At 70.6% G+C, this 230686-nt stretch carries 196 protein-coding genes and 3 rRNA genes (2 of these 199 running past the window's edge); 138 read left to right on the forward strand and 61 right to left on the reverse strand.

Annotation, left to right across the window (positions count from 1 at the left end; translation table 11 throughout):
• Positions 1–900, forward strand: the 3' portion of a protein-coding gene (gene dapA, locus ACQEVI_RS21050; protein ID WP_432902370.1) for a 4-hydroxy-tetrahydrodipicolinate synthase. The gene continues 72 nt to the left of window position 1, outside the view; 900 of the gene's 972 nt are visible here — the last part of the coding sequence; its start codon lies beyond the left edge, outside the window; it ends in the stop codon at positions 898–900.
• 34 nt (positions 901–934) lie between these two features.
• The gene (locus ACQEVI_RS21055) at positions 935–2620 is read left to right on the forward strand and encodes a ribonuclease J (protein ID WP_432902372.1); all 1686 of its coding nucleotides are present in this window, start codon (positions 935–937) and stop codon (positions 2618–2620) included.
• A 165-nt stretch (positions 2621–2785) separates the two neighbouring features.
• Here ACQEVI_RS21055 and ACQEVI_RS21060 read toward each other — a convergent pair whose 3' ends face one another.
• On the reverse strand, positions 2786–3601 hold the full coding sequence (locus ACQEVI_RS21060; protein WP_432902374.1) for an SDR family NAD(P)-dependent oxidoreductase: 816 nt from the start codon (positions 3599–3601) through the stop codon (positions 2786–2788).
• A gap of 90 nt (positions 3602–3691) precedes the next feature.
• Between ACQEVI_RS21060 and ACQEVI_RS21065 the strand changes: the two genes are divergently transcribed.
• The 3 genes from ACQEVI_RS21065 to ACQEVI_RS21075 all read left to right on the forward strand — a co-directional run bounded on the left by ACQEVI_RS21065 (position 3692) and on the right by ACQEVI_RS21075 (position 5868).
• Positions 3692–4111 (forward strand): MarR family winged helix-turn-helix transcriptional regulator, encoded by a 420-nt coding sequence (locus ACQEVI_RS21065; RefSeq protein WP_432902376.1) that lies wholly within the window; start codon positions 3692–3694, stop codon positions 4109–4111.
• A gap of 121 nt (positions 4112–4232) precedes the next feature.
• The gene (locus ACQEVI_RS21070; RefSeq protein WP_432902378.1) at positions 4233–4889 is read left to right on the forward strand and encodes a DUF998 domain-containing protein; all 657 of its coding nucleotides are present in this window, start codon (positions 4233–4235) and stop codon (positions 4887–4889) included.
• Between the two features lie 142 nt (positions 4890–5031).
• A complete protein-coding gene (locus tag ACQEVI_RS21075; protein WP_432902380.1) occupies positions 5032–5868 on the forward strand; it encodes a DUF4328 domain-containing protein in 837 nt (278 codons plus the stop codon).
• A 90-nt stretch (positions 5869–5958) separates the two neighbouring features.
• Here the strand turns inward: ACQEVI_RS21075 and ACQEVI_RS21080 are convergent, their stop codons facing one another.
• Entirely contained in the window at positions 5959–6546 is a 588-nt protein-coding gene (locus tag ACQEVI_RS21080; RefSeq protein WP_432902382.1) for a TetR/AcrR family transcriptional regulator, read from the reverse strand.
• A 92-nt stretch (positions 6547–6638) separates the two neighbouring features.
• Here ACQEVI_RS21080 and ACQEVI_RS21085 point away from each other — a divergent pair, with 92 nt between their 5' ends.
• Both ACQEVI_RS21085 and ACQEVI_RS21090 read left to right on the forward strand, forming a co-directional pair.
• A complete protein-coding gene (locus ACQEVI_RS21085; RefSeq protein ID WP_432902383.1) occupies positions 6639–7049 on the forward strand; it encodes a hypothetical protein in 411 nt (136 codons plus the stop codon).
• 166 nt (positions 7050–7215) lie between these two features.
• The gene (locus tag ACQEVI_RS21090; RefSeq protein WP_432902385.1) at positions 7216–10047 is read left to right on the forward strand and encodes a DNA translocase FtsK 4TM domain-containing protein; all 2832 of its coding nucleotides are present in this window, start codon (positions 7216–7218) and stop codon (positions 10045–10047) included.
• A gap of 18 nt (positions 10048–10065) precedes the next feature.
• On the opposite strand, the gene ACQEVI_RS21095 is transcribed toward ACQEVI_RS21090, so the two are convergent.
• Entirely contained in the window at positions 10066–11322 is a 1257-nt protein-coding gene (locus ACQEVI_RS21095) for a CapA family protein (RefSeq protein WP_432902387.1), read from the reverse strand.
• A 91-nt stretch (positions 11323–11413) separates the two neighbouring features.
• Here ACQEVI_RS21095 and pgsA point away from each other — a divergent pair, with 91 nt between their 5' ends.
• From pgsA to ACQEVI_RS21110, 3 genes are all read left to right on the forward strand, one after another.
• Entirely contained in the window at positions 11414–12004 is a 591-nt protein-coding gene (pgsA, locus tag ACQEVI_RS21100) for a CDP-diacylglycerol--glycerol-3-phosphate 3-phosphatidyltransferase (protein ID WP_432902389.1), read from the forward strand.
• Complete coding sequence (locus tag ACQEVI_RS21105) at positions 12001–12504, forward strand: CinA family protein (RefSeq protein WP_432902390.1); 504 nt, start codon at positions 12001–12003, stop codon at positions 12502–12504. The genes pgsA and ACQEVI_RS21105 overlap by 4 nt, the downstream gene beginning before the upstream one ends.
• Before the next feature lie 263 nt (positions 12505–12767).
• Positions 12768–13121, forward strand: a complete 354-nt coding sequence (locus ACQEVI_RS21110; protein ID WP_116674556.1) for a helix-turn-helix domain-containing protein — start codon at positions 12768–12770, stop codon at positions 13119–13121.
• Positions 13122–13215: 94 nt separating this feature from the next.
• On the opposite strand, the gene ACQEVI_RS21115 is transcribed toward ACQEVI_RS21110, so the two are convergent.
• Entirely contained in the window at positions 13216–14028 is an 813-nt protein-coding gene (locus tag ACQEVI_RS21115; RefSeq protein ID WP_432902393.1) for a DNA-formamidopyrimidine glycosylase family protein, read from the reverse strand.
• Positions 14029–14311: 283 nt separating this feature from the next.
• Between ACQEVI_RS21115 and ACQEVI_RS21120 the strand changes: the two genes are divergently transcribed.
• Positions 14312–15022: a DUF998 domain-containing protein gene (locus ACQEVI_RS21120; RefSeq protein ID WP_432902395.1), complete on the forward strand. Its 711-nt coding sequence runs from the start codon at positions 14312–14314 to the stop codon at positions 15020–15022.
• On the opposite strand, the gene ACQEVI_RS21125 is transcribed toward ACQEVI_RS21120, so the two are convergent.
• A complete protein-coding gene (locus ACQEVI_RS21125; RefSeq protein WP_432902396.1) occupies positions 14988–20066 on the reverse strand; it encodes an Lhr family ATP-dependent helicase in 5079 nt (1692 codons plus the stop codon). The two genes, ACQEVI_RS21120 and ACQEVI_RS21125, sit on opposite strands and share 35 nt — an antisense overlap.
• A 68-nt stretch (positions 20067–20134) precedes the next feature.
• Here ACQEVI_RS21125 and ACQEVI_RS21130 point away from each other — a divergent pair, with 68 nt between their 5' ends.
• The 3 genes from ACQEVI_RS21130 to ACQEVI_RS21140 all read left to right on the forward strand — a co-directional run bounded on the left by ACQEVI_RS21130 (position 20135) and on the right by ACQEVI_RS21140 (position 22516).
• Complete coding sequence (locus ACQEVI_RS21130) at positions 20135–20371, forward strand: DUF3046 domain-containing protein (RefSeq protein WP_419703138.1); 237 nt, start codon at positions 20135–20137, stop codon at positions 20369–20371.
• Between the two features lie 260 nt (positions 20372–20631).
• Complete coding sequence (gene recA, locus ACQEVI_RS21135; RefSeq protein WP_432902398.1) at positions 20632–21849, forward strand: recombinase RecA; 1218 nt, start codon at positions 20632–20634, stop codon at positions 21847–21849.
• A 34-nt stretch (positions 21850–21883) separates the two neighbouring features.
• Positions 21884–22516 carry a regulatory protein RecX gene (locus tag ACQEVI_RS21140; RefSeq protein ID WP_432902400.1) on the forward strand — a complete coding sequence of 211 codons (633 nt, stop codon included), beginning with the start codon at positions 21884–21886 and terminating at the stop codon, positions 22514–22516.
• A gap of 165 nt (positions 22517–22681) precedes the next feature.
• Here ACQEVI_RS21140 and ACQEVI_RS21145 read toward each other — a convergent pair whose 3' ends face one another.
• From ACQEVI_RS21145 to ACQEVI_RS21160, 4 genes are all read right to left on the reverse strand, one after another.
• Positions 22682–23590, reverse strand: coding sequence for an amino acid ABC transporter permease (locus ACQEVI_RS21145; protein WP_432902402.1), 909 nt, complete (start codon positions 23588–23590; stop codon positions 22682–22684).
• Positions 23587–24276, reverse strand: a complete 690-nt coding sequence (locus tag ACQEVI_RS21150) for an amino acid ABC transporter permease (RefSeq protein WP_432902404.1) — start codon at positions 24274–24276, stop codon at positions 23587–23589. The genes ACQEVI_RS21145 and ACQEVI_RS21150 overlap by 4 nt, the downstream gene beginning before the upstream one ends.
• 138 nt (positions 24277–24414) lie before the next feature.
• On the reverse strand, positions 24415–25269 hold the full coding sequence (locus ACQEVI_RS21155) for a transporter substrate-binding domain-containing protein (RefSeq protein ID WP_432902406.1): 855 nt from the start codon (positions 25267–25269) through the stop codon (positions 24415–24417).
• 75 nt (positions 25270–25344) lie between these two features.
• Complete coding sequence (locus ACQEVI_RS21160; protein WP_432902407.1) at positions 25345–26160, reverse strand: amino acid ABC transporter ATP-binding protein; 816 nt, start codon at positions 26158–26160, stop codon at positions 25345–25347.
• Between the two features lie 138 nt (positions 26161–26298).
• Here ACQEVI_RS21160 and miaB point away from each other — a divergent pair, with 138 nt between their 5' ends.
• A complete protein-coding gene (gene miaB, locus ACQEVI_RS21165) occupies positions 26299–27987 on the forward strand; it encodes a tRNA (N6-isopentenyl adenosine(37)-C2)-methylthiotransferase MiaB (RefSeq protein WP_432902409.1) in 1689 nt (562 codons plus the stop codon).
• A 26-nt stretch (positions 27988–28013) separates the two neighbouring features.
• Here the strand turns inward: miaB and ACQEVI_RS21170 are convergent, their stop codons facing one another.
• From ACQEVI_RS21170 to ACQEVI_RS21190, 5 genes are all read right to left on the reverse strand, one after another.
• On the reverse strand, positions 28014–28310 hold the full coding sequence (locus ACQEVI_RS21170) for a hypothetical protein (RefSeq protein ID WP_432902411.1): 297 nt from the start codon (positions 28308–28310) through the stop codon (positions 28014–28016).
• Positions 28307–28957: a hypothetical protein gene (locus ACQEVI_RS21175; protein WP_432902413.1), complete on the reverse strand. Its 651-nt coding sequence runs from the start codon at positions 28955–28957 to the stop codon at positions 28307–28309. The genes ACQEVI_RS21170 and ACQEVI_RS21175 overlap by 4 nt, the downstream gene beginning before the upstream one ends.
• A gap of 73 nt (positions 28958–29030) precedes the next feature.
• The gene (locus ACQEVI_RS21180; protein ID WP_432902415.1) at positions 29031–29939 is read right to left on the reverse strand and encodes a WXG100 family type VII secretion target; all 909 of its coding nucleotides are present in this window, start codon (positions 29937–29939) and stop codon (positions 29031–29033) included.
• Between the two features lie 111 nt (positions 29940–30050).
• Positions 30051–30638, reverse strand: a complete 588-nt coding sequence (locus tag ACQEVI_RS21185; protein WP_432902416.1) for a YbjN domain-containing protein — start codon at positions 30636–30638, stop codon at positions 30051–30053.
• On the reverse strand, positions 30635–31234 hold the full coding sequence (locus ACQEVI_RS21190; RefSeq protein ID WP_432902418.1) for a YbjN domain-containing protein: 600 nt from the start codon (positions 31232–31234) through the stop codon (positions 30635–30637). Before ACQEVI_RS21190 ends, ACQEVI_RS21185 begins: the two co-directional genes overlap by 4 nt.
• Positions 31235–31378: 144 nt before the next feature.
• Here ACQEVI_RS21190 and ACQEVI_RS21195 point away from each other — a divergent pair, with 144 nt between their 5' ends.
• From ACQEVI_RS21195 to dapF, 3 genes are read left to right on the forward strand one after another with little or no spacing between them, the layout of a single operon-like run.
• Entirely contained in the window at positions 31379–31957 is a 579-nt protein-coding gene (locus ACQEVI_RS21195) for a hypothetical protein (protein ID WP_432902420.1), read from the forward strand.
• Positions 31958–32016: 59 nt separating this feature from the next.
• The gene (gene miaA, locus ACQEVI_RS21200; RefSeq protein WP_432902422.1) at positions 32017–32991 is read left to right on the forward strand and encodes a tRNA (adenosine(37)-N6)-dimethylallyltransferase MiaA; all 975 of its coding nucleotides are present in this window, start codon (positions 32017–32019) and stop codon (positions 32989–32991) included.
• Positions 32988–33953, forward strand: coding sequence for a diaminopimelate epimerase (gene dapF / locus ACQEVI_RS21205; protein ID WP_432902424.1), 966 nt, complete (start codon positions 32988–32990; stop codon positions 33951–33953). The genes miaA and dapF overlap by 4 nt, the downstream gene beginning before the upstream one ends.
• Positions 33954–34046: 93 nt before the next feature.
• On the opposite strand, the gene ACQEVI_RS21210 is transcribed toward dapF, so the two are convergent.
• Positions 34047–34646 carry a class I SAM-dependent methyltransferase gene (locus ACQEVI_RS21210; protein ID WP_432902426.1) on the reverse strand — a complete coding sequence of 200 codons (600 nt, stop codon included), beginning with the start codon at positions 34644–34646 and terminating at the stop codon, positions 34047–34049.
• A 52-nt stretch (positions 34647–34698) separates the two neighbouring features.
• On the opposite strand from ACQEVI_RS21210, the gene ACQEVI_RS21215 reads away from it, so the two are divergent.
• The 9 genes from ACQEVI_RS21215 to ACQEVI_RS21255 all read left to right on the forward strand — a co-directional run bounded on the left by ACQEVI_RS21215 (position 34699) and on the right by ACQEVI_RS21255 (position 46370).
• Positions 34699–35283, forward strand: coding sequence for a GNAT family N-acetyltransferase (locus tag ACQEVI_RS21215; RefSeq protein WP_432902428.1), 585 nt, complete (start codon positions 34699–34701; stop codon positions 35281–35283).
• 104 nt (positions 35284–35387) lie between these two features.
• Positions 35388–36929, forward strand: coding sequence for a GTPase HflX (hflX, locus tag ACQEVI_RS21220; RefSeq protein WP_432902430.1), 1542 nt, complete (start codon positions 35388–35390; stop codon positions 36927–36929).
• A gap of 97 nt (positions 36930–37026) precedes the next feature.
• Positions 37027–38046 carry a LacI family DNA-binding transcriptional regulator gene (locus ACQEVI_RS21225; RefSeq protein WP_432902432.1) on the forward strand — a complete coding sequence of 340 codons (1020 nt, stop codon included), beginning with the start codon at positions 37027–37029 and terminating at the stop codon, positions 38044–38046.
• Positions 38047–38099: 53 nt separating this feature from the next.
• Positions 38100–39782 (forward strand): glycoside hydrolase family 13 protein, encoded by a 1683-nt coding sequence (locus ACQEVI_RS21230; protein ID WP_432902433.1) that lies wholly within the window; start codon positions 38100–38102, stop codon positions 39780–39782.
• An 82-nt stretch (positions 39783–39864) separates the two neighbouring features.
• Positions 39865–41238, forward strand: a complete 1374-nt coding sequence (locus ACQEVI_RS21235; protein ID WP_432902434.1) for an ABC transporter substrate-binding protein — start codon at positions 39865–39867, stop codon at positions 41236–41238.
• A 115-nt stretch (positions 41239–41353) separates the two neighbouring features.
• Complete coding sequence (locus ACQEVI_RS21240; RefSeq protein WP_432902436.1) at positions 41354–42325, forward strand: carbohydrate ABC transporter permease; 972 nt, start codon at positions 41354–41356, stop codon at positions 42323–42325.
• A gap of 1 nt (position 42326) precedes the next feature.
• Positions 42327–43214 (forward strand): carbohydrate ABC transporter permease, encoded by an 888-nt coding sequence (locus ACQEVI_RS21245; protein ID WP_432902437.1) that lies wholly within the window; start codon positions 42327–42329, stop codon positions 43212–43214.
• A 72-nt stretch (positions 43215–43286) separates the two neighbouring features.
• Entirely contained in the window at positions 43287–45353 is a 2067-nt protein-coding gene (locus ACQEVI_RS21250; RefSeq protein WP_432902438.1) for an ATP-dependent DNA helicase, read from the forward strand.
• Between the two features lie 27 nt (positions 45354–45380).
• Positions 45381–46370, forward strand: a complete 990-nt coding sequence (locus tag ACQEVI_RS21255; protein ID WP_432902440.1) for an L-lactate dehydrogenase — start codon at positions 45381–45383, stop codon at positions 46368–46370.
• A gap of 105 nt (positions 46371–46475) precedes the next feature.
• On the opposite strand, the gene lexA is transcribed toward ACQEVI_RS21255, so the two are convergent.
• Positions 46476–47291, reverse strand: a complete 816-nt coding sequence (lexA, locus tag ACQEVI_RS21260) for a transcriptional repressor LexA (RefSeq protein WP_377136844.1) — start codon at positions 47289–47291, stop codon at positions 46476–46478.
• A 189-nt stretch (positions 47292–47480) separates the two neighbouring features.
• On the opposite strand from lexA, the gene ACQEVI_RS21265 reads away from it, so the two are divergent.
• The 3 genes from ACQEVI_RS21265 to ACQEVI_RS21275 all read left to right on the forward strand — a co-directional run bounded on the left by ACQEVI_RS21265 (position 47481) and on the right by ACQEVI_RS21275 (position 48894).
• On the forward strand, positions 47481–47927 hold the full coding sequence (locus tag ACQEVI_RS21265; protein ID WP_432902442.1) for a LysM peptidoglycan-binding domain-containing protein: 447 nt from the start codon (positions 47481–47483) through the stop codon (positions 47925–47927).
• Between the two features lie 119 nt (positions 47928–48046).
• Entirely contained in the window at positions 48047–48520 is a 474-nt protein-coding gene (gene nrdR, locus ACQEVI_RS21270) for a transcriptional regulator NrdR (protein WP_432902444.1), read from the forward strand.
• Between the two features lie 146 nt (positions 48521–48666).
• A complete protein-coding gene (locus ACQEVI_RS21275; RefSeq protein WP_432902446.1) occupies positions 48667–48894 on the forward strand; it encodes a DUF5302 domain-containing protein in 228 nt (75 codons plus the stop codon).
• A 68-nt stretch (positions 48895–48962) separates the two neighbouring features.
• Here the strand turns inward: ACQEVI_RS21275 and thpD are convergent, their stop codons facing one another.
• The 5 genes from thpD to ACQEVI_RS21300 all read right to left on the reverse strand — a co-directional run bounded on the left by thpD (position 48963) and on the right by ACQEVI_RS21300 (position 53286).
• A complete protein-coding gene (gene thpD / locus ACQEVI_RS21280) occupies positions 48963–49859 on the reverse strand; it encodes an ectoine hydroxylase (RefSeq protein ID WP_432902448.1) in 897 nt (298 codons plus the stop codon).
• Positions 49856–50269, reverse strand: coding sequence for an ectoine synthase (locus tag ACQEVI_RS21285; protein WP_432902450.1), 414 nt, complete (start codon positions 50267–50269; stop codon positions 49856–49858). The genes thpD and ACQEVI_RS21285 overlap by 4 nt, the downstream gene beginning before the upstream one ends.
• Complete coding sequence (gene ectB, locus ACQEVI_RS21290; protein ID WP_432902451.1) at positions 50266–51651, reverse strand: diaminobutyrate--2-oxoglutarate transaminase; 1386 nt, start codon at positions 51649–51651, stop codon at positions 50266–50268. Before ectB ends, ACQEVI_RS21285 begins: the two co-directional genes overlap by 4 nt.
• Positions 51652–51740: 89 nt before the next feature.
• Positions 51741–52169: a diaminobutyrate acetyltransferase gene (gene ectA / locus ACQEVI_RS21295; protein WP_432902453.1), complete on the reverse strand. Its 429-nt coding sequence runs from the start codon at positions 52167–52169 to the stop codon at positions 51741–51743.
• Positions 52170–52518: 349 nt separating this feature from the next.
• Positions 52519–53286, reverse strand: coding sequence for a GntR family transcriptional regulator (locus ACQEVI_RS21300; RefSeq protein ID WP_432902454.1), 768 nt, complete (start codon positions 53284–53286; stop codon positions 52519–52521).
• 235 nt (positions 53287–53521) lie between these two features.
• Here ACQEVI_RS21300 and ehuB point away from each other — a divergent pair, with 235 nt between their 5' ends.
• The 4 genes from ehuB to ehuA are packed head-to-tail and all read left to right on the forward strand — an operon-like array spanning position 53522 to position 56684.
• Positions 53522–54463 (forward strand): ectoine/hydroxyectoine ABC transporter substrate-binding protein EhuB, encoded by a 942-nt coding sequence (gene ehuB, locus ACQEVI_RS21305; protein WP_432902456.1) that lies wholly within the window; start codon positions 53522–53524, stop codon positions 54461–54463.
• Between the two features lie 8 nt (positions 54464–54471).
• Positions 54472–55269 (forward strand): ectoine/hydroxyectoine ABC transporter permease subunit EhuC, encoded by a 798-nt coding sequence (gene ehuC, locus ACQEVI_RS21310; RefSeq protein WP_432902458.1) that lies wholly within the window; start codon positions 54472–54474, stop codon positions 55267–55269.
• On the forward strand, positions 55262–55909 hold the full coding sequence (gene ehuD, locus ACQEVI_RS21315; RefSeq protein ID WP_432902460.1) for an ectoine/hydroxyectoine ABC transporter permease subunit EhuD: 648 nt from the start codon (positions 55262–55264) through the stop codon (positions 55907–55909). Before ehuC ends, ehuD begins: the two co-directional genes overlap by 8 nt.
• Positions 55902–56684 carry an ectoine/hydroxyectoine ABC transporter ATP-binding protein EhuA gene (gene ehuA, locus ACQEVI_RS21320; protein ID WP_432902462.1) on the forward strand — a complete coding sequence of 261 codons (783 nt, stop codon included), beginning with the start codon at positions 55902–55904 and terminating at the stop codon, positions 56682–56684. Before ehuD ends, ehuA begins: the two co-directional genes overlap by 8 nt.
• 45 nt (positions 56685–56729) lie before the next feature.
• On the opposite strand, the gene ACQEVI_RS21325 is transcribed toward ehuA, so the two are convergent.
• Positions 56730–57485, reverse strand: coding sequence for an SDR family oxidoreductase (locus ACQEVI_RS21325; RefSeq protein ID WP_432902464.1), 756 nt, complete (start codon positions 57483–57485; stop codon positions 56730–56732).
• A 92-nt stretch (positions 57486–57577) separates the two neighbouring features.
• On the opposite strand from ACQEVI_RS21325, the gene ACQEVI_RS21330 reads away from it, so the two are divergent.
• Positions 57578–58129, forward strand: a complete 552-nt coding sequence (locus tag ACQEVI_RS21330) for a TetR/AcrR family transcriptional regulator (RefSeq protein WP_432902466.1) — start codon at positions 57578–57580, stop codon at positions 58127–58129.
• 117 nt (positions 58130–58246) lie between these two features.
• Here the strand turns inward: ACQEVI_RS21330 and ACQEVI_RS21335 are convergent, their stop codons facing one another.
• On the reverse strand, positions 58247–58717 hold the full coding sequence (locus ACQEVI_RS21335) for an ester cyclase (RefSeq protein ID WP_432902468.1): 471 nt from the start codon (positions 58715–58717) through the stop codon (positions 58247–58249).
• A gap of 83 nt (positions 58718–58800) precedes the next feature.
• Here ACQEVI_RS21335 and ACQEVI_RS21340 point away from each other — a divergent pair, with 83 nt between their 5' ends.
• Positions 58801–59451, forward strand: coding sequence for a TetR/AcrR family transcriptional regulator (locus tag ACQEVI_RS21340; RefSeq protein WP_432902470.1), 651 nt, complete (start codon positions 58801–58803; stop codon positions 59449–59451).
• A 35-nt stretch (positions 59452–59486) separates the two neighbouring features.
• Here ACQEVI_RS21340 and ACQEVI_RS21345 read toward each other — a convergent pair whose 3' ends face one another.
• On the reverse strand, positions 59487–60410 hold the full coding sequence (locus ACQEVI_RS21345) for an SDR family NAD(P)-dependent oxidoreductase (RefSeq protein ID WP_432902472.1): 924 nt from the start codon (positions 60408–60410) through the stop codon (positions 59487–59489).
• Positions 60407–61048, reverse strand: a complete 642-nt coding sequence (locus ACQEVI_RS21350; RefSeq protein WP_432902474.1) for an NAD(P)-dependent oxidoreductase — start codon at positions 61046–61048, stop codon at positions 60407–60409. The genes ACQEVI_RS21345 and ACQEVI_RS21350 overlap by 4 nt, the downstream gene beginning before the upstream one ends.
• Before the next feature lie 57 nt (positions 61049–61105).
• On the opposite strand from ACQEVI_RS21350, the gene ACQEVI_RS21355 reads away from it, so the two are divergent.
• Positions 61106–61669 (forward strand): TetR/AcrR family transcriptional regulator, encoded by a 564-nt coding sequence (locus ACQEVI_RS21355; protein ID WP_432902476.1) that lies wholly within the window; start codon positions 61106–61108, stop codon positions 61667–61669.
• A gap of 212 nt (positions 61670–61881) precedes the next feature.
• On the forward strand, positions 61882–62355 hold the full coding sequence (locus ACQEVI_RS21360) for a DUF1801 domain-containing protein (RefSeq protein WP_432902478.1): 474 nt from the start codon (positions 61882–61884) through the stop codon (positions 62353–62355).
• A gap of 30 nt (positions 62356–62385) precedes the next feature.
• On the opposite strand, the gene ACQEVI_RS21365 is transcribed toward ACQEVI_RS21360, so the two are convergent.
• On the reverse strand, positions 62386–62793 hold the full coding sequence (locus tag ACQEVI_RS21365) for a VOC family protein (RefSeq protein WP_432902480.1): 408 nt from the start codon (positions 62791–62793) through the stop codon (positions 62386–62388).
• Between the two features lie 72 nt (positions 62794–62865).
• On the opposite strand from ACQEVI_RS21365, the gene ACQEVI_RS21370 reads away from it, so the two are divergent.
• From ACQEVI_RS21370 to ACQEVI_RS21380, 3 genes are all read left to right on the forward strand, one after another.
• The gene (locus ACQEVI_RS21370; RefSeq protein ID WP_432902482.1) at positions 62866–63444 is read left to right on the forward strand and encodes a TetR/AcrR family transcriptional regulator; all 579 of its coding nucleotides are present in this window, start codon (positions 62866–62868) and stop codon (positions 63442–63444) included.
• A 147-nt stretch (positions 63445–63591) separates the two neighbouring features.
• On the forward strand, positions 63592–65070 hold the full coding sequence (locus tag ACQEVI_RS21375; protein WP_432902484.1) for a GntP family permease: 1479 nt from the start codon (positions 63592–63594) through the stop codon (positions 65068–65070).
• The gene (locus ACQEVI_RS21380; protein WP_432902486.1) at positions 65067–65573 is read left to right on the forward strand and encodes a gluconokinase; all 507 of its coding nucleotides are present in this window, start codon (positions 65067–65069) and stop codon (positions 65571–65573) included. Before ACQEVI_RS21375 ends, ACQEVI_RS21380 begins: the two co-directional genes overlap by 4 nt.
• Positions 65574–65594: 21 nt before the next feature.
• Here ACQEVI_RS21380 and ACQEVI_RS21385 read toward each other — a convergent pair whose 3' ends face one another.
• Positions 65595–66884 carry a cytochrome P450 gene (locus ACQEVI_RS21385; RefSeq protein ID WP_432902488.1) on the reverse strand — a complete coding sequence of 430 codons (1290 nt, stop codon included), beginning with the start codon at positions 66882–66884 and terminating at the stop codon, positions 65595–65597.
• A 171-nt stretch (positions 66885–67055) separates the two neighbouring features.
• Between ACQEVI_RS21385 and ACQEVI_RS21390 the strand changes: the two genes are divergently transcribed.
• Positions 67056–68252, forward strand: coding sequence for a sulfotransferase family protein (locus ACQEVI_RS21390; RefSeq protein ID WP_432902490.1), 1197 nt, complete (start codon positions 67056–67058; stop codon positions 68250–68252).
• Positions 68253–68326: 74 nt separating this feature from the next.
• Here the strand turns inward: ACQEVI_RS21390 and serA are convergent, their stop codons facing one another.
• Together serA and ACQEVI_RS21400 are read right to left on the reverse strand one after the other, a co-directional pair.
• Entirely contained in the window at positions 68327–69565 is a 1239-nt protein-coding gene (gene serA, locus ACQEVI_RS21395; RefSeq protein ID WP_432902492.1) for a phosphoglycerate dehydrogenase, read from the reverse strand.
• A gap of 86 nt (positions 69566–69651) precedes the next feature.
• On the reverse strand, positions 69652–71907 hold the full coding sequence (locus tag ACQEVI_RS21400; protein WP_432902494.1) for a HelD family protein: 2256 nt from the start codon (positions 71905–71907) through the stop codon (positions 69652–69654).
• Positions 71908–72028: 121 nt separating this feature from the next.
• Here ACQEVI_RS21400 and ACQEVI_RS21405 point away from each other — a divergent pair, with 121 nt between their 5' ends.
• The 5 genes from ACQEVI_RS21405 (at position 72029) to ACQEVI_RS21425 (ending at position 77202) form a co-directional block, all read left to right on the forward strand.
• Positions 72029–73423: a PP2C family protein-serine/threonine phosphatase gene (locus ACQEVI_RS21405; protein WP_432902495.1), complete on the forward strand. Its 1395-nt coding sequence runs from the start codon at positions 72029–72031 to the stop codon at positions 73421–73423.
• Positions 73420–75069, forward strand: coding sequence for a sensor histidine kinase (locus ACQEVI_RS21410; RefSeq protein WP_432902497.1), 1650 nt, complete (start codon positions 73420–73422; stop codon positions 75067–75069). Before ACQEVI_RS21405 ends, ACQEVI_RS21410 begins: the two co-directional genes overlap by 4 nt.
• Before the next feature lie 94 nt (positions 75070–75163).
• The gene (locus ACQEVI_RS21415) at positions 75164–75583 is read left to right on the forward strand and encodes a response regulator (protein WP_116677634.1); all 420 of its coding nucleotides are present in this window, start codon (positions 75164–75166) and stop codon (positions 75581–75583) included.
• Between the two features lie 151 nt (positions 75584–75734).
• Entirely contained in the window at positions 75735–76664 is a 930-nt protein-coding gene (locus ACQEVI_RS21420) for a proteasome assembly chaperone family protein (protein ID WP_432902499.1), read from the forward strand.
• 334 nt (positions 76665–76998) lie between these two features.
• Positions 76999–77202 carry a cold-shock protein gene (locus ACQEVI_RS21425; protein ID WP_116674592.1) on the forward strand — a complete coding sequence of 68 codons (204 nt, stop codon included), beginning with the start codon at positions 76999–77001 and terminating at the stop codon, positions 77200–77202.
• Between the two features lie 71 nt (positions 77203–77273).
• Here ACQEVI_RS21425 and ACQEVI_RS21430 read toward each other — a convergent pair whose 3' ends face one another.
• Positions 77274–78251 carry a spermidine synthase gene (locus tag ACQEVI_RS21430; RefSeq protein ID WP_432902501.1) on the reverse strand — a complete coding sequence of 326 codons (978 nt, stop codon included), beginning with the start codon at positions 78249–78251 and terminating at the stop codon, positions 77274–77276.
• Between the two features lie 100 nt (positions 78252–78351).
• On the opposite strand from ACQEVI_RS21430, the gene ACQEVI_RS21435 reads away from it, so the two are divergent.
• The 3 genes from ACQEVI_RS21435 to ACQEVI_RS21445 all read left to right on the forward strand — a co-directional run bounded on the left by ACQEVI_RS21435 (position 78352) and on the right by ACQEVI_RS21445 (position 80692).
• Positions 78352–78813 (forward strand): SAV_6107 family HEPN domain-containing protein, encoded by a 462-nt coding sequence (locus tag ACQEVI_RS21435; RefSeq protein WP_432902503.1) that lies wholly within the window; start codon positions 78352–78354, stop codon positions 78811–78813.
• Positions 78814–78918: 105 nt separating this feature from the next.
• Positions 78919–80160, forward strand: coding sequence for a DNA polymerase IV (locus ACQEVI_RS21440; protein ID WP_432902505.1), 1242 nt, complete (start codon positions 78919–78921; stop codon positions 80158–80160).
• Positions 80161–80266: 106 nt separating this feature from the next.
• Positions 80267–80692: a DUF3040 domain-containing protein gene (locus ACQEVI_RS21445; RefSeq protein WP_432902507.1), complete on the forward strand. Its 426-nt coding sequence runs from the start codon at positions 80267–80269 to the stop codon at positions 80690–80692.
• Between the two features lie 204 nt (positions 80693–80896).
• Here the strand turns inward: ACQEVI_RS21445 and ACQEVI_RS21450 are convergent, their stop codons facing one another.
• From ACQEVI_RS21450 to ACQEVI_RS21460, 3 genes are read right to left on the reverse strand one after another with little or no spacing between them, the layout of a single operon-like run.
• On the reverse strand, positions 80897–83188 hold the full coding sequence (locus tag ACQEVI_RS21450) for a transglutaminase domain-containing protein (protein ID WP_432902509.1): 2292 nt from the start codon (positions 83186–83188) through the stop codon (positions 80897–80899).
• On the reverse strand, positions 83185–84498 hold the full coding sequence (locus ACQEVI_RS21455) for a DUF58 domain-containing protein (protein ID WP_432902510.1): 1314 nt from the start codon (positions 84496–84498) through the stop codon (positions 83185–83187). Before ACQEVI_RS21455 ends, ACQEVI_RS21450 begins: the two co-directional genes overlap by 4 nt.
• A 20-nt stretch (positions 84499–84518) precedes the next feature.
• The gene (locus tag ACQEVI_RS21460) at positions 84519–85568 is read right to left on the reverse strand and encodes an AAA family ATPase (RefSeq protein WP_432902512.1); all 1050 of its coding nucleotides are present in this window, start codon (positions 85566–85568) and stop codon (positions 84519–84521) included.
• Between the two features lie 402 nt (positions 85569–85970).
• Between ACQEVI_RS21460 and mraZ the strand changes: the two genes are divergently transcribed.
• The 4 genes from mraZ (at position 85971) to ACQEVI_RS21480 (ending at position 90236) form a co-directional block, all read left to right on the forward strand.
• Positions 85971–86441, forward strand: coding sequence for a division/cell wall cluster transcriptional repressor MraZ (mraZ, locus tag ACQEVI_RS21465; RefSeq protein ID WP_116674600.1), 471 nt, complete (start codon positions 85971–85973; stop codon positions 86439–86441).
• Positions 86442–86620: 179 nt separating this feature from the next.
• Complete coding sequence (rsmH, locus tag ACQEVI_RS21470) at positions 86621–87664, forward strand: 16S rRNA (cytosine(1402)-N(4))-methyltransferase RsmH (RefSeq protein WP_432902515.1); 1044 nt, start codon at positions 86621–86623, stop codon at positions 87662–87664.
• The gene (locus tag ACQEVI_RS21475; protein WP_432902518.1) at positions 87661–88089 is read left to right on the forward strand and encodes a hypothetical protein; all 429 of its coding nucleotides are present in this window, start codon (positions 87661–87663) and stop codon (positions 88087–88089) included. The genes rsmH and ACQEVI_RS21475 overlap by 4 nt, the downstream gene beginning before the upstream one ends.
• Positions 88086–90236 carry a penicillin-binding transpeptidase domain-containing protein gene (locus tag ACQEVI_RS21480; protein ID WP_432902521.1) on the forward strand — a complete coding sequence of 717 codons (2151 nt, stop codon included), beginning with the start codon at positions 88086–88088 and terminating at the stop codon, positions 90234–90236. The genes ACQEVI_RS21475 and ACQEVI_RS21480 overlap by 4 nt, the downstream gene beginning before the upstream one ends.
• Here ACQEVI_RS21480 and ACQEVI_RS21485 read toward each other — a convergent pair.
• A complete protein-coding gene (locus tag ACQEVI_RS21485; protein ID WP_432902552.1) occupies positions 90220–90885 on the reverse strand; it encodes a TetR/AcrR family transcriptional regulator in 666 nt (221 codons plus the stop codon). The genes ACQEVI_RS21480 and ACQEVI_RS21485 overlap by 17 nt on opposite strands.
• Before the next feature lie 91 nt (positions 90886–90976).
• On the opposite strand from ACQEVI_RS21485, the gene ACQEVI_RS21490 reads away from it, so the two are divergent.
• The 9 genes from ACQEVI_RS21490 to ACQEVI_RS21530 all read left to right on the forward strand — a co-directional run bounded on the left by ACQEVI_RS21490 (position 90977) and on the right by ACQEVI_RS21530 (position 112099).
• Positions 90977–93562: a beta-glucosidase family protein gene (locus ACQEVI_RS21490; protein ID WP_432902555.1), complete on the forward strand. Its 2586-nt coding sequence runs from the start codon at positions 90977–90979 to the stop codon at positions 93560–93562.
• 43 nt (positions 93563–93605) lie between these two features.
• Positions 93606–95279: an ABC transporter substrate-binding protein gene (locus tag ACQEVI_RS21495; protein ID WP_432902558.1), complete on the forward strand. Its 1674-nt coding sequence runs from the start codon at positions 93606–93608 to the stop codon at positions 95277–95279.
• Positions 95279–96370: an ABC transporter ATP-binding protein gene (locus ACQEVI_RS21500; protein WP_432902561.1), complete on the forward strand. Its 1092-nt coding sequence runs from the start codon at positions 95279–95281 to the stop codon at positions 96368–96370. Before ACQEVI_RS21495 ends, ACQEVI_RS21500 begins: the two co-directional genes overlap by 1 nt.
• Positions 96367–97350 carry an ABC transporter permease gene (locus tag ACQEVI_RS21505; RefSeq protein WP_432902564.1) on the forward strand — a complete coding sequence of 328 codons (984 nt, stop codon included), beginning with the start codon at positions 96367–96369 and terminating at the stop codon, positions 97348–97350. The genes ACQEVI_RS21500 and ACQEVI_RS21505 overlap by 4 nt, the downstream gene beginning before the upstream one ends.
• Positions 97347–98264: an ABC transporter permease gene (locus ACQEVI_RS21510; RefSeq protein ID WP_432902566.1), complete on the forward strand. Its 918-nt coding sequence runs from the start codon at positions 97347–97349 to the stop codon at positions 98262–98264. The genes ACQEVI_RS21505 and ACQEVI_RS21510 overlap by 4 nt, the downstream gene beginning before the upstream one ends.
• Entirely contained in the window at positions 98261–99343 is a 1083-nt protein-coding gene (locus ACQEVI_RS21515) for an ABC transporter ATP-binding protein (RefSeq protein WP_432902569.1), read from the forward strand. Before ACQEVI_RS21510 ends, ACQEVI_RS21515 begins: the two co-directional genes overlap by 4 nt.
• A gap of 116 nt (positions 99344–99459) precedes the next feature.
• A complete protein-coding gene (locus ACQEVI_RS21520; RefSeq protein WP_432902572.1) occupies positions 99460–102702 on the forward strand; it encodes a hypothetical protein in 3243 nt (1080 codons plus the stop codon).
• Positions 102703–102725: 23 nt separating this feature from the next.
• A complete protein-coding gene (locus ACQEVI_RS21525) occupies positions 102726–111722 on the forward strand; it encodes a polymorphic toxin-type HINT domain-containing protein (RefSeq protein ID WP_432902575.1) in 8997 nt (2998 codons plus the stop codon).
• Positions 111719–112099 (forward strand): hypothetical protein, encoded by a 381-nt coding sequence (locus ACQEVI_RS21530; RefSeq protein ID WP_432902578.1) that lies wholly within the window; start codon positions 111719–111721, stop codon positions 112097–112099. The genes ACQEVI_RS21525 and ACQEVI_RS21530 overlap by 4 nt, the downstream gene beginning before the upstream one ends.
• A gap of 272 nt (positions 112100–112371) precedes the next feature.
• Here the strand turns inward: ACQEVI_RS21530 and ACQEVI_RS21535 are convergent, their stop codons facing one another.
• Positions 112372–112515, reverse strand: a complete 144-nt coding sequence (locus ACQEVI_RS21535) for a hypothetical protein (protein WP_432902581.1) — start codon at positions 112513–112515, stop codon at positions 112372–112374.
• 553 nt (positions 112516–113068) lie between these two features.
• Between ACQEVI_RS21535 and ACQEVI_RS21540 the strand changes: the two genes are divergently transcribed.
• The 22 genes from ACQEVI_RS21540 to ACQEVI_RS21645 all read left to right on the forward strand — a co-directional run bounded on the left by ACQEVI_RS21540 (position 113069) and on the right by ACQEVI_RS21645 (position 138714).
• The gene (locus ACQEVI_RS21540; RefSeq protein ID WP_432902584.1) at positions 113069–114667 is read left to right on the forward strand and encodes a UDP-N-acetylmuramoyl-L-alanyl-D-glutamate--2,6-diaminopimelate ligase; all 1599 of its coding nucleotides are present in this window, start codon (positions 113069–113071) and stop codon (positions 114665–114667) included.
• 92 nt (positions 114668–114759) lie between these two features.
• Positions 114760–116229, forward strand: coding sequence for a UDP-N-acetylmuramoyl-tripeptide--D-alanyl-D-alanine ligase (locus ACQEVI_RS21545; protein WP_432902587.1), 1470 nt, complete (start codon positions 114760–114762; stop codon positions 116227–116229).
• Positions 116226–117308, forward strand: coding sequence for a phospho-N-acetylmuramoyl-pentapeptide-transferase (gene mraY, locus ACQEVI_RS21550; protein ID WP_432902589.1), 1083 nt, complete (start codon positions 116226–116228; stop codon positions 117306–117308). Before ACQEVI_RS21545 ends, mraY begins: the two co-directional genes overlap by 4 nt.
• Positions 117305–118780 (forward strand): UDP-N-acetylmuramoyl-L-alanine--D-glutamate ligase, encoded by a 1476-nt coding sequence (gene murD, locus ACQEVI_RS21555; RefSeq protein WP_432902592.1) that lies wholly within the window; start codon positions 117305–117307, stop codon positions 118778–118780. The genes mraY and murD overlap by 4 nt, the downstream gene beginning before the upstream one ends.
• A 15-nt stretch (positions 118781–118795) precedes the next feature.
• Entirely contained in the window at positions 118796–120028 is a 1233-nt protein-coding gene (ftsW, locus tag ACQEVI_RS21560) for a putative lipid II flippase FtsW (RefSeq protein WP_432902595.1), read from the forward strand.
• Between the two features lie 116 nt (positions 120029–120144).
• Complete coding sequence (murG, locus tag ACQEVI_RS21565) at positions 120145–121308, forward strand: undecaprenyldiphospho-muramoylpentapeptide beta-N-acetylglucosaminyltransferase (RefSeq protein ID WP_432902598.1); 1164 nt, start codon at positions 120145–120147, stop codon at positions 121306–121308.
• Positions 121305–122816, forward strand: a complete 1512-nt coding sequence (murC, locus tag ACQEVI_RS21570) for a UDP-N-acetylmuramate--L-alanine ligase (protein WP_432902601.1) — start codon at positions 121305–121307, stop codon at positions 122814–122816. Before murG ends, murC begins: the two co-directional genes overlap by 4 nt.
• Positions 122816–123889: a cell division protein FtsQ/DivIB gene (locus ACQEVI_RS21575; RefSeq protein ID WP_432902604.1), complete on the forward strand. Its 1074-nt coding sequence runs from the start codon at positions 122816–122818 to the stop codon at positions 123887–123889. The genes murC and ACQEVI_RS21575 overlap by 1 nt, the downstream gene beginning before the upstream one ends.
• 315 nt (positions 123890–124204) lie before the next feature.
• Positions 124205–125551, forward strand: a complete 1347-nt coding sequence (gene ftsZ / locus ACQEVI_RS21580) for a cell division protein FtsZ (protein ID WP_432902607.1) — start codon at positions 124205–124207, stop codon at positions 125549–125551.
• Between the two features lie 37 nt (positions 125552–125588).
• On the forward strand, positions 125589–126380 hold the full coding sequence (gene pgeF, locus ACQEVI_RS21585) for a peptidoglycan editing factor PgeF (protein WP_432902609.1): 792 nt from the start codon (positions 125589–125591) through the stop codon (positions 126378–126380).
• Between the two features lie 267 nt (positions 126381–126647).
• A complete protein-coding gene (locus ACQEVI_RS21590) occupies positions 126648–127118 on the forward strand; it encodes a cell division protein SepF (protein ID WP_116674622.1) in 471 nt (156 codons plus the stop codon).
• 157 nt (positions 127119–127275) lie between these two features.
• A complete protein-coding gene (locus tag ACQEVI_RS21595; RefSeq protein WP_357501586.1) occupies positions 127276–127569 on the forward strand; it encodes a YggT family protein in 294 nt (97 codons plus the stop codon).
• Positions 127570–127822: 253 nt separating this feature from the next.
• Complete coding sequence (locus tag ACQEVI_RS21600) at positions 127823–128467, forward strand: DivIVA domain-containing protein (protein ID WP_432902614.1); 645 nt, start codon at positions 127823–127825, stop codon at positions 128465–128467.
• A gap of 195 nt (positions 128468–128662) precedes the next feature.
• On the forward strand, positions 128663–129130 hold the full coding sequence (locus ACQEVI_RS21605; protein WP_432902617.1) for a TraR/DksA family transcriptional regulator: 468 nt from the start codon (positions 128663–128665) through the stop codon (positions 129128–129130).
• A gap of 297 nt (positions 129131–129427) precedes the next feature.
• On the forward strand, positions 129428–129946 hold the full coding sequence (locus ACQEVI_RS21610; RefSeq protein ID WP_432902620.1) for a hypothetical protein: 519 nt from the start codon (positions 129428–129430) through the stop codon (positions 129944–129946).
• A 261-nt stretch (positions 129947–130207) separates the two neighbouring features.
• Entirely contained in the window at positions 130208–130831 is a 624-nt protein-coding gene (locus tag ACQEVI_RS21615; RefSeq protein WP_432902623.1) for a signal peptidase II, read from the forward strand.
• Positions 130831–131760: an RluA family pseudouridine synthase gene (locus ACQEVI_RS21620; protein WP_432902626.1), complete on the forward strand. Its 930-nt coding sequence runs from the start codon at positions 130831–130833 to the stop codon at positions 131758–131760. The genes ACQEVI_RS21615 and ACQEVI_RS21620 overlap by 1 nt, the downstream gene beginning before the upstream one ends.
• 61 nt (positions 131761–131821) lie before the next feature.
• On the forward strand, positions 131822–135373 hold the full coding sequence (gene dnaE, locus ACQEVI_RS21625) for a DNA polymerase III subunit alpha (RefSeq protein WP_432902629.1): 3552 nt from the start codon (positions 131822–131824) through the stop codon (positions 135371–135373).
• Positions 135370–135894, forward strand: coding sequence for an NUDIX hydrolase (locus ACQEVI_RS21630; RefSeq protein ID WP_432902631.1), 525 nt, complete (start codon positions 135370–135372; stop codon positions 135892–135894). The genes dnaE and ACQEVI_RS21630 overlap by 4 nt, the downstream gene beginning before the upstream one ends.
• 89 nt (positions 135895–135983) lie before the next feature.
• Positions 135984–136892, forward strand: a complete 909-nt coding sequence (locus ACQEVI_RS21635; RefSeq protein WP_432902634.1) for a hypothetical protein — start codon at positions 135984–135986, stop codon at positions 136890–136892.
• A complete protein-coding gene (locus ACQEVI_RS21640; protein WP_432902637.1) occupies positions 136889–138061 on the forward strand; it encodes a sensor histidine kinase in 1173 nt (390 codons plus the stop codon). Before ACQEVI_RS21635 ends, ACQEVI_RS21640 begins: the two co-directional genes overlap by 4 nt.
• Positions 138058–138714 (forward strand): response regulator, encoded by a 657-nt coding sequence (locus ACQEVI_RS21645; RefSeq protein ID WP_432902640.1) that lies wholly within the window; start codon positions 138058–138060, stop codon positions 138712–138714. The genes ACQEVI_RS21640 and ACQEVI_RS21645 overlap by 4 nt, the downstream gene beginning before the upstream one ends.
• Before the next feature lie 19 nt (positions 138715–138733).
• On the opposite strand, the gene ACQEVI_RS21650 is transcribed toward ACQEVI_RS21645, so the two are convergent.
• Complete coding sequence (locus ACQEVI_RS21650) at positions 138734–139387, reverse strand: hypothetical protein (protein ID WP_432902642.1); 654 nt, start codon at positions 139385–139387, stop codon at positions 138734–138736.
• 101 nt (positions 139388–139488) lie between these two features.
• The gene (locus ACQEVI_RS21655; RefSeq protein ID WP_432902645.1) at positions 139489–143892 is read right to left on the reverse strand and encodes a S8 family serine peptidase; all 4404 of its coding nucleotides are present in this window, start codon (positions 143890–143892) and stop codon (positions 139489–139491) included.
• A 198-nt stretch (positions 143893–144090) separates the two neighbouring features.
• Between ACQEVI_RS21655 and ACQEVI_RS21660 the strand changes: the two genes are divergently transcribed.
• On the forward strand, positions 144091–144546 hold the full coding sequence (locus tag ACQEVI_RS21660; RefSeq protein ID WP_432902648.1) for a cupin domain-containing protein: 456 nt from the start codon (positions 144091–144093) through the stop codon (positions 144544–144546).
• An 8-nt stretch (positions 144547–144554) separates the two neighbouring features.
• Here ACQEVI_RS21660 and hisD read toward each other — a convergent pair whose 3' ends face one another.
• Complete coding sequence (hisD, locus tag ACQEVI_RS21665; protein WP_432902651.1) at positions 144555–145880, reverse strand: histidinol dehydrogenase; 1326 nt, start codon at positions 145878–145880, stop codon at positions 144555–144557.
• 96 nt (positions 145881–145976) lie between these two features.
• On the opposite strand from hisD, the gene ACQEVI_RS21670 reads away from it, so the two are divergent.
• Complete coding sequence (locus ACQEVI_RS21670; RefSeq protein ID WP_432902654.1) at positions 145977–146186, forward strand: RNA-binding S4 domain-containing protein; 210 nt, start codon at positions 145977–145979, stop codon at positions 146184–146186.
• A 38-nt stretch (positions 146187–146224) separates the two neighbouring features.
• Here the strand turns inward: ACQEVI_RS21670 and ACQEVI_RS21675 are convergent, their stop codons facing one another.
• Entirely contained in the window at positions 146225–146629 is a 405-nt protein-coding gene (locus tag ACQEVI_RS21675; protein ID WP_432902657.1) for a pyridoxamine 5'-phosphate oxidase family protein, read from the reverse strand.
• Between the two features lie 185 nt (positions 146630–146814).
• Between ACQEVI_RS21675 and ACQEVI_RS21680 the strand changes: the two genes are divergently transcribed.
• Positions 146815–148134, forward strand: coding sequence for a carbohydrate-binding protein (locus tag ACQEVI_RS21680; protein WP_432902660.1), 1320 nt, complete (start codon positions 146815–146817; stop codon positions 148132–148134).
• A 31-nt stretch (positions 148135–148165) separates the two neighbouring features.
• Here ACQEVI_RS21680 and ACQEVI_RS21685 read toward each other — a convergent pair whose 3' ends face one another.
• Positions 148166–148852, reverse strand: a complete 687-nt coding sequence (locus tag ACQEVI_RS21685) for a class I SAM-dependent methyltransferase (RefSeq protein ID WP_432902663.1) — start codon at positions 148850–148852, stop codon at positions 148166–148168.
• An 82-nt stretch (positions 148853–148934) separates the two neighbouring features.
• Between ACQEVI_RS21685 and ACQEVI_RS21690 the strand changes: the two genes are divergently transcribed.
• The 7 genes from ACQEVI_RS21690 (at position 148935) to ACQEVI_RS21720 (ending at position 156192) form a co-directional block, all read left to right on the forward strand.
• Positions 148935–151448 carry a RecQ family ATP-dependent DNA helicase gene (locus ACQEVI_RS21690; protein ID WP_432902666.1) on the forward strand — a complete coding sequence of 838 codons (2514 nt, stop codon included), beginning with the start codon at positions 148935–148937 and terminating at the stop codon, positions 151446–151448.
• A gap of 94 nt (positions 151449–151542) precedes the next feature.
• Entirely contained in the window at positions 151543–152775 is a 1233-nt protein-coding gene (locus ACQEVI_RS21695) for a histidinol-phosphate transaminase (protein WP_432906043.1), read from the forward strand.
• Positions 152772–153371 (forward strand): imidazoleglycerol-phosphate dehydratase HisB, encoded by a 600-nt coding sequence (gene hisB / locus ACQEVI_RS21700; RefSeq protein WP_432902668.1) that lies wholly within the window; start codon positions 152772–152774, stop codon positions 153369–153371. The genes ACQEVI_RS21695 and hisB overlap by 4 nt, the downstream gene beginning before the upstream one ends.
• A gap of 5 nt (positions 153372–153376) precedes the next feature.
• Positions 153377–153973, forward strand: a complete 597-nt coding sequence (locus ACQEVI_RS21705) for a hypothetical protein (RefSeq protein WP_432902671.1) — start codon at positions 153377–153379, stop codon at positions 153971–153973.
• Positions 153974–153975: 2 nt separating this feature from the next.
• Positions 153976–154620 carry an imidazole glycerol phosphate synthase subunit HisH gene (hisH, locus tag ACQEVI_RS21710; RefSeq protein WP_432902673.1) on the forward strand — a complete coding sequence of 215 codons (645 nt, stop codon included), beginning with the start codon at positions 153976–153978 and terminating at the stop codon, positions 154618–154620.
• 103 nt (positions 154621–154723) lie between these two features.
• Entirely contained in the window at positions 154724–155467 is a 744-nt protein-coding gene (gene priA, locus ACQEVI_RS21715; protein WP_432902676.1) for a bifunctional 1-(5-phosphoribosyl)-5-((5-phosphoribosylamino)methylideneamino)imidazole-4-carboxamide isomerase/phosphoribosylanthranilate isomerase PriA, read from the forward strand.
• Positions 155464–156192 (forward strand): SseB family protein, encoded by a 729-nt coding sequence (locus ACQEVI_RS21720; RefSeq protein WP_432902679.1) that lies wholly within the window; start codon positions 155464–155466, stop codon positions 156190–156192. Before priA ends, ACQEVI_RS21720 begins: the two co-directional genes overlap by 4 nt.
• A 6-nt stretch (positions 156193–156198) precedes the next feature.
• Here the strand turns inward: ACQEVI_RS21720 and ACQEVI_RS21725 are convergent, their stop codons facing one another.
• From ACQEVI_RS21725 to ACQEVI_RS21735, 3 genes are read right to left on the reverse strand one after another with little or no spacing between them, the layout of a single operon-like run.
• The gene (locus ACQEVI_RS21725) at positions 156199–156960 is read right to left on the reverse strand and encodes a S1 family peptidase (protein ID WP_432902682.1); all 762 of its coding nucleotides are present in this window, start codon (positions 156958–156960) and stop codon (positions 156199–156201) included.
• On the reverse strand, positions 156957–157511 hold the full coding sequence (locus ACQEVI_RS21730; RefSeq protein WP_432902685.1) for a hypothetical protein: 555 nt from the start codon (positions 157509–157511) through the stop codon (positions 156957–156959). The genes ACQEVI_RS21725 and ACQEVI_RS21730 overlap by 4 nt, the downstream gene beginning before the upstream one ends.
• On the reverse strand, positions 157511–157888 hold the full coding sequence (locus ACQEVI_RS21735) for a DUF1844 domain-containing protein (protein WP_116677642.1): 378 nt from the start codon (positions 157886–157888) through the stop codon (positions 157511–157513). The genes ACQEVI_RS21730 and ACQEVI_RS21735 overlap by 1 nt, the downstream gene beginning before the upstream one ends.
• A gap of 94 nt (positions 157889–157982) precedes the next feature.
• On the opposite strand from ACQEVI_RS21735, the gene ACQEVI_RS21740 reads away from it, so the two are divergent.
• Positions 157983–161054: an alpha-mannosidase gene (locus ACQEVI_RS21740; protein WP_432902688.1), complete on the forward strand. Its 3072-nt coding sequence runs from the start codon at positions 157983–157985 to the stop codon at positions 161052–161054.
• A 65-nt stretch (positions 161055–161119) separates the two neighbouring features.
• Here the strand turns inward: ACQEVI_RS21740 and ACQEVI_RS21745 are convergent, their stop codons facing one another.
• A complete protein-coding gene (locus tag ACQEVI_RS21745; RefSeq protein WP_432902691.1) occupies positions 161120–161674 on the reverse strand; it encodes a hypothetical protein in 555 nt (184 codons plus the stop codon).
• Complete coding sequence (locus tag ACQEVI_RS21750; protein WP_432902694.1) at positions 161671–162753, reverse strand: helix-turn-helix domain-containing protein; 1083 nt, start codon at positions 162751–162753, stop codon at positions 161671–161673. Before ACQEVI_RS21750 ends, ACQEVI_RS21745 begins: the two co-directional genes overlap by 4 nt.
• 209 nt (positions 162754–162962) lie before the next feature.
• On the opposite strand from ACQEVI_RS21750, the gene ACQEVI_RS21755 reads away from it, so the two are divergent.
• From ACQEVI_RS21755 to ACQEVI_RS21770, 4 genes are all read left to right on the forward strand, one after another.
• A complete protein-coding gene (locus ACQEVI_RS21755) occupies positions 162963–164258 on the forward strand; it encodes an ABC transporter substrate-binding protein (RefSeq protein ID WP_432902697.1) in 1296 nt (431 codons plus the stop codon).
• Positions 164258–165304, forward strand: coding sequence for a LacI family DNA-binding transcriptional regulator (locus tag ACQEVI_RS21760; RefSeq protein ID WP_432906046.1), 1047 nt, complete (start codon positions 164258–164260; stop codon positions 165302–165304). Before ACQEVI_RS21755 ends, ACQEVI_RS21760 begins: the two co-directional genes overlap by 1 nt.
• Positions 165301–168519 (forward strand): GH92 family glycosyl hydrolase, encoded by a 3219-nt coding sequence (locus ACQEVI_RS21765; RefSeq protein ID WP_432902700.1) that lies wholly within the window; start codon positions 165301–165303, stop codon positions 168517–168519. Before ACQEVI_RS21760 ends, ACQEVI_RS21765 begins: the two co-directional genes overlap by 4 nt.
• 233 nt (positions 168520–168752) lie before the next feature.
• On the forward strand, positions 168753–169259 hold the full coding sequence (locus ACQEVI_RS21770; protein WP_432902703.1) for an RDD family protein: 507 nt from the start codon (positions 168753–168755) through the stop codon (positions 169257–169259).
• A gap of 30 nt (positions 169260–169289) precedes the next feature.
• On the opposite strand, the gene ACQEVI_RS21775 is transcribed toward ACQEVI_RS21770, so the two are convergent.
• The 3 genes from ACQEVI_RS21775 to ACQEVI_RS21785 all read right to left on the reverse strand — a co-directional run bounded on the left by ACQEVI_RS21775 (position 169290) and on the right by ACQEVI_RS21785 (position 172439).
• The gene (locus ACQEVI_RS21775) at positions 169290–170243 is read right to left on the reverse strand and encodes a glycosyl hydrolase family 18 protein (protein WP_432902705.1); all 954 of its coding nucleotides are present in this window, start codon (positions 170241–170243) and stop codon (positions 169290–169292) included.
• Between the two features lie 209 nt (positions 170244–170452).
• Entirely contained in the window at positions 170453–171901 is a 1449-nt protein-coding gene (locus ACQEVI_RS21780) for a catalase (protein WP_432902708.1), read from the reverse strand.
• A gap of 106 nt (positions 171902–172007) precedes the next feature.
• On the reverse strand, positions 172008–172439 hold the full coding sequence (locus ACQEVI_RS21785; protein ID WP_432902711.1) for a Fur family transcriptional regulator: 432 nt from the start codon (positions 172437–172439) through the stop codon (positions 172008–172010).
• Between the two features lie 333 nt (positions 172440–172772).
• Here ACQEVI_RS21785 and infC point away from each other — a divergent pair, with 333 nt between their 5' ends.
• From infC to ACQEVI_RS21805, 4 genes are all read left to right on the forward strand, one after another.
• Positions 172773–173795, forward strand: coding sequence for a translation initiation factor IF-3 (infC, locus tag ACQEVI_RS21790; protein WP_432906049.1), 1023 nt, complete (start codon positions 172773–172775; stop codon positions 173793–173795).
• 103 nt (positions 173796–173898) lie between these two features.
• Positions 173899–174093 (forward strand): 50S ribosomal protein L35, encoded by a 195-nt coding sequence (rpmI, locus tag ACQEVI_RS21795; protein WP_116674656.1) that lies wholly within the window; start codon positions 173899–173901, stop codon positions 174091–174093.
• Positions 174094–174161: 68 nt separating this feature from the next.
• Positions 174162–174545 carry a 50S ribosomal protein L20 gene (gene rplT, locus ACQEVI_RS21800; RefSeq protein WP_432902714.1) on the forward strand — a complete coding sequence of 128 codons (384 nt, stop codon included), beginning with the start codon at positions 174162–174164 and terminating at the stop codon, positions 174543–174545.
• Between the two features lie 62 nt (positions 174546–174607).
• Positions 174608–175444 (forward strand): TrmH family RNA methyltransferase, encoded by an 837-nt coding sequence (locus ACQEVI_RS21805; protein WP_432902717.1) that lies wholly within the window; start codon positions 174608–174610, stop codon positions 175442–175444.
• Positions 175445–175481: 37 nt separating this feature from the next.
• On the opposite strand, the gene ACQEVI_RS21810 is transcribed toward ACQEVI_RS21805, so the two are convergent.
• Positions 175482–176276, reverse strand: coding sequence for a MarR family winged helix-turn-helix transcriptional regulator (locus tag ACQEVI_RS21810; protein WP_432902720.1), 795 nt, complete (start codon positions 176274–176276; stop codon positions 175482–175484).
• A gap of 182 nt (positions 176277–176458) precedes the next feature.
• Here ACQEVI_RS21810 and thpR point away from each other — a divergent pair, with 182 nt between their 5' ends.
• From thpR to ACQEVI_RS21845, 7 genes are all read left to right on the forward strand, one after another.
• Positions 176459–177055, forward strand: coding sequence for an RNA 2',3'-cyclic phosphodiesterase (gene thpR, locus ACQEVI_RS21815; protein ID WP_432902722.1), 597 nt, complete (start codon positions 176459–176461; stop codon positions 177053–177055).
• Between the two features lie 277 nt (positions 177056–177332).
• Positions 177333–178403 carry a phenylalanine--tRNA ligase subunit alpha gene (pheS, locus tag ACQEVI_RS21820; protein WP_432902725.1) on the forward strand — a complete coding sequence of 357 codons (1071 nt, stop codon included), beginning with the start codon at positions 177333–177335 and terminating at the stop codon, positions 178401–178403.
• Position 178404: 1 nt separating this feature from the next.
• A complete protein-coding gene (gene pheT, locus ACQEVI_RS21825) occupies positions 178405–180975 on the forward strand; it encodes a phenylalanine--tRNA ligase subunit beta (protein ID WP_432902728.1) in 2571 nt (856 codons plus the stop codon).
• Complete coding sequence (locus tag ACQEVI_RS21830; protein WP_432902731.1) at positions 180968–181840, forward strand: SDR family NAD(P)-dependent oxidoreductase; 873 nt, start codon at positions 180968–180970, stop codon at positions 181838–181840. Before pheT ends, ACQEVI_RS21830 begins: the two co-directional genes overlap by 8 nt.
• A 125-nt stretch (positions 181841–181965) precedes the next feature.
• The gene (locus ACQEVI_RS21835; protein WP_432902733.1) at positions 181966–183213 is read left to right on the forward strand and encodes a hypothetical protein; all 1248 of its coding nucleotides are present in this window, start codon (positions 181966–181968) and stop codon (positions 183211–183213) included.
• 127 nt (positions 183214–183340) lie between these two features.
• Positions 183341–185191 carry a glycoside hydrolase family 15 protein gene (locus ACQEVI_RS21840; protein WP_432902735.1) on the forward strand — a complete coding sequence of 617 codons (1851 nt, stop codon included), beginning with the start codon at positions 183341–183343 and terminating at the stop codon, positions 185189–185191.
• The gene (locus tag ACQEVI_RS21845; protein ID WP_432902738.1) at positions 185191–186237 is read left to right on the forward strand and encodes a glucose 1-dehydrogenase; all 1047 of its coding nucleotides are present in this window, start codon (positions 185191–185193) and stop codon (positions 186235–186237) included. The genes ACQEVI_RS21840 and ACQEVI_RS21845 overlap by 1 nt, the downstream gene beginning before the upstream one ends.
• Before the next feature lie 33 nt (positions 186238–186270).
• Here the strand turns inward: ACQEVI_RS21845 and ACQEVI_RS21850 are convergent, their stop codons facing one another.
• Positions 186271–187050, reverse strand: a complete 780-nt coding sequence (locus ACQEVI_RS21850; protein WP_432902741.1) for an LLM class F420-dependent oxidoreductase — start codon at positions 187048–187050, stop codon at positions 186271–186273.
• Positions 187051–187140: 90 nt separating this feature from the next.
• Here ACQEVI_RS21850 and ACQEVI_RS21855 point away from each other — a divergent pair, with 90 nt between their 5' ends.
• Positions 187141–187566, forward strand: coding sequence for an SRPBCC family protein (locus tag ACQEVI_RS21855; protein WP_432902744.1), 426 nt, complete (start codon positions 187141–187143; stop codon positions 187564–187566).
• Positions 187567–187609: 43 nt separating this feature from the next.
• On the opposite strand, the gene ACQEVI_RS21860 is transcribed toward ACQEVI_RS21855, so the two are convergent.
• The 9 genes from ACQEVI_RS21860 to ACQEVI_RS21900 form a co-directional block, all read right to left on the reverse strand.
• The gene (locus tag ACQEVI_RS21860) at positions 187610–188368 is read right to left on the reverse strand and encodes a methyltransferase domain-containing protein (protein WP_432902746.1); all 759 of its coding nucleotides are present in this window, start codon (positions 188366–188368) and stop codon (positions 187610–187612) included.
• Between the two features lie 63 nt (positions 188369–188431).
• The gene (locus ACQEVI_RS21865; protein WP_432902749.1) at positions 188432–189796 is read right to left on the reverse strand and encodes a family 43 glycosylhydrolase; all 1365 of its coding nucleotides are present in this window, start codon (positions 189794–189796) and stop codon (positions 188432–188434) included.
• Positions 189797–189997: 201 nt separating this feature from the next.
• A complete protein-coding gene (locus ACQEVI_RS21870) occupies positions 189998–190981 on the reverse strand; it encodes a quinone oxidoreductase family protein (protein WP_432902752.1) in 984 nt (327 codons plus the stop codon).
• Between the two features lie 219 nt (positions 190982–191200).
• Positions 191201–192064 (reverse strand): hypothetical protein, encoded by an 864-nt coding sequence (locus tag ACQEVI_RS21875; RefSeq protein ID WP_432902754.1) that lies wholly within the window; start codon positions 192062–192064, stop codon positions 191201–191203.
• Between the two features lie 53 nt (positions 192065–192117).
• Complete coding sequence (locus ACQEVI_RS21880) at positions 192118–192426, reverse strand: DUF6507 family protein (RefSeq protein ID WP_432902756.1); 309 nt, start codon at positions 192424–192426, stop codon at positions 192118–192120.
• Positions 192423–192863 carry a hypothetical protein gene (locus tag ACQEVI_RS21885; protein ID WP_432902759.1) on the reverse strand — a complete coding sequence of 147 codons (441 nt, stop codon included), beginning with the start codon at positions 192861–192863 and terminating at the stop codon, positions 192423–192425. Before ACQEVI_RS21885 ends, ACQEVI_RS21880 begins: the two co-directional genes overlap by 4 nt.
• 124 nt (positions 192864–192987) lie before the next feature.
• The gene (locus tag ACQEVI_RS21890) at positions 192988–195021 is read right to left on the reverse strand and encodes an alpha/beta hydrolase (RefSeq protein ID WP_432902761.1); all 2034 of its coding nucleotides are present in this window, start codon (positions 195019–195021) and stop codon (positions 192988–192990) included.
• A gap of 50 nt (positions 195022–195071) precedes the next feature.
• Positions 195072–195650, reverse strand: coding sequence for a hypothetical protein (locus ACQEVI_RS21895; RefSeq protein WP_432902764.1), 579 nt, complete (start codon positions 195648–195650; stop codon positions 195072–195074).
• Positions 195651–196032: 382 nt separating this feature from the next.
• Positions 196033–196638, reverse strand: a complete 606-nt coding sequence (locus ACQEVI_RS21900; RefSeq protein WP_432902767.1) for a hypothetical protein — start codon at positions 196636–196638, stop codon at positions 196033–196035.
• Positions 196639–196806: 168 nt separating this feature from the next.
• Between ACQEVI_RS21900 and argC the strand changes: the two genes are divergently transcribed.
• From argC to ACQEVI_RS21965, 13 genes are all read left to right on the forward strand, one after another.
• The gene (argC, locus tag ACQEVI_RS21905; protein WP_432902769.1) at positions 196807–197889 is read left to right on the forward strand and encodes an N-acetyl-gamma-glutamyl-phosphate reductase; all 1083 of its coding nucleotides are present in this window, start codon (positions 196807–196809) and stop codon (positions 197887–197889) included.
• Positions 197886–199082, forward strand: coding sequence for a bifunctional glutamate N-acetyltransferase/amino-acid acetyltransferase ArgJ (argJ, locus tag ACQEVI_RS21910; protein ID WP_432902772.1), 1197 nt, complete (start codon positions 197886–197888; stop codon positions 199080–199082). The genes argC and argJ overlap by 4 nt, the downstream gene beginning before the upstream one ends.
• The gene (argB, locus tag ACQEVI_RS21915) at positions 199079–200005 is read left to right on the forward strand and encodes an acetylglutamate kinase (protein ID WP_432902774.1); all 927 of its coding nucleotides are present in this window, start codon (positions 199079–199081) and stop codon (positions 200003–200005) included. Before argJ ends, argB begins: the two co-directional genes overlap by 4 nt.
• The gene (locus ACQEVI_RS21920) at positions 200002–201282 is read left to right on the forward strand and encodes an acetylornithine transaminase (RefSeq protein ID WP_432902777.1); all 1281 of its coding nucleotides are present in this window, start codon (positions 200002–200004) and stop codon (positions 201280–201282) included. Before argB ends, ACQEVI_RS21920 begins: the two co-directional genes overlap by 4 nt.
• Positions 201279–202208, forward strand: coding sequence for an ornithine carbamoyltransferase (argF, locus tag ACQEVI_RS21925; protein WP_432902780.1), 930 nt, complete (start codon positions 201279–201281; stop codon positions 202206–202208). The genes ACQEVI_RS21920 and argF overlap by 4 nt, the downstream gene beginning before the upstream one ends.
• The gene (locus ACQEVI_RS21930; RefSeq protein ID WP_432902782.1) at positions 202208–202717 is read left to right on the forward strand and encodes an arginine repressor; all 510 of its coding nucleotides are present in this window, start codon (positions 202208–202210) and stop codon (positions 202715–202717) included. Before argF ends, ACQEVI_RS21930 begins: the two co-directional genes overlap by 1 nt.
• 77 nt (positions 202718–202794) lie before the next feature.
• The gene (locus ACQEVI_RS21935) at positions 202795–204024 is read left to right on the forward strand and encodes an argininosuccinate synthase (protein WP_432902785.1); all 1230 of its coding nucleotides are present in this window, start codon (positions 202795–202797) and stop codon (positions 204022–204024) included.
• A complete protein-coding gene (gene argH / locus ACQEVI_RS21940) occupies positions 204021–205547 on the forward strand; it encodes an argininosuccinate lyase (RefSeq protein ID WP_432902788.1) in 1527 nt (508 codons plus the stop codon). Before ACQEVI_RS21935 ends, argH begins: the two co-directional genes overlap by 4 nt.
• A complete protein-coding gene (locus tag ACQEVI_RS21945) occupies positions 205544–206095 on the forward strand; it encodes a uridine kinase family protein (RefSeq protein WP_432902791.1) in 552 nt (183 codons plus the stop codon). The genes argH and ACQEVI_RS21945 overlap by 4 nt, the downstream gene beginning before the upstream one ends.
• A 118-nt stretch (positions 206096–206213) precedes the next feature.
• Positions 206214–208019 carry a protein kinase domain-containing protein gene (locus tag ACQEVI_RS21950; protein ID WP_432902794.1) on the forward strand — a complete coding sequence of 602 codons (1806 nt, stop codon included), beginning with the start codon at positions 206214–206216 and terminating at the stop codon, positions 208017–208019.
• A gap of 76 nt (positions 208020–208095) precedes the next feature.
• Positions 208096–208458 (forward strand): PadR family transcriptional regulator, encoded by a 363-nt coding sequence (locus ACQEVI_RS21955; protein WP_432902796.1) that lies wholly within the window; start codon positions 208096–208098, stop codon positions 208456–208458.
• Positions 208458–209804, forward strand: a complete 1347-nt coding sequence (locus ACQEVI_RS21960) for a permease prefix domain 1-containing protein (protein ID WP_432902799.1) — start codon at positions 208458–208460, stop codon at positions 209802–209804. The genes ACQEVI_RS21955 and ACQEVI_RS21960 overlap by 1 nt, the downstream gene beginning before the upstream one ends.
• 22 nt (positions 209805–209826) lie before the next feature.
• Positions 209827–210501, forward strand: coding sequence for a DNA-3-methyladenine glycosylase (locus ACQEVI_RS21965; RefSeq protein ID WP_432902802.1), 675 nt, complete (start codon positions 209827–209829; stop codon positions 210499–210501).
• Between the two features lie 63 nt (positions 210502–210564).
• Here the strand turns inward: ACQEVI_RS21965 and ACQEVI_RS21970 are convergent, their stop codons facing one another.
• Together ACQEVI_RS21970 and ACQEVI_RS21975 are read right to left on the reverse strand one after the other, a co-directional pair.
• On the reverse strand, positions 210565–211557 hold the full coding sequence (locus ACQEVI_RS21970; protein WP_432902805.1) for an ATP-grasp domain-containing protein: 993 nt from the start codon (positions 211555–211557) through the stop codon (positions 210565–210567).
• A 44-nt stretch (positions 211558–211601) separates the two neighbouring features.
• Positions 211602–212891, reverse strand: a complete 1290-nt coding sequence (locus ACQEVI_RS21975) for an MFS transporter (protein WP_432902808.1) — start codon at positions 212889–212891, stop codon at positions 211602–211604.
• A 112-nt stretch (positions 212892–213003) separates the two neighbouring features.
• Between ACQEVI_RS21975 and ACQEVI_RS21980 the strand changes: the two genes are divergently transcribed.
• The 13 genes from ACQEVI_RS21980 to glcF form a co-directional block, all read left to right on the forward strand.
• Complete coding sequence (locus tag ACQEVI_RS21980) at positions 213004–213705, forward strand: helix-turn-helix transcriptional regulator (protein WP_432902811.1); 702 nt, start codon at positions 213004–213006, stop codon at positions 213703–213705.
• Between the two features lie 122 nt (positions 213706–213827).
• On the forward strand, positions 213828–214229 hold the full coding sequence (locus ACQEVI_RS21985; protein WP_432902814.1) for a VOC family protein: 402 nt from the start codon (positions 213828–213830) through the stop codon (positions 214227–214229).
• A gap of 123 nt (positions 214230–214352) precedes the next feature.
• Positions 214353–215612, forward strand: a complete 1260-nt coding sequence (gene tyrS / locus ACQEVI_RS21990; RefSeq protein WP_432902817.1) for a tyrosine--tRNA ligase — start codon at positions 214353–214355, stop codon at positions 215610–215612.
• A gap of 165 nt (positions 215613–215777) precedes the next feature.
• Positions 215778–216041 carry a hypothetical protein gene (locus ACQEVI_RS21995; RefSeq protein ID WP_116674681.1) on the forward strand — a complete coding sequence of 88 codons (264 nt, stop codon included), beginning with the start codon at positions 215778–215780 and terminating at the stop codon, positions 216039–216041.
• A gap of 26 nt (positions 216042–216067) precedes the next feature.
• Positions 216068–217891 carry a glutamine--fructose-6-phosphate transaminase (isomerizing) gene (glmS, locus tag ACQEVI_RS22000; RefSeq protein WP_432902820.1) on the forward strand — a complete coding sequence of 608 codons (1824 nt, stop codon included), beginning with the start codon at positions 216068–216070 and terminating at the stop codon, positions 217889–217891.
• Between the two features lie 763 nt (positions 217892–218654).
• A 16S ribosomal RNA gene (locus ACQEVI_RS22005) occupies positions 218655–220176 on the forward strand.
• Between the two features lie 560 nt (positions 220177–220736).
• Positions 220737–223864 (forward strand): 23S ribosomal RNA (locus ACQEVI_RS22010).
• 152 nt (positions 223865–224016) lie between these two features.
• Positions 224017–224133 (forward strand): 5S ribosomal RNA (rrf, locus tag ACQEVI_RS22015).
• Together the 16S, 23S and 5S rRNA genes form the textbook arrangement of a ribosomal RNA operon.
• Positions 224134–224334: 201 nt before the next feature.
• Positions 224335–225081: an IclR family transcriptional regulator gene (locus tag ACQEVI_RS22020; protein ID WP_432902823.1), complete on the forward strand. Its 747-nt coding sequence runs from the start codon at positions 224335–224337 to the stop codon at positions 225079–225081.
• Between the two features lie 133 nt (positions 225082–225214).
• A complete protein-coding gene (gene aceB / locus ACQEVI_RS22025; protein ID WP_432906052.1) occupies positions 225215–226780 on the forward strand; it encodes a malate synthase A in 1566 nt (521 codons plus the stop codon).
• A 102-nt stretch (positions 226781–226882) separates the two neighbouring features.
• Positions 226883–228358, forward strand: coding sequence for an FAD-linked oxidase C-terminal domain-containing protein (locus ACQEVI_RS22030; RefSeq protein ID WP_432902826.1), 1476 nt, complete (start codon positions 226883–226885; stop codon positions 228356–228358).
• On the forward strand, positions 228358–229644 hold the full coding sequence (locus ACQEVI_RS22035) for an FAD-binding oxidoreductase (protein WP_432902829.1): 1287 nt from the start codon (positions 228358–228360) through the stop codon (positions 229642–229644). Before ACQEVI_RS22030 ends, ACQEVI_RS22035 begins: the two co-directional genes overlap by 1 nt.
• On the forward strand, positions 229644–230686 hold the 5' portion of the coding sequence (glcF, locus tag ACQEVI_RS22040; protein WP_432902832.1) for a glycolate oxidase subunit GlcF. The gene runs 295 nt beyond the window's last position; 1043 of the gene's 1338 nt are visible here — the first part of the coding sequence; its start codon is at positions 229644–229646; the stop codon falls past the right edge of the window. The genes ACQEVI_RS22035 and glcF overlap by 1 nt, the downstream gene beginning before the upstream one ends.

Raw genomic sequence — 230686 nt, forward strand, 5'->3', positions numbered from 1 at the left:
GAGGGCGCCGTGGACCTGAAGGCAGCGGTCAAGCTGGCGAAGAAGCTGGTGGACGACGGCAACGACGGCCTCGTCCTCTCCGGCACCACCGGCGAGTCCCCGGTGACGCACACGCCCGAGAAGGAAGAGCTCGTCGCCGCGGTCGTCGAGGCCGTGGGCGACCGGGCGGCCGTCGTCGCCGGCGCGGGCTCGAACGACACGGTGCACGCGATCCGCATGGCCGAGCAGGCCGCCGAGGCCGGCGCGGACGGTCTGCTCGTCGTCTCGCCGTACTACTCGCGGCCCAGCCAGGAGGGCCTGTACCAGCACTTCGTGGCCGTCGCGGACGCGACGGACCTGCCCGTCATGCTGTACGACGTGCCCGGCCGCACCGTGGTGCGCATCGCGCCCGAGACCTACCGGCGCCTGGCGCAGCACCCGCGGATCATCGCCAACAAGGACGCCACCGGCGACGTCTACGCCGCCACCAAGCTCATCGCGGAGACCGGGCTGGCGTGGTACTCGGGCGACGACGGCCTGCTGCTGCCGTTCCTGAGCGTCGGCGGCGCGGGCATCGTCTCCGTGTCGGCGCACGTCGTCGGCGCGCACTTCGCGGAGACCGTCCGCCGGTTCGACGCCGGCGACATCGCAGGGGCCGTCGAGGTCTTCCGCACGGCGACCGGCGTCATCGACGCCCTGAACGGCGCCGGCGCCCAGGCCGTCATGGCCAAGGCCGCGGTCGAGGCGCTCGGCATCACGGACAACCGGTTCCTGCGCCTGCCCAACGTCGCCGCGACGGACGCCGAGGTGGCCGCCCTGCGCGTGGTCCTGGCCGAGGCCGGTCTGCTGCGTGACGACGCCCCCGTACGTCAGCCCGAGGTGAGCGAGCTCGCGGAGGCGAGCTCCGCCGTCGGGCACTAGATCTTCTCTGTTGGAACGAGGCCTTGGAGGCCACGTGAGTCATCCTCACCCCGAACTGTCCCTGCCCCCCGCGCTGCCTGAAGGCGGACTGCGGATCGTCGCCCTCGGCGGCCTGGGCGAGGTGGGACGCAACATGGCGGTCCTGGAGCATGCCGGAAAGCTGCTCGTCATCGACTGCGGCGTGCTGTTCCCCGAGGACAACCAGCCCGGCGTGGACCTGATCCTGCCGGACTTCGACTACATCAAGGACCGCCTCGACGACATCGAGGCGATAGTGCTGACGCACGGTCACGAGGACCACATCGGCGCCGTGCCGTACCTGCTCCGGCTGCGCGGGGACATCCCGCTGGTCGGTTCGCGCCTGACGCTCGCCTTCATCGAGGCGAAGCTCAAGGAGCACCGCATCAAGCCCTACACGCTCGAGGTGAAGGAAGGGCAGCGCGAGCAGCTCGGCATCTTCGACTGCGAGTTCGTCGCCGTCAACCACTCCATCCCGGACGCGCTCGCCGTGGCGGTCACCACCGCCGCGGGCACCGTGCTGCACACCGGTGACTTCAAGATGGACCAGCTGCCGCTCGACGGCCGCATCACCGACCTGCGCGCCTTCGCCCGCCTCGGCGAGAAGGGTGTCGACCTCTTCATGGTGGACTCCACCAACGCGGAGGTGCCGGGCTTCGTGACGCCGGAGGCCGAGATCGGCCCGGTGCTCGACGACGTCTTCGCGCACGCCGACAAGCGGATCATCGTCGCGTCGTTCTCGTCGCACGTGCACCGCGTGCAGCAGGTGCTCAACGCGGCGCACGCGCACGGCCGGCGCGTGGCCCTCGTCGGCCGCTCCATGGTGCGCAACATGGGCATCGCCGCCGACCTCGGCTACCTCGACGTCCCGCCGGGCGTGCTCATCGACATCAAGAAGGCCGACTCGGTGCCCGACGACCGGATCGTCTACATGTCGACCGGCTCCCAGGGCGAGCCGATGGCGGCGCTGTCCCGCATGGCCAACGGCGACCACAAGGTGCAGGTCGAGTTCGGCGACACCGTGATCCTCGCTTCCTCGCTCATCCCGGGCAACGAGAACGCCGTCTTCCGCATCATCAACGGCCTGACCCGCCTCGGCGCACGCGTGGTGCACGGCGGCAACGCCAAGGTGCACGTCTCCGGGCACGCCTCGGCCGGCGAGCTCATGTACTGCTACAACATCCTCAAGCCGAAGAACGTCATGCCCGTGCACGGCGAGGTGCGCCACCTGGTGGCGAACGGGGCGCTCGCGGTCAAGACCGGCGTGCCGGCCGACCGCGTGGTGCTCGCCGAGGACGGCGTCGTCGTCGACCTCGTGGACGGCAAGGCGTCCGTCGTGGGCGCCGTGCCGTGTGGTTATGTATACGTCGACGGCTCGTCGGTCGGCGAGATCACGGAGGCCGAGCTCAAGGACCGCGTGGTCCTGGGGCAGGAGGGCTTCGTGTCCGTCTTCGCTGTCATCGACACCGCGACAGGTAAGGTGCTGGCACCCCCGCAGGTTCTCGCGCGGGGTATGGCCGAGGATGCCTCGGTGTTCGACAAGGTGATGCCGGAGGTCACCGCGGCGCTGGAAAATGCGATCGCGGGCGGGGCCACGGACACGCACCAGCTGCAGCAGATCATGCGCCGCACCATCGGGCGCTACGTGGCGACGCGGCTGCGCCGCAAGCCGATGATCGTCCCGGTGGTCCTCGAGGCCTGATCGGGGCTGCGGCACGGCTCGGCCCTGTCGGCCGGGCCTGGCCGGCTTGGCCGGCTGCCGGTGAGAACGGGGTTATGTACGTGACCAGCCCGGTCACGTACATAACCCCGTTCTCGTCGAGCTGGACGGCGTGACTCTGAGGCATGCGGCGCACGTGGCCAGCGGCTAGACGGCGTCGACCACCTCGTGCAGGCGCAGCCGGCGGTTGAGCCCGCCGGTCAGCCGCGGGACGAGCGTGCGCGGCAGCAGGCGTGCCGGCCAGGTCATCACCCGGGTCACGGCCCGGCCGGGATAGGAGACGGCGCGCCGTCGCGCGTAGTCGTCCAGGGTGCGAGCGGCGACGGCTGCCGCTGTGTCGGCCAGCCGTTCGTCGATGCGGGCCGTGGTGCCGTCGAAGAAACCGGTGGCGACGGCGCCGGGGTGCGCCGCCATGACGTGCACCCCGGTGCCGCGCAGCTCCTCGGCCAGCGCCTCGCTGAAGGAGAGCACGAAGGCCTTCGTCGCCGCGTAGCTGGCCTGGTAGGGCATGGGCTGGAAGGCCGCGGTCGACGAGACGTTGATGATGCCGCCCGACCCGCGCGCGACCATCTCGGCCCCGATCGCGTGGGTCAGCGCGAGCAGGCCGCTGATGTTCAGCCCGACGGTGCTCAGCTGCGGCCCGAGCGGGCGGCTGAGGAACGGGCCCACGCTGCCCGCCCCGGCGTTGTTGAGCAGCAGGTCGACGGTCAGGCCGCGGTCGCGCAGCTCTCGCAGGATCCGTTCGGGGCCGTCGGGTGCGGCGAGGTCACCGGTGATCACCTCGGTATCGGTGCCCGCGTGCTGTTCGCGGATCTCTGCGGCGACCGTCCGGAGGCCTGGCTCCGACCGGGCCAGCAGGATCACGCGGGCTCCCCGGTGTGCCAGCTCGAGCGCGTAGGCCCGCCCGAGCCCTTTCGACGCGCCGGTGACGAGGGCGGTGACGCCGCGGTGGTCGTCGCTCACAAGATCCTCCATTGTTTCGAGTCTCGAAGTATCGGAGGGTTGAACGTAGCACCTTTCCTTCGAGTCTCGAAGTATCGATAGGATGTGGGCATGACCACGCCCGATCTCACCGCGGTGGTCGCCGCGACGCACGACCTCTGGATGCGGACGAACGACCTGCTGGGGGAGTCGTTGGCCGAGCACCAGATGACGCCGGCGACGTTCCAGGCGCTGTGGCTCATCGACCCGGACGAGCCGCCGCCCTCGATGAAGGTGATGGCCGAGCGCCTGTACTGCAACGCGCCGAACCTCACCTTCATCAGCAACCAGCTCATCGACCGAGGGCTGGTGGAGCGCGCGGTGGACCCGGACGACCGGCGCTCCCGGGTGCTGGTGCTGACCGTCAAGGGCCGTCAGGTCCGCGACGAGCTCGTCTCGACGGTGTTGGCGAGGACCCCGCTGGCCGCGCTGTCGGCCGGTGAGCTGACGCAGCTCGCCGCCCTGCTGGGCCGCGTCGCCCGGCCCACCTGATCGGGCCCACGTCTGACGCGTCCGGCCCGGATCCGGTGCACAGCGCTCAGTTCCCGCTGCCGCCGTCGTCTATCGGGAAGGACGTCGGCACCTCGCCGGCGCGATGCGTCCGGAGGACGAGATGGCACAGGCGAGCGAGTTCGACATGGCTGCCGCGGTGACGCGGTCGATGCTCGGCTGGGGTGTGGTCGCGGGGCCGTTCTACGTGCTCGTCGGGCTCGTCCTGGCGTTCACCCGGGAAGGGTTCGACTTCGCGCGGCACCCGCTGAGCGTGCTCATGCTGGGTGACGGCGGCTGGATGCAGATCACAAACCTGGCGCTGAGCGGTGTGATGGTGCTGGTCGCCGGGGTCGGGCTGGTCCGGGCGGGCGCCCGCGGCACCGGGATCGCGGTGGGCATCTACGGCGCCACGATGGTGGCGAGCGCGATCTTCCCGCCCGACCCGATGCCTGGGTTCCCGCCCGGGCAGGAAGGCGCCACGACGATGAGCCTCTCCGGCGTGCTGCACTTCGCGTTCGGTGGCATCGGGTTCGTCGCGTTCGGGATCGCCGCCCTGCTGCTCGGCGGGTGGCTCGCCCGGCACGGTGAGCGTGGCCACGCGGCCTGGTCGAGGGCTGCCGGGATCGTGGTCCTCGTGGGTTTCGTCGGCGGGGCCGCGCTCGGTCCTGCCGGGATGGGCGGGCTGTGGCTCGCCGTCGTGGTCGGGTTCGCCTGGCTGCTGCTCGCGTCGCTCCGCCTGTACCGGGAGGTGCCGCACCCGGACCTGGCGCGCCGCTGACCGGCCGTGGCGCCCGGGGGCCCTCCGGAAAGCGCAGCCGGCGCCCACGAATTGGCCAGTTGGACGCGGGTTCACCCGCAACTGGTTGCTATCGGACATTGCGGTGTGAGTACGGTGGCGGGAACACATTCGGAGGCCATTGATGTCCGACCCGCGCACCCCCCACCCGAACGGCGCCGCTCCCTGGGGCGAGCCCGTCCCGCAACGAGGCAGGCAGCCCCACCCGGAGCAGCTGGGCAGCCCAGCACACCCGCAGTCCCCCTATGCCGAGCTCCAGTACCCCGAGCACTACGCCGGTGCGAGCACCGGACAGCACGCCGGACCGCTCACACCGGTCAGCGGGCAGCAGCGAGTGCCCGTCGACCAGGCCTACCCGCCCGTACGTCGTCGCGCGTCCGGCAAGCCGCTGCCCGAGCCGCCCGCGGGGCTGGCGGTCGGGACGACCGTGGCCGCGTGCTGCCTGCTCTTCGTCGAGCTGGCCAGCCTGGCGATCCTGATCTTCACCGGCGGCCGGGGCGAGGCGTCCGGCATCAGCATCGGCCTGGGTGTCCGGATCGACCCCAACGGAGCCACCGTGGCGCTCCTGTTCGGCCTGGCCGCCTACGTCGCCGCCTGCGTCTGGCTCCAGGCCTGCCGCACGTTCGCCGAGGCCTGGAACCCCGCAGCCCGGTTCGCACAGGGCCGGGCCTGGACCTGGCTCGGTTGGCTGGTCCCCGTCGCCTTCCTCTGGGTCCCCCTCCAGGTGGTCCGGGACATCCGCGGCGCGGTCCTGCCCGACGGGCAACGCCGGGTCGCCCTGGGCGTGTGGTGGCTCTTCTGGCTGCTGTCCGGCCTGCGCGTCTTCACCTCGTCCGACCAGGACGTGGAGATCATCGTCCGGTCCGTCGCCGCCGTCGCGCTCACCGTCGCGTTCGTCCAGTGGGTCAGGATCGTCCGGGAGGCCACGGCAGCACAGGAGAAGGCCGCAGGATTCGCCTGATCAGGGCGCTCGCTTCAGGGCGCTGACGGGCTGCCGGTCTGACACGTCCGACCGGTATGACGCGCCAGGCCGCGGGTCCGGTGCCCGGTGTCAGCCCGCGAGCAGCGCCGGCCCGACCGTTCCGGCGGCCCGGTCGAACGCCGCCTCGCGCGCGCGCGCGTCCCCGGGCAGCAGACCGGCCAGCTCGAGCGACACCAACCCGTGCACCAGCCCCCACAGCCCGACGGCGGCGCTCAGCACGCGTTCGGGCGGCGCGCCGTCGAGCGCCCTGGCGACGGCGTCGTGCAGCACCTGGAAGGTGGGCCGGTCGACGGCGTCCGCCGGACCGCCGTCGGCCGGTGCCACCGCGCGGTAGAACATGACGCGGTAGAAGTGCGGGTCCGCTAGGGCGAACTTCCGGTACGCGCCCCCGAGGGCGCGCAGGTCCGCCGCGGGGTCTTGCCCGTGGCCGACGGCGGCGAGGTGCTCGGCGAAGCGCCGGAAACCCTCGTCGCCGACCGCCTCGACCAGCGCCTCGCGCGAGCCGAAGAGCGCGTAGACGGCCGAGGCGCTGGTGCCCGCCTCCGCGGCGACCTTGCGCACGGTCACGGCGCCCTCGCCGTCGGACGAGATCATTCGCGACGTGACCTCGAGGAGCCGGGTGCGCAGCGCGTCGTCGTGCAGTCGTGGTCGAGCCATGGCGTGAGTCTAGAAGCCTTGACGTTCGTTTGCGAACGCTGTTTGATAACACCGTTATGAAACACCGGAGCGTCTAGTCCCTGGAGGAAGCCGTGCTCGAGCTCTCTGATCCCGCCCGCATCACAGCGGGCATCGTGCTGCTGACCGTCATCGGGATCGAGTCGGGCGGGTTCTTCCTGCTCAAGGTCTTCGGCGGGCGGTTGGTCACCACCGACCTGCAGAAGAGCTTCTACCGGGCAGGCCACGCACACGCGGGCGTGCTCGTGATCCTCGGCCTGATCTGCCTGCTCCTGTCCGAGGCGACGAGCCTGACGGGATTCGCACACTGGCTGGCGGCCACCGGCGTGCTGTACGCGGCGATCCTGATGCCCGCCGGGTTCTTCCTCTCCGCGATGGGCGAGGGGCGGACGAAGCCCAACCGCGCGGTGGTGCTGCTCCCGGTCGGCGCGGTGGTCCTCGCCGCCGGGGTGGGGACGCTGGCAGTGGGGCTGCTCCTGGGCTGAGCCGGAGGTACGCGCCCGAAGCGGAACCGCAGGCTCAGGCCATACCGGCGGAGCCTGATACCCCCGCCCCGGGCGGATCCCCGCAAAGCGGACAAGGACCCGGTCCTGGGACACACCGCGAGACTTCCTGGGCCCGGCCGCCCTCCCCGGTTACGGTGGCGACATCATGGCGACCCGCACGTCGGCCCGGCGAAGCTCCGGGAAGGGATCCGGGCAGGGCGCGAAGAGCGCCAAGCCCAAGGCTGCCGCGTCGAAGCGACCGGCGCAGCGCCGGGGGGCTGCCCGCCCGGCGGCCAAGGCCGCGTCCGGTCCGTCTCGCCCACCGTGGCCGGTGCGTGCACTACGCGGGCTGTGGATGGGTATGGCGCACGCGGTCGGTGGCGCCACCCGTGCGGCAGGGCCGCGGACGGCGCACGACACGTCCGACGGGGGCGCGCAGCAGGCAACGCAGCAGGGAGGACAGGAACTGGAACCGGACCACCGGCGCGACGGCGTCGGCTTCGCGCTGCTCGCTGTCGCGGTGATCGTCGCCGCACGCGAGTGGTGGGGCATCGACGGACCGTTCGGCGACGGTGTGCACGCGGTGGTCGCCGGCACCTTCGGCATCGCGGGCGTAGCGCTCCCGGTGCTGCTCGTCTGGCTCGCCTTCCGCGTCATGCGCCATCCCGAGCGTGCCCAGCAGAACGGCCGGGTCGCGATCGGGCTCAGCTTCCTGGTGGTCGCCACGTGCTCGCTCGTGCACATCAGCGCGGACCTGCCCTCGCCGACGGCGGGCTTCGCCCCCGTGCAGGACGCCGGCGGCATCATCGGGTTCCTCTTCGCGACGCCGGTGGTCACCGGCCTGACACAGTGGTTCGCGATCCCGCTCTACGTCCTGGCCGGTTTCTTCGGCGTCCTCATCGTGACGGCGACGCCGGTGCACCGGATCCCGGCGCGCCTGCGCGGTATGTACGACCGGCTGACCGGTAACCACCGTGAGGAGGCAGCCACCGACGAGGACGGGCTCCCGCTCGCCGACGGCGTCTCGCGGCACGACGGCACCGCCGGGACCACGAAGCGCCGCAAGCGCCGCACCAAGGAGGAGATCGCGGCCGAGAAGGAGCGTCTCGCCGGGTTCGTGGGCGACGAGGCCTTCGAGAAGGCCGCCGAGGTTGAGGCCGCCGAACGCGCCGCGAAGGCCGGCAGGCTCACCACGCAGCGCATCCCGACCAGCGAGTCCGCGGGCAAGGTCACCGGCGCTCCGGCCATCGGTCCCGGGGTGCTCGGCCCCGACGGCGAGCGCGCGGTGTCGGGCGACAAGGCCCCCCCCAAGCCTGACGGGCCCAGGCCGCCGCGGGCGAGCGAGCCGATGCCGCGGGGCGTGCAGCCCATGCTGGACGGCGACACGGTCTACCTGCTGCCCGACGAGGAGCTCCTGGTCGCGGGCGCGCCCCACAAGGCACGGTCGGCGGCGAACGACCGGGTGGTCGAGTCGCTGACGGGCGTGTTCGAGCAGTTCGGCGTGGACGCCAAGGTCACCGGTTTCAGCCGCGGGCCGACGGTCACGCGGTACGAGGTCGAGGTGGGCGCCAAGACCAAGGTCGAGCGCATCACGTCGCTGTCCAACAACATCGCGTACGCGGTGGCGAGCGCGGACGTGCGCATCCTGTCGCCCATCCCGGGCAAGTCCGCCATCGGCATCGAGATCCCGAACACGGACCGCGAGACCGTGGTGCTGGGCGACGTGCTGCGCTCGGGCGCCGCGCGGCGTACCGAGCACCCCATGGTGATGGGCGTGGGCAAGGACGTCGAGGGAGGCTACGTGGTGGCCAACCTGGCGAAGATGCCGCACATCCTCGTGGCCGGTGCGACGGGCGCCGGTAAGTCCAGCTTCATCAACTCGATGATCACGTCGATCCTGATGCGCTCGACGCCCGAGCAGGTGCGCCTCATCCTGGTGGACCCCAAGCGCGTCGAGCTCACCGTCTACGAGGGCATCCCGCACCTCATCACGCCGATCATCACCAGCCCCAAGAAGGCCGCCGAGGCCCTCGACTGGGTGGTGCGCGAGATGGACGCCCGCTACGACGACCTGGCGATGTTCGGCTTCAAGCACATCGACGACTTCAACACGGCGGTCCGGGCCGGCAAGGTCAAGCCGCTGCCGGGCTCGGAGCGCAAGATCGCGCCCTACCCGTACCTGCTGGTCGTGGTCGACGAGCTCGCCGACCTGATGATGGTCGCCCCGCGCGACGTCGAGGCCTCGATCCAGCGCATCACGCAGCTCGCGCGTGCGGCCGGCATCCACCTGGTGCTGGCGACGCAGCGCCCGTCCGTCGACGTCGTCACCGGGCTCATCAAGGCGAACGTGCCGTCTCGGCTCGCGTTCGCGACGTCGTCGGTCACCGACTCGCGCGTCGTGCTCGACCAGCCGGGGGCCGAGAAGCTCATCGGCCAGGGTGACGCGCTCTTCCTGCCCATGGGCGCCGCCAAGCCGATGCGCGTCCAGGGCGCCTGGGTCACCGAGTCCGAGGTGCACCAGGTCGTCGAGCACGTGAAGAGCCAGCTCAAGCCCGTGTACCGCGAGGACGTCGCCGCGCCCGCCGCGGCGAAGAAGCAGGTGGACGACGACATCGGCGACGACCTCGACCTGCTGCTGCAGGCCACGGAGCTCGTGGTCACCACGCAGTTCGGGTCGACGTCGATGCTGCAGCGCAAGCTCCGCGTGGGCTTCGCCAAGGCCGGGCGGCTCATGGACCTCCTGGAGTCGCGCGAGATCGTGGGGCCCTCGGAGGGGTCCAAGGCGCGCGACGTGCTGGTCGCCGCGGACGACCTCCCGTCGGCGCTCGCCCTCATCCGTGGCGACCAGCAGCCGCAGGTCTTCGACCAGTCGTCCTCGGGGGACGACGGCGCGGACGACGGGTCCTCCGCTGCCCCGGACCAGTACGCCGACGGCACCGACGGGCACATGCCTCCGGTCGCCACGGACTACCACGACGACGCCGAGGCGCTGCGCTGACCCGATCTGCGGATCAGGTCAGCGGGTGCGCTGAACCACTCGTGGCGGTTCGCCCGTCGAGGTGGGCGGCCGGTCCTGCTCCTTCGCGCCGTCCCCTGCCGCCTCCTGCGCCATCAGGAGGCGCTCCTGGAGCTCGGCGGCCGTGAGCTGGGTGCCGTCCGGCCGGGCGAGCGCGTCGCGGGTGCTCCGCAGGCGGTGGCCCGCCGCGCGGTCGACCGTGGTCGCCGCCCAGCGGACACCGGTGACCCGGGTGCTTCCCTCCGGGGACTGCACGATGTCCGCCACCATCAGCAGGCCGACCGCGGAGGCCGGCACGCAGCAGTCCGCCCCCTGGTTGGACAGCAGGTTGCCCAGGCCGTAGGCCACCCACATCCCGTCGCCCTCCGGGCTGCCGGGCAGGCGTTCGACAGGCTGCGGGACGTGGGCGTGGTGGCCGATCACGAGGTCGATCTGCCGTGAGCGGGCCAGGGCGCGGGTCGCGGCCCGCTGGTGCTCGGTGGGCTCGGTGACGTACTCGACGCCGTCGTGCAGGCTGGCGACCACGAGGTCCGCTCCGGCGGCCCGCGCCGCCTTGGCCTGCCGCGCGATCCGCGCGGCGTCGATGATGTCCACCGACCAGGCCCCGCGGGGCGGCTGGAGCCCGTTCAGCCCGTACGTCGCGGAGAGGTGGGCGATGGTCACGGTCCGGCCGTCGCGGCGGAGCTCGTAGAACTGGGCGCCGCGTGACTCCTGCTTGCCGCGCGCCGTCCCGACGTGGCCCATCCCGGCCTCGTCGAACGCGTCGAGGGTCGCCGCGAGGGCGTCGTACCCACCGTCGGCAGCGTGGTTGGACGCCGTCGAACAACCGTCCCAGCCCTGCTCGCCCAGGTCGCGGACGATCTCGGCGGGTGCGCGGAACACCGGATAGCCCGACGGTGCCACGCCTGGCGGCGCGACCGGCACCTCCAGGTGGCACAGGGCCAGGTCCGCGCCGTCGACCCACGGATCGATGCCCGCGAGCAGCGGTGAGTAGTCGATACCGTCCGCCCCGGTCGCTGACTCGTTGACCGACTTGTGGGTCAGGACGTCGCCCGCGGCGAGCAGGGTGAGCTCGATGTCCTGCGGCGGCGGGGGTGACGGCGTGGCCGAGGGCGACGGGGGAGGGTCGGTCGCGCTCGCGCTGCCGGAGGGATCCGCGGCCGGGTCGGCGGCGGGAGTGCAGCCGGCGGCGGTGACGACGAGCACGGTGGCCAGCGCCGCGTGGGCCAGGAACCGCGGGGCGCGGACGGTGTTCACCCTCCGGATGCTATGGCAGGCGGTCTGTCGCTGCGAGCGTGACGCGCGCTGCGCGGTCGGGCCGCAGGTGATCCGCCGTTAGGCTTGAGCAATGGTCAACGACGCTGCGTCGCCCTGGAACATTGCGAACATCGTCACGATGATTCGCATCGCCATGGTCCCGTTCTTCGCCTGGGCACTACTCGTCGAAGGTGGGGACGACACCACGTGGCGGATCGTGGCCACCGCGATCTTCGTGGTCGCCGCCGTCTCCGACAAGGTGGACGGCTACCTCGCCCGGTCGCGTGGGCTGATCACCGACCTGGGTAAGCTGCTCGACCCGATAGCGGACAAGCTGCTCGTGGGCGCCGCCCTGGTCCTGCTCTGGATCCCCCTGGGCGAGGTGCCCTGGTGGATCCCGGTGATCATCCTGGTGCGTGAGCTCGGCATCACGTTCATGCGCATGGGCATGCTCAAGTACGAGGTGATGCCGGCGTCGCGCGGCGGCAAGCTCAAGACGGTGCTGCAGGCCGTGGCGATCTCGATGTTCCTGCTGCCGCGTGACGGCTTCGAGTGGTTCACGGTGATCGCCTGGGTGGTGCTGATGGCGGCGTTCGTCGTGACCGTCGTGACGGGCGTCGAGTACGTGTACCAGGGCTGGAAGATCCGCCGCGACGCGCGGGCCGGGACGCGGAGCGTATGACCGCGCCCCGTCTGCTGGCGGAGGCAGCCGCACGGGGCTGGACCATCGGTGTGGCGGAGTCGCTGACCGGCGGTCTGGTCACGGCGGCGCTGGTCGCCGTACCCGGTGCGTCGAGGGTGCTGCGCGGCGGCATCGTCGCGTATGCGACCGACCTGAAGGCCGGGCTGCTCGGCGTGGACGTCGACCTGCTCGCCGAGCGGGGCGCCGTGGACGAGGCAGTGGCTGCCCAGATGGCGGCCGGGATACGCGCTGCCACGGGCGCCTCCGTTGGACTGGCTACGACGGGGGTCGCAGGACCAGATCCACAGGATGGTCAAGGGCCGGGTGTGGTTTTCGTCGCGGTCAGCACTCCGGTAGCGTCGGAGGTGCAGCGGCTTGACCTCGACGGTGACCGGTCAAAGGTGATCGCTGACTCCGTACGAGGAGTGCTCGACCTAGCGTTGCTGCTGGTCGGCGAGACCTCGGGTGAAAAAGTCGACACACCCCACGATGTTTCCTGAAGTTACAGACATGTGAAGTTTCTTGGTATAATCTTGCACAGGACTTGACGCAGATGCACTCCGGGAACAAGGCTCATATCCACGACGTTGGTCCCGGTGTGATCATGAACAGGCCGACCACCCGGAGCGGGCGCAAGAACTCTTCGAGCGCGGGGTACGGTAGAACGAACTCCACGCACGGAGCACGCACCACACGCAAGGCACGTCCGGTCCAGACAGGGCAGGGCGTGAGTTCAGGGACAGGCACTGAGAGGGGGCGCGAGATGGTCGTACTACGGCGAGAAATCGGAGACGTGCTGCGTGACACGCGGCAGCGTCAGGGACGCACCCTGCGCGAGGTTTCGTCGGCGGCGCGAGTGTCGCTGGGTTACCTCAGTGAGGTGGAGCGGGGTCAGAAGGAAGCGTCGTCCGAGCTTCTTGGCTCCATCTGCGAGGCGCTCGACGTGCCGCTGTCCTTGGTCCTGCGTGAGGTGAGCGACCGCGTGGCGGTGGCCGAAGGATTCCAGATCCCCGACACGATCCCGGCGGACTTCGTCGCCGGCCTGCTGGCCAGGGGAGGCGACCGGACCGCAGCGCGGCGAGAGGTCGCGCAGTCGGACCTGGCACCTGTCGGCTGACCAGCCGTCATCAGCACGAGGTAGAACCGCAGCGAGACGGAACGGAGGCCCGGCGCAGATCAGCGCCGGGCCTCCGTTCCGTCTCGCTGCCGTTCTACCTCGTTGTGTTCGGTCTCTCGTCGGGGGCCTGGCAGGTCGGGCACCAGAACACAGGGCGTTCGTAGGGCTTCTCGTTCGCCGAGCCGACACTGATCGGGGTGCCGCACCGGTGGCACGGCCTGCCCGCCCGGCCGTGCGCATGCATCTCGACGGCGCCCAGACCACGGGCCCGGCCCACCGCGACGCTGCGTTCCATGAGCCTGCGAGCGGTGCGGAGGAGGTCGTCGCGCTCTTCCTCGGTCAGCGCTCCGGCCGCCGTCCACGGGAACAGCCGCCGCGCGAACAGCGACTCCGCCATCCAGATGGTGCCGATGCCGGCGACCGTGCGCTGGTCCAGCAGAGCGGCACACAGTGGCCGGTCCGGCTCGCGGACGAGTCGTGCCGAGGCGTCGGACAGCCCGGTGGTGGGAAAGTCGGCGCCGAGCACGTCCGGGCCGAGCCCGTTGAGGATCCGCTGCTCGTCATGGGTGCGCAGCAGGTCGAGCATCCCGAGGTGCCATGCGGTGGCGGTCCAGGCCTCCGTCGCGAGCACCGCACGGATGGCCGGGTTACGCGCCGACGCGTCGCGCGAGCCCGTGCGGTGGACCTTCCAGAGTCCCTCCATGCGCAGGTGGGTGTGAAGGGTGCGCCCGTCGTCGAAGCGGGTCAGCAGGTGCTTGCCGTATGCGCTGGTCTCCAGTGCGGTGGCGCCTGTCAGGTCCGCCCCTCCGGCGCTCGGCCAGCGCAGCTCCGCGCGGACGAGCGGCAGTCCGCGGAGCGCGGCCGTGAGGCGCTCGGCCGTAAGGCGCAGTACATCGCCTTCTGGCACGTATGCTCCCCTCGTCGTGGGGCTTCAGCGTAGTGTGCGCCTGGGCCGAGATACGTCGCGCAACCGGCATATCACCCACCCGACACGGCCTGGTCCGGTTTACGCCCGGATGGCCGTCCGTGCCGTATCAGGGATCGCCCGCAGAAAGATCAGGGCGCGATCAGGGGTAAAACTGATGGTTTCCACGGGTCCGCTCCAGGACCCTAGTCTCATGACCGCCGCTGCTGTTGACCTGGGGAAACACCCAGACCTGCCGTCCGTGCCCGAACTAGACCCCCGCAGCATGCGGACCGTTGGCTGGTTCGGCGCGACCGCGTTGCTGCCGATGGTCGCGGCGCACGTGGTCGGCGCTTCGGCGGTCGACCCGGTGCTCGACCCGATCAGCTGGTACGCGTTCGTGCCCGGCGGCGGCGAGCTCATCCTGGCCGGCGGCCTGGTCCTGGCCGTGCTCGGACTGATCCTCATGGTGCGGATGTATCGCGCCGGGCTGGCGGTCGGCCCGGTTCCCGCCGCGGCGATGATCGTGTTCGCCGTGGCGATGGTTCTGGTCGGTGCGTTCCCGACCGACCCGCCGGGTACTGCCGCGTCGTTCTCGGCCATCGTGCACCGCGTGAGCGCTGCGACGGCGTTCTGCGTGCTGCCGGTGGTCGGACTGAGCCTCGAGCGGTCGATCGGGCAGCCCCGGTCCGCCCTCCCGCGCGGCCTTCGCTCGGCGGCCATCGCCCTGGGGGTCGTGGTCGCGCTGTTCCTCGTGGTGCACATGTCGCTCGTCTTCTTCGCGAGCTCCGGGATCTTCGCCTTCGGCCTCATCGAACGCGTGGGCTTCGTGATCATGATCGGCTTCCTGTTCCTGCTCGCCGCCACCATCGACCGGGAGAGCCCGACCTTGGAGCACGAGATGGTCCACCCGGCGCCGGGTGCGTCGACCGCGCACCAGACGGACGAGCCGGCCCTCCTGCTCAGCGGATCGAGATCCGCAGACCTCGTGGCGTGACCGCGAAGCCGGCCTCGACCAGCGCACGCGCCACCGGATGGTGTCGCGCGGCCTCCAGCGCTGGTATGCCGTCGACCCGCTGGACCACGAGGCGGCCGAGGCGGCCCTCGCGGACCGTGCGGGCGAGCGCGTCGGCGGCGACCGCGAGCCGTGCGGGGCTCTGGCTGAACGACAGCACGGTGCGCCCACCCCGCTCCACGAAGAGCGTGAGGTCGCCGTGGGTGAGCACCACCACCGCCCCGGCCTTCCGGCCGGGGCGGTGCGCCGTGACGTGCTTGTTCCCCGGGCTCCCGTCCGACGCCGCAGCGCCGCCCGGCAGGCCGGCCGCCGCCGATCCGTCCTGAGTCGCCGGCCCGGCTCGCCCAGCTGACCCGTGCGGACCTGCGGGCCAGGCGAGCGCAGCCCCGTACGGGTTGGCGGGGTCCATCGCGGCGAGCACCACCGCGCCGCTCGTGCTGCTCGCGCCCGTGCCGGTGGCGACGGCGGACGTCCGCTCGGCGACCTCCAGCTCGGCCTCGATGATCCGGGCGCGGTCCTGCGCGTCGACCCGCAGACGATCGACGGCGCCGGGCAACGCGAACTGGGAACCGCCCAGGTGCTCGACGAAGTACCCGCGGCGCACCGCTGCGCGTTCCTCCAGCCCGGACAGCACCCGATACACGTCGCGGTAGCCCGCCCCCACGCCCTCGGCTGCCGCGCCGGACCGCGTGAGCACGCCGTGCCGTTCGAGCAGCACCTGGGTCAGCGCGTGTGCCCGCAGGGTCGGGTCGGCCTCCCGCATCGGAAGGGCCGCCCAGCGGCCACCGCCTCCCGGGACCGACGCGTTCGCCCGCAGGGCCGAGGCGGGCCGGCCGGGCGACACGGCGAACCGTGAGCGCCGCACCGGCCGGGCGCGAGCGACGGTCCGTGGCGCTCTGTGGGCACCGGCGCCGCTGACCCGTTCCCGGAGGGCGCCCAGCCCGTCGTTCGTGACCTGCCCGGCCCAGACCAGGTCCCACAGCACGTCGAGCACCGCGTCCGGCTCGGCGCCGGTGAGCTCGGCGACGCGGGGCAGGAAGAAGCCGCCGGAACCGGTCAGCAGGTCCAGCACCGCACGGTGCAGCTCGGAGTCCAGCAGGCTCTCCTCCTCGACCGGTTCGAGCGCGGGGAGGGTGAGCGGGGCGCCGTCGGCCAGATGGAGCGAGACCAGGCCGTCCCCGCCGCCCGAGCCCGGCAGGCGGGAGTGCCCGGCCCACAGGACCTCGCCCGCGACGGTCAGCTCGTCGAGAAGCGCCGGCGAGTAGTCGGTCACCCGCGCGGGCAGCACCAGGGTCTCCAGGGCCGACGCCGGGACGGCGGCACCCGCGAGCTGCTCGATCGCCTGCACGAGCCCGTCCGCACCCCGCAACAGGCCCGTGGAGACGTTCTGCCAGCGTGGCAGGAAGGCGCCGAGGGCCTCCTGCTCGACGGGCTCCACCTCGGCCCGCAGCACCGCGAGCGAACGCCTCCGCAGCAGGCGCAGCACGCCTGGGTCGCACCACTCGTCGCCGGTGCCGCCCAGCGAACCGGGGCGCAGGCTGCCGCGCGCGAGGACGCCGTCGCCCTCGAGCCGGGCAAGCCCGTGCACGACCACCGCGACACCCAGCCCGAACCGCTGAGCCACCGAGCCGGCGCCGAACGGCCCGTGCGTGCGGGCGTGGCGACGCAGGAGGTCACCGAGCGGGTCGGGCACGGGTTCGGTGAACGTCTCCGGGACACCCACCGGGAGCGCCACGCCGAGCGCGTCCCGCAGCCGGCCCGCGTCCTCCGCGACCGCCCACTGCTCCGTGCCGGCGAACCGGATGCGGATCACGCGGCGGGTGGCCTCCAGCTCGTCGAGCCAGTGCTCCACGGCGTGCCGGGCCTCCTCGCGGGTGCGGGCCTCCAGCGCGCCGAGCGGATGCGGACCGGTGCGGCGGAGCAGGTCCCACAGGCCCTCGGCGTCGCGGGCCTGGCGGTCGGGGGCGAGCCCGGCCAGCTCGGCCTCCGTGCGCTCGACGGCGCCCGGGTCCAGGAGGTCGGACAGGTCCGCGGAACCCTGCTCGCCGAGCAGCTCGGCGAGCAGCTCCGGGTCGAGCGAGAGGGCGGCCGCGCGCCGCTCGGCCAGCGGGGCGTCGCCGTCGTACAGGAACTGGGCGGTGTAGCCGAACAGCAGCGACTGGGCGAAGGGCGAGGGAGTCGGCGTCGTGACCTCCACGACCCGGACGCCGCCGGCGGCGATCTCGCGCATGAGGTCGGCCAGTGCGGCGACGTCGAAGTCGTCCTGCAGGCACTCGCGGGCGGCCTCCAGCACGATCGGGAAGTCGGGGAACTGGCTGGCCACCTCGAGCAGCTGGGCGGACCGCTGGCGCTGTTGCCACAGGGGCTGCCGCTTGTCGGGCCGCCGCCGGGGGAGCAGCAGCGCGCGAGCGGCGGCCTCGCGGAACCGGGCCGCGAACATCACCGACGAGCCCAGCTCGTCGCGGACCGCACCGAGGACCTCGTCCGGGTCCAGGAGCAGGTCCTCGAGCGTGACCCGGCCGGGAGCGTGCTCGGGCCGCGGGCCGGTCTCGCCGTCGTCCGCGACGGTGGCACCCACGTCCCATGTCTCGCCGTCCCAGCCGCCGCCGGAGTCCGGCAGCCGTAGCACTATCCCGTCGTCGGAGTGCATGGCGGCGACGTCGAGGCCGAACCGGGCCCGCAGGCGGGCGGAGATCACGAGGGCCCATGGCGCGTGGACCCGTGCGCCCAGCGGCGAGTGGATCACGACGCGCCAGTCGCCGAGCTCGTCGCGGAACCGCTCCACGACGACCGTCCGGTCGTCGGGCACCCGTCCGGTGCCCTGTCGCTGCTCGATGAGGTAGGCGGCGAGGTTGTCCGCCGCCCAGGCGTCGAGCCCGCCGTCGCGCAGGTGCTTGCGCCCGGCCTCGGGGTCGGCGGCCAGGGCGGCGTCGGCCTCGCGGACGAACGCGCCTACCGCACGCCCGAGCTCGGCGGGGCGGCCTTGGGCGTCGCCCTTCCAGAACGGCAAGCGTCCGGGGAGGCCCGGCGCAGGGGTGACCAGCACCCGGTCGGTGGTGATCTCCTGGATGCGCCAGGTGCTCGACCCGAGCGTGAACGTGTCGCCGACCCGGGACTCGTAGACCATCTCCTCGTCCAGCTCGCCGACCCGCTTGCCGCCGCGCATGCGTGCGCCGCCGCCGGTCACCGCGTCGGTGAGGGCGTCGCCCGGGGCTCCGCCGTCCGGCGCGTCGGTGGCGAGGAAGACGCCGTAGGCACCCTTGTCCGGGATGGTGCCGCCGCTCGTGGCGGCAAGGCGCAGGGCTCCGGGCCGGCCACGCAGCATGCCCGTGGCGCGGTCCCAGGTGATGCGGGCCCGCAGCTCCGCGAAGTCCTCGCTGGGATAGCGGCCGGCGAGCATGTCGAGCACGGCCCGCCACGTGGCGTCGCCGAGATGCGTGAACGGCGCGGACCGGCGGACGAGCGCGAGCAGGTCCTCCTCGGCCCAGTCGTCGACGGCGAGAGCCGCCACCACCTGTTGTGCCAGGACGTCGAGGGGGTTTGCGGGGACGTGCATGTGCTCGATCTCGCCGGCTCGCATGCGCTGCGCGATGACGGTGGCCGGCACGAGGTCGCCGCGGAACATCGGGAAGACCACACCCTTGGACACCGCACCCACCTGGTGGCCGGCGCGGCCGATGCGCTGCAGCCCGCTCGCCACGGACGGCGGCGCCCCGACCTGGACCACCAGGTCCACCGCGCCCATGTCGATGCCGAGCTCCAGGGACGACGTGGCGACCACGGCGGGCAGCCGGCCCTCTTTCAGCTCGTTCTCGGTGCGTGTGCGCTCCGCGCGGCTCATCGACCCGTGGTGGGCGCGCGCGAGGATCGTCCCGTCCTCCGCGGTCACGTCCCGGCCGGGCACTGCCTCGGGCATGCCGCGCCGTCCGGGCACGGGACGGGGCACGCCGGCGCTGGTGCCCGACTGGCCCGGCACGAGCGCGGCCCAGGTGCTTGCGGGGTCGGCGACCTCCAGCCCCTGGCGCTGCGCCCACACCTCGTTCATCCGGGCGGTCAGCCGTTCGGCGCCCCGCCGGTTGTTGGTGAAGACGATGGTCGAGGTGTGGTCGGCCACGAGGTCGACCACACGCTCCTCGACGTGCGGCCAGACCGAGGCCCTGCGCAGCGGCCGCGTGGCCTCGCCCGAGAGGTCGATCTCGTCGTCACCCGACGCCGCGGCGTCGGACGGGCCGGTGGCGGGCGCGCTGTCGAGGTCCGCGAGGTCGGGAACGGGCACGACCACGTCGATGGCCCACTCCTTGTGCGACGGCGGCTGCACGACGGCGACCTCGCGCGCCGAGCCGTCGGCCCGTCCGCCGCCGAGGAACCGGGAGACGACATCCACCGGGCGGACCGTCGCGGACAGGCCGATGCGCTGCGCGGGCCGGTCGAGGAGGGCGTCGAGGCGTTCCAGGCTCAGGGCCAGGTGCGCGCCGCGCTTGGTGCCCGCGACGGCGTGGATCTCGTCGAGCACCACGGTCTCCACCCCGGCGAGCCCGGCGCGGGCCGCCGAGGTGAGGATGAGGAAGAGCGACTCGGGTGTCGTGACGAGGATGTCCGGGGGGCGGGTGGCGAACGAGCGCCGTTCGTTGGCCGGCGTGTCGCCGGTGCGCATGCCGACCGTGACGTCCGGGACCACCACGCCGTCCCGTGCCGCGGCCTGCCGGATGCCGGTGAGCGGGGAGCGCAGGTTGCGCTGCACGTCGGCGGCGAGGGCCTTGAGCGGCGACACGTACAGCACGCGGCAGCGCCGGGCCCGGTCCTCGGGCGGGGGAGCGGACATGATCCGGTCGATCGACCAGAGGAACGCCGCGAGCGTCTTGCCCGAACCGGTCGGCGCGACCACGAGCGCGTGCTGATCGCGCGCGACGGCGTCCCACGCGCCCGCCTGGGCGGCGGTGGGCTGCGCGAACGCACCGGTGAACCATGCGCGGGTCGCGGGTCCGAACCGGGAGAGCGGGTCGTCGGGCGTTGCCATGGACCCCATTCTGGCCCTGACCACTGACACCGGCCCGGAGTTCACCGAGCGGGCAGGGGGAGACGTAGGGTTGACGGGTGCGCGAACGGGACTTCTGGCAGCTGATCGACGAGGTGTTCGGCCCTGGCTACGGGCGCGCCCTTGCGCGCGAGCAGGTACTGCCCGCGCTCGACGGCCGGACCCCGGCCGTCGCGCTGGAGGACGGCGACGAACCGCGTGACGTGTGGCACGCGCTGTGCGACGCGCTGGACGTGCCCGACGCCGAGCGGTGGGGCAAGGACAAGCACCGGCAGGCGCCCCCGCCCCGCCGCTGAGGCGCGGATCGATGGTTCTGGGGTGGCTCGGTGCGGGAGCCACCACGGGGAAGAGATGTCCTGCGACACACCGATGCGTCCTGCCTTGCCTCGAACACGCGTTCGGCTAGACTTCGACCACAGGCACGGATTTCGGAACGTCGTCCACAGGCGGCGGCCGGAGAAGGCGTCCGTGTCAGTGGCTCCGCGTACGGTCGGCAACGACGTACAGAGCCATCCACGCCGGCGCACAGAGCGCCCCGAAACCGAAGGTGTTGCACATGCCCGCACCAGCAGATCGCGACAAGGCCCTCGAAGCGGCCCTCGCCCAGATCGACCGCAGCTTTGGCAAGGGCTCGGTCATGCGCCTCGGCGACGAGATCCGCGCACCCATCGAGGTGATCCCTACGGGTTCGATCGCCCTCGACGTGGCCCTCGGTATAGGTGGCCTGCCCCGTGGCCGTGTCGTCGAGGTGTACGGTCCCGAGTCCTCGGGTAAGACGACCATCGCGCTGCACGCGGTGGCCAGTGCGCAGCGCCAGGGCGGCATCGCGGCCTTCATCGACGCCGAGCACGCGCTGGACCCGGACTACGCCAAGAAGCTCGGTGTCGACACCGACGCCCTCCTGGTCTCGCAGCCGGACACCGGCGAGCAGGCGCTCGAGATCACCGACATGCTGATCCGCTCCGGCGCGCTCGACATCATCGTCATCGACTCCGTGGCCGCGCTGACGCCCAAGGCCGAGATCGAGGGCGAGATGGGCGACAGCCACGTGGGTCTGCAGGCCCGCCTCATGTCGCAGGCCCTGCGCAAGATCACGGGCGCCCTCAGCCAGTCCGGCACGACCGCGATCTTCATCAACCAGCTGCGTGAGAAGATCGGCGTGTTCTTCGGCTCGCCCGAGACCACCACCGGTGGCAAGGCGCTGAAGTTCTACGCGTCGATCCGCCTCGACATCCGGCGTATCGAGACCCTCAAGGAGGGTACGGACGCGGTCGGTAACCGCACCCGGGTGAAGGTCGTCAAGAACAAGATGGCGCCGCCGTTCAAGCAGGCCGAGTTCGACATCCTGTACGGCCACGGCATCTCCCGTGAGGGCGGCCTGATCGACATGGGCGTGGAGCACGGCTTCGTGCGCAAGTCGGGCTCATGGTTCACCTACGAGGGGGACCAGCTCGGCCAGGGCAAGGAGAACGCGCGCTCGTTCCTGCGGGACAACCCCGACCTCGCCAACGACATCGAGAAGCGCGTCAAGGAGAAGCTGGGCGTGGGCCCGAAGGTCGACGCGCCGGCGGTCGAGAGCGCGGGCACCGCGGCGGCTTCCGCCACCGATACCGCACCGGCTGCGGGTACCGTCGCCGCGGCGAGCTCGTCCTCACGGACGACGACCACGGCGAAGGCGACCAAGGCGACCACCGCGCGTTCGAAGGCCACCAAGCCGGCGGTGTCGAAGACCGCCGAGAAGGCAGAGGCGGCCGCCGAGAAGGCGCCGTTCTGACGTGCAGTACGGTGATCAAGCGGACGGTCCCGGCGTGGGGAAGCGTCGGGGCCGTCCGGCCGCTCGGGAGGGTGGCTGGACGAGCAGCCGTGGAGGGCGCAACAGCGCCGACCGAGCACCCCGCAAGACCGTCGCGGAGCGCCTGGAGTCCGGCGAGATCAGCCGGGACGAGGCCGTCGAGAAGGCCCGCGAGACAGTCCTGAAGATCCTGACCGCGGCCCAGCGCTCCCGGCGCGAGCTGGAGCAGTCCCTGGCCCGCAAGGGCTACCCGGAGGACGTCGTCGTGCAGGTGCTCGACAGGTTCGACGAGGTGGGCCTGGTGGACGACGCGACCTACGCGGAGACCATCGTCCGCACCCGGCACGCCGAGCGCGGCCTCGCACGGCGCGGCATCGCCGCGGAGCTGCGCAGGCGCGGCATCGACGAGGACACGGCCGTCGAGGCCCTCGACCAGCTCGACTCCGACGACGAGCGGGCGGCCGGCGCCAAGCTGGCCACCAAGCTGATCACCCGCACGCGAAGCCTGGACCGCGAGGTGCGGGTCCGTCGCGCCGTCGGCTCGCTGGCACGCAAGGGCTACGCGCCCGGGCTTGCCTTCGAGCTGGTCCGGGAGGCGCTCGCCGCGGAGGGCGAGGACACGGACGACCTCGGCTACGCCGAGGACTGAGCGGCCCGAGGACTGAGCGGTCCGGTGGCGGTGCGGTCCGGCGGTGCGGTGGCAAGCACGAAGACGAAGAAGAGGTCAGGTGGTCGGCAGCTGAATCTGCCGACCACCTGACCTCTTACCATCTACCGACCCGTCTACCGATTCACTGGCTTCGTAGCCCGTGCCTCAGGTGCCGCCCGCACCCGCGCCAGGACCCGGTCCGGCACCGACGAACCCGCCCGCCGCGGTCGGGTTGCCGATCCCGGTGCCCTCGACCGTTGCTCCCGCGGTCCGGCTGGACAGCAGGCGCGCGAGCCGGTGCGCCACGACGGTGAGCAGCCAGTTGATCACGATGAACACGATCGCCACGACGACCAGCGCCTGCAGCGGGTTCTGCTCCTTGGACGAGAGGATCTGGGCGGACCGGAGCAGCTCGGAGTACAGGATGAACTGACCCAGCGCCGAGTCCTTGAGCACGACCACGAGCTGCGACACCATCGCAGGGAGCATGGCGACCAGAGCCTGCGGAAGCTGGATCGAGCGGAGCGTCTGCCCGGGAGTCAGACCTATCGCCAGACCTGCCTCGCCCTGCCCCTTCGGAAGGTTCCCGACTCCGGCCCGGACCAGCTCCGCGATGACAGAGCCGTTGTACAGGACGAGGGCGACCACTACTGCGGCGAACGGCCGGTCGACGATCCACTGCGCCTGTGCCGAGAAGAACATGTAGAAGAAGATCATCATCAGCAGTACGGGCACCGCGCGGAAGAACTCCACGACCACACCGGAGACCCACCGGACCGCACGGTTGTGCGACAGGCGCCCGATGCCGAAGACGATGCCGAACAAGACGGCACCCACGGTGGCGAACAGCGCTGAGCGCAGCGTGTTCTGCAGGCCGGGCAGATAGTAGAACTGCCAGGCCTCGGCGGAGACTGCGTTCTGCCACAGCGACGGCTCGAACTGACCCTTGGCTGCCAGGACCGAGGCCAACCAGGCCAGCCCGGCGAGGACCGCCAGGGCGGCTACGACGTTGCCGACGGCGGACACTGCCCGGCCGCGCGGGCCCGGGGCATCGAAGAGGACGGACGCGCTCATCGCTTCACCGCCAGCCGGCTGGACAGCCAGGTAGTGCCCACACCGATCGGGATCACCAGGATCACGTAGCCGATGGCAAAGGTCAGGAAGATCGCGACCATGAGGTCGGGCCGATACTCGATCATGGTCCTCATCTGCGACGACGTCTCGGTGGCGACCGAGGCCGCAGCGGCGACGGTCGAGTTCTTCAGCAGCGCGATGAGCGTGTTGCCGAGCGGTGCGATGGCCCCGCGGAACGCCTGCGGGAAGATCACCAGGCCCGCAGCCGGCAGGAACGAGAGCCCGATGGCACGCGCGGCCTCGGCCTGCCCCACCGGCACCGTGTTCACTCCGGACCGGATGGCCTCGCAGACGAACGCCGCGTGATAGACCGACAGGCCGATCACCGCGAACCAGAAGAACGTGGTCGCGAGGTCGTCCGACAGCGTGATCCCGAGCTGCGAGAACACCACCAGGTACATGAACGTGAGGATGATCGTCAGCGGCGTGTTCCGGAAGACGGTCACGTAGGCGGTGCCGACCCACTGGAGCGATGCGATCGGTGAGATGCGCATCAGCGCGAGTACCGTGCCGAGGAGCAGGGACAGGATTGCGGCCCAGAACGTGAGCTGGATGTTGACCAGGAACGCGCCAGGGACGTCGTACCGGTCGAAGAGCTCGGCGAACCCGGCGAGGAAGTCGTCCACGGTCACCTTTCAGGAGGGGTGGTCAAGGGCGTCGCGGCACCGGCCGACGACGCCGGACGTGCCCGACGCCAGATCGGCGGTCGCCTGCAGAGGCGGCCGGTCCGGCGCCGGGCACGGTGATCAGAGGAGGTCAGCAGATCAGGCGCAGGCGTCCGGCTCCGGCGGGTTGAGGTCCGCGTTCGCGGTGTAGTCGGCGCCCTCGGTGTTGGCGGCCACCAGCGTCTCCCAGGTGCCGTCCTCGATCATCTTCGTGATCGCGGCGTTGACCTCTTCGCAGGTGTCCGTGCTGCCGTCAGGCAGGCCTACGCCGTAGCGCTCCTCGGAGAAGGGCGCGCCCACGACCTTGAACTTGCCCGCGTTCTGCTCGGTCGCGGCCAGGCCGGCGAGGATTATGTCGTCCGTCGTCACGGCGTCGACGGCACCGGAGGCGAGGGCCGTGACACAGTCGGCATAGCCAGGGCGCTCCACGAGCTGCACGCCCTCGGCGTGGTCGTTCTTGATGTTCTCCGCCGAGGTCGACCCGGTGACCGAGCAGAGGTTCTTGCCCTCCAGGTCCTCCGGGCCGGTGATGTCGGTGTTGTCGGCCGCGACCAGCAGGTCCTGCCCGGCGACGAAGTACGGGCCGGCGAAGTCGATGAGCTCCTTGCGCTCGTCGTTGATCGAGTAGGTGGCGAAGATCATGTCCACCTCGTCGTTCTGCAGCGCCGTCTCGCGGTTGGCCGAGATGGTCTCGACCCACTCGATCTGGTCCTCGGAGTAGCCGAGCTCATTCGCGACGTAGCGGGCGACGTCGGTGTCGAAGCCCGTGAACGTCTCGCCGTCCTGCAGGCCCAGGCCCGGCTGGTCGTACTTGATGCCGATGCGGATGGTGTCGCCGCCGGCCGCGGTCTCCTCGCCATCCGGTTCGCCGCCGACCTCGGCGCCGCCACAGGCGGAGAGAGTGAGAGTGGTCGCTGCCGCCATTGCCAGCAGCCCCATGGTGTGCTTGCGCATGATTCCCCTTCGGTAAGTACGGGATCCGGTACGGAACCCTTGGCTGGGATCAGTCAGTAAACTTGAGTGGGTACGTCAGTGGGTAAGGATCTTGGAGAGGAAGTCGCGGGCACGCTCGCTCTTGGGCGCCGTGAAGAACTCCTCGGGGGGAGCCTCCTCGACGATCTGGCCGTCCGCCATGAAAACCACGCGGTGCGCCGCCTTGCGGGCGAAGCCCATCTCGTGCGTGACGACGATCATCGTCATGCCCTCCTGGGCGAGCGCCACCATGGCGTCGAGGACCTCGTTGACCATCTCGGGGTCGAGCGCGGAGGTCGGCTCGTCGAAGAGCATCACCTTGGGCTTCATCGCCAGGGCTCGCGCGATGGCCACCCGCTGCTGCTGCCCGCCGGAGAGCTGCGCGGGCATCTTGCGTGCCTGGTTGCCCACGCCCACCCGCTCCAGCAGGGTCATGGCCTCGGCCTCGGCGTCCTTCTTGGACAGGCCGCGCACCTTGCGCGGTCCGAGGGTCACGTTGTCGAGCACGGTCTTGTGCGCGAACAGGTTGAACGACTGGAAGACCATGCCGACCTCGGCCCGCAGCTGTGCGAGGGCCTTGCCCTCCTCGGGCAGGTTCTTGCCGTCGACGGAGATGGTGCCGTCGTCGATGGTCTCGAGGCGGTTGATCGCCCGGCACAGCGTCGACTTGCCGGACCCGGACGGGCCGATCACGACCAGCACCTCGCCCTTGCGGACGGTGAGGTCGATGTCCTGCAAGACGTGCAGCGCTCCGAAGTGCTTGTTGACGTGCGTCAGCTCTACGAGGGGCGCCCCGAGGACGCGGTCCGACGTCGGAGCGTCCACGGTCTCGTCGGCCGCCGGTTGGCCGGTGGTCGGGGTGCTCTGGTCCATCCCTTGAACCTAACGATCCGATGTTTCAAGGACCAAGTCGACGGGTCATCGGGGCACAACGTTTCGGTAACAGATGCCCGCTATGGACCCAGATCTTCGTGTTCGGCGCGACTCGACAGGGGTCGTAAAATCGACGGGATGTCCACGACCGCCCTCACCCCAGCCCTGCCCGACGCCGCCGCGACCGACCGCTGGACCGATCCAGCCGTCCACGACGAGGCTCCGGAGCAGCCGCCGCGCACCTACATGGTGCGCACGCTGGGCTGCCAGATGAACGTGCACGACTCCGAGCACATGGCGGGGATGCTCGAGGAAGCGGGCTACACCCGGGCCTCCAGCCAGGACGAGGCCGCGAACGCCGCCGACGTCGTCGTGATCAACACGTGCGCCGTGCGGGAGAACGCCGCCAACAAGCTGTACGGGAACCTCGGCCAGCTCGCGAGCATCAAGGCCGCCCGCCCGGGCATGCAGATCGCCGTCGGCGGATGCCTGGCCCAGAAGGACCGCGGGGACATCGTGGCGAAGGCGCCATGGGTCGACGTCGTCTTCGGCACCCACAACCTCGACGCACTGCCGGTGCTGCTGGAGCGCGCCCGGCACAACGAGGCGGCGCAGGTCGAGATCGCGGAGTCGCTGCAGGTCTTCCCGTCCACGCTGCCGACCAGGCGCGAGTCGGTCTACGCCGGCTGGGTCAGCATCTCGGTCGGCTGCAACAACACGTGCACGTTCTGCATAGTGCCGCACCTGCGCGGCAAGGAGCGCGACCGCCGGCCGGGGGAGATCCTGGCCGAGGTCGAGGCGCTCGTCGCCGCGGGCGCCATCGAGGTGACCCTGCTGGGCCAGAACGTGAACAGCTACGGCGTCGAGTTCGGCGACCGTGGCGCCTTCGCCAAGCTGCTGCGCGCCTGCGGCCGGATCGAGGGCCTGGAGCGGGTCCGGTTCACGTCCCCGCACCCTGCCGCGTTCACGGACGACGTCATCGCCGCGATGGCCGAGACGCCCAACGTGATGCCGCAGCTGCACATGCCGCTGCAGTCCGGCTCCGACCGGATCCTGCGCGCGATGCGCCGCTCCTACCGCTCGGAGAAGTTCCTCGGCATCCTCGACCGCGTCCGCGCGGCGATGCCGGACGCCTCGATCACCACCGACATCATCGTGGGCTTCCCGGGCGAGACCGAGGAGGACTTCGCCGAGACGCTGCGCGTCGTCGAGGCCTCGCGGTTCAGCTCGGCGTTCAGCTTCCAGTACTCGCCGCGCCCCGGCACGCCGGCCGCGACCATGGACGGCCAGCTGCCCAAGGAGGTCGTGCAGGAGCGGTTCGAGCGCCTGCTCGCCCTGCAGGAGCGCGTCGGCGCCGAGGAGGCCGCGAAGCAGGTCGGTCGCACGCTCGAGGTGCTCGTCGCCGAGGACTCCGGCCGCAAGAGCGGCGAGCGGCACCGCCTGTCGGGCCGCGCCGAGGACAACCGCCTGGTGCACTTCGCCCTGCCCCAGCACGACGCGCCGGCCGGGCCGGGCGCCTACCTCGCCGGCACCGACCTCACCCAGGCACCCGCGAGCCTGGACGACCCGCGCCTCGCCGACGTCGTGCCCGAGGGGCTGCCGCGCCCTGGCGACATGGTGACCGTGACCGTGACGAAGGCCGCCCCGCACCACCTGCTGGCGGACTCGCCGCTCACCGACGGCCTCCCGGTGCGGCGTACCCGCTCTGGCGACGCCTGGGCGGCGCGGGAGAAGGCGCGGCTCGGCGGGGGAGCGGACGAGCACTCGCACGGCACGTCATCGCCGTCCGGCCCGGTCTCGCTGGGGCTGCCGACGCTGCGTCGCTGACGCAGGACAAGGCGCCTCGGGGGCCCCTACGAGCCCTCCGCCAGGTGGCGGGCCCTGGCACGCTGCGTGCGTGCGATCGGCAGGCACGACACGCCGGCTACGACGCACAGGATGACGAAGATCCATGGAAAGGCGTCGTCCGCGTTGAACCCGCGGAAGTTGTTCTGGTAGTCCCCCACCTGGGCGACCCACCAGGCGACCGAGGTGAGCCCCGCGATGCCCCACGACAAGATGGCGAAGATGACCCACATCCGGGCAAGGCGACGTGCCAGAGCGGGATCGCCCTGATCCGACCACCGGTCCCTGGAGAGCGAACGGCTCATGCAAGGGCCTCGGCCAGGACGCGGAACGAGGGGTCCGCCTCGACCGGGCTCGGCGGGGAAAGGCGGTCCACCGGGCCACTGGAGAACGCCCACGACTTGTCCTCGCCGATCCGGACTGCCGCGGCGCGGTCCCCGGACTCGGCAATGACCTTGATGCTCCCCGCGAACGGCAGGGTCTTGATGTCCTTGTAGGTGGCACGGACGTACCGGGAGGCTGCGTCGATGAGCCGCTCGCCGGCGGGCAGCGGAAGGGCCTGCCAGATGCCGTACGGCTTGGGCTCGATCAGGGCGGCGCCCTCGGGCGACTTGACCAGGAGCGCAACGTGGTTCGTCTCACCGGACACGCCGGCCGCCTCGATCCACTCCGTGGCGCGGTTCAGTACCGCGGTCAGCGCGAGGACCTTGCCCTGGGGGGTCAGTACTCCGGCGTCGTCGACGGATGCCAGCTTGCGCACCAGCAGAGAGCTGAGTCCCGCACCGACGAGCGGCGAGCCGTCAGGAACCTCCGGCAGACGCAGCGACTCGCGCGTCCGCTGGGCTGAAGCGCCCTCACCCAGCGACAGCAGGCTGAGGAGCTCGAAGCCGGTCAGCTCGATCGTCTGGTCCGCGCGGCGGCCAGGGCCCCCGGTGGTGTCCTGCTCAGTCATCGGTTCCTCCTCGTCGGGCCGGACGGCCGCAATTCTTCCAGGTCAGGATAGGTGCTCGTGATTGCGCCGCGCGTCACCACGAGAAGAGGTCCTTTGCCCCGTCGATGAGGGCGCCACCCGCATCGAGGACGTCGCCTGCCGCGTCGCTCACCGCGTCGACGGCATCGCCCGCCAGGTCGGCCGCTCCGTCGAGCACCTCGCCACCCTTTTCGAGCGCCCAGTCCGTGGCCTTGTTGGCGCCGTTCCAGATGGCCTCGGTGACGTTCCCATCGATGAAGATATCGGCGATCGCCCAGGCGGCACCGAGGCCCAGGATGGTCCAGCCGACAGGGTTGGAGAGCAGCGCAGCGCCCGCGAGCACCCCGGCCACGCCGAATCCGGCGGTGATGGCGCCGTCGCCCGCCTTCCAGTAGTCACCCTCAGCGAAGCCCTGACCCATCTGGAACGCGCCGAACGCGACAGAACCCCACGCGAGGGCGGTACCGGCGCCGCCGACGAACTTGCCAAGGCCGCCCGGGACTGAGTCGGCCAGGCCCCAGACGCCGTATGCCCCCCGCGTCGCGAGGTCGAGGCCGAACTGGGTCACGCCCGCAACGGTCCATCCCCAGCTGGCATCCCCGATGAGATCGTTGAGCCAGTTGCTTTCCTCGCCTTGGAACGTGCGAGGCGGGGACTGGGATTCACCACCGGGAGGCGTGCCGGCGCCGCCGCCGTAGTCGTTGCTGGTCTCCTCCTGCATGTCCGCATTGCGCTCGACCGTGACCTTGGCGCCGGCGAGGTTGTCCGAGGCCAGGCGGAGGGACGGCGCGTGGTGCCCGTCCCACTCTGCGCGGAACTGGTCACCGCCGGGTCCCAGCCAGTCGACGGAGGACAACACAGAGGTGACCTCGCTGACGGTGTTGTCCAGCGACTGCGCCGCCACGTCGAACTCTCTTGCGAGGGCGCGCAGCTGTGCTAGGTCAGCACCCCACATCTCACCCATCGGTACTCCCTACCGCTCGTCCGGCTGTCAACTGGTGCAGACGGTAGCTGACCAGGAACGGCAGGGCGAACAAAGGTACTGGGTAGAACTACCCATGGCACCGCTCGCGCGTCAGCCCTCGTCCGACGACGGCTTTTCGTCCGAGGGTGGAGCCTCCGACGGCGGGGCCAGCGAGGCCACCGTCGAGAAGAACTGGCTGGCCGTGACCAGGCCGCACGACACGGTCTGGGCGAGCTGCTCCTCGGTCGCGCCGTGCTCGAAGTCCACCGACACCTCGGCGTACAGGGCGAGCCCCGAGCTCTCCTCACGCGTGTAGACCTTCGGCCAGATGCGCTCGCGGTTCCAGTCGTTCGCGGCCTGGAGCACGGCAAGGCGTGCGCCGGCGGGCAGCGTGCCCGCCCAGCGGCCGCGCACCTGCAGGATCTCGTCGTGCTCGCCCAGCAGCAGGAACCAGAACCGGTTGCCGTCCCAGGTGCCCGTGACGTCGCCGTCGTCGTCGATGCGGAACCGGTAGCCGCGTCGCGAGAGGTCGTCGCCCACACGCTGCGTGCTCAGCGGCCGAGGCTTCTCGACCTGCGTGTTGGTGATGGTCCGCAGCTGCGTGCCGGAGGACCGCCGCGCGGCCGGCGGACGCGGGTTCAGCAGCCGTGCGAGCCAGCGGCCGGCGCCGCGTCCGCCCCCGCCCATGGGCGGGCTCATGGTGCGGACCTCAGCGGATCGGGGAACGTCTCGTCGAGATGCTCGAAGAACATGGAGCCGGTGGTCAGCCCGCACTGCAGGAGCTGGTCCAGCTGGTCCTCGGTGACGCCGTGCTCCAGGTCGACGGTGACCTCGGTGTAGACGAGCACGGCCCCGTTGTCCCGGACCCGCACGTACGTCTTGGGCCAGATGCGCTCGGCGTTCCACTCGTTGCAGAGCTCGAGGATCTCCTCGAGCCGCTCGATGGTCAGGTCCCGGTGCCACTGCCCGCGCACCTGGAGCACCTCGGAGCTCTCGCCGACCATCAGGAAGTAGAAGAGCCAGCCGTGCCACAGCCCGCCGACGTCGCCCTCCGAGTCCACGAAGTAGCTGAACCCGTTCTCACCCAGCCACTCGACCACGCGATCGCGCGTCAAGGGCTCAGGAATCGAGGAGGGATCGTCGAGACCGCCCGTCAGCTCCCGAAGCAGCACCCCTTCGACCTGGGCGCGGAGCTCGTCGTCGTCGAGTTCCCTGGGCTCGGGCTGTTGCCGGCCGGTAGCCGCACGATCGCCTTCGCCCGCCGTGTTACGGCGTCGTGACCCGAAGAACCTCACCAGCCCACAGTACCCGCCCGACCCCTCCGCTCGCTGCGTCGGACACGTAGGAAATGGGGTGGAATCGTCCAGCTGCTCCTGCGCGATGTTCTTGTGCGGGCCCGGATCGGCCCGAGCCGTGTAGTTTCGTGGATCGTGCGAGCCGTGATCCTGCCTGCGACCCCGTTGCTCGTCCCGGGGCTCGCCCCCGGTCTGAGGGCGGACCCCCTCATGGCGGTACGGGGCGCGGTCCGGGCCGCCCTCGCGAAGCTCGTCACAGGCGGCCGGCTGCCATTGGTCCTTGCCCACGGACCTGTGTTCCGGCACGGACGCATGCGCCCGTCGCTCGCGGGAGCCGGGATCGGTGACCGCTGGTTGCCCGGGGCCTCGGCTGCCGGGCCCTGGGCGGACGGCGCCCCCGCGGGCACCGGCGCGTCCGTCGCGCTGCTGGCGCTCGCGGACGTGCTGGGCGACCGGACCACCGACGTCGAGACGCTGGAGGTGCCGGACGACGGCTCGTCGCTCGACGGCGGCATCGCCGACCTGCTGCGCGGCGCGACCGGTCTGGTCGTAGCTGGCGGGGGAGTGCCCGGCGGGCTGGACGACGGTCCCGGGGCACTCGCCGACGGCATCCGGGGGGCGCTGCGTGCGGCCGGAGCCGATGCCTGGCACGCCGAGGTCCAGGTGTTCGGGCAGTCGCACGGCCACCTGCCGTCTGCCTATCGCGTGACCACGCTGGCCTGAGGGCTGGTCCGAGGGCTGGTCCGAGGGACGGTGTCTGCGTCGGCCCGTAAGGTTGCCGCGTGATAGTCGTCGCCGTCGTGGGTCCCACCGCCACCGGAAAGTCGGACCTCGCGCTCGACCTGGCCCAGGCGCTGGGCGCCGCCGAGATCGTCAACGCCGACGCCTACCAGCTCTACCGCGGCATGGACGTCGGGACCGCCAAGGTGCCGCCGAGCGAGCGGCGCGGCGTCGCGCACCACCAGCTCGACGTCCTGGACCCCGCCGAGGACTCCTCCGTGGCCCGCTACCAGGAGTCGGGACGCGCCGACCTGGACGCGATCGCCGGGCGAGGTGCGCGCGCCGTCGTCGTCGGCGGATCCGGGCTGTACGTACGGGCACTGCTCGACGCGATGGACTTCCCGGGCACCGACCCCGAGGTCCGGGCGCGGCTCGAGGCACGCGCCGAGGCCGAGGGCCGCCGCGCCCTGCACGCCGAGCTCGCGGGCCTCGACCCACGGGCGGCAGAGAACATCGACCCGCACAACACCCGCCGCATAGTGCGCGCGCTGGAGGTCATCGAGATCACCGGCCGCCCGTACACGGCCAACCTGCCCCGTCAGGAGTACGTACGGCCCGCCGTGCAGATCGGGCTCGACTGCTCCCGGGAGGTGCTGGACGCACGGGTCGCGTCGCGTGTGGACCGCATGTGGGACACGGGTCTCGTGGACGAGGTGCGCGCCCTGGCGAGCCCCGAGCAGGGTGGCACCGGAACCGGTCTGGGCGTGACCGCCGCGCGCGCCGTCGGGTACGCCGAGGTGCTCGCCTGGTGGCGCGGCGAGCTCACCGAGGCGGAGGCCAGGGAGGCGATCACCGCGAACACCCGCCGGCTCGCCCGCAAGCAGATGGGCTGGTTCGGCCGCGACCCGCGCGTCCACTGGCTCGACGCCGCCTCGCCCCACCTGCTCGACGAGGCGCTCGCGATCGTCGCAGACGCCGACGACGGGACCCTGCCGGTTGCCGGATCCGAACCCGTGCGCCGTAGCCTGGGCTCATGACGCAGCCCGCGACCAGCCCTGTGCCCTCCGCCCCGACGCCCGGCACCCTCGCCTTCACCAAGGGGCACGGCACGCGGAACGACTTCGTGCTGATCGCGGACCCCGAGGGCACGCTGGACCTCGGGCCCGCCGACGTGCGCAGGCTGGCCGACCGCCGTTCCGGCATCGGCGGCGACGGCGTGATCCGGCTCGCCCCGACCGCCGCGCTGGCCCGCGCCGGTGAGGAGGCGGCCCAGGAGGTCCTGGCGCAGGATCCCACCGCCGAGTGGTTCATGGACTACCGCAACGCGGACGGCTCCGTCGCGGAGATGTGCGGTAACGGCGTGCGCGTCTTCGCGGCGTTCGCCGAGCAGGAGGGGCTCGCCGACCTGTCCACCGGGCCGCTCAGCCTCGGCACCCGCGGGGGCGTCAAGCGCGTCACCAAGGAGCCCGGCGGCTGGTACGCCGTCGACATGGGCCCCTGGTTCCTGCCCGGCGGCGAGTCCGCCGCGGCCGAGGGGTACGACGCGGCGGTCGCGGTCCACGGCTGGACCGCACCCCGCCCCGCCCTGAGCGTCGACCTCGGCAACCCGCACACCGTCGTCGCCCTCGCGAGCCTCGACGAGCTCGACTCGCTCGAGCTCCTCCACGCCCCTGAGGTCGCACCCCTGCCCCCGCACGGCACCAACGTCGAGCTGGTGGTACCGCTCGGCGAGGAGGAGGGGCCCGACGGCGTCGTCGGACGCCTCCGCATGCGGGTGCACGAGCGCGGGGTCGGCGAGACGCCGTCGTGCGGCACCGGCGCGTGCGCCGCGGCGCTCGCGGTGCGCACCTGGCAGGCGGGGTCGTCCGGCGCCGGCGCCCCTGACACGTGGATCGTCGAGGTGCCGGGCGGCGAGGTGCGGGTGCGCGTCCTGCCGAGCGGCAACGTCGAGCTCGCGGGCCCCGCCGAGCTGGTCTACTCGGGGCACATCGCTCGATAGCTTGCTCCACCTGTCAGACCCCGGCGCACGTGTCAGACGTACAGGTCACTCGGGTGATTCACGGGTCTGACAACTGCGGGAGGGGCTGACAGGTTAGGCCGCGACCCGCAGGACGCGGAACCCCTTGGACGACGCCTCCCGCTCGACCTGCAGGTCGAGCGTGTCGGTGATCCAGCGCGCGAGCGAGTCGGACCCCAGGTTCTTCTGCACCACCAGCCACGCCTCGGCGCCGTCCGCGAGCCGGGGCAGCCACCGCGTCAGCAGGTCGTGCAACGCCTGCTTGCCCACGCGGATCGGCGGGTTGGACCAGCACGTGTCGAACGTGATGTCCTCCGGCACGTCGTCGGGCAGCGCCGCGCGGACGTTCGTCAGGCCGAGCCGCTCCGCGTTGCGTCGCACCAGGTCGAGGGCCCGCTCGTTGACATCGACGGCCCAGACCGTGGCGTGCGGCGCCTCCAGTGCGAGGGAGATCGTGATGGGCCCCCAGCCGCACCCCAGGTCGAGCAGGTTGCCCGACGGCGGAGGCGCCGGAACCGCGTCGAGCAGCACCGCCGTGCCCTTGTCGACCCCACCGGGCGAGAAGACCCCCGGCGCCACCTCGACCTCCAGCTCACGACCGGCGAGGTGGATGGTCCGGGTACGACGCTCGTCGTCCGAGGCGGGCTGCGCGGTGAAGTAGTGGTCGGTGGACACCGCGCAATCCTAGGCGCTTGCCGCCCACGGTGGTCGGTGCCAGCCTTCCCGCATGGAGATCGTGCCGGCCACCCCGGACCGGTGGGACGACGTGCAGACCGTGTTCGGTCTGCGGGGCGGCGCCCACCACTGCCAGTGCCAGCGCATCCGGCTCGGCGACCGGGCCTGGTGGTACCTGTCCGTCGAGGAACGCGGCCACCACCTGCGCGAGCAGCTCGACGCGGGCCCGGACGCGCCGACGTCGGGCGCCCTGGTCGCGTACGTCGACGGCGAGCCCGCCGGCTGGGTGGCTGTCGCGCCCCGCACCGAGTTCGTCCGGTACCGCGGCAGCCAGGTCCCGTGGGCGGGCCGGCACGAGGACAAGGACGACGACGGTGTCTGGGCGATCACCTGCTTCGCCGTCCGCACCGGGATGCGCAAGCAGGGCCTGATGTACGAGCTGGCGGCGTCCGCCGTCGAGCATGCGCGGGAGCGGGGCGCCGAGGCCGTCGAGGGCTACCCGATAGTGCCCGACCCGGGGCAGCAGATCTCGTGGGGCGAGGTCAACGTCGGTACGCCGGGACCGTTCACGGCAGCGGGCCTGACGGAGGTTAGCCGGCCGACGAAGCGGCGCCGGGTGATGCGGCTGGACTTCTGACGGCAGGCTCCCGGTTGCCCGGTCGGGAAAGACATAGCCGCGGGACTTTCGACCGTGGGATCCTTGTTGTACAGACGGAAGAACAATCGAGAGTTAGGTAGTACATGACCCACACCCCGACAGAGCCCGAGCTCCCCGCAGAGGAGACGCCCGAACTCCGCGAGGTCCAGCCTGATGCCCAGGCGATCGCGAACGATGTCGTGGCACGGGTTCTCGCTCGGGCGGGGACCGCACGTGCCGACGGCGACACGGTGCACACCGTGGCCGACGGCGACCAGCTGGAGCTCGAGGAGCGCACAGCGCTGCGCCGCGTGGCCGGCCTGTCGACCGAGCTCGAGGACGTCACCGAGGTCGAGTACCGGCAGCTGCGCCTGGAGAAGGTAGTGCTCGTCGGCCTCTTCACGGGTGGCGAGCACGCGGCCCGCGACGCCGAGATCTCGCTCCGCGAGCTCGCCGCACTGGCCGAGACGGCCGGCTCCCAGGTGCTGGACGGCATGCTCCAGCGCAGGCAGAAGCCCGACCCGGGCACGTACCTTGGTTCCGGCAAGGCTCTGGAGCTCGCAGAGGTCGTCATGGCGACAGGAGCCGACACCGTGATCGTCGACGGCGAGCTCGCCCCGTCCCAGCGTCGTTCGCTGGAGGACGTGGTGAAGGTCAAGGTCGTCGACCGCACCGCCCTGATCCTGGACATCTTCGCGCAGCACGCGAAGTCCCGTGAGGGCAAGGCTCAGGTCGAGCTCGCCCAGCTCGAGTACCTGCTGCCGCGTCTGCGCGGCTGGGGTGACTCGATGTCCCGCCAGGCCGGTGGCCAGGTGGGTGGCGCGGGCGCAGGCATGGGCTCGCGTGGTCCCGGTGAGACCAAGATCGAGCTGGACCGGCGGCGCATCCGTGACCGGATGTCCAAGCTGCGGCGTGAGATCGTCGCGATGAAGCCGGCCCGCGAGACCAAGCGGCTGAGCCGTAAGCGCAACGCGATCCCCGCGGTCGCGATCGCCGGCTACACGAACGCCGGCAAGTCCTCGCTGCTGAACGCGCTGACCGGTGCGGGCGTGCTCGTCGAGAACGCGCTGTTCGCGACCCTGGACCCGACCGTGCGCCGCACCAAGACCGAGGACGGCCGCGTCTACACGCTGACCGACACCGTCGGGTTCGTGCGGCGGCTGCCGACCCAGCTCGTCGAGGCGTTCCGGTCCACGCTGGAGGAGGTCGGCGATGCCGACATCCTGCTGCACGTGGTCGACGCGTCCCACCCGGACCCCGAGGGGCAGATCGCGGCTGTGCGCGAGGTGCTCTCGGAGATCCCGGCTTTCGACAAGGTGCACGAGATCGTCGTGCTGAACAAGGCCGACATCGCCGACCCGACGGTCGTCGGCCGGATCCAGCGGCGCGAGCGGCACACCGCCGTCGTCTCCGCGCACTCCGGCGAGGGCATCGCCGAGCTGCGCGCCCGCGTCGCGGCCGAGCTGCCGCGCCCGGGCGTCGCCATCGACCTGGTGGTCCCGTACGAGCGGGGCGACCTGGTGCACCGCGTGCACGAGCACGGCGACATCGATCTGACCGAGCACGTCGCCGCGGGGACCCACCTGCGTGGACGGGTGGACGAGCAGCTCGCCATCGAGCTGCGGCAGGTCGCCGTAGCCTCCTGATCCGCCGCCGGCGTCCGACGCCGGGATACGCAAGCCGCTTGCAGGACCATGCAATCCCTGCAAGCGGTTTGCGTTATCCGTGACTAGGATCGACGTCATGTCGAGACGGTTAGCGGATGTGGCGAAGAAGGTCGGCGTGAGCGAGGCGACGGTCAGTCGTGTGCTCAACGGAAAGCCAGGAGTGTCCCAGGGCACCCGGGACGCCGTGCTGACGGCGCTGGACGTGCTGGGCTACGAGCGGCCCACCAAGCTGCGGGGCAGCCGCGGCAAGCTCGTCGGCCTGGTCCTCCCCGAGCTCGTGAACCCGATCTTTCCCGCGTTCGCGGAGGTGATCGGCGGCGCACTGGCCCAGCAGGGGTACACGCCGGTGCTCTGCACCCGCACGGCCGGCGGCGTCACCGAGGCCGAGTACATCGATCTGCTGCTCCAGCAGCAGGTCTCCGGCGTGATCTTCGCGGGCGGCTTCTACGCCGAGCGCGAGGCGGACCACTCCCACTACCGGCGGCTGGAGGACCTCGGGCTGCCCGTCGTGCTCATGAACGCGTCGATCGAGGACCTCGGCTTCCCGCGGGTCGCGACCGACGACCTCGTGGCGATCGAGCAGGCGATGGGCCACGTCGCGTCGCTCGGGCACCAGCGGATCGGCCTGCTGCTGGGCCCGGCCGACCACGTCCCGTCGGAGCGCAAGCTCGCCGCCGCCCGCCGGTTCGCGAAGCGGAACGACCTGGACCTGGACGACGGTCTGGTGGTGCACTCGCAGTACTCGCTGGAGAGCGGTCAGGCAGCGGCCAACCGGCTCATCGAGCGCGGCGCCACCGCGATCGTCTGCGCCAGCGACCCGCTCGCCCTCGGTGCGATCCGGGCGGTACGCCGCGTCGGGCTGTCGTGCCCGGCGGACGTCTCGGTCGTCGGGTTCGACGACTCGGCGCTGATGAACTCGACCGACCCGGCGCTGACCACCGTCCGCCAGCCGATCGAGCCGATGGGACGGGCCGCCGTCGACCTGCTCGCCGCGCTCATCGACGGCAGCGACGTGCCGCGCGACGAGCTGCTCTTCGAGCCGGAGCTCGTGGTCCGCGCGTCGACCGCTGCCGCGAAGGTTGTCACAAATCGATAAGGGACCTGTCGAGTTCTTGCGCACTCGTTGTCATGTGACTTACGGTTCACTGCATGACGACGACGTCCGAGCCTGCAGCAGACCCGCAACCCGCCGGGCCCGAGTGGTGGCGCAGCGCGGTGATCTACCAGATCTATCCCCGCAGCTTCGCGGACGGGAACGGCGACGGGACCGGTGACCTCGCCGGCGTCCGCTCGCGGCTGGGGTACCTGCGGGACCTGGGCGTGGACGCCATCTGGTACACGCCCTGGTACGCCTCGCCCCTGGCGGACGGCGGCTACGACGTGCGGGACTACCGCCGGATCGACCCGGCGTTCGGCACCCTGGACGACGCCGAGGCGCTCATCGCCGAGGCCCGCGAGCTGGGTATCCGGACCATCGTCGACGTGGTCCCCAACCACATCTCGGCCGAGCACGAGTGGTTCCGGGCGGCGCTCGCGGCGGGCCCTGGTTCGCCGGAGCGCGAGCGGTTCTGGTTCCACGACGGCGGGGGTGCCGACGGGGCGCAGATCCCGACCGGGTGGGTCTCGAGCTTCCAGGGCCAGACCTGGACCCGCACGACCAACCCCGACGGCACGCCCGGCCAGTGGTATCTGCACCTGTTCACCCCCGAGCAGCCGGACGTGAACTGGAACCACCCCGAGGTCCGGCAGGAGCACGAGGACGTCCTGCGGTTCTGGTTCGACCGGGGTGCGGCCGGGATCCGGATCGACTCGGCGGCGCTCATCGTCAAGGACCCCGGACTGCCGGAGGTCCCGGAGACGCCGGGCCCGGGGGAGCACCCTCACCTGGACCGCGACGAGATCCACGACATCTACCGCGGCTGGCGGCGCGTCGCCGACTCGTACGCCGAGCCGCGCGTCCTCGTGGGCGAGGTGTGGCTCGCGGACCACGAGCGGTTCGCCCAGTACCTGCGCCCCGACGAGATGCACACCGCGTTCAACTTCGACTTCATGGCCCGCCCCTGGGACGCGAAGGAGCTGCGTGAGTCGATCCGGATGACGCTGGAGGCGCACGCCCCGGTCGGGGCACCGGCCACCTGGGTGCTTTCGAACCACGACGTCACGCGACCCGTCACCCGGTACGGCCGGGAGGACTCGTCCTTCGACTTCGCGGCCAAGCGGTTCGGCACGCCGTCCGACCTGGACCTCGGTACGCGCCGGGCGCGAGCCGCCGCGCTGCTGGTCGCGGCACTGCCCGGCGCCCTGTACGTCTACCAGGGCGACGAGCTCGGCCTGCCCGAGGCAGAGGTCCCGAAGGAGCTCATCCAGGACCCCATGCACTTCCGGTCCGACGGCGTCGACCCCGGCCGGGACGGCTGCCGTGTCCCCATCCCGTGGACCCGGGCCGGCTCGAGCCTCGGGTTCGGGCCCGACGGCGGCGCGGCGCCCTGGCTGCCCCAGCCCGCCGGCTGGAGCGACCGTTCCGTGGAGGCGCAGGCCGGCGACCCCGACTCGATGCTGAGCCTCTACCGCCGCGCGCTGCACCTGCGGCGCGACCTCCCGGCGCTGCACGCCGAAGAGCTCACGTGGCTCGGCCGCGACCTCGACCTCGATGTCGACAGCCAGGGCGACGACGTCGTCGCCTTCACCCGCGGCGCCCGCTTCGCGTGCGTCGTCAATCTCGGGACGGCTCCCGTCCCCCTGCCCGCCGGGGCCACGGTGCTCCTGGCGAGCGGCCCCGCCGACGGCGAGATCGGACCGGACACCGCCGTCTGGCTCGACCTGCCGTCCTGATCCCCCTCATCCCTACTCGGCTTCCCCAGATCGGCTTTCCCCCAGAGAGGCCGCCCCAGCGGCACACGACCAAGGAGTGACAATGAAGTCAGCACAGAAGCGCGCGGCGTTCGCCCTGGTGGGTGTTCTGTCCGTCGCGGGAACCCTCACGGCCTGCGGCTCGTCCGACGAGCCGGCCGCGGAGCCCACGGGCCCCGTGACCATCGAGGTCTCCATCGACGCCGGTCTCGAGCAGGAGGCGATCGACGCCTTCGACGAGCGCATCGCGCAGTTCGAGGAGGCCAACCCGGACATCCAGGTGGAGACGAAGGAGTTCACCTGGTCCGGCACGACGTTCGCCGCCGAGCTCGCGGGCGGCACGCTGCCCGACGTCTTCCCGATCCCGTTCACCGACGGCCGGGCGCTCATCGAGCGCGGGCAGATCGCCGACGTCAGCGAGCTGGTGGCCGAGCTGCCCTATGCGGACCAGTTCAACCCCACCATCGCGGCGGCGGGCCAGGATGCCGAGGGTGGCATGTGGGCCGTCCCGATCGCCGCCTACAACCAGGGCCTGCACTACAACCGGGCGCTCTTCGAGGAGGCCGGGCTCGACCCGGACAACCCGCCGGCGACGTGGGACGAGGTGCGCGACGCCGCCAAGGCCATCGCGGACAAGACCGGTCAGGCGGGCTACGCCCACATGACGCAGAGCAACACGGGCGGCTGGATCCTCACCACCGAGACGTACGCGCTCGGCGGCCGCATCGTCGAGGGTGAGGGCGAGGAGACGACCGCCACCGTCGACAACGACGCCACGGTCCAGGCGCTCGAGATGCTGCAGGAGATGCGCTGGGAGGACGACTCGATGGGCTCCAGCTTCCTGTACGACTGGGGCACCATCAACCAGGACTTCGCCGCCGGGAAGATCGGCATGTACATCTCGGGCGGTGCGAACTACCCCAACCTGTTCACGCAGAACCAGATGAACCCCGACGAGTACGGCGTCACCGTGCTGCCCCTGGAGGGCGACGACGCCGGCACGCTCGGCGGCGGCACGCTCGCCGCGGTGAGCTCCGCGGCGTCCGAGGTCGAGCAGGCGGCCGCCGTGAAGTGGATCGACTTCTACTACGTCTCCAAGCTGACAGACCAGGACGCGGCCGTGGCCGAGGCCGAGGTCGCCGCCGAGACCGACCAGCCCGTCGGCGCCCCCGCCCTGCCGATCTTCGACCGGGCGGCGTACGAGGAGCAGCAGGGCTGGATCAAGGACCTCGTCAACGTCCCGCTGGAGAACTTCGCACCGATGACGGAGCAGATGTTCGACCAGCCGGTCATCCCCGAGCCCGCCGTCGCGACCCAGGACGTGTACGCGACGCTCGACCCGGTGGTCCAGGCGGTGCTGACCGACGAGAACGCGGACATCGACGCCCTGCTCGCCGACGCGCAGACCCAGGTCCAGACCCTGCTCGACCGCAGCTGACCGCCGCAGGCCCGGCTCGCGCCCTGCTGGTCGAGCCTGTCGGGACCCACCGAGGCCTCGACAGGCTCGACCGCCGCAGGGTGGCGGGCCGGACCATCGACGAGGAGGATCCACGTTGACCACCATCTCCAGCCCGCGCCCGGTAGCGGCGCAGGCACCACCGCCGTCGTCCACCGCGGCGCGCCGCACCCGACGCCGCACGCCCAAGGACTGGCTGCGCGAGGGCGGTCTGAGCACCCTGATCATCGCCCTGCCCATGATCCTCGTGTTCGGCGTCTTCTCTTGGTTTCCCATCGGCCGCGCGCTCGTCATGAGCGTCCAGGAGACGAACCTCGTCACGGCTCCCGTGTACGTGGGGCTCGACAACTTCGTGTTCGTGCTGCAGGACCCCCTGCTGGGCAAGGCCGTCCGGAACACGCTGTGGTTCGCGCTGCTCGCGCTCGTCTTCGGGTACCCGCTGCCGCTGGCCGCCGCGGTACTGATGAGCGAGGTACGGCGGATGCGGGGCCTCTTCTCCGCGCTGGCCTACCTGCCCGTCGTCGTGCCGCCCGTCGTGGCGGTGCTGCTGTGGAAGTTCTTCTACGACGCCTCCGACACCGGCGTCTTCAACACCATCGCCGGCTGGGTGGGGCTCGGCCCCTACCCCTGGCTCCAGGACGCCGGCAGCGCCATGCCCTCCCTGGTCCTCGAGGCGACCTGGGCCGCGGCGGGCGGGACGGTGATCATCTACCTCGCCGCGCTCGTCGGGGTGCGGACCGAGCTCTACGAGGCCGCGGAGGTCGACGGCGCGGGCGTCTGGCGCAAGATCTGGCACGTGACGCTGCCGCAGCTGCGCGGCGTCCTCTTCATCACGCTGATCCTGCAGATCATCGGCACCTCACAGGTGTTCCTCGAACCGTTCCTCTTCACCGGGGGCGGCCCCAACAACGCGACCCTCACCATCCTGATGCTGATCTACGACTACGCGTTCGGGAGCAGCCTCGGCGGCAACTACGGAGCCGCGACCGCCCTGAGCCTCATGCTCGCGGGCGTCCTGGCAGTCCTCTCCGCGGTGTACTTCCGCGTGACCCGACCCTGGAGCAGCTGACATGGCAGCCACCATCGAACGCGGCATCGTCTCGACGCACGACCGGCGCCGGCCGAGCGTACGCACCTCTCTCGGCGTCCTGCAGGGCGGACTGCTGGTCACCCTGGTCGTCTTCGGGCTCGGGCCGATCCTCTGGCTCGCGAAGGCCGCCGTCACCCCCACCCAAGAGACCCTGCGCCAGCCGCTCGGGATGTTCCCCACCGGGATCGACTGGGCCAACCTCACCACGGCGTGGAACCGGGCCGAGATCGACCACTACTTCGTCAACACGCTGATCGTGGCGCTGGGGGCCTGGTTCTTCCAGATCCTCGTCGCCACCACCGGCGGCTACGTGCTGTCGGTGCTACGGCCCAGGTACGGCAACGTCATCTTCTCTCTCGTGCTCGCGACGCTCTTCGTGCCGTCCGTCGTGCTCCTCGTCCCGCTGTACCTGACCATCCTCGACGTGCCGATCGTCCACATCAGCCTGCTCAACACGTTCTGGGCGGTCTGGCTGCCCATGGGCGCCAGCGCGTTCAACGTGCTGCTCGTCAAACGCTTCTTCGACGGCCTCCCGCGCGAGATCTTCGAGGCCGCCCGGGTCGACGGCGCCGGACCCTTCCGGCTGCTGTGGAGCATCGTGCTACCGATGTCGAAGCCCATCCTCGGCGTCGTCTCGGTGTTCGCCGTCATCGCCGCCTGGAAGGACTACCTCTGGCCCCTGCTGGTCCTCCCGGACCCGGCCCACCAGCCGCTCTCCGTCCGGCTGCCCGCCATCGCCCCGTACCTCGAGCTCGACGTGTTCCTCGCGGCGCTCGCGATCTCCACGGTGCTGCCGATCGCCCTCTTCCTCGCCTTCCAGCGCCTCTTCCTCAGCGGCGCCGGACTGGGCGGCGCGGTCAAGGGATAACCCTTCGGCCGGCCGCCGGCACCTGTGGACGAGATGGGGTGCATGTCGGTGGTCCGGCCTAGGATCGAGTGCGTGACCAGCCTTTCCGACGCGCCCCCCGCAAGTACCGACATCCCCGAGGTCGAGGAGCTTCTCGACCTCGCCGTCGGTGAGCTGGGCGGCGGGCGCCGGGACGGCCAGCACCGCATGGCCGTGGCCGTCGGCGAGGCCATCGAGAAGGGCGAGCACCTGCTCGTCCAGGCGGGTACCGGCACCGGAAAGTCGCTCGGCTACCTGGTGCCCGCCGTCCGGCACGCGGTCGCCGCCGAGAGCAAGGTCATCATCTCGACGGCGACGCTCGCCCTCCAGCGCCAGGTCATCACGCGCGACCTGCCGCTCGTGGCCAAGGCCGTGACACCGCAGCTCCCGCGCGAACCGAAGATCGCACTGCTCAAGGGCTGGCACAACTACCTCTGCGTGCACAAGGCCGGGGGCGGGTACCCCGCCGACGAGCCCACCCTGTTCGACCTGCCCGGCGGCGAGGACCACCCGCGCACCGAGGAGCCCGCGGCTTCCGGCGGCGCTCGCGGCCGGCGCAGGGACGACGGCGCCACGCTCGCCGACCACGTCCGCCGTCTGCACGAGTGGGCGAACGAGACGGAGTCGGGCGACCGCGACGACCTCGTGCCGGGCGTGCCGGACCGGGCGTGGCGCCAGGTCTCGGTGACCGCCATGGAGTGCCTGGGCGGCAAGTGCCCGATGCTCGCCGAGTGCTTCCCCGACAAGGCTCGGGCCACCTCCCGGGAGGCCGACGTGGTGGTGACCAACCACGCGATGCTCGGCATCGCGGCCACCGGTAGCCCCGGCATCCTGCCGGAGCACGACGTCGTGGTGGTGGACGAGGCGCACGAGCTCACGGACCGGGTCACGTCCTCGGCGACCGTGGACCTGTCCATGGCCTCGGTGGAGAGCGCGGCACGCCTGGCACGGCGGCACGCGGGCACCAACACCGATGCGCTGGACGCCGCGGCCCAGGCGCTGGGGACGCTGCTGGTGACGGCCCCCGCCGAACGGTTCCCGAACGGTCTGCCCGACGAGCTGCGCCTGGCGGTGGCCGCGGTGCGCGACGCCGCCCGCGAGGTGCTGAGCACGCTCAAGCCGGAGGCGAGCGGTAGCAAGGGACAGGCTCCGGGCCAGCCCGAACCCGGCCTGAAGATGGCGCAGGGCGCCATGCTGCAGCTCTTCGAGACGGCGGAACGCATGTCGTTCCAGGACACGACCGCCGACGTGCTGTGGTGCTCACGCCCTGACAACAACTGGGGCGGGTTCGCCGACAACGTGACCCGGCTGCACGCGGCGCCGCTGCACGTGGCTGGTCTGATCCGGATGCACCTGCTGGGCGAGGCGACGGGCGTCTTCACGTCGGCCACGCTGGCGCTGGGCGGCACGTTCGACGCGGTGGCCGGCACGCTCGGCCTCAAGGGCGAGGATGCCCCGCCGTGGCAGGGTCTCGACGCCGGCAGCCCGTTCGACTACCCGCGCCAGGGCATCCTGTACATCGCGCGGCACCTCCCGGCGCCCGGCCGCGAGCCGACGACGGAGGCGCAGCTCGACGAGATCGCGGAGCTGATCACCGCCGCCGGCGGCCGCACGCTCGGGCTCTTCTCCTCGCGTCGCGCCGCGAACGCCGCGGCCGAGGCCATGCGCGAGCGGCTCGACCTCCCGATCCTGGCGCAGGGTGACGACCAGCTGCCCACGCTCGTGCGCGAGTTCGCCGAGGATCCGGAGGCATGCCTGTTCGGCACGCTGTCCCTGTGGCAGGGCGTGGACGTGCCGGGTCCGTCGTGCCAGCTCGTGCTGATCGACCGCATCCCGTTCCCGCGCCCCGACGACCCGGTCAAGGCGGCACGCGCCAAGGCAGTGGAGCAGGCAGGCGGCAACGGGTTCATGGCGGTGTCCGCGCAGCACGCGGCACTGCTGCTCGCACAGGGGGCCGGGCGCCTCGTGCGGAGCATGGACGACAGGGGAGTGGTGGCGGTCCTCGACCCGCGCCTCGCGACGGCCCGCTACGCATCGTTCCTCACTCGTTCGATGCCGGGGTTCTGGCCGACCACCGACCCAGCACTGGTGCGCGCCGCGCTGGCGAGGCTCGACACCTAGTCCGGCTCGACACCTAGTCTGGGGAGCATGGCAGCCCTTTCGGACATCCCGGCCGACCGGTCCTCCGGCACCCGCACCACCAAGATCGCTGTGGTGGGCGCGGGCGCGGTGGGCTCCACGCTGGCGTTCGCCGCGCTCGCGCGGGGCTCGGCGCGGACCATCGCCCTGCACGACGTGAACCGGGCGAAGGTCGAGGCCGAGGTGCTCGACCTCCAGCACGGCCTCATGTTCACGCCCCAGGCGCAGGTGATCGGCTCGGACGACGTCGGCGTCTGCGCGGGAGCTGACGTCGTGGTCGTGACCGCGGGGGCGAAGCAGAAGCCAGGGCAGACCCGGATCGACCTCGCCGAGGGAACGATCGGCCTGATGCGCGACATCCTGCCCGGTCTGGTCGACGTCGCGCCGGACGCCACGTACGTCATGGTGACCAACCCGGTGGACGTCGTGACCTACGCGGCGCTCAAGATCTCCGGCCTGCCGCGCGAGCGGATGTTCGGCAGCGGCACGGTCCTGGACTCCTCCCGGCTCCGCGTGGTGCTCGCCGAGCGCTGCGGCGTGGCGGTGGGGAACGTGCACGCGTACATCGCCGGAGAGCACGGCGACTCGGAGATAGCGCTGTGGAGCTCGGCCTCGATCGGCGGCGTGCCGCTGCTCGACTGGGAGCCCCTGGGCGGCAAGCAGCCGCTCGACGTCGCGGTGCGTACGGAGGTGCACCGCGAGGTGGTCGACTCCGCGTACCGGATCATCTCCGGCAAGGGGGCGACCAACTACGCCGTCGGCCTGGCTGCTACCCGCATCATCGAGGCGGTGCTCAACGACGAGGGCCGGATCATGCCGGTGTCCTCGCTGCTGGACGACTACCACGGCATCAGCGACGTGTGTCTGTCCGTGCCGTCGCTCGTGGACCGGCGGGGTGTCACGGCCAACGTGCGGGTGCCGATGTCCGACGACGAGCTGGCGGGCCTTCGCGCCTCGGCGGAGAGCGTGCGCGCGGTCCAGAAGCGCTTCGGCTTCTGACGCAGCGGCCGTACGGCCCCAAGGACGACGAGAACGGGGTTGTGTTCCTGCCGGATCGGCATCGGAACACAACCCCGTTCTCGTCGTCCTTGGACGCCCTACCGGCTACAGGGACCGCAGCACCGCGACCACGCGGCCGAGGATCTGGGCCTCATCGCCGGGAATCGGCTCGTAGGCCGGGTTCTGCGGCAGCAGCAGCACGTGACCGTCGGTCTGCTTGAACGTCTTGACCGTGGCCTCGCCGTCGATCATGGCGGCGACGATCTCGCCCTGCTCCGCGACGTTCTGCTGCCGCACGACCACCCAGTCGCCGTCGCAGATCGCGGCGTCGACCATCGAGTCGCCGGCGACCTTGAGGAGGAACAGCTCGCCGTCGCCCACCAGCTGGCGGGGGAGCGGGAACACGTCCTCGACGACCTGCTCGGCAAGGATGGGGCCACCGGCCGCGATCCGGCCCACGAGCGGCACGTACGACGGCGGGGGAGTGCTGGCGTCGTCGGGCACGGAGCCACCCCAGTGGACCTGGCCGCTGCGGCGCGGCTCGGGCCAGTGGATCTCGCCGCGCGTCGGCTTGTCGACCTGCTCGGCCATCGGCTCCACGAGCTCCATGGCGCGCGGCCGGTTGGGGTCGCGGCGCAGGAAGCCCTTCTTCTCGAGCATCTGGAGCTGGTGCTTGACGCTCGACGGGCTGGCCAGCCCGACGGCCTCGCCGATCTCGCGCATCGACGGCGGATAGCCGCGCGTCTCGAACGACTGCCGGATCGTGTCCAGCACGAGGCGCTGCCGTTCGGTGAGGCGGTCTGTCGGCGAGATCGTGTGCACGTCAGCGACCGCCTTGTCGGCTGGCGTGTCCAGCGTGGCGACGCCGGAGGCTGCCGTGTCGACGGCTCTCGTGTCGCTGGTCCCGTCCCGTCCCGTCATGCCCGTGCCCCTCCCGTTCCGACAAATGTTCTCCTGTGCGCTACCCACTCTAGGTCACAAACGCGCTCGGCTCAAACGAATGTTCGAGCGTGTCTCGACATGGACGGTGTCCCGTGCTACACAATGGTACGGGCGTTCGACGAACGCTTGTATGAACGACAGAAGCTCTGCACACTTCGAGGAGGGGCCATGGGGGACGTGATCCCGCTGCGGCAGTACACCCCGACGTATGAACAGGCGTATGCGCCGTCGTATGGCCGGGCGTACGCACCGGCGGCCGGACCGGCTGCGGTTCGTGCGTACACCCCGGCGGAGGGGCGCACGCTCGCCGACCGGCTGGGCCTGGCCGGCCTGCGGCTCACCCGGCGCGGCCGCGTGGTCCTCGTGCTGCTCGCCATGCTGCTGGTCGCACCGATGGTCACGTGGGGGGCGACGGCGGTCGCCAGCTCCCCGGGGGAGCCCACCGAGGTCCGGGTGCATGCGGTGCAGCCGGGCGAGACGCTCTGGGGCTTCGCCCAGGAGGTCGCGAGGCCCGGCGAGGACGTGCGGCACGCGGTCGGCAGGCTGCAGGAGCTGAACGGGATGTCGACCGGCAGCGTGCGCGTCGGGGAGCTGTTGCTCCTGCCCAAGGAGTGACCGAAGGCGTCGATTCACCGACGAATGTTGCGGCTATGTTGCAAGGGGGTGGTTTGCCCGCTTACGGTCGGGGCGCGACCGGAGGCCTCCGGTCGATGGTCGACCACGCAGGAGTGAGCATGCACTGCCCGTTCTGTCGCCACGCCGACTCGCGCGTGGTGGACTCGCGGACTGCCGACGACGGCCTGTCGATCCGGCGGCGGCGGCAGTGCCCGAACTGCAACCGGCGGTTCACCACCGTGGAGACCGCGAGCCTGTCCGTGGTCAAGCGCTCCGGCGCCACCGAGCCGTTCAGCCGCGACAAGGTCGCCGCGGGTGTGCGCAAGGCGTGCCAGGGGCGTCCGGTGAGCGACGACGACCTGGCGATCCTGGCCCAGCGGGTCGAGGAGACCCTGCGGAGCAACGGCAGCGCGGAGATCGACGCGTACGAGGTGGGTCTCGCCATCCTCGGCCCCCTGCGCGAGCTCGACGAGGTCGCCTACCTCCGGTTCGCGAGCGTCTACCAGGCGTTCGACTCGCTCGAGGACTTCGAGAGCGCGATCACCTCGCTCCGCGCGGAGCGCGCCGAGCGGGCCGCCGCCGCTCAGGCATAGGAGCCGGCCCGGCCCGGCGCGCCGTCGTCGGCCGCGCTCGCCCAGGTGAAATCCAAAAATGTTGGCACCCGGCTGCGCCGTGGTGCAGGCTGGGGCCGACGACGGACCCGATCGAGGGACCCCCGGAACAAGAGGAGGTGATCGGTGTGACGGACGAGAAGCCCAATGCCGAGGTGGCCGAGACCAAGGGTGTTGAAGAGCCCAAGGTCGCGACAGCGCCGAGCACGGACGCGAAGGCGAAGTTCAAGGAGGCTCTGGACCGCAAGAACGCGGCTCGGAGCCGGACCTCCGCGGGCGATGTGAACACCGGCGCGGTGCACGGCTCGGAGACGACCGGCCCCGTGCAGAAGATGTTCCGCCGCAAGTCCGGCTGATCCATCGGTGATGGAGGCCGCTGACCTGGTGAACGACCAGGTCAGCGGCCTTGTCTTTCGGCGCTGCCTCAGCTGACCGGTGTGAAGTCCCGGCTCCCGAGGAAGGCCGGTCGAGCCTTCTGCGCTGCGAACGGCTCGACCGCGGTGTTCTCGACACTGTTGTAGACCAGGAAGATGTTCGATCGGGGGAACGGCGAGATGTTGCCGTTGGAGCCGTGCATGCAGTTGCAGTCGAACATGATCGCGCTGCCGGCCTTGCCGGCGAGAACGTCGATGCCGTGCGAGCTGGCCATGCGGGTGAGGATGTCCTCATCCGGGGTGCCGGCGTTCTGCATCACCAGTGACGACTTGTAGTTGTCGTTCGGCGTCCGGCCGGTGCAGGACACGTAGGTCTTGTGCGTGCCGGGCATGATCATCAGCGGGCCGTTGAACGAGTAGTTGTCGGTCAGCGAGATCGAGATGCTGACCGTCCGCATCCGTGGCAGGCCGTCCTCGGCGTGCCACGTCTCGAAGTCCGAGTGCCAGGCGAAGTCGCCGCCACCGAAGCCGGGCTTGAGATTGACGCGGCTCTGGTGGATGTAGACGTCGGAGCCGAGGATCTGCCGGGCCCGCCCCACCACCCTGGGGTCGCGTGCGATCCGCGCGAAGATCTCGCTGGTCCTGTGCACCTCGAAGATGGTCCGCACCTGCTGCGAGGTGCCTTCGATGATCGTGCGCTCGTCGGCTCGGACCTCGGGGTCGGTGGAGAGCCGCTGCAGCTCCGCACGAAACTCCTGCACCTCGTCCGGCGTGACCAGGTCCTCGAATGCGAGGTAGCCGGTCCGGTCGAAGCCGTCCAGTTCGTCCTGGCCCAGCGGGCCGTCGGCCGCGCTGCCCCACACCACCTTGTCCTGGCGCGGGATCTCGGAGGCGTCGCCTTCGACACGGGTGGGGTACAGGTCCTTGCTGGTGGTGTCCGTCGTCATACGGCAGCCTCCTCCTGTGCGGTCTCGTGCGTGATGAGCGGGTAGACGCCGTCGGCGTCGTGCACCTCCCGGCCCGTGACGGGCGGGTTGAACGTACAGATCAGCCGCATGTCCGTCGTGGGGCGCATGGTGTGCTTCTCGTTGCCGTCCAGCAGGTACATCGTGCCGTCCGAGATCTCGTGCACCTCGCCGGTCTCCCGGTTCTCGAGCTGTCCGGTACCGCCCACGCAGTACACGGCCTCGACGTGGTTGGCGTACCACATCTCGGTCACGGTCCCGGCATACATGGTGGTCTCGTGGAACGAGAAGCCCGCGCCTTCCTTGGCGAGGACGAGCCTGCGGCTACGCCAGGTCTCCGACCGCACGTCGCGGTCGGTGCCGTCCAGGTCGGCGATCCGTGTGACGATCACTTGTCTTCCTCTCCTCGGCGGTCCGTCTCTCGGTGGTGGTTCCCGCCCTGTATGCCGGCGTCCGGCGTGGCCTCCTGCATGACCGGTGCGCCGAGCACCTCGGCGGCTGCGGCGGCGATGATGTCCACGCCGGAGCGCAGCTCGTCGGAGCTGATGGTCAGGGCGGGCATGGTCTTGAGCACCTCGTCCTCGGGCCCGGACGTCTCGACGAGAAGTCCGCGCTCGTAGGACGCCGCGGCGATCTTCGAGGCCGCGGAGGCGTCCTGGAACTTGATCCCGGACAGGAACCCGCGGCCCTTGACGACGGCGCCCGCGTAGCCGCTCGCGATCTGGGCCAGGCCGTCGTGCAGCTCGGCTGCGCGCTCCCGGACACCCTCGGCGAAGGCGTCGTCCGACCAGAACTCGTTCAGCGCGGCGGTGCCCGTGACGAACGATGTGTTCTGGCCACGGAACGTGCCGTTGTGCTCGCCCGGCTCCCACTGGTCCAGCTCCGGCCGGATGAGCGTGAGCGCCATGGACAGGCCGAAGCCGGAGATCGACTTGGACAGGCAGACGATGTCGGGGACGATGCCGGACTGCTCGAAGCTGAAGAACTCACCCGTGCGCCCGCAGCCGGCCTGAACGTCGTCCAGGATCAGCAGGATCTCGTGCGCGCGGCACAGCTCGGACAGCGCCCGCAGCCACTCGGGGCGCGCGGCGCTGAGGCCGCCCTCACCCTGCACCGACTCCACGATGATCGCCGCGGGCTTGTCGACGCCGGAGCCGCTGTCGCTCAGCACCCGTTCGAGCCACAGGAAGTCCTCCGTGGCACCGGAGAAGTAGTCGTCGTACGGGATCTTCGAGCTGTTGGTGAGCGGCAGGCCCGCGCCGTTGCGTTTCATCGAGTTCCCGGTCACCGACAGTGCGCCGAGCGTCATGCCGTGGAAGGCGTTGGTGAACGACAGGATGTGCTGGCGGCCGGTCACCTTCCGCGCGAGCTTGAGCGCGCTCTCGACCGAGTTGGTCCCGGTGGGCCCGGGGAACATCACCTTGTAGTCGAGGTCACGAGGCACCAGGATCCGGTCCCGGAACGTCGTCAGGAAATCCCGTTTCGCCGCGGTGTGCATGTCCAGCGAGTGCACTATCCCGCCGCTGCGCAGGTAGTCGACCAGCGCCTCGAGCAGCACCGGATGGTTGTGCCCGTAGTTCAGGGCACCCGCTCCGGCGAAGAAGTCGAGATAGCTACGCCCGTTCTCGGCCTGCAGGGTGCTTCCCGCGGCAGTCGTGAACGTCTCGGGCCAGCTGCGGCAGTAGCTGCGTACCTGTGACTCGAGCTCCTCGAAGACGTTCGTCCGGGTGTGCGTCGTAGATGGGTCAGTGGGCATGGCGGTGTCTGGGCGCATGGCTCCTTCCGCGGTCCGATCTTGTCGACTGGACGCGGCTTTGGTTGTTCGATGGGTATGTGGTGCTGAGGGGGATCGACCCGGACAGGTCAGGAAAGTGGCCCGATGCGGAAGACGAGCTCCGCGTCGTGGCCGTCCGGGAACACCTCACTGGGAAAGATGGCCCGCACGTCGACGGGCGCACCCTGAGCCGACGCGAAGGACATGAACAGGGCGATCGACGCCGTGTTGTCCGAGGTGATGGTGGTCTCCACGTGCGTGCACCCGGGATGCTGCTCCGCGAGGTGCGTGAGCATCCGGGAGGCCAGCCGCTGCCCGCGGTAGGCGTGGTCGACGGCCACCTGCCAGACCATCAGCGTGGTCGGCTCGTCGGGCCGGACGTACCCGGTGACGAACCCGGCGGGCTCGCCGTCCACGGTCACGACCACCGAGGTCCGGGCGAAGTCACGTGCCCAGAGGAGATACGCGTAGGACGAGTTGAGGTCCAGCGTCTTGGAGTCGCGTGCGAGACGCCACATCGCTGCTCCGTCGGTGACCGTGGGCTCCCTCAACGCCACCGTGGTTTCGGTCGGATGGATGTGTTTGAGTTCCTCTTCGAGGTTCTGCATGACAAATCGACCGTAACGAACTTGCGTGGCGATTGCACATTGCGACCCCATGAAGATGCCGTGACTGGCTTGTTGCGGTGGCGCGCGGGAGGGTGCGGCCGATGAAGGCGGAACCGCCTCGCAGCCGCGAGATTCCGGGGACCTGTCGCTTCCCCCGGAGCGAGCCTCGGGCGCCGACGTTACGGATGGGTAACAAATCTTGTTGCCCAGGAGGGGTGGCATCGAGTGAGCCGAGCCCCGGCCTTTACCGTTTGTGGTCCTAGAGCCCGTCGGGAGCGTCGATCGGCCCCAGCGTGATCTCGGGCGCGCCAGCCTGTTCCTCGAGTGTCTCGACGGGTTCCTCGTCCCGGCCTAGCAGCCGTGCCACGGCGCCGTCCAGCATCGTGGTGAGGCAGGTGACCAGGCCCTCCTCGTCCCGTGCCTCGAGCCGTTCGACGATGACGGCGTGCGCGCCGGCGGTGTCCTTGCGCACCGCGTACTCGTCGCTCACCGAGAAGGTCGCCATCCGCACCTCGACGATGAGCGTCGTCATCCACCGGGTCAGCCACGGGTTGCCGGCCGCGGCGACGAGCGTCCAGTGCAGGTTGAGGTCGGCGCCGCCCACCTGCCGGGCGTCCCCGGTGCGGTCGGCGGCGACCAGCTCGTCGTGGGCGTGGCGGACGCCGGCGATCGCCGAGTCGGCGCCGGACCGCACGAGCAGCCGCGCCGCCGTCGTCTCGACCGACTTGCGTGCCTCGTAGAGGGCGGGGAGCCGGTCCCTGCCGATGGTCGCCACCCGCATGCCGCGTCCCGGCGTCGCGACGAGCAGACCCTCCTGGACCAGCCGCTGGGCGGCCTCGCGCAGCGGCCCGCGGCTCACGCCGAGCTGGTTCGCCACCTCGACCTCCCGGATCGGCGAGCCGACGGTGAGCACGCCCGCGTAGACCGCGTTGCGCAGCTCCGTCTGGATCAGGTCGACGGTCGAAGGACGCGTCACCCGGGAGAAGGACGGGGCGGTCGTCAGGGTGGCCCGTGACGGGTGGGACATCGGTGCTCCTTCCGTGAGCGCACGTCGATGACGACATCATCCCCGGTGCGCGGGCGGCTTGGCGGCGACGGCGGTGTCCGGGGCGGCGTCGGACGGGTGAACTTAGAGATTGTAGACAATCCTAATGTCGATCGCTGGATTGTCTGATCGTCGGTATCGCGCTACGGTGCCATGCGTCCGTGAACACCAGCCCACCCAGGCTTTGCCGTACGCGCCGGGTGGCGTGAAGGGAACCATGTCTAGATCAAGCGTTCGCCCGCTTCGTCGAACCGCGCTCGCCGCAGGGTCCGTACTCACCCTGGTGGCGTTGGCCGCGTGCACGTCCACAGCTCCAGGGGCCGGCGGTGAAGACGGAGCCTCCACGCTCGAGCGGCTGCAGCAGGACGGCTCCGTGACCGTCGCGTTCAACGGCGAGGAGCCCTACAGCTACGAGGACGGCGGCGACCTCACCGGCGCCACCATCGCCCTGGACCGGGAGATCTTCGGCGCGCTCGGCGTCGAGAACGTCGAGGGCGTCCAGACCGAGTGGAACTCGCTCATCCCCGGCCTGACCGCCGGCCGGTACGACGCCGTCAGCGCGGGCATGTCCATCCTGCCCGAGCGGTGCGAGCAGGCCCTGTTCTCCGAGCCCGAGATCATGTACACCACCGCGTTCATGGTGCCGGAGGGCAACCCGGACGATCTGACGGACATGCAGTCCGCCGAGGAGGCCGGGGTCAAGCTGGCGGTGCTCAGCGGCGCCATCGAGTCCGGCTACGCCGACGATCTCGGGATCGAGAAGATCGAGGTCGGCGCCGCGCAGGACGGCCTGGACGCCGTCACCTCCGGTCGTGCCGACGCGTTCGCCCTCACGGCCATCTCGCTGAACACCCTGGCGGAGAAGACCGATGCTGCCGTCGAGGTGACGGACTCGTTCGTGGCCGTCATCGACGGTGTTCCGCAGATCGGTGCGGGTGCCCAGACCTTCCCCCAGGGCGAGGAGGAGCTACGTGACGCCTACAACGAGAAGCTCGCGGAGATCGTCTCGGACGAGGAGCGCTGGCTCGAGATCGTGGGGCCGTTCGGCTTCACCGCGGCCGAGCGTCCCGTGGAGGGCCTGACCACCGAGAAGCTCTGCGAGGGTGACCTCGAGTCGCTGGCCACGGAGCTGGCTCCGGAGCTCGGCCTGGACGGCTGACCGAGCACGTGTCAGACAACTTCCAACAGCTCGCGGAACTGCTCCCCCAGCTCGGCAACGGCGTGCTCGTCACGCTCCAGCTGACGCTGGGTGGAGCAGTGCTCGCGCTGTTCATCGCCTTCACGCTGGGATTCGGCTCGCGCGCCCGCACCAGGTGGGCACGCGTGCCGTCCCGGGTGGTCGTGGAGTTCTTCCGCGGCACGTCCCTCGTGGTGCAGATCTTCTGGATGTACTACGTTCTGCCGCTTCCCCCGTTCTACATCGAGCTGGACCCGCTGGCCTGCGGCATCATCGCGCTCGGGCTCAACTACGGGGCCTACGCCTCCGAGGTGGTGCGCGGCTCGATCAACTCCGTCGCCAAGGGGCAGTGGGAGGCGGCCGTCGCACTCGACCTGGGCCCTGTGCACCGCATGCGCCGGGTGATCATGCCCCAGGCGTGGCCGCTGATGATCCCGATGTTCACCAACCTGCTGATCCAGCTGGTCAAGGGATCCGCCCTGGCGGCGTACATCTCCCTGCAGGACCTCAACTTCTTCACCGGCGAGCTGCGCCAGCGCACGTCGGACACGATCTTCTCGTTCACGATCGGTCTGCTCTGCTACTTCGCGGTCGCCTACCTGCTCACGCTCGGCATGAACGCCCTCGAGGTGCGGGCGAAGAACCGGCTGGGCGCGGGGCCGTCGCTGCGCGAGGTCTTGCGTCTCGCGCCCGCACAGACCAGGGCCGACGTCGGCGCCGGAACCCCGGCTCCGATGGTGACCAGCCAGCTGCCGCCGACGCCGAAGGGAGGTGGCCGAGATGAGTGAGACCGAGGTCTGGAACTGGGGGCACGCCGTGGCGGTGCTTCCCAAACTGCTCGAAGGCCTGCAGATCACCGTTCTCGCGACCGTGGTCGGCATGATCATCGCCTCGATCCTGGGGCTGGTCGTCGCCATCGTCCGACGTTCCGGCGTACGGGTCATCACCTTCCCCGTCGGCTTCCTGGTCGAGTTCATCCGCTCCACGCCGCTGCTGGTGCAGCTCGTCTTCGCGAACCTGCTGTTCGCGCAGTTCCCGTCGCTGGCTATCGGCTGTGTGGTGCTCGGCATCCACTACGCGACGTACATGTCCGAGGTGTACCGCGCCGGGATCGACGCGGTACCGAAGGGACAGTGGGAGGCAGCCGTCGCGCTCGACCTCCCGCGGTCGCGCACCTGGGGCGCCGTCGTGCTGCCGCAGGCGATCCGCAACACGCTGCCGGGCCTGGGTAACTACGCGATCTCCATGTTCAAGGAGACGCCGTTCCTGTTCGCCATCTTCGTGGTCGAGATGTACACGGCCGCGCAGCAGTACGGCGGCGGGACCTTCCGCTACATGGAGGCGATGACGTTGGCCGGCCTGCTCTTCCTGCTGGTGAGCTACCCGACCTCGCTGCTCGTCCGCCGATTGGAGAACCGCCTTGCCTGAGAATGACGACACCGTCCCCGCCATCGAGTTCAAGGGGGTCGTCAAGCGCTTCGGCGACAACGTCGTTCTCGACGGTCTGGACTTCACGGTCGCCCAGGGGGACCGGGTCACCCTGATCGGTCCCTCGGGCTCCGGCAAGACGACGATCCTGCGCCTGCTCATGACGCTGGAGGAGGCGAACGAGGGCCTCATCCACATCGACGGCGACCCGTACACGCACGAGATGCGCGGTGGCAAGCGGGTGGCCATCCCGGAGAAGCGGCGCAGTCTCGTGCGGCGCCGGGTCGGGATGGTGTTCCAGCAGTTCAACCTGTTCCCCAACATGACGGTGCTGGAGAACATCATCGAGGCACCGATCCACGTGCTGGGAAAGTCCAGGGCCGAGGCGGTCGCCAAGGCCGAGGACCTCCTGGAGAAGGTCGGCCTGGCCGACAAGCGCGATGCCCGCACCACGCAGCTGTCCGGTGGGCAGCAGCAGCGGGTGGCCATCGCGCGAGCGTGCGCCATGGAGCCGGAGATCCTGCTGCTCGACGAGGTGACGTCGGCCCTGGACCCGGAGCTCGTCGCCGACGTGCTGGGAGTGCTCCGGAACATCGCCGAGACCACCGACATCACCATGCTGATCGTCACGCACGAGATGCAGTTCGCCCGGGAGGTCTCCAACCGGGTGCTGATGTTCGACGGCGGAAAGATCATCGAGGAGGCCGACCCGGAGACGATCTTCACGTCGCCGGCGCACGACCGGACCCAGGAGTTCCTCCGCGCGATCCTCTGATCCCGTGGCTGACTGATGCGAACCGTCCGGACGGGACGGTTCGCATCAGCCCTGCCGGGCGGGTCGCACGACGATCTCGCCGATCTCGACGTCCCGCGGTTGCTCGATGGCGAACGCGATGGTCCGGGCGACCGCGGCCGGGTCGATGCCGACCGCGGCCATGTTGCGCTGCACCTCCTGGCGGATCTCCGGCGACATGTCCATGGAGTCGATCAGCTCGGTACGCACGTAGCCGGGCGAGACCGAGGTGGTGCGCAGCACCCCGTCCGTGGACTCCTTGCGCAGGCCCTCGAGCAAGGTCCGTACCGCGTTCTTCGTGGCGGCGTAGACGGCCTGGGTCGGCACGATCTGCAGGCCCGACGTCGAGACGGTCGTCACGAGGTGTCCCTCGCCCTGTCGGCGGAACACCGGCAGCGCCGCGGCCAGCCCGTTCAGCACGCCGTTCAGGTTCACGTCGATCATCGCCTGCCAGCCGTCGACGTCGATGTCCGCCACCGGGCCGAGCCGCGCGATGCCCGCATTGCTGACCAGGACGTCGAGCCGGCCGAACTCGTCGGCGGCCTGCTGGACCAGTCCGTCCAGGTCCTCGCGGCGCGTCACGTCGACGGCCCGGGCGGTCGCGCGGCCCCCGTCCTTCCGGATGCGGCGGACGGTGCCGTCCAGGCGGTCCGTACGTCGCGCGCCCAGGACCACGCTCGCCCCGCGCTCGGCGAGCAGGAGTGCGGTGGCCTCGCCGATACCGCTGCTCGCGCCCGTGATCGCGACGACCTTGCCCTGGATTCCCGTGATGGTGTCAGTCATGTCCGTGGTGCTCCTCGACGATATAGTGGACACGTGTCCGTTTCCAAGGACGTTAACGGACACGTGTCCGTTTGTCGAGAGGCTGGGAGCTCATGGTCAAGACCGCCCGTAAGGACGCGGTGGAGAACCGTGCCCGGATCGTCGAGGTGGCCCGCCGGGAGATCGCGGCGTCGGACACCACCGAGCTCCGGCTGAACGCGATCGCCAAGGAGGCCGGTGTCGGGCAGGGCACGCTCTACCGGCACTTCCCGACGCGGGAGGCGCTGCTGGTCGAGGTCTACCGGCAGGAGGTCGACGAGCTGGTCGCTCTCGCCCCGCGACTCCTGGAGTCGGCCGAGCCCGTCGACGCCCTCGCCCGATGGTTCGATCGCGTCGCCGAGTACGCGCGCGTGAAGCGCGGGGTGCTCGCGGCGGTCGAGGCGTCGGTCTGGCGGGAGCTCACGAACCACAGTCTCGGCCCGATCGGCGACGCGATCACTGTGCTGCTCGACGCGGGCAAGGCCGCCGGGCAGATCCGCGACGACGCCGACGCCGGCGACGTCATCCTCCTGATCGGCTACCTCTCGCGGCTGGACGAGGGCGAATGGGACCGGCGGGCGCACCGGCCCCTGCACATCGTGCTGGACGGCCTGCGTCGGCGGTGACTGACCGGCCATCGCGTCTCGTGTAAGGCGTAGCGCTCTCAACGCCCTCCCGGAACGAGAGCGGGGCGATCAGGCGGTGCGCACCGGCCTGGTGATCGGTCCAGGAGTCGCGCACGGTTACCCACCTGTGGCGGCTGTCTTCGCGGCCTCGATTGCTGACTCGAAGTCGGGGTCGGCCCCGAGCTGGGCAAGCCACACGTTCGCCGCGTTGTAGCAGTTGAAGGTTTCGATCTTTCCCTCACGGAGATACCAGAGGTCTGCCGTCGGTACGTCGATGCGGTTACCGGTTGGGGGGATCTCGCCGATCGGAGTCGGGAACCCGCCGAGATGGGTTCCCTGGATTCGGAGTTCCACGGCGACGACATCGCCGATCGCGTGCACCTCCAGAAGCTCACGGTGGATGTCAGGGAATGCGCTCGCGAGGCCTGCCAGTGCCTGAGGAATCTGGTCGCCGCGGAAGGTCAGCGAGTTCGGCAGGTCGTTGAACGTTCCGTCCTCGGTGAACAAGGTGCGGAACCCCTGTCCGTCGAGGATGTTCCCTTCCGCCAGCCGGTATGCCTCGCGAACGATCTCTGCGTTGCTCTTCACTTCAGTTCCTCCATTATGGACTGTATCGTCCATAACCGTAGCGAGTTATGGACCGAACCGTCAACTACGGATATCCTGGGGCAGTGGCCAGACCGAGAGAGTTTGACGAGGAAGCGGTGCTCGACGCTGCGAGCGAGCAGTTCTGGACCAAGGGCTACGCCGGGACGAGCATGGACGCCATCGCGGCGGCGACCGGCCTGGGCAAGGGCAGCCTGTACGGCGCCTTCGGCGGCAAGCACCAACTGTTCCTGCGGATCTTCGATACCTACAGCGCACGCATCGCTGGCGCCGTGGCGGACGAGCTGACCGGACCGGACGACGGTGCCTACGCTCGACTGTGCGCCCACGTCCGCGCGGCAGCGGCCGAGATCGCCGCCGACAGAATCCACCGCGGATGCCTCCTCGCGAAGGGTGCGGCGGAACTGTCCGAGCACGACCCCGACGTCACCGTCCGATCCCGCCGGACCCTGGAACGCATCGCCACGATCCTGGCCGACGACATCCGCGCCGCGCAGCGTCAGGGTGATCTCGACCGGGCAGCCGACGCCGACCAGCTCGCCACCCTCGTCCTGGCCGTCCTTCGAGGTCTCGAGGCACTCGGCAAAGCCGGGATGGACGCCGACCGGCTAGGTGGCGTCGCCGAGACCGCGATCGGCCTCCTGCCAGCTTCGCCCACCCGTCGAGGGGGCGGCCATCCCGGAGGTTGGGTGAGTGGCACACCAGACGGGGAGTAGCGGTCACCGCTTCCGGCCGGAGCCCTTCTCCGGGTTCAGCTCGGGCGTCCGGGAAGGAAGTACCGGTCGCTGGTCGCGCGCAGCCGCCGTTGGGCGGTGACGTCGTAGGAGACCGGTGGGGTGCGGGTGTCGACGTCGCGCACGAAGTAGCGGCCGGTCACTCCGGCGAGTGCCAGGTCGGTGGCCAGGCGCAGGGCGGCGGAGGCGCCTTCCTCGGGGGTGAGCATGAACCGGCGGATCAGCGCGCCGAACGGTCGCAGGGCGGGCGGTATCAGGTCGTCGACGATGTTGGTCGCGGCGATGCCAGGGTGTACCGCGTTGACGGTGATGCCGAGGTCCTCGAAGGTGCGTGCGAGGTCGTATCCCGCCATGACCGTGAGCAGCTTGGCGCGTGCGTAGGCCTGGAAGGGCGCGAATCCGTCGGCCGGGTTGAGCCGGGTGAGGTCGTCGAGCTCGTCCGTGGTGACGGTGGCCGGGCGCGGCGGGCGGCCGGGCAGCTTCACCTGCCGGGTGTCGCGCAGCGTGTCCGAGGCGACGTTCACCACGCGTGCCCCGCCCCGCTCCAGCGCCTCCTGGAGCAGCAGGGTCAGCCCGTAGGCGGCGAGATAGTCGACGGCGACGTGCCGCTCCACCCCGTCCGGGGAGAGTCGGTGCTCGCCGAAGTGCGCCCCGGCGTTGTTCACCAGGACGTGTACCGCCGGGTGGCGCGCGAGGACCGCTCCGGCGGCACCGATCACCCCGTCCCTGCGGGAGAGGTCGCCGGGAACCACGTCGAGCCGGCCGGCGCCCACCTCGCGCTCGACCTGGTCGCGGAGGGAGTCCGCGCGGCGCGGGTCCCTGGCCACGATGACCACGTGCATGCCGGACCGGGCGAGCTCCAGCGCGATCACGCGACCCATCCCGCCGGTGGCGCCCGTGACCACGGCCACCCGTCGTTCCGGCGCCGGCTGCGCGGTCACTGGTAGATCCTCGGGTGAGCGCGGACGAACCGGGGGCTCTCGGCCTCGGCGACAAGGAAGCCGGCGAGGTCGGCCCGGCCGATCGAGCTCCACAGCCGGATGGGCAGGTCGGTCCCGACCTGGTACGCACCGGTGGCCGCGGCGTCCGTGAGGGCCGGCGGGCGCACGAGCGTCCATTCCAACCCTGAGCCGGTGACCACGGGCTCCATGGACTCCTTGTCCCTCAGCTTCTCGCCGACGCCGGCCCACGCCGCAAGGGAGTACAGCGACCGGTCATGGGAGTCGAGCACGCCGTGGGCGCTCACCACGATCAGTCGCGACACGCCCGCCTCACCCATGCTGGCCACCGTCGTCCGGATGCCGTCCGTACAGACCGTGGTCGGGCCCTTGTTCGCGCCACCAAGCGTGCTGATCACGACGTCGGCCCCGGCGAGGGCGCGGGTCAGTCCGGGGGCGTCGGAGAGGTCGGCCCAGGTCGTCTCGGTCAGACGAGGGCGGGGTTCGAACGAACCCGGTCGCCGGGTCAGGGCGATCACGTCGTGGCCACGTTCCACGGCTGCGGTGACGACGTGGCGGCCCGTGGCCCCGGTCGCTCCGAGGACCGCGATCCTCAGCAGTTTCGATACAGACTGTCTCATAGGGGGAGCGTGACAGCCGGGTCGACTGTGAGTCAAGACGTCTCATAGAATCAGGACATGGCAGCTCACACCGATCCGCGGTATCTCCGCAGCAGGGCGGCGATCCTCGACGCCTCGCGCGACCTGCTCGTGGAGCTCGGGCCCACCGCGGTCACGCACGCGCAGGTCGCCGAACGGGCGGGTGTCGGCCGGGCCACCGTCTACCGGCACTGGCCCCGCAGCGACCAGCTCCTCGGCGAGGCCATGGCCACCGTCCCCCTGCCCTTCTTCGACGCGCCCACCGTCCCGGCCCGGGACTGGCTGCGCGCCGAGCTGACGGCGCTGGCGCGCCAGCTCGAGCACGACACCGTGCGCGCCGTGGCCACCACGCTGGCGAACTCCGCGCTGTGGGACGCGAACATGGACGCCCGGCGGGAACGCTTCGCGTCCATCCTCATGGAGCGCCTTGCCGCCGCCCTCGAGGGCGCCCACAAGCGCGGCGAGATCACGCTGAGCACCGATCCCCGGTCGGCCGCCGCGCTCGCCATCGGCCCTCTCCACTACCGCAGCACCATCGAGCACGGCGACATCGACGCCGACCTCGTCGAGGCCGCCGTCAACGCCGTCGGGACGTGGAGGTGACGTCGCCTGCGCCGTGCGGTCTCCCGCGGAACGTCGTCCGGAAGTTGCTAGGGCTCGGCCGCTACCTGCTGGAGCGCGTCACCTGGTCGCAGAAGGTCACCAGGCCAGTGCGTCTCAACCTCGCGGGTATCGGTCAGGAATCGAGAAGCCGCCCACCACGCGAAAACCTAACCTGGCGGGTGTAGCCGGCACCCGCACCAGGAGGAACACCGATGACCGACGCACCTGCCGCGAAAGAGAAGGATGGGTTCTCCGCCCAGGAACGCGCAGCGATCAAGGCGCGCGCGGCGGAGCTGAAGGCCGAGGCGAAGCGTGCGCGCGGGGCCGAGAAGGCCGCCGCCGAGGAGGCCGACGTCCTGGCCAAGATCGCCGAGATGCCCGACGGCGACCGGGAGGTGGCCGAACGAGTGCATGCGATGGTGGCGACGGTGGCGCCGGAGCTCGCGCCGAAGCTGTACTACGGGCAGCCCGGGTACGCCCGCGGTGGCAAGGTGGTCTGCTTCTACCGCAGCGGACAGCTGGACAAGGAGCGCTACTCGACCTTCGGGTTCAGCGCCCAGGCGCAGCTGGACTCGGCGGACGGTCTCTGGCCGACGGCGTACGCGCTGGCGGACCTGTCCGAATCCGCGTGGGAGCGTCTGGGCGGGCTCGTCCGGCAGGCGGCCGAGGGTCCGGGCGCCGGCTGACCCGGACCTCCGCGCGGCCCGGGCCCGGGCTCACGCCTCGGCGTAGGCGTCCGCGTACTCGGCGGTGGGCGGGATGGGCTGGATGACGTCGAGCAGGACGCCGTCCGGTGCGGCCACGATGAAGTGCCGCTGCCCGAAGTCCTCGTCGCGCAGCGGCAGCAGCGGCTCCAGCCCGGCGTGGCCGGTCAGGCGCTCGTGGACCTCGTCGGCGTCGTCGACCTCGAGGTTGATCAGGACTCCCCGGGGCAGGGCGTGGTAGCCCGCCGGGATCGTGGGGTGGTCGTGGGCGACGAGCGCGAGCTCGAACGTGCCGAGCCGCAGGCTGACGTACCAGTCGGAGTCGTAGGTGACCTCGAAGCCGAGCAGGTCTCGGTAGAAGGCCGCGGCGGCGGTGACGTCCCGCGACATGAGGACCGGGTAGAGGCCGGTGGCGTTCATGGGGAGCTCCTTTAAGTACAGTGTGTATGTAAGTCCCAGATTACATACACTCCGTACGTAAAGGAAGTGCTCTTGCCTCGCGCCTCAGCGGCCGACGCCGCCCAGACCGCCCGGACGATCCTCGCCTCGGCCACCGACCTGCTCGCCGCACGTGGCTTCGCCGCGGTCTCGCTCGACGACGTCGCCGGCGCGGCCGGTGTCACGCGCGGCGCGGTCTACCACCACTACCGGAGCAAGGCGGGGCTCTTCCGCGCGGTCGCGGCGCGGCTCCAGTCGGAGGTCGCGGAGGCCGTGGTGGCGGCAGCCGAGGGCGCCGGCGCCGACCCGCGGGCGCAGCTGCGCGCGGGCTGTCACGCGTTCCTGGACGCCATCACCGCCGCCCCGGCGGTGCGCGTCCTGCTCATCGACGCCCCGGCCGTCTTCGGCTGGGAGCAGTGGCGCCGGCTCGACGCGGAGAACTCGGCGGTTCACCTGCGTGAGGCTCTGTCCGACGCCGGCGTCCCCGCCGGGCTGCTCGACGCGACGGCCGCCCAGCTGTCCGGCGCCATGAACGAGGCGGCGCTCTGGATCGCCCAGCAGCCGCGGGGTGCCGAGGCGCGGGACGCCGCGCACCAGGTGCTGGACAGGGTGCTCGCGGCCGCCGTCGACTGACGCACGGAGGGGGCACGCGTTGCCAGACCTAGGTCGCCCGAGCTGATCACCTGGCAAAACGCTCGACGGTTCTGCTCCGTCGCCGTAATTCACCCTGCTAGTGTCGAGGCGATCACGTGAGCCAGAACGGACCGCGAGGAGGCGGTGATGACCGAGATCGAACCGGTCTACGGGGCGGGCATCCTGCTCCTGATTGCGGCGGCTGCGGTCGCCTTGCTCCTGTTCCTGATCATCCGGCTCAAGCTGCACGCGTTCGTCGCGCTCGTGCTCGTCAGCCTGCTCACGGCGGTCGCCGCGGGAATCCCGATAGCGGACGTCCCCGCCGCGCTGCTGACCGGGTTCAGCGGGACGCTGGGCTCGGTGGCCCTGTTGGTGGGCTTTGGCGTCATGGTCGGCAGGCTGCTGGAGATCACCGGCGGCGCGCAGGTCCTGGCCGACACCTTGATCGCCCGGTTCGGCGAGAAGCATGCGCCGCTCGCTCTGGGCGTCGCCGCGCTCATCTTCGGCTTCCCGATCTTCTTCGACGCCGGCCTCGTGGTGTTCCTGCCGATCATCTTCACCGTCGCGCGCCGGTTCGGGGGCGGCATCCTGCGGTACGGGCTGCCCACGGCCGGTGCGTTCGCCGTCATGCACGCCGTGGTGCCACCGCATCCCGGGCCGGTCGCGGCCGCCGCCGCGATGGGCGGGAACATCGGCCTCACCCTTCTCTTGGGTGTGCCGGTAGCGGTCGTCGCATGGTTCCTGGGCGTCCACTACGTGGCCCGCCACCTGAGCGCGCGGTACGTCATCGACATCCCGACCGCGGTGTTCGGCCGGATGAACGGCGGCCGGGACCAGGACGCCGACGGGGGCACCGGAGACGGGGGCACCGGAGACGGGGGCACCGGAGACGGGGGCACCGGAGCGGGCGGCGCGTCGACGGCCACCGCCACCCAGGCGCCACCGCGGTTCGGCACGGTCCTGTTCCTCCTGCTCCTGCCGCTCGTGCTGATCTCGCTCAACACCGTGGTGGACACCCTGGTCAAGGCGGAGGTCGTCGCCGAGGGCCAGGCCTGGGCCAGCGCCCTGATTCTGCTCGGCCAGACCCCGATCGCCCTGCTCATCACCGTGCTGGTGGCGCTCGCGGTGCTGTCCCGCGGCCGGTTCTCGATGGGCCAGGCCACCGGCATCCTGGACGACGCCCTCGGCCCGATCTGCTCGATCATCCTGATCACCGGGGCGGGCGGCATGTTCGGCGGGGTGCTGCGCGCCAGCGGCATCGGCTCGGCGCTCACCGAGGCGCTGTCCGACCTGGGCATGCCGATCCTCCTGCAGGCGTTCTTCATCGCGACGGTGCTGCGCGTCGCCCAGGGCTCCGCGACGGTCGCCCTGACGACGACGTCCGGGCTCATCGCGACGCAGGTGGCGGCGGAGGGCCTCAGCGACGTCAAGATCACGCTCCTGGTCTTCGCGGTCGCGGCCGGCGCGACCGTCCTGTCGCACGTCAACGACTCCGGGTTCTGGCTCGTGAGCAGGTTCTTCGGCATGGACGTCAAGACGACGCTCAAGACGTGGACCGTCCTGGAGACGACCCTCGGCCTCGCCATCTTCCTGATCGCCGCGCTGCTCTGGCTGGTGACCGGATGAGCACGCCCCGGCACATCGTGGTCATGGGCGTCACCGCGACCGGCAAGACGACGGTCGGCCGCGCGCTCGCGGCGGCGCTGGGCGGCGTGTTCGTCGAGGGCGACGCGTTCCACCCGGCCGCGAACATCGAGAAGATGTCGGCGGGGATCCCGCTGGACGACGACGACCGGCGTCCGTGGCTGCGCGCGCTCGCCGACGAGATCGCGCGGCTCGACGCCGCGGGCGAGATCTCGGTGACCGCCTGCTCCGCGCTGCGCCGGGTCTACCGCGACTGGCTGCGCGAGGGCCATCCGGGGCTGTTCTTCGTGCACCTCGACTCGACGTCCGAGGTGCTGCTCGACCGGATGCGGCGTCGTACCCACTTCATGCCGCCGTCCCTGCTGCAGTCCCAGCTCGACACCCTGGAGCGGCTGGAGCCGGACGAGGTGGGCGTCGTCATCGACGACACGCCGCCGGCCGACGTCGTGATCGCGACCAGCCTCGCCGCCGTCCGGGCGGAATGACGGTCCCGGAGACCCGGGTGCCTACAGTGCGAACCCCTCCGGGGGCCAGCCCCCGGGGACGGGCTGCTGGAGCGGCGACGGGAACGTCACGGGCAGCCGGGCCGGGAAACGCATCCACGGGCTGGTCGCCCACTCGACCTTGTCGGGGTCGCCGACGAGCGTGACCTGCAGGCGCTGCAGCAGCTCCGCGACCGCGATCCGCGCGATGACCCGCCCGAGGCGCGGCGCGGGGCACCGGTGCGGACCGGCGCCGAACGACAGGTAGGCCCGGTTGCCCACGGTGTCCCACGGGTCATCGGTCTGGACCCGCGGGTCGTGGTTGGCCGCGTGCACCCCGACGATCACCGCCGCCCCGCGCTCGATCACCTTGTCGCCGATGGTCACCTCGCGCGTGGCGAACCGCGGCATGAGGTTGGGGTTCGTCGTCGAGCGCCACAGCACCTCGTCGAGGGCGTCGTCGATGTGCAGGCGGCCCCCGGAGACCCGGTGGGAGAAGCGCGGGTCGCTCAGCACCAGTGCGAGCGTCTGCGCGATCCAGGCCAGCAGCGACTCGTTCGCCGCCAGCGTGATGGCGGTCAGGGTCTGTGCGCGTTCCAGGTCGCTCTCGAAGTTGTCGTGCACGGCGAGGATCCCCGCGATGTCGCGGGTGCCGAGCTCCCTGCTGTGGGCGATGTGCTCGGTGACGATCTCCAGCAGCTCGACGGTCCGCTCGCGCGCCGCGGCCCCGGACTCGAAGATCGCCCTGGTGATCTCCTGGAGGCGCTGCGCCTGTCCCGGTTCGAGCCCGTCGAGCTCGGACAGGACGAGGAACGGGACGACCGCCGCGTACTCGGCGACCAGGTCCGCTCGGCCGCGGTCCTCGAACCGGTCGATGAGCGACCCGCACAGCCGGCGCGTGATCGCACCCGCCCGGGCCTCGTCGACCTGACCCAGCGCGTCGTCGACGGGCGGCCGCATGCGGGCATGCTTGGCGCCGTCGGCGTCGGCGAGCGTGGGTTTCGGGGCGCGGGGGAGCACCAGGTGGAGCGCCGACTGCGGGCCGAGCAGGTTCTCGGCGTGCCCGTGCCAGATCGAGGGGTCCTTGATGAAGGTGCGGTCGTCCCGCAGCACGCCCACCGCCTCGTTGTGACCGAGCACGAGCCAGGCCGGCACGCCCGGCTCCAGGTCCACCGGGGCGACCGTTCCCCACTGGAGCCGCAGCCGCTCGTACACCTCGTTGGCGTCGGCGGCCGCCGTCGTCTCCACGAGGAGCGTGCGGTCACTGACGTCACCCAGCCGTACCAGCGGGCCCGACGGCGGTCGTGCGGTCACGATTCCCCTCTCGACGACAGCCCGGCGCGGCGGTGTGACGCCGCGCACGAGCACTCGCTCCGGATGTTAGTGGACGAACACTCCGGACGGGCGAAACAGCTTCGTCACGATCCGGTCGGGCCGGTGCCCGGTGGCTTGTCGCCACCCGTCGGTATGGGCAGGATGTGCGCCATGCCCCAGGCCACACCACTGCTCCGACTCCTCAACGTCCTGCTCGCACCCGGTATGCGCACCCGCAAGGACCCCGACGCCGTCTTCGAGCGGCTGCTCCAGGAGGTCCAGGAAGGGCGCGTCCCGCTCGGCGCCGACGACCTCGCCGCGCTCGACGGGCTGCGGCTGCTCCTCGCCGACCACGCCGCCAACCCCGACCTGAGCGGCATGGGCTGGATGAGCACCCAGCAGCAGATCCGGGAGCGGCTGGACAACCGCGCGGTGGTCCGCGACATCCAGGCGAAGCACCCCGGGGTGCGCGACGAACCGGTGACGGCGCCGGTGTTCGTCGTCGGCCTGCCGCGGACCGGGACCACGCTCACGTACAACCTGATCGCGCGCAGCCCCGGCAACCGCGGCCCCAAGCTGTGGGAGATGACCAACCTCGGCCTGCCGCGTCCGGAGGCGGAGCGCGAGAAGCTGATCGCGCAGGCCCGCAAGCGGTTCGCGACGGTGGCGAAGCTCAGCCCCGCGTGGGCGCACCTGCACCCGCTGGTCGCCGACAGCGAGGAGGAGGACTTCATGCTGCGCGCCCACACGGAGATGTTCGCGACGTGGGGGCCCGCGCCGCGCTACCTGGACTACGTGGCGGACGCCGACCTCACCGCCGACTTCCTGTTCCTGCGCGATGCCCTGCAGGTCATCGCGGCGGGCGAGGCGCCGGACCGCTGGGTCCTCAAGCACCCGATGGACCTGTGGCGGCTGCCGGAGATCCTGCGCGCCTTCCCGGACGCACGGTTCGTCTGGACGCACCGCACGCCCGGGGCCGCCGTCGCCTCGGGCTGCTCGATGGCCGAGGCGACGCACACGATGTACATCAAGCCCGGCCGGATCGACCTGGCCCGGATCGGCCAGGAGTGGCTGGGCATCTCCGCGGGCGGGGTCGAGCGCGCGATCAAGCTGCGCGAACAGCTTCCCGACTCCGCTGTGGTCGACGTCCTCTACGACGACCTGCTCGCGGAACCGGAGACGGTGCTGCGCGGGGTCTTCGAGCGGCTGGACCTGACATGGGGCGAGCGGGACGACGCGAACCTTGCCGCATCGCTCGACCGTACGGGCCACCGCCCGCACGCGTACACGCTGGAGCGGTACGGCCTGACTGAGGCCAAGGTCGCGGAGGCGTTCGCGGCATACAAGATGCCGCCGTCAACCCTCTGACCAAACTGTTGAGTGCGTGATATTTGCCCTCCTGACAGCGTCAGGAGGGCAAATATCACGCACTCAACGAGGGGTCAGCGGGCGGCCGGGCCCGGGGGGAACTCCGGGCGCTCGAAGGCGTCGCGGATGCGGAGGCGGATCGTCGCCTCCAGGGCCTGGAGCTTCTTCGAGGCGCCGCGCTCGGTCACGTCGGAGATGTCGGTGACCACGTAGCCGATGTCGCCGCGCGTGGCGAGCATCTGGCCCTCGATGTTGGCGCCGTGGTCGGCGAAGATCTGGTTGACCGTGGCCAGGACGCCGGGCACGTTGCGGTGCAGCAGCTTGATCCGGCCGACGCCCGTGTGCTCGAGCTGCAGGTTCGGCAGGTTGACGCTGAGCATCGTCGAGCCGGTCGCCACGTAGTCGCTGAGCTTCTTGGCGACGAACTGGCCTATCGACTCCTGCGCCTCCTCGGTGGAACCGCCCACGTGCGGGGTGAGGATCACGTTCGGCAGGCCGCGCAGCACCGACTCGAAGGCGTCGCCGCGCTTCTTGGGCTCCTCCGGGAAGACGTCGACGGCCGCACCCGAGAGGTGTCCGGACGTGATGTGCTCCGCCAGCGAGTCGACGTCGACGACGAACCCGCGGCACAGGTTGAGGAAGATGGCGCCCTGCTTCATACGGGCGAACTGCTTCTCGCCGAACAGCCCCGCGTTGCCCGAGCGGCCGTCGACGTGCAGCGTCACGATGTCGGCGGTCTCGAGGAGCTCGTCGAGCGTCTCGGCGCGGCGGGCGTTGCCGAGCGCCAGCTTCTCGGCGGTGTCGTAGAAGATCACCGACATGCCCAGGTTCTCGGCGAGCACGGAGAGCTGCGAGCCGATGTTGCCGTAGCCGATGATGCCGAGCGTGCGGCCGCGCACCTCGTGCGACCCCTCGGCGGACTTGTCCCAGACGCCGGCGTGCAGGGCGCGGTCGCGCTCCGTCATCCGGCGGGTCAGGGAGATGATCTCGGCGATCGCGAGCTCCACCACCGACCGGGTGTTGGAGAACGGCGCGTTGAACACCGCGACGCCGCGGTTCGCGGCGGCGGTCAGGTTGATCTGGTTCGTGCCGATGCTGAAGGCACCCACGCCGACGAGGCTCGTCGCCTCGGCCAGGACGCGCGCCGTCACCTCGGTCTTGGACCGGATACCCAGGAGGTGGACGCCGTCGAGCGCGGCGATCAGCTCGTCCTCGTCGAGGGCTCCCTTGCGGTAGTCGACCTCGTACCCGGCCGATTCCAGGATCGGGACGGAGGTGGGGTGGACGTTCTCGAGGAGAAGGGCTCGCTGCACGCACCCATGGTGCGCCAGGGGAGGCAGAAGCAACAAACGAACGGGGGCCACGTCCCGCCTGCTGGGACACGGCCCCCGCAAAGGGGTCAGAACCCTTCCGGAAGGTCCCGGTTGTGCACCACTACCAGGCGCTGGGTCGGACGGGTCATCGCCACGTAGAGGTCGCTCGTCGCGCCGGCGCCCTCGGCGATGGCGGACGGCTCCACCAGCACCACCGCGTCGAACTCCAGGCCCTTGGTCTGCCGCGGCGCGAGCACCGTGACCTGCGCGTCCTCCGGGCGCTGCGCCGCCAGCCGGGCGGCCTCGGCGGCGCCGACCGCCTCGGGCAGGGCCGCGGCGACCGCCTCGGCAAGCCGCGCGACGCCGGCTGCCGGCGCCACGACCGCCACGCGTCCGGCGTCCGGTCCCACTAGCTCCTTGACGAGGGCGAGCGCCTCGGCGACGACCGCGTCGTCGTCCGGCAGGCCGTCGGGGCCCGGCGTGGTACGTACGGCGGTGAGCGAGCCCTCGACGTCGCGCGCCGCGCGCAGCTCCGAGACGGGCAGCCCGGCGGCCCGCGCGACGGCCTGCGCCGTGTCGGCGACCGTCGACGGCGTGCGGTAGGAGACGGTCAGCTCGGCGAGCCGCCACCCGTCGTGCAGCAGCGGCGTGAGCATGCGGTCCCAGTTGCGCGCACCCGCGGCGGACGACGTCTGGGCGACGTCGCCCACGATGGTCATCGAGCGGGTGGGCACCCGGCGGACGAGCGACCGCCAGGCCATGGGGGAGAGCTCCTGCGCCTCGTCGACGACCACGTGACCATAGGTCCAGGCGCGGTCGCCCGCGGCGCGTTCGGCGGTGGTCAGCGACGGGCCGCTCGCGGCGAAGCGGGAGGCGAGCATCTCGGCGTCCACCAGGCCGTCGCCCGCGCCCGTCGAGGAGAGCACCGTGCGGGCGTACTCGATCTCCCGCGCCTGCTCGGCCTCGCGGTGGCGGGCCTCGGCGAGCGCCACGGAGTCGTCCTCCCCGAGCAGCTCGTACGCCTCGTCGAGGATCGGCACGTCGGACTCCGTCCAGGGCGCGCCGGCCTCCCGGAACAGCAGGCGGCGCTCGCGTGCGGTCAGCTCCGGTGCGGCCTCGGCGAGCCGGTGCGGCTTGGCGTACAGGTCCCTGACCAGCTTCTCGGGGGTGATCGGCAGCCACGCGATGTTGAGCGCCACGCGGACCGTGCGGTCCGAGCGCAGGTCCTCGAACACCGAGGAGCGGTCCTCGCCCGACAGGAGTCCGCCCGTGAAGTCGCGGTACTGGTCGGTGAGGCGGTCGAGCATGTCGCGCACGAACGCGCCGCGCGCCAGGTTGTGCGGCTTGTGGGTGCGGCGGGCGCGGGCGATCGCGTCGGCGACGTCCTTGGGGCGGATCACGAAGTCGTGTCCCTCCACCCGTACCGGCGTCTCCTGCTCCGGCACGCGCTCCCGCGCCCGCACGGCGCGGCGGATGATCTTGCGCCACAGGAGCAGACCCTTGAGCCGGGCCACCTGCCCCTCGTCGACGGCGGTCGCCCGGATGCCGGGGATGAGGTCGCCGACCGTCGTGGACACGACGCCGGTCTCGCCCAGCGACGGCAGCACCTGGTCGATGTAGCGCAGGAACGCGCTGGACGGGCCCACGACGAGCACGCCCGACCGCTCCAGCAGGCGCCGGTGGGCGTACAGGAGGTAGGCGGCGCGGTGCAGCGCCACCGCCGTCTTGCCCGTGCCCGGGCCGCCCTGGACCACGAGCGCGCCCGACAGGTCGGAGCGGATGATGCGGTCCTGCTCGGCCTGGATGGTCGCCACGATGTCCGACATCCGGCCCGTACGGCCCTGGGCCATCGCGGCGAGCAGCGCGCCCTCGCCGGACAGGGCGTCGGGGTCGATCTCGGCGTCGAGGTCGAGCACCTCGTCCTCCAGGCCGGTCACCGACCTGCCCTTCGTCACCAGGTGCCGACGGCGGTGCACGTCACCCGGGTGCAGCGCCGTGGCGCGGTAGAAGGACTCGGCCGCCGGGGCGCGCCAGTCGGTCAGGATCGAGCGGTGCTCGGCGTCGGTCAGGCCGATGCGCCCGACATACCGCGTGGCGCCGTCCGCCAGGTCGAGACGTCCGAAGACCAGCCGGTCCTCCACCGCGTCGAGCTGTGCGGCCCGGTCCTCGTAGAGGGTCGCGAAGGCGTCCCGCTCGCTGCGGTTCTGGTGCGTACCGCTGGCGCCCGCCAGGCGGACCCCTCGCAGGCGGTCCGCCGTGGTGCCCCGAAGGGTGTCCAGACGGACGTACATCGTGTCGACGACTGCCTGCTCGTGGGCGAGCTCGCCCGCGATTCCCGTCACGCCATACCTCCGTGGTTCACCAGCGAAAAAACCTCGGTCAGAATCAACCGGCCGACCATTATCGCGCACCTGTCGGCCTGTCCGCTGACACGGCGTCATCTCGCTGGATAGGATCGCCGCCATGGCACTGGGCGGGGCAGGTTCTGCGGGGCCCGGGAGCGGGCTCGGACCCGAGGTGCGCCCGGCCTGGATCGACGGTCCGATCTCGGTGCTGCTCGTCGAGGACGACGACGCGGACGCGTTCCTGGTGAGCGAGCTGCTCGCCGACGCCGACGTCGAGGCGGACCTGCGCGCCGAGCTGCACCGGGCGCGCTCCGTCGACGAGGCGCTCGGGGTCCTCTCGATGGTGGCGGTGGACTGCCTGCTCCTCGACCTGGGCCTGCCCGACGCCGAGGGGCTGGGCGCCCTGCGCCGGGTCATCGACGGCATCGACGTGCTGCCCGTCCAGCCCGCCGTCGTGGTGCTGACCGGGAACACCTCGCACGACCTGGGTGCGGCCGCCGTTGCGAACGGCGCCGACGACTACCTGGTCAAGGGCGAGGTGGACGGCGACGCGCTCGCCCGCTGCCTGCGGTACGCGACGCTGCGGCGCCGGTCCGCCGCCCAGCAGATCGCGCTGTACCGCAGCGAGGTGCGCGCCGCCGAGACCACCCGGCTGGAGCGCGCGCTGCTGCCCAAGGAGCTGGTCACCGACGAGAAGGTCTCGGTGATGGTCGGCTACCTGCCCGGCGGGAACGGGCTGCTCGGGGGTGACTTCTTCGACACGGTGGAGCGTCCCGACGGCACGCTCGTCACGGTCATCGGCGACGTGGCGGGGCACGGACCGGACGAGGCGGCGCTCGGCGCCGCCATGCGCACCGCGTGGCGCACGCTGGTGCTCGCGGACACCCCCGCCGACAACGTGCTGCCGCTGCTCGAGCGCGTGCTCCTCGCGGAGCGGGGTCGGCCGGAGGTGTTCGTCACGATCTGCCAGGCGGTGATCTCACCGGACCGCGCACGCATGGACGTCTACCTCGCCGGTCACCTGCCGCCCCTGCTCGTGGTGCCCCGGACCTCCACCTCCGCGGATACAGGCTCCGCGGCGCAGGTGACGCACCACTGCGAGGAGCTGCCCTCGGCGCGGCGAGGCCGAGCCCTGGGCATCCCGGTGGACGGCGGCTGGTCGGCGCACACCGTCCAGCTGCCCGAGGTGTGGACCGCCGTGCTCTACACGGACGGGCTCGTCGAGGCCGCGGTCGGGGCCGACCCGAAGGGCACGCCCGTCCTGGCGCCCAGCGCGCACGGCCGCATGCCGCGGCTCGGGGCGCACGGGCTGCGCAGCGTCGTGGAGCGCGAGATGGACCAGGGCACCGACGAGGTGGTGACCCGCGTGCTGCGCCGCGTACGTGAGCTGCACGGCGGGCCTCTCGTCGACGACGCCGCACTGCTCTTCGTCGGCTGGGCCGGCGCCGGGGCGACCGGGCCGCCGGAGCGCACGTCGACGCTCGCCGACTCGGTGGAGTGGTCGCGCGCATGACGGTGGCTCCGGACGAGCACCGGTTCACCGGTGTGTCCATGCGTCGCCGGCTCGCCCGGCTCCTGGGTGCGGTCGCCGCCATGCTCATCATCGCGCTCGCGGTGGCGGTGCTCGCCCTGGTCCAGTCGCGCAGCCTCGACGCCCGGGCCGACGGCCCGTACTACCGAGCGCTGGTCGACGGCGAGCGCGCCTCGCTCGCGCTGGGCGACGCCGAGGCCTCGCTGCGCGCCTACCGCGCCACGTGCGACGACGCGGCGCTCGAACCCTGGACCCGGGCGGTCGGGTCGAGCGGCCACATCACGCTCCTGGCCGACGTCGAACGGCGTGCGCTCGCGTCCGACGCCGAGGTGGCGCTGGCCCACGAGGAGGCGGTGCGCCGCACCGACGCCTGGTTCGAGGAGTACGCCGAGCCCGTGGTGGCTGCCGTCGAGGCGGCGCCGGCCGGCCAGATGGCGTGCCGGATGGAGCTGCTGGGCACCGCGCCGGCATCCGCCGAGGGTGACGCGCTCTACGACAGCGCCCGCGTCGCCGTCGTGCAGTACCTGGCCGAGCTGGGCGCGCAGCGCGACGAGATCATGGAGACCCGGGCTGTCTGGGAACAGCTCCTGCTGGGCGCCGTGGTGGCCCTGGTGCTCGTCGTGGTGCTCATGGGCACGATGATGTGGCTGGCCCTGGAGACCTGGGTCATCCGTCCGCTCACCACGCTCACCGCCGGCGTGCGGGTGGTGAGCAGCGGCGTGCTCGGCCGCGAGATCCGTCCGGTGGGTGCGGGCGAGGTCGCCCTGCTCGCCATGCACGTGGAGACGATGCGCCGCGAGCTCGTGCACCAGGTGGAGGAGATCCGGCTGTCGCACCAGGAGGTCGAGAACGCGCACGGCCTGCTCAGCGAGCAGGCGCGCGAGCTCGAGCGGTCCAACCGCGACCTCGAGCAGTTCGCCTACGTGGCCTCGCACGACCTGCAGGAGCCCCTGCGCAAGGTCGCGAGCTTCACCCAGCTCCTGCAGAAGCGGTACGGCGGCTCGCTCGACGACCGCGCCGACCAGTACATCGAGTTCGCCGTGGACGGCGCCAAGCGCATGCAGCGGCTCATCCAGGACCTGCTGAGCTTCTCGCGGGTGGGCCGGACGGGAGTGCCGCGCGAGGACGTGGAGCTCGAGGCGGTGCTGGCGGGCGCGCTGTCCGAGCTGTCCGAGCGGGTGGTGGAGACGCAGGCCGAGATCGTCCACGACCCGATGCCCGTCGTGCACGGCGAGCGGGCCCTGCTGCAGCAGCTGTTCGTGAACCTGGTGGGCAACTCGCTGAAGTTCCGCGACCCCGAACGGGCGCCCAAGGTGCGCATCGAGGTGCGGAGCATGCGCGCGCACTGGGAGATCTCCGTGGTGGACAACGGCATAGGCATCGACGCCCAGTACGCGGAACGGGTCTTCATCATCTTCCAGCGGCTGCACGCGCGTGACGAGTACGCGGGCACCGGCATCGGCCTCTCGCTGGTGAAACGCATCGTCGAGTACCACAAGGGCCGGATCTGGATCGAGCCGGCGGCCGGCGGCGGCACCATCGTGCGGTTCACCCTCGCCAGGCGGCAGGGGCAGCCCGGCGGAGGGCGCCTTTCGACCGAACGTGCGCAGTCGACTACGCTCGGATGAGGCGGCCTGACCAGGGCCGACGGCGGGTCGCGACGACGGGTCCCGTTGTTGCCGAATCCAGGGAACAGGTACGGGCGTGAGCGGTCACAAGGTGATGGAGATCCTCCTGGTGGAGGACGACCCGGGCGACGTCCTGATGACCCGGGAGGCGTTCGAGGACCACCGCGTGCCCAACAACGTCTCGGTGGTCGGTGACGGCGTCAGCGCGCTCGAGTTCCTGCGCAAGCAGGGGCAGTACGCCAAGGCCCCGACGCCGGACCTGGTGCTGCTGGACCTCAACCTGCCGAAGATGGACGGCATGGAGGTGCTCGCCGTGGCGAAGGGTGACCCCATGCTGCGGCACATCCCGGTGGTGGTCCTGACCACGTCCGACGCGCAGGAGGACGTCGTGGGCTCGTACTCGCTGCACGCGAACGCGTACGTCACCAAGCCCGTGGACTTCGACCGCTTCATCGACGTCGTCCGCCAGATCGACGAGTTCTTCGTCTCCGTGGTGCGCCTGCCCGGTCGGTAGGGCCTGCGCGACTCGGTAGCGGGTCGACAGGGTTCCCGCGACGCTTTGGGCGTAACGGGAAGACACCGGGCGGTCGCGGCGTTGGACCTCAGCAGAGCACCCGGTCACATCGGGTGATCGCCGAACCACTCCGACGAGCGAGGGAGCGCACGTGCTTGACCCCCAGGGCATCTACGACGTCGACGAAGCAGCGGTCGGGCGCACGCTGGGTCGCAGCGTGCCCGGAAGCACCGACGGGCCTGTTCTGCTGCACGCGGTCCGCGGGTTCGTGGACGCGGGCAGCGCGGGCGACATCGCCGTCGAGCACCTCGTCGACGAGTTCCGCGTCGAGCGCCTGGTGACGTTCGACGTCGACCAGCTGCTCGACTACCGCTCCAAGCGGGCCACCATGACCTTCGACTCCGACCGCTGGTCGGACTACCAGGCGCCGTACCTCGCGATCGACCACGTGACCGACGCCGAGGGCACCGGCTTCCTCCTGATGCACGGTGCCGAGCCGGACCTGCAGTGGGAACGCGTGGTGGCCGGCGTGATCCAGCTGGTCGAGCGCTTCGGCGTCAGCCTCGTCGTCGGCATCCAGGGCATCCCGATGGGTCTGCCCCACACGCGCCCGCTGTCCCTGACCGCGCACGCGACGCGGCCGGCCCTCGTCGACGACTACACGTCGTGGTTCGGCAGCGTGAAGGTGCCGGGCTCCCTGGCCGCGCTGCTGGAGTACCGGCTCGGCGAGGCGGGGCACGACGCGATGGGCTTCACGGTCCACGTGCCGCACTACCTGTCCCAGGCGCAGTACCCGCCGGCAACCGTGGTGGCGCTGCACCACACCGAGCGGGCCACCGGTCTCGACCTGGCGATCCCCAAGCTGGAAGAGGCAGCCACCGACGCGAAGATCGAGGTGGAGAAGCAGGTCGCCGACTCGGCCGAGATCGCGGCGGTGGTGAAGGCGCTGGAGGAGCAGTACGACGCCTTCGCCCGTTCCGTGGGTCGCCCGAGCCTCCTCGCGGAGACCACCCCGATCCCCAGCGCGGAGGAGCTCGGCGCGGAGTTCGAGCGGTTCCTCGCACAGCAGAACGGCGACTGATCCGGAAGTCCCGCGTGGGGTGCGTGCCGAGCAAGAGGTCGCGCGCCCCACGCGGGAACCGCAGGTCTGAGCCGCACAGCGGACGCCCGAGCCGGAGGCTGAGGCGCACACCACCTCCGTCGGAACGGGCCGCGCAGAGCCCGGTGTGTCATACCTGCGGCAGAAATGTGCCTGTTCCGTGGCACATTTGAGTGGTACGTGCCACACTGTCGCACGTTGCAGTGACGTACCAAGGCCACGTCCGCCGTGTCGTGAGCAAGCGGGGAAAGCATTGCGGCACGGGGGTGGGCAACGGGCCCGCCGTCGGTTCCCGGACGGAAGGTCGAAGGACAGCATGGCGCAGGGTTCTGTGAAGTGGTTCAACGCGGAGAAGGGCTTTGGGTTCATCGCCCAGGACGGCGGCGGCGCCGACGTCTTCGTCCACTACTCCGCGATCCAGTCCAACGGGTACCGGTCTCTCGAGGAGGCCCAGCGGGTCGAGTTCGAGATCACCCAGGGTCCCAAGGGTCCGCAGGCGGAAGCAGTAGTCCCGCTCTGAGGTATCTGTGAAAGGCCGCCGCCCCTCGGGGTGGCGGCTTTTTCGCGTCCGGGCCCGGGTCTCGGTCAGGGTCAGGGTGCGGCGGTCTCCAGCGGTGCCGCCGTGCCGGCGAACGCGGTGGCGTCGTCGCCCACGAGCAGGGTGGCCGGCACGGCGAGCGTGCGCAGGGCACGCCCCAGACGGGCCTCACGCAGGTCCGCCCGCACGGCGTCGCCCTCGTGCCCCGTGCGGGCCTCTGCGGCGCGCTGAGGGGCGTTGTGCGGCTCCCTGTCGTGGTGGGCCGCCGGAGGGTCCTTAGGCAGCTCCCGGACAGCGGCGAGGACCAGGTTGCCGTAGCGGCGGCCCTTGAGGATCGCCGGCTCGGCGACGGCGGCGAGCCGGCCCGATGCGGCGGCGTCCGGGCCGAACGCCTGGGCGAGGCTCGCGACCTCGCGGCGGGCGGTGGTCAGGGGCGGCTTGTCGGCGCAGTTGACCAGCAGGACGCCGCCCGGGCGGAGCACGCGGTGCGCCTCGGCGGCGAACCCGGTGCCCACGAGGTGGGCGGGGGTGCGGTCCCCGGCGAAGACGTCGCGGACCACCACGTCGTAGGACTCGTCGCGGGCGGACGTGAGTGCCCGCCCGGCGTCGTCGGCGCGCAGCCGCAGCAGGGGTGAGCGCGGCAGGGCGAACCACTCGCGGACGAGCTCGAGGAGCCGGGCATCGAGGTCGACGCCGAGCTGGCGGGAGCCCGGCCGTTCGTGCTCCACGTGCCTGGCGAACGCGCTGCCGGCGGCGCCGAGGTGCAGCACCTTGAGCGGCCCCGGTGGCAGCAGGGCGACGAAGGCGGCCATCTGCTGCATGTACTCGAAGTCGAGGAATCCCGGGTCCGACAGGTCGAGGCTGGAGCTCGGCACGCCGTTGACGTGCAGCGTCACCCGCTGCGGGAAGTCGGGGTCGCGAATCACCTCCGCGGTGCCGGTGCTGATCGGCACCGGGCCGACGGGCAGCTCGGCGGTGAGTGTCAGTGGTGCGGAGGAGGATGGGCTGCGTCGGGCGGAGCGGCGGGCCATGGGAACAGTCTCTCCCGGGTCGCCGGCCCGCTTGACAGGATAGAACGTATGTTCGATAGTGTCGCACAAGGGGTTCGATCGGAGGTTCGAGATGGGCACCATGCACTCTCAGAGCGCGCGGGACGTCGTGTCCGCGCGCATGCTCGTGCCGGTCCCGCCAGGCGTCAGCGCGCTGCTGCGCAAGGCGGACGCGGAGCTGGCCGAGGCGGCGCGGTCGACAGACCCGGGGGACCGGTTCGTCCACGCGCACCTCGCGGCGATCCGTTCGGCGGCCGCTGTCGTGGCGCTCCGTGGGCGGCCGTCGGCGCGTTCCGGCGCGCGGACGGTGTGGGACATGCTCGCGCACGCCGAGCCGGAGCTGGCGGCCTGGTCCGGCTACTTCGCGGCGGGGGCGCCCCTGCGGGCTGCCGTCGACGCGGGCCGCCCGGAGCAGGTGGAGCCCGCCCGGGCCGACGAGCTGCTCGCGTGCGCCGAGGACTTCCGGGACGAGGTGGCGATGCTCGTCGACCCGCAGGCCGGGTTCTCCGCGCAGCGCCTGACCCTGGTGCCCGAGGCGTCGTAGCAGGCGCGTAGCCGGCCGGGCGGGTGTGTCCTGCCTGGTCGATACCCGGAGCGATTCGCGGAGCACTGAGCAAGCACTGAGCAACAGCAAGAACGGAGCACGTTCGTGAGCAAGGGGCCGCGGTCAGCGGCAGCTAGACGCAACTGGGGATCGGACGAGTCCGGCTGCTCGGTGCTGCACCTGGACATGGACGCGTTCTTCGCGTCCTGCGAGCTGGCTCGCCGGCCCGAGCTGCGGGGCCTGCCGGTGATCGTCGGCGGACAGGACCGCGGGGTCGTGCTGGCGGCGACGTACGAGGCCCGCGCGTACGGTGTGCGGTCCGCGATGCCGATGACGCGTGCCCGCCTGCTGTGTCCCCGGGCTACCGTGATCAAGCCCGACCACACCCTCTACCACGACGTGTCCCGGTCGGTCATGGGCATGCTCCAGGAGGTCACCCCGCTCGTCGAGCAGATCAGCGTGGACGAGGCGTTCCTCGACGTGAGCGGCGCCCGGCGGCGGCTCGGCCCGCCCACGGTGATCGGGGCCGCGCTGCGCCGTCGCATCCAGGCCGAGCACGGCCTGACGGCGTCGGTGGGCATCGCTCGGAACAAGTTCGTGGCGAAGCTGGCCTCGACCCACTCCAAGCCCGACGGGCTGATGTTAGTGCCCGTCCAGGCCACGGTGGACTTCCTGCACACGCTGCCGGTCGGCGCCCTCTGGGGCGTCGGCGAGAAGACCGAGAAGGCCCTCGCAGCGTGGGGCATCACCACGGTCGAGGAGCTGGCGCACACGGACCTGGCGAGCCTGCAGACCGCCGTCGGGCGGGTGAGCGGTGCGCACCTGCACGACCTGTCGTGGGGTCGCGACCCCCGTCCCGTCGTGCCGGAGCACCGGGAGCACAGCATCGGGGCCGAGACCACCTTCGGCACCGACCAGGACGACGCCGTGGCGGTCAGCCGGCGGGTGCTCGAGCTGTCCGACCGGGTCGCCGCCCGTATGCGGCACCAGGGTGTCATGGCGCGCACGGTGTCCGTGAAGGTCCGGTCCAGCGACTTCGCCACGTTCACCCGATCGCGAACACTGGAGGGGCCCACCGACGTCGCGCGGGACATCTACCTGGTCGCTCGGGAGCTCGTCGCCGGGGTCGACCTGGGCGGGCTGCCGGTGCGGTTGGTCGGTGTACGGGGTGAAAATCTCCAGCAAAGAGACGGCTCCACGCAGCAGCCGACGCTCGAGGAAGCGGTCGATCCCCGCTCCGGAGCCCAGCGAGAGGCTGAACTTGCGCTCGACGCTGTGCGCGAAAAGTTTGGGAAAACAGCGATCGACCTGGGTGTACATCACAAGAACGGCGCGCATCGATACTGATCTGCCCCTATAGTCGCTGGTATGCCCGGGATGTCGACTACCAACGACGGCCGGGTCGTCCTATCCTGGAAGGGACACTGTTCCTTTGCGAGATCCGGGGGTCTCGATGCCTCTGTCCGAGTACGAGCAGCGGGTGCTGGAGCAGATGGAGCGTGCTCTGACGTCAGACGACCCGCGGCTTGCAAATACGCTTCAGTCCACAGGTCGGGGTAACGCTCTTCGCTATGTGCTGTCCGGGGCCGGCGTTGTCGTCGGTCTGCTTCTTCTTGTCGTAGGTGCGGCGACGTCACAGACCTGGCTCGGCGCCATCGGCTTCGTGCTGATGTTCGCAGGCGTGGTCTTCGCGTTCCTCGGACCGCGCAAGAAGCAGCAGGAAGGTCCGGTCGGCGTCGTTGCTGACGACGGCACGGTCCAGCCGCCGCACGGGGGAGCACGCAAGCCCCGTAGGCGGCAGGGCGGTGGCAGCTCAGGCGGCTTCCTGGCCCGGCTTGAAGAGCGTTGGGAGAACCGGCGCAACGAGGGCGGTCGCTAGCCGCCCGACAAACGTCGGTGGTCCGTCACCGGACCACCGACCCATGTGCGTGTCCGGCACAGCACGACGTGCCTGACACGGCCACATGAGAGGAGCCGGGCCCAAAGGGGCCCGGCTCCTCTCATGTGGCCGCGAACTCGTTGAGTGCTGGCTATTTGCCCTCTCCGAGGTCCGGAAGGGGCGAATACCCAGCACTCAACGGGGTCATGGCTTGCTGGTCAGGGCCTGGGTCAGGTCCGTCGTGATCGTTGTCGTCAGCTCCTCGAGCTCCTCCGGGGTGGGCGGCGTCGACGTGCGGGCGTAACGTTCCTCCTCCGCGGCGTCGGCCAGCGCGGTGAGCCGCTCGGCGACGTCGTCGGGCAGGGGTGTGCCGGTCCGGGTGCGCACCTCGTCCGCGATGAAGGCCGGAGCCCTGCGCAGGGTGACCGACGGGCCGAGGTGCACCTTCTGCTCCGCGAGCAGCGCCAGGACAAGTGACCAGGCGCGTTCGGGGTCGAGCACCTCCACCTCGGCGCGCCGGCGCAGCAGCAGCCATGCGGCACCGCCGAGCACGCCGAGCGCGATGATCACCGCGACGGCCCAGGCCCAGCCGGGAAGCGTCTGGTCGGAGACGTCGTTGCCGGACGACCCACCTGCCGTGGCAGCCGGGTTCGACTGCTCCGGGTTCCGGGTCGGCTGCTGCGTCGGCACCTCGTTGTCCCGTGGGGACGTGGGCGAGGCGCTGGGGACGCTGCCGACATCCGGGTTGGCGTACGCGGGCAGCGGACCCGTCTGGACCTGGGGCGTCGGCTCGAACCGGACCCACCCGACCGTCGGGAAGTAGATCTCCGGCCAGGCGTGCGAGTCCTGGCCGGTGACCCGGTAGCCGCCGTTGCCGTCGGGCCGCCCGGGCAGCCAGCCGATGCCGATCCGCGCGGGGATGTCGAGGCTGCGCGCCATCACCATCATGGACAGGGCGTACTGCGTGCAGTAGCCCTCCTTGTCCTGCAGGAAGTCCCAGACGGTGTCGGACGAGCCCCGGTAGTCGGCATCCGGGTTGTAGACGAACCCGGCGCCCGACCGCAGGTGGTTCTGCAGCGCGACCGCCGCGTCGAACCGGGTGGGTGCGTCACCGGCGATCTCGCGGGCGTAGTCGGCGATCTCGGCCTGGTGCTCGGTCTCGGGCACCACGGTGTAGCCGGACGATCGGGGGTCGCCGGACATCGGCGCGGCACGCAGCGCCTCCGGCGTCAGCTGCCGGTCGACGATCTCGACGCTGTACGGGGCGCCGGGCTGCGTGCCGCCCGGACCGCGTACCTCGTCCCGGATCGCGTCGTAGGCCCAGTCACCGCTGACGTCGACGGTGCGGGGTTCGAGCGGCAGCGGGAGCTCCGGGCCGGTGAGCTGACCGATCTGGATGTCCATCCGGCGGCGTTCGCCGGCGCCTCCCTCGTTCTCGGGCGCGAGGACGGTGGACGAGTCGAACTCGGCAAGGCCGCCCTCGGATACCGAGCGGTGGGTCTGGACGCCGTCGAAGGCCGTGAGGGTCATGACCCGCAGGGGGCCGACCGGTTCGTCGCCCGCGAGCGTGTACGTGAGCACGGTGCTCGTCGAGCGAGCACTCAGGGGCTGGCGCATGTCGAGATCTGATGACAGCTCCACCGTGTCGGACGGCGTGGAGATGAGCTGGCTCCACGTGCCGGCCAGGGCGGGCAGCGCGGCCATGCCCGTGGCGACGCCGAGCGATGCCGCCGCGACCGCCGCGGCCGTGACCGCGGTGACCCACGAGCGGAACCGCTGTGCGCGGCGGACCGCCGCGGAGTCGGACTCGCTGTGCCGGCCGGGGGTCACGCCTACGGGATCGACCGTGAGCAGCAGGAGCATCGCGGTGACGCTGATGAGGAAGACCTGCCACTGCACCTCGCCGATCAGCGTGAGGGGCGGGGTCCACAGGAGCAGCAGGGGTACGCCGGCGAAGCCGGGCATGCGGGCACCGGCGAGCGAGTCCACCACGAGCAGCACCAGCAGGGTGCCGCCCACGGCGACCATGCTGATGGCCTCACCCGGGCCGACCGGAGCGACCTGCGTGCTCATGGTCTCGGTGGCCTGCCGGAACCGCTCGATGACCTGGTCCAGGGAGTCCGGTCCGACGAACGGCTCGAAGCGCTGGCCGGGGCCGCCGTAACGGGCCAGCACGAACCAGCAGGCGACCAGCACGCCGGCCGCCGTCGCGACGAACGAGGCGTTGCCCGACGCGCGGTCGGCGGCCCGGTCGGCACTCAGGCCCTGGCCCGCGGCGCGGCGGGCCGCGGCCCGGTCGACGGCGGCCCGGAGGAGCAGGTAGCGCACCAGGCAGCTGGTGGCGGACACGAGGACGACGCCGGTGGTGCCGGCCGTGAGCCACGGCCCGGGGTCGATGACCAGGGTGAGCGCGTGCATCGACGCGATGACGGCGATGGCGACGAGGACGCCCGAGGCGACCGTGCGGACGAGCGGTCCGCGGTGTGCGGGGATCATCGTGCACGCTCCGCGAGCAGGGCCCAGGCGCGTTCCGGGTCGGTCCGCGCCTCCGACGTGCTGACCTGCCAGCCGGACGTGCCCAGCTCGGCTGCGGTCTCGTCCATCTCGTGCTGGAAACCGGCTCCTCGCGGGGTGACCAGGATCGCCCAGCACGTGCCCTCGGCGCCCAGCGCGGCGAGGTTGTGGCGGGCGTCGGGGTCGTGCGGGCCGAGGACGGCGATGACGATCTCGCCGGATGTCCTGGCGAGGCGGAGCGCACGCGCGGTGGTGCTGGTCGCGTGATTGCCCTCGGCGGACCCGCGGTGCCCGCGGATGTCCACGCAGGCGTCGAGCAGCGTCGACCGGCTCGCCCGGGTCGTCGCGAACCGCTCGCCCTCCAGGCTCGGGGCGACGGCGGTGGTCAGCAGGCGGGTCGGGTGCCCGGCGTCGAGGAACGACGTGGCGATCGATGCGGCGAGCTCCACGGCCCACTCGCCGTCGTCCACCGCTGCGGGACGGCGCGGGCTCCCTGCCTCCTGCGACGGCGGCAGCAGCGAGCGGTCGAGCAGGACGGTCACCGGGCGGACGCCGGCGCTCTCGTCGGCGCGGACCATGAGCTGGCCACGGCGCGCGGCGCTCGCCCAGTGGACCCGGCGCGGGTCGTCGCCGGCGACGTACTCGCGCAGCACTGAGTCGTCGGTCGACTGCAGGCGCGCGCCCGTGGCCGAGTGGTCGACGTCGCCCACCGATCGCGTGCGGACGGAGAGCTCGACCGTGCGCGGCCACACGGGCACGTGCGTCGCTGCGCCCAGCGGCTGGGTGGCGCGGACCAGGCCGAACACATCGGTCCGGGTGGTCAGCAGCGGGCCGAGCGACCAGCGGCCGCGCCGCGTCGGGGTCAGCGAGTAGTGCACGGTGATCCGGTCGGCGCGGGCGGAGACCCGGGCGCGGATGCCCTGGTGGCCGGCGAGCTCGTGCGCCGCCTGCTCGGACAGCCGCAGCCGGGATAGCCGTTCGTACGCGGCACCGCTGGCGTGGTGCGCGGCGACGAGCAGGCTCACCTCCGCGGTCCGGTCGCGGACCACCGGGTTCGGGGTCACGGCACGGGTCACGTGCAGGGCACCGCGCCCGGACTCGAGCCGCTGGGTCCCGATGGCCACCCAGGCCACCGCGACGGCGAGCAGCGCGGCCGCGCCCAGCCCGACGACGTCGGGCAGGGCGAGCACCAGGCCGAGGGGCACCATCGCACCACCCAGGCAGGCCGCTCCGATGCCTCGCGGGGTCAGCCTGACCCGGCTGATCCGGACGAGCGTGTCACGCCACCTCATGTGCTTGTCGTCCTGGCCGCTCAGAACTTGCGCCGGTCGGCGGGCCCGAGGGCGGGCACCGGCGTGCGCTGCACCAGCTCGTCCACGAGCGTCTCGGGGGTCACACCGCTGAGGCGGGCCTCGGTGGTGAGGATGAGGCGGTGCGCCAGGACCGGCCGGGCGAGCCGCTGGACGTCGTCCGGCAGCACGTGGTCGCGGCCCGCCATGGCGGCGATCGCCTTGGCGGCGCGCAGGAGCTGGAGCGAGGCGCGCGGCGACGCGCCGAGGCGCAGACCCGCGTGCTCACGCGTGGCTCCGACCAGGCCCACCACGTACCGCTTGACCGACGGCGACGCGTACAGGGACCGCGCGAGCTGGGAGAACCGCAGCATCGAGCGTCCGTCCGTCACCGGCTGCAGGTGGGACAGCGGGGTGCTGGTCTCCTGCCTGTCGAGCATGAGGATCTCGGCGTCGACGTCGGGGTAGCCGACGGTGATGCGCGCCATGAAGCGGTCCCGCTGCGCCTCGGGCAGCGGGTAGGTGCCCTCCATCTCCACGGGGTTCTGCGTGGCGACGACGAGGAACGGCCGCGGCAGCTGGTGGGTGGTGCCGTCGACGGTGGTCTGGCCCTCCTCCATGCACTCCAGCAGCGCGGACTGCGTCTTGGGGGAGGCACGGTTGATCTCGTCGCCGATCACGATGTTGCTGAACACCGGGCCGGGCCGGAACTCGAACTCGTGGCTGCCGGTGCGGAAGATGTTGACGCCGGTGAGATCGCTCGGCAGCAGGTCCGGCGTGAACTGGATACGGCCGACGTGGCAGTCGATGCTGCGGGCGATCGCCTTGGCGAGGGTCGTCTTGCCGACGCCGGGCACGTCCTCCACCAGCAGGTGGCCCTCGGCCAGCAGGACGGCGAGGGTGATGTCGGCCAGCCCTGGCCGACCTGTCACGACCGACTCGACGGCTCCGCGGACGCGAGCCATTGTTTCCACCAGCTCTTCGAGCGCACCGGGTCCGGGCGCCGCCTGCGGGGCGGCCCCGCCGCTGTAGTGAGTTTCCGCGAGGCCGGGCGCGGCGGGTTCCGTGTGCACAGGTGGGGACCTCCATCAGGGCCGAGCTACTGGCCGGGGTTTTCGACGCGTGACCGCGCCGATTCGGAGCCGGGGCGGCTGGCGCTGCCCGGCTGGTCCAGCGTAGTAGAGATGTAAAGCACTCAGTTGTGTGCGTCACGCAGTCTTCACAGGTCCCAGAAGGTGGTTTGCCCGGCGGGATCGGCCCCCTGCCGGGGCTGTGGACTGGCCAGGGGGCGCGGCCCGGTGCCAACTACCCCGACATTCCACGCCGCGCCGGACACGAATTCACTCCACCGGCTCTTTACCTCTTTGACCTGCGCATTGAGGGTCTGTGGGCAGTTCTCCCCATCGTTTTTCCGAGTGGTGTGGTGGAAAGTGGAGTAGCGTGGAGTGTGCGGGAGCGAGAGGAGGTGCTGGTCCATGGCTGCGATGGCAGAAAATTTCGCGGGTCTGGGTCTGCTCCTCGGTACGTACACCCCGAAGCTGGACGAGAAGGGCCGGTTGATCCTTCCCGCCAAGTTCCGGGGGCGTCTGTCCAGCGGTCTGGTGATGACCAAAGGGCAGGAGCGGTGCCTCTTCCTTCTCCCGATGGACGAGTTTCAGCAGATCTACACCCAGATCCGGCAGGCGCCGGTGACGAGCAAGGCAGCACGGGACTACACGCGAAACTTCCTCGCGGGAGCTAGCGACGAAGTACCGGACAAGCAGGGCCGGGTCTCCATCCCGTCACACCTGCGCGAGTACGCCGGCCTGGATCGCGAAGTGGTCGTGATCGGGGTCGGGAGCCGCGTGGAGGTGTGGGACGCGCAGGCCTGGTCGACATATCAGGAGCAGACCGAACCCGACTACATCGATCAGGCCGAGGAGATCTTCCCCGGGCTGAGCTTCTAGGGCAGGGCGAGGCAGGCGGCCGTACGGCCAGGCCTCCTCCCGCTGGATCCGGCGCACTTCCCCGCCGCCGGAACCGTGCGGAGGGAGACCTGACCGGACGGCCGGTTCCGGCAGTCAGCAGGTTCAGTAGCAGGACAGCACGCAGGAGAGCAGGGCACGACGCAGGAAAGGAGCCACCGATGAACGCGACCGACAACCGTCCGGGTACCAACAGCGACGCTGCCGACCGCCACCTCCCGGTGCTGCTCCAGCGGTGCGTCGACCTGCTCGCGCCGGCGCTCGCGGCGCCCGGCTCGGTCCTCGTGGACTGCACGCTCGGCATGGGGGGCCACACCGAGGCGGTCCTGGACCAGATCCCGACGGCTCGCGTGATCGGCATCGACCGGGACCCTCAGGCGCTCGCTCTCGCGGGTGTGCGGCTGGCCCGGTTCGGCGACCGGTTCACGCCCGTGCACGCGGTCTACGACGAGATCGGCGAGGTCGTCGACGAGCACGCCGCCGGCTCCGTGCAGGGCGTGCTCATGGACCTCGGGGTGTCCTCGCTGCAGCTCGACGAGGCCGAGCGGGGCTTCGCGTACGCGCAGGACGCGCCGCTCGACATGCGCATGGACTCCACCCAGGGGCTGACGGCGGCCGACGTGCTCAACACGTACGACGAGCGCGACCTCGTGCGGATCCTGCGGGAGTACGGCGAGGAGCGCTTCGCGAGCCGGATCGCGAAGGGCATCGTCAGGCTTCGGGCGGAGCGGCCGTGGGACCGTAGCGGCGAGCTCGTCGACCTGCTGCGGGCCAGCATCCCCGCGGCCACGCGCAAGACCGGCGGACACCCGGCCAAGCGCACGTTCCAGGCACTTCGGATCGAGGTGAACGGGGAGCTCGAGGTGCTCGAGCGCGCCGTGCCCGCCGCGATCGAGGCGCTCGCCGTGGACGGCCGGATCGTCGTGGAGTCGTACCAGTCCCTGGAGGACCGGATCGTCAAGCGTGCCATCGCACAGGGCACGACGTCGTCCGCCCCGTCAGGGCTGCCCGTGGAGCCGGAGACGCACCGGCCCTACCTCGAGGCGCTCACCCGGGGCGCGGAGGAAGCCGACGCCGAGGAGCTGGAGCGCAACCCGCGTTCTGCCTCGGTCCGGCTCCGCGCCGCCCGGCGTCTGCGCCCCACGCCTGACCACCTGCGAAGCCGCACCACCAAGCACCACACCGCGAAGGAGGACCGCCGATGAGTGCCACGACCGCTGCGACGGCCCGCGCCGCTCGTCCCGCCGAGCTGCCCCGTACCCGCAGAGCGCCCCTGACCGCGATCTCGGGAGGTGCCGGCCAGCGCGGCCGCGGCCTCGACGCCGTCCGCGCGCCGCTGCACGCGAAGAGTCGCGTGCCGTTCCTCGTGCTGTGCGCGACCCTGATGATCGGCTCGCTCGTGGCGGTCCTGGTCCTGAACACCACGCTCGCGCGTGGCTCCTACGAGATGTCCAAGCTGCAGGGTGAGGTCGCGCAGACCGCTCAGGACGTGCAGGGCCTCCAGGAGGACCTGAGCGCCGCCGAGACGAACCTGGACGACAAGGCCCGCAGCCTCGGCATGATCCCGGCGGAGAACCCGACGATGGTCAGTATCGAGACTGGCAAGGTGGTGAAGGGAACGGGTCAGTGACCCGCCCGACGTCGGACCCGGGCCGGCAGCGCACCCCCACGGGGCGCGCTGCCGGCCCGCGTTCCACGCAGCCGCGCGCCGCCCAGGCTCGTTCCGCGCAGCCCCGCAAGACGCAGCCCGGCAAGACGCAGCCCGGCAAACCTCAGCCCAAGAGGGCGCAGCCGAAGCCGCAGGCCAAGAAGCCTCAGCCGAAGGCCCAGCCCAAGGTCCAACCGAAGAAGCCCCGGCCCAAGGCCCAACAGAAAAAGCCTCAGCCCGACAAGTCCCAGCCCAACAGGTCCCAGCCGCGTGCGACGAGCACCCGGCTGGGATTTCAGGCGCCCGCAGGGCCCGGCCGGAGCGAGGCTCCTACGCGCCCGGCCCCGGCGCCCGCCCGCTCCCGGGTGGCACGCCCGCTGCCGCCCCGGCCGGGCCGGCCGGAGGCGCGGCAGCGCTGGCTGGTCGGCATCGCGGCGCTCGTGGTGCTGATCTTCCTGGTGCGGCTCGTCCACGTGCAGCTCATCGAGGGGCCGAGCCTCGCCGAGAAGGCACAGGCTGCCCGCACGGCGACCGCCGTCACCCCGGCACACCGAGGTGACATCACGGACGTCGACGGCAAGCTGCTCGCGACCTCGGTGGACCGGTACACGGTGGTCGGTGACCCGGTGGCGATCAAGGACTTCCGCGGCGCGGCGCGCGGCGTGGAGGACGGCGCGCTCGGCATCGCGCACCTGCTCTCGCCGATCCTCGACATTCCCAAGAACGAGCTGGCGGCCCAGCTCGTGGGCAAGCTCCGCTACAAGGTGCTCGCCAAGAACGTGGTGCCGGAGGTGCAGCGCGCCATCGCAGCGCTGGAGATCCGCGCGTACGTCCGGACCGATCTCACCTCGCGGCGCACCTACCCGTCGGGCGCGGTGGCGGGCTCGCTGGTCGGTTTCGTGAACGCCGAGCAGACCGGCCAGCTCGGCATCGAGATGGCGTACGACGACGTGCTGGCCGGCACTGCCGGCTCGGACACCTACGAGCGCAGCCTCGACGGCCTGCGGATCCCGGCGGCGGGACAGGAGTCGGTCCCGGCGGTTCCGGGCAGCGACGTCAGCCTCACGCTGGTGCACGACATCCAGTGGAAGGCCCAGGACGCTCTCGACGAGGCCAAGCGGAAGACCGGCGCCGCGTACGGCATGGCCATCGTGCAGGATGTCCGTACCGGCGAGATCCTGGCGCTCGCGGACTCGGACTCGGTGGACCCGAACGACCGCTCGACCGCGGCGGTGGCGGACGGTTCGCGCGTGGTGAAGGACGTCTTCGACCCGGGCTCGACGGGCAAGGTGATCACCACGGCAGCGGCGCTGGAGGGCGGCTACTGGACCCCGGACAGCCGTTTCTCGGTGCCGGACACGTACACGGCGCCGAACGGTCAGACCTTCCGCGACTCGCACGACCACCCGGTGCAGCGGCTCACGCTGACGGGGATCCTCGCGCAGTCGTCGAACACCGGGACCGTCCAGGCGGGCGAGAAGATCCCCCTCCAGGAGCGGCAGGAGTACCTGGAGAAGTTCGGCTTCGGCCAGCCGACGGGCCTGAAGCTGCCCGGCGAGTCGGTGGGCTTCATGCCGCCCGACGACGTGGCCGACTGGGACGGCCGCACGCAGTACACGGTCCTGTTCGGCCAGGGTCTCTCGGTGAACGCCATGCAGGCCACCAGCGTCTTCTCGACGGTGGCGAACGGCGGGGTGCGGATGACCCCCACCCTGTTCGAGGGCTCGACGAGCCCGGACGGCACGGTGACCCCCGCCGAGCGGGAGCCCGGGAAGCGCGTCATCTCCGAGGAGACCGCCGACACGGTCGTCGAGATGATGGAGACGGTGACCGAGGACGGTGGTACCGGCACCAACGCCGACATCCCCGGCTACCGGATCGCGGGCAAGACCGGTACCGCGCAGATGCCCGCGGGGAACGGCTGGACCTACATGGCGTCGTTCATCGGCGTCGCCCCGGCCGACGACCCCCGGTACACCGTCGCCGTCTTCCTCAAGAGCCCGAAGAGCTCGATCTTCGGTGGCGACGTCGCCGCCCCGGTGTTCAGCGACATCATGGGGTTCACCCTGCAGCAGATGGACGTGCCGCCCAGCGAGCGGGAGAAGCGGCGGCTCAAGACCGAGTGGTAGCCCCGGGGTCCGTGATCTCCACCGTGCTGCCCAGCGTCGCCGTCAGTATGGACTCGATGGCGAACCGCGTGGCCTCCGCGAGGTCGACGGCGTCCGGGTCGAGCAGCCACTGCAGCTGAAGGCCGTCCATCAGGGCGATGACGGAGTTGGCCGCGCGCTCGGCCTCGCCGTCGGGCAGTGTGACGTCGCGCTCCTGCGCGATCGTCAGCACCGCCTGCGAGATCTCGCCGCGCAGCACGGAGAACCGGTGGGCCACCCAGCTCGACGCCGGGTGCCCGTCGGTCACAGACTCGCCGGTGAGCACGGCGTACGCCTGCACGATGCCGCGCCGGTCGGCGTTCAGGCGTGCGGTGGTGACCAGGTGCCGGAACAGGTCCATACCGCCGGGGATGTGCTTGCCCTCGAGGTGCTGCACGTCCACGCGGTCGCGGTACTCCAGCACCTCCCACAGCAGCTTGTCCTTGCTGCCGAAGTGGTGCAGCACGCCGGCGTGCGTGATCCCGACCTGCGCGGCGACGTCGACCAGCGAGCCCTGGTGATAGCCCTTGGACCCGAATACCCGCGTGGCCGCGGCGAGGATCTCCTCCCGCCGGTGGGCACGGGTGGGTCGCTTGACCTTCGGGGCAGCCTGCTCGGTCGCTTCGGACATGCCCATACGATACGGGGTGAACGGGCTTACTAACCAGTAAGTAAGTGTGGTTGAATGCGTGGCAGCCGTCCGACGCTGAACGGAGCACACGTTGTCATCGCAGGCAATCACCCGACAGGTCAGCACCACGCAGGCCGTCAACAGGCAGGCCACTGCCCCGGAGCCCGAGCTGCTCCGCATCCTCGACGAGCTGTCGACCGAGGAGAAGGTGTCGCTCGTCGTGGGCGCCTCCATGTGGGCGACCACCGCAGTGCCACGCCTCGGGCTGGAGCCGGTGGTGATGTCCGACGGTCCGGTCGGCGTGCGCGGCCCGGGCGGCGGGACCTCGGCGATGTTCCCCGCGCCGTCCGCCCTCGCGGCCACCTGGGACCTGGACCTGGCGCGCCGGTCGGGTGCCCTGTTCGCCGCCGAGGCGAAGCGGCACGGTGTCGACGTCGTGCTCGCCCCGCAGGTGAACCTGCAGCGCACGCCGGTGGGCGGCAGACACTTCGAGTGCTACTCCGAGGACCCGCACCTGACCGCCGAGATCGCGGTGGCGCTCGTGGGCGCCGCGCAGGAGCGGGGTGTCGGGATGTGCGTCAAGCACTACGTCGCCAACGACTCCGAGACCGAGCGCACGCGCTACCTGGCACGCCTGGACGAGCGCACGCTCCGCGAGGCCTACCTGGCGCCCTTCGAGCGGCTCGTGCGCGACGTCGGCCCGTGGTCCGTGATGGGCGCCTACAACGGTGCCGACACCGGCGGTGTCTCCGCGAGGCTCCTCGAGCACCGCCCGCTCGTGGTCGACCTCCTCAAGGAGGAATGGGGCTTCGACGGCCTGTTCGTCAGCGACTGGGTCGCCACCCAGTCCGTGGCGCCCGCGGTGCGCGGCGGCCTCGACCTGCAGATGCCCGGGCCCGACGGCGCGTGGGGCGACGGCCTGCTCGATGCCGTCCGCTCCGGCGAGGTCGCGGAGTCCGAGCTCGACGACAAGGTGCTGCGCCTGCTGCGGCTCGCCCGCCGTACCGGCCGCCTCACGCTGCCCGACGACGGTGGCGACCGCACGGGCGTTGCCGCGGCCGGCGTCCACGCCGCGATCGACCTCGCGGCGGCGAGCACCGCCGAGCCCCCTGCCGAGCAGCTCCTGCGCGAGCTCGCCGCGCGCTCCGTCGTCGTGCTCAAGGACGACGCCGGTCTGGTGCCGTTCGCGCACGACCCGGCCCGGCCGCTGCGGGTCGCGCTGCTCGGCCCCGCGGCGGTCGAGCCGTTCTTCCAGGGCGGCGGCTCGTCGTTCGTGCACCCGGACCGCCTCACGTACCCGGCCGACGAGCTGCGCGCCGCGCTGCCGGAGGGCTCCGAGGTGACGCTGCTGGCCGGCGCGCGCGCCCTGCACAACCCGCCCGAGCTCGACGTCGACCGGTGCACCGACCCGGCGACCGGCGAGCCGGGCCTCCACGTCGAGCTGCTCGCCGCCGACGGCAGCACGCTCGAGGAGTACACGGCCCGCGAGTGGACCGGCTGGCTGCACGACGTCCGGCCCGACGCCGACGCCGTCCGCCTGCGGGCACTCGTCCGCCTCGACGAGGCGGGTGAGCACGAGCTCGGCGTCGGCACGGTCGGTGTGCACCGGGTGACGATCGACGGCGCCCAGGTCGCCGAGGGAGACACCCGGGTGGACGAGGGCATAGTGCTCTCCTCGGGGCACAACCACCCGATCGCGGAGCTCGTCACGGCGAGCGGGGCCGCCGTCCTCGACGCGACGCTCCAGGTGGTGCACGCGGTGGGCTACGGCCACTTCGTGCGCGCGGCCCTGGTGCACCGGCTGCCCGGTCCCTCGGTGGCGGACGAGCTGGCCCGGGCGGTGACGGCCGCCGCGGCCGCCGACGTCGCCGTCGTGATCGTCGGCACCACCGCCGAGGTCGAGTCCGAGGGCTACGACCGCCCCGACCTGAACCTGCCCGGCAACCAGGACGAGCTCGTACGCCGCGTCGTGGCGGCCAACCCGCGCACCGTCGTCGTGATCAATGCCGGGGCCCCGGTGCTGCTGCCCTGGCTCTCCGACGTACCCACCGTGCTGTGGGGCTGGCTGCCCGGACAGGAGGCGGGCACCGCGCTCGCCGACGTGCTGACCGGCGTCACCGAGCCGTCCGGACGCCTGCCGTGGACCCTTCCCGCGCGCTTCGAGGACGTCCCGGTGCCCCACGCACGGCCGGTCGACGGGGTCGTCGACTACGCCGAGGCCACCGACATCGGCTACCGGGCCTGGGAACGCCGGCTGGCAGCCACGGCCGACGGCGCCCCCGCTCCGGCCGCCCCGTTCGGGCACGGCCTGGGCTGGACCACCTGGGACTACGAGGACGCGGTCCTCGCCCGGGGCGAGGCCTACGGCTCCCCGTCGACCCTGACCGTGTACGTGACGGTCCGGAACACCGGCCGTCGTGCGGGCCGCGAGGTCGTCCAGGTGTACATCGAGGCGCCCGACGGCGGCCCGAGCCGCCCCGTGCGGTGGCTCGGCGGCTTCGCGGTCGCCGACGTCCCCGCCATGGGGAGCGCCACCGTCCGCGTACCCGTCCCGGCCCGGGCGCTGCAGGTCTGGGACCCGCAGGCCCAGGACTGGGTGACGCCGCCGGGTGTCTACCGGCTGCGTACCGGCAGGTCCGTCGCGGACCTGCGACTGACCAACGAGCTGACCACATAACCATCCGTCCCGCGCACGCGGGAGGAGTGCAAGGAGGCACACCGTGAGGATTCACAAGCACGTCGCCGCGGCGGCAGCCGCGGCAGCCATCGCGCTGCTGGCCACGGCCTGCGGCGGGGGCGGCGGAGGCACCGACGCCGCGGCCGGCGGAGGCGGCGAGACCCTGACCGTCGGCATGCCGAACGGCGTCCAGACGGAGAACCACAGCCCGTTCGCCACGGGCTCGTCGGCGCTCTCGCTCGGCTACGCGTTCACCATCTACGAGCCGCTGATGATGCGTAACCAGGCGCGGCCCTCGGAGGAGCCGTCCCCCTGGCTCGCCGATTCCGTGGTGTGGAACGAGGACTTCACCGAGGCGGTCATCACGCCCCGCGAGGGAGTGACCTGGTCGGACGGCGAGGAGTTCACCGCGGACGACGTCGCCTTCTCGATCCAGCTGCGCAAGGACTTCGACGCGCTCAACGCCGCGGCCCTGCCCTACGACACCATCGAGACCGACGGCGCCACCGTCACGGTGACGTTCACGGCCGGGCAGTTCGTCAACCAGTCCAAGCTGTACGACCTGGTCATGGTGCCCGAGCACATCTGGGCCGACGTCGAGGACCCGACCACCGACACCAACCCGGAGCCGGTCGGCACCGGCCCGTACACGCTCGAGTCCTGGACACCGCAGGCAGCCACCGTCGTGGCCCGCGACGACTACTGGGGCGGCGAGCCGGCCGTGCCCGAGATCCGCTACTCGTCGTACAACGACAACAACGCCCTGACCACGGCGCTCACCACCGGTGAGGCGCAGTGGGGCTGGACGTTCATCGCCGACTTCGAGAACGTCTACATCGCCCAGGACCCCGAGCACTACAACCAGTACGCCGCGGGCGGCCTCGGCATCGACGTCCTCTACCTGAACAACGAGACCAAGCCGTTCGACGACAAGGCGTTCCGGCAGGCGCTCAACATGGTGATCGACCGCCAGGAGCTCGTCGACGTCGCGACGTCCGGCGTCAACCCCGCGCTGACCAGCGTCACCGGGCTGCCGCTGCCGGCGGGCGAGGAGTTCCTCTCGCCCGAGTACGCCGGGCAGGAGTACGCCGCCGACGTCGAGGGCGCCCGCGGACTGCTCGAGGACGCCGGGTACACCTGGGAGGGCGAGAAGCTCGTCGACCCCGACGGTGAGGAGGTCACGTTCGAGCTGGTGAACCCCGCCGGCTGGAACGACTACCTGACCGCGCTCGACCTCATCAAGAACTCGGCAGCCGAGCTCGGCGCCACCGCCACGGTCAACCCTGTCAACCAGGACGGCTGGTTCGCCGACGTCATCCCTGGCGGCGACTTCCAGGCCACCCTGCACTGGACCGACGGCGGCGCCACCCCGTGGGACATGTACTCCGACATCATGGACGGCGCCCACTACAAGAAGCTCGGCGAGCCGGCCACGTGGAACTTCGGCCGGTTCCAGAACGACGACGCCACCCAGGCGCTCGCCGACTACGCCGCCGCGCCCGACGAGGCCGCACGTGCCGCCGCGCTGGAGACCATCCAGAAGGTGTTCGTCGAGGAGGTGCCGGGCATCGCCATCTGGACCCGCCCGGCCACCGCGCAGTACTCGACGCAGAACTACGTGGGCTGGCCCTCCGAGGAGGACCCCTACAACCAGCCGCAGCCGACCGGCGTGCAGGCCGCTCAGATCCTGATGAACCTCGAGCCTGCGGACGGCTGATGAGTCACAGCACACCGGTGCTGGCCGCGCACGGCCTCACCAAGTTCTTTCGAGCAGGGCAGGTCCGGGCGGGTGGACGCCGCATCGCCGGCCGCCCGCCCGCCCGGGCGATACACGCCGTCGACGGCGTGGACCTCGAGCTCCACCGCGGCCAGGTCCTGGCCGTGGTGGGGGAGTCGGGCTCCGGCAAGTCCACGGTCGCCCGGCTGCTGGCCGGGCTGATCCCGATCACGGCCGGCCAGGTCCTGCTCGACGGCACCGAGGTCCAGGTGCGCGGCCGGCGGGCGTTCCGTGCGTACGTGCGACGCGTCCAGATGATCTTCCAGGACCCCTTCGCGTCCATCAACCCCGTGCACCCGGTGCGCTACACGCTCACCCGGGCGCTGCGGCTGCACCGCCGTCAGTCGAGCGGCGGCAAGCTGCGCGGCCCGGAGCTGGAGGCTGCCCTGACCGAGCTGCTGGAGCGGGTGCACCTCACGCCCGCCGAGCGGTACGTCGACAAGTACCCCCACGAGCTGTCCGGGGGGCAGCGGCAGCGCATCGCCATCGCGCGGGCGCTCGCGGCCGACCCCGAGGTGCTGCTCGCGGACGAGCCCGTCTCGATGCTCGACGTCTCGATCCGGCTCGGCATCCTCAATCTCCTGGCCGACCTGCGCGACCGGCTGGGGATCGCCGTCCTGTACATCACGCACGACATCGCCTCCGCGCGGTACTTCGCCGACCGGACGACCGTGCTGTACGCGGGGCAGGTCATGGAGAACGGGGACAGCGAGTCGGTGACCCAGGAGCCGCTGCACCCCTACACGCGGCTGCTCGTGGCCTCCGCGCCCGACCCCGACGACCTCGCGGGCGCCGGTGCGGCGGCCGTGCGGGACCAGGGGACCGGTGGGGAGCCGCCGAGCCTGGTCGACCCGCCGCCGGGGTGCCGGTTCGCGCCGCGCTGCCCGTACGCGACCGACCTGTGCCGGGCCGAGACGCCTGCGCTGATCGAGGTCATGCCAGGTCGATCGGCCGCCTGCTGGGGCTACTCCGACCGGGACGACCGACCCGACGTCGGCCAGGCCGTCCGACACAGGGAGGCAGCCGCATGAGGTTCCTCCTCCGGAGGGTCGCGTTCTACGCGCTGACCGCGTGGGCCGCGATCACCATCAACTTCTTCATCCCGCGCATGCTTCCCGGCGACCCGGTGACGGCCCTCCTGGGCCGCATGCAGGGCCGTATCGACTCCCGTGCGGAGAACTCGCTGCGCGTCCTGTTCGGGCTGGACCAGGACACCAGCCTGTGGCAGCAGTACGTCGACTACTGGGGTCTGCTGTTCCGGGGCGACCTGGGCCTCTCCTTCACGCACTTCCCGACGCCGGTCGCGGACATCGTGAGCCAGTCGCTCCCGTGGACGGTCGGGCTGGTCGGCGTGGCGACGATCATCGCGTTCGTCATCGGCTCGCTCATCGGCACCTTCCTCGGCTGGCGCCGCGGGACGTGGGCCGACGGGCTGCTGCCCGTGGCGACGTTCTTCCAGGCGGTGCCGTACTTCTGGCTCGGCCTGATCACCATCGCCGTCCTGTCGGTGAACCTGGGCTGGTTCCCGTCCAGCGGCAGCTACGACCGCGGCCTGGTGCCCGCGTTCACCGGCGAGTTCATCGGCTCGGTCATCTACTACGGCTTCCTGCCGGCCCTCACCGTGGTGCTGTCGTCGGTGGCGGGCTGGGTGCTCGGCATGCGCAACATGATGGTGACGGTCTCCTCGGAGGACTACGTCACCGTCGCGCACGCCAAGGGCCTGCCGGAGCGCCAGGTGATGCTCGGCTACGCGGCCCGCAACGCGGTGCTGCCGCAGGTCTCCAGCTTCGCGCTGTCCCTGGGCTTCGTCGTCGGCGGCACCCTGATCATGGAGATGGTCTTCTCCTACCAGGGCATCGGCTACACGCTCTACCAGGCGGTCTCCACGCACGACTACCCCCTGATGCAGGGCTGCTTCCTGGTCATCACGCTGTCCGTCCTCGTGGCGAACATGGTGGCCGACCTCGCCTACGCCCTGCTCGACCCCCGCACCCGGACGGAGGACCGATGAACAACCGGCTGATGTTCCTGCGCAACGGCAAGGTGATCACGGGCCTGGTCATCCTCGGCTTCTTCACGCTGCTCGCGCTGTTCGGCCCGTGGATCGCGCCGTACGACCCGAACCAGGTGAGCGACGCACTGCTCAGCCCGCCGTCGGCGGCGCACTGGCTCGGGACCGACCACACGGGCCGCGACATCCTGTCGCAGCTCGTCGTCGGTACCCGCGGTGTGCTCGTCGTCGGCCTGGTCGCCGGCGTGAGCGCCACGGTGGTGGGCGTGCTCGTGGGTGTGACCGCGGGCTTCGTGGGCGGCGTCGGCGACGAGTCCCTGTCCGCGCTGTCGAACATGTTCCTCGTGATCCCGCAGCTGCCGCTGATCATCCTGATCGCCGCGCAGCTGCCGTCCGCGGGCGGGCTCACGGTGGCGCTCGTCATCGGCGCCACCGGCTGGGCGTGGGGCGCGCGCGTGCTCCGGGCCCAGACGCTTTCGCTGCGCAAGCGCGACTTCGTCGAGGCGGCCAGGGCCAACGGGGAGCGCACGTGGCGCCTCGTGCTCGTCGAGGTGCTGCCCAACCTGACGGCGGTGATCGCCTCCGGCTTCGTCGGCACCGTGACGTTCGCCGTGCTGTCCCAGGTCACGCTGTCGTTCATCGGTATCACGCCGGTCAGCGAGTGGAACTGGGGCACCATCCTGTTCTGGGCGCAGAACAACCTCGCGCTGCAGCGTGGCGCGTGGTGGTGGTTCGTGCCGGCGGGTGCGTGCATCGCCCTGCTGGGCATGGCCCTGACGCTGGTCAACTTCGGTATCGACGAGATCGTCAACCCCCGCCTGCGGTCCACCGGCCTGCACGCACGCTCGCTGCGCCGCCGGGGTATCCGGCCGCGCGTGGGGTTCACCCCGGTGGTGCGGGAGGCACGGTCATGAGCTCCACGGAGATCCGTACGCAGACAAGTACGCAGGCGGCTGTAGTGACGCCGTCGGACCCGGTCCTGGAGATCCGGAACCTGAGCGTCGACTACGGGTTCGGCGACGACCCCACGCACGTGCTGCGGGAGGTCTCGCTCACGCTGAACCGCGGCGAGGTGCTGGGGCTGGCGGGGGAGTCGGGCTGCGGCAAGTCCACGCTCGCCTACGCGGCCACCAGGCTGCTGTCGCCCCCCGGTCTCATCACGGGCGGCGAGGTATGGCTCACGGGCCGCGACGGCAAGCGCGCGGACCTGCTCTCCCTGTCCGACGCCGAGCTGCGGGCCGCCCGGTGGCGCGACATCGCCATCGTGTTCCAGGGCGCGATGAGCTCGCTCAACCCGGTGTTCCGGGTCGATCGCCAGCTCATCGACGGCATCCTCGCGCACCGGCCGCGCATGCGCCGCGAGGAGGCCCGGGAGCGGGCGGCCGAGCTGCTGCGGCTCGTCGGCATCTCGGCGGACCGGCTACGGTCCTACCCGCACCAGCTCTCCGGCGGCATGCGGCAGCGCGTCATGATCGCGATGGCGCTCGCGCTCGAGCCGCAGGTCCTCATCATGGACGAGCCAACGACGGCGCTCGACGTCGTCATGCAGCGCCAGATCCTGGAGCAGGTCATGGAGCTGCGCGAGCGGCTGGGCTTCTCCGTCGTGCTCATCACGCACGACGTGTCGCTGCTGGTCGAGGTCGCCGACCGGATCGCCGTCATGTACGCGGGCGAGATCGTGGAGACGGCGGCCGCGCGGGACGTGTACGCGAAGCCCCGGCACCCGTACTCGGCGGGGCTGCTCGGCTCGTTTCCTCCGCTGCACGGGCCGCGGCGGGAGCTCACCGGCATCCCGGGCGCGCCGCCCGACCTGTCCAAGCGCCCGCCGGGCTGCCCGTTCGCGCCCCGGTGCCCGCACGCCATGGACGTGTGCCGTACGGAGCTGCCCGTGCTGGGGCGGACGGCCCAGGCCGAGGAGGGGCGTCTGGTGGCGTGCCACCTGCACACGTCCGGGCTGGTGGACGGCGAGCTGCCGGACCTGGTGGCGCGGTAGCGGGTTGCCCCGCATTCGAACTCGAAACATCACCCCCGGCGGGTAAAAGTTCACCCGCGATTCAGTAAGAATGGCCCCTTCTTACCCCTAATCTCCCCTATGTGGATATTTTGGGCATGGGTGGGGTGCGCCGAACGGCTCTTGCGGCGGGGGAGCGTCTGGCGCGAGTGGTCCGGACACGCGCCGGCAGCGCGGTAGCCGCGGTGACGGCGCTGGTCGTGCTCGCGACGGGTGCATCGGCGCTGGTCTCGACCGGGGCCGCCGACGGAGCGCTGTCGGCGATGGGTCTGAGCGACGACCCCGTGCTGGAGTGCCCCGTCGAAGAGCCCACGATGGCGGACGCCCTGGCCACCGCCGCCCGGTGTGGTCACGAGGTCGAGGCGCTCGACGAGAAGACGCCCTGGCAGTCGTACTTCGGCCAGCCGTCGGGCCAGGTGCGGCTGGAGGTCGGGAGCAGCGCGGACGCCTCGGACGCGGACGGTGACGGAGACTTCGAGCCGATCGAGACCGCGGTAGCCGAGGACGAGACCGGCCGCCTGAGCCCTGCCGCACCGGCGGTGGCGATGAGCTTCTCCTCGGGTGGCGACGACGCCGCTTCCGAGCCGGACGTGCTGGCACGGATGACCTCCGCGGACGGTCAGGTCGTCGACGTCGAGGCGCCCTTCGAGCTCACTGACCCGGTCGTCGACGGAGACCGGATCGTCTACCCTGACGTCCTGTCGACCGGCGGCAAGCCGTCCGGGGTCGACCTGGTCGTCGCGGTGAACGCTGACGGTTCGGGCTTCAGCCAGGTGCTGCGGATCGCGGACGAGAAGGCCGCGCGCAACCCGCACGTGGCGGAGCTCGATGCTGACCTCGGCCTCGGCGTGAGCGCCCAGGACGCCGCTGGTGCGGGCCTGGATGTCGCTCGCGAGCACGGTGCGTTCACCGTCACCGACCCGCACGCGACCGAGCCGGACGCCGACGGCGGCGACCCCGAGGTGTTCCGGTCGTCCCGCCCGCTGGTCTGGACCTCTGAAGTGTCCGCGGAGGAAACGCCCGCCGAGCAGGCCGCCCGCGCGACTGCCGCGCCGGCCCGGGCGGCGTCGTTCTCCGCGGCAGAGGCCAGCCCGTCTGCCTCGACCCTGTCTGGCTCGGCCGACCCGCTGGCGGGTCCGCTGACCCCGGGCGCGGTCGTCGAATTGCCCGTGGATGACGGCGACGGCACCGAGGAGGGCGTGGTCGGCGCTGCGATCGAGAGCGCGGCGACCGAGGAGTCGACGGCGTTTCCGATGTTTGCCGCCCTGGCGGTGTCCGGAACCCTCTCCGAGGTGACGGCGATTCGCAGCGCCTGGCCGGACAGCTCCTCCTCGTACCAGTTCGACGGCGACGCCGGCGTCGGCCGGTGCTCGGCGCCGGACCCGTACGCGGGGTACCAGTGCGGGGTGACCAGTACGCACCGGACCCTGTATGAGTTCGGCGGCCTGAGCGGTGTGGGTGGCCTGTCGTCGTCGGACGTGACGAAGGCCGTCTTCAACATCAACGCTACCTTCTCGTACAACTGCGACAAGACCGGCGTCTGGGTGTACCAGGCGGGCGGGAATGTCGTCAGCAGCTCGACGACGTGGCACAACCCCGGGTCCTGGTCGACGAGGCTCGACACGGCGCTGGTGACCCACCGGTCGGGCTGTGACGGCATGGTGCGGTCGGTCGGTTTCGACGTCACGGCGGGTGCGAAGAAGGTCGCGTCGTCGAACTGGTCGTCGCTCACCCTGGGTGTGCGCTCCGCGAACGAGACGACGATGACCGGCTGGAAGCGGTACATCGGCCGGAACGACGGCAACGGCAGCACCAGCCCACGCGCGACGCTCTCCGTCACGTACAACCGCGCCCCGGGTGTTCCGACGAGCCTGACGACGTGGCACGGCAAGACGGACTTCTCGTGCAGGACCGGCACTGACCGTCCGGTGCTGCGCACCACGACCCCCAAGCTGTCCGCCTTCATCCGCGACCCTGACGGGAACACGACCAAGGCGCGGTTCCAGATCTGGCGGATCAACAGCAGCACCCAGGTCTGGGGCGCGTTCATGTCGTCGTACCAGTTCTCCGGCCGGACGCACACCATCCAGGTACCGTCGGGGAGACTGGGCCACAACGTCGTCTACAAGTGGCGCGTGCTGGCCAAGGACTCGACGGGCCGAGAAGGCTCGTGGTCCAAGTGGTGCGAGTTCGGCGTGGACACCAGCAAGCCGAACATGCCCACCGTCGCCGTCCTCACATCGGGTGAGGGCGTCGAGGCGGCCTATCAGCACGGCGAGGAGACCGGCGGCGTCGGCCTGACCGGAAAGTTCCGACTGGGGCCGAACGGCTCGACCGACGTGGTGCGTTACGCCTACTCGTTCGGGTCCCAGTCGTTCGACAAGACCGCCAAGGCGCAGTCCTCGGGAACCGCGACGATCTCGTTCACGCCCAAGACCTCAGGTCCGCTGACGCTGTGGGTGCGTTCGTACGACCGCGCGGGCAACCAGTCGGATGGCGAACGCGAGCACCGGATAGACGTCGCCTACCCGGAGTCCACAGGCCTCTGGCGCTTCGACGAGGGCACCGGGACCACGGCGTACGACGCCTCTGGTTCGAAGGTACCGCGCAACCTCACCCTGGGTTCGGGGACCACCTGGGGCAACGGCCCGCACACACTCTTCGGTTCCCGGGCGGGCGACCGGGCCCTGTCGCTCAACGGGGTGAGCGGCCAGGCTGCTGCGCCCGCCGTCGTCTCGTCCGCGAAGAGCTTCGTCGTCACGGCGCACGTTCGGCTGGACCCGGGGGCCGCGACGGACCAGCAACACGTAGCACTCTCGCAGAACGGGACGACCAATCCAGCGTTCACCCTGGGCTACCGCACGTCGTGCGCAGCCACGGGCAATGAACCCTGCTGGTCGATGATGATGTACCGGGCGGACACCTCGAACCTGTCCAACGTCGCGGCTCAGTCGAGTACCGCTCCGGTCAGGGGCCAGTGGGTCCACCTGACCGGGGCGTACGACGCCGACACGGACAAGGTCTCGCTGTGGGTGTGCGAGATCGGCACCCCCGACGTCCCGTCGCCGGCAGAGCCTGTGCGTGCCGACTCGACCTCGACACTGACCACGCCGTGGGCGTCGACCGGCTCCTTCCACGTGGGCCGCCGCACCCTCGCGGGTGTGCCCGACAACTTCTGGCATGGCCAGGTGGACAACATCCGGGTCTTCGACGGACAGGTCCTGGCCGAGAACAAGATCCGCCGGCTGTGCCAGGGGGCGGACGACGTCGACTTCCGCGGCGGTGCCCCCGCGCTGGACCCGACCGTCAAGGACAAGTCGGTCGAGGAGATGAACCAGTGACCGCACGAGGAGCGGGTAGGAACGTGCGGAAGCTGACGAGCCAGATGGGGACAGCGGTGACGGGTATGGGTGCGCGGATGCGCGACGGTCTGACCAGGGCCACGGCCGGCACGACACGAAGAGTTCGGTCGCAGTGGCGCACCGGCGCCCGGAGTGCCGGTCTGGTGACCGTCGCGAGCGGACTGACCCTCGCGCTGGTCGTTGAGCCGGCGCTCGCGGTCGGCCCGCACGTGGGCATCGACTGTCAGAGCACGGCGGCGGACCAGAGCACGGCGCTGGAGCTGGCTGACGCCTGCGGGCAGGACGTCGAGATCACGTCGGCCCGGTCACCGTGGTCGACGTTCACCGCTACCGAGGACGGCCTGGTGTCCCATGAGGTCACCGCCACCGCCACGCGCACCGCGGTGACCGGCACCTGGGGACCCGTCTCGAACCGGGTCGTCGATGCGGACCCCACCGACGGCGTGCTCTCCGTGGCGGCACCCGTCTACCCGATCACGCTGTCGGACGGCACCGAGGGGGTGCCGCTCGCCACGATCACCAAGGACGGGCACTCGCTCACCTACGACAGCCCGTTCGACCTGACGGAGCCGGTCGCCGAGGGTGACACGGTGACCTACCCCGCGGTCGCCGGCGAGGGCGCCGACCTGGTCGTCACGATCAACCAGGACGGTACAGGCATCTCCACGGCGCTGCGGCTGGCCGACCGTGCCGCCGCCCGGCGCGCGGACGAGCGGCTCGGCCTGGGTGAGCTCACCTTTCCGGTCACGACCTCGGCGGGCCTGACCGTCACGCAGAACGCCGCCGGCGGCTTCGACGTCGTCGACCCCTTTGGAGAGGACATCTTCCGCGCTCCCGTGCCGAAGATGTGGGACTCCTCCGCCTCCGGCGCGCCCGACGAGAGCGCCGCGGGTTCCGGTCTGTTCAGCGCCGGTGCCGCGCAGCGGGACACGAAGACCTCCGCAGGGCCGACGCCCCCCGCGCGGTGGGACCAGATCAGCGACGAGGATGCCGGCGACCCGGCGGCCCGCGCCAAGGCCCCGCTCCACGGGGACCAGCAGGTGTCGATGCCGGTAGACCTCGTCCCGGCCAAGGCTCGCCACACCACCGGCGCAACCACGCCGCCGACGTCGGCCGACGCGGGCACGGGAGCGGGCACGCTGAGCGGTGCCTCCGCGCCGGGTACCGATCTGACCGGCGGGCTGTCCGTGGGCGGGGACTCCCTGGACGGGCTGGGCGGGTTCGGCTCCGCCGGTGCCACCGAGCCCTCGACGGTCGGTGTGCGAATCCGGCCCGACCGGGACTTCCTGCTCTCGGACCCGGACACGGTGTTCCCCGCGCTGATCGACCCGACCGTGACCTCCTCGGGCAACGAGTGGCTCCTGGCGCGCGAGGGTACTCCGGACGCCAGCAGCTACATGTTCGACGGCAACCAGGGCCTCGGGCTCTGCGACGTCGCGGTCGCGGCCTCCTGCCTGGAGACGGCGCGGTTCCGGCTCGGCTGGCAGTTCGCCGGCCTCGACCACCTCGGGCTCCTCGAACCGGCTGACATCTCGTCGGCCACGTTCAGCGTCTACGGCGACCACAGCTGGGACTGCACGGCACAGACGGTGCGGCTGTACGCCACGAAGCCGATCGACGCGGCGTCGAACTGGGACAACTGGGGCAAGCCTCCGTTCGGCACGGAGCTGTCCCGCGTGACGGTCGCGCACAAGGAGGCGTGCGACAACGCCGGATGGGTCGACTTCGACGCGACGACGGGCGCCAAGAACCTGGCCGAGACCGATACCGGCACGCTCAGCCTCGGTCTCGTGGCCCTCGACGAGACCGACATGACGCAGGGGTGGAAGCGGTACCGGCACGACGCCAAGCTCACCATCGAGTACGAGCCCCCGGCCGTCTCGGCGAACGCCGAGGGCGCAGACCTCGCGGCACGTACGGAGAACCTCGACCCGGCCGAGCAGGCAGCGGACGACGCGGCTCCGGATGCCGCTACGCCGACACCGGAGCCGGCACCGGAACCCTCGGAGCCGACCGCGGACCCGGCGCTGGTCCCCGAGCAGGACACACCGGAGGCCGCCGAGGCCACGCTCCCCGTGCCCGAGACGCTGACCGCGGTCCCGGACACGGCACTGGGCGGGCTCGACCTGAAGATCGGCGCCCCGGCCCCTGCCGCGGGTGCCCCCGAGGCTTCCTCGGAGGTGCACGTCGAGGTCGCTGACCAGGCCGCGGCCGTCGGCGCCGGGATCTCCGGTGTGCTCCTCGACGTCACCGACACGTCCGCCGGGGCCCCGCCGGAGGACGGGGTGCGGCAGGTCGAGGTCCAGGTGGACTACGACAAGTTCACCGATCTGGCCGGCGCCGACTGGTCCAGCCGTCTCGGCATCGTCCGCATCCCGGAGTGCCACGCCACTACCCCGGACCTCGAGGAGTGCTCGCCCACGCCGGTCGACTCGACGAACGACACCGAGCAAGGCACCGTCACCGCGACGCTCGACCTGGCTGCCGCCGGCAGCCCGGCCGCTGTCGCAGGCACCGAGGAGGAGTCTGCCGGCGCGGAGAAGAGCGCCGGTGCCGAGGCACGGGCGAGCACGCTCGCGGCCACCGGCGGCGACACGTTCGCGGTCACGGCAGGCACCAGTTCCGGCTCCGGTGACTGGGGTGCCACCCCGTTGTCGTCGGCGTCCTCGTGGTCGGTGAGCGGCGGCACGGGCTCACTGGGGTGGTCGTACCCGATCCAGGTCCCGTCCCCGGCGGCCGGGCCCTCGCCCGAGCTCGCGATCGGGTACTCGAGCGCCTCCCTGGACGGGCGGGTGTCCAGCACGAACAACCAGTCCTCGTGGGTCGGGGACGGGTGGGACATGACCAGCGGCTACGTGGAGCGGCGGTACGTGCCCTGCTCCGAGGACCGCGACGAGTCCAGCGGCGGGCAGAACCCGAACAATGCCTCCCGCAAGACGGGCGACCTGTGCTGGGACAGCGACAACGCCTTCCTGGTGTTCAACGGGACGTCCTCGGCCCTCGTCCGCGACGACGACTCCACGACGTCGAGCGCGATCGAGTGGCGTCCCGAGTCCGACGACGGCACCCGCGTGCGACAGTTCGGCCGTCCCACGGGCGACGCCGCCAAGACCGACGAGGGCTGGGCGGGGGAGTACTGGGAGGTCACCACCACCGACGGCACCAGGTACTACTTCGGCAAGGACGAGCGGTACTCCGGCGACACCCTGGCACAGAACTCCCGCTGGACCGTTCCGGTGTACTCCAACCACCCGAACGAGCCGGGGTACAAGGCTGCGTTCGCAGAGTCCGGCCGGCAGATGGGGTGGCGGTTCAACCTGGACTACGTCCGCGACACGTCGGACAACACGATGACCTACCGGTACGAGAGCGAGACCAACCGGTACGGCGCGAACAACAACACGGGCGCCACGCGCTCCTACACCCGTGGTGGCACGCTCGACTGGATCAGCTACGGCACCCGCGCCGGGTCCGAGCCGGTGAGCGCTACCGGAGCCGGCGCTCCGCACCTGGTCGACTTCGCTACTGCCGAGCGCTGCCTGGCGGCGGCGACGGACTGCGAGAACGCCGACCGTGGTACGACGGCGGGCGCGGTGCGCTGGCACGACACACCCGTGGACCTGCTGTGCTCGTCGAACATCAGCTGCCCGGACGTCCGGAGCCCGGCGTTCTTCTCGACCAGGCGGCTCACGACCGTGGTGACGAAGGTGAACGTCGGCGGCACGCTGACTGCCAAGGACACGGTCGCGCTGACGCAGACGTGGCGCGACCCAGGTGACGGCACGGGCCGGATCCTGTGGCTCGACGCCATCAAGCGCACGGCCAACGGCCCCAGCAGCGCGGCGTCGGACGACGTCGTCTTCGACCCGATCAGGTTCGACGGCGACGAGCAGTTGTCGGGGCGTGTCGCGGACACGGTCGGCGATGGACTGCCTGCCATGAACCGCATCCGGGTCGAAGAGATCACCACCGAGACCGGTGCGACGATCACTATCGAGTACACCCCAAAGGAGTGCACGGCCGACGACTACGAGCCGGTGCCGCAGGGCTACATCCCGTTCGCGGACCAGTCGGCGAACGAGCAGCGGTGCTTCCCCGTGGTGTGGCACCCATGGGGCATGCCCGAGCCGCGCAGCGAGTACTTCCACGCCTACATGGTGTCCAAGGTGACCCAGTCGGCGGGCAACAGTGGCGCGTTCAGCGTTCCTGTCGTCACCTCGTACTCGTACGGCAACGGTATCGAGTGGGCGCGGATCGACGACCCGCTCACGCCGAAGAAGGACCGCACCTACTCGGTCAACCGCGGCTACAAGACCGTCACCGCCACCACGGGGTCCGGCTCGGTTGCCGCGAAGACCAGGACCCGGTACCTGCAGGGCACCGGCGAGGTCATCGACCTTTCGCTGGACTCGATCACCACCCGCAGTGTCACCGACCACGAGCGGTTCGCCGGGATGTCGGTCACGAGCACGGTGGTCAACGGGCAGCTGGAGGTCTCCAAGACGATCACCGTCCCCGAGGCAGAGGAGACGGCGAGCACCGGCAGTGCCGGGAACGACGACCTGCTGACCGCCTACCGGACCAAGCGCACGGACACCTACGCCGCCTCGTACACCGCCGACGAGACGCTGGAGCATGTCACTCGTACGGTGACGGACTACGGCACCTCCGGGCAGGTCCTCAAGGTCGATGACTACGGGGAGTACTCGGAGACAGCCGAGGACAACAACACCTCGGACGACCTCTGCACCACCACTGACTACACGGTCAACGCGGGCAGAAACCTGGTGCTGCCCAAGTCGACCGAGACGGTCAGCGTGCGGTGCTCCGCCACGCCGAGCAGGCCGGCGGACGTGGTCAGCGCTTCGCAGATCACGTATGACAACGGTGCTGACTACAACGCCGCGCCGACCAAGGGCCTGCCGACAAGTGTGAAGACGACCGACAAGGACGGCGCCTTCAGTGCGGAGTCCCCGGTTGTGGGCACCGCCTATGACGGCCGAGGCCGAGTCATCAGCTCGACCGACCCGCTGGGCAGGGTGTCCGAGACCGAGTACGTGAATCCTGACGGTGTGCTCACAGCCGTGATCACGAAGAGCCCTGACCCGGACGGCGCGGGGGACGGTGATGGTGACGGCGTCACCCTGACCGCACACGAGTCGACGACCACCCTGCACCCGCTGCTCGGTGTACCGACCAAGGTGAGCGACCCGAACGACCGCCTGACGACGGCGACCTATGACGCCGCAGGCCGCCTGTTGTCGGTGAAATATCCGGATCGGCAGGGTGAGTCGGCGAACGTCACGTACGCGTACTCGACGTCGCGCACCGGTGTGAACGCGGTGACCACCAAGACGCTCGCCGCGGACGGGGTCAAGTACCACGTGTCCGTGGCCCTGTACGACGGCCTGCTGCGGCCCATCCAAACCCAGACCGAGTCGCTGGACGGCGACGAGGAAGCCGTCAACGGCCGGCTCATCACCGACACGGAATACGACGTGAACGGTCGGGTCGCTTTGACGACCTCGGGCTGGTTCGCGACCGGAAAGCCGAGCACGACGCTCGTGGGCTCGACCGTCGAACCGGACGCCAAGACGGTCTTCACCTACGACGGCCTAGGGCGGGTCCGGACCGAGGCCCTGTTCACGGGGACGCCCTCGAATCCGCTCCACGAGCGGTGGCGCACGACCACCCACTATGACGGTGGCACTACGACCGTCATTCCTCCGGACGGCGCGACCCCGACCCAGACCAAGGTCGACGCCCGTGGCCGGACCGTGGCGCTGAGCCAGTTCCTGCGCGACCCGGTCGAGGACGTGTCGGTCCGCACGCTGGCCGGCGTGCTGGACCTGGACGAGCAGACCACCAGGTACAAGTACGACAAGGCCGGACGGCTGTACAAGGTATTTGACCCCGATGACAACGTCTGGGGGTACAAGCACGACAAGCTCGGCCGGCAGATCGAGGCCGTCGACCCGGACGCGGGCACGACGACGACGACCTACGACGCAGCGGGTCAGGTCACGTCGGTGGTCAACGGCGCGAAACAGAAGCTGTTCTACACCTACGACCAGCTCGGCCGCCGTACGGCCGTCCGGCAGGCCTCGGCCACAGGCACGCTACGTGCCAAGTGGACCTACGACGTCCTGACCTCCCACGCCCCTGCAAACCCTCCAGCGGCCAAGGGCCAGGTCACGAGCTCGACCCGCGTCGCGCCGGCGGCCGACGGGGGCGGGGAGTTTGTCACTGCCTTGACCGGCTTCGACGCGGCCTATCGTCCGACCGGGACGGTAACCGTCATCCCGGCGACCACGGAGATGGGCACTCTGGAGGGCAGCTACGAGCAGAAGGCCACCTACACCGCTGACGGGCAGCTCGCCTCGACCACGTATCCGGCCGCTGGTGGGCTGAGTAAGGAGACGGTGACCACCCACTTCGACGACGAGACGAGCGTCGCCGAGTGGATGGGTGGCGGGTTCGGATGGGGCACGTACGTCGCCTCCAGCCGTACCGACGTCTTCGGCAGGCTGTCCTACCTCGACCTCGGCAACACCTACGGCACGGTGGTGTCCTACGGATACGAGGTCGGCACCGACCGGCTCACGAACGTGAAGCTCGACCGTGAACGGATCGGCGGCACCGAGCTCGACATCAGCTACGCGTACGACGACGCCGGCAACGTCCTCAGCACCAAGGACAAGCCGACCGCATCGGGGCGCGCTGCGGACCGGCAGTGCTACCAGTACGACGCGCTGCGCCGTCTGACCGAGGCGTGGACCCCGGCGACAGGCAACTGCGCGCTGGCGAAGTCGATCCCGTCCCTGGGCGGAGCTGCGCCGTACTGGACGTCGTTCGAGTATGACGCGCTCGGCAACCGCACGAGCGAGACCCACCGCACCCGCGGACTCGCGGGCGACATCGACGGTGGGCAGACCACCACGATGGACTACTCCTACGAGGGCAGCAGGGACCTCAACGCGGACGGCGACTCCACGGACGCGGGTGAGTTCGCCGGACCGCACGCGGTCACCTCGATCACCACGGACGGGCCCAGTGGCAGCACGGGAACATCATTCACCTACGACAACGCGGGCCGGACACGGACCCAGACCCAGGACAGCGACTACCTGACCACCAAGCTGACCCTGGCCTGGGACCACGAGACCGAGCTGGACTCGACCAGCACCGCCACCACGGTGTACCCGGAACCTGAGCCAGGCTCCGGAGACGACGACAGTGACGGCGACCAGTCCTCTGGGACCGGGCCCGACCGGGGAACGGGTACGACGACCACCGTCACCGGGCGGAACCTGTACACCGCCGACGGAGACCGCCTCGTACGCACTGCTCCGGACGGGGCGATCACGGTGTACCTCGGTGGTCAGGAGATCACCAAGGCACCCAACGGGACAGTCACCGGCGCCAGATACTACAGCTTCGCCGGCCAGACGGTCGCGATGCGTACCGCGAACGGTCTCGGTGGTGTGACCTCGCTGATCAACAACGCGCAGGGCACCCCGCTCGCTTCAGTGCACAACACCAACTGGACCACCACGAGCGTGGACAAGCACTACACGCTCCCGTTCGGTGAGCAGCGCGGCGGCGTCTCGGCCCCGGGGGACCACGAGTTCCTGGGCAAGGTCCGCGACGGTGCCACGGGCCTGACCCTGGTGGGCGCTAGGTGGTACGACGAGACGGTTGGCAGGTTCCTGACCGTAGACCCGGTCATGGACCTGACCGATCCGCAGCAATGGAACGCGTACACGTACGCCAACAACAACCCGACCACATGGTGGGACCCTGACGGGCTCGAACCACGACCGTGGCACCAGGACGGCGTGAGCTTCAGCCACCCCAAGTCCCAGGCGTACCTCCGCAGCGAAGGCTCCATCGGCCGGGTTCCGGGCACTTACACCGGACCTATGACCATCTCGACAGGGATTCCTGGTTTGGTCGATGGCTCGGGAGGGAACTGGAGCGATCCCGTGGAACTGCACGGTGATTACGAGGGCCCGCAGCACACTCCCGCCTATAACTTCCTGGCCGGGGTGTACTCACCACAGACCGAGCAAGGTCTCAACATTCTCTCGGTGGTGACCGTGTATGCCGGCGCCGCACAATTCGGCCTCGACTTAGCCTGCATGGACAGAGGTTGTCCTGACAGTGATGTCGGTGCGGGTGACGCAGCGCTCCTGGCGGCTGGAGCTCTCCCAGGACCGAACTTTGCCAAGCAGAGCGACGAGGTGGCAGATGCTGCAGGGATGTGCAAGGGAGGGATGTGTGATGTCCCCTTCGGCACTTGCTTCGTCGCGGGGACGCTAATTCTCACCGAAGACGGCCTTAAACCGATCGAAGAGATCCAGGTGGGCGACAAGGTCTGGGCCAAGGACCTGGATACCGGTGAGAATGAGTTGCGGACGGTCGATAAGACGTTCGTTCGCCAAGCGCCAGAACTGTTGAGTCTGACGATTGCCGCATCGGTATTGACTACCACGGAGGACCACCCGTTCTGGGTCGAAGGCAAGGGTTGGACTCGTGCAGGCGACATGGCTATCGGGGACGTACTCGTCACGCCAGATGGCACGGTAACTCTCGATGCTGTACGGCCCGAGCATTCGCCTGCGATTGTTTACAACTTCCGCGTCCCGGGCGTTCACACCTACTACGCCCTCGCAGGCAGTACCCCCGTGCTCGTGCACAACGCCAACTATGGGAACTTCGTCCCAAGTCCGAAGCACGGAAAGACACAGCGAGGGAATGCCGCCCCCGGGCCGACCAACGGGCAAGGCTCTCTCGATATGTCGGTGGGGATCGGGCCGAACACCACGCGACGGGTCGGCGTTGATAAGGAGAACGATGAGTTTGTTGTGTTCGACGAGACACATGATGGCAAGGGTGAATTCCACGGGCATGTGCGAACGTGGGACGGGCTGAACCAGCAGATGCAGAACGCGCTGTACCAGGCAGGCCTTGTCAACCGGAAGGGAAAGATGAAATGAACCGCGTGTACCGTGAGCCAGCTCCCCTTGACCGCAATGATCTGGAGAGGGCGCGGCTAGAGCGAGATCTGCCACTGCTGCGCGAGGCGATGATCTCAGTCGCTCTGTCGGATCCCGACCGCTCCTGGGTTGAACGCCAACTCGTTGTCTTGGCGGGAGACCCGGACGGCTCCGTCCGTTCGATTGCGGCGCTGGCGCTTGGACACCTCGCTCGTGTCCATGGCGCGATCGATCGTGAGTTGGTTCTGCCAGTCCTGAATCACCTGCTCGATGATTCTGCGGCTCTTGGTAACGCGGAGAACGCGATCGACGACATCGCGATGTTCGCCAAAGAAGCGCAGGACTCGGCGAAACGGACTGGACTTCAGGAACCGTGACCGCAGGCAGCCGTCTGAAAGTGGTCCTGTCGGCAGCCGCCTGACGCTCGGCTTCGCGCTACTTAGAGGTCGCGCGGCTAGGTGGTCGGGCGGTCAGGGGCACCGGTGCGGTCGGGCGTCCCAGCGGTGGGTCTTCCAGACTCCGCGGATCGGTCCTCGGATCACGATGATCGCGTTGATCAGGGCCAGGAATGCTTCAATCACGACGGTGCGGAGTTCGGTGCAGATGGTCACGATGTTGAAGCCGCGGCTGTTCCAGGAGTTGGTGCGTTCTACGACCCACCGTCGGGTGTGGTTGATCGGATGGCCTCGCCCTTTGGCTTGATATTACCGTCGAACCCGAACCCGAACCCGAGTTCGTCGAGCGGCTCGCGGGTGACGTAGCTGTCGTAGCCGGCGTCCAGGTGCGGGCGCATGGTGTCGGGAGGATCGAACTCGAACCGGGACAGCTTCTCCAGGGTCGGGCGCCGCAGCGGGGAGTCGTGTCGGTTTTGGTTTTCGGCGGTAATGCCGGGGATGCCGTGGCCTCTCGTCAGATCAGTCTCTTGGATTTGCTGAAGTCAACATCTGACTGAACGGCGGTCTAGGTGGCGGTACTTGAGTCCAAGTGGTGGGTTGTCACTGCCAGAAGCCGTGGCTCGGATCAATGCGCAGTGGGGCGACTTTGACATGGCGATCCCGACGGACATCGTGCTGCACGATCCGACTTCTACCGGGCGACCGTCATGTTGTACGACGAGCCGATAGTGGACTGGTGGGGGCTGACCGCTCGTCGTGGACATGACGCGCTGCTCTACCTGTTGACTCAGGATGCTGGATGGTCTCAAGGGGGAGCGGAACTAATCCCCTTAGCCGCGGTATGGGGTTTCTTGCGCGTAGGCGCCCGGTGACCGGGACCGCCCCACAGCCGCCACCCAAGCCCCACAGACAGGACAGGCCCCCGCCCCCGGACGCGGTAGGTTCTTCCCCGTGACATCCCCGTTCGACCGGATCCGCCCGGCGGCCACCACCGCGCGCCAGGTCTCCGACCTCGCCGCCGGGTTCGGCCTCACCATCGCCCCAGGTCATCCCGCTGATGCTGCGGTCACCTGCGTGGCCTCGGACAACCGGGTCGCCAGGCCAGGAGACCTCTTCGTGGCCGTCCCCGGTGCCCGCGCGCACGGCGCGCAGTTCGCCGCCGACGCCGTCGCGCGAGGGGCCAGCGCCATCCTCACGGATGCGCGCGGAGCCGAGCTGATCGCCGCCGACATCACCGTGCCCGTGCTCGTCGCCGCCGAGGACCCCCGCGCCATCCTCGGCCAGGTCGCCGCCTGGGTGCTGGGCAACCCCGCCGAGGACCTGATGACGTTCGGCGTCACGGGCACGAACGGCAAGACCACCACCACCTACCAGCTCGATCACCTGCTCCGGTCGCTCGGCTGGAAGGGCGGCCTGATCGGCACCGTCGAGACCCGCTCCGGGGACCGCGTCATCCCCAGCGTCCTGACCACACCCGAGGCCGCGGACCTGCAGGCCCTGCTCGCCGCGATGCGCGAGGACCACGTGCGCACGCTCGCCATGGAGGTCTCCTCCCACGCGCTCGCGCAGCACCGGGTCGACGGCGTCGTGTTCGGCGTCGCCGGGTTCACCAACCTGACGCAGGACCACCTCGACTTCCACGGCGACTTCGAGTCGTACTTCGCCACCAAGGCCGACCTGTTCACGCCTGCGCGCGCCCGCCGCGGCGTCGTCACCATCGACGACACCTGGGGCGAGCGCATGGCCGAGGCCGCGCAGATACCCGTCGCGACGCTGTCGACCAGCGCGAAGGACGCCGACTGGACCGTGACCGACGTCGCGCCGTCGGGCACCGGATCCGCCTTCACCCTGACCCACCGTGACGGGCGCACCCTGCGCACCTCCACCTCGCTGCCCGGCGGCTACAACGTGGCCAACGCGGCCCTCGCGGTGACGATGGTGCTCGAGGGCGGCTCGGACATCCGCGACGTGACCGACGCACTGGCGGCGGGCGACGGCCTGAGCGCCACCGTCCCCGGCCGCATGGAGGTGCTCGCCACCGCCCCGCGCGTGGTCGTGGACTTCGCGCACAACACCGAGGCGCTCGAGCTCAGTCTCGCCGCGCTGCGCCCGACGACGCCCGGCAGGCTCTCCGTGGTCTTCGGCGCCACGGGCGACCGCGACCCGGGCAAGCGGCCGTTCATGGGCGCCGCCGCCGTCCGCGGCGCTGACGTGGTCTACGTGACCGACGACGACCCCCACGACGAGGACCCCGCGAAGGTGCGGGCAGAGGTGCTCGCAGGCACCGGGACCGACGGCACGCCGAGCCGCACCGTCGATGCGGCGGACGGCAGCGGCTCGCGTACCGTGGAGGTCCACGAGGTCGCCCCGCGCGCGGACGCCATCCGCGCCGCGATCCTCGCTGCCGGGCCGGACGACACCGTGCTGGTCGCGGGCCGCGGGCACGAGACCGTCCAGGAGATCGCCGGCGTGGACCACCAGCTCGACGACCGCGTCGAGGCACGCGCCGCGCTGGCGGACCGGGCAGTGCAGCCTCAGCAGAACGTGTAACCCCAGCAGTACGTGCAATCCCAGCAGTACGCGCGAGCCCAGCAGTACGCGTAGCCAGAGCAGGACCCCGTGCAGGAGAGGACATCACAGGCATGATCGAGCTGACTGCGGCCCAGGTCGCTGCAGCCACCGGCGGGCGGCTGCACGCCGACCCGGACGTCACGGTCACGGGGGCGGTGATCATCGACTCGCGCGACGCCGCGCCCGGTGTGCTCTTCGTGGCGCTCCCGGGCGACCGGGTGGACGGCCACGACTACGCGGCCGCCGCGGTGGCCGCGGGTGCCGCGCTGGTGCTGGCGTCCCGCGAGCTGGACGGCCTGCCGACGGTAGTGGTGGACGACCCCCAGGCAGCCCTCGGCGAGCTGGCGCGCTACGTCCTCGCGAGGGCGCGCAGCGGTGCGCACGGCGGCGTCGTGCCCCAGGTGGTGGCCGTGACCGGCTCGGTGGGCAAGACGACCACCAAGGACCTGCTCGGCCAGCTCCTCACCCCCGAAGCGGGCGGCAACGCTGACGCCGACGCGATCATCTTCACCAAGGGCTCGTTCAACAACGAGATCGGCCTGCCGCTGACGGTCCTGCGGGTCACCGCCGCCACGCGCTACCTCGTGCTCGAGATGGGCGCCGACCGCCTCGGCAACATCGCCTACCTCACCGGCATCGCGCCGCCTGACATCGGCGTCGTGCTCGCGGTGGGCGTCGCGCACATCGGCCACTTCGGCAGTGTCGAGATCATTGCGAAGACCAAGTCCGAGATGGTCTCCGGCGTCGTCGACGGCGGCTCCGTGGTGCTCAACGCCGACGACCAGCGGGTCGTCGCCATGGCGAGCCTGGCCGGCCCCGGCACCACCGTGCAGACCTTCGGCACCATCCCGTCCGCCGACGTCCGCGCCGAGGACATCACCATCGACGACATGGGCCGGGCGAGCTTCACGCTCCGCGTCGCCCGCGCCGGCGAGGCCGACGAGCAGCGCGCGGACGTCGCGCTGCAGCTCGTCGGCGCGCACCACGTGAGCAACGCGCTCGCCGCCGCCACGGTGGTGCTGCGCCTCGGCGTGCCCCTGGCCGACGTCGCGAAGCGGCTCTCCGAGGCCACCGCACTGAGCCCGCACCGGATGGCCGTCACCGAGCGGCCCGACGGCGTCACGGTGATCGACGACGCGTACAACGCCAACCCGGACTCGATGAAGGCCGCGCTGCGCACCCTCGCGGTGGTGTCCGGCCGGACCCGGCGCTCGGTCGCGGTGCTCGGCGAGATGCTCGAGCTCGGCGACAGCGCCCGTGCGGCGCACGACGAGATCGGCCGGCTCGTGGTGCGGCTGAACATCAAGCAGCTCGTCGTGATCGGCCAGGGCGCGTACCACATCCACGAGGGCGCCATGCAGGAGGGGTCCTGGGGCTCGGAGTCGATCTTCGTCCCCGACATCGCCGCCGCCCGCGAGCTGCTGGACGAGTCGCTGGAGGCCGGCGACGTCGTGCTCGTGAAGTCTTCCCTCGGGGCCGGGCTGACCGCGCTCGGGGACCACCTGTCGGGCGCCAAGACCACAGAGGACAACCACAAGTGATCGCGATCCTGGTCAGCGCCGCGGTGGCGCTGCTCGTCGCCCTGCTGGGCACACCGGTCTTCATCCGGTTCCTGATCCACAAGAACTACGGCCAGTTCGTGCGCGAGGACGGCCCCACCGGGCACTTCATCAAGCGCGGCACACCGCAGATGGGCGGCGTCGTCATCATCGCCGCGACCGTGTTCGGGGTCGCGGCCTCGATGCTGGTGTCGCAGCGGCTACCGAGCGTCTCGGCGCTGCTCGCGCTCTACCTCATGGCGGGCCTCGGCCTGATCGGGTTCCTGGACGACTTCACCAAGATCCGCAAGCAGCGGTCACTCGGCCTCACCCCGCGCGCGAAGCTGATCGGCCAGGGGATCGTCGGCATCTCCTTCGCGGTGCTCGCGCTGCAGTTCCCCAACGAGAACTCGCGCACCCCGGCATCGACCAAGATCTCGTTCCTGCGCGACACCGAGTTCGACCTGGCGTTCGCGGGAGCCACCGTCGGCCTCATCCTCTTCGTGATCTGGGCCAACCTGCTGGTGTCCGCCTGGTCCAACGCGGTGAACGTGACCGACGGCCTGGACGGCCTGGCCACCGGCGTCTCGATCATCACGTTCGGCGCGTACGTGCTGGTCGGCATCTGGCAGCTCAACCAGTCGTGCCAGTTCGTCGCCACAGCCGGACCACGCTGCTACGAGGTGCGCGACCCGCAGGACCTCGCGATCGTCGCCGCCGCCGTCACGGGCGCCTGCGTCGGGTTCCTCTGGTGGAACGCCAACCCCGCCAAGATCTTCATGGGCGACACCGGCTCGCTCGCCCTGGGCGGCGCCCTGGCAGGCCTGTCGATCCTGTCGCGGACCGAGCTGCTCGCGGTGATGCTCGGTGGGCTGTTCGTGCTCATCGTCTCCTCGGTCGTGATCCAGGTCGGCTTCTTCAAGATGACCGGCAAGCGCGTGTTCAAGATGGCGCCGCTGCAGCACCACTTCGAGCTGTCCGGGTGGGGCGAGGTCACCATCGTCATCCGGTTCTGGCTCATCGCCGGACTGCTCGCGGGCCTGGGGATGGGCATCTTCTACGCCGAGTGGGTCGCCTCGTGACGGACGCGCCCGGCACCGACACCTACGGGTCCGTCGAGCCGCGCGTCCCGCTCGGCGAGGCCCGGGTGGTCCTGGCCGGCCTCGGCGTCACCGGCCGCTCGCTGCAGCGCGTCCTGACCCCGCGCGTCGCGTCCCTGGTCACGGCCGACGACAAGGCCGACGACGCCGACCACAGCGCGCTGGACGCCGACGGCGCCGCGGCCGTGCTGGCCGAGGCGGACCTGCTGGTCGCCTCGCCGGGCTTCGCGCCGCACCACCCGGTCGTCGCCGCCGCGCTGGCCGCGGGCGTGCCCGTGTGGAGCGAGGCCGAGCTGGCGTGGCGCCTGCGCGTCGACCGCCTGGGCGCCGACCGGCCCGCCGAGTGGCTGGGTATCACCGGCTCCAACGGCAAGACGACCACCGTCGAGATGCTGGCCGCGATCCTGCGGGCCGCGGGCCTGCGCACCGCCGCCGTCGGCAACGTGGGCAGGTCCCTCGTCGAGGCGGCGCTCGACCCGACCCTCGACGTCCTCGCGGTGGAGCTCTCCAGCTTCCAGCTCCACTTCACGCACACGATGTCGCTGGAGGCCGGCGCGGTCCTCAACGTCGCCGCGGACCATCTCGACTGGCACGGCTCCCTCGACGCGTACGCGCGCGACAAGGGCCGCATCTTCGAGAACGTCAAGGTCGCCTGCGTCTACAGCGTCGCGGACAAGAGGACCGAGGAGCTGGTGCGCGAGGCCGACGTCGTCGAGGGCGCCCGCGCCGTCGGCTTCGTGGCCGGCATGCCGGGTCCGGGCGATCTCGGCCTGGTCGACGACGTCCTCGTGGACCGCGCCTTCCACGCCGCGGGTGACGATCCGGACCGCCGCAAGAGTGCCGCGGAGCTCGGCGTCCTGGCCGATCTCAAGCAGCTGGGTGACCTGGGCGGCGTCGTGCCCGCGCACATCGTGGCCGACGCCCTGGCCGCCGCCGCCCTGGCCCGCGCGCACGGTGTGCCCGCGTCCGCGGTCCGCGACGGACTGCGGTCCTTCGGGCCGAGCGAGCACCGCATCCAGCGCGTCGCCGAGGCGGACGGCGTCACGTACGTGAACGACTCGAAGGCCACGAACGCGCACTCCGCGGCCGCCTCGCTGGCCGGTTTCGCGCACGGCACCGTCGTGTGGATAGCGGGCGGGCTGCCCAAGGGCGCCACGTTCGACGAGCTCGTCTCGTCCCGCGCCGACCGGATGCGCGCGGCAGTGGTCATCGGTGCGGACCCCCGGCCGCTGGCCGACACGCTGGCCCGACACGCGCCGAAGATCCCGGTCGTGGTGATCGATCCCGGTGACACTGGGTCCGTGATGCGCCGTGCGGTAGCCGCAGCGCGGGACCTGGCCCAGCCGGGGGACACCGTGCTGCTGGCCCCTGCCGGTGCGTCGCAGGACCAGTTCGCCTCGTACGCCCAGCGCGGCGAGGAGTTCGCACGCGTGGTGCGTGAGCTCACCGCCTGAGCCGGAGGGACGGGTATGGCCACGACGAGTACGAACCGCGGCGCTCCCGCGCGTTCCTGGCTGGGCCAGTGGAACAGCAACGTCTCCAGCTACTACCTCCTGGTCGGCACCACCGGTCTGCTGACCGTGATCGGCCTGATCATGGTGCTGTCCAGCTCGACGGTGACGTCGATCGCCGAGGGACAGTCGCCGTACGCGGCATTCCTGGTCCAGGCGCAGTACGCGCTGATGGGTCTGCCCGTGCTGATGGTCGCGGCACGCCTGCCGGTCCGCTGGTACAAGCGTCTGGCGCTGCCCGGTCTCTCCGTCGCGCTGGTGCTGCTCGTCGCGGTGATCTTCATGGGGGAGATCACCAACGGCCAGCAGAACTGGCTGGTGCTCGGGCCGGTGCGTTTCCAGCCGTCCGAGCTCGCCAAGCTCGCGCTCGCCATCTGGCTCGGCACGGTGCTCGGCCGCAAGCAGGCCCTCCTGGGCAGCTGGTCGCACGCGATCCTGCCCGCGGTGCCCGGGGCGGTGCTGGTGCTCGGGCTGGTGCTCGCCGGCGGCGACCTCGGTACGGCGCTCGTGATGGGCCTCCTGGTGGCCGGCGCCTTCTTCGTGTCCGGCGTGCCCGTGTCCCTCATGACGCTCGGCAGCGTGCTCGCGGCCTTCGTCGTGGGCTACGTGTTCATCCTGCAGCAGGGTTCCGGGGACCGGCTGCAGCGCATCATCGCGACCTACGGCGCCGAGTGCGACGCGGCCACCGACTGCTACCAGTCGCTGCACGGCCTGTTCGGCCTGGGTACCGGCGGGCTGTGGGGCGTGGGCCTGGGCGGGAGCCGCGAGAAGTGGAACTACCTGCCCGAGGCGCACAACGACTTCATCTTCGCCGTCATCGGCGAGGAGCTCGGCCTGTTCGGCACGGTGCTGGTGCTCGCGCTCTTCGCGGTGCTCGGGCTCGCGATGAGCCGGGTGATCCGGCGGCACACCGACCCGTTCGTCAAGGTGACCACGGCCGCCGTCGGCTGCTGGATCGTGGGCCAGGCGTTCATCAACATCGGCGTGGTGATCGGCGTCCTGCCGGTGATCGGGGTGCCGCTCCCGCTGGTGTCCGCCGGCGGGTCCGCGCTCATCACTACGATGGCGGCGCTCGGAATGGTGATCTCTTTCGCCCGGACCGAGCCAGGGGCTGCCAAGGCACTGGCTGCACGCGGTAGCGTCGTGCGCAAGTCACTGGCTGTGCTGGGCGGCGCGGTTCGTAGACGGTAGAAATGTGCACGGTGGCTCCATACCGTGACGAGATCCGGCACCTCAGGTCTTGTCGCGGCGGGGCGGCCGCGCACCGATCCGCCCGCGCCGTTCGGCCGGGCGACGACGAGAAGGTGATGATGAGCTCAGCAGTTGTGTCGGTGGTGCTCGCCGGTGGCGGTAGCGCAGGACACGTGAACCCCCTGCTCGCGGTGGCCGACGAGGTTCGGCGCAGGGAGCCCGGCGCGCGCGTGCTCGCGCTCGGCACCACCACCGGTCTGGAGGCCGAGCTCGTGCCGGCCCGTGGCTACGAGCTGCGGCCCATCCCGCGCGTGCCGCTGCCGCGGCGCCCCAGCCCGGACCTGCTGCGGCTGCCGGGCAGGCTCGCCGCCGCGGTGAAGTCGGCGGAGGACGCGATCGACGAGATCGACGCGCAGGCGGTCATCGGGTTCGGCGGGTACGTGGCCACGCCGGCGTACCTCGCGGCCCGGCGCAAGGACATACCGATAGTGATCCACGAGCAGAACATGCGCCCCGGCCTGGCCAACCGCCTGGGCGCCCGGTGGGCGTCCCGGGTCGGGCTCACCTTCGCCGGCACACCGCTGCGCGGCGGCGTCCTCACGGGACTGCCGCTGCGCCAGGCGATCGCGGCGCTCGTGCAGGAGCGCGAGGCCGACGCCGCGGGCGTCCGGCTCCGTGCCGCCGCCGAGCTGGGCCTCGACCCGGCGCTGCCGACCCTCGTCGTCACCGGCGGTTCCCTCGGTGCGGTGAACCTGAACCGCGCGGTGTCCGGCGTCGCCGCCCAGGTCCTCGCCACGGGCGCGCAGGTGCTGCACCTGACCGGCAAGGGCAGGAGCCCCGAGGTGCTCGAGACGCTGGCGGCGGTCCCCGACCTCGACCGCCGGCGCTACCAGGTCCGCGAGTACCTGGAGCAGATGGAGCTCGCCTACGCGGTGGCGGACCTGGTGGTCTGCCGCTCCGGTGCGGGTTCGGTGGGCGAGCAGGCCGCGCTCGGCATCCCCGCGGTCTACGTGCCGCTGCCCATCGGCAACGGCGAGCAGCGGCTGAACGCCGCGCCGCTCGTGGAGACCGGCGGCGGCCTGCTGGTGGACGACGCGGACCTGACACCCGAGTGGGTGTCCAGAGAAGTTCTCCCGCTGCTCGCGGACCGCGAGCGGCTCGGTGTCATGGCGAAGGCCGCTCGGTCGGCCGGCACCACCGACGGCGCCGCACGTGTCGTCGATCTCGTCGAGCAAGCCGTACGGTCAGCAGGTACCGACACCACGGAGGTCAGGTCATGAGCACCACGGTCACGGATCAGATGACGGATCAGGTCGCGAGGCTCGGACGCGTCCACATGATCGGCATAGGCGGGGCAGGCATGTCCGTGGTGGCGCGCCTGCTCGCCGGGCGCGGAGTGCCCGTGCAGGGCTCGGACGCCGCCGACTCGGAGACGCTGGAGGCCCTGCGTGCCGAGGGCGTCAAGGTGTGGGTGGGCCATGATCCGGCGCACCTCACGGGCGTGGACACCGTGGTGATCTCGAGCGCCGTGCACGAGGAGAACCCGGAGCTGGCCGCTGCGCGCGCCCGCCGCCTGAACGTGCTGCACCGCTCGCAGGCGCTGGCCGCGCTGATGGAGGGGCGGCGCGGCGTCGCCGTCGCCGGCGCGCACGGCAAGACGACGACGTCGGCGATGATCGCGACGATCCTGCGCGAGTCCGGTCTCGACCCGTCGTACGCGATCGGCAGCACCGTCCGCACCGCCAACGGCTCGACGCCGGGCGGCCACCTCGGTACGTCGGACGTGCTCGTGGCCGAGGCCGACGAGTCGGACGGCTCGTTCCTGAACTACACGCCGACCATCGCGGTGGTGACCAACGTCGAGGCGGACCACCTGGACCACTACGGCACCCCCGAGGCGTTCAGCGGTGCGTTCATCCGGTTCGCGCGCCGTCTGGTCTCCGACGGCTGGCTCATCGCGTGCGCCGACGACGAGGGCTCGCTCTCGGTGGGCGCCACCATCTGCGCGACCGGTGGCCACGTCATCACCTACGGCACCAGCGACACGGCGCGCGTGCGGGTCACGGACATCTCGACGACGCCGGAGGGCACCACCGCGGTCCTGCGCGGCGACATCCTGGGCACCAACGAGCAGGTGGCCGACGGCGCGGGCGTGTCCGGCAACGTGCCCGGCATCCTGATGCGGCTCTCGGTCCCGGGCAAGCACAACGTGCTCAACGCGACCGCCGCCGTGATCGCCGCGGTGAAGCTGGGCGTGGAGCCCGCGCGGGCGGTCGCGGGCGTCGAGGCGTTCGTCGGCACGGGCCGGCGCTTCGAGGAGAAGGGCACCGCCGACGGCGTCCGCGTCATCGACGACTACGCCCACCACCCCACGGAGATCCGGGCCATCCTGACGGCCGCGCGCGAGATCGCCGACGGAGGCCGCGTGCTGGTCCTGTTCCAGCCGCACCTCTACTCGCGCACCAAGTTCTTCGCCGACAAGTTCGCGCTGGAGCTGTCCGCGGCCGACGAGGTGGTGGTCACGGACATCTACGGCGCGCGCGAGGAGCCCGACCCGTCGATCACCGCGAACACCATCGTCGACCTGATGGCCGACCACGGTGCCGTCTACGCGGTGCCGGACCGGCTGGACGCCGCGCACGCGATCGCCGACCTCGCCCGGCCGGGCGACGTGGTGCTCACCGTGGGCGCGGGCGACGTGACGCAGCTCGGGCCCGCCGTCCTGGCGCGGCTGAACGGCCGCGTGGCGTCGGGTTCGGCCAGCCCCGCAGGGCTGGGCGAGGACTGATGCGACCGCCCGCGCGTCCTCGCGCCGCGGGCACGGCACGGCCGCGCCCCGCAGGTGAGGGTCCGGCACAGCAGGAGTACGACGGCCAGGAGGCCACGGGTCCGACCGCCCGTGGCGTCCGGGGTCCGGGTCGGGCTCAGGGTCCGGCGCAGGAGTCCGCTCAGCGGCCTGCTGCGCCGGCCGGTCCCGGCCGCCGGCAGGACGACGCGAAGGCACAAGCCCAGCGGCGCCCGGTCGAACAGCCGGCACCGCGGGCGTCGGCGCCGGAGATGCTCCCGGCGAGCCGACCGGGCACGGCTCGCGCGACGTCGTCGGGCATCCGCGACGACGTGGTCTCGGACCAGCTGGCCGACCGGCTCGCCGAACGCACGGCGATGGCCCGCTACCGCATGTGGCGGCGGATCGGCTGGACCGCGCTGGCACTGGCGGTCACCGCCGGCCTGGTGTGGGTGACGTTCTTCTCCCCGCTGCTCGCGCTCGACCCGGAGCAGGTCCAGGTGTCCGGGCAGGGCACGACCGTCGACGTCGAGCAGGTGCGCGAGGCGGTGACCGACGAGGCCGGCGTACCGCTGCCGCGCATCGACACGGTGGGTCTGCGTGAGGAGATCCTCGCGATGAACGCCGTCAAGAACGTGGCGATCACACGCGCGTGGCCGGACGGTGTGACGGTGCGTCTCACGTCCCGCGAGCCGGTGGCCGCCGTCCCGCAGTCGGGCGACGTGTACGCGCTGATGGACGCGGAGGGCGTGCGGGTCGGCACGGTGGAGGACGTCCCCGACCACCTGCCGTCGATAGTGGTCTCGCTCACCGACGACGAGGCCGGGCGGCGGGCCATGAACGCGGCGCTCGAGGTGCTGGGCGCCCTGCCGCGGAAGCTCGCGGGCAGCATCCAGACGGTCAGCGCGGCGACACAGGACGACGTGCGGACCACGCTCTCGGACGGACGCGTGATCCGCTGGGGGAGCGGGGCGCAGGTCGAGCTCAAGATCAAGGTGGCGCAGACCCTGCTGCGCGCCGAGCCGTCGGCCAGGACCATCGACGTCTCGTCGCCCGCGCTGCCGGTCACGCGCTGACCGGCACCTGCCGGTTTCACCCCCGGTGGGGCGAATGACGCCGAGGTCGGCCTTGTGACGTCGCAGGTCAGGCGCGGAACACCGCAGAACGGGCTTCTGACGTCGCAGGTCAGGATGGTCGGGCCCCAAAATGACATCCGTGTGATTTCTCGCGTGCATCGGTGCGCGACACGCGCAACGATGTCTTCGACACACCTCGACGACGCACCTACCGTCGAACTCAGCAGCAACCTGACATAACTCTAACCCTCTACCTCAACCTGAGGGTTCTGGGATGAGAGTCGGGACTCGGGACCCGATCGAAAGGCAGACGACGTGGCAACTCCGCAGAACTACCTGGCAGTGATCAAGGTGGTCGGTATCGGCGGCGGTGGTGTGAACGCCGTCAACCGCATGATCGAGGTCGGCCTCAAGGGCGTCGAGTTCATCGCGATCAACACGGACGCACAAGCACTCCTGATGTCGGACGCCGACGTCAAGCTCGACGTCGGACGGGAGCTCACGCGCGGCCTCGGCGCCGGCGCGGACCCCGAGGTCGGCAAGAAGGCGGCGGAGGACCACGCGGAGGAGATCGAGGACGTCCTGCGCGGCGCCGACATGGTCTTCGTGACGGCGGGCGAGGGCGGCGGCACCGGCACGGGCGGCGCGCCCGTCGTCGCACGCATCGCGCGCTCGCTCGGCGCACTGACGGTAGGGGTCGTCACCCGGCCGTTCACGTTCGAGGGCCGGCGCCGTGCGGTGCAGGCCGACAGCGGCATCGAGAACCTCCGCGACGAGGTCGACACGCTCATCGTCATCCCGAACGACCGGCTCCTGTCGATGTCGGACCGGAACGTATCGGCCATCGCCGCGTTCCACTCGGCCGACCAGGTGCTGCACTCCGGTGTGCAGGGCATCACCGACCTCATCACGACGCCCGGCCTGATCAACCTCGACTTCGCGGACGTGAAGTCGGTGATGCAGGGTGCGGGCTCCGCGCTCATGGGCATCGGCTCGGCACGTGGCGAGGACCGTGCGGTCCAGGCCGCGGAGCTGGCGATCTCGTCGCCGCTGCTCGAGGCCTCGATCGACGGTGCCCACGGTGTGCTGCTGTCGATCCAGGGTGGCAGCGACCTCGGTCTCTTCGAGGTGCACGAGGCCGCGCGCCTGGTGCAGGAGGCCGCGCACCCCGAGGCGAACATCATCTTCGGTACGGTCATCGACGACGCCCTGGGCGACGAGGTGCGGGTCACCGTCATCGCGGCCGGCTTCGACGGCGGTCTGCCCAAGGAGCGCAAGGACAACCGTGCGCTCGGCCAGGTGGCCGGTGCGGTCTCGAGCCCCGCGGCGACGCGGAGCCCGGCGACCGCCCCGGTACCGCTGCCCGACGTGTCCGACGCGGCGCGCCGCGCACCGGAGCACCACCACGGCAACGGCATGCCGCCGTCGGTCCCGCCGGCGCACCAGCCCTCGCCGGTGTCCACGCTGCCCCGCATCATCGACGACGAGGGTTCGGACGACGTGCCGCGCACGCTCGACGAGCCCGCCGTCGTGGTGCACGGCTCGTTCAACCGGCAGGAGGTCTCGCGCGAGCAGGGCGAGCGCGTCGAGGTGCCGCCGCTGTACGACGAGAACCCGCGTCGTGCCTCGGAAGACCTGGATGTCCCCGACTTCCTGAAGTGATCCGGACCGAAGCCGTCCGCCGGGTACTCTCGCACCCGTGAGCGACAGCCGGACACCTTCAGGCGTGCACCCCGTCGACCTTGGCGACGGGGTGCACGCCTTTTTCACCACCGGGGCGGGCGGCGTCTCGCCGGCCCCCTGGAGCACGTCGGACGGCGGCGGCCTGAACCTGGGCCTCAACGTGTCCGACGACGCGGCCCGGGTGACGGTCAACCGTTCCCTGGTCGCCGAGCGGCTCGGCGCGCCGGTGGCCTTCGCGACCCAGGTGCACGGCGACGAGGTGCTGGAGCTCGGCGCGGCCGAGCGTGCCGCGTGGGCCGCCGTCCGTCCGCCGGCGTCGGCGGGGGAGGGCGACGCGCTGGTCACCGCGGAACGCGGGCTGGGCCTCGGCGTCCTGGTCGCCGACTGCGTACCGGTGCTGCTCGCCGATCCGGAGGCGCGGGTGGTGGGGGTGGCGCACGCGGGACGCAAGGGTGTGCTCGCCGGTGTGGTGCACAGGGCGCTGGACGCGCTGGTCGCACGCGGTGCGGATCCCGCGCGCGTGCGCGCCGTCGTCGGGCCCGCGGTGTGTGGGCGGTGCTACGAGGTGCCCGCCGCCATGCGTGACGAGGTGGCCGGCGTGGTACCCGAGGCCTACGCGACGACGAGGGACGGCACACCCGGGCTTGACCTGCCGTCCGGGGTGCTGGCGCAGCTGGCCGCGCGCGGTGTCGAGGCGAGTCGGGTGGAACGTTGCACGCTGGAGGACCCGGACCTGTTCTCCCACCGCCGGGCCAGCGGGGCCGGTACCACAACGGGCAGACAAGCCGGGATCATCGCGCTCATTTGACGCCAGCGCCCGGATCGTCCTTCCGCGACACGCCGACGGCAACGCTCTGACCTGCAAAATCACACGGATGTCGTTTTTAGCGAGCATTCGCTGAACAACTTTGGCAAAGTTGTTCGTGGCACGGCGTGTCGCACTTCCGGGTCGGATTGCGCCGGGCTACTTTTGTCAAGGCGACCTCGACCAGGGGTCAAGGTCGGACCTGCTGTACGGGCCCGCTGGACACCGAGACAGAAGGACGCACAGCAGGCGACGAACGGAGAATGAGCGATGGCCGGAGCGCTTCGCAAGACCATGCTGTATCTGGGCCTCGCCGACGATCAGGGCGAGCAGGAGTACCTCGACGACTACGACGAGGGCCTGGAGGAAAACGTGGAGGACCACCGGCACGCGCAGGTCACACCGCTGCACCGCGATGGTGTGCCGCGTGAGGCCCTGTCCTCCTCGGACCTACGCCGGATCACGACCGTGCACCCCCGGTCGTACAACGACGCACGGAACATCGGCGAGGCCTTCCGCGCCGGTACCCCCGTCATCATGAATCTCTCCGACATGGACGACGCCGACGCCAAGCGCCTGGTCGACTTCTCCGCCGGCCTGATCTTCGGTCTGCACGGCTCGATCGAACGGGTGACCAACAAGGTCTTCCTGCTCTCGCCCGAGCACGTGGAGATCGCAGCCGAGGAGCAGGCTCCGCCCGAGAAGTCGAACGGGCGCGGCGGCTTCTACAACCAGAGCTGAGTCCGACAGGGCTAGAAGATCCAGCCGGACGATCCAGCTGGCCGATGTATGAGGGGCGGTCGCCACGGCGGCCGCCCCTCACATGTCCCTCGACGGCCCGAGGTATTGGGCGTTGCTCTCATGTGCTTCCCAGTTCAGACAGGTTAGGTTGTGCCTTGTGACTGTGATCTGGCAATTCATCGGCTTCGTTCTGTGGCTGTTCCTCCTGTTCCTCATCGGACGGCTGGTCTTCGACTGGGTGCAGTTCTTTGCCCGGGACTGGCGACCGCGTGGCGTGCTGCTCGTGATCGCGGAAGCGATCTACACGGTCACCGACCCCCCGCTGAGGTTCCTCCGCCGCCTGATCCCGCCGCTGCGGCTGGGTCAGGTCCAGCTGGACCTCGCCTTCATCGTCCTGTTCTTCGGCGTCTCGCTGCTTCAGGGCCTGGTCGGGTTCCTCGCGAGTGCGTGAAGGTGTCGAATCTGTGCCGGTTCGTGGCGAGCTCGATTTGGCCTGTTGTGCCGAGGTCCCGGAAACATTGACCAGAGCATGGATATGGCCTGGGGTGACACGGCACACTCTGTGAGGAAATCGTGCCCGGCGGTACTCCCGGTGTCCCACGCCCAACTCGTCCGCTACCGTGGGCTTCGGCGGAGGGCGCGCGGCTGGGCAGCTCCGACGTCCGAGATCCGCGTTCCTACGTTCTAACTTTCGAGGTGACACGATGGCACTGCTTACTGCAGAGGACATCCTCAACAAGAAGTTCTCCGCGACGAAGTTCCGCGAGGGCTACGACGTCGAGGAGGTCGACGACTTCCTCGACGAGGTCGTGCGGACCCTGACCAACGTCCAGGAAGAGAACGAGGGCCTCCGGCAGAAGGTCGCCGCCGCGGAGCGACGTATCGCCGAGCTCTCGCGCAACGAGGCCGCCGGTTCCCCCCGTGCGCAGGCCGCGCCGGTCGCGGCTCCGGTCATGCCGACGGGTCCCGCTGGTGGACCCAAGGGCAACGGCCCGGAGCCGGAGTCTGCGACCGGGATGCTCCAGCTGGCCCAGAAGCTGCACGACGACTACGTGCGCTCAGGCCAGGAAGAGGGCGACCGGCTCATCACCGAGGCGAAGACCGAAGGTGCGCGTATCGTGCGCGACGCCGAGGAGACCTCGCACCGCACGCTGTCCCAGCTCGAGCAGGAGCGTTCGCTGCTGGAGCGCAAGATCGACGAGCTGCGCCTCTTCGAGCGCGACTACCGCACCCGGCTGAAGAGCTTCCTGCAGAACCTGCTCGGCGATCTCGACGCACGTGGCTCGGCCCTGCCGCCGCGCAACAACCAGCAGTCCGGCCGTCCGGCAGAGATGGCGCAGGGCATCTGACAGCACCGTCTGTCGGGAAGTATCTGTCAAGCACGACGGCCGGGCGTCCCCACCTCACGCCCGGCCGCCGCGCGCGACACGCCAGACGCACTCATGATTGGGGCACGCCACATCGGCGTGCCCCGTTGTGCGTGCGGCCGCTTGTGCTTACGCTTCGTTGACTTGACCACCGGGGGCGACCGTGAAGGGGAACCCATGACCAAGATCTCGACCGCGACGCGAGCCGCGATCAAGCAAGAGTTCCCGAACCTTACGCGCGACGTGAAGAAGTTCCCCGTCCGTGACGGCGAAGAACCTTGGACCCCGCGTGAGGCAGAGGAACTGGCTGCGCTCCTGCTCGACGACAAGGAGCGGCTGGAGCGAGAGCTGCTCGTCGCCGACAAGGAGCTCTCCGAGCTGTTGCGCAGCTCGGGCGACGGCGCGGGTGATGACCCGGCCGACTACGGTTCCAGCGCGCTCGAACGCGAACAGGAGCTCACGCTCGTCAACAACATGCGAGACCTGCTGGACCAGACGAACCACGCGCTGGACCGCATCCGCAAGGGCACGTACGCCACCTGCGAGCTCACCAACCTGCCGATCGGCAAGGCGCGGCTCCAGGCGTTCCCCAGGGCCACGTTGTCGGTCGAGGCGAAGGCACGCGAAGAGCGCCGCGGGGCCTGACCGACGGGGCAGCGAAGCCCTGCGGTCGGCCGCCTCGAATATCCGATATCAAGGTTGTGATGTCTGGGTTACGGGTATTCCTGGCGGAATGCCACGGGGTTCGGTCCGGGAATGTCTTGTTTTATTCCTTGTGTGCCGCGTCACGTTCGAATTGACAGGGTGAATTACTCATCGGATGCTCGTCGAGATGAATCACACGTGTGTGGTTCATCGCTTATTCGTCTGAGCTATTTCGAGGGGGAAAACACAATGATCCGAGGATTCCGTGCAACCTGCCGTGCAGGGGCAGCCGTTGTCATGTCGGCCGGTCTGGTCGTCGCCGCTGCCACGGGTGCGAGCGCAATGGTCATGGGTGACACGCCCGAGCTGATCAGCGCACCCGCCGGCAGTGCAACGGACGCGGCCTCCGCGGCTGAGCTGCTCGGCACCACGGACCCGCTGGGCGTCGTGACCGCTGACGGTACGTTCGACCAGCTCGAGGGCTACGGCACGACCGAGCTGCCCGCCGGCGTCGACGGCGCGATGGTTCCCGAGGAGGTCGCCACCGCGGGTGACGTCGTCTCCTACGAGGAGAGCAACGGCAGCTTCAACGCCCTGAACAACGTGTGTGTCGCTCCCTGGTACTGGGAGGGTCCGGGCAACGTGGGCAGCACCGCCAACGTGACCGAGTACATGGCCTGCAACGGCCACTACGAGCTGGGCGGCGACGGTTCCGTCAACATCGCGAACAACGTGTGTGTCGCTCCGTGGCACTGGGACGGCCCGCTGAACCTGTTCAACACGGGTAACTTCACGAAGTACGCGGCCTGCAACTGACGCTCGCATCAATTGACTGCCGTCGTGCGGTGACACGACAGTAGTGCTGCACCAGGCGAGGCCCTTTCCCAAGTTTCCGGGAAAGGGCCTCGCTGCTTTCCGGCCGGCGCCGCCTTTTCAGGCCGTCTTTTGACGCTTTTTGATCAGGAGTCAATTGTTGTCCGCCGAGGAGCTGCCGGTGGCGCAGGAACATGATGCCCGTCGTCCGGCCTCCGAGCGGGCGGGCGCGGGTACCGTCCGAGGCATGGGAGAATTTGCCTGATGTCTACTCCCGCTGAACCTTCCGCCGTGGCCGGCGGCGAGACGGATCCCGCAGCAGCCACGCCCCCGTCGTCCGGCAGCCGTGTGCTCGTGCTCTGGACCGGTGTCCTCGCGGCCTTCGTCCTGGTCGTCGACCAGCTCACCAAGTGGTGGGCCGAGTCCGCGCTGGACGTGAACGCGCCGACCATCCCGATAGTGGGTGACCTGCTCGGCATCCGGCTGATCTACAACCCCGGCGCCGCGCTGTCGATCGCCTCGGGCTATACCTGGATCCTGACCATCGTCGTGACGGTGGTCGTGGTCTTCATCGTCCGGGCGATCGGCCGGCTCGGCTCGCGCGGCTGGGCGGTGGCGCTCGGCCTGCTGCTCGGCGGCGCCGTCGGCAACCTGGTGGACCGGCTCGTGCGCGAGCCCGGGTTCGCGCGCGGCCACGTGGTGGACTTCATCGACTACGCGGGCTTCTTCGTCGGCAACGTCGCCGACATCGCCGTCGTCTCCGCGGCCGTGCTGATCGCATGGATGTCGCTGCGGGGCATCGGCCTGGACGGCAAGCGGCACACGGGCGACGCGCAGCCTGCCGAGCAGGCCGCGGACCGGCCGGACGACCAGAGCGATCCTGCCTGATGGCGCTGCGTACGCTGCCCGTGCCCGACGGGCTGGCAGGCGACCGCGTGGACGCCGCCCTGGCGCGCATGCTCGGCTTCTCCCGCACCCGGGCGGCGGAGCTCGCCGAGGCGGGCGCTGTGCGTCTCGACGGGCGCCAGGTGCGCAAGTCGGACCGGGTGGTACCCGGCGGCTGGCTCGAGGTCGACATGCCGGAGGAGCGTCCGGCCGTCGAGGTGGTCGCGGAGCCCGTGCCCGGCATGGGCATCGTGTACGACGACGACGACCTGGTGGTGATCGACAAGCCGGTCGGTGTGGCTGCGCACCCCTCGCCGGGCTGGACCGGGCCCACCGTGGTGGGGGCGCTCGTCGCGGCGGGCTACCGCGTCTCCACGTCGGGTGCCGCGGAACGGCAGGGCATCGTGCACCGGCTCGACGTCGGCACGTCGGGCCTCATGGTCGTCGCCAAGTCCGAGCTCGCGTACACAGGCCTCAAGCGCGCCTTCAAGGAGCGCACCGTCGACAAGATCTACCACGCGCTCGCCCAGGGCCACCCGGACCCGACGTCGGGCACCGTGGACGCGCCGATCGGCCGACACCCGAGCTCGGACTGGAAGTTCGCGGTGACCGCGGACGGCAAGCCGTCGGTGACGCACTACGAGACGCTTGAGATGCTGTCGTCGGCCTCGCTGCTGGAGGTGCACCTGGAGACCGGGCGCACCCACCAGATCCGTGTGCACCTCGCCGCGCTGCGCCACCCGCTCGTCGGCGACCTGACCTACGGCGCGGACCCCGTCCTGGCCGCCAGGGTGGGGCTGAAGCGGCAGTGGCTGCACGCGCACCGGCTGGGTTTCGAGCACCCGACGACGGGTCGCCGGGTCGAGGTGGAGTCGCAGTACCCGGCCGACCTGGAGGCCGCGCTCGAGGTCGTGCGGGGCGCGTACACGTGATGTGAGGTTCCGCTCGGCGTTGCAGGGCGAGAGTGTCGGTGGCTCGATTTAGACTCGCCGCATGCCCACCGCCACCGCTTCGAAGAGCGACGACTTCGTCCACCTCCACGTGCACACCGAGTTCTCGATGCTGGACGGCGCGGCGCGGATCGGCGACCTCATGGAGGAGGTCGTCCGGCAGGGGCAGCACGCCATCGCGACGACCGACCACGGGTACCTCTTCGGCGCGCACGAGTTCTGGGCCCAGGCGCAGAAGGCCGGCGTGAAGCCGATCATCGGCGTCGAGGCGTACGTCACGCCGGGGACCAGCAGGTTCGACCAGAAGCGCGTGCGCTACGGCGAGGCGGGCCAGGAGTCCGACGACGTGTCGGCGCGCGGTGCGTACACGCACATGACGCTGCTGAGCAAGAACAACACCGGCATGCACAACCTGTTCCGGGCGTCTTCCCTGGCTTCCCTCGAGGGCCAGATGGGCAAGTGGCCCCGCATGGACCGGGACCTGCTGGAGAAGTACTCCGACGGCCTCATCGCGACCACGGGCTGCCCGTCGGGCGAGGTACAGACCCGGCTGCGGCTGGGCCAGTGGGACGAGGCGGTCCGCCAGGCCGGCGAGCTGCAGGAGATCTTCGGCAAGGAGAACTACTACGTCGAGCTGATGGACCACGGGCTCGACATCGAGACCCGGGTGACCAAGCAGCTCCTCGAGCTCGCCAAGACCATCGGCGCGAAGCTGGTGGCCACCAACGACCTGCACTACGTGCGCGAGGAGGACTCCACCAGCCAGGAGGCCCTCCTGGCGATCAACTCCGGGTCCACCCTGGACGACCCGAACCGCTTCAAGTTCGACGGCTCTGGCTACTACGTGAAGTCGGCCGCCGAGATGCGCAAGGTCTTCAAGGAGCTCCCCGAGGCGTGCGACAACACGCTGCTCATCGCCGAGCAGTGCGAGGTCTCGTTCAACACCTCGGCCAACTACATGCCGCGGTTCCCCGTCCCCGAGGGCGAGGACGAGATCTCGTGGTTCATCAAGGAGGTCGAGGCCGGCCTGCTGCGGCGGTACCCGAACGGCTACTCGGACGCGGTGCGCAAGCAGGCCGACTACGAGGTCGAGGTCATCATCCAGATGGGCTTCCCGGGGTACTTCCTCGTGGTCGCCGACTTCATCAACTGGTCCAAGGCGCAGGGTATCCGCGTGGGACCGGGCCGTGGCTCCGCCGCCGGGTCGATGGTGTCGTACCTGATGGGTATCACCGAGCTGGACCCGCTGGAGCACGGCCTGATCTTCGAGCGGTTCCTCAACCCGGAGCGCGTCTCCATGCCCGACGTCGACGTCGACTTCGACGAGCGCCGGCGCGGTGAGGCCATCAAGTACGTCACCGAGAAGTACGGCGACGACCGCGTCGCGATGATCGTCACCTACGGCACCATCAAGGCCAAGCAGGCCCTCAAGGACTCCGCCCGGCTGCTCGGCATGCCGTACGCCATGGGGGAGAAGCTCACCAAGGCGATGCCGCCCGCCGTCATGGGCAAGGACATCTCCCTGGGTGGCATCTTCGACCCGAAGGACAAGCGGTACTCGGAGGCGGCCGAGTTCCGCCAGGTGCACGAGGCCGACCCGGAGGCGCAGCGCGTCGTCGAGCTCGCACGCGGTATCGAGGGCCTGAAGCGGCAGTGGGGCGTGCACGCCGCCGGCGTCATCATGTCGAGCGACCCGCTGATCGACATCATCCCGATCATGAAGCGCCCGCAGGACGGCGCGATCATCACCCAGTTCGACTACCCGACGTCCGAGGGCCTCGGCCTGATCAAGATGGACTTCCTGGGCCTGCGCAACCTCACGATCCTCGACGACGCGCTCGAGAACATCGTGATGAACGGCAAGGACCCGGTCGACATCGAGAACGTCGCGCTCGACGACAAGGCCACCTACGAGCTGCTCGCGAGCGGCAACACGCTCGGCGTGTTCCAGCTCGACGGCGGGGCGATGCGGTCCCTGCTGCGGCAGATGCGCCCCGACAACTTCGAGGACGTCTCCGCCGTCATCGCCCTGTACCGGCCCGGGCCGATGGGCATGAACTCGCACATCAACTACGCGCTGCGCAAGAACAAGCAGCAGCAGATCGAGGCGATCCACCCAGAGGTCGTCGAGCCGTTCGCCGAGATCCTCGACGAGACCTACGGCCTGATCGTCTACCAGGAGCAGGTCCAGCGCGCCGCCCAGATCATGGCTGGCTACTCGCTCGGACAGGCCGACCTGCTGCGCCGCGCGATGGGCAAGAAGAAGCCCGAGGTGCTGGCCAAGGAGTACGTCAACTTCGAGAAGGGCGCCAAGGAGAAGGGGTACAGCCCCGCCGCCATCAAGGCCGTCTGGGACACGCTCGTCCCGTTCGCCGGCTACGCCTTCAACAAGGCGCACTCCGCCGGCTACGGCCTCGTCGCATACTGGACCGCCTACCTCAAGGCGAACTACCCCGCCGAGTACATGGCCGGCCTGCTGCAGTCGGTGGGTGACAACAAGGACAAGATGGCGCTCTACCTCAACGAGTGCCGTCGTATGGGCATCACGGTGCTCCCGCCGGACGTCAACGACTCCTCCGCCAAGTTCACGGCCGTCAAGGGCGACATCCGCTTCGGGCTCACCGGCGTGCGGAACGTGGGCCGCAACGTCGTGGACGCGATCGTGGAGGCGCGCGAGGAGAAGGGCACGTTCACGTCGTTCCAGGACTTCCTCGACAAGGTCCCGGCGCCCGTCTGCAACAAGCGCACCATCGAGTCCCTCATCAAGGCCGGTGCGTTCGACTCGCTCGGCCACACCCGGCGCTCGCTGCTCGTGGTCCACGAGCAGGCCGTCGACTCCGTGATCGGCGTGAAGCGCAAGGAGGCAGAGGGCCAGTTCGACCTGTTCGCGGACTTCGGTGGCTCGTCCGACGACGAGGCGGGCATGGGCTTCTCCGTCGAGGTGCCGGACCTGCCCGACTGGGAGAAGAAGCAGAAGCTGCAGTTCGAGCGCGAGATGCTCGGCCTCTACGTGAGCGACCACCCGCTGTCCGGGCTGGAGCACGTGCTGCAGCGCGCCGCCGACACCTCGATCGCGTCCCTGATCGCCGACGAGGGCCGCCCGGACAACTCGCAGGTGACCGTGGCCGGCCTGCTCACCTCGGTGCAGCGCAAGATGAGCAAGAACGGCAACCCGTGGGCGGCCGTGACGGTCGAGGACCTGGAGGGCGCCGTCGAGGTCATGTTCTTCGGCGAGACCTACCTGGCGTACTCGACGATGCTCGTCGAGGACCAGGTGGTGGTGCTGCGGGGCAGGGTGCGCCGTCGCGACGAGACCCTGTCGCTGCAGGCCATGGAGGTGGCCATGCCCGACATCACGGTGGGCTCCGACTCGCCGCTGGCTGTGACGGTGCCGCACACCCGCGCGATCGAGGCCACGATGGTGCGGCTGCGCGAGGTGCTCGCCACCCACCCGGGGTCGGCGGAGGTGCACGTCGTCGTGGCCGAGCCGGGCAAGAAGACGCTGGTGCGGGCGTCCGACAGCCTGCGCGTGGAGAAGTCGCCCGCCCTCTTCGGTGACCTGAAGGCGCTGCTCGGCCAGGGCTGCCTGTCGTGACCGAGGCACCCGGCGTAGCGCCGGTCGAGAGCGACCGCTACGACGAGCGGGACCACGAGCGGTTCACGCTCGTCCCCGCCGCGTACCTCTTCCTCCGCCGTGAGGGGCAGGTCCTGCTGCAGCTGCGGCAGGGCACCGGCTACCGCGACGGGTTCTGGGCGTGCGCGGCAGCGGGTCACGTCGAGGAGGGCGAGTCGGTGATCGACGCCGCCGTGCGCGAGGCGGCAGAGGAGCTCGGTGTGGTCGTGGCCCCCGAGGATGTCCGGCCGCTGACCGTCCTGCACCGCGGCGAGCCGGGCGGGCCCGCGATCGAACAGCGGGTCGACTTCATGTTCGAGGTCACCCGTTGGACCGGGACGCCGTCGATCCAGGAGGCGGACAAGGCCGCCGACCTGGCATGGTTCCCGTTCGTCGCGCTCCCGGAACCGCTCGTCCCGCACGAGGCAGCGGTGCTGCGCGCCGTGCACGACGCGGGCCGGCACGGCACCGAGATGCCGCGTCTCATGACCTTTGGCTTCTGATCCGCTGTCCACGCGGAGCGTCCGAGGTCGCGTGCTCGCGCGACCTGTGGTGGATGTGGGCGGTGGCGGCGCCGCGTGAGGCTGTAGCCATGACTTCGACACCGACCGTCTCGACATCTCAGACACCGCCCCGGCCCCGCACGAGCGTTGCGTCGGCCGGTATCGCGACCCTCGCCCTCATAGCGTCCACGACCGCGCTGCTCCTCGGGCCGACCGAGAAGTACGCGCTGATCTTCCCTCCGCCCTGGGTCACGTTGGTCGCCGTCGGGCTCCTGGCCTGTTCATACCTGGCCGCCCGGACCTCGCCCGCCGGTCTTCCCGCGACGGTACTCGGATGGGCGGCTGCCGTCTTCTTCCTCGGCGGGTCGGGTGGCGTCGTCCTTGACGCGTTCCGTGCGTTCTTCCTCGTCACCGGCATACCCGCAGGGGACTTCGACCGCGTCGACTGGCCAGGAGCCGTCGCCCGGACCGTGAGCCTGCTCGCCGCGCTCGTCGCCGTCCATCACACGTGGCGCATGCGCGCCGCCACGCTGCGGGCAGCCGACGTGGAGACGAGCGCGGGGACACGTCGAGTGCTGGCCTGGGCGGCTGTCGTCCTGGTGATCCCGTATCCGTTGCTGAAGCTCGTGTGGTGGGCGCAGGCACTCGCGAACCCGGCCCTGGCCGAGCAGAACATGTTCCCCGGGATGGAGCTGCTTGCCTTCGGGGCGGCGCTCGTCCTGGTGCTCCTGATGCTTTCGTCGCGCACACCGCCCCTGCTCGGAAGCGTGCTGCTGACCGGTGGCTGGGTCGCCTCGATGGCCCTGCTCAGCATGGGCTTTCTCATGGTGTTCGGGATGCTCGCGCAGCTGTCCGGCCTCGCATCGGGTGCCGTGCCCTTCTCGTCCGACGGAGCGGCAATGATGGTGTTGTGCGTCTACGGCACCTGGCTCATGCTCGGGGTGGTCGTGCTGGCCGCGACGCTCCAGCTCATGGACCGGCGCAGGAGGACCGCGTGAGCACGAGACCAGGGAGAGCGGACGTCCTGGTCGCGGGCATCACCGCCACCACGCTGTTCCCGCTCACCGTGCTGGTGGCGGCCACCTCGCTCCCTGGACCGAAGGCGTGGATCGTGTCCGGGCTCGCGCTCGCCGCGCACGGCGCGTTCGCCTGGCGGCGCTCCCGGCCGCTGACCTCGATGCTGATCGTCGGCGCTGCTGTCGGTGGGGAGATCGTGGTGACCGGCCTGTTCTACCTGCTGCCCTCCACGCTGGTGCTTCCGATGAGCCTCTACGCCGCAGCTGCCTATTCCGCGCGGTGGCTGCCCCTCGCGCTGGGCCTGGTCGGTTCGGTGGTCGCGGCCGGACGGCACGCGGTCGACCCGAGCGTCGTCGGTTCTGGTTTCGGGCCTGCGTCGTGGCTGCTCTCCCTCCTGTTCGCGGCTGTCGTGAGCTGCTCGTGGGCGATGGGCCGTCTGCGCCGTGCCCAGCTCGTGGCGACCCAGCTCGCCGAGGAGCGTGCGGAAGCCGAGCGTCGCGACCGCGTGCGGGGCGTAGAGCTTGCCACCGCCCAGGAGCGCGGCCGGATCTCGCGCGAGATGCACGACATCCTTGCCCACTCCCTGTCGGCCATCGTCGGGCAGGCCAGGGTCGCGCGGTTCGACGAATCCCGGACCGCACCGGCACTCGCGACGATCGAGGAGACCGCGCGCGAGTCCCTCCACGAGATCCGAGGCATCCTGCGGTTGCTCCGAGAAGGCGATCCGGAGCCCCGGCCACAGCCCGGTCTGGCCGACATCTCAGACCTTGTCGACCGGGCACGAACACTGGGCTGCGCTGTCACGCAGACGTCGGACGGTACGCCGCTGTCCGTCAGCGATGCCGGGCAGCTCGCCGTCTACCGATTCGTCCAGGAGGCGATCACCAACGTGACCAAGCATGCACATCCCGGAGCGACCGTGGACCTGTCTCTGCGATGGGGCGGTGACCACCTCGCGGTGACCGTCGCGAACGATCGGGTCCGGATCGGGCGCCCCGCCGAGGTCGCGAGCGGAATGGGCATGATCGGTATGCGTGAACGGCTGCTCGCGGTCGGCGGGAGCCTGGCGACAGGCGACACGGAGAGCACGGGGCTCGAACGGTTCACCGTGACGGCGATCGTGCCCGCGCGAGCGGAGGCCGGACGATGATCCGTGTGCTCGTGGTCGACGATCAGGACCTCGTGCGGGCCGGCGCTGTCGCGAGCGTCGGCGCGCAGCCAGACATGGAGGTCGTCGGCGAGGCCGCTACCGGCGTCGATGCCGTGCGTGAGGCGATGCTACGGGTACCCGACGTCGTGCTCATGGACATCCGGATGCCGCAGCTCGACGGGATCGACGCCACCCGCCAGATCCTCGACCGCCACCCGGACGCCCGGGTCCTGGTGCTGACGACGTTCGACGCCGACGAGTACGTCTTCGCCGCGCTGCGAGCAGGGGCGTCCGGGTTTCTGCTCAAGGACGCCTCGGTCGAAGAGCTCGCCACGGCGATCCGCGTGGTGCACCGGGGCGACTCGGTCCTGTCACCGTCGACCACTGGTCGTCTCGTCGAGCTCATGCTGCCGGTGGTGCCCGATCCGGGGAGACGAGCCACCGCGGAAGCTGTCCTCACGGACCGTGAGCTCGAGATCGTGCAGCTCGTCGCGCAGGGCCTGAGCAACGCCGAGATCGGCGGCAAGGTCTTTCTGGCGGAGGCGACCGTGAAGACACATGTAGGCCGCGTCCTCGCCAAGCTCGGCCTGCGTGATCGGGTCCAGGTGGTGATCTGGGCCTACCAGAACGGGCTCGTGAGCCCGGCGGGCTGACCTTCGGTGCCCGGTCCGGTCAAGTATCGCTCTCCTGGTCCCGTGCCAGTCGGAAGGTGATCGCGAGCGCCGCCAGAGGCAACCCTCCGAAGAGCAGCACCGAGGCTCCGACGAGTGGGCGGGGGGCCAGGTCGAAGAGTGCCGGCCCCCAGGCGAGCGCGCTCACGGCGGCAACCCACGAGGCAACCATGTAGCGGTTCTTCCGGACGAGCAGGAGTGTCACGCCGCGCCCGGCCGGCGCAGCATCTGCATGTTCAGCGCTGGGACTGTCCTCGCCTGCGGTCGGCTCTTGAGGTCGAGAGTATCGCTGGGCGGTCACCCCGCCGAACAGCAACGACGCACCAACCGACAAGAGGACTTCTGGAACGCGTCCGACGGCGTCCGGGCTGACGAACAGCAGGGCGCCTCCGACCACGGTCGAGGCCGCGCCGGTGGCAGCGATCCTGAACCCCTGCCGCAGTCCCGTGGCGCGCTTCTCGGCGCTGCTGCGTGGAGGTGTCCGACGCTGTATACCCCAGACGAGGGCTGCGGCCGGAAGGCCGCCGAGGAAGCACACGGCTGACGCGATCAGGAGGCGGTCGACGGCGGCGAGCGCCAGCGCGGCAGCGATCGTCCCCACCGTGATGACCCATAGGGCCACCGTGAGCTCACGCGCGATGATTCGGTTGTCCATAGGCCCTTCTGGAGATTCCGGCCGCTGCCGGTCGAGCTCGTCGAGACCCGGAGGTTTTGACGAGCTCGACCGGCAGTGGTCGGTCAGCCGGCACGCTCAGGTCAGCAGGCGCCCCGGTTCTTCCACGGGCCCCACGGCGTGGCGCCCGGCTCCTGGTTGCGGGTCCACCACTTGGCCTCCCACAGGCTGCCGTCGTGCGCGACCACCTCGCCGCCGGTGTAGATCCACGAGTCGGTCCAGGCCTGGTACGTCTCGTCGCCGCAGACGACGTCGACCCCGACCTCGGCCCACGGGCCGTAGGCCGACCTGCCCGGCTTGTCGCCGCGGGTCCACCACAGGGCCATGTACACGGCGCCGTCGTGCGACACCTCGTCACCGGCCCGGTAGATGGTCTTGCGGTCCCAGGCGGGCGCTGCGATCCCGGTCACCTCGACGTCGGTCGACGCCGCGGCGGGCTCGTCGAACGGGTCCGACGTGACGTGCTCGGCCGAGTTGGTGTACGTGCCGCTGAGCGCGTCGGCGTCCACCGTGGTCTCGTACGACAGCGTGATCGGGTCGACGTCCGGCGCCACGTAGTCGAAGCAGACGCTGCTGCCGTCGGCGATCGCGGCGGACGGGTCGCCCGCGTTCACGACGGCGGTGCCGAGCGTGCCCGCGAGGTTCTCGATGCCGATGGTTGCCGTGGCCGGCAGCGCTCCGACGTCGCCGTACTCGAAGGTGATCTCGGGACGGTCGTCCGCGACCGAGTTGTAGATCCAGGCCTGGAACGTGCCCACGGAGTTGGACAGGTCGGTCGGGTCGCTGTCGTAGGGGAAGGGATCATCCCACTGGACGACGGCGACCTGGCCGCCGGACGTCGCCAGCCGCACGCCGCGGTCGTTCGCGAGCGAGAGCTGCAGGTCGGACCAGAGCGGTGCGATCACTCCGTTGGGAGCTGCCGAGCTGGGCACCTCCTGCGGTACCCACGGCTCGCCGGCGTAGCCGCCGGCGATCGTGATCAGACCGTCGTCGGACACGGTGAGGTTCGGCGACTGGTCGGCGTAGTGCGGGAACGGGCCGATGTTCGCGAAGGCGTTGACGGCGGCGCTGTCGCCGTCGAGCGTGCTGAACCCGACTCCCGCCGTCTCCAGGTCGAGGAACCCTGCCCACGCCGCGCACTGTGGGTCGTCAGCCGGAGTCGACGCCTCGTAGGTGCCGGCGGCACCCACCTGCGTGGGCATCTCGACCTCCCACGTGACGGTCTGCCCGTCGACGACGCCGTCGCCGGTCACCGACGCCGGGTCGACGGTCAGCCCGTCGGGCACGGTGTCCGTGACGGTGTACGTCAGGTCCTCCGGTGTCACGTTGGGCTGGACAGTGACGTCGTAGCCGATCGTGTCGCCGATCCCCGCCTCGGTCACCGACGCCGTCTTGGTCACGTCGTCAGCCACCCGGCTGAGCCGGACCGGGATCTCACCGATGTCGCCGGCGTTGTCCGGCGAGGTGCCGAGCACCGCGGTGCCGAAGTACAGGTCGCCCTCGGCGGCGTCGGGCAGGTTCCAGTGCACGCGCACGTCGTACGGCTCGCCCACGGGCACCTCGCCCTCGGGCCCTGCCACGCCTGCGTTCCCCAGGTCCTCGGACGGGACGACGGCGGTCGCGAGCGTGTGCGCGTCCGGCTGGCTGGTGCTGCCGCCCCAGTTCTGGACGACCACCCACCACGTACCTGCCTCCGGGTCGGGGACGTCGCACGCCTCGGCGGAGGACGACGTGGTGGAGGCGCACACCTGGGTCGCCGCGCTCGGCGTGTCGCCGGTGCCGACGAACAGGTCGAGGTCGGGCGCCTCGGCCGCGGTGATCTCCGCGACGAGCCGCGCCGCGCCGTCGGGCACCTCCAGCGTGGTGACGTGGACCTGGCTCAGGTCGTCGAACGCGTCACCGTTGCTGGGGTCCTGGCTGAGGGAACCCTCGTGGAGGTCGGCCTCGACCAGCCCCTTGACCGAACCGGTGAAGTCGCTGACCGTCGTGGACCGCAGGTCGGTCACGGCCTGCGAGCCGGTGTTCCGGCGCGTGGTGATGTCGATCTCGTCGGGCAGGATCGCCGCGGACGGGACGACGGCGACCGGGAGGGTCACTGCCGGGACGTCCGGGTTGCTCGGGGTGAGCGTGATGCGTCCGAACAGCGTCTCGCCGTCGGGGGCGCCGTCGACGTCCGCGGTGACCGAGATGCCGAGCGAGTCGCCGGGGGACACGGTGTCCGCCGACAGGTCCACCGAGAGCGACAGGCCGTCGTCGGACACCATGGACGGCGTCCACGTGACGTCAGCCGGGGCGGACGGCGGCGGGACCGCCGTGCGCTCCCACGAGCAGGTGGCCAGGCACTGGGTGTCGGCGAAGGACGGCAGGTTGAGGTCCTTGGGGTCGCCGCCCGCCTCCGGGTCGGCGGCCAGGTAGTTCGCCGGCGTCTCGTCGAACAGCAGGCCCGCCTGTGCGGCGGCCCCGATGTCCATGTGGCCGCTGCCCTGCTCGTACGGCGTCGCGGGGGACCCGTCGAAGTCCTGCACGCCGGTGCGGGCAGTGGTCATGAGCGCGGACTGCTGCTGTGCGGGGGTCCAGTCCGGGCGGGCCTGCGTGAGCAGGGCTCCGGCGCCGGCCACGTGCGGGCTCGACATCGACGTGCCCGAGATGATGCCGTACTGGACGTGGTCGTACGCGCCGTCGGCCACGCCGTTCGCGGCGAGGATGTCGACGCCGGGCGCGGTGATGGACGGGACGATCGTGTCGACGGCGCGGTTGGGCCCGCGCGAGGAGAAGCTGGCCATGGTGTCGCCCAGCGCGTCGTCGATGGTGAAGTTGGTGCCCGAGATCGCGCCGGTGTGCCCGGAGCCCTCGGCCAGCCAGGCCCGCAGCGTCTCGCCGTCGGCGTAGCTGATGGCGACGCCGGGGACGGTGAACGCGTCACCGAGCAGGGAGCCGGCGTTGGCCTCGTCGTTCGTCAGCACGAAGCCGGTGGCGCCCTGCGCCGCGACGTTGGACGACTTCTCCACGCGGCCGTTGACGCCACGGGCACAGACCACGATCTTGTCGGCGTAGTCCGCCTCGTGGCCGGTGGTCGTGGTGCACTGCGGGTCGCCCACGGAGCTCGCGTCGATGATCGCCGTGGCGGGCAGGGGCCCGGTCAGCGACTTGCCCGTCAGGTCGGGCAGGTCGGTCGTGCTGCTCGTCAGGTTCGTCAGGGCGTTCAGCGCGTGCCGGTTGTGGGTCGAGGCGCCCACCGACGTGATCCACGGGGCGTCGGCGGGGGAGCCGGTGGTGGCGAACCCGGGGCCGTCGTTGCCGTTCGAGGTCGCCACGAAGATGCCCGCGGCGCGTGCGTTGAGGAACCCGATCGCGTCGAAGTCGTTCCACAGGTCGGACGGCGAGGAGGAGCCGATCGAGTAGTTGATGACGTCGACGCCGTCCGCGATGGCCTGGTCGATAGAGGCCACCAGGCCCGCTGAGGTGCAGCAGCCGCGGTAGCTGATCACGTTGGCGTGCGGTGCGACGCCGGAGATGTCGAACGGCGGCGGGTTCGTGCCCTCGGGGGCGGTCGGCTCTACGTCGTCGACCACGTTGCCGCCCGACGTCGAGGCGGTGTGCGAGCCGTGCCCGTCCTCGTCCAGGGCGCTCCGGTCGGCGTCGGTGAGGAACCCGTATGCCCCGATGAGCTTGCCGTTGCACGGGAACTCGGGGTCGTACTGGTCGGTGTTCGCCGGGTCGCACGCGCCGAGGTAGTTGCCGGCGCCGAGCGGGTTGGTGTGCGTGTAGCCGTCGTCGCCGGTCTCGGCGAAGGAGGGGCTGCTCGGGTGGATACCGGTGTCGATGGTGCCGATGACGACACCCTCACCCTGGTAGTCCTCCGGCAGGCCCAGCTCCTCGACGGCGTTCCACAGCGCGTCCGCGTTGCTCCAGACGGGGCCCGCGTCCGTGTGCAGCTCGTGCTCCTTGTCGAGCGCGATGTGCGCGACGGCGGGGTCCTTGGCCACCTTCGCGGCCTCGGTCGGCGTCAGCACGGCGGTCAGGCCGTTGACGGCGAACTGGTAGGTGAACGGCACCTCGACGTCGTGCCCCACCGTGCGTTCCATGCGGGTGACGAAGTCGTCCTGCTCCGCCTCGAGGAACTCGGTGTACTCCCGCACGCGGGAGGTGGACGGGTCGAGCGTGCGGCCGGCCCGGGGCGCGGTGGCGTCCAGCCCGGCGACGTCGCCGGAGTAGGTGGGCACCGCGGCGTCGGCGAGCCGGATCAGGTAGGTGCGCTCCGCCTTGCCACGGCCGAGCGACAGCTTCTGCAGGGTGGCCGTGCGCTCGACGCCGGGCTGTGGCGTGGTCTCGGCCGGTACCAGGTTCTCGGCGAGCAGGTCGCGCGGGTCGATCTTGTCCGCGGCTGGTGGTGCCTGCGGTAGCGCGACGGCTGCCGGCGCGACCACGGCCGCTAAGGCCGTGACTGCCGCTATGACGAGCATGGGCGTTCTGGACCGGTGTGACATCTACGGCTCCCTCGGTACTGCGGCGATGGAACGAGCACATAACGAGCACATGCGGGTGCTCGCTATTCCTCGCGTACGTCAGGAGGCCGTGTCAATGATTCCGCACGGGTTTCACCCAGTGGACGGTCGCGCCTGTCACAGATCTGCGGGGCCGCCGGTCATCACTGGCACACCGATGTCTACGAGAGGCGCAGCGCGATGACAGTGTCAGAGAACCAGGCAGCACACGTGCACGGAAGCGGCGAGCACGCCGGGCCGGAGGGTTGGAAGACCGCGGCCACGATGCTGCAGGACGCGTCGCCGTTCACGATCCCGGACGGGGCGTCGGCGATGACCGTGCACGTCGAGTGGGAGCCCGGCGACCCGGGAACTCCGCCGCACCGCCACTCCGGACCCGCGTTCGGGTACGTGGTCCAGGGGGCGGTCCGGTTCGAGATCGAGGGCGAGCCGGAGCGGGTCATCGGGGCCGGCGGGACGTTCTGGGAGCCGGGCGGCGACGTCATCCACTACCAGGACGGCAACGCGCTGACCGACGCCCGGACGGAGTTCGTGGTCGTCATGCTGTGCGCGCCCGGCAAGCCGATGCTCGAGCTGGTCGACGAGGACGAGCTGGCGGAGCGCGCCCACCTGCGCGCCCCGCGGCCTGCTGCCTGAGCCAGCCGTCAGTGGAACCTGCCGCGCACGGCCTCGCCGTGCGCGGGCAGGTCCTCGTCGTTGGCGATGGCGACGATGCGGTCGGCGAGCTCCTCGAGGGCGTCCCGCGTGTACTCGACCTGCTGCACCGACTTCAGGAAGCTGTGCACGCCGAGGCCGCTCGCGAAGTGCGCGGTGCCGCCGGTGGGCAGCACGTGGTTGGACCCGGCCATGTAGTCGCCCAGTGACACCGGAGACCACGGCCCGACGAAGATCGCGCCGGCGCTGTGCACGCGCGAGGCGACCCGGGCGGCGTCGGCCGTCTGGATTTCGAGGTGCTCCGCGCCGTAGGCGTTGACGACCGCCACGCCGGCGTCGATGTCGTCGACCAGGACGATCGCGGACTGCGGGCCGTCGAGGGCACGCGCCACGCGGGTGGCGTGCTTGGTCGCGGACGCCAGGTCCTGGACCCGCGCCTCGACCGCGGAGGCCAGCTCGACCGAGTCGGTGACCAGCACGGATGCTGCCATCGGGTCGTGCTCGGCCTGGCTGATCAGGTCGAGGGCCACGTGCCCGGCGTCGGCGGTGCCGTCAGCGAGGACGGCGATCTCGGTGGGGCCGGCCTCGGCGTCGATCCCGACGATGCCGCGCACCAGCCGCTTCGCCGCGGCGACGTAGACGTTGCCCGGGCCGGTGATGACGTCGACGGGCTCGCACAGCGTCTCGCCGTCCTGCGGCTCGGTGCCCGCGGCGCCGTAGGCGAACATCGCCACGGCCTGCGCGCCGCCGACCGCGTAGACCTCGTCCACGCCGAGCAGCGCGCACGCGGCGAGGATCGTCGGGTGCGGCAGGCCGCCGTTGTCCTTCTGCGGCGGGGATGTCACCGCGAGGCCGGGCACGCCCGCCTCCTGCGCCGCGACGACGCTCATCACCACCGACGACGGGTACACCGCGAGCCCGCCGGGCACGTACAGGCCCACCCGCTGGACCGGGATCCAGCGCTGCCGCACGACGGCGCCCGGTGCGACGTCGGTCACGTGGTCGGCGGGGAGCTGCTCGGCGTGCACCCGGCGGACGCGGCGGATCGACTCTTCCAGGGCCCGGCGTACCAGCGGCGCCAGCCCGTCGAGCGCGTCGGCGAGGGCGGTCGCGGGGACCCGCAGGTGCTGGGGCGCGATCCCGTCCAGCCGGAGCGAGATCTCGCGCAGCGCGGCCGCGCCGCCCGTGCGGACCTGGCGCAACAACGGCTCGACCACATGGACGGCCTCGTCCACTCCGACCTCGGCACGGGGTAGGACGTCGAGGAGGGCGCGGCGCCCGAGGGACCGGCCGCGCAGGTCGATGCGTTGGATCACCTTGCCAGTCTATGGCGGCAGGCGGGGGACAATGGTGTCGTGTCCAACTCTGCAGCCGAATCCGGTCCCGTATCCAGCCCCGGTCCAGTACCTGAGGTGCCGATCCGTGACGACGTCATCCGCCTGGGGCAGTTCCTGAAGCTCGCCGACCTCGCCGAGGACGGCGCGCAGGCGCGCGACCTCATCGCCGACGGTGAGGTGCGGGTCAACGACGAGGTCGAGCTCCGCCGTGGCCGCCAGCTCGTGCGCGGCGACGTGGTGGCGGTCTCGCTCCCGACGGGCGAGGAGTCGGCCCAGGTCGGCTGACGCTCCCCTCCCGGGCAGGGCGCGCTCGGTGCGGCCGGTCAGGACGCCATGTAGGTCGAGGCCATCACCTTGTCGACCGTCACCCGCAGCACTATGCGGTCCGGGTTCGGCCCCAGCTGGCGGTAGCGGCGCGCGTACCGCGTGACGGCGTCGGCGATCTCCGCCTCGTCCTCGCTGACGGCGATGGTGCCCTCGAGCGTGATCCAGCGGCCGCCCGCGACCTGGCAGAGCGCGGCGCGCGGCGCTCCGCCGTCGGGCAGGGGTGCGGCGTGCCGGGCCTTGAACGAGTTGCGGTTCGTCGTGATCCGGGCGACCCCTTCTTCGGCGTCCCAGGTGAAGGCGACGGGGACCACGTGCGGGGTGCCGTCGGGACGCAGGGTGGTGAGGGTCGCGAGATGGCGCTCCGTGACGAAGACGAGCTGCTCGGGATTGAGTCGGATCACTGTGTGAGTCTAGGTCGGCGCCGGCGTGCGCCCGGCGCCGCCCGGGTGTCCGGTGTGGGTTCCCCGTATTCCCCGCCCCGGGGTATTTGGCTAGCGTTCCTCACAAATCTTTCCTCACAAATCTTTCCTGACAGATCTTTCCTGACGGATTGTCTTCTGCCAGGTGCCGAACCTGGGGAGTGGTCATGAGACGACGTACATCGTTCCTGGCGGCGGGCGTCGCCGCCCTGCTCGTCACGGGACTGGCGATCCCCGCGGTCATCGCGCAGACCGGCCTGGTGGCACAGGCCGCTGCCGCTGACTGCGCGGCTCCGACCTGGGCCGAGGGCAGCACCTATGCCGTCGGCGCCCACGTGACCCACCTCGGCCGCGGCTACACCGCCCTGGTCGGGCACACCGCGCACGTCGGTGCGGGCTGGACGCCCGGCACCACGCCGAGCCTCTGGACCGACGACGGCGCGTGCGCCACCCAGCCCGACCCGGACCCCACGGACCCGACGCCGGACCCCGACCCCACCGACCCGACGCCCGACCCCGAGCCCACGCCCACCGACTGCAGCCAGCGGCCGCGTCCGTCGGGCAAGGTGCTGCAGGGCTACTGGGAGAACTGGGACGGCGCGAGCAACGGTGTGCACCCCGGGATGGGCTGGATCCCGATCACCGACTCCCGCATCACCCAGCACGGATACAACGTGGCGACCCTCGCGTTCCCGGTGATCCGCTCCGACGGCACCGTGCTGTGGGAGGACGGCATGGACTCCGGGGTGCAGGTGCCGAGCCCCGAGGAGATGTGCGCAGCCAAGGAAGCCGGCCTGACGATCCTGATGTCGATCGGCGGCGCCACTGCGGGGATCGACCTGTCCTCGCAGGCCGTGGCGGACCGGTTCGTCGAGACGATCGTGCCGATCCTGCGGGAGCACAACTTCGACGGCATCGACATCGACATCGAGACCGGCCTGACGGGCAGCGGCTCCATCACGCAGCCCTCCACGTCGCAGGCCAACCTGATCCGGATCATCGACGGGGTCCTCGCCGCCATGCCCGCCGGGTTCGGGCTGACCATGGCGCCCGAGACGGCCTACGTCACCGGCGGCAGCGTCGTCTACGGCTCGATCTGGGGCTCCTACCTGCCCATCATCAAGAAGTACGCCGACAACGGGCGGCTCTGGTGGCTCAACATGCAGTACTACAACGGGTCGATGTACGACTGCTCGGGCAACTCCTACGCGGCGGGCACCGTCGCGGGATTCCAGGCCCAGACGGACTGCCTGAACGCCGGGCTGAACATCCAGGGGACCACCATCCGCGTGCCGTACGACAAGCAGGTCCCCGGCCTGCCCGCCCAGCAGGGCGCGGGCGGCGGGTACATGGCGCCGTCGCTGGTGAGCCAGGCGTACGGCTCCTACGACGGGTCGCTCAAGGGCCTCATGACCTGGTCGATCAACTGGGACGGGTCGCGCGGCTGGACCTTCGCCGACAACGTGCGGGCGCTGCAGGGCCGGTAGCCCGGCAGGCGTCGTCAGCCCGGCCGGCTCGTCAGCCGGCCGGGCTCGACGTACGCACCACCGCGTACTGATAGCGGTGGCTGCTGCCCGGGCTGCTCGGCCGCGTCCACCAGGACTCGACCTCACCGTGCTCGCCCAGGCGCTCGCGGACCGTCGCGTCGGTGCGGCGGTGGAAGTAGCGGGGCGGCCCGTAGACCTTGCTGGGTTCTGCGGCGGGGTCGGCGAGGGTGCCTACGGTCAGTTCCGCCGCGCCCCACATCCCCACCGCGAACAGGCCGCCCGGCACCAGCACCCTGACGATCTCGGACAGCGCCGCCTCCAGCTCGGTGTCGTCGAGGTGCATCAGCGTGCTCATGGACCAGACGGCGTCGAAGGTGTGGTCGCCGAACGGCAGGTCGGTCGCCGAGGCGACGTGCGCGTCCAGGCCCGCCGCCCGGGCGACCTCGACCATGCCGGGGGACAGGTCGACCCCCGTGTACGCGAGACCAGCGGCGGCGATCGCCTCGCCGTCACGGCCCGGGCCACAGCCGACCTCCAGCACCGTGCGCCACCGCTCCTCGGCGAGCCGGGCCAGGAACTCCTGCTGCGCGGCGTTGCGCCACGGCGGGACGGGCCTGCGGGCCCGGTCGGCGGCCTCCGCGTCGTAGTAGGCAAGGAAGTCCGCGCGGCGTGCTTCCCGGTCCGACGGCGGTTCGGTCGCGTTCGCGGTAAAGGTCACGCGCCGGATTCTAGGTAGGTCCGGAGTGATCGGTGTGGATAACCCGCTCGCGGTGTCGGTGGCTGCTCATAGGATCGACGACGTGACCAAGGACCCCTTCGCAGACCTCCCCTTCAGCGCGGAGGAGCCGCCCGACGACGCAGCCTTCCTGACCGAGGTCGGTGACCCCGCGCCTCCGCCGTCCGCCCGGAACACGCCAGAAGCGCAGGCGGCCAAGCTGCGGATGCTGCGCGGCCTGCTGGACGAGGATGCCGCCGCCGCGGCGGCCGCCCCGCCGCTGCGCAGGCGCAAGCCCGAGCCGACGCCGGAGCCCGTGCTGGAGCCTGTGCCGGAACCGACGACGGAGCCCGACGCCGCCGAGCCGGCAGCTCGCCCGGTGGCCGCGGCCTCGCCGGGGGCGTCGCTGCGCGAGGAGGCGGAGGCAGCGCTCCGCGAGCTCGTCGGCCGCGACGAGGCACGCCTGCGCGACGACCAGTGGACCGCCATCGAGGCGCTCGCCGCCTTCCACCGCCGGGCGCTGGTGGTACAGCGCACCGGGTGGGGCAAGTCCGCCGTGTACTTCGTCGCGACCAAGCTGCTGCGGGCGCGCGGCGCCGGCCCGACGGTGATCGTGTCCCCGCTGCTGGCGCTCATGCGTGACCAGATAGCGGCGGCCTCCCGTGCGGGCATCCGTGCGGTGACCATCAACTCGGCCAACATGACCGAGTGGGACGAGGTGCACGCGTCCGTCTCGCGCGGCGAGGTCGACGTGCTCCTGTGCTCGCCGGAGCGGCTGAACAACCCGGGCTTCCGGGACGAGGTGCTCCCGCGTCTGGCGGCCGACGCCGGGCTCGTGGTCATCGACGAGGCGCACTGCATCTCCGACTGGGGGCACGACTTCCGCCCGGACTACCGCCGGATCCGCACGCTGCTGGCCGACCTGCCCACGGGGATCCCCGTGCTCGCCACGACGGCCACCGCGAACGAGCGCGTCACCCAGGACGTCGCGGAACAGCTCGCCGTGCACGCGGACGGCGCGAGCTCCGACGAGGTGCTGGTGCTGCGCGGCGGGCTCGACCGCGAGTCGCTGCACCTGGCGGTGCTGGAGCTCGGCGACCAGCCCACCCGCGTGGCGTGGCTGGCCGAGGCGCTGCAGGACATCGACGGCTCCGGCATCGTCTACTGCCTCACGGTGTCGGCGGCGGAGCAGGTCGCCGAGCAGCTGCGCGGCTACGGCCTCGCGGTCGCCGCGTACACCGGCCGGACCGAGCCCGCGCAGCGCGAGCAGCTCGAGGTCGACCTCAAGAACAACGAGGTCAAGGCGCTGGTCGCGACGTCAGCGCTGGGCATGGGCTTCGACAAGCCGGACCTGGCGTTCGTGGTGCACCTGGGCGCGCCGTCCTCGCCGATCGCGTACTACCAGCAGGTAGGTCGTGCCGGGCGTGGCGTGGACCAGGCGCTCGTCGTGCTGCTCCCGGGCGTCGAGGACAAGGCGATCTGGGACTGGTTCGGCGAGCAGGCGTTCCCGGCCGAGGGCCAGGTGCGGGCGACGCTCGAGGCGCTGCGCGGCGGCGGCACCATGTCGACGGCGGCGCTGGAGACGCAGGTGGACCTGCGCCGTTCCCGCCTGGAGACCATGCTCAAGGTGCTCGACGTCGACGGCGCCGTCCGGCGGGTGCGCGGCGGCTGGGAGTCCACCGGCCAGGAGTGGTCGTACGACGCCGAGCGGTACGCGAGGGTCTCCGCCAGCCGCGCCGCCGAGCAGCAGGCGATGGTGGACTACGTGGGCACGCAGGGCTGCCGCATGGCGTACCTGCGGGCGCAGCTCGACGATCCGGAGCTGGCACCGGGCTGGCGGTGCGGCCGCTGTGACCGGTGCGGCGGGATGGAGCTGCCGGAGGCGCCGGACGCCGAGGCGGTCGCCGCGGCGCGCGCCGAGATGGACCGACCGGGGGTCGAGGTCGAGACCCGCAAGATGTGGCCCACCGGCCTGGCCTCGATCGGCCTGGACCTCAAGGGCAAGATCCCACCGGCCGAGCTGGCCGAGCCGGGGCGAGCGGTCGCCCGGCTCGACGGCCTCGGCTGGTCCGGCCCGCTGCGCGACCTGCTCGCGCCGGCGGCGGGCGACGGCGAGCTTCCGGTGCCGCTGCGCCGGGCCGCCGCGCGCGTGCTCGACGAGTGGAGCGCGCTACGCCCCGTGGCAGAGCCCACCGAGGCGGAGGGCGCGGACGAGGCAGGTGTCGGCGAGGCGCAGTCCGGCCCGCTGGTGATCGAGGCCGTGGTGGCGGTCCGGTCCATCACCCGGCCGCAGCTGTCGTACCACCTGGCCACCGGTCTCGCGAAGTACCTGGGCGTGCCGATGATCGGGGCCATCGGTCCGGTCGCCGGGCAGGAACAGCCCGGGCGGCACGACGTGAACTCGGCGATGCGGCTCGCCGGCGTGGCCCGGCGGCTGCAGCTGCAGCTCGGTGAGGGCGCGCGCCGTGGCCTGCCGGGCCGGACGGTGCTGCTCGTCGACGACTACACCGACTCGGGCTGGACGCTGACGGTCGCCGCACGGCTGCTCCGCGAGGCCGGCGCGGCGGCGGTGTACCCGTTCGTGCTGGGTGTGCGGTGACTCCAGCAGTGACTGCCGCGGTGACGTTGCCCACGCGCCCGATGGGCGGACTGGCACCGGTCCGGTGCCCAGTGGTTCGTAGACTGGTCCGGTGATGACACACGCCGTCGACGCACACGCCGTCGACCAGCACAGTGCGGAGGGCAACGCTCCCGCGCCCTCGGTGCGGCTGCCGCTGCGCCCCGAGCTGGCGAACGAGAAGCCGTACGGCGCTCCGCAGCTCGACGTCCCGGTGCTGCTGAACGTCAACGAGAACCCGTACCCGCCCGGCGAGGAGGTGGTCGCCACCATCGCCGAGGAGGTGGCGCGTGCCGCCCGCGGGATGAACCGTTACCCGGACCGGGACGCGACGGTCCTGCGTCAGGACCTCGCGGACTACCTCGCGGCGGAGACCGGCGTCGATCTGGAGCATCTCGACGTGTGGGCCGCCAACGGGTCCAACGAGGTGATGCTGCACGTGCTGCAGGCGTTCGGCGGTCCAGGTCGCACGGCGCTGTCGTTCGCGCCGACGTACTCGATGTACCCGGAGTACGCGCGTGACACGCATACGACCTGGGTGGTCGGCCGCCGGGAGGACGACTTCACGCTCGACCCGGCCCGCGCCGCCGAGACCATCCGTCAGGTACGTCCGTCGGTGGTCCTGCTGGCGAGCCCCAACAACCCGACCGGCACGGCGCTGCCGCCGGCCACCGTCGAGGCGGTCTGCGAGGCGGCGCTCGACGTGGACCTCGACGGCGCGCACCCCGTCGTCGTGGTGGACGAGGCCTATGCGGAGTTCCGGCGTCCCGGTACGCCGTCCGCCGTCGCGCTGCTGGAGCGGTACCCGAACCTCGCGGTCACCCGGACGATGTCCAAGGCCTTCGCCGCGGCCGGCGCCCGGCTCGGGTACCTGGTCGCCTCCGGCGACTTCGTCGACGCGCTGCGGATCGTGCGCCTGCCGTACCACCTGAGCGCGATCACGCAGGCAGCGGCCGGCGCCGCGCTGCGCCACCGCGAGTCCCTCATGGCCCAGGTCGCGACGCTGCGTGCCGAGCGGGACGCGTGCGTCGCCTGGCTGCGCGAGCAGCGGCTCCCGGACGGCGCTCCGTTCGACGTCGCCGACACCGACGCCAACTTCGTGCTGTTCGGCAGGTTCAGCGATCGGCACGCAGTGTGGCAGGGTCTGCTGGACCGCGGTGTCCTGATCCGCGAGACCGGCCCCGAGGGCTGGCTGCGGGTCTCGATCGGCACGTCCGCCGAGATGGCCGCCTTCCGTTCGGCGCTCACCGAGGTGCTGAACGGGCAGGTGCACGAGCACGGAAACGAGCAGGGAGAGGAACAGCCATGAGCAGGACCGCACGCGTCGAGCGCGCCACCTCCGAGTCGAAGGTGCTGGTCGAGCTCGACCTCGACGGCACCGGGCGCACCGACATCAGCACGAGCGTGCCGTTCTACGACCACATGCTCACCGCGCTCGGCAAGCACTCCCTGATCGACCTCACCGTGCACGCGACCGGCGACACGCACATCGACGCCCACCACACGGTCGAGGACGTGGCCATCAGCATCGGCGAGGCGCTGCGCGAGGCGCTCGGCGACAAGGCAGGCATCTCCCGGTTCGGCGATGCGCTCGTGCCGCTCGACGAGGCGCTCGCCCAGGCTGTGGTGGACGTGTCCGGCAGGCCGTACCTGGTGCACGAGGGCGAGCCCGCGGGTCAGGAGTACCACCTCATCGGCGGCCACTTCACGGGTTCGCTGACCCGCCACGTGCTGGAGTCGATCGCCCACCACGCTGGGATCTGCCTGCACGTGCGGGTACTCGCGGGCCGCGACCCGCACCACATCGTCGAAGCCCAGTTCAAGGCGCTGGCGCGTGCGCTGCGCGCCGCCGTCGCCGTCGACCCGCGGGTCGACGGAATACCGTCCACGAAGGGTGCGCTCTAGCAGCCATGTCCGACAGCCCCAAGCCCGAGAACGACGGGTCCAGCAGCACGCCGCCCGGCGACGACCTGCCCGACTTCGATCTCGACTTCGAGATCCCGGACGACCTGTCGTCCCTCACCGGTAGCGGCGAGCCCGAGTTCGCCGCGATCATCACCCAGATCGCAGGGGCGGAGCCGCTCGCCGCGGCCAGCTCCCTCGCGCAGCTCGACCTCGATGCGGTACCCACGTCGGTGGGCGCCGTGGGAGTCCTCAAGGACCTCGCCGGCGACGCGCCCGAACAGGCCGCCGCCGCGATCTCCCAGCTCGTGCGGGGTGTCCCGCTCGTCCTGGTGACCCGCACCGGTGAGCAGATGACGGCGGTCCGGTTCGCTGACGGCGTCCGCGGCGACGAGCTCGCCCCCGGCCTCGTGCTGGGCGGCGCCCCCGAGAGCGTCGTCGACCTGCTGACGGGCGCCACCAGCGTGGACGACCTGGACGGCGTGGTCGGCTCGACCTCGATCAGCAAGTTCAAGGCGGTGCGGATGCTCACGTCCGCGGCGCGCAAGGCCCGCAAGGGCATGGGCAAGGGCGAGCCCGACCAGGGCCGCGCGGACGAGGCCTGAGCGTGGGCGCGAGGGTCGTCGTCCTCGACTACGGCTTCGGCAACGTCCGGTCCGCGGTCCGTGCCCTGGAACGGGTCGGCGCGGACGTGACGCTGACCGCCGACCGGACCGCCGCGCAGGAGGCCGACGGTCTCGTCGTGCCGGGCGTCGGCGCGTTCGCCGCGTGCATGGCGGGCCTCAAGGCCGTCCGCGGGCACGAGGTGGTCGGCCGCAGGCTGGCCGGCAACCGCCCGGTCCTCGGCATCTGCGTGGGCATGCAGGTCATGTTCGACGCCGGCGTGGAGCACGGTGACCGGGTCGAGGGCATCGGTGAGTGGCCGGGCGTCGTCGAGCGGCTGGACGCTCCCGTCGTGCCGCACATGGGCTGGTCGCCGGTCGAGGCGCCCGAGGGCTCTACCCTCTTCGAGGGGATCGCCGACGAGCGCTTCTACTTCGTCCACTCGTACGCCGTGCAGACGTTCACCAAGGGCTACGACGAGAACGCGGTGAAGATCTTCTCGCCGCCGAAGGTGACCTGGGCCGAGCACGGCGCACGCTTCGTCGCCGCCGTCGAGGACGGCCCCCTGGCGGCCACCCAGTTCCACCCCGAGAAGTCGGGCGACGCGGGATCCCAGCTCCTGCAGAACTGGCTAGACACGCTCGCCTGACGCACCCCCACACCGTTGAGTGCTGGGTATCTGTGGGCCAGCGAGCGTCGATGCCACAAATAGCCAGCACTCAGTTCAGAGACAGATAGAAACTTGGAGAGAGATGACCGAGCGACTTGTGCTCCTGCCCGCCGTCGACGTCGCTGATGGCCAGGCCGTCCGCCTCGTCCAGGGCGAGGCCGGCTCGGAGACGTCCTACGGCGACCCTCTGACGGCGGCCCTGGACTGGCAGTCCGGTGGCGCCGAGTGGGTCCACCTCGTGGACCTGGACGCCGCCTTCGGGCGCGGCTCCAACGCCGAGCTGCTTGCGCGGGTCGTTGGTGAGCTGGACGTACAGGTCGAGCTGTCGGGCGGCATCCGCGACGACGAGTCGCTGGAGCGGGCTCTGGCGACCGGCGCACGCCGCGTCAACCTGGGCACCGCCGCGCTCGAGGACCCGGCCTGGACGGCCAAGGTCATCGCGGAGCACGGCGACCGCGTCGCCGTCGGTCTCGACGTGCGCGGCACCACGCTCGCCGCACGCGGCTGGACCAAGGAGGGTGGCGACCTCTGGGAGGTCCTCGCCCGCCTCGACGAGGCAGGGTGCGCCCGCTACGTCGTCACCGACGTCACCAAGGACGGCACGCTGCGCGGCCCCAACCTGGAGCTCCTGTCCGACGTCGCCGCGCGCACCTCCGCGCACGTCGTCGCCTCGGGCGGCATCTCGTCGCTCGACGACCTCACCGCACTGCGGGCGCTGGGCACGATCGAGGGCGCGGTCGTCGGCAAGGCGCTGTACGCGGGTGCGTTCACCCTGCCCGAGGCGCTCGACGTCGCAGGCCGCCCGGGTGCCGGGGCCGGGGAGTGAAGTCGATCCAGCCGTCCAGCCAGTTCGCGGGAGACGACGGCTCGGCCGACGCCGAGCTGACCCGGCTGCTCGACGGTTACACGACGGGGACCACCCCGCTGCGTGACGTCGTCGCGCGGCTGGCCGAGACCCGCGTGCTGGTGCCGGTCCTGGCCGAGCTCGGGGTCGCCGAGCAGAACCCGGACGGGCTGACCGTGGACAAGGAGGCGTCGTCCGGCGTCGTGGCGCTGGAGGCACCGGACGGGCGCCGCGCGCTGCCCGTCTTCACGTCCGTGGCCGCCATGCAGGCCTGGCGGACCGACGCGCGGCCGGTGCCGGTCGAGGCCTCCCGCGCCGCGCTGTCCGCGGTGAACGAGAACTGGGCGCTCATCGTCGTCGACCCGGCCGGGCCTTCGACGGCGCTCGTGCCGCGGCCCGCCGTCTGGGCGCTGGCACAGGGGCAGGACTGGCGGCCGGCGCTGGTGCCGCACGAGGACGGGATCGTCGTGGACCCGGAGGTCGCCTCGGAGGTGGCCGTCGCGGCGGCCCCGGTGCAGCACGTGGTGCGGGCCCACGCGGAGCCTGGCCGCTCGGCAGAGGTCGCGGTGGTGCTCGGCCTGAACCCTGGCCTGGACCGCGCCGGGCTGGACGCGGTGCTGGCCCAGGTCAACGCCCGGCTGGCGGCGTCAGAGGTGATCTCGGCGCGGGTCGACTCGCTGGAGCTGAGGATCGGCGTCGCCCGCTGATCCTGCTCAGCAGCCCTTCGCCGGCGTGAACGCGGTGTCGTCGGCAAGCATGTCCTGCAGCGTCGACAGCGGCACGAGCAGGCTGCTGTCGTCCGCGGTCTTCGCGTAGACGACGCCGATCACCCGCCCCTTGTCGTCCAGCGCCGCAGACCCCGACGAGCCGGGCTCGACCTGGGCGTCGGTGAGCAGCACCTCGCCGAGGTTCGCGTTGAGCGGGTCCCGCGTGGCGCCCATCACCTCGCCCTCCGTCACGGTGAGCTCACCGCCTGCCGGATAGCCCACGACGGTGACGGGGTCGCCCGGCTCCGGGTCGGCCTCGGCCAGCTTCGGGAACGACGGCAGGGGATCCGTCGTCCGGACGACGGCGAGGTCCGCGAGCCCCGCCGTCGAGGTGGCGCCGACCGTGATGTCATGCCCGTCGTAGGTGCTGACCTCGAGGTCCTTCGACTCGGAGACCACGTGCTTGTTCGTGATCAGGGTGTGGGCGTCGATCGCGAAGCCGGAGCCCGTCGACAGCTCCTCGCAGCCCACGTTGCGGATGCGGACCGCCATGCGTTCGACGGCGTCGAACCCGTCAGGGCTCAGCGCGTCGCCGCCGGCCGCCGGGGAGAGGTCCGCCGGGGACGACGGCACGATGTCGCTCGGCACCGGCTCCGGCAGGGGCGGCAGCACGCCGCAGCCGGCCAGCGAACCGGTGAGGCCGGTGAGACCGGTGAGCATGCCGACGAACAGGGCGCGGCTCGCGAGCGAGCGGCCCGCCGGCCTCACGGTCGCAGCTCCTTCTGCAGCGACTCGTTGGCACTCTCCGCGTCCGCGCACAGCGCGTTGACCTGCTGCTCGTAGCGGCTCAGGTCCGCCGGCTCGTACTGGTCGGCTTCCTTGAGATAGCCGACGAGCTCCTCCTGGCCCGACACGCACTGCCCGAGCGCGGACGCCACGGTGGCCGCGGCCGCGCTGACCTGGGTCTGGTAGTCGAGGTACTGCTGGGAGGCGACGTTCTCGTCGCCGAGCTGGGCCTTCTCGTTCGCCAGGTCGGTGATGCGAGACGTGGCGGTGGACAGCTGGTCGCGGGCGGCCTGCAGCTCGGTGTTGGCGCCCTCGAGCTGCATCCGCAGCGAGGCCACCTCCTCGGCGTACTCGTGCGCCTTGTCCTGCCAGTCGGCGGAGCTGCGCTGCCAGCGGACCGTGGTCACCCACAGGTAGGCGCCGACGGCGATCGTGGCGACCAGCAGGAGGGCGAGCACACGAGAACCACGGCCACGACGTGGCGCGGGTGCCTGAGCGGGATCCGGTGCCGCCAGGACGGAGACCTCGGTCATCAGACGACGGAGCCCGTGTACTTCTCGCCAGGTCCCTCGCCCGGGGCGTCCGGGATCACCGAAGCCTCCCGGAACGCGAGCTGGAGGCTGCGCAGACCGTCCCGCAGCGAGCGGGCGTGCTGGTTGCCGATGTCGGGCGCGCTCGCGACCACCAGCGCGGCGAGCGCGGTGATCAGCTTGCGGGCCTCGTCGAGGTCCTTGAGCTCCTCGGCGTCGTCGCCCTCGGCCAGACCGCACTTCACGGCGGCCGCGCTCATCAGGTGGACGGCGGCGGTGGTGATGACCTCGACTGCCGCGACCTCGGCGATATCGCGTGTGGCCTGGTCAGTGCCCACCGGAGCCTGGATGCCGGCGGGGGTCTCGTCGCTGGAGCTCATGGACTCCATCTTTCCATCCCGGCAGGGGTGCGGGTGAACATCGAGCGTGGGCTAGCCTGCCTGGGTTCAACGGTGACACAGGGGAGGCCCTTCGATGCACGACGACATCACACTGACCACCGGGCGCGCGCGACGCGTGCTGACGGAACGCATCTGGCCGGCGGTCCACGCGACGTCCGTACCGCTCGACGTCGAGTGGCACGCGCTGCCGGGGGAGCCGATCCCTCCGCGAGAGGGTCTGGCCCTCGCCATGGAGCCCTACGAGGTGGGCACGCCGTGGGGCGCCGCCTGGGGCACCACCTGGTTCCGGCTGACCGGGTCGGTCCCCGCGGGATGGACCGGCCGGGCCGTCGAGGCGGTGATCGACCTCGGGTTCGACACCAGCATGCCCGGGTTCCAGGCCGAGGCTCTGGTCTACCGGCCCGACGGCACCACGGTGAAGTCGATCAACCCGCGCAACCAGCACGTCCCCGTCTCCGACGTCGCGTCCGGCGGCGAGCGGGTCGAGCTGCTCCTGGAGGCGGCGTCCAACCCCGTGCTCCTCGGGCACGACCTGTTCAAGCAGACCCAGGAGGGCGACACCCGGACGTCCTCGCCGCGCGCCCTGTACACGACCCGGCGCATGGACCTCGCGATCTTCGAGGCCGAGGTGCACGACCTCGCGCTCGACGTCGAGGTGCTGCTCGAGCTGCAGGCCGAGCTGCCCACCGGCCCGCGCCGCATGCGGATCCTGCAGGCGCTCGACGACGCCCTCGACGTGCTGGACCTGCAGCGCATCCCCGAGACGGCGGCGGCCGCCCGGGCGGCGCTCGCGGATGTGCTCGCCAGCCCGGCGGAGCCGAGCGCCCACGAGATCTCGGCGGTCGGCCACGCGCACATCGACTCCGCCTGGCTGTGGCCGGTCCGGGAGACGATCCGCAAGGTCGCGCGCACGACGTCGTCCATGGCGGACCTGATCGACCGCACCGACGACTTCGTCTACGGCATGTCGTCGGCGCAGCAGTACGCATGGGTCAAGGAGCACCGGCCCGAGGTGTGGACCCGGATCAAGGACGCGGTCGCGGGGGGCCGGTTCCTGCCGCTGGGCGGCATGTGGGTCGAGTCCGACACCGTGATGCCGTCGGGCGAGGCGATCGCGCGCCAGTTCTCCCAGGGGCAGCGGTTCTTCGAGCGGGAGTTCGGGATCCGCAGCAAGGGCGTATGGCTGCCCGACTCGTTCGGCTACTCGCCGGCCCTGCCGCAGCTCGTGCGCCGCGCCGGGTTCGACTGGTTCTTCACGCAGAAGATCTCGTGGAACCAGGTCAACGTGTTCCCGCACCACACGTTCTGGTGGGAGGGTATCGACGGCTCGCGCGTCCTGACCCACTTCCCGCCCATGGACACCTACAACTCGCTGCTCTCGGGTGAGGAGCTGGCCAAGGCGACGCACCAGTTCCGCGAGTCGCGGCGGGCCTCGGGCTCGATCGCGCCCGTCGGGTTCGGCGACGGGGGCGGCGGCACGACCCGCGAGATGACCGGCAAGGCGAAGCGGCTGGCCGACCTCGAGGGCAGCGCGAAGGTGCGCTGGGAGCACCCGGACGCCTTCTTCGAGCGCGCCCGCGAGGAGCTCACCGCGCACGCGACGAGTGACAGCGCTGTCTGGGTGGGTGAGCTCTACCTGGAGCTGCACCGGGCCACGCTGACCTCGCAGCACAAGACCAAGCAGGGCAACCGCCGCAACGAGCAGCTGCTGGTCGAGGCGGAGGCGTGGGCCGCGACGGCGTCGGCCCGGACCGGTGCCGACTACCCGTACGACGAGCTCGACGCACTGTGGCAGCAGGTGCTGCTGCTCCAGTTCCACGACATCCTGCCCGGGACGTCCGTCGCGTGGGTGCACCGGGAGGCCATGGAGACGCACGCGCGGATCACGGAGGGTGCGCAGGCGATCATCGAGCGCTCCCTGCGGGCCCTGGTGGGCGAGGGCGACACGGCCCTGCGGGCCAACCCCGCGGTGTTCGCCCAGGCGGGGGTCCCCGCCCTGGGCGTCGCCCCGGCGTCGGCGCCAACGTCGGCTCCGAGCACCCTGACCGAGCTGCCCGACGGCGGCTACGTGCTGGCCAACGGCCTCGTCCGGGTCACGCTGGACGCCGCAGGCCAGGTCACGTCCGCGGTCGACCTGACCAGCGGCCGGGACGCCGTCGCGCCCGGCCGCGTGGCGAACGTGCTGCAGCTGCACCAGGACTTCCCGAACAAGTGGGACGCCTGGGACGTGGACCGGTTCTACCGCAACTCGGTGACCGACCTGCGCGAGGCCGAGAAGGTCACCGCCGCCGTCGAGGACGGCGTGGCCACGGTGACGGTGCACCGGCAGTTCTCGTCGTCCGGCCTGGAGCAGGTGATCACGCTCGCGCCGGGCAGCCGCACCCTGGAGGTCGCCCTGCGGACCGACTGGCACGAGACCGAGAAGTTCCTCAAGGTGACCTTCCCGCTCGACGTGCGCGCCGAGCACATGGCGGCGGAGACGCAGTTCGGCTTCCACAAGCGGGTGACGCACACCAACACCAGCTGGGAGGCCGCGAAGTTCGAGACCTCCATGCACAGGTGGGTGCTCGCGGAGGAGCCTGGCTTCGGCGTCGGCCTGGTCAACGACTCGATCTACGGGTACGACGTGACCCGCGAGGTCTCCGACGACGGCGTGGCGCCGGCGCCCGGCGTCCCCGCGGTGACGACCACGGTGCGGCTGTCGCTGCTGCGCGCCCCGCGGTTCCCGGACCCCGAGACCGACCAGGGCATCCAGACCCACCGGTACGGGCTGGTCGTGGGCGTGGACACCGCGGCGGCCACCGAGGCGGGCGCGACGTTCGGCGCCCGTCCGCGGGAGCTGCGCGGTGGGAGCGGCGTCGAACCGCTCGTCACGGTGGGTGGCGGGGCGAGCGGCGGGGTGACGCTGTCCGCGGTCAAGCTCGCCGACGACCGGTCGGGCGACCTCGTGGTGCGCGTCTACGAGGCGCTGGGCCGCCGCGCGTCCGGCACGGTCACGGTGGCCGCACCGGTATCCGGTGCGCGCACGGTGAGTCTCATCGAGGACGACGTCGAGGGCGGCGAGGTGGACATGACGGCGGACGGCGTCGTCGCGCTCGACCTGAGCCCCTTCGAGGTCCGCACGCTCCGCTTCACGCGAGCCTGACGAGCAAGACCGTGGCGCGATATCCGCTGAGGCGGTTCGTCGCGCCACGGCCGGTCAGCGGCGCGTCATGGTCCTTCCTGGCACCACTTCTCGAAGGCCTTGCTGCTCTCCCGGAGCTCGGGCGGGACGGCACGTGACAAGTCGTGCAGGCTCAGCGCGTACCCGAACGCTGTGTCGATGTCTACCATCGCCTGTCGAACGGCCAGCCTGACGAGGTCCCACGTGTCGATCACGACCAGACCCCGGTACCGGGCTTGCCGCGCGGCGTCGGCGTCGTCGGTGACAAACACTGCTCCGACCGTGCGAACCTCCATCAGCACTATGGTCTCTGCCTCTCCCAGGTGTGCCCGTGGGCTGTCGCCGGGCCGCGCCATGAGATCGCGCAGATCGCGGATGTCGATGTGCTCTTCCTCGGTCTGAGGCTCCCAGGGCACGCCGAGCAGCTCCTTGGCGAGGAGGAGCTCCAGCCGGCCCTCGACCTGCGAGGCGCTCTCGCACTCCTGGCTGACGGTGAGGCACCATCGGCCGCGATCGCGGAGGAGTCTGCTCAACAGGTCCATGCGGTTGATGAGCGCGAAGTTGATCAGGACGGTGGTGTCCGGGAAGACGAATGCGGTCATGCGAGTGACGTCCCGAAGGCGGCCGCCAGCTCCTGGACGCTCAGACGTTGGGTGTCGGGCCTTGATATCTCGACGGCGTCCTCGTCCACACCGAGCATCCACGCAAGCGTGGATGCTCCGAGCCGTCCCTCGGTGATGCCGCGCTCGTGCGCGTCACAGATGAAGGCCGGAAACCGTCGTGCTGTCGCCTCGCGCCGACGCTCCGCTATCTCGGCCCAGCGGTCGGGCATCGCCGTGGCACGCAGGAACTGGACTGTCGGCGTCTCGAGCCAGGCCCGAATCTTTGGACGGAGCTCGAGACCGAGAGCCTCGGCGCGGATGCGTACCGCGGAAGTGGATACGCCCCAGTCCCACAACAGCGATCCGAGCTGGGTCGCGTCGGTGATGTTCTGCAGCCGCTCCATCTCGTCGGCGGGGAGCAGAACCTCTGCTGCGAAGCGGTTGGCGGCTCGCTCGGCCGCGGCGTTGGTGGTGGCGCAGTCGTCGCCGTCCACCAGGTGGCCGAGCTCGTGGGCGAGCGACCAGTTCTCGTAGAACCAGTTGGCTGTCTCGCGCAGCACGACGACCGCACGTCCGCCGATGGACATCGCGTAGTCGGTACCGACCTCGCGGATCCTGACGACGTCGACCTCGAACTGCGCTTCGACGACATCCGCGAAGCGACGGACGCCGCCGGGGCCTGCCAAGGCCCGGCGTAGCTCGCCGGCGTCAGCCGGCAGGCGAGAACTTGGGAGAGGCTCGTTCGGCGAGGCCTGCTGGTAGGCCACTCGGATGTCGCGCAGGACTCCCGTGTCGTCGCTCGCCGATCTGTTGCTGTAGGAGCTCGTCCCGTGGTCGTAGGCGTGGCGGGCCGCCACCTGCAACCTGTTGGGGTCTTCCTTGCCTGTGATCAGCCAGTACACCTCGACGCCGAGCTCGTCAGCCAGCTGGACGATCTCGAGGGAGCCAAATCCTCGGACACCGTTGAGCGCACGTGAGAGTGCGTCAGCAGGCATACCGATCTTGTGGGCCATCTCCTTCTGAGTAAGGCCCTGTTCCTGGAGGATGGTGCGGACCCGGCTGCCGATCGTGGTGTCCATGCCTCAACCGTACGCCTGGATTGGGATTAACCCAATCGTTGTACCGGGGTGAACTCTTCGTTGCGGTGTGCAGTCGGAGTGCCCTGGTGCTGCCCTTGACACTGCAAGGGCCACGCGGCACGCTAGCGGCGCTAAAGCGCTTTAGTCCGCGCCGCGGCACCCACGGCAAGTCCCCAGGGCGCGACGAAGCATTGCTGGAAGGAACTGTCATGAAGATCAGGAGCATCAGGGTCGCGGGAGCGGCCCTGACCGTGCTGGCCGCTCTCGGCGGCTGCACCCTGAGCGGCGGCGACGACGCAGGGGCCGGGCCTGCCGCCGACACCGCGGCGGGCGCCGCCGACGTCACCGGCGAGGTCACGCTGCAGACCTGGGCGCTCAAGCCCAACTTCACGACGTACGTCGAGGGAGTCATCGCCGCCTTCGAGGAGACGTACCCGGGCACCACCGTGACCTGGCTCGACCAGCCGGGCGCCGGCTACTCGGAGACGCTGCGCGCGCAGGCCGCTGCCGGCGAGCTGCCCGACGTCACGAACCTGCCGCCCGACTTCGCGTTCTCGCTGTCGCGCGAGGGCCTCCTCACGGACCTCACGACGGTCGACGACGCGCTCGCTGACACGTACGTGCCCGGCGCGCTGGAGGCCTACCGGTACGCGGGCACGGAGGGCACGTTCGGGTACCCGTGGTACCTGACCACCGACCTGAACTACTGGAACACCGAGATGTTCGAGGCGGCGGGTCTCGACCCGGCGGCGCCGCCCACCACCCTCGACGAGCTCATCGCGCAGGCGCGCACGATGAAGGACGTCACCGGCGGCTACCTCATGAGCCGCAAGCCGGGGCTCGGCGACTTCGCGGCGGAGGGTCTCCCGATCCTGTCCGAGGACGGCACACGGTTCACGTTCAACACCCCTCAGGCCGCCGAGCTGCTCGACGCCTACCGGGACGCGTACGCCGACGGCCTCATGCCCGACGACGTGCTCACCGACGCCTACCTCGGCAACAGCCAGCTGTTCACCGAGGGCAAGGTGGCCTGGTCGACGGGCGGCGGCAACTTCATCGCCACCGTGCTCGAGAACAACCCGTCGCTCGAGGGCAAGGTCGCCCCGTCGCCGTACATGGGTGCCACCCCGCTGTACGTGCAGGGGCTGTCGATCTCGAGCCAGTCGACCAACCTGCCGACGGCGGTGGCGCTGGCGCGGTTCGTCACGAACGCCGCCAACCAGGAGGCGTTCGCCAAGGAGGTCCCCGGCGTCTTCCCGTCGACCGCCGAGTCGCTGGAGAAGCCGGAGCTCGCCGAGAGCGACGGCACCCCGCAGGGTGCGGCCAAGCAGATCGCGTACACCAGCCTCGGCACGGCGCGGTTGCTGCAGCCGGTAGAGGTCAGCGAGGCGATGACCACCATCATCAACCAGCAGCTCGCGGCGGCGATAGCGGGGGACAAGACCTCGCAGGAAGCCCTGGACGCAGCGGTCGAAGAATGCGACAAGCTGCTCGCCGACCAGTGATGTCGTCCGCGGGGCACGCGAACCGCAGACCGACCATCGCCGACATCGCCGCGCACGCGGGGGTCTCACCGACAGCGGTCTCGTTCGCGCTCAACGGCCGTCCGGGGATCAGCGAGCAGACCAGGACCCGCATCCTGGCCGCCGTCGCGGAGCTCGGGTGGCGGCCGAACGTGGCCGCCCGCGCGCTGGGTGGCCGGCGGGCCGACACGGTAGGCCTGGTCGTCACACGCCCCGCGCGGACCCTGGGGGTCGAGCCGTTTTTCGCCCAGCTCGTCTCGGGACTGCAGGCGCGGCTGTCGGCGGACCTCGTGGCCCTGCAGCTGCTGGTGGTGGAGGACGTCTCCGCCGAGCTCGACGTCTACCGGCGCTGGACCGCCGAGCGGCGTACCGACGGCGTGGTGGTGCTCGACCTCGAGCTCGACGACCCGCGTCCCGAGGAGCTGGTGCGGATGGGCCTGCCGGCGGTGGTGCTCAGCGGCGACGGCAGGCCGGGCCCCGTGCCTGCCGTCTTCGCCGACGACCATGCCGCCATGACCTCGCTCGCCGAGCACCTGGCCGCGCTGGGGCACGTGCAGCTCGGCCATGTGGGCGGCGTCCCCGCGTACGTACACTCCGCGCGGCGGGTCACCGCCCTGCACGACGCCGGGGCGCGCCTCGGCCTCGACATCACGACAGTGCCGGCGGACTTCTCGCAGGACGAGACCGCGGCAGCGACGAGGGCCCTGCTGGCCCGCGACGAAAGGCCAACTGCAATCGTCTACGACTCCGACGTCGCCGCGCTCGCGGGCGTCACAGTACTGGCCGAGGCGGGACTCGACCTGCCCGGCGACATCTCCGTGGCATCCTTCGACGACTCAGAGCTGGTGCGACTCGCGCACCCGCCGCTCACCGCGATGACCAGGGACACCTTCGAGCTCGGGGAGCTCGTGGCGGCCACGATGCTGTCGCTGGTCCGGGGCGAGCCCGTGCCCGACGTCGTGGACGCACCGACGTCCGTGCTGACCGTGCGCGGCAGCACGGGCCGGGTCCCGGGGGTGGCCGCATGACCGGGCCCGGACACGTCCCCGCGGGGCGGCCCGGCGTCGGCCTCACGAGCGAGCACGCACGGCGGATCTGGCACGAGGGCGCGGGCCGCACGGTGGTGCTCGACGGGCTGGACGTCCCGCTCGAGGCAGGCGCGGAGCTGCGCTGCACGCTCCTGCCGGTACTCGACCAGGAGCTCACCTACCGGTCGACCTACGTGGCGGTCGACCTGCTGCTCGACGACGGGACGTGGCTGCTGGAGACCGAGCCCGGACGCGGGCTCCGGGACCAGCACCGCATGCCCGCGACCGCCGTCGGGCAGGGGGACGCACGGATCCTGGTGCCCGACCACTGGAACGTGGTCCGCGTGGACCTGGACCGGGTGGCCGAGCTGCTGCCCGGCCGGCGCGTGCGCGCGGCCGCGGTCGTGACGGCGCCGCCGGACGGCGGGGACACCGAGGTGTGGCTGGACGCCGTCGCCGTCGGGCCGCGCGCGGAGCGCGTCGTGACCGGCCGCACCGACCTCGTCGACACCCGGCGCGGCACCCACTCCTCGGGCGCCTACTCGCGCGGGAACAACGTGCCCGCGGCGGCCGTGCCGAACGGCTTCACGATGTGGGTGCCGCTCACCGACGCGTCGACCGAACGCTGGCTCTACTCGTGGGCCGCGCACAACGGCCCGGACAACCGGCCGCGCCTGCAGGGTATCGGCATCTCGCACGAGCCCAGCCCGTGGATGGGGGACCGCGACCAGCTCGCGTTCCACCTGGTCCCCGCGCAGCCGGGCGAGGAGGGCACACCCGACGCCGGCCTTCAGGCCCGCGCGCTCCGCTTCTCGCACGACGCCGAGACGGCCCGCCCGCACCGTTACGGCGTCGACCTGGAGGGCGGCTCCCGCATCGACGTCGCGGCCTCGGACCACGGCGGCGTGCTGCGGTTCACGTTCCCGCCCGGCGCCACCACCGGCCACCTGATCGTCGACGCAGTGAGCGACGCCGGAGCGGACGGCCCGCCCGTCGCCGTCACCGTGCACGACGACGGCACGCTCACCGGCTGGAGCGACCACGGCAGCGCGCTCTCGGTGGGCCGCAGCCGCATGTACGTGGTGGGCCAGGTCTCCCGGCCCGTCCTGCGCACGGGCCGGGCGCGCGGCCGGGAGCACGCCACCTACGCGACGGTGGCGCTGGATCCGGCGGCGGGACCCGGCGGCCAGGCCGACCGCACGGTAGAGGTGCGCGTGGCGACGTCCTACATCAGCGAGGACCTCGCCTGGCGCGCCCTGGACCGCGAGGTGAGTGGCTCCTTCGACGACGTCGCCGAGCGTGCGCGCACCCAGTGGGAGGAGCGCCTCGGCGTGCTCGACGTCGAAGGCGCCACCGAGGAGCAGCAGGTGACGCTCTACTCGAACCTCTACCGCCTCAACCTGTACCCGTCGTCGTACACGGAGTTCGGCACCGACGGCGAGCTCGTGCACGCCTCACCCGTGCTCGACGGCGCGCCAGTCGTACCCGGCGAGATGTTCGTCAACCACGGGTTCTGGGACACCTACCGCACCTGCTGGCCCGCGTACGCGCTGCTCTACCCGGACGTCGCCGCGCGGCTCGCCGACGGCTTCGTGCAGCAGTACCGCGAGGGCGGCTGGGTCGCCCGGTGGTCGTCGCCGGGCTACGCGGACCTGATGACGGGCACGTCGTCCGACGTCGCCTTCGCCGACCTGTACCTGCGCGACGTACCCCTGCCCGACCCGCTCGCCACCTACTCCGCAGGCCTGCGCAACGCGACGGCGCTGCCCACCCGGTCCGGCGTGGGCCGCAAGGGCCAGGACTTCGCGCTCACCCACGGCTGGGTGCCGCGCGACGTCGACGAGTCGGTGTCCTGGGGCCTCGAGGGCTACATCAACGACGCCGGCCTGGCGCGGATGGCGCAGGCGCTCGCGGATGCGCCGGGTACGCCCGACGACCGACGGCGAGCCCTGCGTGACGAGGCCGCCTACCTGCGGCAGAGCTCGCTCGGGTACGTGCACCTCTTCGACGCGGGGACGGGATTCTTCCGGGGACGCGACCGGGACGGTGCGTTCGGCTCGGGCCCGTTCGACCCGGACGAGTGGGGCGGCGACTACACCGAGTCCGATGCGTGGAACTTCCTGTTCCACCCCGTGCACGACGGCGCGGGCCTGGCCGCCCTGCACGGCGGCCGCGCGGGGCTGGAGCGGCTGCTGGAACGGTTCTTCACCACGCCGGAGCGGGCGGACAAGCCCGGCACCTACGGGTCCGTCATCCACGAGATGGTCGAGGCGCGCGACGTGCGGATGGGCCAGTTCGGCCAGTCCAACCAGGTGTCGCACCACATCGCCTACGCGTGGCTCTTCGCCGGCCGGCCGGACCGTGCCCAGGAGACCGTGCGCGAGGTCCTGGCCCGCCTGTGGACCGGCAACGAGATCGGCCAGGGTTACCACGGCGACGAGGACAACGGCGAGATGTCGGCCTGGTACGTCCTGTCGGCGCTGGGGCTGTATCCCCTCGAGATCGGGTCCTCACGCTGGGCGGTCGGCTCCCCGCTCTTCGAGCGCGCGGTGGTGCACCGGCCCGACGGCGACCTCGTGATCGAGGCACCCCGCGCGGCCGACCGCTGGTACGTGGCGGGGCTCGATGTGTCGGACGCCGACGGCGCGGCGCGCACGGTCGAGGCGCCGACCGTGGAGCACGGCGACCTGACCGGGGGAGCGACCCTGCGGTTCGCCATGTCGGGGACGCCGACGAGCTGGGGCGCGCCGGCGTCGGCCGGCTCGGGGCGGGACCTGGCAGGTGCGAGCACGGGGTCGGACTGCGAGCCGGCCCGGCCCTGGCAGCGGGCCGACGGCGGCTGGCACGGCGCCGACGGGTCTCTGCCGTCGTTGACGGACGCGGACCTGACGACGTCTGCCGAGGTGGCGGGCGTGCTGGAGTGGCGCCCGTCCGGCGAGGTTCCGGAGGGTGCGGTGCTCCGCGCGTACACGCTGACGTCGTCCGCCGGGTCTGCTGGGTCTGCTGGGTCCGCCGGGTCGGACCGGCAACCGCCGTCGGCGTGGCGCCTGGTCGCGGCCGACGGCCGCGTGCTGGACGAGCGGTCCGGCGAGCAGTGGCCCTGGCCGGGTCAGCTGCGCCCGTTCGTGCTGGCCGAGCCCGTACCGCTGACCGGTCTGAGGCTGGAGACTGACGAGGGTGGCGTGCTCGCTCAGGTGGAGCTGCTCATCGACTGATCCGCGCTGCCGCGCTGGGCACCGGCGCCGACTTCGGTCCCTTGCACGAGACGTTCTGCGACTTCGGTCCTTTGCTTCGAGATCGGTCAATCAACCGGCCGATCTCGAAGCAAAGGACCGAAGTCACCGGGCACCAGGTGCAAGGGGCCGAAGTCACTCCGTGCTGATCACCTGGATCCAGGTCACCTGGATCGCTCTGAACGGCGGGGGCGGTGCGCGGTACCGTCAGCCTCGTGAACCCCGAAGCATGGCGGCGCATCGTGGCGTGGCTCGTCGACTGGCTCTGCTTTCTCGTGTGGCTCGCTCTGGTCGCGGCGATCGGGATCCCGCTCTACGTCGCCGGCATGACCGGCCAGTGGTCCGTCGTGACCACGAACGTGGTCTCCGCGCTCGTGACGGCCGTGCCGCTGACCATCTTCCTCGCCGTGCTCGAGTCCGGTCAGCGGCAGGCGTCGGTCGGTAAGCGCGTGCTGGGGCTCAAGGTGGTGGCCGCCGGGGACGGCGGGCGGCTCTCGTTCGCCTCGGCCCTGCTCCGGAACGCGCTCAAGGTCGCGGTGCCGTGGACGATCGGACACGCCGCGGCGATCACCCTCGTCGGGTCCACGACCATCAGCCCGGGCATCGTGACCCTGACTGCGGCGGCCTACATACTGCCCCTCGTCTACGTCGTGACGCTGTTCGTGCGCGAGGGGCGCACGCCGTACGACCGGGCCGGAGGTGCCAGGGTCGTCCGCGTCTGACCGCCCGTCGGCCGTGCCCGCAGGAACTGCTCAGGAGCTGACGACGTCGGCAGCGTGCGCGAACCAGCTCGCCCGGCCGCCACCCGCGTACCCGACGGAGTTGAAGTACTCCCAGCCGAAGACCCCGCCGAAGTCGGGGTGCCGTGCCACCAGCGTGCCGACCGTCGCGTCGAAGGTGGGCCAGTCGACGTACCCGCTGCAGTTGGCGGGGTTGGTGACGGTGCCGGCCACCACGCGGTCGGGGGTGAACCCGTTGGCGAGGATCTGGTCGTACACCCTGGTGGTCCGCAGGTCGCCCCAGCCGCAGTAGAACTGGGTATTGTACCAGTCGATCCGGTCGCCGGCGCGGCGCTCGAGCTCGGCGTAGGAGAAGCCGCCGGAGAAGCTCGTGCGGCCTGCCATGTCGGTGGCGACGGGCGTGAGCGTGATGACGAAGTCGGGGCCGAAGTCGGCGCGCAGCGTGTCGACCAGGTGGATCGTGTCCGCGAGCGAGAACGTCTCCTCGATGTCGAGGTCCACGCCGTCCAGCCCGTACGTGCGCAGGAAGTCCCGCAGCACGGGGTAGAAGCGGTCGAAGTCCTCGCGCAGGTACCGGTAGGTGCCGGGCGCGGCGCCACCGACGAACGCGCTGACCGTGACGCCCTGGTCCTGCATCGTGGCCAGGTCGTCCCACATGACGCCGAGCTCCGGATGGTTCGCCGGGATGTCGTTGACGGTGAGGGAGGCGTCGGCGTTGAGGTGGATGGCGCCGACGTTGACGTCGGTGACCGAGCCGAGGAGCGGCTTGGGGTCGACGTAGCGGCGGACGCCGTCGGAGCCGGTCTCGTAGATGGTCTGGTAGAACGCCAGGACGCGGTGGGACGCGCCCGCCGGCTCCGGCTTCGGGTCGTGCTTCGGCGCCGAGGTGGCCGGCCCGGCCGCCGCCGTCAGTGCCAGCAGGCCGGCCGCGAGGGCGGCGCCGATCCGGATGAGCGAGCGAGACATCGTTGACTCCCATGTTCTTGAGCGGTACCGCGGGCGTCGGACCACGGCCCAAGCACTCCGGACCGCCCTCGGGACGGTAGCGGCACGAACCGGCGTCGGACAAGAAGCCCTGCCGATTCCTGCGGACATCCCTGACCCGGCAGCCGCCAGGCGGGACGGCAGAGGCCGGGTCCCCCGGAGTGGGGGACCCGGCCTCTTTGACGCAGGGATCAGGCGGCGACGGCCGCGCGCAGCTTGGCGCCCAGCTCCCCGTCCACGTTCGTCCAGTACTGGAAGAAGCGCTCACGGATCTCGTCGATCGTGATGGCCTGACCCTGACCGGTCAGGGTCTCCAGCAGACGGGCCTTGGCGCCGTCGTCGTAGACCTCGCGGTACAGCGTGCCGGGCTGGCCGAAGTCGCTGTCCTCGCTGTGCAGCGTGGCCGCGGTGCGCACGAGCTCGCCGTCCGACTCCCAAGCACCGTCCTGGCCGCGGGCCGGGTCGGCGACGGGGCCACCGAACGAGTTCGGCGCGTAGTTCGGCACGCCGACCTCGTTGAAGTGGTGGCGCTGCGAGCCGTCCTGCGAGTAGTTGTGCACCGGGGCGGCGTGCGGCTGGTTCACCGGGACCGACTGGTAGTTGGTGCCCACGCGGTAGCGCTGCGCGTCCGGGTAGGAGAAGACGCGAGCCATCAGCATCTTGTCGGGCGAGATGTCGGTGCCCGGGACCTGGTTGGCCGGGGACAGCGCGATCTGCTCGATCTCCGCGAAGTGGTTCTTCGGGTTGCGGTTCAGCGTGAAGTGGCCGAAGTGGATGAGCGGGTAGTCCGCGTGCGGCCAGACCTTCGTCAGGTCGAACGGGTTGAACCGGTAGGTCTTCGCGTCGTCGTACGGCATGACCTGGACCTTGATGTCCCAGACCGGGTTGTCCCCGCGCTCGATGGCCTCGTACAGGTCACGGCGGTAGTAGTCCGCGTCCGCCCCGGCGATCTTGGCCGCCTCGTCGTTGTCGAGGAACTTGACACCCTGACGAGAGATGAAGTGGTACTTGACCCAGAACTTCGAGCCTTCGGCGTTGGTCCACAGGTAGGTGTGCGAGCCGTAGCCGTTCAGCTCACGCCACGAGGCGGGCAGGCCGCGGTCGCCCATGAGGTAGGTGACCTGGTGCGCCGACTCCGGGGACAGGGTCCAGAAGTCCCACTGCATGTCGGCGTCGCGCAGGCCCGACCAGGGGAGGCGCTTCTGCGAGTGGATGAAGTCCGGGAACTTGATCGCGTCGCGGATGAAGAAGACCGGCGTGTTGTTGCCGACGATGTCGAGGTTGCCCTCGCTCGTGTAGAAGCGCAGCGCGAAGCCGCGCACGTCGCGCCAGGTGTCGGGGGAGCCCATCTCGCCGGCGACGGACGAGAAGCGCAGGGCCACCTCGCCCTTGGCACCCGGCTGGAAGGCCGCGGCACGCGTGTACTGCGACACGTCACCGGTGATCTCCCACTCGCCGAAGGCGCCACCACCCTTGGCGTGCACGATCCGCTCCGGGATCCGCTCGCGGTTGAACTGTGCGAGCTTCTCGACCAGGTAGCGGTCGTGGAGGACCGTGGCGCCGTCGGCGCCGACGGTCAGCGAGTGTGCGTCGCTGACGACCGGCGTGCCGGTCTGCGTGGTGGTGTAAGGAGTTGTCATCTTCAGACGTGCCTTCCTTTGGTGCTGCTCGGGGGTTCTGGCGGGGTTCGGCGTGGGTCGGCGAACTCTTGGTGCCCAGCTCTGCGGGCTGGCTCTACGGGCGGGCTCAGGCGCTGCAGTCCGGACACAGGCCCCAGTACGTGACCTCGGCGGTCTCGACCACGAACCCGTGGTCGTCGCTGGGGGTCAGGCAGGGGGCATGGCCGACCGAGCAGTCCACGTCACCGATGGCGCCGCACGCGCGGCAGACGATGTGGTGGTGGTTGTCGCCCGTCCGGCGCTCGTAGCGTGCCGGGTGGCCGGCGGGCTCGATGCGGCGCAGGAGTGCGGCGTCGGTCAGCGCGTGCAGGACGTCGTAGACCGCCTGCACCGAGACCGTGCCGAGCTCCGCGCGGACCGAGCTCAGGACGTCGTCGGCGGTGGCGTGCTGGCTGTGGCCCACCGCCCGCAGGGCCGCCACGCGGGGGGCGGTCACGCGCAGACCGGCGCCGCGGAGGAGGTCCTCCGGCGTCACGGCTGCGGGGGCGGTCGACGTCATGCCTTCGACCCTAGCCCCTAAACTGGAATGATTCCAGTTGCACCGAAGGCTTGCTGGAGGTCTGCGCTGGGGCGCGGCCCACCTCACACCGGCCGGTATGGCGACCTGCGCCGGCATGCTGCTATCGTGGGGGCACGACCGACCCGGTGAAAGCCGGGTGCACAAAGTGGATCACCATCCCACCCGAGTCACGACCGAGCGCCGCAAGGTGCCGACAGAGGCCGGGTCCTAGGTCGGGTGCAGTGGTATCGGCTCGGTTCTCGCCGGTCCGGGCACCCTTTCCTTGTGATGGCTTCCACCTGTGTTCAGGGCGGGAGCCATTTCTCGTTCCTGGTGGTCGATCAACGACTTCTGAGGAGCATCACCATCACCGAGCCTCGCATCAACGACCGGATCCGTGTTCCCGAGGTCCGACTCATCGGTCCTGGCGGGGAGCAGGTCGGCGTGGTTGCCACGGCGGTCGCCCTGAAGCTCGCCCAGGACGCTGACCTCGACCTCGTCGAGGTTGCGCCGGACGCTCGCCCGCCTGTCACCAAGCTCATGGACTTCGGCAAGTTCAAGTACGAGTCCGACATGAAGGCGCGAGAAGCGCGGCGCAACCAGGCGAACACGGTTCTCAAGGAGATCCGGTTCCGTCTGAAGATCGACCCGCACGACTACGAGACGAAGAAGGGCCACGTCGTCCGCTTCCTCTCGGCCGGCGACAAGGTCAAGGTCATGATCATGTTCCGCGGTCGCGAGCAGTCGCGCCCGGAGATGGGTCGTCGCCTGCTGGAGCGTCTGGCGGAGGACGTCGCCGAGCTCGGCTTCGTCGAGTCGATGCCGAAGCAGGACGGCCGCAACATGACCATGGTCCTCGGGCCGGTCAAGAAGAAGGCGGACGCCAAGGTTGAGCAGCGCAAGCGCTCCACCGAGATCAACGCGGGCCGGATGACCAAGTCCGAGGCGAAGGCGCAGGCCCGTGCGGCCGACGAGCCCCAGACCTCGGAGCCGGTCGAGGACCAGGTCGACGAGAGCGTCGAGACCACGGTCGAGGAGCCTGCCGCTGCGCCGGCTCCTGAGCCCGTCGTCGAGGAGGCCGTCGCCGAGCCCGCAGCGGTCGTCGAGCCGGAGCCCGAGCCCGTCGTCGAGCCCGAGCCGGTCGTCCAGCCCGAGCCGGTCGCTGCGGCCGAGCCCGAGCCCGTCGTCGAGACGCCCGCCCCCGTCGAGCCGAAGCCGGCCACCAAGCCTGCGGCCAAGACTGCCTCGAAGCCGGCAGCGAAGCCGGTCTCCAAGGCGGCTCCGAAGCCGGTCTCGGCCCCCAAGCCGGCGCCGAAGCCCGCGGCCCCCAAGCCGCGTGCACCGAAGGCCGGCTGAGGCACGGTCCCCAAGACCACTACGACACCAGGTCGGCCCACCGGCCCAGGTACAACGTCGCCGCTCCAGCAGCGGTCGACCGACATGAGGAGAAACGGCAGTCATGCCGAAGAACAAGACGCACTCCGGCTCGAAGAAGCGGTTCAAGGTCACGGGCAGCGGCAAGATCATGCGCGAGCAGACCAACGCTCGCCACTACCTCGAGCACAAGTCCAGCCGTCGCACGCGTCGTCTGGCCATGGACCAGGTCGTCGCACCGTCTGACGTCAAGAAGGTCAAGCGCCTGCTCGGTAAGTGACTTTTGTGGCGCACGCCTGACGGGCGTCGCCAAGAACCCTTTCAGCCCCGAAGTACAAGGAGTCTCACGTGGCACGCGTGAAGCGGGCAGTAAATGCCCAGAAGAAGCGCCGTACAACCCTCGAGCGCGCCGCCGGTTACCGCGGCCAGCGCTCGCGCCTCTACCGTAAGGCGAAGGAGCAGGTCACCCACTCTCTGGTCTACGCATACCGTGACCGGAAGAAGAAGAAGGGTGACTTCCGCAAGCTGTGGATCCAGCGCATCAACGCTGCCTCCCGCGCGCAGGGTCTGACCTACAACCGCCTCATCCAGGGCCTCAAGGCCGCTGGTATCGAGGTCGACCGCCGCATGCTCGCTGAGCTCGCGGTCAACGACATCGCGGCGTTCAACGCCCTCGTCCAGGTCGCCAAGGACGCGCTGCCGGCGGATGTCAACGCCCCGGCCGCTGCCTGAGGTTGAGCATTTCACCGGACGCCCGGCCAGCTGCCTCTTCGGAGGCCCCGTCAGCGCTTGACGTGACGCTCGCGAATCCGCGAGCCGACCGCGTCAAGCAGGTACGGGCACTGGCCGGGCGTTCGGCACGCTCCAAGCACGGGCTGTACCTGGTCGAAGGCCCGCAGGGCGTGCGGGAGGCGGTCCGGCATGCGGCGCCGTCCGTCCGGGACGTCTACCTGACGCCGTCGGCCGCGACGCGGTACGCCGAGATCGTCGACGACGCCCGCTCGGCCGGCCTGTTCGTGCATCTCGGCACCCCCGAGGTGCTCGAGGCGATGAGCGCCGACGCCCAGGGTGTGCTCGCGGTGGTGCGGTCCGCAGTACCCTCGCTGCCCGAGGCGCTGGCCGCGCGGGACCCGCAGCGCGCCGGACGGCCGCTGCTCGCTGCGGTGCTCGCCACCGTCCGCGACCCCGGGAACGCGGGCACCGTTATCCGGGCCGCCGACGCCGCCGGGGCCGACTTCGTAGTTCTTGCGGGGGAGAGCGTCGACGTGCACAACCCCAAGGTGGTCCGCTCGACCGCCGGGTCGCTGTTCCACCTGCCCGTGGTCACCGGGACGTCGCTCGCGGCCGCGGTGGCCCAGCTGCGTGCCGCCGGGTGCCACGTCCTCGCGGCTGACGGGACCGGCCCGCTCGACCTGGACGACCTCCTGGACGACGCCGGGTCCGGCGCGGCCCCGGATCTCGCCGGGCCGACGGCCTGGGTGTTCGGCAACGAGGCCTGGGGGTTGCCCGAGGAGGACCGTGCGCTGGCCGACGCCGTCGTGCGGGTGCCCATCCGCGGCAAGGCCGAGTCGCTCAACCTGGCCACGGCAGCGACCGTCTGCCTCTACGCGAGCAGCCGCGCCCAGCGCTGAACGCGCTGGACGCGGCTGAGGTCCGGCACACCTGCCGTCACTCCTCGCCCTGGTCGTCCCGGTGGCCGCGTCGGCCCCGCCGGCCGTGCGGGCCGGGGTGACCGCCGGGGCCGCCGGGGAACCCACCGGGTCCGCCCGGGAAGCCGCCAGGTCCGCCGGGGCCGCCGGGGAATCCACCAGGTCCGCCAGGGAACCCACCCGGCCCGCCGGGGAACCCGCGGCCGAAGCCGCGCATGCGGGGGTCGAACCCGCCGCGGGAGCGCCAGAACTCCTCGAACGCCTCGCGACGTTCGCCGAACTCGCCGGCCCACTCACGCTCCGCGCGTTCGAGGATCCTGGCGAGGTAGCCGGACAGCTGCGCCACCTCGTCGTCGTCCAGGACGTCCAGCAGTTCCGGCGTCCCGTGCGGCGGGCGCTCGGTGGCCTGTTCGGCGGCCTTGCCCGCCTCGGTGAGCCGTACGACGACCACGCGCTTGTCGTCGGCCGAGGGTTCGCGCTCGATCAGCCCCTGCTTCTCCAGCTTGGACAGCAGCTCGGCGGTCGCCTGGCGGGACATGCCCAGCAGGAACGTGAGGTCCTTCTGGGTGGTCTCGGGCTTGAGCTGCAGCAGGGCGAGCACACGGCCCTGTCCCTGGCTGGGGTCCAGCCACGGGGCTCCGCGCCCGCTCCGCCTCGCGCGCTTGGCGTGGTGCAGCTGCATCATGCCGACCGTCGACAGGCGGTTCATCGCCTCCTGGCGTGGGTCGTCGTTCTCGTTCTCGTTGGTCTCGTCCGTAGCGTTCTCGCTCTCGTCGATGCTGTCCTCGGGTTCGATCTCGTCGGGGTATCTCATGGTTCTCCTGATTGTCAGGCACCTGTCTGTCAGGTGCATGACAACAAGCGTGCGCCTCTGGGATGAACTCTGTCAAGTGCCTGACTGTCGTGTGCCTGACATCTTGTTGCGCGGCGGGCTGGGTGCTGGTTCGGAGCGAGATCATGTCCCGTCGGGACGAGGTGCTCGCCTAGGATCACGAGGTGCGGTTGTTCACGGCGGTCTTCCCGCCCCAGCGTGTCAAGGACCATCTAGGGCTCGCCATCGACGGCGTACCCGCCTCCCCGCGTTGGGTGCCGCGGGAGAGCCTGCACATCACCCTCGCGTTCTACGCGGACCTGCCCGAGGGAACGGTGCCCGAGCTGCGCGACGAGCTGGCCGATGTCGCGCGCAAACATGCGCCGATCGACCTGCGGCTGCGCGGCGCCGGATCGTTCGGTGCCCGGGTCCTGTGGATCGGCGTCGACGGCGGGACCGGAGCGCTGAAGGGCCTGGCGGCGGACTGCCTGGCCGCCTCTCCTCGCGAGGTGCCGGACGACGTGAAGCCGCACCGTGCGCACGTCACGGTCGCCCGCGCGCGGGCCGGCCAGGTGAAGCCGCCACGAGGGCGGGACCGCTGGGGCAGGAGCGCGGGCGGCGAGCCGCGGTCGGCGCTGGAGCCTGCCGCCCGGGCCCTGTCCGTCTACGCGGGACCGGACTGGACGGCGGACTCGTTCGCGCTCGTCGAGTCGCACCCGGGGGAGGGGCCGCAGGGCGGCCCCCGGTACGAGATCGTGGAGACCTGGACGCTCGAGGGCTGACCGGACATCAGAAAAAGTGTGCCAAGCGCATGGTTGTCCAGCCCAGGGATTCGCGTTGCCCGCGCTCACCCCGGCATGGAATGATGACGGCATGCAGCCACTGACCCGCCGATTTACGCAGCCCGCCATGGGCTGTGCGGCGAGCGCTGCACGCGGGCACTGAGCTGCCCTGTGGACAACGCGTCCTGAGCCCTGGCGGGCACCTAGAATTCATTTGCCGGCAGAGGGTCCCAGGCAGGGGACCGAACCGGCTCCCGCATCCGCCAGGAAGGCAAGCATGTCCACGCCCGATGAGAAGGCACCCATCGATCCGCTCGACGAGGCGGCGCTCGACGCCGCGGTCAAGGCCGCACTCGACGACATCGCCAAGGCCGGCGACCTCGACGCGCTGAAGGCCGTCCGCACCCAGCACACCGGGGACCGCAGCTCCCTGGCCCTCGCCAACCGGGGCATCGGCGCGCTGCCAGGCCCGGACAAGGCCAGGGCCGGCAAGCTCGTGGGCCCGCGTCGCGGGCAGATCAACCAGGCGATAGCCGCCCGTCAGACCGAGCTCGAGGGCGAGCGCGACGCGCGCGTGCTGGCGGAGGAGTCGGTGGACGTCACCCTCCCGGTCCAGCGCACGACGGCGGGCGCCCGCCACCCGATCGAGCTGGTCCAGGAGCGCATCGCCGACTTCTTCGTCGGCCTCGGCTGGGAGATCGCCGACGGCCCCGAGGTCGAGGCCGAGTGGTTCAACTTCGACGCGCTGAACTTCGGCCCGGACCACCCCGCCCGCCAGATGCAGGACACGTTCTACGTGGCCGGCGACGGCGCCGACGGTGAGTCGAACCTGGTGCTGCGGACGCACACGTCCCCGGTCCAGGCGCGGTCCCTGCTCGAGCGTGGCGTGCCGCTGTACATCGCGTGCCCCGGCCGCACCTTCCGCACGGACGCGCTGGACCAGACCCATACGCCGGTGTTCCACCAGGTCGAAGGGCTGGCCGTCGACAAGGGCCTGACCATGGCGAACCTGGTCGGCACGCTGGACGCGTTCGCGAGGGCGATGTTCGGGCCGGAGGCCAGGACGCGTCTGCGCCCGGCGTTCTTCCCCTTCACGGAGCCGTCCGCCGAGATGGACCTGTGGTTCCCGCAGAAGAAGGGCGGAGCCGGCTGGATCGAGTGGGGCGGCTGCGGCATGGTCAACCCCAACGTGCTGCGCGCCGCGGGCGTCGACCCGGAGGAGTACACGGGCTTCGCGTTCGGCATGGGCATCGAGCGCACGCTCATGCTGCGCCACTCGATCGCGGACATGCACGACATCGTGGAGGGCGACGTGCGCTTCTCCACCCAGTTCGGGACGGAGATCTGAAGTGCCCCTCATCGTGAAGGACTGGCTCGCTGACCACGTAGAGGTGCCCGCGGACCTCACCGCCGAGCAGCTCGCGGCCGACCTCGTCAAGGTGGGCCTGGAGGAAGAGGCGATCCACGGGGCGGCCGTGACCGGCCCCCTCGTGGTCGGCCGGGTGCTCGAGATGACGCCCGAGCCGCAGAAGAACGGCAAGACCATCAACTGGTGCCGCGTCGACGTCGGACCCGAGCACAACGACGCCGACGGCGCGCGCGGCATCGTCTGCGGCGCGCACAACTTCGCGCCCGGCGACCTCGTGGCCGTGGCACTGCCCGGCACCGTGCTGCCCGGACCGTTCGCCATCGCCGCCCGGAAGACCTATGGGCACGTGTCCGACGGCATGATCTGCTCGGTCAACGAGCTCGGTATCGGGGACGACCACGACGGGATCCTCGTGCTGACCCGGAACGGGTTCGCCGAGGCCGACCTGACCCCTGGCCAGGACGCCGTGGCGCTCCTGGGCCTGGGCGAGGAGATCCTCGAGATCAACGTGACGCCCGACCGCGGGTACGCGTTCAGCTACCGCGGTGTCGCCCGTGAGTACGCCCACTCGACGGGGGCCAAGTTCACCGACCACGGTCTCGCTACAGGGGCTGAGCCTGCCGCGACCCCGGACGGGTTCGAGGTCCAGGTGCGCGACGACGCGCCGATCAACGGCGTGGTCGGCTGCGACCGGTTCGTGACGCGCATAGTGCGCGGTATCGACCCGGCCGCGCCGACGCCCGCGTGGATGAAGCACCGCCTCGAGGGCGCCGGCATGCGGTCCATCTCCCTCGCGGTCGACATCACGAACTACGTGATGCTCGACCTCGGGCAGCCGCTGCACGCCTACGACCTTGCCAAGGTCTCGGCCCCGATAGTGGTTCGCCGGGCCACAGTCGGTGAGCGCCTCACCACCCTGGACGACGCCGACCGCGCGCTCGACACCGAGGACCTCCTGATCACGGACTCGCCCACGGGAGCCGGCAGCCGCGTGCTCGGGCTCGCCGGCGTCATGGGCGGAGCGTCGTCCGAGGTCAGCGACACCACGACGGACGTGCTCGTCGAGGCGGCCCACTTCGACCAGATCACCGTCGCGCGCACCGCACGCCGGCACAAGCTCTCGAGCGAGGCCGCCAAGCGGTTCGAGCGTGGCGTCGACCCGCTGCTGCCCGCGGTCGCGGCGCAGCGTGTCGTGGACCTTCTGGTCGAGCTGGGCGGCGGAACAGCCGACGCCGCGGTGAGCGACCTCGACCACACCGCGGAGACCGTACGGGCGCCGATCGCGCTCAAGGTCACCGAGCCCACCAGGCTCTCGGGCGTCGAGTACACCCCCGAGCAGGTGCGCAGCACCCTGGAGGAGATCGGCGCGACGGTCGAGGTGTCCTCGGTGGTCGAGCCCGTACAGGTACTCCTCGTCACCCCGCCGTCCTGGCGCCCCGACCTGACCGGTCCGGCCGACCTGGTCGAGGAGGTCGTGCGCATCCAGGGCTATGACCAGGTGCCCTCGGTGCTCCCGTCCGCGCCCGGCGGCCGGGGCCTCACCACCGAGCAGCGCACTCGTCGATCGGTGGCCCGGGCACTGGCCGAGGCCGGCTTCGTCGAGACGCTCAGCTACCCGTTCGTCGGCGTCCCCGAGTACGACGCGCTCGGCATTCCCGACGACGACCCGCGCCGCGTCTCCCTCCGGCTCGTCAACCCGATGGCCGACGACAAGCCGCTGCTGCGGTCGAACCTGCTGGTCACGCTGCTCGACACCGTTCGGCGCAACGTCTCGCGCGGGCTGACCGACCTCGCGGTCTACGAGATCGGCCTCGTCACCCGCCCGACGCCGGGCGCGCCCGCGGCACCCACGCTGCCCGGCGGGGTACGGCCCACCGAGGAGCAGCTCGCGGCGCTCGCCGCGGCGGTCCCTGACCAGCCGCGTCGTGTCGCCGGTGTGCTGACCGGCAAGCGCGAGCTGGCCGGCTGGTGGGGCGCGGGCCGGGCAGCGGGCTGGGAGGACGCCCTCGCGGCGGCTCGCCTGGTGGCCGAGCGCGCCCGGGCCGAGGTGGTGGTCGTCCCGGACTCCGGGCAGATGCCGTGGCACCCCGGACGCTGTGGACGCCTCGAGCTCACCGACGGAACGCTCGTCGGCCACGCCGGCGAGCTGCACCCCAAGGTCGTCGAGGCGCTGGGCCTCCCGGCCCGGGCCGCGGCGTTCGAGGTGGACCTGAGCGTCCTGGTCGGGGCGGCCTCGGGCGAGCCCGTGGCGGCCGCCCCCGTGTCGGCGTTCCCCGCCGCGAAGGAGGACTTCGCCTTCGTGGTCGACGACGCCGTGCCGGCCGAGGCCGTTCGGTCGGCCATCGTGGCCGGCGCCGGTGAGCTGCTGGAGGACGTGGCGCTGTTCGACGTCTTCACCGGGGAGCAGGTGGGCGAGGGCAAGAAGTCGCTCGCGTACTCGCTTCGGCTGCGGGCCGCTGACCGCACGCTGTCCGCGAAGGAGGTCCGCGCGGTGCGTGACGCGGTCGTGGAGTCGGCGTCCGACAAGGTAGGGGCGGTCCTGCGTGGCTGACCCGCACGAGGCGGTCGGTACCGGTGCGACCCCGCCGTCGCGCACTGCGCTCGTCACGGGTGCCTCGCGCGGAATCGGCCGGGAGATCGCACTGGGTCTCGCGCGAGCAGGGCTGGACGTCGCCCTGCTCGCGCGGGACGTGGCGCGCCTCGCGGCCGTGGCCGCGGAGATCCGTGCCGAGGGTGTGACGGCGGTCGAACTGACCGCCGATGTGTCGGACCCGGCGGCGGTGCGCGCCGCCGTCGGGCAGGCCGAGGCCGCGCTCGGGTCGATCGACCTGCTGGTCAACAACGCCGGCGCCATCGAGTCCGAGCACCCGCTGTGGGAGGCCGACCCCGAGGAGTGGTGGTCGATCTTCGAGATCAACGTGCGTGCGCCCTTCCTGTTCATGCGCTACGCCCTGCCGGGCATGATCGTGCGCGGCGGCGGTCGGGTCATCGACCTGGCCTCGGGCGCGAGCTCGCACGAGATGGGCGGCGGTTACTCGGCCTACAACGCGAGCAAGACGGCCCTGACGCGCATGGGCGCCAACCTCCACGGCGACGGCTTCCCGCGCGGTATCCGCGTGTTCGAGCTCGCGCCGGGCGTGGTGCGCACCGACATGTCCACGGGGATGACCCTGCACGAGGGACGCACCCGGTGGACCCCGGTCGAGCGGGTGACCGACGTCGTGAACGCGATAGCGGCCGGCGAGCTCGACGCCTGCTCGGGCTGGTTCCTGCGTGTCTCGCACGACACCCCCGAGTCGCTCAAGGCGCTGGCCGCCGACGTCGCGCGGCAGGGCGGCGAGGCGACCGCCCGTCGGCTGCGGGTCCTTCCCGCGGGTAGCGACGACCCGCTGGCGGACGCGCTCACCAAGCGCTGACCGGCTGTTTCGTCGGCGCGCACGGTGCGACCCAAGCACCGGACGTTCATCGAGTATTACTGGTGTGAGGGGACGGGCATTCCCTACGGTGGAGCGCAACCGTCCCCTCACGCAAGGAGACCACCATGCGCCATCGTCGTCGCCCCGCGCTCGCGGCCGCGAGCCTGGGACTGTGCGTCCTGCTCGCCTCCGCGACGCAGGCGGTCGCAACGGAGTCCGCGAGCGAGCAGGCCGGGCCGACAGCAACGGCCGCCGCGACACCGCTCACGGCGAGCAACTTCCGCTACACGCTGTCCGAGACGTCGTCGTCCCTGGTCGGAGCGCTCGACTCGGCCCTGCCGAACGTGACCGTGGGAGCGGTGGCGGACGACGCCAACCGCACCCCGAGCTGCGACAGCGCACCGTCGGTCACGCACCGCACCGCGTACTACTGCTGGAACGACGGCGACCAGGACACGAGCGCCTGGTACCCGCAAGGCATCACCACCAGCTCCGACGCCTATGGCGAGGGCACCTACGACGGCAAGCGCATCAACCTCGTGAGCTGGTACGACCACGCCGACGACGGCATCGACAAGGGCGTCCGCATCAGCGTGTCCAACCTGTCTGCGAGCGCTTCGGCCCCGCCGTACCGGCACATCCTGCTGGTCGAGCCGAGCGGCACCGCGAGCACGCCGTCGTACAAGCCGGTCACCGTCCATGCCGGCGGCATCATGTGGTACGGCAACCTGTTGTACGTGGCGGACACGAGCGGCGGCTTCCGCGTGTTCGACCTGGACCATCTGTGGCGGGTCTCGACGGGTAGTTCGTCGGCGGTCGGGCGCCAGCCGGACGGCTCGTACCACGCGTTCGACTACAAGTACGTGCTGCCGCAGACGGCGAAGTTCACCGACTCGACGGCCGGTGGGTACGCGCAGCTGCAGCACTCGTCGGTCGCGCTCGACCGGACCAGCAGCCCCGACTCGGTGATCGTGAGCGAGTACCGGAGCGCGGCGGACGTCGACGCGGGAGCCCAGGTTCGGACGATCCGCGTTCCGATCGACTACACGAACCGGTACCTCAAGCCTGCCTCCGACGGGATCATCAAGGCGACCGAGGCCTACCGGACCGACCTGGAGAGCGTCCAGGGCTCGACCGCGATCAACGGCGAGTTCTTCTTCTCGCAGAGCGACGGCTCCGACCACTCCAACCCGAACTCGGACGGTGACCTGCACACGTTCGCCGCGCCCTCCGGCTCGATCGTGCGGCACGGGAACGCGCTGACCGTTGGCGCGGAGGATCTGTCCTACGACCCGACGCGCGACTACCTGTGGTCGCTGGGCGAGTATCCCGGGTACCGGTGGGTGTACGCGGCGGATGCCTCGTCGTTCTGATCCGGGCGATCCGTCTGGCTCCCTCGGGGCCTGAGCAGACGCGCAGGTCGTCCCGGATGTCCTGTGCGTCTGACCCGTGCGGTGCGTCGCCTGGTCGGGAAGGCGGGCCGAACCTAGGCTCGGCACGATGACGCTTCGAATCGAAGACTACGGAATTGTCGGGGACCTCCAGTCGGCGGCGCTGATCGGTCGTGACGGCGCGGTCGACTGGATGTGCCTTCCTCGGTTCGACTCCCCGGCATGCTTTGCCGCGCTGCTGGGTGACGAGCAGCACGGATCGTGGCGACTGGGTCCCGTCGCCGGCGGCCTCTGCACCAGCCGCCGGTACCGCGAGGGCACCCTGATCCTGGAGACGGAGTGGGACGTTCCAGAGGGCAGGGTCCGGCTGATCGACTTCATGCCGCCGCGCGGTGACCACGCGGACCTGGTCCGCATCGTCGAGGGCATCAGCGGTGCCGTGCCGATGACCACCGAGCTGCGGCTCCGGTTCGACTACGGCAACGTCGTGCCCTGGGTCACCCAGGAGGGTGCAGCACTGCGCGCGGTGGCCGGCCCGGACTCGGTCCGAATCGACTCGGCGGTCGAGATGGCGCACGACGGTGTCGCCGACGGTTCGGTGCTGCACGCCCAGTTCACCGTGGGGCCGGGGGACCGGGTGCCGTTCGTCCTGGCCCACCACGCGTCGCACCTGGACACGAAGGATCCCGTGGAGGCGGAGGCGGCGCTCCGGGACACCGAGGAGTTCTGGCGCTCGTGGATCGCGGGCTCCACCTACACCGGCCCGTGGGCGGAAGCGGTGCACCGGTCGCTGATCACCCTGAAGGCCCTGACGTACGCCCCGACCGGCGCCATCGCGGCAGCCGCGACCACCTCGCTGCCCGAGGAGATCGGCGGCGCCCGCAACTGGGACTACCGGTACTGCTGGCTGCGGGACGCCGCGTTCACGCTGCAGGCCCTGGTCGGGACCGGGTTCATCGAGGAGGCGCGGGCGTGGCGGGCCTGGCTCCTGCGTGCCGTCGCCGGCGACCCGGCGGACCTGCAGATCATGTACGGCCTCGACGGCCGGCGGCGGCTGCCGGAGTACGTGATCGGCTGGTTGCCCGGGTACGAGGGATCGGGCCCCGTGCGGATCGGCAACGGTGCGGTCGACCAGCTGCAGATCGACGTGTGGGGCGAAACTCTCGACGGGCTGCACCTGGCCCGCGAGGCAGGGCTCGAGACCGACGCCGATGCGTGGCGTCTTCAGACCGCGCTCCTCGACTACCTCGAGGAGCACTGGGACGAGCTCGACAACGGGCTCTGGGAGATACGCGGGCCGCGCCGCGCCTTCGTGCACTCCCGCGTCATGGCATGGGCAGGTTTCGACCGGGCGGTACGCGCCGTCGAGGATCTCGGGCTGGAGGGGCCCGTCGAGCGGTGGCGCTCCATCCGCGACCGGATCCATGCCGAGGTGTGCGCCAGAGGGTTCGACGCGAGCCGGAACACGTTCACGCAGTTCTACGGTTCGGAGGGTCTTGATGCCTCTCTGCTGCTGATCGGGCAGGTCGGGTTCCTGCCCTGGGACGACCCGCGGGTGATCGGCACCGTGGACGCCGTGCAGCGCGAGCTGAGCCAGGACGGCCTCCTGCTCCGCTACCACACGCACGCCGACGACCGGGTCGACGGCCTCCCCGGCAGCGAGGCGACCTTCCTGGTCTGCAGCTTCTGGCTGGTGGACGCGCTGCACGGCATCGGCAGGCGGGAAGAGGCAGTCGCACTGTTCGAGCGACTGCTCACCCTGCGCAACGACCTCGGGCTCCTGAGCGAGGAGTACGACGTGCGCACCGGGCGCCACCTCGGCAACACCCCGCAGGCCTTCAGCCATCTCGGCCTGGTCAACAGCGCACTGCGCCTCGGCCGCGGGATGACCCCCCGCGACATCGAGTCGGGCATAACGGCTCAGGTGGCCGTCCCGACGTCAGCGAAGGAGATCGCCTGATGCGCGCGCTGACAGTGGTCCCGCAGAACCCCGGCACGCTGGCCGTCACCGACGTCGACGAGCCGGTTCCCGGCGACGGAGAGCTTCTGGTCGACGGCCTGGCCGTCGGGGTGTGCGCCACCGACCGCGAGATCGCCGCGGGGGAGTACGGCTGGGCGCCCCCCGGGCGCGAGCGGCTGGTGCTCGGGCACGAGTCCCTCGGCCGGGTGCGCTCGGCGCCGGACGGCTCCGGTTTCACGCCCGGAGACCTGGTGGTCGGCGTGGTCCGCCGTCCGGACCCGGATCCGTGCGGGGCGTGTGCCCGCGGCCAGTTCGACATGTGCCGCAACGGTAAGTACACGGAGCGGGGCATCAAGGCGATCGACGGGTTCGCCTCCGAACGGTGGACCGTCGAGGCCGACTACGCGGTCCGCCTCGATCCGGCGCTCGCCGACGTCGGCATGCTGCTCGAGCCGACGACCGTCGTCGCCAAGGCGTGGGAGCAGATCGAGCTCGTCGGGCAGCGGGCGTGGTTCGAGCCGAAGGTCGCGCTGGTGACCGGCGCCGGTCCGATCGGCCTGCTGGCCGCACTGCTCGGGGTCCAGCGCGGCCTCGAGGTGCACGTGCTCGACCGGATCACCGACGGGCCGAAGCCAGAGCTGGTCGCCGAGCTCGGCGCCGAGTACCACACCGACCCCGTCGCGGACGTCGCCGGCGCACTGCACCCCGACGTTGTGATCGAGGCGACCGGCGCGAGCCAGGTGGTCGTCGACGCCCTCTCCGCGAGCGGGAACTATGGCGTCACCTGCCTTACCGGCGTCACGTCGGCGGGGCGCAGGCTCTCGTTCGACGCTGGGGCGCTCAACCGCGAGATCGTGCTCGAGAACGACGCGGTGATCGGCTCCGTGAACGCCAACCTGACGCACTACCGGGACGCGGCGGAGGCGCTGGCCCGGGCCGACGTCGGCTGGCTGAACCGCATAGTGACGCGCCGGGTGCCGCTCGAGGACGCCGTCGAGGCGTTCGCGAGCGACCCCGGCGGGATCAAGACCGTGCTGAAGCTATGACGGCTGGAGTCGTCGCAGCTTCAGCCGGCAGGCTCAGCGGCGCTCGTCGCGCCAGTCGACCCAGGCCTGCACGGTGCTCAGGTCGTAGTCCGGCCCGCTCTCACCGATGGTCAGCAGGGTCGCACCGGCCGCCACGAGGACGTCGCCGGTCGCCTCCGGCGCTCCGCTGACGGCCACCGACCGCTCCACGAGCGCGGAGGTGTCGCGGCCGACGGCGGCGCCGTGCTCGTCGAGGATCGCGGACTTGGTCTTCAGGACGTCGACGTCGCCGAAAGAGTGCCAGATGTCGGCGTGCTCGGCGACGATGCGCAGCGTCTTCTTGACGCCGCTACCGCCGATCATGATCGGGATCTCGCGCTCGGGCGCCGGGTTGCCGGCCGCCAGGCGGGCCTTGATCCGTGGCATCGCGGCCGCAAGGCTCGCGATACGCGAGCCGGCGGTACCGAACTCGTAGCCGAACTGGTCGTAGTCCTTCTCGAACCAGCCGGCGCCGAGGCCCAGGATCAGTCGCCCGCCGGAGATGTGGTCGACGGTGCGTGCCATGTCGGCCAGCAGGTCGGGGTTGCGGTAGCCGATCCCCGTGACGAGTGCGCCGATCTCGACCCGTTCGGTCTGCTCGGCCCAGGCGCCGAGCATCGTCCAGGCCTCGAAGTGCTTGCCGTCCGGGTCGCCCGAGAGCGGATAGAAGTGGTCCCAGTTGAAGATGACGTCCACACCCATGTCCTCGGCGCGGAGCACCGCGTCGCGGATGGCGGAGTAGTCGGCGTGCTGCGGCTGGAGCTGCAGCGCAATGCGGATGGCGCGATCAGTCATACCGGCAGCCTACGACCATGTAGACGGTGACTACGGATGTGACTATGGGTGTGCCGCCGGCCGGCGACCACCGGAACGACAGGAGCACGGATGCCGAACTACAGCACGTCCGCAGAGATCGATGCCTCGCCGGAGGTCGTATGGGCCGTCCTGTCCGACGTCGAGCACATGCCCGACTGGACGTCCTCCATGACCTCGGTCTCGATCATCGACGGCCCGAACCCACCCGACGTCGGCACGCAGGTACGGATCGAGCAGCCGAGGATGCCGCTCGCGGTCTGGCTGATCGACGAGTGGGACGCGCCGCGACACTTCGCGTGGATCAGCGAGGCGCCTGGCGTCACCACGCAGGCGGAGCACCTGGTGGAGCCCCTGCCCGGCGGCCGTTCCCGGGTGACCCTGGCGATCACGCAGACCGGCGGGCTGGCCTGGCTGCTCGGCGGGCTCAGCATGGGCCGCACGCGCCAGTACGTCGACACCGAGCTCGCCGGTCTGCGGGCCAGGCTGGGCTCGTAACGCCAGATCTGCTGGCACGAGCCGTCGGATCCAGAGCCCGGGTTCAGGCCCGGGTCGCCACCGCGAACACCCTGCGGAACGCGAGCGGCGTGCCGTAGGCGTGCTCCGGGTAGGCCGCGCGCAGCGCCGCTCCGAACTCCTCCTCGAACCGGGTGCGCAGTGCCGGGTCCTTGGCCTCGAGCGCTTGGAGCGTCGGCTGGGCGCCGGTCGCCGAGATCCAGCGGAGCACGGGGTCCGGTCCGTGCAGCACGTGCGTGTAGGTGGTCTCCCATGTGTCGACGGTCCACCCGGGCCGGGCCAGGCGGTCCAGGTATTCGGCCGGGTCGGCGGTGGCCCGCCGTTCGACCGGACCGACGACGTCGGCGTACGGCTCCCGGCCGGCGACCTCCCGCAGAAGAAGGTGGCTGGGCGCGTCGTGGTTTCCCGGGACCTGGAACGCGAACGTCTGCCCGGCCCGGTCGGCGAGCGCCGTGAGCAGGTCGCGGTGCCCCGGTACCCACTGGAGCGCGGCGTTGCTGATGACGAGGTCGGCGGTGTGGTCGTCGGTGCTGAGGTCCGCCAGCACGTACTCGGTGCCGGGATCGGCCGCGCGCGCCCGCTCGATCATCGCGGGGGAGGCGTCGACTCCTGTGACCTGCGCCTCGGGCCAGCGGGCGCGGAGCACAGCCGTGAGGTGGCCGGGCCCGCACCCGAGGTCGACGACGGTGGAGGGCGTCCCGGACACCCGGGCGACCAGCTCGGTGAACGGTCGTGACCGCTCGTCCGTGTACTGCAGGTAGGCACCGGGGTTCCAGTCGGCCATGACCACTCCTCGTCGTCGAGTATCTTGACGTCAAGATACATCAGGTTCACGAGGAGCCGGAACCTAAGCCACCTCGATGTAGTCGACCTCCGCGAACGCGGTTCCCTTGCCCAGCCGGATGGTGTTCCAGCCCGCCTGGAGGGTGACGTCCTTCGTGGCCTGCCGCCAGCTGTCCCAGCCGGTCACGGGGTAGCTGATGGACCCGGCTGCTGCCCCGTTCACCGTGACCGTGTGCGAGGCGGTGCCGGCCGAGCCGTTGGCGTAGCCGACGTGCAACGAGTAGCTGCCGGTGGTGGGTACGTAGATGGATCCGACGTCGACGGCGCTGTCGGCGTGGTCGATGTACGCGACGACCTTGCCGTCGGACGCGCCGGCGGCGTTCGTCCGGACCGTGCAGTTGTGCAGTGTGCCGCGTTCGGCCTCGTACCGGACCCGGCTGCCCCGCACCACGGGGTTCCCGTTGGCCCAGCCGAGGTCGGCGACATACATGCCGCGACCGCCCGCGTCCCGGTGGCCGTGGAAGACGAGCTTGTCGCCCCCGCCGTCCCGCAGCACGTCGGCTCCGCCGGGGCCGCCCACCGCGCCGTCGAGCGAGGCGGTGGTCATGAGGAACCGGAACGCCTTGGTGTACGGCCCGGTGATCGAGCCCGAGACCGCGTAGTTCGTGCCGTACTGGTTGGTCGTGTACGGGCCGGCCGAGTAGAACAGCACGTACTGGCTGCCCACCTTGGTGATCACCGGCGCCTCGATGATGCCTGCCTCGTCGGCCCGGTCGTTGCGCAGCACCTGGGCGGCGCCGCCCTCGAAGGTGATGCCGTCCGCGGCCGTACGCTGCACATGGATCCAGGTGGTGGCGCCGATGGCGTTGCCGTCGTTCTTCCAGACCAGGTACCGGTCGCCGTTCGTGTCGACGAAGCTGGACGCGTCGATGGCGCCGCCCGCGGCGAGCGGGCAGACGAGCGGCTGGGTGCCGACCGGTGCGAACGGGCCGCCGGGGGAGTCGGACAGGGCGGCGCCGATGCACTGTCGGCCGGACGCCGCGTGCCAGGCCGTGTAGTAGAGCAGGTAGCGGCCGTCGGCGCGGCGGGAGACGTCGGGTGCCCAGGTGCGCCCCTCCTTCGCCCACGCACCGAGGTTCGGCAGGGCGTCCGCGGACCGGTACGTCCAGGGCCCGTCCGGGTCGGACGCGGTGGCCCAGGGCAGGTTCTTGCCCTCGTTCGTCGCGTACGCGTAGTAGGTGTCGCCGAACTTCGACACGTCGGGGTCGGGGAAGTCGCGGTCGAGCACGAGGCTCGGGCGCACGGTCGCCTGGACGGAGACGTCGTCGCTCGGGGTGGCGACGGCGGAGCCGGGCGTGAGAAGCCCGAGGGCCAGAGCGGCGACGGCGGTGCCGGCGAGAGCTGCGCGGGAGAAGCGAGGAAGTACCACGTTGAACCTCCGGGCGAGAGAAAACTCGACGGGTGAATTGTCGCGACTAGCCCACTGCTTGTAAAGCATCGGCTCCAACTGGTTCCGACCGCGCTCCAACGTTAAACCACCCGATCCCCGCCCCGCCTCGTTGAGTGCTGGATATTTGCGGGCTTCAGGGCTCCCGGACCGCAAATATCCAGCACTCAACAGAGGTGGGACTCAGGGGGCGAGGAGCACCTTGCCGGTGGTGGCCCGGCTTTCCAGCGCCTCGTGCGCCGCCCCGGCGTCGGCCAGCGAGAGGGTGGAGCCGATGTGGACCTTCAGGTCGCCCGAAGCGGCGGCCTCGAACACCTCGGACGTGCGCCACTCGAGCTCGTCGCGGGTGAGCGTGTAGTGCGCGATCGTCGGCCGCGTGAGGAACAGGGAGCCGGCCTTGTTGAGCCGCTGCGGGTCGAACGGCGGCACCTGACCCGACGCGCCGCCGAACAGCACGAGCATCCCGCGCGGACGCAGGGAAGCGAGCGACGCCTCGAAGGTGGACCGGCCGACGCCGTCGTACACGACGTGCACGCCCCGGCCGTCGGTGAGCTCGTGCACGAGCGCGGGCAGCTCGGCCGTGAGGTCGTCCAGCGCCGCGTAGTCGATGGTGTGCGCGGCACCGGCCGACGCGGACAGTGCTGCCTTCTGCGCGGTCGAGACGGTGGTCAGCACCCGCCCACCGTGCAGGACGGCGAGCTGCGTGGCCAGCAGGCCGACGCCGCCGGCCCCCGCGTGCAGCAGGATGTCGTGCCCCTGCCCCACCTCGAACGTGGACCGCACGAGGTAGTGCGCGGTGACGCCCTGCAGGGGGAGCGCGGCTGCCGTGGTGAGATCCAGCCCGTCAGGTACCGGTACAGCGCCCGCGGCGTCGACCGCCACCAGCTCCGCGTAGGAGCCGGGGGCGTCGTGCCAGGCCACGCGGTCGCCGATCGCGAAACCCGTGACGTCGTCGCCGAGCGCCTCCACGGTTCCGGCACCCTCCACGCCGACCACGTGCGGGTACTGCATCGGGTAGACGCCGGAGCGGCGATAGGTGTCGATGAAGTTCACGCCGGCCGCGGCGACGCGGACCAGGAGCTGACCCGGACCGGGGGTCGGGTCGGGGAGCTCGGTGTACTGCAGGACCTCGGGACCGCCCGCTTCACGGGCTACGACTGCGTGCATACGGTCGAGCCTACGACGCGGGTAGCGTGCTCGGCGTGACCCGAACCATCCGCCCCTTTGCCGAGGCCGACTGGCCCACCTTCTGACCGATCATCGACGCGGTCTGCCGGGAGGGCCGCGGCGCTTGAGGAGCCGTCGCACGGGTGTGCCGGGCTGCACGTGATGTACCTGCCGCTGGTCGACTCCTGAGCTAAAGGCGAGTTCTGCTTGTGTCTCGCCTTATCCCGCCTCCGGAGGGTCGGTCTCGATCTCGATCTTGATACCGCTGGATCCGGAGTCGCGACGCGCATCAGAGCGTGCGTCGGCGGTGTTCCCGTCGATCATGAGCGTTACGTCGGCCGGTCTGATGTAGACCACGACGACCTCGTACTTGCGGGCGTAACGCTGGTAGATCGCGATCTCTCGCGACAGATCGGCGCTGCGATCCTGGTCTTCGCCGGCGTCGTTGTTGTAGTCCAACTCGTCGCTGACGTGACCACGCGGCACGCCCCAGCCGATGACGGAGACGGACACGTCTTCGCCCGGCGCAACGACGGCGCATGCCTCCTGGACATCGCGGTACAGGGACAGGGCGCTCCGGTCCAGGTCGTCGTAGACCTGGACAGTGGCGCGGTGAGTCGCCGCTGAGATCGAGACCTCTTGAAGGCCGTCGAAGCTGCGCAGCTGGTCGACGAGCCGCAGTCCGAGGCGACGAGCAGCATCGTCGTCGTCGTCGAGCGTCAGTTCGGTCTGGTCAATCCTGAGAGTGACCTCGCCGTCGTTCCGGCGCTCGAAGTACGAGGCGGCGTCCTGCGACAGGTCCTCGTACTCCTCGGTGACCACGGCGACCGGAGCGAGCTCCATCGTGGTATTCCCGAACTCGTCGTAGTACATGCTCAGGACACCCGCGCGATCACCGAAACGATCCTGTGCGCGCTCGAACTGGGCGGCAGCCTTGTCGCCGCTCAGTTCGCTGTCGATTTCATGGATGTACCACGCCAGGAGGAGGGCGACCACAACGATGGTGACAACGATGCTCGTCAAGCAACCGTGGGCCCGTCGCTTCGTGCGTTCGGGGGGTTGGACAGCTTGTGCGGACGTCATTGCACGGCCCGCGTGAGCTCGGATGACTGCGGGCGCGATGCGCGAGCCATGAGTCAGACGGCTCCGTTGCCGAACCGTTGCTGGTCGGCGGCCATCTTCTCGTCGGCTTCGTCGTAGGCGCGGACTGCCTGCTCGGTGCCGTCGATGGCCTTGTTCGCATGCGCTGCCAGGCCTCGTGCACGCTGCTCGTGGAGCACGTAGAACCCGGCTATGGCGCGTACGACGACGGGGTCTCCGCTTATACCTGAGCCGTCGCTGCGCGCGGCGAGCTGCTGCGCGGCCGCGTGCAACTGCTCGGCGTGCTTGCCTGCCTGCCGCAGCGTCTTGTCGGTCAGGTCGGGGATGATTCGGTATCCGGTCATGAGTCCGCGGCAGTGCTGTCTGTGGAGGGGCTCACGACTTCCACGTCGAGCTTCTGGGGTGCTGGGGGCTCGTCGCGCCTGAAGGTGATTCCCACGTACCAAGTGGCGCCGTCCTGGCCGCTGGGGAGGTCGTAGTCGTACTTGCCGACGATCTCCCGCAGATCGGGTTCGCGGGCGGTCCATCCCTCGTCCTCCAGGAGCTGGGCCATGTGGTCGGCGGCTTGTTCGGGTGTGATGGCCGCGTCGTCGGCGAGCACGATAGTTCCGTTCCAGTGCCAGTACTGCCAGGGGTGGTCCTGCCGGTCGTGACCGACGTCCTCCACGAACTGGCTCTGGCTGGCGATGATGTCGTCCTGGTAGCGGTCCACGCCCTCGATGGTGGCCATCAACCGGTCGGCGATCTGTTCGGACTGGATCTCGTACTCTTCGATCGTCACGTCACTCCTTGGACCGCACGCGGTGGTCATCGTCAGGATCACCGCGACGCACGAGGCCAGCAGGGCGGGTCGCCGGACTGCTTTCAAGCGTGTCATCGGGTTCCCCGGGGCTGTCGGTGAGTTCTCACGATTTCTCCTCTGTAGACAGGTCGAGCATGTTGGGCTGGTAATCGGGGTGCTTGATGCCGTCGACCCGGGTAACGCCCCCGTACCGGCCCCACGGGTTATCGATGATCCGGTCTGGGGAGAAGAGCTCGATCTGGGTTCCGGTGAAGAAGCCGACATGGCCGTTGAACGCCGTCGATCCGACGTCGTACACGCTCGAGTGCTGCTTGAACAGGCCAGTTTCCTCGATGGTGCCGCTGGACGGGTCACCGTCCGTTTGGAACCCGGTCTCCGCGCGTATGACGCTCCCGACGTACGGCGGCGCGTCACCGTGGATACCGACGGGGTCCTGCTGGACCAGGCCGACCACGCCATCCCCGCGGCCGATCATCGTGTAGTGCGGCACGTCGCCGGTGTTCGGGAACTCGGTCACCGACTGCACCCCTTCGCCCAGACCCGCCGAAGAGGTGTACATCACCCGGTCGGCTCCCAGTCCCGCAGCCTCGCCCCGGGCCACCACGAGGCCCCCGTAGGAGTGCCCGTTGACCGCCAACACCGAGGAATCGGGACGCGTGTCGACCGCGGCGACGAAGTCGCGCAGCTTGGGGCCCAGGTCCAGGGCGTACTTCCCGTTGATCGCGTCCGGGATGCTGTTCGGGAACTGGCCACCTGCCCACGCGATCATCCCCGTCGGACCTGCCTCAGGACGATCACGATTGGACGCGTTGTAGAGGTTGTAGGTGCGGGTGTCGGCACCGTTGAAGTTGTCGATCCGGGTAAAGGTCCCCGGCACGTACACCCCGAGGTTCTCGACGTCGGCCGCGATGTCGCCGTTCTCGTCGTACCGACCGTGGTAGGTCGCAATAGCGTGCGCGCTCGGGTCAAATGCCACGACCTCCACGTCCCTGCGCTCGGTCGGCAAGCCGTTTTCGTCGTACTCGTTCTGCGGCTCGCCCAGGTGCAGGTAGTGCTCGTACTCGCGGATCGGTCCGTCCAGCTTCTTGCGTTCGGCAGCGAGTCGGGCTAGCTCAGACGTGATCTGTGCGTAGTTGCCGCGGCCGAACCGTTGGGCCCGGACCGCGTCCATCTGCTGGTCGATGCGTGCCTGTTGGGCACGCAGGCTAGCGACCTCACCGGTCAGGTTGATCTTGTTCGCGTCGGCGCGGTACTTCAGCGGGACGCCGTTCAGGTTCCCCATCACCAGGGGCATTGCGGTGATCAGCGCGGAGCGCTGGGCGGGCGTGAGGGCGTCCCACCAGGCGCGGACCTCGTCGGCCGTTCCGCCGAGCACGTCCTGGCCTGGAGCGAACCCCGAGACGTCGGGTGCCACAGGGGGGCCGAACAGGGATCGGATGCCCGAGGTCTGGAAGCCCGGCGCGTACACCCCGGACCCGACCAGGCTCGGTGCGGGAGCCAGCGGTGCTCCCGAGTCGAGCAGGTCCAGGCCCTTCGCAAGGTCCTGCCCGGCTCGGCGGATCTGCTCCATCATCCTGGCGGCATCAGCGACCAGGACCCGGTTGCGTTCGAGCGAGGGCCGGTGGTGTGCCCACGGCAACCGTCCGCCCTCACGCTTCAGCTTCTCCCATTCCGCATGATTCATCTGGTCCCAGGCCTCGGGGCTCAGGACGGCGTCCATCAGAGGGCTCGACATCCCCAGGGCCATCTCCGCCGCGGTCACCACAACACCGCTCCTGACCTGCGAACGGAACTCCGCGGCGTCGGCCTCCAGCACCGACAGCTTCTGCCGCACGGGCATCAACTCTTCCACGTAGGTGTCCATGAGCCCGCCGGCTTGGTTCAGGACGTCCCATTCGCGGTCGCCCGATGCCTTGAGCGGGTCCATCGTGCGGTAGAGGTCCTCGCCCTCGGGTGCCTGGTAGTCCTCCCGCAGGCCAGCCCACGCCGAATGCACGTCTTTGGACGCCTGCCCGACGAACTGACCGGTCTGACGGCAGAACCGCGCGTTCTCCGCTACGTCGTCCAGACTCGTCCACAACGCACCGGACCGGAACGGGAACACGTCCGGATCGATCAACCCCGACGCGTCGGTCACCTCACTGTCCACAAGTCCTCATACCTCCACTCGGGTCGTCCGGCCACCGTCTACTGCGTGATGACGTGGGCTTCGCCGACGACGATCTGGGTCTCGTTGGTGAGGTCCAGGGTGAAGGTGCCGGACTGGCCGGCTCCGTGCCAATCGACTACCCAGTGGGACGTGGCCGTCACGGCGTAGGGGTTGCCCTGCTTCTTGTAGACGTGGCCGCAGTCCGGAGATTCCTTCTTGCCGAAGCTGTCCTGGTAGGGGGTGCCTGCGCCCCGGCAGGTCACGGTGGTCCCGTCGCCCATGTTCCAGTCGATGCGCGCTACTCGTCCGGTCGAGGTGACCGTCGCGCCGCCTGCGGGTGCGGTAGCGGTGAGCGGCCCGGTGGTCTGGATGCCGGGCTCCTGGACCCACATCCACACGGGCATCCCGACCAGTCCGACGCGGTCGGGCTGATTCTCGGGCACGATCCCGATGGTGATCTTGGTCGGGTTGGCCCGGGCGAACGCGTCGCGGGCGATCTGCTCGACGTCGATGCTTCCTTCGGGGGCAGCGGCCCACCAGCGTTGCGTGCAGTCCGCGATGGGTAGGTGATCCCCGGCAGACTGGTCACAGTCTCCGCTGCGTAAGAGGCAGGTCATGATGACGCCGTCGTCGTGCCCTGCCCAGATGGGATTCGTCTTGACTGGTGGCGGGTCTACGACGGTCGCGTAGCAGCGACCGTTCCATAGGCCGCCGTCCCGGTCTGTGCAGGGGACCTCTCTGACGTCGTCCTTGCAGACTGGCTTGTCGCCCTTGACGGGAGTCGTGCCGCCGGGCGACGAATCGTCAGGTGATCCGGGCTCGTCACCTTCGCAAACCCATCCGTCCTCCGTGGGCCTGCAGTTCCCCGACCCGCGCCCCGGCGCATCGGGCTCGCCGGCACGAGCCGCTGGGATGATTGCGGTGGCAAGCACCATCGCGACGCTAAGGGCCAGCACAGTGATCGGCTGGGGGATGCCCACGAGAAGAGGCCGGCCCACTTCAGCACTCCTTCTTCGTGGAGGTGGTCTCATTGATCGTCCACAGTTCGCTGGGCTGCCCCTGCATTACCACTTCTCTGACATACCTGCCCTGCCGTTCATTCGGCAGGACCTTTCCATCGGGATCGACGATGTCGAATCCGGTTGAGTCAATGCAGAGGCGCAGGCGTACCCGGTGACCGCTGATGGTGTCCGCAAGTGGATCCCCGTCGTACTCGGAATCGATCACGGAGGCGATCGGCTTGATGTCCCCGACCAGCTTGTAGCCGTGCTCGACGATGAAGTCCCACTTCATCTCCTCGTTGGAGTGGATGTCGGGGTGTCCGAGGTAGAGCGCGACGTCGTCGTAGCCGTTGGTGCCGGCCTTCTGGTGCTTCTCGTCGATATCGCGGTACTCCTCGTACCGCCGCAGGGCGTCAGCGATTCGCTCCTGCTTCGCGGCCTTGGCCGGGTTCGTGGGCGTCGGTGATGCGGACGCAGACACAGATGTGGTCGGGGATGCCGCTGGCGTCACGTCGTCCTGCCCGGAACAGCCAGACAGGACAACCGCCAGAGCGGTACAGGCGATGATGCCGAACGTAGACGTCGGGCGATTCGGGCGAGCCATGTGGTCTGGCAGTCCTCTCGGGGCAGGCAGGCGAGTTGCGCCCCCGCAGCGTATTTGGCCCCGAAGGGTCTGTCACGGATTCACCCGCCCGCCGGAGCGGTCCAGCAGCCGACGCCCGCATCACCGACCGACTGTGACAGCACTGCATAACTATGTATAGTACGGAATATGTCCAGCAGCCAGCTCATCCGAGTCGCCGTCGCCGGCGCGTCCGGTTATGCGGGAGGGGAGGCCCTGCGCCTCCTCGCGGCCCACCCTTTCGTCGAGATCGGCACGCTCACCGCCCACTCGAACGCCGGGTCGAGCCTCGGCGAGGTCCAGCCGCACCTGCGCGGCCTCGCGAACCGCATCCTGGAACCGACCACGCCGGACACGCTGGGCGGGCACGACGTGGTGCTGCTCGGTCTGCCGCACGGCGCGTCGGGGAAGGTCGCGGCAGAGCTCCCGGACGACGTCCTGGTCATCGACCTGGGCGCCGACCACCGGCTGGAGTCCGCGAGCGACTGGGAGCAGTTCTACGGTTCCGCGCACGCGGGGACCTGGCCCTACGGCCTGCCCGAGCTGATCCACGCCGAGGCGCCCGGCGCCGACGTAGCCACGGCCGCCCGGCAGCGCGACAAACTGGCCGGCGCGCGCCGTATCGCGGTGCCCGGCTGCAACGTCACGGCGGTCACGCTCGGCCTGCAGCCCGGTGTCGCGGCCGGCGTCGTCGAGCCGACGGACATCGTCGCCGTGCTGGCCAACGGCTACTCGGGCGCGGGCAAGGCGCTCAAGCCGCACCTCCTGGCGAGCGAGGCGCTCGGCTCCGCACAGCCGTACGCGGTGGGCGGCACGCACCGGCACATCCCGGAGATCCAGCAGAACCTGCGGGCCGCCGGCGCACCCGAGGTGACCATCAGCTTCACGCCCACCCTCGTGCCGATGGCGCGGGGCATCCTCGCGACCGCGACGGCCCCGCTGGCCAAGGGCGTCGACCCGGAGCAGGTCCGCGCCGCGTGGGAGGCCGCCTACGCCGACGAGCCGTTCGTGCACCTGCTCCCGGAGGGCCAGTGGCCCAGCACCGCGATGACGCTGGGCGCCAACACGGCGTGCGTGCAGGTGGCGGTCGACGCCGCTGCCCGCCGGGTCGTCACCGTCACCGCCATCGACAACCTCGTCAAGGGGACCGCCGGCGCCGCGATCCAGTCCATGAACCTCGCCCTCGGCCTGCGGGAGACCGCCGGCCTCATCACCGAAGGAGTCGCGCCATGACCGACACCGCAGCGGGGGTCACCGCGGCGCAGGGGTTCCGGGCCGCCGGCGTCACCGCAGGCCTCAAGGCGTCCGGCACGCCGGACCTGGCGCTCGTCGTCAACGACGGTCCCGAGTTCGCCGCCGCCGCGGTGTTCACGAGCAACCGCGTGGTCGGCGCGCCGGTCATGTGGTCGCGCCAGGCGGTCAAGGACGGCGTCGCGCGCGCAGTCGTGCTGAACTCCGGCGGCGCCAACGTGTGCACCGGCCCCGGCGGGTTCCAGGACGCGCACGCCACCGCGGAGAAGGTCGCGGACGAGCTCGGGATCGGCGCGATCGACGTGCTCGTGGCCTCGACCGGCCTGATCGGTGTGCGCCTCGCCGCGGACAAGCTGCTCGCGGGCGTCCCCGTCGCGGTGAACGCCCTCGCGGCCGACGCCGCAGCGGGGCAGGCCGCCGCCACCGCCATCATGACCACCGACACCGTGTCCAAGACGGCGGTCCGCACGGTCGAGACGCCGGTGGGCACGTTCACCGTGGGCGGCATGGCCAAGGGCGCCGGCATGCTCGCCCCGGCGCTGGCGACCATGCTGTGCGTGATCACCACGGACGCCGTCGTCCCGGCTGCCGACGCCGATTCGGCGCTGCGCGCCGCGACCCGGGTCACGTTCGACCGCGTCGATTCCGACGGCGCCATGTCCACCTCGGACACCGTGGTCCTGATGGCGTCGGGCGCCTCCGGCGTGACGCCGGACCTCGACGTGCTCACCGAGGCCGTCACGGCCATCTGCGCCGACCTGGCCCGCCAGCTCATCGCCGACGCCGAGGGCGCGTCCCACGACATCGCCATCACCGTCACGAACGCGACCACCGAGGACGCCGCACTGGCCGTGGCCCGCGCCGTGAGCCGGTCCAACCTGGTCAAGGCCGCGGTCTTCGGCAACGACCCCAACTGGGGCCGCATCCTCTCCCAGGTCGGCACGGTGCCCGAGGAGGTCGCGCCCTTCGACCCCGCCGAGCTCGACGTGAGCGTCAACGGCGTCCTGGTCTGCAAGGCGGGCGGTGCGCACGAGCCGCCGGAGAAGGTCGACATGGCCGCGTCGCGCGACGTCACGTTCACCATCGACCTGCACGCCGGCGACGCCGAGATCACGCTCTGGACCAACGACCTCACACACGACTACGTCCACGAGAACAGCGCGTACAGCTCATGAGCAGCGACATCGTCAACGGGCTGCGGCCCGACCAGAAGGCGGAGGTGCTGATCGAGGCCCTGCCCTGGCTGCAGGAGTTCTCCGGCGCGCTCGTCGTCGTCAAGTACGGCGGCAACGCGATGCTCGACGCCGAGCTCAAGGCGGCGTTCGCGCAGGACATGGTGTTCCTGCGGCAGGTGGGGCTGCGGCCCGTCGTCGTGCACGGCGGGGGACCGCAGATCAACGCCATGCTCGACCGGCTCGGTATCGCCTCGGAGTTCAAGGGCGGCCTGCGCGTCACCACGCCGGAGGCGATGGAGGTGGTGCGCATGGTCCTGACCGGCCAGGTCAGCCGGGAGCTCGTGGGCCTGATCAACGCGCACGGCCCCGTCGCCGTCGGCCTCTCGGGGGAGGACGGCGGCCTGCTCGGCGCCGAGCGCCGCCACGCCATCGTGGGGGGCGAGCCCGTCGACGTCGGCCTCGTGGGCGACGTCGTCCAGGTGGACCCGCGCGCCGTCGAGGACCTGCTGCAGGCCGGCCGCATCCCCGTGGTGTCCACCATCGCGCCCGACAAGGACGACCCCACCCAGGTGCTGAACGTCAACGCGGACACCGCGGCCTCGGCGCTCGCGGTGGCCCTGGGCGCCAAGAAGCTCATCGTCCTGACCGACGTCGAGGGTCTGTACACGAGCTGGCCCGACAAGGGCTCGCTCGTGGAGCGGATCACGGCGCCGGAGCTGGCCGAGCTGCTGCCCAGCCTGGAGTCCGGGATGGTGCCGAAGATGGAGGCGTGCCTGCGCGCGGTCGAGGGCGGGGTGGCCGCCGCGACGGTCATCGACGGGCGCCAGCCGCACAGCGTGCTGCTGGAGGTCTTCACCACGCGAGGCAACGGGACGATGGTCGTTCCAGCGCCGTCCGCCCAGAAGGAAGGTGCCACGGCATGAGCACGCTGACCCCCACCGAGGGCGGCTCGGACCTGTCCGCGAACGGCTCCGTCGCAGCCTGGACCGAGCGGTACACGGGCGCGGTGATGGACACGTTCGGCCCGCCGCAGCGCGTCCTGGTGCGCGGCGAGGGCGCTCACGTGTGGGACGCGGACGGCAAGCGGTACCTCGACCTGCTCGCGGGTATCGCCGTGAACGCGCTCGGCCACGCGCACCCGACGCTCACCGCCGCGATCAGCGCCCAGCTCGGCACGCTCGGCCACGTCTCCAACTTCTTCGGCACGCCCGCCCAGATCGCGCTGGCCGAGACGCTGCTGCGGATCGCCGAGGCGCCCGAGGGCTCGCGAGTGTTCCTGACCAACTCCGGCACCGAGGCGGTCGAGGCGGCGTTCAAGATGACGCGCCGGGTCGCGTCGTCGTCCGGTGTGGGTACCCGCACGCGGGTGCTCGCGCTTGAGGGCGGCTTCCACGGCCGGTCGATGGGTGCCCTCGCGCTCACCGCGAAGGCCGCCTACCGGGAACCGTTCGAGCCGCTCCCCGGCGGCGTCGAGCACCTGCCGTTCGGTGACCTCACGGCGCTGGAGGCAGCGTTCTCGCCCCAGGCGATCGCCGAGCGCGGCGAGGTCGCCGCACTGGTCGTCGAGCCCGTGCAGGGTGAGGCGGGAGTACGCCCCCTGCCCCCGGGCTACCTCGTGGCCGCCCGCCGGCTGACCACCACGCACGGCGCGCTGCTCGTCCTGGACGAGGTCCAGACCGGCATGGGCCGGTGCGGTACCTGGTTCGCCTACCAGCAGCCGGAGATCGGCGGCGGCATGGTGCCCGACGTCGTCATGGTCGCCAAGGGCCTCGGCGGCGGCTTCCCCGTGGGTGCGGTGATCGCGTACGGCGCTGCCGCACGCCTGCTGGGTCGCGGCCAGCACGGCAGCACCTTCGGCGGGAACCCCGTCGCCGCGACCGCCGCGCTCGCGACGATCGGTGTCATCGAGCGCGACGCACTGCTCACCAACGTGCGGGAGATCGGGGCGCAGCTGCGCCAGAAGATCGAGACGAACGGCAGCCCGCTCGTCAAGGAGGTCCGCGGGCGCGGGCTGCTGCTCGCCATCGTGCTGAACGAGCCGGTGGCGCCGCGGGTGGCCGCGGCGGCGCTGGAGGCGGGGTTCATCGTGAACGCGGTGGCGCCCGACGCGATCCGGCTCGCCCCGCCCCTGATCCTGACGGCGGACCAGGCCGCCGAGGCTGCCCGCTTCTTTGCAACCCTTTCGGAGGACTTCGCATGACCCGCCACTTCCTGCGCGACGACGACCTGACGCCCGCCGAGCAGAAGACGGTCCTGGAGCTCGGCTTCGCCCTGCGCGAGGACCGGTTCGCCCGGCGTCCCCTGGAGGGCCCGCGCGCGGTCGCCTTCATCACGGACAAGCCGACGCTGCGCACCCAGGTGTCGTTCGCGGCGGGTATCGCGGAGCTCGGCGGGTTCCCGCTCGTCGTCGACGGCAACCTGGCCAAGATCGGCGTCCGCGAGTCCATCGCGGACACCACCCGCGTGCTCGACCGGCAGGTCTCCGCGATCGCGTGGCGCACGTTCGGCCAGGACCGGATCGAGGAGATGGCCGCGGTCTCGCGCGTGCCGGTCATCAACGCGCTGACCGACGACTTCCACCCGTGCCAGATCCTCGCGGACCTCCTCACGGTGGCGCAGCACCGCGGGCTCGACGCGCTGCCCGGCACCACGTTCGCCTACGTCGGTGACGCCGCGAACAACATGGGCAACTCCTACCTGCTGGGCTGCGTCACGGCGGGCATGCACGTGCGGATCGCGGGCCCGGAGGGCTACCTGCCCGACGCCGCGGTGGTCGCCCGCGCGCACGAGATCGCGGGCGGGACCGGGGGATCGGTGACCGTGACGACGTCCGCGAAGGAGGCCGTCGCGGGGGCGGACGTCGTGGCCACCGACACCTGGGTCTCGATGGGCGACGAGGCGCAGGCCGAGGAGCGTGCCAAGCCGTTCTGGGACTACCAGCTCAACGCGGACCTGCTCGCGGGCGCCGCCGAGGGCGCGCTCGTGCTGCACTGCCTGCCCGCCTACCGCGGCAAGGAGATCACCGCCGACGTGATCGACGGCCCGCAGTCAGTCGTCTGGGACGAGGCGGAGAACCGGCTGCACGCGCAGAAGGCGCTGCTGACCTGGCTGCTGGGGCAGGGCTGATGGTCGTCAAGCAGACGGCGACCACCGCGACGACGAAGGCGGCCCGGCACGCCCGGATCACCGAGATCGTGACGCGCAACGCCATCCACTCGCAGGCGGAGCTGGCCGAGGCGCTGGCGGCCGACGGCGTGAGCGTCACGCAGGGCACCCTCTCGCGCGACCTGATCGAGCTGCAGGCCGAGAAGGTGCGCGGCTCGGACGGCACCCTCGTCTACGCGGTCCCGGGTGAGGGCGGGGACCGCAGCACGCAGTCGGACGCGAGCGAGGAGTACCTGTCGGCCCGGCTGACCCGGCTCGCCAAGGAACTGCTGGTCTCCGCGGAGTCGTCCGGCAACCTCGTGGTCCTCCGAACCCCGCCGGGGGCAGCGAACCTGCTGGCCTCGGCGATCGACCACTCGGTGTTCCCGGGGATGCTCGGCACCATCGCCGGCGACGACACGATCCTCGTCATCGCGCGGGACGCCGACGGCGCCGCGCTGGCGGGTCGCTTCCTCGCGCTGAGCACCTAAAACTTTGTCTGTAGGCAGATCTGTAGGCAGACAAGCATCGCAACTGACACACCACCACCGGAAAGAGATCGTCAATCATGACTGAACGCGTCGTGCTCGCCTACTCGGGCGGCCTGGACACCTCCGTCGCCATCGGCTGGATCGCCGAGGCCACCGGGGCCGAGGTGGTCGCCGTGGCCGTCGACGTCGGCCAGGGTGGCGAGGACATGAACGTCATCCGCAAGCGCGCGCTGGACTGCGGCGCCGTCGAGGCGTACGTCGCCGACGCGCGCGACGAGTTCGCCAACGACTACTGCATGCCCGCGCTGCGGGCCAACGGTCTGTACCTCGACCGCTACCCGCTGGTCTCGGCCATCTCCCGGCCGGTCATCGTGAAGCACATGGTGGCGGCGGCCCGGCAGTTCGGCGCCTCGACCGTCGCGCACGGCTGCACCGGCAAGGGCAACGACCAGGTCCGCTTCGAGGTGGCCACCACCTCCCTCGCGCCCGACCTGAAGTCGATCGCTCCGGTGCGTGACCTCGCGCTGACCCGCGAGAAGGCCATCGACTACGCCGAGAAGCACGACCTGCCCATCGCGACGACGAAGAAGAACCCCTTCTCGATCGACCAGAACGTCTGGGGCCGTGCGGTCGAGACGGGCTTCCTCGAGGACATCTGGAACGAGCCCACCAAGGACGTCTACTCCTACACGGACGACCCGACGTTCCCGCCGGTGGCGGACGAGGTCATCATCACGTTCGAGCAGGGTGTGCCCGTGGCGCTCGACGGCGTCGCCGTCACCCCGCTGCAGGCCATCCAGGAGATGAACCGCCGAGCCGGTGCCCAGGGCGTCGGCCGGATCGACATCGTCGAGGACCGCCTCGTGGGCATCAAGTCCCGCGAGATCTACGAGGCCCCTGGGGCCATCGCGCTCATCGCGGCCCACCAGGAGCTGGAGAACGTCACCGTCGAGCGGGAGCAGGCCCGGTTCAAGCGCCAGGTGGAGCAGCGCTGGAGCGAGCTCGTCTACGACGGCATGTGGTTCTCGCCGCTGAAGAAGTCGCTCGACGTCTTCATCGACGACACCCAGAAGTACGTCTCCGGCGAGATCCGCATGGTCATGCACGGCGGCCGGGCCACCGTCACGGGACGCCGCTCGGAGCAGTCGCTGTACGACTTCAACCTCGCCACCTACGACGAGGGCGACGCGTTCGACCAGTCCATGGCGCGCGGCTTCATCGAGATCTACGGCCTGACGGCCAAGCTCGCCGCCGCGCGCGACGAGAAGTTCGGCAACGGCGTGGACCTGGGGGTCGGGGCACTGTGACGGAGCACGACGGCACACCTCAGGACCCGGCGGGGCAGGACGTCGCGGGTCACGACGCTGCAGGGCAGAGCGTCGCGCGGCCGGCGTCGTCCGGCACCGTCGATGCGCACACCGGCGAGAAGGTAGCCCTCTGGGGCGGCCGGTTCGCCGGCGGCCCGTCGCCGGAGCTCGCCGCGCTCTCGCAGTCGACGCACTTCGACTGGCGACTCGCGCCGTACGACATCGCCGGCTCCAAGGCGCACGCCCGGGTCCTGGCGGGGGCCGGACTGCTCACCGAGCCGGAGCTCGCCCGGATGATCGACGCCCTCGACATGCTGGAGCAGGACGTCGCCTCCGGCGCCTTCCTCCCGGTGCTCGACGACGAGGACGTGCACACCGCCCTCGAACGCGGGCTGCTGGAGCGTGCCGGGGACGACCTGGGCGGCAAGCTCCGCGCCGGCCGGTCCCGCAACGACCAGATCGCCACGCTCGTGCGGCTCTACCTGCGTGACCAGGCGCGCACCGTCGCCGGGCAGCTCCTGGACCTGGTGGACGAGCTGATCACCCAGGCGGAAGCCGCGGGCGATGCCCCCATGCCGGGCCGCACCCACCTGCAGCACGCTCAGCCGGTCCTGCTGGCGCACCACCTCCTCGCGCACGCCTGGCCGATGCTGCGCGACGTCGACCGGTTCCTCGACTGGGACGTGCGCGCCTCGAAGTCCCCGTACGGCTCCGGTGCGCTCGCGGGTTCGTCCCTCGGGCTGGACCCGGCGGCCGTCGCCGCCGACCTGGGGCTGGAGGGCGGGCCGGTCGAGAACTCGATCGACGGGACCGCCTCGCGCGACGTCGCGGCGGAGTTCGCGTTCGTCGCGGCGATGATCGCCGTCGACCTGTCGCGGATCGCGGAGGAGGTCATCCTCTGGAACACCAAGGAGTTCGGGTTCGTCCGGCTGGACGACGCGTACTCCACGGGCTCGTCGATCATGCCGCAGAAGAAGAACCCGGACATCGCCGAGCTCGCGCGTGGCAAGGCCGGGCGCGTGATCGGCGACCTCACGGGCCTGCTCACCACGCTCAAGGGCCTGCCGCTCGCGTACAACCGCGACCTGCAGGAGGACAAGGAGCCGGTGTTCGACCAGGTGGCGACGCTCACCACCGTGCTGCCCGCGTTCAGCGGCATGGTGCGGACGATGGTCTTCGACACCGACCGGATGGCGGAGCTCGCCCCGCAGGGCTTCTCGCTCGCCACCGACATCGCCGAGTGGCTCGTCCGCCAGGGTGTCCCGTTCCGGGTGGCGCACGAGGTGGCCGGTTCCTGCGTACAGGAGTGCGAGGCCCGCGGCATCGAGCTGTGGGACCTGACCGACGAGGACCTGGTCAAGATCTCGGAGCACCTCACGCCCGAGGTGCGCGGCGTCCTGTCGGTCGAGGGCTCCCTGGCCTCGCGCGACGCCGTGGGCGGCACCGCCCCGGTGCGCGTGCGGGAGCAGATCGCAGCGGCGAAGGAGCGTTCGACGGAGTACCGGTTCTGGGCCCAGCCGTGACGGTCTCACCCGCCGTCCTCGGCGACCTGCTCGACCGGATCCGGTCCGCCGACGCGCGCCTCGTGTGCGTCGACGGACCGGCCGGCTCCGGCAAGACGACGCTGGCCGCCCAGCTGGCCGACGCGTTCGAGGCGCCGGTGGTCCACATGGACGACCTCTACGAGGGCTGGGCCGGCGGCCCGGACGCCGGCGCCGCCAACCTGCGCCGGTGGGTCCTCGACCCGCTGGCGGCGGGGGAGCCCGTCCGCTACCGGCGGTACGACTGGGTGGAGAACGACTGGGCCGAGTGGCACGACGTCCCGCCGTCCACCCATCTCGTGGTGGAAGGGTGCGGTGCGGCCGCACGCCAGGTGGACGCGCTGGGTGCGTTCCGCATCTGGGTGGAGGCGGACGACGCCGAGCGCCTGCGTCGGGGCCTGGAGCGCGACGGCGCCGACGCGCGCGAGCACTGGCTGCGCTGGATGACGCAGGAAGCGGCCCACTACGAGCGCGAGGGGACCCGGGAACGCGCTGACGTGCGGCTGGACGGGTTCGGCCGCCCCGCCTGACCCGCACAGCGCCTGGCCCGTGCGGGTTGAGCTGTCGCGTCGCCCGAGTGGTTTACAGCCCGTCGAGAGCACTGGAAGACTGCCCGCGCAGGTTGTGTCGTCCAACGAAGGCAGACAGGTGTTCCTCGAACCGCTCGGCACAAGTGATCCTGCCTCCGTCGGCCCCTACCGGCTGCTTGGTCGCCTGGGTCGCGGGGGGATGGGGGTCGTCTACCTGGGGCGGTCGCGCGGCGGGCGCGACGTCGCGGTCAAGGTGGTGAGCCCGGAGCTGTCCACCGACGACCAGTTCCGGCGGCGGTTCGAGCGTGAGGTCGCCGCGGCACGTCGCGTCGGTGGGTTCTACACGGCGGCGGTGGTGGACGCGGACACCGGCGCCTACCGGCCGTGGATGGCGACGAGCTACATCCCCGGGCCGACGCTCCAGGCCGCGGTGGACGCGCAGGGCCCGTTCACCGTCGAGGCCGTGCGGGCGATCGGCGCCGGTCTGGCGGAGGGTCTCGCGACGATCCACGCCGCCGGTCTCGTGCACCGGGACCTGAAGCCGGCCAACATCGTGGTCGCCGCCGACGGTCCGCGCGTCATCGACTTCGGCATCACCCGGGCCCTGGACTCGGCGTCGGTCACGACGTCCCGGGTGCTGATGGGGACACCCGCGTACATGCCGCCCGAGCAGGCACTCGGTGGGGAGGTCACGGCCGCGGGCGACGTGTTCTCCCTGGGGGGTGTGCTCGCGTTCGCCGCGACGGGCAGCAGCCCGTTCGGCGACGGCAGGATGGAGGCGATGGTCTACCGGCTGGTGCATGCCGAGCCCGACCTGGCCGCCGTGCCGCCGGAGCTGCGGGATCTCGTGGCCGCGTGTCTCGCCAAGGATCCCGCCGCCCGGCCGGGCGTCGAGGACGTACTGGAGGGTCTGGCCGACGGCGACGCGTCGAACCGGCCGTGGCTCACCGGACCGGTCGCCGAGATGATCGCGGAACGGGACGGGATCGCGACGGCGCCCTCGGCGCGCCTGGTGTCTCCAGTCTCGTCGACGCCCTCGGTTCCCCAGGTACCCCCGGTCTCTCCGGCAGGCCAGGCATCCTCGGTGCCCCTGGTGGGCCCGGTGGACGCACCCCCTCGCGATGACCATGACCCCACCAACGTGGCGGCCACCCAGCTGCCCACGCCGGCGTCGCCAGAGGCCCCGGCGGCCCCTGCCGTCGGGCAGGGCGATCGCAAGCCCCGCCGTGGACGCGGCTTCTGGGCCGCCGTGGCCGGGGGCGTCGTCGTGGTCGCGGCAGGCGCCGTCCTCGCCGCCGTGCTCCTGAACGGCCGTGGCGACGAGCCGGTCGACGTCGTGGCGGCCGCGGCCGACTGCCCGTCGGCCTCTACCGAGGAGCGGGCGACGTACAGCCTGCCGGACGCGTCGGCCGCCCAGGGTCGCACCTGGGAGGTCGTGCTCGACACGTGTCTCGGCGAGATCGGCCTGGAGCTCGACGGTGCCACGGCCCCGCACGCCGTCGCCTCGTTCCTCACGCTCGCCGACGGCGGGTACTTCGACGGGACCGGGTGCCACCGGCTGTACACGGGTGAGGTCTCGGGGCTCCAGTGCGGAGACCCGACGTTCACCGGCACCGGTGGTCCGGGGTACCGGTTCGGCCCGCTGGAGAACGCCCCGGAGGACGGCGTCTACCCGGCCGGGACCCTCGCGATGGCGCGGTCCACGGGCGACGCCGACTCGATGGGCTCGCAGTTCTACCTGGTGTTCGCCGACTCGCACGTACCGCCGGACTCCGCCGGCGGGTACACCGTCTTCGGGCGGGTCACGAGCGGACTCGACGTACTCAGGGCGGTCGGGGCGGAAGGGGTCCAGGGCGCCGCCGCCGACGGCCCTCCCGAGGTTCCCGTCACCATCGAGCGGGTCGAGATCCCGGCCGCCGACTGACAAAACCAATACCTAGATCCGCTAGGCCTAGATCTGCTAGGGTTCCAACCCTAGAAGACCTAGGCATAGGAGTGCTATGCACATCGACAAGGATCTGGTGGCCGCCTCGGCCACCCCGCTCGTCCTCGGCATCCTGGCCGACGGCGAGTCGTACGGCTACGCGATCGTCAAGCGCGTCAACGAGCTCTCCGGCGGGCGCATGCAGTGGACCGACGGGATGCTGTACCCCTTGCTGCACCGGCTGGAGCGGCTCGGGTACGTGGAGGCGAGCTGGGGCACCTCGGAGGCAGGACGCCGACGCAAGCACTACGCGATCACGCCGGCCGGCCGCGAGACCCTCGCCGACCGGCAGCAGCAGTGGTCAGTGGTGGCCGACGCCCTGAAGCAGGTGTGGCAGGACGTCCAGCGACCTCCCGTCGTCGCAGAAGGGTGGGCATGATGAGCACCAACCCCGAGCTCGAAGCACAGATCGACCAGTGGCGCGGGTACGTCCAGCGCCGTCGGGCCATCTCGGCGAGCGACGTGGAGGAGATGGAGGACCACCTGCGCGAGCAGGTGACCGACCTGACCGGTACCGGGCTCGACGACGACGAGGCCTTCCTCGTCTCCGTCAAGCGCATGGGCAACCTCGACGACGTCTCCCGCGAGTTCGCCCGTGAGCACTCCGACCGGCTGTGGAAGCAGCTCGTGCTCGTCCCCGAACCGTCCGACGGCGGTGCGCGGTCCTGGCGCGAGCTCGGTGTCGTCCTGGCGCTCGCCCTCGGCGCGGGAGCCGCGGTCAAGCTGGGCACCGAGCTGTTCGCCGACGAGATGGTGGTCGCGCGCAACATCGGTCTCCTGGTGCTCCCGTTCCTCGCCGGCTACTTCGCCTGGAAGCGCAAGCTCACCTGGCGGGTCGGCGCGGCGCTCCTGGTCCCGTTCGCCGTCCTCGCGGTGGTGCTGAACGTCTACCCGTTCGAGCCGGACGGCTCGACCCTGTTCCTCGCGGCGAGCCACTCGATGGTCGCCCTGTGGGCGCTGGTCGCCGTCGCGTACGCCGGCGGCAGATGGCGGTCCGACGCACGCCGGATGGACTACGTCCGCTTCACCGGCGAGCTCGCCATCTACTTCGTCCTCATCGCGCTCGGCGGGGGAGTGCTCATCGGGCTCACCCTCGGCACCCTCGGCCTGGTCGGCGTGGACTTCGAGCCCGTCCTCGAGTCCTGGATCCTGCCGTTCTGCGTGCCAGGTGCGCTCATCGTCGCGGCCTGGCTGGTCGAGGCCAAGCAGAACGTCGTCGAGAACATCGCGCCGGTCCTGACCCGCGTCTTCACGCCGCTGACCATCGTGATGCTGTTGGTGTTCCTCGGCGTCTTCGCCACCACGGGCGGCCTGCTCGACGTCGACCGCGAGCTGCTCATCCTCATGGACGCGGTCCTCGTGCTCGTGCTGTGCCTGCTGCTCTACTCGATCTCCGCCCGCGAATCGCTCGCGCCGCCCGGCCTGTTCGACGTGCTCCAGCTCGTGCTGGTGGTCGCGGCGCTCGCGGTCGACGCGGTCACCCTGAGCGCGATGCTGACCCGCATCGCCGAGTTCGGGTTCAGCGCCAACAAGGTGGCGGCCCTCGGGCTGAACCTGGTGCTGCTGGTGCACCTGGCCTGGTCGGCCTGGCTGACCGCCGGGTTCCTCCGGGGCGCGCGGCCGTTCGCCCCGATCGAACGCTGGCAGACGCGGTACCTCCCGGCGTACGCCGTGTGGGCGCTGATCGTGGTCGTGATCTTCCCGCCCGTCTTCGCGTTCGCCTAGCGGGTCCGTGCATGATCGGGGCATGAAGTCTCCCGAGGCCATCCTCAGCGTCCCGGGCAGGGACTGGTACCTGCGACCAGTTCTCGACGTCGCCCGGGACCTGCTGGGGGCCACGCTCACGACGCGCACGCCCGACGGCGTCGTCTCCCTGCGCCTCACCGAGGTGGAGGCGTACGACGGAGCCACCGACCCCGGCTCGCACGCCTTTCGCGGCCCCAACCGGCGGAACGCGACGATGTTCGGCGAGCCCGGGCGGCTGTACGTGTACCGCCACCTGGGCCTGCACCACTGCGTGAACCTGGTGTGCGGCCCGGAGGGAGAGGCCTCGGCGGTGCTGGTCCGAGCCGGCGAGGTGCTCGGCGGCCCCGAGTCCGACGGCGTCCGACTCGCCCGTTCGCGCCGGATCGCCACGGGTGTGGTGCGGGTCGACCGTGACCTGGCCCGTGGCCCGGCGCGCCTGGCGGTCGCCCTGGGCATCAACCTGTCCGAGGACGGCGCCGACGTCACCGAACCGGACGGCGCCGTGGTGCTGCACCGCCAGCCGGTCGAGACCCCGAGCGTCGTCGTCCGCACCGGCCCTCGCGTAGGCGTGAGCGGCGACGGCGGCCGTGCCGACCTGTATCCCTGGCGTCTCTGGCTGGACGGTGAGGAGACGGTCTCCGCCTACCGCGCTGCTCAGCCCCACCGTCGCGGCTGAAGACAGCGTGAAGGCCGGGCTCCCGTCGTCCGGCGGGGGGTCCCGGCCTCACTTCCGTTCCCCTCAGCGAAGGGCGGCAGCTCCAGGGTAGGTCTCCTTCAGCACCCGGGCCAGGTGCCGCACGATCTCGCGCGGCCCCGACCTCGCGGTGCCCCGCTCGACGTCGCTGTTGTAGTTCGTGTTGGTGTTCACGTCGTACGTCAGGACGCGGCCGTCGGCGGTCCGGATGTTCTCGATCCCCGCCACCTCGATCCCGTGCCGCCGCGTGAACTCGAGGTACTTGGCGACCACCGGGTCGTCGTAGCCCTCGCGCTCGGAGAACAGGCCCCAGTCCTCGTCGGGCGCCATGGAGATGGTCGCGCCCACCGGCGGGACCGGCCGGCCCGTCTCCGGGTCGATCGCGCACGCGTCGGCGGGGCAGAGCTGAAACCCGCCGCGCTCCGTGTCGCCGCGGACGGCGTAGACCATCTCGCCGCCGACGATCTCCACGCGCGTGATACCGCCGTCGGCCGCGACCACGTACTCCTGGATCAGCGTGATGCCGTCAACGGGCTCCTCGTACTCGTCGGAGCCCACGTAGTCGGCCAGGTCGTCGAATGACTCGAACTTGCGCACGCCGAGGCCCTTGCCGCCCTGGTTGTGCTTGGTGACGAACGGGGTGGGGAACCCCTGCGCGGCCTTCAGCACCTGCTCGCGCCCGACGGCGGCCACGGTGCGGGGCGTGTCGATCCCGGCGGCGCGCAGCGCGGTGAGCTGGTCCACCTTGCTGACCTCGAGCTCCAGCACGCGGCGGCCGTTGACGGTGCGCCGCCCGGAGGCCTCTAGCCAGGACAGCACCGCACGCGAGTAGTCCTTGGTGAGCCCGTGGTCGCGCGTGTGGCTGCTCGCCGAGATGCGGGACCAGAAGATGCCCTCCGGCGGTGCCTCGTCGAGGTCGAGCACGCCGTCCGTCAGCACCCACTCGACGTACTCGACACCCTCGGCGGCGAAGGCCTCCGCGAACGGCGGGAACCACTCGGGGTTCTCGTGCAGGGCATAGATCTTGGGGGTGCTCACAGGAACCTTCCGAACGCTCAGCCTTGTCTGCGGGACAAGACAGGTCAGTGGGACACGTCAATCCTGTCACGCGAGCCGGGGTCGTCGTCCACGGGCTCCGGCGCCACGTCGACCTGCGCCAGGGAGCGCCGAGCGGCCGGTACGGCGAGGATCCCGCCCAGCACGGCGACCAGCAGGGCGCCGGCCAGGATCAGGAGCGACTCCACGGAGTACTGGTCGGCCAGCGGGCCGAACACGACCATGGACAGCGGCATCGCGACGGTCATCACGATCCCGACGAAGCCGAAGACCCGGCCCTGCATCTCAGGCTCCACACGTTCCTGGAGGATCGTGAACGCCGGCGTGTTGAGGGTCGCGAACGTGATGCCGATCAGCAGGCCGAACCCGAAGAACACCCACATGTTCGTGGAGAAGCCGAGGCCCGCGACGAGCACACCGGTGGTCACCACGGAACCCACCATGAGCCGCACCCGGCGCTTGATCCGCGGACCGACGGTGGCCATGATGATGCCGCCCAGCAGCATGCCGCCGCCCCAGAAGAGCTCGTTGGCGGTCAGCTTCCACACCTCGTCGCCGAACGTGCGGGTGACCATCAGCGGCGTGAGGTAGCTCGGCGCGCCGACCAGGAACATCACCAGGGCGAACAGCGAGACCAGCCACTTCACGGGGCCGTTCGAGCCGATGTACCGCACACCCGCGACGAGGTCGCCGAAGTAGCTGACCGGACCGTCCTCGGCGTCGGCCCGCACCAGGCGGGGCACGGTGACCAGGGCGAGCATCCCGACGCCGATGAGCGCGGTCACCGCGTCCACGAAGAACACGGTGACGATGTCGAAGGACGCATAGACCACGGCCGCCAGGGCGGGGGCGAGCAGCATCATCCCCGACTGGATCGACTGGAAGATGCCGTTGACGCGCATCAGCTGGTCGGTCGGCGCGATCTGCGGGATCATCGCGCTCACCGCGGGCGTCTGGATACCCGCGAAGGTCGATCGGACGGCCAGCGCGACGTAGATGACCCACAGGTCGTCGATGCCGCTGACCATCAGCAGGGCCAGTCCGAGCGTGACCACGGCGATGGTCGTGTCGGCGCCCATGATCAGGAGCTTGCGGGAGTGCCGGTCGGCCCACACCCCGCCGAAGATCGACATGACCGCCTGCGGCAGCATGCCGAAGACGATGCTCATCATGAGAACGGCCCCGGACCGGGTCTCGATGGTCAGGTGCCACATGACGGCGAACATGACCAGCATGGACCCGAGCAGCGAGATGGTCTGTCCGGTCAGGAACAGCGCTACGTTCCGCTTCCAGCCGGGCATGTCGTTGTCGGTCATGATTCCAGCCTGCCTGACCGGAAGGCTGAGCGCTGAGGCTTTTTCGTTTCCATGGAACGTCCGACGACGACGCCCACCAGAACTCATCGCACGGGCCGCATAGGCTCGCCGGGTGAACAGGACCGACCGCATGTACGCGATCGTCGAGGAGCTGCGAGCCGTCTCCCCGCGTCCGCGGAGCGCGTCGTGGTTGGCCGGCCGGTTCGAGGTCAGCCGACGGACCATCGAGCGCGACATCAGCGCACTGCAGCAGACGGGTGTGCCCGTATGGGCCGAGCCTGGCCGCACCGGGGGCTACTGCCTGGACCGCGCCAGAACGCTGCCGCCGGTGAACTTCAGCCCCGACGAGGCGGTCGCCGTCGCCGTAGCGCTGGGCGGTATGGCCGGGACACCGTTCGCGGCCGCTGGTTCGACGGCGCTGCGCAAGATTCTCGCGGCCATGCGGGACGACGACGCGACTGCCGCCCACGACCTCGCAGGCCGTGTGCACCTGCTCGGGGCGCCACCGGAGGTGCCTCCGGTTCCCGCGGTCCTCGCCCACGCGATCTCCGCGCGCAGGGTCCTGCGTCTGCGGTACACGGACCGTGCGGGTACCGGGACCACGCGTGACGTCGAGCCGCTCGGCTATGTCGGGTCGTCCACCGGGTGGTACCTGCTGGCCTGGTGCCGGCTGCGCGACGGGATCCGGGCTTTCCGCCTCGACCGCATCGACGGTGTCACGGCAACCAGCGAGCATGCGCCCCGAAGGGTCGTCCGGCCGGAAGACGTCCAGATCCCGGAGGGGGACCTGCGCACCTTGACGCTCCTGGGCTGACTCCGGCTCGATCCGCGAGGAGAAGATCGTCGGGAAACACCGACAGAGCGGTGTCGCCGAGCAGGGAGACGCTGGTCGTGAGCCGCGGGGAGTCCGTGGCCACGACCAGGAGGTCCACCACCATGAACCACACGACCCTCGCCTCCGTGCGCCTCATCACCGACGACGTCGACCGGCTGACGGCCTTCTACGAGCACCTCACCGGTGTCACGGCGGACCGGCCGTCACCCGAGTTCGCCGAGCTGCGCACGGACAAGGGCACCCTCGCCATCGGCAGCACCCGCACGGTCCAGCTCTTCGGCCCGGGATCCGCAGGCCCCGCGGACAACCGCACGGCCATCGTGGAGTTCCTCGTCGACGACGTGGACGCGCTGTTCACCAGGATCGGCGACACGGTCGAGACCGTGACCGCACCGACGACGATGCCGTGGGGCAACAGGTCGCTGCTCGTGCGAGACCCGGACGGCACCCTGGTGAACTGCTTCACGCCCGTGAGCCCGGAGGCGCAGGCCAGATTCGCGTAGGTGCCGGGCCGAATGAAGGCGAGCCCCGCACCGCCGTCAGGCAGACTAGGACCTGCGGACCCACGAAGGGCACGCCGTGCGGCCCGCCCGGGCCGTACCCACACGAAACAAGGAGCAACCACGGTGACCGACATCCTCGACGAGCTGCAATGGCGAGGCCTGGTGGCACAGTCCACCGACGAGGCCGCGCTGCGTTCTGCACTGTCGGAGGGCACCGTCGACTATTACGTGGGCTTCGACCCCACCGCGCCGTCCCTGCACATCGGCAACCTGGTCCAGATCCTGACCGCACGCCGCCTGCAGGACGCCGGACACCGGCCGACCGCGCTGGTCGGCGGCGCGACCGGGCTCATCGGCGACCCCAAGATGGCGGGCGAGCGCACGCTCAACGACCCGGAGGTCGTCGCCGGCTGGGTGGAGCGCATCCGCGGCCAGATCGAGCCGCTGCTCACCTGGGACGGACCCAACGCCGCCACGATGGTGAACAACCTGGACTGGACGTCAGGGCTGTCGGCGATCGCGTTCCTGCGCGATATCGGCAAGCACTTCCGGATGAGCACCATGCTCGCCAAGGACACGGTCGCGCGGCGGCTCAGCTCGGACGAGGGCATCAGCTTCACGGAGTTCAGCTACCAGGTGCTGCAGGGGATGGACTTCCTCGAGCTGTACCGGCGACGTGGGGTCACCCTGCAGACGGGCGGCAGCGATCAGTGGGGCAACCTGCTCGCCGGTGTCGAGCTGGTCCGCAAGGCCGAGGGGGCGAGCGCCCACGCGCTCACCACGCCGCTCATCACCAAGGCCGACGGCACCAAGTTCGGCAAGACGGAGGGCGGCGCCGTCTGGCTCGACCCCGACATGACGAGCCCCTACGCCTTCTACCAGTTCTGGCTCAACCAGGCGGACGCCGACGTCGTGAACTACCTCAAGGTGTTCACCTTCCGCAGCCGGGAGGAGATCGCGGAGCTGGAGCGCGAGGTCGCCGAGCGGCCCTTCGCCCGCGAGGCCCAGAAGGCGCTCGCGGGCGACGTCACCACCCTGGTGCACGGCGCGGCCGCGACCGAGGCTGTCATCGCGGCGAGCCAGGCGCTGTTCGGCCGCGGTTCGCTCGACGACCTTGACGCCCGCACGCTCGCCGGAGCGGTGTCGGAGCTGCCGCGGGTGACGGCGAAGGCCGGTGACCTCGTCGTCGACCTGCTGGCGGGTTCGGGGATCGTCGCCTCCAAGGGCGAAGCACGCCGCGCGGTCAAGGAGGGCGGCGCCTACGTGAACAACGTCAAGGTCACCGCCGAGGACCAGGCTCTGACGGCCGAGGACCTGCTGCACGGCAGGTTCGCCGTCCTGCGGCGCGGAAAGAAGACGCTGGCGGTCGCCGCGTCGGAGTGATGCCACGCGCTACGGCCGCCTGACCGGCCGGTGCGTACGACGGCGGTCGCCTGCTGACAAGCGGGCGGCCGCCGTTTCGCATGCCAGCACACTGCTGGCGCCCCTTCTTGCCCGATATCGGGCAAGAAGTTGCTGATCTGGATGCGGATGGGCGAGTCTCACGGCATGAGGACGTCTTCCGACCTCGTCGCCCACGTGGCGGCGTCCACAGGACTCACGCCCGCCGAGGCGGCACGGGTGATCGGCGACGTCGTGGCGTACTACGCCACCCCGGTCGAGGAGATCGTCCGACGGCGGCACGCCGAGCTCAAGACCCATGGGGCCAAGAACCCCGAGATCTTCGCGCGCATCGCCGCCGAGCTGGAGCACCGGGTCGTCGCGGCGCCCCGGCTCAGCGAGCGGCAGCTGCGCCGGATGATCTACGGCTGAAGATCTACGGCTGAAGGAGAACAGACATGTGCGGAATCGTCGGTTACGTGGGGGGCCAGAACGCTGCTCCGTTGCTCGTGGAGGCGCTCGGCCGGCTGGAGCACCGGGGGTACGACTCGGCGGGCGTCGCCGTCGTCGGCTCCCAGCTGCGGGTGACCAAGCGTGCGGGCCGGGTGCGCGACCTCGCCGAGGTGCTGCCCAAGCGGATGCCCGGTCGCGTCGGCATCGGCCACACCCGCTGGGCCACGCACGGCCCCGCGACGGACGCCAACGCCCACCCGCACACGGACGCGAGCGGCGCGGTCGCGGTGGTGCACAACGGCATCATCGACAACGCCGCGGCGCTGCGCGCACGGCTCACCGACGAGGGTGTGGCACTCGTGAGCGACACCGACACCGAGGTCTTCGCGCATCTCATCGCCCGGTCGGACGCCGACACGCTCGAGGGCAAGGTCGTGGACGCCCTGGACGCCGTCGAGGGCACCTACGGGCTGGCCGTCGTGCACGCCGACTTCCCGGACCGCGTGGTGGTGGCCCGCAACGGCAGCCCGCTGCTGGTCGGGGTGGGGGACAAGGAGATGTTCATCGCCTCCGACCTCGCCGCACTGGTCCGGCACACCACCACGGTGGCGCACCTGACCGACGGCGAGCTGGCGACCGTGACGGCGTCAGGCTTCACGACGTTCCGCCGCGACCTGACGCGGACACAGACCACGGCGCGCGAGGTCGACGTCGACCCCAGTGCCTACGAGCACGGGCAGATCGACGGACGCCCCCGCATGTACACGGAGATGCTCGAGCAGCCGGCCAGCGTGGAGCGCGCGCTGCGCGGGCGCCTGGACGAGCGCTTCGCCACGGCCCACCTGGGCGGGCTCGACATGGACGCCCGTGAGCTGCGCGCCGTACGACGCGTCAAGATCCTGGGCTGCGGATCGGCGTACTACGTGGGACAGATGGGCGCGTCCCTCATCGAGGAGCTCGCACGCGTCCCCGCCGACGCGGAGGCAGCGAGTGAGTTCCGCTACCGGAGCCCGGTGATCGAGCCGGACACGCTCTACGTGGCGGTGAGCCAGTCGGGCGAGACTATCGACACCCTGCTGGCGGTCGAGGAGATCCGCCGCAAGGGCGGCCGGGTCATCGGCCTGGTCAACGTCGTCGGCTCCGCGATCGCCCGGGCCTGCGACGGAGGGATCTACCTGCACGCCGGACCGGAGATCGCCGTCGCCTCCACCAAGGCGCTCACCACGATGTTCGTGGGCTTCGCGCTGCTGGCGCTCCAGCTCGGCCGCGTTCGCGACCTGTCCGTCGCCGACGGACGCCGGCTCGTGGCCGGGTTGCAGAACCTGCCGGCCCAGATCGAGCAGGTGCTCGACGGCGAGGCGCGTATCGCTGAGGCGGCGAAGGCGCTCGCCGCCGCCGAGAGCCTGTTCTTCGTCGGTCGGGTCCGGGGATACCCGGTGGCGCGCGAGGGCGCGCAGAAGTTCAAGGAGATCAGCTACCGGCACGCCGAGGCGTACCAGATGTCGGAGCTCAAGCACGGGCCGCTCGCCCTCATCTCGCCCGAGGTGCCGACCGTCGCCATCGTGCCCGACGACGAGCTGACCGACCGCAACGTCGCGGCCCTGCACGAGATCGCCGCCCGCGGCGGGCCGCTGGTCGTCGTCACGCATCCGGGCGTGGACCTGGGGGAGCTGCGTGCGGAACGGATCGACGTGCCGCGCAGCGAACGGGAGCTCGACCCGGTGCTGCTGACGGTGCCGCTGCAACTGCTGGCGTACCACGCGGCCCTCACCCTCGGGCACGACGTCGACAAGCCGCGGAACCTGGCCAAGTCGGTGACCGTGGAATGACGACGGCGGCGGCGGGCACCCATCGGGTCCGCCGCCGATCCGTGGTTTCTGGCGCTCTGCGGCCCAGATCGCACGCTGATTTTGCGCGGGCGCCGATCGCTGTGTACTGTTCCGGTTGTTCGCCCGACAGGGAGGCACGGACAGGAAGCGCGACGAGCGCGACTGGCCGGTCCCGGGGCGGAAACCAAACCAGATCTGAGAGTGGCCTCGTGCGCTCTGGAGCTGGGGAGGGCTTGCCGGACAGGCACCCCGATGCACGAACCCTCACCAGGGTCCTTGCGCCGGAGAGCGTGGTAGGGTAAGTTGCACAGGTTGCCTCCGAACGTTGATCAAGCGGCTAGCGCCGCGATCGACCAGGAGGCGTCCCAACCTTCGCAAGTCATCAGAGATTCATTCTTCTGAAGATGGCGTAAATGGGAATCGGAAATGCTTCGGATGGTCGAAGAATTCTCCCGGCTGAGAGGCTGACGAGGATTTGGAAAAGTCCGAAAGAGCCTGGTAAGTTACAGGCACTGCCCCGGACAGGGAAGCGATCGGAAAGATTGCGGTCCTGACGGTGTGCGTCGGTTGTTTGAGAACTCAACAGTGTGCTTGATAGTCAATGCCAATGTTTTAACCCCTTGCGGGTGTGGCCTTGTCTGACCGTCCGGTTAGTCGGGTCGCATCGTTGTGGGGGTTGTTTTGGACAGATCTTAATCATCAGATTGGTCTGGCCGGTATCATTGTTCACGCTCGCCCCTTGGGTGGGTGTGGATGTTTCTCTTTTACGGAGAGTTTGATCCTGGCTCAGGACGAACGCTGGTGGCGTGCTTAACACATGCAAGTCGAACGGTGAAGCCCAGCTTGCTGGGTGGATCAGTGGCGAACGGGTGAGTAACACGTGAGCAACCTGCCCCCTACTTCGGGATAAGCCTTGGAAACGAGGTCTAATACCGGATATGAGCACCTGCCGCATGGTGGGTGTTGGAAAGTTTTTCGGTGGGGGATGGGCTCGCGGCCTATCAGCTTGTTGGTGGGGTAATGGCCTACCAAGGCGTCGACGGGTAGCCGGCCTGAGAGGGCGACCGGCCACACTGGGACTGAGACACGGCCCAGACTCCTACGGGAGGCAGCAGTGGGGAATATTGCACAATGGGCGAAAGCCTGATGCAGCGACGCCACGTGAGGGATGACGGCCTTCGGGTTGTAAACCTCTTTCAGCAGGGAAGAAGCGAAAGTGACGGTACCTGCAGAAGAAGCGCCGGCTAACTACGTGCCAGCAGCCGCGGTAATACGTAGGGCGCAAGCGTTGTCCGGAATTATTGGGCGTAAAGAGCTCGTAGGCGGTCTGTCGCGTCTGGTGTGAAATCCCATGGCTCAACTGTGGGCTTGCATCGGGTACGGGCAGACTAGAGTGCTGTAGGGGAGACTGGAATTCCTGGTGTAGCGGTGGAATGCGCAGATATCAGGAGGAACACCGATGGCGAAGGCAGGTCTCTGGGCAGTTACTGACGCTGAGGAGCGAAAGCATGGGGAGCGAACAGGATTAGATACCCTGGTAGTCCATGCCGTAAACGTTGGGCACTAGGTGTGGGGCGGGTTCCACTCGTTCTGTGCCGCAGCTAACGCATTAAGTGCCCCGCCTGGGGAGTACGGCCGCAAGGCTAAAACTCAAAGGAATTGACGGGGGCCCGCACAAGCGGCGGAGCATGCGGATTAATTCGATGCAACGCGAAGAACCTTACCAAGGCTTGACATGTACGAGAACGCGTTAGAGATAACGAACTCTTTGGACACTCGTACACAGGTGGTGCATGGTTGTCGTCAGCTCGTGTCGTGAGATGTTGGGTTAAGTCCCGCAACGAGCGCAACCCTTATCCTATGTTGCCAGCGGGTCATGCCGGGGACTCATGGGAGACTGCCGGGGTCAACTCGGAGGAAGGTGGGGATGACGTCAAATCATCATGCCCCTTATGTCTTGGGCTTCACGCATGCTACAATGGCCGGTACAGAGGGCTGCGATACCGTGAGGTGGAGCGAATCCCAAAAAGCCGGTCTCAGTTCGGATCGGGGTCTGCAACTCGACCCCGTGAAGTCGGAGTCGCTAGTAATCGCAGATCAGCAACGCTGCGGTGAATACGTTCCCGGGCCTTGTACACACCGCCCGTCAAGTCACGAAAGTTGGTAACACCCGAAGCTCACGGCCCAACCCGCAAGGGAGGGAGTGGTCGAAGGTGGGACTGGCGATTGGGACTAAGTCGTAACAAGGTAGCCGTACCGGAAGGTGCGGCTGGATCACCTCCTTTCTAAGGAGCTCATCTCCATCAGGCCCCACATAGTGGGGACGCCGGCCGCTCTACGGAGCACGTGTTCATCCTTCACGGGGTGGGGGCGATGGTTGGTGCTGGTGGCAGAGGCCAGGCCCAGGCCGTACGCGTCTGGGATGGTTGCTCATGGGTGGAACATTGACGAAGAGTCGCCCTGCCTGGGCTGATTGCTAGTACGCCGGTTGTGTCCTCCTCGGAGGGTCGTGACGGGTTGGAACGCGGTCTGCCGGGTGGTCGGGGGTTCGCCAAGCACACTGTTGGGTCCTGAGACAACCGGCCGGCTTGTCCCTTCGGGGGTAGGCAAGGTTGTGTGTTTCTGGATCGAGTACGGGTCACTTGGTTCGTGTCATACCCGCCGGCGTGCCGGTTGTGGTGTCACGGGTTTGCCTGGTGGGTTCGTCCGTTGCTTGAGAACTGCATAGTGGACGCGAGCATCTTTGAAATTTTCCAAGATTGCGATCGCAAGAATGTACGACCATGGGTCTTTGGCTTGTGGTTGTTGTTTTGTGGTCATCTTGGTTTCTGTGATTGTAGTGTTGCCTGAAGTTTTTAAGGGCACATTGGTGGATGCCTTGGCACTAGGAGCCGAAGAAGGACGTTGTAGCCTGCGATAATCCTCGGGGAGTTGGCAGACGAGCTGTGATCCGAGGGTCTCCGAATGGGGGAACCCAGCCGAAGTCATGTTCGGTTACCCGCGCCTGAATGTATAGGGCGTGTGGAGGGAACGTCGGGAAGTGAAACATCTCAGTACCGACAGGAAGAGATATTCCGTGAGTAGTGGCGAGCGAAAGCGGATGAGGCCAAACCGTATGCGTGTCAAGCTGTCAGGCGTTGCGTGTGCGGGGTTGTGGGACCTTCTGGAAGAATCTGACAGTTCTTCAGCCAGTAAGAAAGTCGTGTCATAGTCGAACCGGGTTGAATACCGGACCGTAGTGGGTGGGAGTCCCGTAGACGAAATGGTGCGGCCTGGTTGAGGGGATCCCAAGTAGCACGGGGCCCGTGAAATCTCGTGTGAATCTGGCAAGACCACTTGCTAAGCCTAAATACTACCTAGTGACCGATAGCGGACAAGTACCGTGAGGGAAAGGTGAAAAGTACCCCGGGAGGGGAGTGAAATAGTACCTGAAACCGTGTGCCTACAATCCGTCGGAGCCTCCAGCCCTTAGGGGTTTGCAGGGGTGACGGCGTGCCTTTTGAAGAATGAGCCTGCGAGTTAGTGCTCGGTGGCGAGGTTAACCCGTGTGGGGTATCCGTAGCGAAAGCGAGTCCGAATAGGGCGATTCAGTCGCCGGGTCTAGACCCGAAGCGAAGTGATCTAGCCATGGGCAGGTTGAAGCGCCGGTAAGACGGCGTGGAGGACCGAACCCACCAGGGTTGAAAACCTGGGGGATGACCTGTGGTTAGGGGTGAAAGGCCAATCAAACTTCGTGATAGCTGGTTCTCCCCGAAATGCATTTAGGTGCAGCGTCGCGTGTTTCTTACCGGAGGTAGAGCTACTGGATGGCTAATGGGCCTCACCAGGTTACTGACGTCAGCCAAACTCCGAATGCCGGTAAGTCGTAAGCGCGGCAGTGAGACTGCGGGGGATAAGCTCCGTGGTCGAGAGGGAAACAGCCCAGATCACCGGCTAAGGCCCCAAAGCGTGTGCTCAGTGGGAAAGGATGTGGAGTTGCACAGACAACCAGGAGGTTGGCTTAGAAGCAGCCACCCTTGAAAGAGTGCGTAATAGCTCACTGGTCAAGTGATTCCGCGCCGACAATGTAGCGGGGCTCAAGCACACCGCCGAAGCCGTGGCACTCATACGTTAGCCCAGCACCAGACTTGTTCTGTGTGTTCAGGTGTGTGGGTGGGTAGGGGAGCGTCGTGTGGGCAGTGAAGTCGCGGAGTGATCCAGCGGTGGAGCCTACACGAGTGAGAATGCAGGCATGAGTAGCGAATGACGGGTGTGAATCCCGTCCGCCGAATGACCAAGGGTTCCAGGGCCAGGTTCATCCGCCCTGGGTAAGTCGGGACCTAAGGCGAGGCCGACAGGCGTAGTCGATGGACAAGGAGTTGATATTCTCCTACCGGCGAAGTACCGCCCATACCGAGCCCGGTGATACTAACCACCCCGAGTCCACACCGTTGCCTTCGGGCAGCATCGTGGGGGAGGCGTGGGACCTGATCCGGTAGTAGGTAAGCGTGTTAACAGGGGTGACGCAGGAAGGTAGCCAGGCGTGGCGATGGTTGTCCATGTCCAAGGTCGTAGCCCGTCCCATAGGCAAATCCGTGGGGCATATAGGGTGAGAGCTGATAGAGACCGTGTATGCGGGAATCTGGTGATCCTATGCTGCCTAGAAAAGCCTCGACGCGAGGGACTAGCCGCCCGTACCCTAAACCGACTCAGGTGGTCAGGTAGAGAATACTAAGGCGATCGAGAGAATCGTGGTTAAGGAACTCGGCAAAATGCCCCCGTAACTTCGGGAGAAGGGGGGCCTGAACCGTTAACCCACTTGCTGGGGGACGCGGGGAGGGCCGCAGAGACCAGGGAGAAGCGACTGTTTACTAAAAACACAGGTCCGTGCGAAGTCGCAAGACGATGTATACGGACTGACGCCTGCCCGGTGCTGGAAGGTTAAGAGGACGAGTCAGCCGTAAGGCGAAGCTCAGAATTTAAGCCCCAGTAAACGGCGGTGGTAACTATAACCATCCTAAGGTAGCGAAATTCCTTGTCGGGTAAGTTCCGACCTGCACGAATGGCGTAACGACTTCTCCGCTGTCTCAACCGCGAACTCGGCGAAATTGCACTACGAGTAAAGATGCTCGTTACGCGCAGCAGGACGGAAAGACCCCGGGACCTTTACTATAGCTTGGTATTGGTGTTCGGTGCGGTTTGTGTAGGATAGGTGGGAGACTGTGAAGCCAGGGCGCCAGCTCGGGTGGAGTCATTGTTGAAATACCACTCTGATCGCTTCGGATGTCTAACCTCGGTCCGTGATCCGGATCAGGGACAGTGCCTGGTGGGTAGTTTAACTGGGGCGGTTGCCTCCTAAAATGTAACGGAGGCGCTCAAAGGTTCCCTCAGCCTGGTTGGCAATCAGGTATCGAGTGCAAGTGCACAAGGGAGCTTGACTGTGAGACCGACAGGTCGAGCAGGGACGAAAGTCGGAACTAGTGATCCGGCGGTGGCTTGTGGAAGCGCCGTCGCTCAACGGATAAAAGGTACCCCGGGGATAACAGGCTGATCTTGCCCAAGAGTCCATATCGACGGCATGGTTTGGCACCTCGATGTCGGCTCGTCGCATCCTGGGGCTGGAGTAGGTCCCAAGGGTTGGGCTGTTCGCCCATTAAAGCGGTACGCGAGCTGGGTTTAGAACGTCGTGAGACAGTTCGGTCCCTATCCGCTGCGCGCGCAGGAAACTTGAGAAGGGCTGTCCCTAGTACGAGAGGACCGGGACGGACGAACCTCTGGTGTGCCAGTTGTTCCGCCAGGAGCATGGCTGGTTGGCTACGTTCGGAAGGGATAACCGCTGAAAGCATCTAAGCGGGAAGCCTGCTTCGAGATGAGGTTTCCATACACTTTGTGTGGGAGGCACCCAGCAGACCACTGGGTTGATAGGCCGGATGTGGAAGACAGGACTAAAGACTGTCGGAGCTGACCGGTACTAACTGCCGATAACTTCACAACACCTCAACACTGCTAATAAGTTTTCATGGTTTTGTTTCGCGTCCACTATGCGGTTCCCGAGTCACGGGCACCAAACCCCCTTGTTTCACCACCATCCTCTTTGAGGGGTTTGGTTGGTGGGTGGGTGAGGGTTTTGTCTGTCTCGATAGTGTTACGGTGGTCTTAGCGTGGGGGAAACGCCCGGTCCCATTCCGAACCCGGAAGCTTAGCCCTACAGCGCCGATGGTACTGCCCTGGAGACGGGGTGGGAGAGTAGGACGCCGCCGGACAACCATTCCTGGTAGGGGGTGGAGCAGCATGAATCCGTCAGGGTTCGTGCGGCTCCACCCCCTACCTGCATATCCAGCCACTTCCCGGCATGCCCAGAACGACCAGCATGCCGAGAACGCACCCGGCCGACCCCTCGTTCCGCGTTATGAAATGCTGCTTCCGTGAGCCGGTAGTTCCGGCGTTCCGATCGGGAGGGTGATGTGGCAGAGTCTGGCGTGCAGTCGGTCGAGCGAGCGCTCGATCTGCTCGAGATTCTGGCTGAGGTCGGCGGCGATGCCGGCCTGAGCGAGCTCTCGGAGCAGTCGGGGCTGCCCCTGCCGACCATTCACCGGTTGATGCGCACCCTCGTGGCCCGCGGTTACGCTCGGCGGCTTCCCTCGCGACGATATGCGCTCGGTGCGCGGATGATTCGCCTCGGTGAGTCGGCCGGTCGGCAGCTCGGGGCCGGCGCGCGGCGTCATCTGGCGCGAGTTGCTCGCGAGCTCGGTGAGACGGCAAACCTGGCCATGCTCGACGGAGAGATGGCCGTGTACGTCGCCCAGGCGGCGTCGTCGCACTCCATGCGGATGTTCACCGAGGTGGGGCGGCGTGTGCACCTGCACAGCACCGGCGTCGGCAAGGCGCTGCTGAGCGAGCTGCCCGATGCGGCAGTGCGCGACATCGTGGCACGCGCCGGTCTTGCCCCGGCTACCGATCGGACCCTGACGGACCTCGACGCGCTCCTGGCTGCGGCGGCCGAGGCGCGCGAGCGCGGCTACGCCGTGGACGACGGTGAGCAGGAGATCGGCGTCCGCTGCTTCGCCGTCGTCGTCCCTGGGGCGCCCGTACCTACGGCGCTGTCGGTGTCGGGCCCCGCGGCGCGGGTGTCGTTCGAGTTCGGCGATCGAGCGGTGCCGGTGCTGCACGAGGTCGCGCGAGACATCGGGGCGGAGCTCGCCGGCGGCTGAGCACACGTTGACCCCTCGTCGTCGTGCGTTTAGTGTTTTCACTAGGAAATATTTGATTTCCGCATCGTGGAACTTGCGATGGGGCATCAACCACTCGACCGAGGGAAGACACGTGGACACTCCAGACGGCCTGATGATCACCGGCGACATCGCACCCCGCGCGGAGGAGGTGCTCACGCCCCGCGCGCTGGAGCTGATCGCCGTCCTGCACCGGACACTGGACGATCGGCGGCTCGAGCTGCTCGAGGCCCGGGAGCGGCGGGTCGCGGACCTTGCGGCGGGTGGCACGCTCGACTTTCTCCCGGAGACGAGGCACATCCGCGAGGACCCGACCTGGCACGTCGCCCCGCTGGCGCCCGGGATCGAGGACCGCAGGTGCGAGATCACCGGCCCCACGGACCGCAAGATGACCATCAACGCACTGAACTCCGGCGCGAAGGCGTGGCTCGCGGACCACGAGGACGCCAACACCCCGCAGTGGAGCGCTGTCGTCGGCGGGCAGCTCAATCTGCTCGATGCCATCAACCGCACCATCGACTTCACCGGCGAGAACGGCAAGCACTACGCGCTGAAGCCGGACGAGGAGCTGGCCACGATCATCGTGCGCCCGCGCGGCTGGCACCTGCCGGAGAAGCACATCCAGGTGGACGGCCGACCGGTCTCGGGCAGCCTCGTGGACTTCGCGCTGTACCTCGCGACCGCCGGTCTGCGGCAGATCGAGAAGGGTCAGGGGCCGTACTTCTATCTCCCGAAGATGGAGTCGCACCTGGAGGCGCGGCTCTGGAACGACGCGTTCGTGCTGGCCCAGGACTTCCTCGGCATCCCGCAGGGCACTATCCGTGCCACCGTGCTCATCGAGACGTACCCCGCGGCCTTCGAGATGGAGGAGATCCTCTACGAGCTCCGGGAGCACAGCTCCGGCCTGAACGCCGGGCGTTGGGACTTCATGTTCTCGGTGATCAAGTCGTTCCGGACGCGCGGCACGGAGTTCATGCTGCCCGACCGGAACGCCGTCACCATGACCGTGCCGTTCATGCGGGCCTACACCGAGCTGCTCGTCAAGACCTGCCACACCCGTGGCGCGCACGCGATCGGCGGCATGGCCGCGTTCATCCCGAGCCGCGACGAGGCGGTCAACGAGGCCGCGTTCGCCAAGGTTCGTGACGACAAGACCCGCGAGGCGAACGACGGGTTCGACGGGTCCTGGGTGGCGCACCCCGGCATGGTGGACGTCTGCAAGGAGGTCTTCACCTCGGTGCTCGGCGACAAGCCGAACCAGATCGACCGCACCCGCGATGAGGTTCAGGTCACCGCGGCACAGCTGCTCGACGTCGCGAGCACCCCCGGAGACGTCACCGAGGCCGGGCTGCGGAACAACATCTCGGTGGGGATCCAGTACCTCAAGGCGTGGCTCGGTGGGCTCGGCGCCGTCGCGATCTTCAACCTCATGGAGGACGCCGCCACGGCCGAGATCTCAAGGTCGCAGGTGTGGCAGTGGCTGCACAACGACGTGACGCTCGCCGACACCGGCCGCCAGGTCACGCGCGAGCTGATCGACCAGATCGTCGAGGAAGAGATCGCCAAGCTGCCCGGCGACGCGGCAGACTACGAGGAGGCGAAGCAGACGTTCCTCGAGGTGGCGGTGGCGGACGACTACGCGGACTTCCTGACTCTCCCGGCATACGCCCGAATGCCCTGACCGACCCGTTGAGTGCTGGGTATTTGCCCTTCGGACCGCCTCCGAAGGGCAAATACCCAGCACTCAACGGAGCAGTAGTGGCCGCAACCTTGGAGGTTGTCCTTGTCCGAGAACGTTGTCGTGGGGCTTGACGTCGTGATTGCCGAGCTTGTCGAGGCGCTGGGTGAGGAGCGGGTGATCACGGACCGGCAGCGGCGTCGTACGTACGAGTGCGACGGGCTCGCGGTCTACCGGGTGATCCCGGGCGTGGTGGTCCTGGCCCAGGGGCCGGACGACGTCGCTACCGCGGTGCGAGCGTGCGTGCGGCACTCGGTGCCGTTCGTCGCGCGAGGCTCGGGTACGGGGCTGTCGGGCGGGGCGCTGCCGCACTCCGAGGGTGTGCTCGTGGTGATGTCGCAGATGCGGACCGTCCGGGAGGTCGACGTCGACAACCAGCGCGCCGTCGTCGACCCGGGAGTGATCAACCTCCAGCTCACGGCCGCGACCGGCCCGGACGGGTACTACTTCGCGCCCGACCCCTCCAGCCAGTCCATCTGCTCGATCGGCGGGAACATCGCCGAGAACTCGGGCGGCGCGCACTGCCTCAAGTACGGGTTCACCACCAACCACGTCACCGGCCTGGACCTGGTGACGCCCGGCGGGGAACAGGTGGAGATCGGCGGCAAGGCGCCGGACCCGCCCGGATACGACCTGCTCGGCGCGCTGGTGGGCAGCGAGGGCACGCTCGGCATCGTCACCTCGGCCACCGTGCGCCTGACCCGGCTGCCGCAGGAGGTGCGGACCCTGCTGGCGGCCTTCCACTCCATGGACGACGCCGGCGCCGCCACCTCCGCGATCATCGCCGCCGGGGTGATCCCCGCCGCCATCGAGATGATGGACGCCCTCGCGATCGAGGCCGCCGAGGCGGCAGTGCACTGCAACTACCCGGCCGGCGCGGGCGCGGTGCTCGTGGTCGAGCTGGACGGGCCGTCGTCCGACGTCGCAGGGGAGTTCGACGACGTGGTGCGCCTGTGCGAGGAAGCGGGGGCGTTCGAGGTGCGGGTCGCGGCCGACGACGACGAGCGTGCCCTGATCTGGAAGGGCCGCAAGTCCGCGTTCGCCGCGGTGGGCCGGATCAGCCCGGACTACATAGTCCAGGACGGTGTGATCCCGCGGACCGCGCTGCCGCTGGTGCTGCGCGAGATCGCGGCGCTCTGCGAGGCGGCCGACGTGCGGGTCGCGAACGTGTTCCACGCGGGCGACGGCAACCTGCACCCCCTCGTGCTGTTCGACGGTTCGGTGGAGGGCGCGGTCGAACGCGCCGAGGCCGTGGCCGGCGGGATCCTCGACCTGTGCCTGGAGCACGGTGGGTCCATCACCGGTGAGCACGGTGTGGGCGCGGACAAGGCGGGTCACATGCCGCGCATGTTCACCGCCGAGGACCTCGACACGATGCAGGCCGTGCGGTGCGCGTTCGACCCGGACAACATCGCCAACCCCGGCAAGGTCTTCCCTACGCCGCGGCTGTGCGGAGACCAGCCCGGCCGGCGCCAGGGTGCGCATCCGCTCGCGGAGTCCGGCGTGGCGGAGGTCTTTTGATGGCGGACCTGCAGCGGCTCGAGGACGCGCTGAAGCAGGACGGTGGCCAGGTCGAGGAGGCGGGTCCGGCGGACGTCGTGGACGGCGTGCCGGCGGTCGCGGTCGCCCGGCCGACGTCGGCCGACGGGGTGGCGGCGGTGCTGCGCGAGGCGACCGCTCAGGGACTGGTGACCGTCGCGCGCGGGGCAGCGACCGCCCTGGACTGGGGCGCGCCGCCCGAGCGGGTGGATCTCATCCTGGACACCACGGGTCTGGACCGGCTGGTGGAGCACGGCGCGGGCGATCTCGTCGTGGTCGCCGAGGCGGGGCTGCCGGTGGCGGAGCTGTCGGAGACGGTCCGGGCCGCGGCGCAGGAGCTCGTGGTGGACCTGCCACCGGAACGGCTCGCCGGGGGCTCCACCGTGGGCGGGGCACTGTCGACCGGGACGTCCGGTCCGCGTCGGCTGCAGCGGGGCGGGATCCGGGACCTGGTGCTCGGGGCCACTGTCGCGCTCGCCGACGGCACCATCGCCTCCTCGGGCGGCAAGGTCGTCAAGAACGTCGCCGGGTACGACCTGGCCAAGCTGCTGACCGGCGCGTACGGCACGCTGGGCGTCGTGGTGCGGGCCGCGTTCCGGCTGCACCCGGCCCGGCCCGACCGGGCGTACGTCGTGGCCACCGGGCCGCTGGCCGACATCGCCGCGCTGGCTCGGGCGGTCGTCGCGTCGCAGCTCGCGCCCGCCGCGGTGGAGATCGACCGGCCGGCGGGGAGCGACGTCGCCGAGGTGGCGGTGCTGATCGAGGGCACGGGGAGCGCGGTGGGGCAGCGGGCCGCGGCTGTCGCCGAGGTGCTGGGCGGGCGGGCGCAGGCAGAGGCGCCCGGGTGGTGGGCGGCGTTGCCGGGGGTCTCGACGGGCTCGACCGGCGGTGGGAGCTCGACCAGCGGCGGCGGGACCTATGCCAAGGCGACGGCGACCCTGGTCGGCGTGGCTGAGCTGCTGGCGGCTGCCCGGGATGCCGAGCAGCGGTACGGCGTCGGCGTGGCGTTGCGGGGGAGCGCCGCCGGGGTGCTGCACGCGGTAGTGACGGGGACGCCGGAGGCCACGGCGGCCGCCGTCGGGCACCTGCGGAGTGCCGCGACCGACCCGCGCGACGGGACCGTGACCGTGCTGCGGGCGTCGCGCGAGGTGCGTGCGCAGCTGGACGTGTGGGGGCCGGTGGGCGGGCTCGACCTCATGCGCGCGATCAAGCAGCAGCTCGATCCGGGGCGCAACCTTGCGCCAGGCCGATTCGTGGGAGGTATCTGATGACAGATGCGAAGCCGGACCTGCTCGGCTCGCTCGGCGGGGCGGGGGCCTTCGACGAGCATCATCCGCCGGCTCGTGAGCTGGTGGACGACTGCGTGCACTGCGGGTTCTGTCTGCCGGCCTGTCCGACGTACTCGCTGTGGGGCGAGGAGATGGACTCGCCGCGCGGCCGGATCTACCTGATGAAGGAGGGGCTCGAGGGCGAGCCGATGTCGTCGTCGCTGGTGCAGCACGTCGATGCCTGTCTCGGCTGCATGGCCTGCGTGACCGCGTGCCCGTCGGGCGTGCAGTACGACAAGCTGGTCGAGGCGACCCGGCAGCAGGTCGAGCGCCGGGGCGCCGAGCACCGGACGCGTGGTCAGCGGCTGCTGCGGTCGGCGATCTTCGCGCTGTTCCCCCGGCCGGAGCGGCTCCGGCTGATCCGGCCGCTGCTGGCGATGTACCAGCGCAGCGGGCTGTCGCGGCTGGTGCGGCCGGTGCTCGCGCGCGTGTCCCCGACGCTGGCCACCATGGAGGCCATCGCCCCGCCCGTCGGTCCGCGGATCCCGGTGCCCGTGCTGGTGCCCGCCGTCGGCGCGAAGCGGATGACCGTCGCGATGCTGCTCGGCTGTGTGCAGCGCGAGTTCTATCCCGGTGTGAACGCCGCGACGGCACGGGTGCTGGCGGCGGAGGGCTGCGAGGTCGTCGTGCCGCCGGACCAGGGGTGCTGCGGCGCGCTGTCCGTGCACGCCGGCAGGGAGGCGGAGGGGCTCGGCTACGCGCGGGCGCTCATCGACACCTTCTCGGCCGCGGGCGTGGAGCGGATAGTGGCGAACTCGGCGGGGTGCGGCTCCACCATGAAGGACTACGCGCACCTGCTGTCGGACGACCCCGAGTACGCGGAGCGGGCGGCGGAGTTCGCGGCGAGGACCCGCGACATCTCGGAGGTGCTGGCGGAGCTCGAGCCCGTGGCGCCGCGACACCCGCTGCCGATGACCGTGGCGTACCACGACGCCTGCCACCTGCGGCATGCCCAGGGGGTGAAGGCGCAGCCGCGCGCCGT

The sequence above is a fragment of the Promicromonospora sp. CA-289599 genome, from assembly GCF_050936155.1.
Lineage (GTDB): Bacteria > Actinomycetota > Actinomycetes > Actinomycetales > Cellulomonadaceae > Promicromonospora.

What these genes read in the sequence shown, in the direction of transcription:
- ACQEVI_RS21535 (WP_432902581.1), bottom strand. Translation starts at nt 112,515, where the DNA reads ATGCGCCCGCACCTGGACGCCGGCTACGACAGCTACGTCACCCGCGAG.
- ACQEVI_RS21530 (WP_432902578.1), top strand. Translation starts at nt 111,719, where the DNA reads ATGAACCGCGTGTACCGTGAGCCAGCTCCCCTTGACCGCAATGATCTG.
- hisB (WP_432902668.1), top strand. Translation starts at nt 152,772, where the DNA reads ATGAGCAGGACCGCACGCGTCGAGCGCGCCACCTCCGAGTCGAAGGTG.
- ACQEVI_RS21360 (WP_432902478.1), top strand. Translation starts at nt 61,882, where the DNA reads ATGACCGACGCACCTGCCGCGAAAGAGAAGGATGGGTTCTCCGCCCAG.
- argF (WP_432902780.1), top strand. Translation starts at nt 201,279, where the DNA reads ATGACCCGCCACTTCCTGCGCGACGACGACCTGACGCCCGCCGAGCAG.
- ACQEVI_RS21265 (WP_432902442.1), top strand. Translation starts at nt 47,481, where the DNA reads ATGGGGGACGTGATCCCGCTGCGGCAGTACACCCCGACGTATGAACAG.
- ACQEVI_RS21740 (WP_432902688.1), top strand. Translation starts at nt 157,983, where the DNA reads ATGCACGACGACATCACACTGACCACCGGGCGCGCGCGACGCGTGCTG.
- ACQEVI_RS21415 (WP_116677634.1), top strand. Translation starts at nt 75,164, where the DNA reads ATGGAGATCCTCCTGGTGGAGGACGACCCGGGCGACGTCCTGATGACC.
- ACQEVI_RS21545 (WP_432902587.1), top strand. Translation starts at nt 114,760, where the DNA reads ATGATCGAGCTGACTGCGGCCCAGGTCGCTGCAGCCACCGGCGGGCGG.
- ACQEVI_RS21855 (WP_432902744.1), top strand. Translation starts at nt 187,141, where the DNA reads ATGCCGAACTACAGCACGTCCGCAGAGATCGATGCCTCGCCGGAGGTC.
- ACQEVI_RS22035 (WP_432902829.1), top strand. Translation starts at nt 228,358, where the DNA reads ATGGCGGACCTGCAGCGGCTCGAGGACGCGCTGAAGCAGGACGGTGGC.
- ACQEVI_RS21620 (WP_432902626.1), top strand. Translation starts at nt 130,831, where the DNA reads ATGGCGCTGCGTACGCTGCCCGTGCCCGACGGGCTGGCAGGCGACCGC.
- ACQEVI_RS21515 (WP_432902569.1), top strand. Translation starts at nt 98,261, where the DNA reads ATGAGCTCCACGGAGATCCGTACGCAGACAAGTACGCAGGCGGCTGTA.
- ACQEVI_RS21365 (WP_432902480.1), bottom strand. Translation starts at nt 62,793, where the DNA reads ATGAACGCCACCGGCCTCTACCCGGTCCTCATGTCGCGGGACGTCACC.
- ACQEVI_RS21450 (WP_432902509.1), bottom strand. Translation starts at nt 83,188, where the DNA reads ATGATCCCCGCACACCGCGGACCGCTCGTCCGCACGGTCGCCTCGGGC.
- ACQEVI_RS21935 (WP_432902785.1), top strand. Translation starts at nt 202,795, where the DNA reads ATGACTGAACGCGTCGTGCTCGCCTACTCGGGCGGCCTGGACACCTCC.
- argC (WP_432902769.1), top strand. Translation starts at nt 196,807, where the DNA reads ATGTCCAGCAGCCAGCTCATCCGAGTCGCCGTCGCCGGCGCGTCCGGT.
- ACQEVI_RS21845 (WP_432902738.1), top strand. Translation starts at nt 185,191, where the DNA reads ATGCGCGCGCTGACAGTGGTCCCGCAGAACCCCGGCACGCTGGCCGTC.
- mraZ (WP_116674600.1), top strand. Translation starts at nt 85,971, where the DNA reads ATGGCTGCGATGGCAGAAAATTTCGCGGGTCTGGGTCTGCTCCTCGGT.
- ACQEVI_RS21170 (WP_432902411.1), bottom strand. Translation starts at nt 28,310, where the DNA reads ATGAGCCGTTCGCTCTCCAGGGACCGGTGGTCGGATCAGGGCGATCCC.
- ACQEVI_RS21435 (WP_432902503.1), top strand. Translation starts at nt 78,352, where the DNA reads ATGCACTCTCAGAGCGCGCGGGACGTCGTGTCCGCGCGCATGCTCGTG.
- murC (WP_432902601.1), top strand. Translation starts at nt 121,305, where the DNA reads ATGAGCACCACGGTCACGGATCAGATGACGGATCAGGTCGCGAGGCTC.
- ACQEVI_RS21840 (WP_432902735.1), top strand. Translation starts at nt 183,341, where the DNA reads ATGACGCTTCGAATCGAAGACTACGGAATTGTCGGGGACCTCCAGTCG.
- ACQEVI_RS21175 (WP_432902413.1), bottom strand. Translation starts at nt 28,957, where the DNA reads ATGACTGAGCAGGACACCACCGGGGGCCCTGGCCGCCGCGCGGACCAG.
- ACQEVI_RS21735 (WP_116677642.1), bottom strand. Translation starts at nt 157,888, where the DNA reads ATGAGCTCCAGCGACGAGACCCCCGCCGGCATCCAGGCTCCGGTGGGC.
- ACQEVI_RS21605 (WP_432902617.1), top strand. Translation starts at nt 128,663, where the DNA reads ATGACCAAGATCTCGACCGCGACGCGAGCCGCGATCAAGCAAGAGTTC.
- ACQEVI_RS21860 (WP_432902746.1), bottom strand. Translation starts at nt 188,368, where the DNA reads ATGGCCGACTGGAACCCCGGTGCCTACCTGCAGTACACGGACGAGCGG.
- rsmH (WP_432902515.1), top strand. Translation starts at nt 86,621, where the DNA reads ATGAACGCGACCGACAACCGTCCGGGTACCAACAGCGACGCTGCCGAC.
- dapF (WP_432902424.1), top strand. Translation starts at nt 32,988, where the DNA reads ATGACGCAGCCCGCGACCAGCCCTGTGCCCTCCGCCCCGACGCCCGGC.
- ACQEVI_RS21705 (WP_432902671.1), top strand. Translation starts at nt 153,377, where the DNA reads ATGTCCGACAGCCCCAAGCCCGAGAACGACGGGTCCAGCAGCACGCCG.
- priA (WP_432902676.1), top strand. Translation starts at nt 154,724, where the DNA reads ATGACCGAGCGACTTGTGCTCCTGCCCGCCGTCGACGTCGCTGATGGC.
- ACQEVI_RS21185 (WP_432902416.1), bottom strand. Translation starts at nt 30,638, where the DNA reads ATGAGCCCGCCCATGGGCGGGGGCGGACGCGGCGCCGGCCGCTGGCTC.
- ACQEVI_RS21880 (WP_432902756.1), bottom strand. Translation starts at nt 192,426, where the DNA reads ATGACCGGATACCGAATCATCCCCGACCTGACCGACAAGACGCTGCGG.
- ACQEVI_RS21300 (WP_432902454.1), bottom strand. Translation starts at nt 53,286, where the DNA reads ATGTCCCACCCGTCACGGGCCACCCTGACGACCGCCCCGTCCTTCTCC.
- ACQEVI_RS21215 (WP_432902428.1), top strand. Translation starts at nt 34,699, where the DNA reads ATGGAGATCGTGCCGGCCACCCCGGACCGGTGGGACGACGTGCAGACC.
- ACQEVI_RS21075 (WP_432902380.1), top strand. Translation starts at nt 5,032, where the DNA reads ATGTCCGACCCGCGCACCCCCCACCCGAACGGCGCCGCTCCCTGGGGC.
- ACQEVI_RS21405 (WP_432902495.1), top strand. Translation starts at nt 72,029, where the DNA reads ATGGCACTGGGCGGGGCAGGTTCTGCGGGGCCCGGGAGCGGGCTCGGA.
- ACQEVI_RS21065 (WP_432902376.1), top strand. Translation starts at nt 3,692, where the DNA reads ATGACCACGCCCGATCTCACCGCGGTGGTCGCCGCGACGCACGACCTC.
- ACQEVI_RS21660 (WP_432902648.1), top strand. Translation starts at nt 144,091, where the DNA reads ATGACAGTGTCAGAGAACCAGGCAGCACACGTGCACGGAAGCGGCGAG.
- dnaE (WP_432902629.1), top strand. Translation starts at nt 131,822, where the DNA reads ATGCCCACCGCCACCGCTTCGAAGAGCGACGACTTCGTCCACCTCCAC.
- ACQEVI_RS21835 (WP_432902733.1), top strand. Translation starts at nt 181,966, where the DNA reads ATGCGCCATCGTCGTCGCCCCGCGCTCGCGGCCGCGAGCCTGGGACTG.
- ACQEVI_RS21235 (WP_432902434.1), top strand. Translation starts at nt 39,865, where the DNA reads ATGAAGTCAGCACAGAAGCGCGCGGCGTTCGCCCTGGTGGGTGTTCTG.
- hflX (WP_432902430.1), top strand. Translation starts at nt 35,388, where the DNA reads ATGACCCACACCCCGACAGAGCCCGAGCTCCCCGCAGAGGAGACGCCC.
- ACQEVI_RS21330 (WP_432902466.1), top strand. Translation starts at nt 57,578, where the DNA reads ATGGTCAAGACCGCCCGTAAGGACGCGGTGGAGAACCGTGCCCGGATC.
- ACQEVI_RS21870 (WP_432902752.1), bottom strand. Translation starts at nt 190,981, where the DNA reads ATGCACGCAGTCGTAGCCCGTGAAGCGGGCGGTCCCGAGGTCCTGCAG.
- ACQEVI_RS21380 (WP_432902486.1), top strand. Translation starts at nt 65,067, where the DNA reads ATGAGCACGCCCCGGCACATCGTGGTCATGGGCGTCACCGCGACCGGC.
- ACQEVI_RS21230 (WP_432902433.1), top strand. Translation starts at nt 38,100, where the DNA reads ATGACGACGACGTCCGAGCCTGCAGCAGACCCGCAACCCGCCGGGCCC.
- ACQEVI_RS21810 (WP_432902720.1), bottom strand. Translation starts at nt 176,276, where the DNA reads ATGAGATACCCCGACGAGATCGAACCCGAGGACAGCATCGACGAGAGC.
- ACQEVI_RS21730 (WP_432902685.1), bottom strand. Translation starts at nt 157,511, where the DNA reads ATGACCGAGGTCTCCGTCCTGGCGGCACCGGATCCCGCTCAGGCACCC.
- glmS (WP_432902820.1), top strand. Translation starts at nt 216,068, where the DNA reads ATGTGCGGAATCGTCGGTTACGTGGGGGGCCAGAACGCTGCTCCGTTG.
- ectB (WP_432902451.1), bottom strand. Translation starts at nt 51,651, where the DNA reads ATGCGCCCAGACACCGCCATGCCCACTGACCCATCTACGACGCACACC.
- ACQEVI_RS21455 (WP_432902510.1), bottom strand. Translation starts at nt 84,498, where the DNA reads ATGAGGTGGCGTGACACGCTCGTCCGGATCAGCCGGGTCAGGCTGACC.
- ectA (WP_432902453.1), bottom strand. Translation starts at nt 52,169, where the DNA reads ATGTGGCGTCTCGCACGCGACTCCAAGACGCTGGACCTCAACTCGTCC.
- ACQEVI_RS21900 (WP_432902767.1), bottom strand. Translation starts at nt 196,638, where the DNA reads ATGGCTCGCCCGAATCGCCCGACGTCTACGTTCGGCATCATCGCCTGT.
- ACQEVI_RS21070 (WP_432902378.1), top strand. Translation starts at nt 4,233, where the DNA reads ATGGCACAGGCGAGCGAGTTCGACATGGCTGCCGCGGTGACGCGGTCG.
- ACQEVI_RS21600 (WP_432902614.1), top strand. Translation starts at nt 127,823, where the DNA reads ATGGCACTGCTTACTGCAGAGGACATCCTCAACAAGAAGTTCTCCGCG.
- ACQEVI_RS21750 (WP_432902694.1), bottom strand. Translation starts at nt 162,753, where the DNA reads ATGGACACCACGATCGGCAGCCGGGTCCGCACCATCCTCCAGGAACAG.
- ACQEVI_RS21930 (WP_432902782.1), top strand. Translation starts at nt 202,208, where the DNA reads ATGGTCGTCAAGCAGACGGCGACCACCGCGACGACGAAGGCGGCCCGG.
- ACQEVI_RS21080 (WP_432902382.1), bottom strand. Translation starts at nt 6,546, where the DNA reads ATGGCTCGACCACGACTGCACGACGACGCGCTGCGCACCCGGCTCCTC.
- ACQEVI_RS21125 (WP_432902396.1), bottom strand. Translation starts at nt 20,066, where the DNA reads ATGGGGTCCATGGCAACGCCCGACGACCCGCTCTCCCGGTTCGGACCC.
- ACQEVI_RS21225 (WP_432902432.1), top strand. Translation starts at nt 37,027, where the DNA reads ATGTCGAGACGGTTAGCGGATGTGGCGAAGAAGGTCGGCGTGAGCGAG.
- ACQEVI_RS21785 (WP_432902711.1), bottom strand. Translation starts at nt 172,439, where the DNA reads ATGACGTCGACCGCCCCCGCAGCCGTGACGCCGGAGGACCTCCTCCGC.
- ACQEVI_RS21485 (WP_432902552.1), bottom strand. Translation starts at nt 90,885, where the DNA reads ATGTCCGAAGCGACCGAGCAGGCTGCCCCGAAGGTCAAGCGACCCACC.
- nrdR (WP_432902444.1), top strand. Translation starts at nt 48,047, where the DNA reads ATGCACTGCCCGTTCTGTCGCCACGCCGACTCGCGCGTGGTGGACTCG.
- ACQEVI_RS21650 (WP_432902642.1), bottom strand. Translation starts at nt 139,387, where the DNA reads ATGGACAACCGAATCATCGCGCGTGAGCTCACGGTGGCCCTATGGGTC.
- ACQEVI_RS21375 (WP_432902484.1), top strand. Translation starts at nt 63,592, where the DNA reads ATGACCGAGATCGAACCGGTCTACGGGGCGGGCATCCTGCTCCTGATT.
- ACQEVI_RS21155 (WP_432902406.1), bottom strand. Translation starts at nt 25,269, where the DNA reads ATGCGCAAGCACACCATGGGGCTGCTGGCAATGGCGGCAGCGACCACT.
- ACQEVI_RS21390 (WP_432902490.1), top strand. Translation starts at nt 67,056, where the DNA reads ATGCCCCAGGCCACACCACTGCTCCGACTCCTCAACGTCCTGCTCGCA.
- ACQEVI_RS21500 (WP_432902561.1), top strand. Translation starts at nt 95,279, where the DNA reads ATGAGTCACAGCACACCGGTGCTGGCCGCGCACGGCCTCACCAAGTTC.
- ACQEVI_RS21355 (WP_432902476.1), top strand. Translation starts at nt 61,106, where the DNA reads ATGGCAGCTCACACCGATCCGCGGTATCTCCGCAGCAGGGCGGCGATC.
- ACQEVI_RS21505 (WP_432902564.1), top strand. Translation starts at nt 96,367, where the DNA reads ATGAGGTTCCTCCTCCGGAGGGTCGCGTTCTACGCGCTGACCGCGTGG.
- ACQEVI_RS21850 (WP_432902741.1), bottom strand. Translation starts at nt 187,050, where the DNA reads ATGACTGATCGCGCCATCCGCATTGCGCTGCAGCTCCAGCCGCAGCAC.
- ftsW (WP_432902595.1), top strand. Translation starts at nt 118,796, where the DNA reads ATGGCCACGACGAGTACGAACCGCGGCGCTCCCGCGCGTTCCTGGCTG.
- ACQEVI_RS21610 (WP_432902620.1), top strand. Translation starts at nt 129,428, where the DNA reads ATGTCGGCCGGTCTGGTCGTCGCCGCTGCCACGGGTGCGAGCGCAATG.
- ehuD (WP_432902460.1), top strand. Translation starts at nt 55,262, where the DNA reads ATGAGTGAGACCGAGGTCTGGAACTGGGGGCACGCCGTGGCGGTGCTT.
- murG (WP_432902598.1), top strand. Translation starts at nt 120,145, where the DNA reads ATGATGAGCTCAGCAGTTGTGTCGGTGGTGCTCGCCGGTGGCGGTAGC.
- ACQEVI_RS21985 (WP_432902814.1), top strand. Translation starts at nt 213,828, where the DNA reads ATGAACCACACGACCCTCGCCTCCGTGCGCCTCATCACCGACGACGTC.
- ACQEVI_RS21110 (WP_116674556.1), top strand. Translation starts at nt 12,768, where the DNA reads ATGGTCGTACTACGGCGAGAAATCGGAGACGTGCTGCGTGACACGCGG.
- pgsA (WP_432902389.1), top strand. Translation starts at nt 11,414, where the DNA reads ATGGTCAACGACGCTGCGTCGCCCTGGAACATTGCGAACATCGTCACG.
- ACQEVI_RS21410 (WP_432902497.1), top strand. Translation starts at nt 73,420, where the DNA reads ATGACGGTGGCTCCGGACGAGCACCGGTTCACCGGTGTGTCCATGCGT.
- ACQEVI_RS21445 (WP_432902507.1), top strand. Translation starts at nt 80,267, where the DNA reads ATGCCTCTGTCCGAGTACGAGCAGCGGGTGCTGGAGCAGATGGAGCGT.
- ACQEVI_RS21875 (WP_432902754.1), bottom strand. Translation starts at nt 192,064, where the DNA reads ATGACGTCCGCACAAGCTGTCCAACCCCCCGAACGCACGAAGCGACGG.
- ACQEVI_RS21655 (WP_432902645.1), bottom strand. Translation starts at nt 143,892, where the DNA reads ATGTCACACCGGTCCAGAACGCCCATGCTCGTCATAGCGGCAGTCACG.
- aceB (WP_432906052.1), top strand. Translation starts at nt 225,215, where the DNA reads ATGATCACCGGCGACATCGCACCCCGCGCGGAGGAGGTGCTCACGCCC.
- ACQEVI_RS21755 (WP_432902697.1), top strand. Translation starts at nt 162,963, where the DNA reads ATGAAGATCAGGAGCATCAGGGTCGCGGGAGCGGCCCTGACCGTGCTG.
- lexA (WP_377136844.1), bottom strand. Translation starts at nt 47,291, where the DNA reads ATGACGGGACGGGACGGGACCAGCGACACGAGAGCCGTCGACACGGCA.
- ACQEVI_RS21425 (WP_116674592.1), top strand. Translation starts at nt 76,999, where the DNA reads ATGGCGCAGGGTTCTGTGAAGTGGTTCAACGCGGAGAAGGGCTTTGGG.
- ACQEVI_RS21775 (WP_432902705.1), bottom strand. Translation starts at nt 170,243, where the DNA reads ATGTCTCGCTCGCTCATCCGGATCGGCGCCGCCCTCGCGGCCGGCCTG.
- miaB (WP_432902409.1), top strand. Translation starts at nt 26,299, where the DNA reads ATGTCCACGACCGCCCTCACCCCAGCCCTGCCCGACGCCGCCGCGACC.
- ACQEVI_RS21975 (WP_432902808.1), bottom strand. Translation starts at nt 212,891, where the DNA reads ATGACCGACAACGACATGCCCGGCTGGAAGCGGAACGTAGCGCTGTTC.
- argJ (WP_432902772.1), top strand. Translation starts at nt 197,886, where the DNA reads ATGACCGACACCGCAGCGGGGGTCACCGCGGCGCAGGGGTTCCGGGCC.
- ACQEVI_RS21090 (WP_432902385.1), top strand. Translation starts at nt 7,216, where the DNA reads ATGGCGACCCGCACGTCGGCCCGGCGAAGCTCCGGGAAGGGATCCGGG.
- ACQEVI_RS21520 (WP_432902572.1), top strand. Translation starts at nt 99,460, where the DNA reads ATGGGTGGGGTGCGCCGAACGGCTCTTGCGGCGGGGGAGCGTCTGGCG.
- ACQEVI_RS21475 (WP_432902518.1), top strand. Translation starts at nt 87,661, where the DNA reads ATGAGTGCCACGACCGCTGCGACGGCCCGCGCCGCTCGTCCCGCCGAG.
- ACQEVI_RS21745 (WP_432902691.1), bottom strand. Translation starts at nt 161,674, where the DNA reads ATGACCGCATTCGTCTTCCCGGACACCACCGTCCTGATCAACTTCGCG.
- ACQEVI_RS21145 (WP_432902402.1), bottom strand. Translation starts at nt 23,590, where the DNA reads ATGAGCGCGTCCGTCCTCTTCGATGCCCCGGGCCCGCGCGGCCGGGCA.
- ACQEVI_RS21180 (WP_432902415.1), bottom strand. Translation starts at nt 29,939, where the DNA reads ATGGGTGAGATGTGGGGTGCTGACCTAGCACAGCTGCGCGCCCTCGCA.
- ACQEVI_RS21760 (WP_432906046.1), top strand. Translation starts at nt 164,258, where the DNA reads ATGTCGTCCGCGGGGCACGCGAACCGCAGACCGACCATCGCCGACATC.
- ACQEVI_RS21325 (WP_432902464.1), bottom strand. Translation starts at nt 57,485, where the DNA reads ATGACTGACACCATCACGGGAATCCAGGGCAAGGTCGTCGCGATCACG.
- ACQEVI_RS21635 (WP_432902634.1), top strand. Translation starts at nt 135,984, where the DNA reads ATGACTTCGACACCGACCGTCTCGACATCTCAGACACCGCCCCGGCCC.
- ACQEVI_RS21160 (WP_432902407.1), bottom strand. Translation starts at nt 26,160, where the DNA reads ATGGACCAGAGCACCCCGACCACCGGCCAACCGGCGGCCGACGAGACC.
- ACQEVI_RS21960 (WP_432902799.1), top strand. Translation starts at nt 208,458, where the DNA reads ATGAGCACCAACCCCGAGCTCGAAGCACAGATCGACCAGTGGCGCGGG.
- ACQEVI_RS21350 (WP_432902474.1), bottom strand. Translation starts at nt 61,048, where the DNA reads ATGAGACAGTCTGTATCGAAACTGCTGAGGATCGCGGTCCTCGGAGCG.
- ACQEVI_RS21575 (WP_432902604.1), top strand. Translation starts at nt 122,816, where the DNA reads ATGCGACCGCCCGCGCGTCCTCGCGCCGCGGGCACGGCACGGCCGCGC.
- argB (WP_432902774.1), top strand. Translation starts at nt 199,079, where the DNA reads ATGAGCAGCGACATCGTCAACGGGCTGCGGCCCGACCAGAAGGCGGAG.
- ACQEVI_RS21255 (WP_432902440.1), top strand. Translation starts at nt 45,381, where the DNA reads ATGGCAGCCCTTTCGGACATCCCGGCCGACCGGTCCTCCGGCACCCGC.
- ACQEVI_RS21765 (WP_432902700.1), top strand. Translation starts at nt 165,301, where the DNA reads ATGACCGGGCCCGGACACGTCCCCGCGGGGCGGCCCGGCGTCGGCCTC.
- ACQEVI_RS21965 (WP_432902802.1), top strand. Translation starts at nt 209,827, where the DNA reads ATGAAGTCTCCCGAGGCCATCCTCAGCGTCCCGGGCAGGGACTGGTAC.
- ehuB (WP_432902456.1), top strand. Translation starts at nt 53,522, where the DNA reads ATGTCTAGATCAAGCGTTCGCCCGCTTCGTCGAACCGCGCTCGCCGCA.
- recA (WP_432902398.1), top strand. Translation starts at nt 20,632, where the DNA reads ATGCCCGCACCAGCAGATCGCGACAAGGCCCTCGAAGCGGCCCTCGCC.
- ACQEVI_RS21680 (WP_432902660.1), top strand. Translation starts at nt 146,815, where the DNA reads ATGAGACGACGTACATCGTTCCTGGCGGCGGGCGTCGCCGCCCTGCTC.
- pheS (WP_432902725.1), top strand. Translation starts at nt 177,333, where the DNA reads ATGTCCACGCCCGATGAGAAGGCACCCATCGATCCGCTCGACGAGGCG.
- ACQEVI_RS21590 (WP_116674622.1), top strand. Translation starts at nt 126,648, where the DNA reads ATGGCCGGAGCGCTTCGCAAGACCATGCTGTATCTGGGCCTCGCCGAC.
- thpD (WP_432902448.1), bottom strand. Translation starts at nt 49,859, where the DNA reads ATGACGACGGACACCACCAGCAAGGACCTGTACCCCACCCGTGTCGAA.
- ACQEVI_RS21955 (WP_432902796.1), top strand. Translation starts at nt 208,096, where the DNA reads ATGCACATCGACAAGGATCTGGTGGCCGCCTCGGCCACCCCGCTCGTC.
- ACQEVI_RS21995 (WP_116674681.1), top strand. Translation starts at nt 215,778, where the DNA reads ATGAGGACGTCTTCCGACCTCGTCGCCCACGTGGCGGCGTCCACAGGA.
- ACQEVI_RS21780 (WP_432902708.1), bottom strand. Translation starts at nt 171,901, where the DNA reads ATGACAACTCCTTACACCACCACGCAGACCGGCACGCCGGTCGTCAGC.
- ACQEVI_RS21430 (WP_432902501.1), bottom strand. Translation starts at nt 78,251, where the DNA reads ATGGCCCGCCGCTCCGCCCGACGCAGCCCATCCTCCTCCGCACCACTG.
- ACQEVI_RS21245 (WP_432902437.1), top strand. Translation starts at nt 42,327, where the DNA reads ATGGCAGCCACCATCGAACGCGGCATCGTCTCGACGCACGACCGGCGC.
- ACQEVI_RS21695 (WP_432906043.1), top strand. Translation starts at nt 151,543, where the DNA reads ATGACACACGCCGTCGACGCACACGCCGTCGACCAGCACAGTGCGGAG.
- rpmI (WP_116674656.1), top strand. Translation starts at nt 173,899, where the DNA reads ATGCCGAAGAACAAGACGCACTCCGGCTCGAAGAAGCGGTTCAAGGTC.
- ACQEVI_RS21920 (WP_432902777.1), top strand. Translation starts at nt 200,002, where the DNA reads ATGAGCACGCTGACCCCCACCGAGGGCGGCTCGGACCTGTCCGCGAAC.
- ACQEVI_RS21615 (WP_432902623.1), top strand. Translation starts at nt 130,208, where the DNA reads ATGTCTACTCCCGCTGAACCTTCCGCCGTGGCCGGCGGCGAGACGGAT.
- ACQEVI_RS21105 (WP_432902390.1), top strand. Translation starts at nt 12,001, where the DNA reads ATGACCGCGCCCCGTCTGCTGGCGGAGGCAGCCGCACGGGGCTGGACC.
- ACQEVI_RS21120 (WP_432902395.1), top strand. Translation starts at nt 14,312, where the DNA reads ATGCGGACCGTTGGCTGGTTCGGCGCGACCGCGTTGCTGCCGATGGTC.
- ACQEVI_RS21895 (WP_432902764.1), bottom strand. Translation starts at nt 195,650, where the DNA reads ATGACCTGCCTCTTACGCAGCGGAGACTGTGACCAGTCTGCCGGGGAT.
- ACQEVI_RS21645 (WP_432902640.1), top strand. Translation starts at nt 138,058, where the DNA reads ATGATCCGTGTGCTCGTGGTCGACGATCAGGACCTCGTGCGGGCCGGC.
- ACQEVI_RS21510 (WP_432902566.1), top strand. Translation starts at nt 97,347, where the DNA reads ATGAACAACCGGCTGATGTTCCTGCGCAACGGCAAGGTGATCACGGGC.